The organism is Pseudomonas sp. LFS074 (assembly GCF_047978165.1).
GTDB classification, from domain to species: domain Bacteria; phylum Pseudomonadota; class Gammaproteobacteria; order Pseudomonadales; family Pseudomonadaceae; genus Aquipseudomonas; species Aquipseudomonas putida_P.
The window spans coordinates 732,171-954,654 of record NZ_JBFPFV010000002.1 but is presented as its reverse complement, the minus strand read 5'-3'; the positions used below and the strand labels follow the sequence as shown (position 1 = coordinate 954,654).

Here is a 222,484-nt window from a genome sequence, read left to right as displayed (position 1 = left end):
GGCTTTTTCACCGGCACGCTGAGTGAGCGGTCGAGGCGCCCGTCGGGGGTAAAGCGGTGGATCTGCCCGGCATCGTTGCCGCAGATCCAGTAACAGCCATCCTGGTCGATGGCGGCGCCATCGGGGCGGCCGGGGTAGCCGCGCATATCGACGAACAGCCGCTTGTTGTGCGGTGTGCCGCTGTCGATGTCATAGTCGAAAGCCCAGACCTTTTGCACGCTGGGGTGCGAGTCGGACAGGTACATGCGCGTGCCGTCGGGGCTGAAGGCCAGCCCGTTGGGCACGATCATGCCGTCTTGCTGCAGGTGCAGGTGGCCTTCGCTGTCATGCCGGTACAGCGCGCCGACATGGGCGCCTTGCTGCATGTCCAGCAGCATGGTCCCGGCCCACAAGCGGCCCTGGCGGTCGCAGCGGCCATCGTTGAAGCGCATGCCGGCCTGGGCATGCTGGACGCTGTTGAGCAAACGGCTGTCCAGGCTGCCGTCGGCTTTGGCCTGGATCTGGAAGATGCCGCTTTCCATGCCTGCTACCCAGCCCCGAGCGCTGCGGGCGATGCAGGCCAGCATCTCGTCGCCCTGCCAGACCTGGTGCTTGCCATCGACCGCCTGCCAGCAGTGCAGCTGGCGGGCGGGAATGTCGACCCAGTACAGAGCCTGTTCGCTGACGTGCCACACGGGGCTTTCCCCAGTGCCGTTGCGGGCGTCGACAATCAGTTCGCAATTCATGGCCGTGCCTCCTGGCGCGTGTGGGTTCAGTTGAATGGGCCGGCCACGGCGAAGGCGCCGCCCTGGTAGACCATGCTCGGGTCATCGGCGGCGGGCGCCGGCTGGGCTTCAACGGCGGCGCGGAAGGCTTCGGAGCTGTCCTTGGGCACATAGCCAAGGTGCTCGGCATGGCGGTTGTCCCACCACACGGTGCGGTTGTCGGAGGCGCCGTAGACGATGGTGTGGCCAACGTCGGGCGTGAACAACCCACGCTCGATCAGTTGCACCAGGTCGTCGTAGCTCAGCCAGGTGCAGAGCATGCGCGGGTTCTGAGGTTGCGGGAACGACGAGCCGATGCGAATGCTGACGGTCTCGATGCCGTAGCGGTCGAAATAGAAGCTGGCCACATCCTCGCCGTAGCACTTGGACAACCCGTAGTAGCTGTCGGGGCGGCGCGGGGAGTGGGCGTCGATGCGCTCATCCTGGCGGTAGAAGCCGATGGTGTGGTTCGAGCTGGCGAAGATGATGCGCTTCACCCCATGCTTGCGTGCTGCCTCGTAGACATGAAACACACCGCAGATGTTGGGGCCAAGGATGTCTTCGAAGGAATGCTCGGTGGACACGCCGCCGAAGTGAATGATGGCGTCCACGCCTTCGACCAGGGCGTGGACCGCAGCCTTGTCGGCCAGGTCGCAGGTGATCACTTCTTCGTGCGGCCCGGCAGCAGGTGCCATAGGGCTGATATCGGAAAGGCGCAGGACCTCGGCGTAGCCTTGCAGGCGTTCGCGAAGGACCTTGCCCAGGCCGCCTGCGGCTCCGGTGAGCAGCAGGCGATTGAGGGGAGTAGGGGTCATGGCCGGCTCTTGTTGTTAATTGTTGTAGGTTGTCGTATGACTTAGCTGATTATTGGCGGTGGGTTCGGTTGTTGTCAATGACAACTCAGTGACTGATTAGCGTTATGTGCGGTACTTGTAGGAGCGGCCTTGTGTCGCGAAAGGGCCGCAAAGCGGCCCCGGCAATTTTGCGGTGAGGCCAAGACCCTGGGGGCGCTTCGCACCCCGATCGCGACACAAGGCCGCTCCTACAAGGGCCCGGGTTGAGCGGGTTACAGCAACGACAACGGGTAGTTGAAGATCAACCGGTTCTCATCGAACTCGTTGTTGCTGTAATCCCGCCGAATCGACGAGTTGCGCCACTTCACACTCAAGTCCTTGAACGCCCCGCTCTGGATCACATACGCAAGCTCCGTCTCGCGCACCCACTCCTTGCCATCAGTGACCGACCCGGTATGCACATCGCGCCCGCTGATATAGCGGTTCATCAAGGTCAACCCCGGCACCCCGACCGTCACGAAGTTGAAGTCATGGCGCACCTGCCACGAGCGTTCGTTGGCATTGTCGAAGCTGGAGTTGTAACTGTCGTTGGCCAGGGTCCCGCCGCTGGTGCCGTTGACCCGCATCCAGGTATCGCCATCAACTTTCTGCAGCCCCACCCAGAACGTGCTGCCGCCGTACTTGGCCGAGAACATCCCCGAGTAGGTCTTGTTGTCCAACTGCCCGGCGCGCTCGGAGCCATCCTCATCGCCCTGGAAGTAGCCCAGGTTGGCGCCCAGGGTCCAGTCACCCACTGGCTGGTTATGGCTCACTTGCAGATACTGCTGCTGATACACGTCCTTCAGTACCGCATTCCACAACCCCACCAGCGTGCGGTCCTGGTTGAATTTGTACTCGCCACCGACGAAGTTGAAGCGGTCTGACACCCCGCCGCCGTAGCTCATGTCTTCCATGCTGGCGTCGTTACGCGGGCTGTTGCCGCGGAACTGGCCGCCATACAACGTCAACCCGGCGATCTCGTTGGAGGTGACTTGCCCGCCACGGAACGTCTGCGGCAGCGAGCGCCCGTCGTCCGAACGCAAAATCGGTAGCACCGGCATCCACTCGCCGATTTTCAGTTCGGTCTTGGAGATCCGTGCCTTGCCTGCGACTGCCAGGCGCCCGTAGTCGTCTGCTGGCTTGCCATCGTCGTGGCGCGGGAGCAACGCTGTACCATAAGTGCCGCCGCCGCCATCGAGCTTTACCGACCATAGCCCCAGCACATCCACCCCGAACCCGATCGGCCCTTGGGTGAATCCCGACCGCGCATCGAGGATGAAGCTTTGCGTCCATTCCTCGGCCTTGCTTTGCGGGTTGCTGGGGTTGGTGAAGTTACGGTTGATGTAGAAGTTACGCAGCCCGAGCGTAGCCTTGCTGTCTTCGACAAATCCAGCAGCCAGGCTGGTGCCCGGCAGGCCAGCGATGACACCGGCGCCCAACAGGGCGAAAGGCAGGGTATGGCAGACTCTCATTATTGTTGTGCTCCCGAAGGGTATGGCAGCCCGTCCACCGGGCACGCGCGAGCGGCCTGCGGTAGGGGCGGGTAGGTAACGGGCCGGTCAGGGCCAGGGGTGAAAGCGCGGAAACGGGCCGCTAGGTACTGATGGGCGTACGCCAGCCAGTTGGGGGTAGAGGGATGTGCAACAGACGTGGATGCAGCGGGATGGGTGTCGACATGGGATCGTCCACTGATTGTTGTTTTTGTTATGTGTTGTCGTACAACTGTGGGCGATTATTAGCAAGGCCGAGGTAGGCTGTCAACGTGTAATGGCCTATTGATTATAGGCCCGGCACTCGAATAATGAGGTGTAGCGGCTCTATCATGCCTTCTACAAAGACATACGATGACTTCGCTTAAGCTCCAAGGCTTGCACAGTCCCTGAAGGGGCAGCCTGAGTGATGATGCAGGACAGTTGCTGCGAAGGGCTCAGCGTCATCTCACAGAGCACATTGCCAAGCCATTCCAGCAAAAAAAAAGGCTGCCATTCGGCAGCCTTCTCGATGCTCAGCCCGGACGATCAGTCCCAGCTCAGTGCACCACCAGTCTGATACTCGATCACGCGCGTCTCAAAGAAGTTCTTCTCCTTCTTCAAGTCCATGATTTCGCTCATCCAAGGGAACGGGTTGGTAGTCCCTGGGTACTCTTCTTTCAGACCAATCTGAGTCAGACGGCGGTTGGCGATGAACTTGAGGTAATCCTCCATCATCGCCGCGTTCATGCCCAGCACGCCGCGTGGCATGGTGTCACGGGCGTATTCGATTTCCAGCTGGGTCCCTTGCAGGATCATCTGGGTCGCTTCTTCCTTCATCGCCGCGTCCCACAGGTGCGGGTTTTCGATCTTGATCTGGTTGATCACGTCGATACCGAAGTTCAGGTGCATCGACTCGTCACGCAGGATGTACTGGAACTGCTCGGCCACGCCGGTCATCTTGTTGCGGCGGCCCATGGACAGGATCTGGGTGAAGCCGCAGTAGAAGAAGATGCCTTCCAGCACGCAGTAGTAGGCGATCAGGTTGCGCAGCAGCTCTTTGTCGGTTTCGACGGTGCCGGTGTTGAATTCCGGGTCGGAGATGGCGCGGGTGTACTTCAGGCCCCAGGCGGCTTTTTTCGCGACCGACGGGATCTCGTGGTACATGTTGAAGATCTCGCCTTCATCCATGCCCAGCGATTCGATGCAGTACTGGTAGGCGTGGGTGTGGATCGCCTCTTCGAAGGCCTGGCGCAGGATGTACTGGCGGCACTCGGGGTTGGTGATCAGGCGGTACACCGCCAGGGCCAGGTTGTTGGCAACCAGCGAGTCGGCGGTGGAGAAGAAGCCCAGGTTGCGCATGACGATGCGGCGCTCGTCTTCGGTCAGGCCGTCCTGGCTCTTCCACAGGGCGATGTCGGCGGTCATGTTGACCTCTTGCGGCATCCAGTGGTTGGCGCAGCCGTCCAGGTACTTCTGCCAGGCCCAGTCGTACTTGAACGGTACCAGCTGGTTGAGGTCGGCGCGGCAGTTGATCATGCGTTTTTCGTCAACTGCAACACGGGCCGAGGAACCCTCCAGCTCGGCCAGGCCTTCGGCAACGTCGAGGGCATCCAGGGCAGCCTTGGCACGTTTGACGGCTTCGGAGTCAGAAGCGGTGGCCGCACGGGCTTCCAGGGCGGCGGCACCACCGGCGCTGTCGAGCTTGTCGAGAGTGGCGGCGGCAGCGGCCTGCGCAGGGGTATTGCCTTTGGCGGCTACTTCGCCGTCTTCTTTGTCGAATTCGTCCCAGCTCAGCATGGTTTGGCTCCTGCTTGAGGGTCGCCCTGGGGCAACCGGTTGGATTTTAAGAATGTGATGCCTGACGCAAGGCCGTAACGGCGAATGGACAGCTCGAGAGGCTGACTCTCGTTTACATCTGAATGTGTTCTGGCTTGTACCTGGCCAGGCCTCTGGGAGGGGCCAGGACAATTGAAAGGTGCTCTTTTCAGAGGGGGCGAAGTATATAGGATTTCGCCTTCGATCGGGGCGCGTCTCTTGCGGGCGAGCGTAACTATTTCGACCGGAATTGCGTGCGTCCGTTCACCTGGTTCGTGTCGTTTGCTACGGGGAGGGAGTGTAGCGGCAAAATGCGAATGACACTACATATTGTGCCATTTTATTTTTTTCACACATTATGTGGTGTTGGCGCGATCTTTGTAAGCTCGGCTTTGTGTCGCGATAGGGCCGCAAAGCGGCCCCGGCGATCATGCGGCGCTGCTGCAATCCTGGGGGCGCTTCACACCCCCATGCGACACGAGGCCGCTGCCACGGGTGTGCAGCGTTTCGACAATGTGTGTCTTGGGGTTGTTGCGTGCTTCTGCGACCGTGGTGAAACGCCCGGTTTCAGCATTGCGACCAATCTTGCGAGTTTTCTTTTTTTTCCGCGCCATGGGCTAATGTCCTGTTCGAGAGGTCTTGTTCTTTTACCGAGCCGCGCGAGCGGTGGGCAAAGGGCAAGATTTCTCTGATGCGCGGATACAAAAATGCCGCGCGGGGCACCCGTAGGCACCCCGCGCGGCATTCAGGCCTTACTGGCAGGCTTCGCAGTCAGGCTCGTCGATCGCGCAGGCCTTTGGCACTGGCGCAGGGCCGGCTGCCTGAACCGGGGCGCTGTCGCCACCGCTGGAAACGGCGTTGAGCTTGCCGGTGTTGATGGTCGACTTCTCGGTGCTGGTCGCGGCCAGGGCACGGAGGTAGTAGGTGGTTTTCAGACCACGGTACCAGGCCATGCGGTAGGTCACGTCCAGCTTCTTGCCCGAGGCGCCGGCGATGTACAGGTTCAGCGACTGAGCCTGGTCGATCCACTTCTGGCGACGGGAAGCTGCGTCGACAATCCACTTGGTCTCGACTTCGAACGCGGTGGCGTACAGGTCTTTCAGCTCTTGCGGGATACGTTCGATCTGCTGCACCGAGCCGTCGTAGTACTTCAGGTCGTTGATCATGACCGAGTCCCACAGGCCGCGGGCCTTCAGGTCGCGGACCAGGTACGGGTTGATCACGGTGAACTCGCCCGACAGGTTCGATTTCACGTACAGGTTCTGGTAGGTCGGCTCGATCGACTGCGACACGCCGGTGATGTTGGCGATGGTCGCGGTTGGCGCGATGGCCATGATGTTCGAGTTACGAATACCTTTCTGTACGCGGGCACGTACCGGCGCCCAGTCCAGGGTTTCGTTCAGGTCGACGTCGATGTACTTCTGGCCACGGGCTTCGATCAGGATCTGTTGCGAATCCAGCGGCAGGATGCCCTTGGACCACAGCGAACCCTGGAAGGTCTCGTAGGCGCCACGCTCGTCGGCCAGGTCGCAGGACGCCTGGATCGCGTAGTAGCTGACCGCTTCCATCGACTTGTCGGCGAACTCGACGGCAGCGTCGGAGCCGTAGGCGATGTGCTGCAGGTACAGTGCGTCCTGGAAGCCCATGATGCCCAGGCCGACCGGGCGGTGCTTGAGGTTCGAGTTACGCGCCTGCGGCACCGAGTAGTAGTTGATGTCGATCACGTTGTCGAGCATGCGCACAGCGGTGTTGACGGTGCGTTGCAGCTTGGCGGTGTCCAGCTTGCCATCGACGATGTGGTTCGGCAGGTTGATCGAGCCCAGGTTGCAGACCGCGATCTCATCCTTGTTGGTGTTCAAGGTGATCTCGGTGCACAGGTTGGAGCTGTGGACCACGCCCACATGCTGCTGCGGCGAACGCAGGTTGCACGGGTCCTTGAAGGTCAGCCATGGGTGGCCGGTCTCGAACAGCATCGACAGCATCTTGCGCCACAGGTCTTTGGCCTGGATGGTCTTGAACACCTTGATCTTGTTGTACTCGGTCAGGGCTTCGTAGTACTCGTAGCGCTCTTCGAAGGCCTTGCCGGTCAGGTCGTGCAGGTCTGGCACTTCCGAAGGCGAGAACAGGGTCCACTTGCCGTCATCGAAGACACGCTTCATGAACAGGTCGGGGATCCAGTTGGCGGTGTTCATGTCGTGGGTACGACGACGGTCATCACCGGTGTTCTTGCGCAGCTCGATGAACTCTTCGATGTCCAGGTGCCAGGTTTCCAGGTAGGCACACACGGCGCCCTTGCGCTTGCCACCCTGGTTGACGGCAACGGCGGTGTCGTTGACCACTTTCAGGAACGGTACGACGCCCTGGGATTTACCGTTGGTACCCTTGATGTAGGAGCCCAGTGCGCGCACAGGGGTCCAGTCGTTGCCCAGGCCACCGGCGAATTTCGACAGCATGGCGTTGTCGTGAATCGCGTGGTAGATGCCCGACAGATCGTCCGGCACGGTGGTCAGGTAGCAGCTGGACAGCTGCGGGCGCAGGGTGCCGGCGTTGAACAGGGTCGGGGTCGAGGCCATGTAGTCGAACGACGACAACAGGTTGTAGAACTCGATCGCACGGGCTTCCTTGTCTTTCTCCTCCAGCGCCAGGCCCATGGCCACACGCATGAAGAACACCTGCGGCAGCTCGAAGCGCACGCCATCCTTGTGGATGAAGTAGCGGTCGTACAGGGTCTGCAGGCCCAGGTAGGTGAACTGCTGGTCGCGCTCGTGGTTGATCGCCTTGCCCAGTTTTTCCAGGTCGAAGTCGGCCAGCGCCGGGTTCAGCAGTTCGAACTCGATACCTTTGGCGACGTAGGCTGGCAGGGCCTTGGCGTACAGGTCGGCCATTTCGTGGTGGGTAGCGCTGTCGGCTACGTTGAGGAAGCCCAGGCCTTCGGCGCGCAGGGTGTCCATCAGCAGGCGTGCGGTAACGAACGAGTAGTTGGGCTCGCGCTCTACCAGGGTACGGGCGGTCATCACCAGGGCGGTGTTGACGTCCTTGATGGCCACGCCGTCGTACAGGTTCTTCAGGGTTTCGCGCTGGATCAGGTCGCCATCGACTTCGGCCAGGCCTTCGCAGGCTTCGCTGATGATGGTGTTCAGGCGGGCCATATCGAGCGGAGCCAGGCTGCCGTCGGCCAGGGTGATGCGGATGCTTGGGTGCGGCTCGACCACGGCGTCGGTGTTGGCGCGGGTGGCACGCTCCTTGGCACGCTGGTCGCGGTAGATCACGTAGTCGCGGGCAACTTTCTGCTCGCCGGCGCGCATCAGGGCCAGTTCGACCTGGTCCTGGATTTCTTCGATGTGGATGGTGCCACCCGATGGCATGCGACGCTTGAACGTGGCGGTAACCTGCTCGGTCAGACGCGCGACGGTGTCGTGGATGCGCGACGAAGCGGCGGCGGTGCCGCCTTCAACTGCGAGGAACGCCTTGGTGATGGCCACGGTGATCTTGTCGTCGGTGTAAGGGACGACAGTGCCGTTACGCTTGATCACGCGCAGTTGGCCGGGGGCGGTGGCGGCCAGATCCTGGTTGGAATCGGCGGCCTGCGGCACCTTGGCCTGCGGGTTCTCGCGAGTTGTGTCGGTTTGCATGGGTGGGTGTCTCCACAGTTTCTATATTGTTCAGGCGCCTTTTGGGCGCCCACCGTTCCGTCCACTTGCTCGATGGCCTGGCGGGGATGCGCAATGCATGCGCGTCCGCCCGCGCGGGCGTACCGACTTCGGGACAGACTCAGGAATAAGGGGCAATGGCTTGCCGCTCCCTGGCCGAAGTCAAAGGTTCTGGGCAGGGCCCAAAAACTGTTGCTGATGGATGCCAGGCCTGGCCTGCAACACCCATACCCGAACAAGGCCCTGGAAGGGCTTGCCTCGGTCGCCTCCGCAGGAGCGGTTCGGCTGCTGAAATCACCTGAAGTTCCACCCGGAAAATCGCTTGATCTTGCGGGTTGACTTTTGTGTGTGATTTTGCACGAACCCCTATATCTAGTGGTTCGCTGCGATCGGGATACAAGATAATGCGGTATTGGGGGCTTTGCAAGGCGAGCGCCTGTGGATAACGTGTGTGTACTTTGTGAGTGAATGGTGGGTATTCGCTGTAGGCCTTGTGCCAAGTGGTTTGCAGTATTTTTCTGCGCCTTGATGCCCCGGGGCAGTTTTTTTCGGGCGCGAACCCTATCACAAAAAACGGTTCAGTCGAGGGGCTGTGGGTGGGTTGGCAGTGCCGGGGGCGGGACGTAGTATCCGGCTGTGATATTGCTTTTAGGTTAAAGGGGCAGTGCGCAGGTTTCGAAAGCGGCGCGGTCCCTGTGGGAGCGGCTTTAGCTGCGAAACGGCCCGCACTGGCAACAGAAAAACAACAATTAAAGGCAGAGGCCATGGACCACCCCACCCCACGCATCCTCATTGTTGAAGACGACCAGCGTCTGGCCGACCTCACTGCCGAGTACCTGCAGGCCAACGGCTACGAGGTCAGTGTCGAGGGTGATGGAGCCCGCGCCGCGCGGCGCATCGTCGACAGCCAGCCCGACCTGGTCATTCTCGACCTCATGCTCCCCGGCGAGGACGGTCTGAGCATCTGCCGCCGTGTGCGTAGCCAGTACCTTGGCCCGATCCTGATGCTCACCGCCCGCAGCGACGAACTGGACCAGGTCCAGGGCCTGGACCTGGGGGCTGATGACTATGTCTGCAAACCGGTGCGCCCACGCCTGCTGCTGGCGCGCATTCAGGCCCTGCTGCGCCGTAGCGAGACCGTGGACAGCAAACGTCAAGACCTGGCTTTCGGTGCGCTGCACATCGACAACCGCTTGCGCGAGGCGCGCCTGGGCGAACAATTGATCGAGCTGACCGGCGCCGAGTTCGACCTGCTCTGGCTGCTGGCCAGCAATGCCGGCCGGGTGCTGACGCGCGAGCAGATTTTCACCGCACTGCGGGGCGTGGGCTACGACGGCCAGGACCGCTCCATCGATATACGCATTTCTAAAATCCGCCCCAAGATCGGCGATGACCCACTGCAGCCACGGTTGATCAAGACCCTGCGCAGCAAGGGCTATCTGTTTGTCGGCGAGGCGCCATGAACAATTCGATCTTCCTGCGCGTCTACGGCGGCATGCTGGCCGTGTTGGTGCTGGTGGCCTTGCTTGGCGTGCTCAGCCTGCACCTGGTCAATGAAGTACGCGCCGCACAGCACCGCGAGGGCTTGGCCCAGGGAACCTTCAGCCTGATGGCTGACAACCTGGCGACGCAGAATGAAACCGAACGCAAGCGCTCGCTGCTGATCTGGGAGCGCCTGCTTGGTGTGCCGCTGACGTTGCAGCCAATGACCGCGCGCAGCCTTGACGGTGGCCAGCGGGCGCGCCTGTACCGTGGCCTGGTGGTAGTCGAGAAGACGGGGCCACATGCGGCGCAAGTACTGCGCAAGGTCGGCCAGGAAGACCTGATGCTGGTTGCGCAGATCAAACAGATCAGCGAGCAGCTGGCGCGCGCCACACTCTATCTATTGGCTGACGAACTGGTGCGCTACCCGGTAACCGAACAGCAGCAGCGCCTGGCCCAGATCAAGCTGGAAAAGGGCTTTGGCTTTGGTGTCGCCCTGCAGCGTATCGAGCGGGTCAGCCTGGACGATGACCAGCGGCGCCGGGTCGAGGAGGGCGACACGGTGATGGCGCTGGGCAAGGATGGCGACTCGATCCGTGTATTCGCAGGGCTGACGGGCTCTCCCTGGGTGCTGGAAATCGGCCCGTTGTATCAGCTCAACCCGTACCCGCCGCAGTTGCTGATCCTGATTGCCTTCCTAGGCCTGTGCTTGATCGGCCTGGTGGTATACCTGCTGGTGCGTCAGCTGGAGCGCCGGGTGTCAGGGCTGGAGATTGCGGCCACGCGCATTGCCCAAGGCAGCCTGGATACCCGCGTACCGGCTGGCGATGCCGACTCGGTAGGGCGCCTGGCCGCTGCCTTCAATGGCATGGCCGAACACCTGCAGCGCTCGCTGACCATGCAGCGCGAGTTGGTACGGGCGGTGTCCCATGAGCTGCGCACGCCAGTGGCACGCCTGCGCTTTGGCCTGGAAATGATCGAAAGTGCCACGACTGAGCAGGCCCGGGCCAAACACCTGGCCGGCATGGACGGCGACATTCAGGACCTCGACAAGCTGGTGGACGAGATGCTGACCTACGCCCGTCTGGAGCAGGGCGCGCCAGCCTTGAAGTTCCAGCGGGTCGATCTGGATGCCTTGCTCGATCGGGTGATCGGAGAGCTGGCGCCGTTGCGTGCCGAGGTGCGGGTGGTGCGCGGTGACTGCCAGGGCGCGGATGCCGAGGGCGCCTGGGTCGAAGCCGAGCCGCGTTACCTGCACCGGGCCCTGCAGAACCTGGTCGGCAATGCCATGCGCCATGCCGAGTCTGAAGTGCGTCTGAGCTACCAGTTGGGGCAGCAACGCTGCCGTATCGACGTGGAAGATGACGGCCCTGGGATCCCCGAGGGTGTCTGGGACCGCATCTTCACGCCATTTACCCGCCTTGATGACAGCCGTACCCGTGCCTCGGGCGGGCATGGCCTGGGCTTGTCGATCGTACGGCGGATCATCTACTGGCACGCGGGCAGGGCTTCGGTTGGGCGCAGTGCCGCGTTGGGTGGCGCCTGCTTCAGCCTCAACTGGCCCCGGCAGCAGGCACCGTTGTAAAGGTCAGACGCTGACCAGGCTCAGCAAGTGGCCGTCCTGCAGGCAGAACTGGCCCTGAAGCTCAGCGCCGTGCCGCCATTGCGGCGACAGGTCGGTGAGCAGACGCAGGCGCGCCAGGCCTTCGGCGGACCAGTCGAGTACTTCGGCGTGCTCGAAGTAGAAGCGCTGGTGGGTCAGCGGGTAGAGGGTCTTGAACAGGCTTTCCTTCAACGAGAAGGTCAGGGTTACCGTCAGGCCGAGCTGGTGGCTGTCCAGGCGCTCCAGCTCGGCCGCGGTGAGAATTTCGCCCATCAGCCGCTCGGCACGCTCGTCATCGAGCAGGGCTTCCTGATCCAGCCCAAGGCCTTGGCAACTGCCTTCGGCGGCGACCACTGCGGCGGCCCAGCCCTGGCCATGGGTGATCGAACCGTGAATGCCGGCTGGCCAGATGGGCGAGCGGTCCTCATGGGTAGCCGGTACGTAGTCGCGGCCGTCCAGGCGCTGCAGCGCGGCGCGGGCACATACGCGACCGGCCAGGTACTCGGCCTGGCGCTTGGCCACCGAGCGTTGCAGGCTGGCACTTGGCACGATGCCGGCGCGCTGGAAATCGTCGGGTGCCAGGCGGGTAGGGTCGAACGTGCAACTGACCAGCACCGCGCCGGGCAGCGGGCGGGGCAAGGGCCAGTGGTGCTGGAGTGGGGCGCAGCAGGCTGGGAGAGTGTTCATGGCGCTATTGTGCCAGCCGCAGCGGCGGTGTGGGAGGTGGGATTGCTGGGGCCGCAAGCGGCCCGCGACAATCTTTATTTGAATACCTTCTTGAAGAACGCCTGCATATCCGCCCAGGAGCTTTCGTCCGCCGCCTTGTTATAGCCAATGTCGGGCCCACCATGGTCGCCATGGCTCAGCCGGTCAGCATCGGGGTTGGTAAACCCGTGCTTGGCGCCTTCAATGCTGACGAACTGGTAGTTGGCCTTCGCAGCATCCATCTCGGCCTTGAACGCCTCAACCTGCTGCGGCGTGACCATGCTGTCCGCCGCACCATGCTCGACCAGGATATCGGCCCGCACCACGCCAGGTTTTGCCGGGGTCTGGGTGGCCAGGGCGCCATGAAAGCTCACCACACCGTCCAGTTTTTCGCCGCGCCGCGCGGCATCGAGGACCACCTTGCCACCGAAGCAATAGCCGACAGCACCCAGCTCATGCTTGTTGGTGTTCGGTTGCAGCTTCAAAAGCTCGAGGCCGGCGTCGAAGCGCCTGGCTGCCGCTGCCGGGTCTTTCATCGCTTCGGCCATGAACGCCTGGGCGTCCTGCGGGTGCTCGGTGTGCTTGCCGTCGCCATACATATCGATGGCCAGCGCGTTGTAGCCCAGTGCTGCCAGGTCGCGGGCACGGCGCTTGGCGTAGTCGTTCAGCCCCCACCATTCATGCACCACGACGATGCCGGGGCGCTTGCCCTCGACGGCATCATCGTAGGCGTAATAGCCGACCAGGCGGTTGCCGTCGGCATCCTGGTAGGGGATTTCGCGGGTTTGTACCGCCGCTTGGGCGAGGACGGCGCTGCACATCAGGGTCAAGGCCAGCAGGGCACGCATGGGTCACTACTCCTTGTTCTGCAATCGGTTCGTTCAGCCGGGGTTCAGCCAGGGTTCAGTCGCGGTTCAGGGTGCCCTGCTTACTCTAGCTTCCAGACCGAAACAGCGCACCCAACTAGAGTATCCAGCCATGAAAACCTTCAATACCCTGCTTGCCGCCATGGCCGTCTGCGCCGCTGGCATCACCTCCGCCCAGGCCGCAGACGATAACTTCGCCAGCCTGACCTACGGCCAGACCAGCGACAAAGTTCGCAAATCCGGCCTGCTGCAGCGCAACACCGACCACCTCAACGCCGACGGTATCATTGGCAAGGACAACACCTGGGGTGTGCGTGTGGGCAAGATCAACGACCAAGGCCGCTACTACATGACCTATGACAATGTCTCGGGCGACCACAGCGGCCTGAAATTGCGCCAGGAAAACCTGCTGGGCAGCTATGACCTGTTCCTGCCGGTGGGCGATACCACCAAACTGTTCGGCGGTGGCAGCCTGGGCATGACCAAGCTCAGCCAGGAGTCGCCAGGCGCCAGCCGCGATACCGACTACGGTTATGCCTACGGCCTGCAGGCCGGCGTGATTCAGGACATCACCGACAAGGCCTCGGTCGAACTGGGCTACCGTTACCTGCGCACCAATGCTGCAACCGAAGTGGGTGCGCATGGCGGGCCGAAGGACGGCACTCTGCGCCTGACCAGCAGCGCGCAGACCTATCTGGCAGCAAGCTACAAGTTCTGATCGGCGAGCCGCGTTATCCTGTACCGGCCCGTTCGCAGCACAAGGCTGCTCCTGCAGGGGTGATGTTTCTGCAGGAGCAGCCTTGTGCTGCGAAGAGGCCGGTATAGGCAATACACACAAGGAGCTGCACATGAAACTGCTGGTGGTCGAGGACGAAGCCCTGCTTCGCCATCACCTCTACACCCGCCTGGGCGAAAGTGGCCATGTGGTCGAAGCCGTTGCCGACGCCGAGGAGGCGCTGTACCAGGCTGGGCAATACCACTTCGACCTGGCCATCGTCGACCTGGGCCTGCCTGGTATCAGTGGACTGGAGCTGATCACGCGCCTGCGCAGCCAGGACAAGACCTTCCCCATTCTTATCCTTACCGCTCGAGGCAACTGGCAGGACAAGGTCGAAGGCCTGGCCGCCGGTGCCGACGACTACCTGGTCAAGCCGTTTCAGTTCGAAGAGCTCGAAGCGCGGCTCAATGCCCTGTTGCGCCGCTCCAGTGGCTTTACCCAGTCAACCATTGCCGCAGGCCCCTTGGTGCTCGACCTCAACCGCAAGCAGGCCACCCTCGACGAACAGCCTTTGGCACTGACCGCCTACGAATACCGCATTCTCGAATACCTCATGCGCCATCATCAGCAGGTAGTGGCCAAGGACCGACTGATGGAGCAGCTGTACCCTGGGGATGAGGAGCGCGACCCCAATGTCATAGAAGTGCTGGTTGGCCGCCTGCGCCGCAAGCTTGAAGGCGCGCACGGCTTCAAACCCATCGACACGGTGCGTGGCCTGGGCTATCTGTTCACCGAGCGCTGCCGATGATCCGCTCGCTGCGGGTGCGCCTGATGCTGGCTGCCGCAGTGTTGGCACTGCTGTTCATGCTGGCACTGCTGCCGGCCTTGCAAAAGGCCTTCAGCCTGGCCCTGCAGGAATCGATCGAGCAGCGCCTGGCTTCGGATGTGACCACGTTGATTTCCGCTGCGCGTATCGAACATGGGCAGTTGCAGATGCCTGCGTTGCTCCCGGACGAGCGCTATAACCTGCCGTACACCGGGCTGCTTGGCTATATTTTCGACCGTGATGGCAACCTGGTCTGGCAGTCGCGTGCCACCGCTGACCGGCACATCAACTACCGCCCGCGCTATGACGGGCGCGGCAACGAGTTCGCCCGCATTCACCAGTCCGACGGCGAAGAGTTCTTCGTGTACGACGTCGAGATCAAGCTGCTGGGTGGTCAGAGCGCCGCTTACAGCATTGTCGCCCTGCAACCGCTTAGTGAGTACAAGGCTACCCTCAATGGCCTGCGCGAAAAGCTCTACCTGGGGTTCGGCGCTGCATTGCTGGCGCTCATGGTGCTGCTGTGGGCTGGCCTGACCTGGGGCCTGCGCTCGTTGCGCCGGCTAAGCCATGAGCTGGACGAGGTGGAATCGGGCGTGCGCGAGGGCCTGAGCGGCGAGCACCCTCGCGAGCTGCTGCGCCTGACCCGCTCGCTCAACCGCCTGTTGCGCAGTGAGCGTGAGCAACGCACGCGCTACCGTGACTCGCTGGATGACCTGGCGCACAGCCTGAAGACGCCGCTGGCAGTGCTGCAGGGCGTGGGTGAAAGCCTGCAGCAACGCAGCGGCGAGCGCGAGCAGGCGCGGGTGCTGCAAAGCCAGATCGAGCGCATGAGCCAGCAGATCGACTACCAACTGCAACGTGCCAGCCTGCGCAAGAGTGGCCTGGTACGCCACAGCGTGAGGTTGCGGCCGCTGCTCGACAGCCTGTGCAGCACCTTGGCCAAGGTTTACCGGGATAAACGGGTGAGCGTGGTGCTGGCGTTGCCCGATGCGGCGCAGGTGCCGATGGAGCAGGGTGCGTTGCTGGAAATGCTCGGCAACCTGCTGGAAAACGCCTACCGGCTGAGTCTGGGCCAGGTGCGGGTGAGCCTGGAGCAGACGCCAGGGCAGTTGACCTTGTGCATCGAGGACGATGGGCCGGGGGTGCCCGCCGACCAGCGTGAGCGTATTCTCGAGCGCGGGGAGCGGCTGGACAGCCAGCACCCGGGGCAGGGCATCGGGTTGGCGGTGGTCAAGGATATCGTCGACAGCTATGACGCCGAGCTGAGCCTGGGGGATTCGCCTTTGGGCGGCGCGGCGTTCAGGATCACCTTCAATCTCGATTGATTTCGCTGGCCTCCCACCAAGGGCGGCCCAGCAAGGGCGGATTTCCGCCAGCCCCCCCTGTACAAATCCCGCCATCGGGCGGAAATCCGCCAGCCTTCCTCCGCCAAATCGCCCTGTCGTTGGGCATTTATCCCTAGCAAATACGGCCCTTGCACCCTTCGTGGGCATTTTGGCACCACCCTTGCTATTGAACTTCGCAGAGGCCTGCCCAGGCAGCTCGAACACAACGACAAATCCCTCCAAGTGCAGGAGGGTTAGCGATTCAGGTGCCCCACCACCCTGGGAAGGGTGAACCGGCACACTTGAGGAAAATGAGCCATGACGACACGTCAGCCGCTGTACAAATCCCTGTATGTCCAGGTGATCATTGCCATCACCATCGGCATCCTGCTCGGCCACTACTACCCGGAAACGGGCGTCGCCCTCAAACCCCTGGGTGACGGCTTCGTCAAGTTGATCAAGATGGTCATCGCCCCGATCATCTTCTGTACCGTGGTCAGCGGCATCGCCGGCATGCAGAGTATGAAGTCGGTCGGCAAGACTGGCGGCTACGCGCTGCTGTATTTCGAAATCGTCTCCACCATCGCCCTGATCATCGGCCTCGTCGTCGTCAACGTGGTCAAGCCCGGCGCTGGCATGCACATCGACGTCAGCACCCTGAATGCCAGCAGCGTGGCTGCCTATGCCGCCGCCGGCGCGCAGCAGACCACCGTCGGCTTCCTGCTCAACGTCATCCCCAACACCGTGGTCGGCGCCTTCGCCAACGGCGACATCCTGCAAGTGCTGATGTTCTCGGTGCTGTTCGGCTTCGCCCTGCACCGCCTGGGCAGCTACGGCAAGCCGTTGCTGGACATGATCGACCGCTTCGCCCATGTCATGTTCAACATCATCAACATGATCATGAAGCTTGCCCCGATCGGCGCCTTCGGTGCCATGGCCTTCACCATCGGCCAGTACGGCGTTGGCTCGCTGGTGCAGCTGGGCTACCTGATGGCCTGCTTCTACATCACCTGCCTGCTGTTCGTGCTGGTGGTGCTGGGCGGTATCTGCCGTGCCCACGGTTTCAGCGTACTCAAGCTGATCCGCTACATCCGTGAAGAACTGCTGATCGTACTGGGTACTTCGTCCTCGGAGTCGGCCCTGCCACGCATGCTGGCCAAGATGGAGCGCCTGGGCGCGAAGAAGTCGGTGGTGGGCCTGGTCATCCCGACCGGTTACTCGTTCAACCTGGACGGTACCTCGATCTACCTGACCATGGCTGCGGTGTTCATCGCTCAGGCGACCGACACCACCATGGACATCACTCACCAGATCACCCTGCTGCTGGTGCTGTTGGTAGCTTCCAAAGGTGCTGCCGGCGTTACCGGTTCGGGCTTCATCGTCCTGGCCGCAACCCTGTCGGCCGTTGGCCACCTGCCGGTTGCCGGCCTGGCGCTGATCCTCGGCATCGACCGCTTCATGTCCGAAGCCCGCGCCCTGACCAACCTGGTGGGCAACGCCGTTGCTACCGTGGTAGTGGCCAAGTGGGTCAAGGAAATGGACAACGACAAGCTGGCTTCGGAACTGGCTTCCGGTGGTGCGCCGCTGGTCGATGCGCGTCCGACCGACGACCTGGGTGTGGCCGAAGGCCCGGCTCGCTGATCGCGCTGCGGTAAAACGAAAAAGGCGACCCCAGGGTCGCCTTTTTCATGCGCGGTCTTCGCGTCAGGCCAGCACAACCTCCAGCACCCGGATCGAGTCCGGCTGCGGGTAATGCCACCTCACCTGCACGTCCCAGAACCTCACCCCGTAAACCCGCTCGGCCGGAGGTACCTGATAAGCCGGCCGTGGGTCCTGCGCCAGGCATTGCTCGATCAGCTCCACCAGCGGCTCGCCCAGGCGCAAGGCATGCTCGCGGGCCTGGGGCAGGGCGTTGTCGGCCCACTGCACGGCAATTGCCACAGGCGCTGCATTGGCCATCTGGTTGCTGGCGCCAGCGATGCTGTCGGCGTAGGGCACATAGGGTTTGATGTCCAGCACCGGCGTGCCGTCGAGCAAGTCGATGCCTGACAGCAGCAGGCGCCCGGGCTCCACGCCCTCCAGGCGCACCACCGACTGGCCGATACCATTGGGCCGGTGGGTGGCGCGGGTAGCGAACACCCCCATGCTTTTGTTGCCGCCCAGGCGCGGTGGCCGCACCTTCAGGCGCGGCTTGTCCTCCAGGGCCTGGTGGAACAGAAATAGCAACCAGACATGGCTGACCTGCTCCAGGCCCTCGACCGCATCACCCTGGTCGAACGGTGGCAGCAGTTCGAGTACACCACGCGCGGCAGGCGCCAGCTGGGGTTGGCGCGGGATGGCGAACTTCTCCTTGAAACAGGAGCGGACGATGCCGACCGGGGCAACCGTATGCTGCATGGCCACTCAGCCGCGCACGCGCAGGGTCAGGCCCTTCAGGAAGTTGCGCAGCAACTGGTCGCCGCAAGGGCGGTAGTTATCGTGGCCAGCCTTGCGGAACAGTGCGCTGAGCTCAGGCTTGCTGACCGGGAAGTTGACCGACTTGAGGATCGCGTGCAGGTCCTCTTCCTTGAGCTCGAAGGCCACCCGCAGTTTTTTGAGGATCTGGTTATTGGTCACCGGCAGCTCGACCGGCTGCTGCGGGCGGCTGTCGTCCTTGCCACGGCGGTGTATTACCAGGCCGTCGAGAAAGTGCGCCATCACCCGTTCAGGGCAGCGCACGAAGCCTTCCTCTTCTTCTTTTTTCAGGTAGGTGGCCAGCACCAGCGGGTTCACTTCGAGGCTAGAGAGGCCGATGATCTCGGCCATCTTGGCGTCGTTCACCTTGAGCATGTAGCGCAGGCTGCGCAGGACGTCGTTGTGGTTCATTGCTGCAGAATCCTGTTCAGGTGCCGCGCGTTCCAGCGCGGCGCATTGCTTAGAAACGTTCGGTAGTGGCCAGGTAGCGCCATTGGCCCAAAGGCAGCTTGCCCATGGACACGCCACCCAGGCGAATGCGGCGCATGCTTATGAGCTCGAGGCGCAGGTAGGCGCAAAGCTCGGAAATCTGCCCTGGTTGTGGGTTTTTCAACACCATGCGCAGGTGGGTCTCGTTCTGCCAACTGGCCTTGGCCTTGGGCAGCTCGCGGTCATTGCGCGTGGCCCCGCGCGCCAGGCGCTCCAGCGCCTGAGGCGTGGTCTCGCCGCGCACTTCAACGATGAATTCCTGCTCCAGGCGACGCAGGTCCGCCTCGACTTTGCGGGTTACCCGCCAGTCCTGGGTGAACACCTGCAGGCCGCTGGCCCCACGCTCCAGCGGTGCCACGCAGTCCTGCCGGGCAAAATGCCCGTGCAGGGCGCGCACGCCTTCGCGGTGGGCTTCGCTGAGGCTAGCCATGTTCATGCTGGCACGAGCGGTTTCGCTGTCCACGCCGGCCGGCTGATTCAGCAGCAGGGTCACTGGCTCCAGGGTTTCGGCACGGGCGCCCGGCAGCAGCTCGACGCGCTGCTGTTCGACTTTGAACTGCGGCTGCTCGACCACCACGCCATCGACAGTAACCCAGCCTCCTTCAATGTACTGCTCGGCCTCGCGGCGGGAGCAGCCGAGCTGCTCGATGAGGCGTTTGGACAGGCGGACGGGTTCGGACATGGGGCAATTCGCAAGGCAGGGAAAGACCTCCATTGTACCTGCCCGTGCGCGATTGATGATGGGAATCTGTGTCAGATGCGCCATTTTGGATACTTGGCGCGGCACATTCAGGCGCCGCCACAAGGTGCGCTTCGCACCAACCTCATGTGCAGCAGAGGGTAGGGCTGGCCCAAGCCATCGGTTTGCGAACGGCCGATGACTTCAAATCCTTCATGCAGGTAGAAGCCCAGCGCTTGCGGGTTTTGTTCGTTGACGTCCAGGCACTCGGCATTCAGTTCGTTGATGGCATAGCGCAGCAGGCGCTTGCCAACACCTTGGCCACGGTGGGTAGGTGCGACGAACAGCATGTCCACCCGCCCGTTGGCGACCCCGGCGAAACCGCAGATCCGTTGTCGGTCCTTGCAGCAAATCAGCATCACTGCGTCGAGGTAGCGGCGCAGCACGTGTTCGCGCAGCAGCAGGATGTAGCTCTCTGGCAGGAAGTCGTGGGTGGCGCGTACCGAATCCTCCCATACCTGTACCAATTCGCTGTAGTCGCACAAGCGCGGGGTTTGCAGCGTCAGTAGCGCAGGCATGCCGGTATTCCTCCGTGACGGTAGGGAAAACATAGCAGGCCAACCACCGGTCGGCTGGTTCGCGCAGCGCTTGAAGCTCGGGGTATGGAGGTCTATTAATTAAACGTGGGAAAAAATCCCACGCAAAGAAAAGAAAAAACCGAAAGCAGAATTCCTGACTGATTTGGCGTTCTCGTGGCGAAGACCTGGAGACGGACTATGCAAATCCACCTGCTGTTCAAGAAGGCTTTACTCGCGGCTGCCGTAGCGGGCGTGCTGTCGACATCCATTGTCTTGATCCCTGATTCGATTACTCATGGCTCCAGTGCCTACGCCAAAGACGGCGGTGGTGGCGGTGGTGGCCACGGCGGTGGCGGTGGCCATGGAGGTGGCGGCGGAAGCGGTGGTGGCGGTGGCCATGGAGGTGGCGGCGGAAGCGGCGGTGGCGGTGGCCATGGAGGTGGCGGCGGAAGCGGCGGCGGTGGCCACGGTGGTGGCGGTGGAAGTGGCAGTGGCGGCGGCCACGGCAGTGGAGGCGACGGCGGCGGCCATGCCGGCAACGGCAACAGTGGCAGCGGCCATGATGGCCAGGGCCACGACGGCAACTCGAACTCTGGGCGCAGCAGCAGTCATGCTGAAGCAGGTGACGATCATGGCAATCACGTGGGTGGTGAGCCCGGTGATGATCACGGCAACCACGTTGGCGGTGAGCCCGGTGACGATCATGGCAACCATGTTGGCGGTGAGCCCGGGGATGATCATGGCAATCATGTCGGCGGCGAGCCTGGCGATGATCACGGCAATCATGTTGGTGGTGAACCTGGCGATGATCACGGCAACCATGTGGGTGGCGAACCGGGTGATGACAACAGCAGAAGCTGATTGGCGCTGATTCGAAGCGGCCCGTACAAAACCCAGCGGACGGGTTTTGTATGAGCAGGATTCATATGTCAAGGAATGCGCTCAATGCAATCGCCCGCCTTACCCCCCTCGATGTTAAGCGCGCTGCGGCGTGTCATGCGCCCTTTGGTGCGTTTGATGCTACGCAAGGGGGTGACCTACACGATGTTCGCCGACCTGCTCAAGGAAGTGTTCGTCGAGGTTGCGCATCGCGAGTTTCGTCTGAACGACACCGCACCAAGTGACAGCCGCATCAGCCTGCTTACAGGCGTACATCGTAAGGATGTTCGACGGCTGCGCAGCGAGGGCGATACGGTGCTTGCGGCCCTGCCCGCGAATATCACGCTAGGCGCACAGCTGGTCAGCGTCTGGACTACCACTGCGCCATTCTGTTCCGTACCTGGTCAGGCACTGGCGCTGCCGAGGCTGGCCAGCGTGGGGGGGGATTGCTCATTTGATGCCCTGGTGGCCAAGGTCAGCACCGATATCCGCGGCCGGGTGGTGCTGGATGAATGGTTGCGCCTGGGTGTGGTGCGGCTCGACGAGCAGGATTGCGTTCACCTGCAAGCTCAGGCATTCGTGCCGCAAAAGGGCTTTGATGAAAAAGCCGCCTACTTCGGCCACAACCTGCATGACCATGCCTGCGCAGCAGTGCACAACCTCAGTGACGACGGCCAACCATTTTTTGAACGTAGCGTGCACTACGACGCCCTGAGCCTGGCAAGTGTCGAGCATGTGCGTGAGGTGGTCGCCAAGGATGGCATGCAGACGCTGCTTGCCTTCAGCCACCTTGCAGCCGAGCTGGAAAGCGTCGATGAGCCCAGTGCCGAGCAACGCCAGCGCATCACTGTCGGGCTTTATTTCTACACTGAAGCTACCGATCCCGATTCGTCGAAGACACCCGGCCCATGACTCTTCTTGCGCGCTGCCTCAGTGCTGTCACGTTCGCCCTGGTTTTCGGGTTGAACCTGATAGCGCCTGCCGAGGTGGTTGCGGCGCCGGTGTGTGTCAGCCGGGACGAGGTGGGTATGGCCGGTGCTGCAGGTATGCAGTTTCCCGGCGGCGTGGGCGGTACCGGGGCCAGGGCGGGTGGTGTCGGTGGTACCGGCGCGCCACTCCAGCAACGCCCCGGTGGCACGGGTGGTACTGGGGCGGTGGCGGAAGGTGTGGACGGTACCTACTTCGATCACAGCCACGGTGGGGTAGGCGGTACCGGTGCGCCGATCCAGCGCCCGGGCGGTACGGGCGGCACAGGTATTGTCGGCACTATCACCGGGTTCGCCTCGATCTGCGTCAATGGCATGGAGGTGCACTATGGCAAGGACGTACCGGTGAGTGAAAACGGGGCGCCTGCCAGCAGTGGTCACCTGGCGATCGGGCAAGTGGTGGCGGTGGAGGCGTTCGCCACCCAGCGTGGTCTGCAAGCAGGGCGCATTTCGATCCTCAACGTCTTCGAAGGGCCGCTAACGGCGCTGCCCAATGCCTCGGCCCCCCTGCGAGTCATGGGCCAACCTGTGCGGCTTGCCGCTGGCGCGCGGGTGGCTGAAGGGCTGCGCCCGGGCGAGCCCGTGAGGGTCAGCGGCCTGCGTGATGCCCGGGGCGAAGTGGTGGCGACCCGTATCGAACGGGCTCCGGGGTTGAGGGAGGCCAGCGCCATCGGTGCGGTAGATCGTGCTGGCAACCTTCAGGGGTTGAAGCTGGGTACCCGTGTGGCACCTGCACGGGAAGTGCTGGTGCGCGGCCAGTGGACCGGGCGCCAGCTGGAAGTGGCGCAAACCCGCCCCGACCCGAGCCTGCCTTTTGCTGGCCGAGTCCAGCAGGCAGTGGTCGAAGGTTTGGTGCAGCGCACTCAGGCACGGCAACTGGTGGTTGCAGGCATCAATGTGACGTTGGGGCAAGGCACTGTAATTGTTGGCAGGCAGCCTGCGACGTTGGCGCTTGATCAACGTGTGCGGGTAAGCGGGGTACTCAGTGGTACTCACGAGTTGCGGGCAACCCGTGTGGAGTTCCAGGGAGACCGTATCGACAATCCGGACAGAAGCCATTCGGGGCACGATGGCGAGCAGGAAAGGAGCAGCTCCGGCGGCTCCAGCAACAGTGATCATGGCGCAAGCGATGCGACCAGCGTGCGCAATGAAGCCAGTGATGATCACCGTGGGCGCAGTGCCGTTGACGACTCCAGTGGCCATGGCAGCGGGGGTGGCGTGGAAAAATCTGGAAAGTCGGAACACCTCGACGCTGTGGAGCAGGCCGAGCGGAGTAACAGCGGAAGTTCTGATCGGGTGGAAAAGGTCGAAGTCGAAAAGGTCGAGAAGGTCGATAAGGGCGAAAAGGTCGAAAAGCCTGAGAAGGTAGAGAAGGTAGAGAAGGTAGAGAAGGTAGAGAAAGTAGAGAAGGTAGAGAAGGTAGAGAAAGTAGAGAAGGTAGAGAAAGTAGAGAAGGTAGAGAAAGTAGAGAAAGTAGAGAAAGTAGAGAAAGTAGAAAAGGTAGAGAAAGTCGAAAAGCCTGAAAAAGTTGAGAAGGTTGAGAAAGTAGAAAGAGTCGAAAAGGTAGAGAAAGTTGAGCTGCCGGAGAAAGTAGAAAAAATCGAGAAAGTCGAAAAGCCGGAAAAGGTCGAGACTGCCGAAAAAGTCGAGCATCCAGAGCGATCCGGGCGTTAGCCAACTAGGCTGGGTAAGTCCGACCACACTTCCCAAAAGGGTACTGAGGTGCAGATGAGACCAGCGCTCCCTCTTTTCGCTTGCTTGCTGTCATGCACCAGTGCCTCGGCCTTGGCCGATACCTTCAGCGCCGCCATCGGCATGGACTATTCAAGTGGCGACTATGGCACCGGCACCACGTCGGAAATCTGGTACATGCCGGTGGTCGGCAAGTACGAGACCGGCCCTATGACCTACAAGGTAACTGTGCCCTGGTTGCGCATCACCAACCCCGAAGTCGGCCCCAGTGGTGACCCCTTGCCTGGCGGTTGCCGGGACGTGGAAAGCGGGCTGGGCGACACGGTTGCCAGCGCCGGCTATGCGCTGCTCGATGGCAGTGACGGTGGCCTGATGCTGGACCTGATCGGCAAGGTCAAATTCCCCACCGCCGATGAAGACCAGTGCCTGGGCACCGGTGAGTACGACTACACCGCCCAGGTCGACATCACCAAGGGCTTTGGCCTGGTCACCGGGTTCGCCACGCTGGGCTGGAAGAAGTTCGGTGACCCACCCGACAGCAACTTCGACGACCCGGTATTTGCCAGCCTCGGCTTTGCGCTACCCGTGGCTGCGGGCACTTCGGCAGGTGCTTCCTATGATTGGCGGCAAAAAGTGGTCTCGACCGGATCGCAGATCCAGGAACTGACGCTGTTCCTCACCCACAAGCTCAACCAGCAGTGGAAAGTACAACTCTACGTGGTCAAAGGCTTCTCGGATGCAAGCCCGGATGCCGAGGGCGGCCTGATGCTATTTCACACGTTCTGACAAAAAAGCCCCTGCGCCGGTAGTTCCTGGTGGGGAGTGCCGGGGCAGGGGCTTTTCATGTTTCAGCCGTTTTAGATAGGCTCTGCCCACATGTCGTATTCGTCGGCATCCACGACACGGCAACGCACTTTGTCGCCTGGCTTGAAGCCATGGTCACCGTCGATGAACACGCTGCCGTCGATTTCCGGGGCATCGAAGAAGCTGCGGCCAACCGAACCCTGCTCCTCGACTTCGTCGATCAGCACCTCGATTTCCTTGCCGATGCGCAGTTGCAGGCGGGCGGTGCTGATGGCTTGTTGGTGGGCCATGAAGCGGTCCCAGCGCTCTTGCTTGATGTCGTCCGGCACTTCTTCCAGGCCCAGGTCGTTGGCCGGGGCGCCTTCCACCGGTGAGTACTGGAAGCAGCCAACGCGGTCGAGCTGGGCCTCGGTCAGCCAGTCCAGCAGGTACTGGAAGTCTTCCTCGGTCTCGCCCGGGAAGCCGACGATGAAGGTAGAGCGGATCACCAGCTCAGGGCACTGCTCGCGCCAGTTCTTGATGCGCGCCAGGGTGCGGTCTTCGAAGGCCGGGCGCTTCATCGACTTGAGCACTTTCGGGCTGGCGTGCTGGAACGGGATGTCCAGATACGGCAGGATCTTGCCGGCGGCCATCAGCGGGATCACGTCGTCCACGTTCGGGTATGGGTACACGTAGTGCAGACGGACCCAGGCGCCCAGGCTGCTCAGCGCTTCGCACAGCTCGAGCATGCGGGTCTTGACCGGGCGGCCATTCCAGAAGTCGGTCTTGTACTTGACGTCGACGCCGTAGGCGCTGGTGTCCTGGGAAATCACCAGGATCTCCTTCACGCCAGCCTTCACCAGGCGCTCGGCCTCGCTCAGCACTTCGCCCACCGGGCGGCTGACCAGCTTGCCGCGCATCGACGGGATGATGCAGAAACTGCAGCTGTGGTTGCAGCCTTCGGAAATTTTCAGGTACGCATAGTGGCGCGGGGTCAGCTTGACACCCTGTGGCGGCACCAGGTCGATCAGTGGGTTGTGGTCCTGACGCGGCGGCACCACTTCGTGCACGGCGTTGACTACCTGCTCGTACTGCTGCGGGCCGGTGACCGACAGCACGCTCGGGTGCACGTCGCGGATGCTGCCTTCTTCTACGCCCATGCAGCCGGTAACGATGACCTTGCCGTTTTCCTTGATCGCTTCGCCGATCACTTCCAGCGACTCGGCCTTGGCGCTGTCGATGAAGCCGCAGGTGTTGACCACCACAACGTCGGCGTCCTCGTAGGTGGGCACGACTTCATAGCCTTCCATGCGCAGCTGGGTCAGGATGCGCTCGGAATCGACCAGGGCTTTTGGGCAACCCAGGCTTACGAAACCTACCTTGGGGGTGGCGGGCGTGGTGGACATGACTAACCTCGGTATTGAATGCAGGTCGCCCGGCCGGAATCGCGGGCGATCTTGACGGGCGCTTTGGGCGCCTCTGATCAAAAAGTGCGCAATTCTAGCGAGCGCAAGAGCGCTTGACCAGCAGAAATACGACGAACGCTGCGCTATGCTTCGCGCCGTTGCGCCAGCGTACCTTCATGGGCCTGGTAGCAGAGTGATTACCAAGGGCCGTGATGGCCGTGTGCGGGAGTGGTCGATGGTTCAGGCAAGCAGTCACGCTGAGGGCGGGCACGAGGGCAAGCAGGGGGCAGCCCGGTCGCTGGGCCTGCTCGTGGCGGCGGTCGGGGTGGTTTATGGCGATATCGGCACCAGCCCGTTGTATACCCTCAAGGAAGTTTTTACCGGCGGTTATGGGGTGCCGGTCAACCATGATGGTGTGTTGGGGATCCTGTCGCTGATCCTGTGGTCGCTGCTGTGGGTGGTTTCGTTCAAGTACGTGATGTTCATCCTGCGCGCCGACAACCAGGGCGAGGGCGGCACCATGGCCCTGACCGCGCTGGCGCGACGGGCCACGGCGGCCTATCCGCGGCTGCGCACGCTGATGGTGATTTGCGGGTTGATCGGCGCTTCGTTGTTTTATGGCGACAGCATGATCACCCCGGCAGTATCGGTGCTGTCGGCAGTGGAGGGCATGGGCCTGGCGTTTGACGGTATCGACCATTGGGTAGTGCCGATTTCGCTGGTGGTACTGGTGGCACTGTTCCTGGTGCAGAAGCACGGTACCGAGACGATCGGCAAACTGTTCGGCCCGATCATGGTCACCTGGTTCGTGGTGCTGGGCGCGCTCGGTGTGCATGGCATCTCGCAGAGCCCGGAAGTGCTCAAGGCCTTCAACCCAGGCTGGGCGGTGAACTTCTTCGTGGTGCACCCCGGCATGGGCGTGGCCATTCTCGGCGCGGTGGTGCTGGCGCTGACCGGTGCCGAGGCGCTGTACGCCGACATGGGGCATTTTGGCCGCAAGCCGATCGCCCGGGCCTGGTTCATCCTGGTGCTACCCGCGCTGGTGCTCAACTATTTCGGCCAGGGTGCACTGCTGCTGCAAAACCCGGAGGCAGCACGTAACCCCTTCTACCTGCTGGCACCGAGCTGGGCGCTGTTGCCGTTGGTCGGGTTGGCCACGATGGCCACGGTGATTGCCTCGCAGGCGGTCATTTCCGGGGCGTTTTCCCTGACTCGCCAGGCCATTCAGCTGGGTTACATCCCGCGCATGCAGATCCAGCACACCTCCAGCGACGAACAGGGGCAAATTTACATCGGCGCGGTGAACTGGACGCTGATGGTGGGTGTTGTGTTGCTGGTGATCGGCTTCGAGTCGTCAGGCGCTCTGGCTGCGGCCTACGGGGTGGCGGTGACCGGTACCATGCTGATGACCACCATCCTGGTGTCGGCGGTGATGCTGCTGCTGTGGAAGTGGCCGCCGGTGCTCGCCGTGCCGCTGCTGGTGGGCTTCCTGTTCGTCGACGGGCTGTTCTTCGCCGCCAACGTGCCGAAAATCGTCCAGGGCGGCGCCTTCCCGGTGTTGGCTGGCGGTGTACTGTTCCTGCTGATGAGCACCTGGAAGCGTGGCAAGCAGATTCTGGTGGAGCGCATCGACGAAGGCGCACTGCCGTTGCCGCTGTTCATCAGCAGTATCCGCATTCAGCCGCCGCACCGGGTTGAAGGCACGGCGGTATTCCTGACCGCACGTTCCGATGCCGTGCCGCATGCACTGTTGCACAACATGCTGCACAACCAGGTGCTGCACAGCCAGGTGGTGCTGTTGACCGTGGTCAGCGAAGACCAGCCACGGGTACCAGAGCATGAGCGTTTCGAGGTAGAGGCCTACGGCGACGGATTCTTCCGTGTGTTGCTGCACTTCGGTTTCATGGATGAGCCGGACGTGCCGGCGGCGTTGAAGCTGTGTCATCTGGATGACCTGGACTTCACGCCGATGCGCACCACCTACTTCCTCAGCCGCGAGACGGTGATCGCGTCGCGGCTGGAAGGGATGTCGCGCTGGCGAGGCAACCTGTTTGCGTTCCTGTTGAAGAATGCCAACGGCAACCTGCGCTTCTTCAACCTGCCACTCAACCGAGTGATCGAGCTGGGAACTCAGGTCGAGATCTGAATGCCAAGGGGCCGCAAAGCGGCCCCAATCATTGTCAGTTCTGCTCAGCCACGCTCGATTTGCCCTGGCGGGTCTCGATCTCGCCAATCAGGCGTTTGGCCAGCGCCGGGTAATTTTCGTCGAAGTGGTGCCCCCCTGGCAGTTTCAGGCGTTCACCTACTGCGGTCTTCTCCGTGCAGCCACTCTCGTCGGTTTCCTCGACGCCATACACACACACCACCTTGGATGCTGGCAGCTTGGCCATTTCCGGCCCGGTTGGCGCTTCCTGACCTTCCTTGCCCAGCCAGCCCTCGACCTCGATCTCGAAGCTGCCACTGCGGGCAAACGCCAGCAACATCACGGCATCGATGCGCTGTTGGTCTTCTGGTGGCAGGCGGTTGTAGATGGCTGGCAACACGTCAGCACCGAATGAATAACCCGTCAGCACGAAGCGCTTGGTACCCCATTTCTGCCGGTAGTGCTGCATCAGTTCGGACAGGTCGGCGGCGCTTTGCTCCGGAGTCTTGTGCTGCCAGTAGTAGCGCAGCGTGTCGATGCCCACCACCGGGTAGCCCAGCTTGGCCATTTCCCCGGCCACGTCGCGGTCGAGGTCGCGCCAGCCACCATCACCGGAGAGGAACAGGGTGACCGTGTCGGTGGTCTGCCCAGCCGGTACCTCGACCACCGGGATGGCCAGGGCATTGCCGTCGTGGCCGACCAGGGCTTGGGTCAGTTGCGCCTTGAGCACTTGTGGCAGGTGGATGTCGTAGTCGCTGATGCTGGTTTCGGCATTGGCCTGGTCGCGCACGAAGGCGGCGCTGGCGTCATCCGGGTTGTCGTTCCAGGCGACACTCCAGTGGCCATGGGCAGCCGATTTAGGCAGCGGTGCCTGGCAGCCGGGTTGTTCGACGGTGAAGTCCACGGAAATTGCCCGGGCCTTGTCATCGTTCTGGCTGGCCAGCCAGCGCCAGGCCTGGGCGGCGCCAGGGCCGATACCGGCTACCAGCGTCGGTTTTTCTGGTAGCGCGGCAAGGGCCTGATCCATGACCTGTTGCTGCTTGCTGCAGTCGTTAGGCGGCAAGATCACCTGCACCAGCTGGGCTTCGCCGGCTTGGCTCAGGTCCAGCAGTTGCTTGTCTGTCAGTGCCTGATCCTGTGGCACGCCGATGGCCACCCGGGCCTTGGGGTGCACGCCTGGGGTAGCCCGGGTGATGCTGGTGTCATTGATGCTCAATTGCTCAAGGCGCGCCTCGGGGGCCGGGCGCGTCCACAGCCAGAACGCCAGCGCACCACCCAGGGCGGCCAGCAGCAAGGGAACCAGCAGGTACAGCCAAAAGCGTCGGGTCATCAACGTTTCACCAATCCAGTCAGGCCGCCTGCGATCAGGGCGGCGGTGTCGGCCAGTGCCACCAGCGGGTCGAGCCCGGCCGGCACGGCCATGTAGCGGGGTTCCCAATCCGGTTGGAATTTGTCCTTGAAGCGGCGAAGCCCCTGGAAGTTGTAAAGCTGCTCGCCACGGCGGAACACCATTGAGCCCAAACGCTGGGTCAAAGGCGCGCCACGCCGTGGTTGCAGGCCGGACAGCGGTACCATGCCCAGGCTGAAACGCCCGTAGTCATGGCTTTTGTAATGCAGGATCAAGCCAATCATCATGAATTCCATGGTCAGCTTTGGCGCCTCGGGGTGCGCACGCATCAGGTCGAGGCTGGCCAGTTCGTTGCCATGGGTTTCCAGCAGGTTGGCGAAAGCCACCGGGCGCCCCTGGAAGCGGATCAGTGCTATGCGGAAATGCTGCAGGTAGTCCGGGCTGAAGCGCCCCAGCGAGAAGCCTTTCTCGCGCACGTTCTTGCCGCCGAGCCAGGCATCGGAAATTTCCTTCAACTCAGCCAGCGGGGCGTGGCCGGGTTCATGGATTTCCAGGGTCAAGCCATCGCGCCCGCCGCGGTTCCAGGTGTAGCGCAGGTCTTTCATCTCCTTGCCCTTGGCTTCAAGGTCGAAGCGGCGCAAGTCGACCCGGGCTTCCTCGCCCAACTTCAGGGCGGTCAGGCCGATGTCCATGTAGAACGGCAGGTTTTCCGCACGTACCTGGTAGAACACCGGCCGGGCGTGGTGCAGGTCGCACAGGTCGCGGAACTGCCAGATCATCTCGGCGCGTTCCTGAGCCGGGCCGATCGGGTCGTACAGCGCCACCAGGCTGCGGCCGCGCCGGGCGTACATGAGGAATGCATTGTCACGCGGGTGGAACAGCAATGCCTTGTCGCCGGTCAGTGCCAGGCCGCCGTCGGGCTGATCGGAGGCCAGCAGGATACGGTTGGCGCGTTGCAGCTCTTCTTCATCGGGCAGGTGGATCACTGGCGGCGCGGTGCGCAGCAGCCAAGTCAGCGCCACGGCAGCCAGCAGCAATGCACTGCCCATGGCGGCGCGCAGGCCCCGCGGGGCGTCGGCATCGAGGGTGAACTGCCACCACAGCTGATGGCTGTAGGGCACATCCTGGTAGGCGAACAGCAGCAGCCACACCGATGCACCTACCGCACAGGCGCTGGCCACCAGGAACACCGGCGAGAAGGGGAGTTCCAGCAGACGGCTGGGGCGGTAGAACGAGCGACGGAACAGGGCGAGCAGGGTGGCGGTGAAGGTCAGCAGGCTGGCCTCTTCCCAATCAAAGCCCTTCAGCAGTGACAGCAGGGCGCCGACCAGCAACAGCACGGTGGTCAGCAGCCAGGCGGCGGACAGGCGCCTGCGCAAGCCCTGTGCCAGCAGCAGGCACAGCACGCCGATCAGGCTGGCGCCGAAATGCGAGGCATCGATCAGCCGGTGCGGGACCAAAAAGCCCATGTGCTCCAGGCGCGTGTCGATCTCGGGTGTGGCACCCGAAAACAGCAGCACCACGCCAGACAGGAACACCAGGATCGACAGGATCGGTGCGGCCAGCCCCGAGGCGGCCTTGATGGCCTGTTGCGCGAACAGCAGGCGTCGGGCTTCATTGGCCAACAGCAGCACACAGGCCAGCAGCAGTGGCAGGACCACATAGATCAGCCGGTACAGCAGCAGGGCAGCCGCCAGCGGTGCGGCACCGAGCTGGTCGGCAAAGGCCGCCAACAAAATCGCTTCGAACACCCCGACGCCGCCCGGTACGTGGCTGAGCACACCCGCAGCCAGGGCCAGCAGGTACACCAGCACGAATGCGCCGAAAGGGGGCGCTTCGGGCAGCAGCAGGTACAGCACGGTGGCGGCCGCCGCCACATCCAGCGCGGTGATCAGCAGTTGCAGGGCGGCCAGGCGAGCATCAGGCAGGCGAAGTGTACGCCGGCCCAGTTGAACGAGCAGGTTGTTGGCCAGCGGTTGCTCGGCCAGCCGTCGACGGTATAAGCCAATGACCAGTAAGACGGACGCTATCAGCACCGCGCTGGCGATACCTGCCAGCAGCCCGGGCGCCAACCCCAGTGCAGTCGAAGCCGCCGGCAGGTTGCTCAAGGTCGCCAAAGCGGCCAAGGGCGGCAGCGCGCAGCCCAGTGACAGGCTGGCAAACACGGTCATGCGGGCGACTTCGCCAGCACCAAGCCCCTGGCGTGCATACAGGCGGTAGCGAACCGAGCCGCCGGATAACATCGACAGGCCGATGGCGTTACCGATGGCAAAGGCGCTGAAACCGCCCAGTACCAGGCTGCGTGCTGGCAGCTTCACGCCGGCATATCGGCTGGCCGACCACTCGTAGCCCAGCAGAATCACGAAGCCGACAACCGTTGCCAGCAAGGCACCCAGCAAAGACTGGGTTGGCACGCTGAGCATGGCATCGTGCAAGGCATAGATGTCCAGCTCGCTGAGCAAGTGGCGGCAGGCGATCAAGGCCATGGTGAACAGCAACAGGGTCACGACCAGGCCAATGGGCTGGCGGTAGCGACTCAGGCGCTCAAGCAAAGGCAGACGCTGCACGGCACCGGGCAGCGCCGAGGCGAGCGGCACCGGAGGTTCGGGATTGTGCGAAGTCATGAACAACCCCGGGCGAGTTGCGCGAGGTAAAGGAAAGGTGCGGCCAAGTGGAAGTCCCTTAGGAAAACGTATCCAATGTTACTCCGGCCTCATGCGCTTTCAGCGGCCTGGCAGGGTTAAAGATAGTTCATCCTGGGCACAACGCATCAAGCCTGCGGGTTGGCTTGAAGGGAGGGGGAAACGAGGCGACGAATAACAGGGAGGCATAAAGCAACAAACCCCGCGCTGCTGTTACACAGGCGGGGTTTGTTCTGACGAATATGGTTGCGGGAGCCGGATTTGAACCGACGACCTTCGGGTTATGAGCCCGACGAGCTACCAGGCTGCTCCATCCCGCGTCAGAGGTGCGCATTCTACAGCTTGCTGGTTGGGTGTCAAGCGCCAAGCGTTGATTTTACGAAGTTTTTCGCAAACACTTTTTCGCGGACAAAGAAAAAGGCCACTGTGTAAACAGTGGCCTTTTCTTGAATCTGGTTGCGGGAGCCGGATTTGAACCGACGACCTTCGGGTTATGAGCCCGACGAGCTACCAGGCTGCTCCATCCCGCGTCAGTGGGGCGGATTCTACAGCTTGTGGGGGGTATGTCAAGCGCTAAGCTTTGATTTCTCGAGATTTTTTCGAAAACGCTTTTCAGCGGGCAAAGAAAAAGGCCACTGCGTTAACAGTGGCCTTTTCTCGAATCTGGTTGCGGGAGCCGGATTTGAACCGACGACCTTCGGGTTATGAGCCCGACGAGCTACCAGGCTGCTCCATCCCGCGCCTGTGAGATCGAATTCTACGGATTTACTTCCTGGTGTCAAGCAATTGTTTTGGAAAAAGCTTTTTTGTTCAAACCCTTAGCGCTTGAGAACAGTATTCGGCACAGGCGCGGCGGGGCTTTCAGGCCGATTATCGTGTGGCGATGCGGGTGAGCTGTTTCAGTGCAGGGTGCATGCGATACTATCTGTATGAATTTACAGTGCTGACGGTCGTCCATGTCCTTGCGCAAGATCATCCACGTCGACTGCGATTGCTTCTACGCCGCGATCGAAATGCGTGACGACCCGCGCCTGGCCGGGCGGCCCATGGCGGTGGGGGGCTCGCCCGATCATCGTGGGGTAATTGCCACCTGCAATTATGAAGCGCGTGCCTATGGGGTACGCTCGGCCATGTCGTCGCGGCATGCGCTGAAGCTGTGCCCCGATCTGTTGATCGTAAAGCCGCGCTTTGAAGCCTACCGTGAGGCCTCGCGGGAAATTCACAGCATTTTTCGCGACTACACAGAGCTGATCGAGCCTTTGTCGCTGGACGAAGCTTACCTGGATGTAAGCGACAGCCAGTGGTATTCGGGCAGTGCCACGCGCATCGCCGAGGACATTCGCCGGCGTGTTGCCCGCACCCTGCATATCACCGTGTCGGCGGGGGTGGCGCCGAACAAGTTTCTGGCCAAGATCGCCAGTGACTGGCGTAAGCCCAATGGGTTGTTCGTGATTACCCCGGCTGAAGTGGAGGCGTTCGTTGCAGCCTTGCCGGTGGCCAGGTTGCATGGGGTGGGCAAGGTGACGGCCGACAAGCTGACGCGACTGGGTATCGAAACCTGTCTGGAGTTGCGTGAGTGGTCACGGCTAGCGCTGGTGCGCGAGTTTGGCAGTTTTGGTGAGCGATTGTGGGGGCTGGCGCGGGGTATCGATGAGCGTGCGGTACACAACGACAGCCGACGCCAGTCGGTCAGCGTGGAAAACACCTACGACACCGACCTTCCAGACCTGGCCAGTTGTCTGGCGCGGCTGCCAGAGCTGCTGGATAGCCTGAACGAACGTATTGCCCGCATGGACAACAGTTACCGGCCGGACAAACCGTTCGTTAAGGTCAAGTTTCATGACTTCAGCCAGACCACCATGGAACAGGCGGGGGCGGGCCGGGACCTGGAGAGTTATCGGCAGTTGCTGGGGCAGGCGTTCGCCCGAGGTAGCAAGCCGGTGCGCTTGCTAGGGGTAGGGGTGAGGTTGCGCGACTTGCGCGGGGCGCATGAACAGCTGGAGCTGTTCCCACCTAAATGAATGGGGCTGCAACGCAGCCCCATTTGTTATTGCACGCCTGGATCGGCCACCAACCGGCCGGTGGCCTTGGTCAGCGACTGCAGAAACTCCTGCTGCAGCTCTGGATCGTTGCGGGTCAGCTCGATCAGGCTCTGCTCCATTTCGCTGGCCTCCTCTTCAAGGCCCAGCTCGGACAGGCGCTTGACCCGATGTACCCACTGACCGACATCGTCATCTTCGAGGTCATCGAAGATCAGCTCATGAGCCTCGAGCAGCTTGTTGCGCAGGGTGGCACTGACCAGCAGGCTGGCATCACCTCGCACAGCATTGTCTTCGTCGAGTACCTGAAGGTGCAGGGTGCCGACGTGGTTGAGGTTCTGCTCGGAAAACGGGCTGTCGAGCAGGTTCAGGCGCAGTACGCCATTTCTGTCGGTGGTCAGCTCGTGGGTCATCTTGCCGGCCTTGACCTCGACCAGGCGTTCGCTCCAGGGCACGCTGGTAGATTCCTCGCGCTGGCTTTTCTGCACTTCGCTGATCCCCGCCAGGTTCTGCTGCGCACGGCCGTTGGAAGGCACGTTCATGAACGGGTTGAGCCCGTCCACGCCGTAGCTGAGCCAGTCGTGGGTGATGCTTTGCGGCAGATTGCCCAAGGTGAAGACATTGACCACGTTGGCGCCGACACCAGCCACCACGGCCACTGCACCCAGCGGGATCTCATAGATCTCCCGCCAGGGCTGGTAAGGCGTATAGCGGTCATAGCGACGGGTGACTTCGAACTCGGTGACCTCGAAGCGCTTCTGCTCATGCACGCGCACACGTCGCTGCGGGAGCTCCATCACCTTCGGCTCGCCGACATCGATCTGCAGGGTGTGCTCGAGCAGTTTGCGCTCGACGCGCTCCTCATGGTCGCTGCGCTGGGACATCTGATTGGCGCAACCGCTGACGAGCAGGGCGCCGCACAGTGCGGCGCCCCCCAGGGTAAAGGTACTTCGCTTGAACATGATCACTCGTGCATTGGTTATCAGCGGCGAACGCGGGCCTGCAGGAAGGTCAGCACTTCATTGAGCGGCAGCGCCTGGGCGTCCTGCTCGGTGCGGTGCTTGTACTCCAGGTTGCCGTCGGCCAGGCCGCGATCGCTGACGACGATGCGGTGCGGGATGCCGATCAGCTCCATGTCGGCAAACTTGATGCCTGGGCTGGTCTTCTTGTCGCGGTCGTCCAGCAGCACTTCGAAGCCTGCGGCGGTCAGTTCGGCGTAAAGCTTGTCGGTTGCCTCGCGGACCACGTCGGTTTCATAACGCAGGGGTACCAGGGCAATCTGGAATGGCGCCAGGGCGTCGTTCCAGATGATGCCCTTGTCGTCATAGCTCTGCTCGATGGCAGCTGCGACCACACGGGACACACCGATGCCGTAGCAACCCATCGACAGAACGACCGGTTTGCCGTTCTCGCCCAGTACCTGGCACTTCAGTGCTTCGCTGTACTTGGTGCCGAGCTGGAAGATGTGGCCCACTTCGATACCGCGCTTGATCACCAGGGTACCCTGGCCGTCCGGGCTCGGGTCGCCTTCAACCACGTTACGCAGGTCGGCGACCTGTGGAACCGGCAGGTCACGCTCCCAGTTCACGCCGAAGTAGTGTTTGTCGTCGATGTTGGCGCCAATGCCGAAGTCGCTCATCAGTGCAACCGAACGGTCGATCACCACTTCCAGCGGCAGGTTCAGCGGGCCGAGCGAGCCGGCGCCGGCACCGATGGCGTCGCGCAGTTCGGCGTCGGTGGCCATGACCAGCGGGTCGGCAACCTGCTCCAGCTTGGCGGCCTTGATTTCGTTCAGCTCGTGGTCGCCACGTACCACCAGGGCCACCAGCTTGCCTTCCTCGGCGCCGCGTACGATCAAGGTCTTGACGGTTTTCTCGATCGCCAGGCCGTGGTTTTCCACCAGTTGGGCGATGGTCTTGGCGTCTGGAGTGTCGACCAGGCGCAGTTCCTCGGTAGGGGCTGGGCGCACGGTTTCACGTGGGATGGCCTCGGCCTTTTCGATGTTGGCGGCGTAATCGGAGCTGTCGCTGAAGATCACGTCGTCTTCGCCAGACTCGGCCAGCACGTGGAACTCGTGCGAGTAGCTGCCGCCGATCGAGCCGGTGTCGGCCTGTACAGGCCGGAAGTCCAAGCCCAGGCGGGTGAACACGTTGCTGTACGCCTGGTGCATGCGGTCGTAGGTTTCCTGCAGGGAAGCCTGGTCGGCATGGAACGAGTAGGCGTCCTTCATGATGAATTCACGGCCACGCATCAAGCCGAAGCGTGGGCGGATCTCGTCACGGAACTTGGTCTGGATCTGGTACATGTTGAGCGGCAGCTGTTTATAGCTGGACAGCTCGTTACGGGCCAGATCGGTGATCACTTCTTCGTGGGTAGGGCCGACGCAGAAGTCGCGCTGGTGGCGATCCTTCAGGCGCAGCAGCTCAGGGCCATACTGCTCCCAGCGACCGGATTCCTGCCACAGTTCGGCGGGCTGGATGCTCGGCATCAGCACTTCCAGGGCGCCGGCGGCGTTCATTTCCTCACGCACCACGGCCTCGACCTTGCGCATTACCCGCAGGCCCATCGGCAGCCAGGTGTACAGGCCGGAGGCCAGTTTGCGGATCATGCCGGCACGCAGCATGAGCTGATGGCTGATGACCACTGCGTCGGCAGGGGTTTCTTTCTGGGTGGCGAGCAAATATTGACTGGTGCGCATGGTTAGCCGTGTCGATTGCCTAAGACGTTGAAATAGCCCCGCATTGTACGGGGGTGAAACGAAGGCGTACAGGATGCCCCAGGGCGTGGCACTTGTCAGCCAAGAAAAAGCCCGGCGTGATCGCCGGGCTTTTTCAAGTGCGGGGCACTGCAAGCCAGGCTTACAGGATGCTCAGCGGGTACTCCACGATCAGACGCAGTTCGTCGATCGATGGGGAGCCGTAGTACACGCCATCGCCCGAACGGTAGGTGGCCTGACGTACGCGGAAGCTCAGGTCCTTGGCCGGGCCGCTTTGCATCACGTACTTGACGTCGATGTCGCGTTCCCATTCCTTACCGTCGTCGGTGGTGCGGGTGGAGGCACCGGTACCGCGCACGTAACGGGTCATGAAGGTCAGGCCTGGTACGCCGAACTCGGCGAAGTTCAGGTCATAGCGCGCTTGCCAGGATTTTTCGTCTTCGGCGTTGAAGTCGGAACGGGCAACCGAGTTGGCCAGGAAGATCGTGCCGCCACCGTCCACGCCGTAGGCATAGTCACCGTCGCCGCTGACTTTCTGGTAGGCCAGGGTGAAGGTGTGTGCGCCAATGTTGTAGGCGGCCGAGAGGCTGGCTGCAATGTTGTCCAGTTCGTTGCTGCCGTCGGACTTGCTGACGAATGCGCCGGTCAGGTTGTCGCCGATCGACTTGGTGTCGTAAATGTTGAAGTCGAACACCAGGCCTTGCTTGTCGCTGATCGGCAGCGCCCAGTTGATGTTACCGTACCACTTGCGGAAGTGGTCTTCGACACGCGAGTAGTAAACGCTGGTGCTGAGGTTTTCGGTGATGGCGTAGGTGCCACCAAAGACGTTGGCCTCGGTCAGGTTCAGGCTGTCGTGGTAAGTCTGAGCCTGTGCGTTCAGCGCGGTGAAGTGACCGGCATGCAGGGTCAGGCCATCGATTTCGTTGCTGGTGATCAGGCCGCCTTCGGCAACTTCCGGCAGCAGTCGGCTGTCGTCGGTAGCCAGTACTGGCAGTGCGGTGAACTGGTCGCCGAACTTCAGCACGGTGTTGGAAATGCGCATTTTCACTGCGCCGCCGCCTTCGGAGTAGTCATCCTGCGAGCGACCGTCGGAGCCTTCCGGGAACAGGCCGGTGCCGGCACGGCCTTTGCCGCTGTCCAGCTTGATGCCGAGCATGCCGATGGCGTCGACGCCGAAGCCGACGGTACCTTGGGTGAAGCCCGACTCGAAGGTGCCGAGGAAGCCGAGGCCGGTTTCTTCAACGCGGCTCTGGGAGCCAGACGGGACGTTGCGGAAGTCTCGGCTGAAGTACAGCATGCGGGTTTTGACGTTCAGCTTGCTGTCTTCAATGAAACCTTTGGACTCGTCTTGTGCCGAGGCCATTGCCAACTGCGAGGTCCCTGCCGCAACGGCCAGGGCGATCATGCTCCACTTCATCACGCGCATCGTGATTTGCTCCTTTGGTTTTTAGGAAGAGTACCGCTGCGTCCATGTGTTTTAGTTATATGGGGCAGCTCTTTCTTTTTATGTCGGCGAAAATGTATAGCACGCTGACTGTTGTTGGCGATATGGCTATAAGCACTCTTTGCGGAACTTTTTCGCCATGTCGCTTTTAGATATTTCCATGTCGCAAATCACGCCCCGGTTTAAGGGCCGTACAACGCCAGCGCTGTTCCTGTCACCGTAACAAATCGGTAACTACCGATTCTGGTTGAGGAAACTCCCTGGTAACCAATGCCGCTGTTGTTATTTGTCGCGTACACCTGCCGTTGCAGATGTCGTGCCGACTTGGCGTGAAGTGAATGCAACAAGCGTGCTCAAAATTCACAACACTTCATGAAATTTTCACAAAACCTGCTACCGAGGGTCGGAAAGTGCCGTAAATACGGGCCGAAGGCGGGTTGATGAGATATTGGAGTCGAGAATCATTAAAATTTAAAAAGCTGTCATGAAAGTCAATGTGTTACCGCAACTTGTTCATCCAGAGTCGTTTGTGGGGTGGCAAGTGTGGGAAGGGCGGACAGGCGGCCTCATTTTGGTGCGAAAAGTAGCGCTGTGTTACCGGGAATGTGCAAGGTATCCTTGCAGGCCTGTTTTCCGCTCGATGCGGGATGGTTTTGCCTGAAGGAGATATGCCGTGTTCGTCCTCGATTCACGTTTGCAGCAGGATTCCCTGGTGCTGGGGGAGTTTGCGCTGTGCCAGTTGCTGCTGAGCAAGGATGCCAATTACCCATGGTTCATCCTGGTGCCCAAGCGCGCCGGCATCAGCGAACTGTTCGAGCTGGATGCGGCAGAGCAGCAACAGTTGTGGCAGGAAACCACCGTGTTGGCCGAAGCGCTGAAGACCAGCTACGGCGCTGACAAGATGAACGTGGCAACGTTGGGCAATGTGGTCAGCCAGCTGCATATGCATGTGATCGTGCGCCGGCGCGACGATGCTGCCTGGCCGGCCCCGGTTTGGGGCAAGTGCCCGTCGGTGGCGTACACCGATGATCAGCTGCAAGCCGTTCGCCAGCGCCTGCGCGGGCTGCAATTGGCTGGTTACCAGGAGGCCTGAAATGACACTGGAAATGCGTATGGTGGAACTGGAAACCCGTCAGGCGTTTCAGGATGACACTATTCAGGCACTGAATGACGTGGTCGTCGAGCAAGGGCGGGTGATTGACCGGCTGCAATTGCAGATGGCCGAGCTGATCAAGCGTCATGAAGAGATGGTTGGCCAGTACGGCAGCGAAGGGGAAGAGGCGCCGCCGCCGCATTACTGACTACTGCTTGGGCATGCTCTCCGTGAGAGCGGGCAAGCCCGCGCTCACGGAGAAGGCGGCGTCAGCGTCGGGTTACTGCAACCACGTCTTCGGCCTGCAGGCCCTTGTCGCGGTGCATCACCGAAAACTCCACACGCTGGCCTTCGACCAGGATGCGGTGGCCCTCACCGCGAATGGCGCGAAAGTGCACGAAGATGTCATCACCCGAATCGCGGGAGATGAAACCGAAGCCTTTCGACGTGTTGAACCACTTGACGGTGCCGGTATCACGGCTGCCGACATCTTGTGCCGCGTGTTGGCTGCTGCGCGCTTTACGCGGGGTGCGGGCAAAGCCCACGGCCAGGTGCAGGGCTACGGCCAGCACCGCACAGACCAGGGCAGCCAGGTTGCCCATTTCCGGGCGAGCCAGCAACGTCAGGGTCTGCAGTACCACGGCTACCACCAGCAGGGCGCAGGCTAGATGCTGCAGCTGTTGTCGCGCGCCGCGGTAGTACAGTGGCACGACCGGGGCCAGTACCAGGTTGAGCAGGCCGAGCAGCGCCAGGTAGACCGCGTCGGGTTGCTGCAGGAAGGGTGTCGCATCGGTTTTCAGGCTGGGTATGAGCGATAGCAGCAAAGCTGCCACGCCCGTCACCAGATGGACGATCTTGAACATGGGGTTGGCTCACAGTTGATAAGGCCGATCACAGGAAGAGCTGGTAGCACGGTGCGCATGAGGTGTAGAGCGCGAACACGTGACAGGCCAGCCTATGCACCCGGCAATGACAGTCCGCACGGGTGGCACCGTGCCTATTTAACAGTAAAGCCGCAGCCTACTCAAACCGCAGGCCGCCCGGCGGGCGATGTGTTGCGCCATGTCACATGCGGCATGCGCCAAGTGTTGCTACAGTGGTCGGCGCCCGCTTGAGTCTCAAGCCTTATGGAAAGGGGAACTTCATGGCAATCGATATCGGTATCAGTGAAGAAGATCGCAAGTCCATCGTCGATGGGCTGTCCCGTCTGTTGTCGGATACCTATGTGCTGTATCTGAAAACCCATAACTTTCACTGGAACGTCACCGGTCCGTCGTTCCGCACCCTGCATTTGATGTTCGAAGAGCAGTACAACGAACTGGCGCTGGCAGTCGATTCGATCGCCGAGCGCATCCGTGCCCTGGGCTTCCCGGCGCCGGGGTCGTATGCATTCTACGCGCGGCACTCGTCGATCAAGGAGGAGGAAGGCGTGCCCCCTGCGGACGAAATGATCCGTCAGCTGGTGCAGGGTCAGGAGGCCGTGGTGCGTACTGCGCGCAGTATTTTCCCGGTGGTGGACAAAGTCAGTGACGAGCCGACCGCCGACTTGCTGACCCAGCGCATGCAAGTGCACGAGAAAACCGCCTGGATGCTGCGGGTGCTGCTCGACGGCAAGTAACGGCCATCGTGCAAAAGCCCTGGTCGGCATGCCCGGCCGGGGTCTAGAGGTTGTGCAGGAAGATTTTGCCGCTGCTTTAAGCTCGCGCATCAGCGCTTCATAGGTCGCCTGGTACCTGTGACGAGGAAGTGTGGCGCATGATGCAAGCGAGCAAACGTAGTATTGGCCAGGGGAGTTGGCCCGCAAAACAATGCATCGATCCGTTCAAGGCGGATTTCGACATGTTGCAGGCCCAGCCGGTGTCGCGCTCGGTGCGGCTCAACGGCTTTTCCACGTGTCTGCGCCTGGAGGCCGTCTACTGGGGTATCCTGGAGCGCATCGCCGCTGCCAACCGCTGCTCGGTCAGTGCCGTGTTGTCCTACGTGGACCGCGAAGTGCACCTGCGCCAGGGTGGGGTGCGCAACTTCAGCGGGCTGATCCGGGTCATCTGCGTGGCGTGGCTTCTGAACCCGCCAAGTGCGCGCTGATCGCCTGGCGGGCTGCGCAGTGCTTGCTAACCATATATAATCCCGCTTTTTGCTGCCCCGGCAGCCAGCGTTGTGGTTGACGAGAGACACCCATGCCCCTTTATGACTATCAATGTGCGTCCTGCGAGCACCGCATGGAAGTGCTGCAGAAGATCAGCGCCGCGCCGCTGGTCGATTGCCCGGCCTGCCAGGCGCCGGCACTGAAAAAGCTGCTGTCGGTGCCAGGCTTCCGCCTGAGCGGTAATGGTTGGTACGAAACCGACTTCAAGACCGGGGCGAAAAAGAATCTGGCAGGCGGCGACAAGGCCGACTGAGTTGAATGCTGTGACCGGGTCTTGCAGTATTAGCCCTCCGGGCGGCCAAGGCCTCCACCGAATACACGAATCACGAGAAGCGAAACCACCATCATGATGCGCAGCCATTATTGCGGCCAACTGAACGAGAGCCTGGACGGCCAGGAAGTCACCCTTTGCGGCTGGGTCCATCGTCGCCGCGACCACGGCGGGGTGATCTTCCTCGACATCCGTGACCGCGAAGGCATGGCCCAGGTCGTGTTCGACCCTGATCGCGCCGAAACCTTCGCCGCTGCCGACCGTGTGCGCAGCGAATACGTCGTGCAGATCACCGGCAAGGTCCGCAAGCGCCCTGACGGTGCGGTGAATGCCAACATGGCGTCTGGTGCAATCGAGATCCTCGGCTACCAGCTGAACGTGCTCAACGAAGCAGAAACCCCGCCGTTCCCGCTGAACGAATACTCCGACGTCGGCGAGGAAACCCGCCTGCGTTACCGCTTCATCGATCTGCGTCGCCCGGAAATGGCCGACAAGCTGCGCCTGCGCTCGCGCATCACCAGCAGCATTCGTCGCTTCCTCGACGAAAATGGTTTCCTCGACGTCGAAACCCCGATCCTCACCCGTGCTACCCCGGAAGGTGCGCGTGACTACCTGGTGCCAAGCCGTACCCACGCCGGTAGCTTCTTCGCTCTGCCGCAGTCGCCACAGCTGTTCAAGCAGCTGCTGATGGTCGCCGGTTTCGACCGCTACTACCAGATCGCCAAGTGCTTCCGTGACGAGGACCTGCGGGCCGACCGCCAGCCGGAATTCACCCAGATCGACATCGAGACCAGCTTCCTCGATGAAAGCGAGATCATGGGCTTGACCGAAAGCATGATCCGCAAGCTGTTCAAGGAAGTGCTGGACCTGGAGTTCGGCGAATTCCCGCACATGACCTTCGAAGAGGCCATGCGCCGCTATGGCTCCGACAAGCCAGACCTGCGTAACCCGCTGGAACTGGTCGACGTTGCCGACCAGTTGAAGGATGTCGACTTCAAAGTATTCGCCGGCCCGGCCAACGATCCGAAGTGCCGCGTTACCGCCCTGCGTCTGCCAGGCGGTGCGAGCATGCCGCGCAGCAAGATCGACGAGTACACCAAGTTCGTCGGCATTTACGGTGCCAAGGGCCTGGCCTACATCAAGGTCAACGAGCGTGCCAAGGGCGTCGAAGGCCTGCAGTCGCCGATCGTCAAGAACATCCCTGAAGCCAACCTCAACAACATCCTCGACCGCGTGGGTGCTGTAGATGGCGACATCGTGTTCTTCGGCGCCGACAAGTTCAAGGTGGTCAGCGAAGCCCTGGGCGCGCTGCGTATCCGCCTGGGTCACGACTTCGAGCTGCTGACCTGCGAGTGGGCACCGATGTGGGTCGTCGACTTCCCGATGTTCGAAGAGAACGAAGACGGTAGCTTCACCGCGCTGCACCACCCGTTTACCGCGCCCAAGTGCACCCCGGAAGAGCTGGAGGCCAACCCGGCCACGGCCCTGTCCCGTGCCTACGACATGGTCCTGAACGGCACCGAGCTGGGTGGCGGCTCGATCCGTATCCACCGTAAAGAGATGCAACAGGCGGTATTCCGCCTGCTGGGTATCGAGGCAGAAGAACAGGAAGAGAAGTTCGGCTTCCTGCTCGACGCCCTGAAATTCGGCGCACCGCCCCACGGCGGCCTGGCCTTCGGCCTGGACCGCCTGGTCATGCTGATGACCGGCGCCCAGTCGATCCGTGAAGTGATCGCGTTCCCGAAAACCCAGAGCGCTGCATGCGTCATGACCCAGGCCCCTGGCCTGGTCGACGCCAAGGCCCTGCGCGAGCTGCACATCCGACTGCGCGAACAGACCAAGGTCGAGTAAGCAGTCCCCGGGCGCATCCATATGGATGCGCCTTTGCGTTTCGGCGCAGGTATTCTCCCGTCCCGCCCCGTCATGGGGCGGGGCTGTTTGTGATTCAAAGGATTCGGAGTCGTTATGGCTGGTCATTCCAAGTGGGCGAACATCAAGCACCGCAAAGAGCGCCAGGATGCCAAGAGAGGCAAGGTCTTCACCAAGTGGATCCGTGAGCTGACGGTAGCTGCCAAGCAAGGCGGCCCTGACCCGGCATCCAACCCGCGCTTGCGCCTGGCGCTGGACAAGGCGCTGGGCGCCAACATGAGTCGCGACATCATCGACCGCGCCGTGGCCCGTGGCGCTGGCACCAATGAAAGCGACAACGTCGAAGAGCTCAGCTACGAAGGTTACGGCCCCGGTGGCGTGGCGATCATGGTCGAAGCCATGACCGACAACCGCAACCGTACTGCCGCCGCCGTGCGCCATGCCTTTACCAAGTGCGGTGGCAACCTGGGCACCGACGGTTCGGTGGCCTACCTGTTCGAGCGCAAGGGGCAGATCAGCTTTGCCCCGGGCGTTGAAGAAGACGCGTTGATGGAAGCGGCAATGGAGGCCGATGCCGACGACGTGGTGGCCAACGATGACGGCTCGTTCGAGGTGTTCACTTCGTTCAATAGCTTCTATGCCGTGCGTAACGCGCTGGAAGAGGCTGGCTTCAAGGCCGCTGACGCGGAAATCGTCATGCAGCCGACCACCAGCGCCGAACTTGACCAGGACGGTGCGGAAAAGGTGCTCAAGCTGATCGACATGCTCGAAGACCTGGACGACGTGCAGAACGTCTACTCCAACGCCCAGATTTCCGATGAGATCATGGATAACCTCGGCTAAGGTTGTTTCGTTCGCCTTGAGGGTTTATTCGCGGGCAAGCCCGCTCCTACAGGGACTGCGAGGTCTTTGTAGGGGCGGGCTTGCCCGCGAATAGACCGGTGAAATTGGTAAAACTCCGCAGGTGTTATGACTCTGATTCTTGGTATCGACCCCGGTTCGCGCATCACCGGTTACGGTGTGGTCCGTCAGACCGCCCGTGGTTGCGAGTACGTGGCATCGGGTTGTATCCGCACCGGCAGCGGCGAGCTGCACGAGCGGCTGCAGATTGTTTTTCGGGGTGTCAGTGAAATCATCGCCCAGCACGGCCCGGTGACCATGGGTATCGAGCGGGTGTTCATGGCCCGCAACGCCGATTCGGCGCTAAAGCTCGGCCAGGCCCGTGGCGCGGCCATCGTCGCCGCCGCCGAGGCCGGCCTGGAAATCGCCGAATACAGCGCCACCCAGGTCAAGCAGGCCGTGGCCGGCACGGGTGGGGCCAACAAGGAGCAGGTGATGATGATGGTCATGCACCTGCTGAAATTGACGCAAAAGCCACAGATCGATGCCTCCGATGCCCTGGCCATCGCCCTGTGCCACGCTCACACCCGTTCCAGCTTGGTACCACATGGCCTGGCCACGGCACGGCGACGCGGCGGGCGCTTGCGTCTGTAGGCGCTTCATGCGCTGATACATATTTTGTTCGGGTGATGCGTTCACCCGCTGCATTTGCTGATAGGGTTGAGCGGTCTTTGACCGGCTCCCCGAGAGGAAGGATCGGAACGTGATTGGACGTTTGCGCGGCACCCTGGCGGAAAAACAGCCGCCGCACCTGATTATCGACGTCAACGGCGTGGGATACGAACTGGAAGTTCCCATGACCACGCTGTACCGTCTGCCCAAGGTGGGCGAAGCCGTCACCGTGCATACCCACCTGGTCGTGCGCGAAGACGCCCACCTGCTCTATGGCTTTGCCGAAAAGCGCGAGCGCGAGTTGTTCCGCGAGCTGATCCGCCTGAACGGCGTGGGGCCGAAGCTGGCCCTGGCGCTGATGTCCGGGCTGGAAGTGGACGAACTGGTGCGCTGCGTGCAAGCCCAGGACACCTCGGCCCTGGTGCGCGTGCCCGGTGTTGGCAAAAAAACCGCCGAACGCTTGCTGGTCGAGCTCAAGGACCGCTTCAAAGCCTGGGAGACGTCACCGGCCATGTTCACCCTGGTGTCCGACGGGCCGTTGCCGGTCGCCAGCGAGTCCAGCGCCGAGGCCGATGCGGTCAGTGCCCTGGTCTCGCTCGGCTACAAGCCGCAGGAAGCCAGCAAGGCAATCGCTGCGATCAAGGACAAGGCCGGCTTGAGCAGTGAAGAACTGATCCGCCGCAGCCTGAAAGGGATGATAACCAAGTGATCGAAGCCGACCGCCTGATCGCCGCCAGTGGCCGCGACCGCGAAGAGGTCCAGGACCGTGCGATTCGCCCGCTGAGCCTGGACGATTATATCGGCCAGCCGGTGGTGCGCGAGCAGATGGCGCTGTTCATCCAGGCGGCGCGTGGCCGCAGCGAGTCGCTCGATCACACGCTGATCTTTGGCCCGCCAGGCCTGGGCAAGACCACCCTGGCCAACATCATCGCCCATGAAATGGGCGTGTCGGTGAAGAGCACCTCGGGGCCTATTCTGGAACGCCCTGGCGACCTGGCAGCCATGCTGACCAACCTCGAGCCGCACGATGTGCTGTTCATCGACGAAATCCATCGGCTGTCGCCGGTCGTCGAAGAGGTGTTGTACCCGGCCATGGAGGATTTCCAGCTCGACATCATGATTGGCGAAGGCCCGGCGGCGCGTTCGATCAAGCTGGACCTGCCACCGTTCACCCTGGTGGGCGCTACCACCCGTGCCGGCATGCTCACCAACCCGTTGCGTGACCGCTTCGGTATCGTCCAGCGCCTGGAGTTCTACAGCGACAAGGACCTGGCCACCATCGTCAGCCGTTCGGCCAACATCCTTGGCCTGGCCATCGAAGACCTCGGCGCCTACGAGATCGCTCGCCGCGCTCGGGGTACGCCGCGTATCGCCAACCGCCTGCTGCGCCGGGTACGCGACTACGCCGAAGTACGCGGCAAGGGCCAGATCACCAAGGCCGTGGCCGACATGGCGCTGAACCTGCTGGACGTGGACGAGCGTGGTTTCGATCATTCCGACCGCCGCCTGCTGTTGACCATGATCGAAAAATTCGATGGCGGCCCGGTGGGCGTGGACAACCTGGCCGCGGCCATCAGCGAAGAGCGTCATACCATCGAGGATGTGCTTGAGCCGTACCTGATCCAGCAGGGCTACATCATGCGTACGCCGCGCGGCCGCGTGGTCACCCGGCATGCCTACCTGCACTTTGGCCTGAATATTCCCGGGCGCTTGGGGGAGGGTGGTGATTTTTCCGAGCCAGGCGATGAATGACAGATCGAAAGCGACTTTTCGTGGTCCTACCGCTGGCATGCCCAAAGTGCGCTGGCAATAAGACATCAATGAAGAAAAAACAGTTGCCACAGCGGATTGGCAAGCTGAGGAGTAAGCACTAGAGTATGCGCGCGCAAAATCAGCTCGAACCGTTCGCACACCGTTGTCGCGTCTATTACGAAGATACCGATGCGGGCGGCGTGGTGTATTACGTCAACTACCTGAAATTCATGGAGCGCGCGCGCACCGAACGCCTGCGGCACCTGGGCTTTTCCCAGTCGCAACTGGCCGAAGACAACCTGCTGTTCGTGGTTCATTCCAGCGAAGCGCGGTATCACGCGCCGGCGCGGCTTGATGACGAACTGCGGGTGACCGCGCAAGTACTTGAACTCAATCGCGCCAGCTTGCGCTTCGTGCAGCAGGTCTGGCGGGAAAAGGATGACACGCTGCTTTGCGAAGGGCAGTTCCTGGTGGCCGCCGTGCGCGCCGACACTTTCAAACCCCGAGCCATACCCCCCCAGCTGCGCGAAGCCTTTATGGCGGACGGCTCGGGTAATCAATCGAATGCAGGAGAATAAGCGTGGAAGCTAACGTCGTCGACCATACCTCCATGTGGAGTCTGGTCAGCAATGCCAGCGTGGTGGTACAGCTGGTAATGCTGACCCTGGTGGCCGCCTCGGTCACCTCATGGATCATGATCTTCCAGCGCAGCACCATGCTGCGCGCCGGTCGTCGTGCGCTGGATGCCTTCGAGGAGCGCTTCTGGTCGGGCATCGACCTGTCCAAGCTGTACCGCCAGGCAGGCAGCAACCCAGACCCGGACTCTGGCGTGGAGCAGGTGTTCCGTGCCGGCTTCAAGGAGTTCTCGCGCCTGCGCCAGCAACCGGGCGTTGACCCGGACGCGGTGATGGAAGGCGTTGGCCGTGCCATGCGCGTGGCCATTTCTCGCGAGGAAGAAAAACTCGAACAGAGCCTGCCGTTCCTGGCCACCGTTGGTTCCACCAGCCCGTACATCGGCCTGTTCGGTACCGTATGGGGCATCATGAACTCCTTCCGCGGCCTGGCCAGCGCCCAGCAAGCCACCCTGGCCACAGTCGCCCCAGGTATCGCCGAAGCGCTGATCGCCACCGCCATCGGCCTGTTCGCAGCGATCCCGGCGGTCATCGCCTACAACCGTTTCGCCGCGCGCAGTGAAGTGCTGATCGGTCGTTACTACACCTTCGCCGACGAGTTCCAGGCGATCCTGCACCGCAAAGTGCACACCAGCGAAGAGTAATCAGGTAGAAGCCCATGGCCCGAGTTCGCCACAAACGCAAGCCCGTCGCCGAGATGAACGTGGTGCCCTACATCGACGTGATGCTGGTGCTGCTGGTCATCTTCATGGTGACGGCGCCCATGCTCAACCAGGGCGTGAAGGTCGACCTGCCCAAGGTTTCCAGCGAAGCCTTGCCGCAGGACAACAACGTCCAGATCCTCACCATCTCCATCAAGGCCGATAAAACCTACTACTGGAACCTTGGCAGCGAAGTCGATACCGACAAGCAGATGGACAAGGCCATGACCTTGCCTGACATGACCAATGCAGTGACCAAGATCATTGCTGCCGGCCGTGACCAGGGCAAGCAAACCCAGGTGTTCATTCGTGGCGACAAGGCTGTCGACTATGGCGCGGTCATGGGTGCCATGGGCGGGTTGCAGAAGGCCGGTGTCGGTAACGTTGGCCTGATTACCGAGGCGCCCTGATGCAACAGCGAGAGCCATCCGCCTCGGAAAGCTACTTCTGGCCCAGTGTCTGGGCCATCGGCCTGCATGTGCTGGTGTTCGCCCTGCTGTTCGTCAGTTTTGCCATGACGCCTGAGCTGCCGCCTTCCAAGCCGATCGTTCAGGCTACCCTGTACCAGCTCAAGTCCAAGAGCCAGGCGACCACCCAGACCAATCAGAAGATTGCCGGGGAAGCGAAGAAAACCGCTTCGCGCCAGACCGAAGTCGAGCAGTTGGAGCAGAAGAAGGTCGAGCAGGAAGCAGTGAAGGCTGCGGAACAAAAGAAAGCCGACGCTGCTCAAAAGGCCGAGGAGGCCCGCGAAGCCGCCGAGGCGAAAAAAGCCGAAGAAGCTGCCAAGGCCGCAGAAGCCGCCAAGGCTGCCGAAGCCAAGAAAGCTGCCGAAGCCAAGAAGGCCGACGAGGCGAAGAAGGCTGCCGAGAAGCAGCAGGCCGACATCGCCAAGAAGAAGGCCGAGGACGAAGCCAAGAAAAAAGCCGAAGAAGAGGCCAAGAAAGAGGCCGCTGAAGAGGCGAAGAAACAAGCCGCCGAGGACGCCAAGAAAAAGGCAGCCGAGGAGGCCAAGAAGAAAGCAGCCGAGGACGCCAAGAAGAAGGCGGCGGCCGAGGACGCTAAGAAGAAGGCAGCTGAAGAGGCCAAGAAAAAGGCCGCTGCAGACGCCCAGAAAAAGAAGGCACAGGAAGCGGCCCGCAAGGCGGCAGAAGACAAGAAAGCCCAGGCCCTGGCCGAGCTGTTGTCCGACACCACCGAGCGGCAGCAGGCGCTGGCCGACGAGCAGGGTGACCAGGTGGCCGGCGACTTCGACGACCTGATCCGCATGCGCGCGGCCGAGGGCTGGGCGCGTCCGCCTTCCGCGCGCAAGGGCATGACGGTGGTCCTGCAGATCAACATGTTGCCGGACGGTACCATCACCAGTGTCAGCGTGGCCCGTTCCAGTGGTGACGGCCCGTATGACAGTTCGGCGGTGGCTGCGGTGAAGAACATTGGTCGTTTGACCGAGATGCAGGGTATGAAGCCGAGCGATTTCAACCAATATCGTTCGTTCAAGATGACATTTACACCTGAGGATCTAGCGTTGTGATTAAACGTCTGAGAGGACTGCTGGTCATGCTGTGCTGCGTGGCAGGCATGGCGGTGGCAGAGGAAAAGAACATCCTGGTCACCAGTGGCAGTGACCGGGCTACACCCATCGCGGTAGTGCCGTTCGGCCTGCAGGGCGGCAGCGTGCTGCCCGAAGACATCGCCGACATCATCGGCAACGACCTGCGCAACTCTGGTTACTACTCGCCGATTCCGCGGCAGAACATGATCAGCCAGCCGTCGCAGGCCAGCGAAGTGATCTTCCGTGACTGGAAAGCGCTGGGTGCCCAGTACGTGATGGTCGGCAGCATCGTGCCGTCGGGCGGTCGCCTGCAGGTGCAGTACGCGCTGTTCAACGTCGCCACCGAGCAGCAAGTGCTGACCGGTAGCGTGGCGGGCAGCACCGACCAGCTGCGCGACATGGCGCACTACATTGCCGACCAGTCGTTCGAGAAGCTCACCGGCATCAAGGGGGCGTTCTCTACCCGCATGCTGTACGTGACGGCCGAGCGCTTCTCCACCAACAACACCCGTTACACCCTGCAGCGTTCGGACTACGACGGTGCGCGTGCGGTAACCCTGCTGCAGTCGCGTGAACCAATCCTGTCGCCGCGCTTTGCGCCGGATGGCAAGCGTATCGCCTACGTTTCGTTCGAGCAGAAGCGCCCGCGTATCTTCATTCAGAACATCGATACCGGTCGCCGCGAGCAGGTGACCAACTTCGAAGGCCTGAACGGCGCGCCAGCCTGGTCGCCGGACGGTTCGCGCCTGGCGTTCGTGCTGTCCAAGGACGGCAACCCGGACATCTACGTGATGAATGTGGCTTCGCGCCAGATCAGCCGTGTGACTGCCGGCCCAGGTATCAATACCGAGCCGTTCTGGGGTAAGGATGGCAACACCCTTTACTTCACTTCCGACCGTGGCGGCAAACCGCAGATCTATAAACAGTCGGTCAGTGGTGGCGGTGCCGAGCGTGTAACGTTCGTGGGTAACTACAACGCCAACCCGAAACTTTCGGCAGACGAAAAGACCCTGGTGATGATCCATCGCCAACAGGGCTTTACCAACTTCAAAGTGGCGGCACAGGACTTGCAGCGCGGAAGTGTAAAGATTCTGTCTGAAACAAGTCTTGATGAGTCTCCCACTGTCGCGCCAAACGGCACCATGCTAATCTACGCCACCCGCCAGCAGGGCCGGGGAGTCTTGATGCTCGTGTCGCTTAATGGCCGCGTGAGGCTCCCACTTCCTACCGCTCAAGGCGAAGTCAGAGAACCGTCCTGGTCCCCTTACCTGAACTGATTGCGGCGTAATACGTTTTGCTTAACACACTGGGGTTTCATTAGGAGTTTCACGATGGAAATGCTGAAGTTTGGTAAATTTGCTGCGCTGGCTCTGGCCATGGCTGTAGCTGTAGGTTGCTCCTCGAAGGGCGGTGATAACGCAGGCGAAGGCGCTGCTGTAGATCCTAACGCTGGCTACGGTGCCAACACTGGCGCTGTTGACGGTTCCCTGAGCGAAGAAGCCGCCCTGCGCGCAATCACCACCTTCTACTTCGAATACGACAGCTCGGACCTGAAGCCAGAAGCCATGCGCGCTCTGGACGTTCACGCCAAGGACCTGAAGTCCAACGGCAACCGCGTTGTTCTGGAAGGCAACACCGACGAGCGCGGCACCCGCGAGTACAACATGGCTCTGGGTGAGCGTCGTGCGAAAGCCGTTCAGCGCTACCTGGTTCTGCAGGGCGTTTCCCCTGCTCAGCTGGAACTGGTTTCCTACGGCGAAGAGCGTCCAGTTGCCACCGGCAACGACGAGCAGTCCTGGGCTCAGAACCGTCGCGTAGAACTGCGTAAGTAAGTTCTTATGCGTATGTGCCGCCGTGTAGTAACCGTCCTCGCACTCAGCCTGCCGCTCGCGGCCTGGGCTGAGGTCCCTGTAGTAGATGACAACGCAGGCAGCTATCCGCCTGCGGGTTATGGCACGAGCGGCGCCTATGCCGGGTCAGGGGCTTCGGCCCCTGCCTCTGCACAGGGCCAGCTGTTCATGCAGCTGCAACAGATGCAGGATCAGCTTTCCCGCCAGCAAGGCATCATCGAAGAGCTGCAAAACGATGTGTCGCGCATGAAGCAGGAAAACCTGGAGCGTTACCAGGACCTGGACCGTCGCATCAACAGTGGCGCTGCGCCTGCCGCAACCCCTGACAATTCCACCGGTGGTGGTGCGTCCAATGCCGCCCCGGATGCAGCAGCAGGTGCTGCTGCGCAACAACCGGCCGCCAGTAGCGAGCCCGGTGATCCGGCGAAAGAAAAGCTTTACTACGATGCTGCTTTCGACCTGATCAAACAGAAAGACTTCGACAAGGCCAGCCAGGCGTTCAACGCATTCCTGCGCAAGTACCCAAACAGCCAGTACGCCGGCAACGCGCAGTACTGGTTGGGTGAAGTGAACCTGGCCAAGGGTGACCTGCCAGGCGCAAGCCAGGCCTTCGCTCAAGTAAGTCAGAAGTATCCGAAGCACAGCAAGGTGCCCGATTCACTGTACAAACTGGCCGATGTCGAGCGCCGTATGGGGCATACCGACAAGGTCAAGGGCATCCTGCAGCAGGTTATTACCCAGTACCCCGGCACCTCGGCCGCGCAACTGGCTCAGCGTGACCTGCAGAAGCTCTGAGTGTCGTAGTTGCACCGCTCGAAAGAAACCCGCGCCAGTCGCGGGTTTTTTCGTTAGAATCACTGCCCTTTTTTCGTAAACACGCTGCTGCGGATAACGCTATGTCGAGTCCGCAACAGTGCCTGAGGAGGCGGGCAGCCTGTTTAGCTGTCACGCCCGTGGCGAGCATGCAAGACACATTACGCATCACCGAAGTCTTTTACTCTTTGCAGGGTGAAACGCGAACGGCTGGGTTGCCCACCGTATTCGTGCGCCTCACAGGTTGCCCCCTGCGCTGCCAGTACTGCGACAGTGCCTATGCCTTCAGTGGCGGTACCCTTCGCACCCTCGATTCGATCCTTGAGCAGGTGGCCGGTTTCAAACCGCGCTACGTCTGTGTCACCGGTGGTGAGCCATTGGCCCAGCCCAACGCCCTGCCGTTACTGCAGCGGCTGTGTGATGCCGGGTACGAAGTGTCGCTGGAAACCAGCGGTGCGTTGGACATTACCGGTACCGACACCCGCGTCAGCCGTGTGGTCGACCTGAAAACCCCAGGTTCCGAAGAATCGCACCGTAACCGCTACGAGAACATCGAGCAGCTGACCCGTAACGACCAGGTCAAGTTCGTCATCTGTTCCCGCGAGGACTACGACTGGGCAGTTTCCAAGCTGATCCAGTACAACCTTTCCGAGCGTGCGGGTGAGGTGTTGTTCTCGCCGAGCCACCACCAGGTGAAAGCCAGCGACCTGGCGGACTGGATCGTTGCCGACAACCTGCCCGTGCGCTTCCAGCTGCAGCTGCACAAGCTGCTGTGGAACGACGAACCCGGACGTTGATTGAGGAGCACCTACACATGATCGATAAACGCGCAGTAATCCTGTTGTCCGGGGGCCTGGACTCGGCCACCGTAGTTGCCATGGCCAAGGCCGAAGGCTACAGCTGCTACACCATGAGCTTCGATTACGGCCAGCGCCATCGTGCCGAGTTGAATGCCGCTGCCCGCGTGGCCCGTGACCTGGGAGTGGTGGAGCACAAGGTGATCGGGCTGAACCTTGACGGCATTGGCGGTTCGGCGTTGACCGACAGCAACATCGATGTGCCGGAAGCCCCAAGTGAGGGCATCCCGGTCACTTATGTGCCAGCGCGCAACACCGTGTTCCTTTCGCTTGCCCTGGGCTGGGCCGAAGTGTTGGAGGCGCGTGATATTTTCATTGGCGTCAATGCCGTGGATTACTCCGGCTACCCGGATTGCCGCCCCGAGTTCGTCGAAGCCTTCGAGCGCATGGCAAACCTGGCGACCAAAGCCGGTGTAGAGGGGCAGGGTTTCCGCATCCAGGCGCCGCTGCAGAACATGAGCAAGGCGCAGATCGTGCAGGCCGGTATGGCCCGCGGTGTGGATTACAGCCTGACCGTTTCCTGCTACCAGGCCGATGATGACGGCCGTGCCTGTGGCAAATGCGACAGCTGCCGCCTGCGCGCCGACGGCTTCAAGGCCGCCGGTGTCGAAGACCCAACGCGGTATTTTTCAAAGGTTTTTTGATGGGGTGTTGATTTCTCGTTAGAAATCAGTATTATACGCGCCATCAAATGGGTCGTTAGCTCAGTTGGTAGAGCAGTTGGCTTTTAACCAATTGGTCGTAGGTTCGAATCCTACACGACCCACCATTATTCACAGCGGTTCGTGAGTGCTAGAGAGGGGGGCTTGCCACAGCCATGTCTAGTCTTGCAGCCGTCTGGAGCGAACCTTAGGCTCGCTTCGGCGTGATGTCAATATGGAATAGCCCGCCACTTATGGCGGGCTTTTTCGTTCCTGGGCCAAAAAACTCAATGACTTAGGGGATTTGCGGGCTGCTCACCTCCGCGAAACCTCGCTTCGCGACGTCTCCAAAACACGCGCAGCCAAAGGCATGGCGCCAGTTTCCTAGCACCAGTGACCTGGAACAGTTATGTGCTATCTGCCCTGCTTCAGCTAACCATGTAGTGGCTCATTGCCATTCGTCGGTTCAGAACTTCGGGGAGGCACGGGCGTTGTACACAGTGCCTGCGACAGCAGAATGAGATCGAGCAAAAGGTGTAGACCCTGTTGTCGATGCCATCAGGCTGAACAGAAGGCTTGGTTGAAAGAGATCTTCGGGCGGTAGCAAAGCACTGGCACAGCTCTGCCTGAACTCAATCAGCAGACGTTCTGGTGCCGAGCAGCCACCTCCTTGATCATCTTCTTCGATCGTTATTCGTCGACCAGGCTCTGTGCGGGTACCGCTTTCACCAGGACGCGAATTTGGTGCACTACATTCATCCACCCGACGTACAAGCCTCAATGCCCCCTGCTGCATGCTGCGCTCGTGCAGTACGTCTCGCATGTGGTCATAGTCGGCTTCGATGTAGCTCATAGTGGTTGCGATGTTCGAATGGTTCAGCAGGTTCTTGGTCAGGTGGATGTTTCTTTCCGGCTGCTTCATCAGATCGGTTGCAAGCGTGTGCCTGAACCGGTGCGGAGTCATCCGCACCCCGAGCCTGATGATCAGCTTCTTGTACATCGCCTCGACCTGGTCCGAGTTCATTTCATGCCGCTTGTAATGGCGGGAGAAACGATTGACGTTGAACAGCTGGTCATCGGCGGCAAAGCCCGCTCGACGAGCTTCATCGACGAGGCGCTGAATGTGCGGCGCTAGCCCATCCATGATGGGAATGCGAAACTCGCGGTGTGTTTTTTCGGTTTCGCCGCGGACGAGAACCAGCCGTCGATCCCAGTCCACATCCTTGAGCCGGATGCATAGCAGTGCATTCAGCCGTATGCCGGTGTAGTAGAACATCTCGAAAGTTGCCAGCCAGAACCACGCTGGTGTGATTCTGGCCCGGTCCCCAGTCGACTCCTCCTGGTCAGCAAGACTTCTGAGCCACCGCCTTGCACGGACGATCGCTTCGCCGGCAATGATTTTGCTCTGTCGCTTCGGTGCAATTACCGTCGTCTTCTTGAATGGGTTCACATCGGTGTTGGGAAGAATCCCGTACTCGATGCCGTACCCCCATATTGTTCGGAGGTGATTGGAGTAAGTGTTCCAGCTGCGCTTCGACAGACCTCCTTCAATCAGCTTGTTCCTTAAGGCAAGGACGTCCCGTCGATCGATGGTCTCCACATCAACAGCGTTACCGAAGTTCTTTTCCAGCTTCTTCATTGCCGCGCCGTAGATTTTCGCGCTGGCAGGCCGGAGGTCGTGATCGACGAGGTATTCCCGGAGCAATTTCTGGGGCGTCATTCAGCGGCCCCTTCCGTCACTCGTCGCAAGCTTGGGTTGTTCAGGGGCTGCTCAGCAAAGATCAGCTTCGGATCAAGAAGCAAGTAGCCCCTCAGCTGCGTGGTCTTCCGTGGGCCTACTACATCGTAGGTCCAGATGTTCAGCTGCTTGCTGGTTTTCTGGTGGCTCTTCTCTTTCTCAAATGCGCGTTGTACATGCTGCCAGGCCGCTGTCCCCGGTTTACCGACGATCCTCTCAAGCTCCGGGTGCTCAAGCACATATCGCTTGAAGATCCCAGGGGTAACGAGCATTGCTGTGTCGTCGACGGTGTGAATCAGGGCCTTGGTATCGTTGATGATCAATTTGTGGGAGGCGACCCCGGCTTTGAGCCAGGCGATGAAAGCTCCTCCCAGCGAACTACTCGTAGGCATGGTGGTGACATCTTTTATTGCAGCATTCCTTGCTGTGGCTGCTAGAGAATCGTCAGCCGGCTCTACCTCTTCGAGTCCTTGCTGAGGAGGGGAGGCGGCTGCTGAGCCTGGGCTAGCACTTAGCTCTTCTGATGGCGCAGTGATATTACTATACAGTGACAGTAATTCTTCGCGCTCAGATGATCGGATCCCTTCGGTTGGAGTTGGCTGGACTAGGGCTCGAGGTCGTGCCGGCGGTTGAGTTGCATCGCCCGAGGGGGCGACTGGCTCATCCGGTACCGCACAGACGGTTTCCGCACTGGTGCCCGCCTGCGCGACTGTCTCCGGTTCCTGGTCCAGGGTGAGGCTGCCACCGTATAGAGGGGGGCGTTCGTCCGGATTCGGCCAGACGAGTACCGGCGAGACCTTTAAGAAGGTGAAGCTGTTCTTCCAACCGCGGCCGTTATCGATGGTGGCTTTCCAGATCGCCTTATCCTGGGCATTGGTCTGGATGATTGCCTGGTCCTGCAGCATGTTGAAGAACGGAGCATTGGAGGTTGGCACTCCCTCAATACCCTGGGTCAGCAAGTATGCCCGGAGCTGGTCTGCTGCTGGCTTACTCACCAGCCAAAGCGCATCTTGCGTCAGCCAACCATCTGCCGGTCCATCTGGCTGATTGAGCTTGAGTTTTTCTCGCACCAGGAATCGCAGACCGTCGGCCAGTTGTCGCTGCAGCGATTGCTTTGGGGCCGCCAGCGCGCGTTCAGGATTGCCTCCCAGTTGCTGGGCAACGGAAGCTTTATCCGCCTGGATCACCATTTCGCCGAGGATGCCGGCGTGCTCGTACTGGCCGGCGAGAAGGTAGATCAGTTGCTTCCATAATTCAGGGAAACCGCTGAGCCAGTCCAGGATTCCGGTGTCCAGGACTTGCATGTACACAAGAGCTGAAGCAGCCCCGTGCAGTTGGTACTCCCTACCTTTCACATACTTGAACCGGTAGGGGCGGTTGATCGGGCCGTGCCATGGGTGCCATGCGCGGCCATCTTCGAGCTCGACGCGGAGGTCAACAGCGATCTTCCCCAAGTCGTGTAGCAACGCGCCGTAGGCGGCCGCTGCAGTCCAGGCTTCTGCTTGAGCGGATTGGGACTCCGGTGGAGCGCCTATTGGCAGAAGGTGCGTCTGCCGGATCTTTAGGGCATAGGCCACGATCTCCAGGCCGTGGTCCAGGAGTCCGCCAAGGTGGGCATGGTGATGGTTTTCAGAGGCAGGGAGCAGCTGCACCAGCTCAGCGTAGCGCTCGAGCGGTTTAAGGTAGAGGGTATTGAACTGAGCTCGTGAGAGCGAAGCCCGGCGCCAGATGTTCTCCAGGAGCTGCTGACGGAGTGGGCTCTGCAGGAGAGCAGTAGCCTTCGCCGGCAGATGGAAGCCCTGTGGTGAGGCTTCTGGTGTTGGTTTAGCCGGTTTGCGGCTCAACCAGGAGAGGAGTTGCATAGGGTGCTCCATGGGGTGTGCATGGAGCGGGCTTTTCTCTTAATGCCAAGATGGCATCAACGGTAAAGCGAATTCCGAGGGGAACGGATTTCTTGGCAGATGGCCATCATTCGGGAGGGTAGAGGGTCACGTTGTCCCCCTCTACGACGATGGTGTGCCCGGAGCTACCCAGCCCAAATTCGTTTCTTGAGCCATTAAACGTTCCAGATGGTGTGTTAAAAGTGAAATTTTCAAATATTACGTATTGATAGACGTTGAAGCCCGAACCGTAAAGGCCATCCTTTCCTCTTGGATACTCTTTGAATTGAACATTGTTGTACTCGGGTTTCAGTAGGCTAACAAATGCTTTTTCGGCATCTGCTATAGTGCGCGAGCTATTAATATCCAAAACCATGTCATCCATTTCATCCTCAGGCGCCCATGTCTGAATAATAAGTGGATCAATGTCGAAGAAGAATAATACGATTTCGTCTGAAACTCGATTCGATGGGGTTGGGTAGCGAATCTGTTCTTCTGTAAGGATCTCAACACGACCTTGATGAGCTTTATTTAGCAGTCGCTCGAAACTATCCTGCTTGTTTGCTATCCCAACATAAAGTAGGTCGTAGTTGCAAACAATGGCGTGATTGTTGAATCCTTGTAAGTTTGGGTTCCCCCTAGATTTTTCCCAGTATACTGAATCGGGGGTATACCAGGTGTGTGAGTGCATCTTCTCACCAGGACCTGGACGGTTGTGTCCGATCTGAATTATTTGGTCGTCCCAGGCCGCATGTACCGCTCCCCCAAGGGGTACATTTGCTTGCAGATTAATATAGCCCCAGTCAACTGTCTCTCCTGCTAACTTAATTTCTATCCGGGCAATGTCATTTACTGTGTCGACGATTCGTACATCGCCAAACTCTGTCCGTGGCCTAGCCCCGATCATGTATAACTTGCTACGTTTAAGCTTTGCGGCGAAAGCTGCATTTGCTTCGTCTCTAAAGTCCTTGCTCATGCTGTTTATGAACGGGGGGTGTACCGTCGCAAGGCGGACCATTTTCCCTAAGAAACTCATCGACTAACTCCTTGACGCCCTTTCAGTTTTTGGGCCCTTTCAGGTAAGGCTTTTACCCTTGTGATCCATTCCATTATCCATTCAAGCCCATTTTCTGTTGAGCCATTTACCCTTTACTGCTGATGCAGGTGTTTCAAATTCTGTGCGACCTCCATAGCATCGTGGAGGACTCGTAGTATCTCAACGATTTGATCTGTCCCAGCTCGGTAGAACACGATATGTCGAGGTCTAATCACGCGGCCGTCAGTCATCTGCAGCACGTTGAATGACAGATGCAGGCTACGAAGGCCCGGGGAAAGCTCATCACGCATTTTGCTGTCTACCGGCGTCGGCTGTTCAGCTAGGGCGAGGAACGTCTGCTGTAGCAGGTCTTGATACCGACTCCTGACGGACTGACCGAGCCTCACCTCAGTGAAGCGAAGCGTATCGGCGATGTCGATGCATGCCTGGGGGGACATGCGAACCATGGCCCTACTCATGCTTTTCGCCCGCCAGTCTTCCAAGATTATTGAGGTAGGCTGCCAGATTGGCCGGATCGATTTCATCGTATTGGCCTGCTTCGACCTGCATGATGCCCACTGATGTTGCGTTGCGCAGCGCTTCGAGTCTGGCTGCCTCAGCTGCTTCATGCTCAAGCAGCATCCGGATGCCTGCACGCACGACCTCGCTGAAGTTCTGGTAACGACCCGTGCTGACTAGGTCATCAATGGACTGCTCCATTGGCTGTGGAACGACGACATTGTGGGTGGCCATGGATGTGAACCTGATGAGTGGTGATGGCGTTTTATGCCATACCCCTTGCGAAAATGCCAAAGCTGTCGTATATCTGATGGCAAGATGCTCTCATAGGGCAAGGAGATTGAATCATGACTGCAGCCGCCAAACACTCGATTGCCTTCCGCTTAGGCCGGGCCCTGGGAGGTGTGGCGCGCTTCTGCATGCATGACTTGAATCCGACAGTCCGTTGGGTTAAGCGGGTAGTCCTCGCCATGGTAATTGCGCTCATTTTAGCCAACTCGATAAGCTGGCTTATGTCGGTGCTGCTGACGGTCATTTCACTTGCTCTCGGCCTGTACGCACTTTCCAAAGCTGACCTGGATAAGGTTGATATGTTCTCCGAGGATAAAGAAGCCCCCTATGGTCGGGACGGAGTTATGGGCTGCCCTCTCAATATGTGGGGCGAGCGTACTGACGGTCTTGATCGGGATCTTCCTTGAAAAGCTTGGTCTCAGTAAAGGACCAAGCTTTTATCAACGCTACTGCCCACCGATTGACTTCACTGCCTTCTGAGCCATTTGTCCCCCTTCGCTGCCAGCTTTTCCTACAGCGTCGGTTCCTTTGGTTAGACCGTTAAGGATCGTCCCTGTTTGCACTCCAGCCCAGCCGAGAGCAACTATCCAGAAGGTCGGGAGGATGATGAACATCGAACCCATGACGAAGTTCAGAATCGCGTCTTGAGTGGTGGTGTTCAAGCCCATCACTGGATCAAAGGATAGGTGTGGTGAGCCCGAACCATACAAAACGTCGATGATTGTGCTGTCGACCCATCTTGCCAGTTGGAACCAAAAGTCTACAAATATTAACGCGAACATTGTTACTGACATGGTCATGGCAACTTTCAGTTGATACGCACCGATTATCAGCACCAGTGGAATGCTGATGACCATGGCCATCTTGAGGAAGGCCACTACCATCGGTAAGGCTTGGCGCACCATGTCCATCGCCGGGAAGAAGGCCAGCGACCCGACGGCGACCCCCAATGTTCCGCCTGCACGTGCAAGGCCGTTCCAGACGGTTCCATCGACCTGTCCACCATAATCGGTGTAGACGTCGCCGTTGACCTGGCTAGAAGGCGACACGAGCTGGCGAATCATCGAGTCGGTGACTTCCTCCTGGGACAGCCACTTTGCCCACCCGAGGAACTGGTTCAGCAAACTAGGATCGACTTGGGCTTTCAGTCGGTCCCGCAGGCCGATGTTCCCGTCAGACCACCACTGTTTGCAAGTGGGATACCCACCACCACCGGTAACCTGGGGCATGCCATCATCTCGTTTCGTGTCATACGGCCAGGATGTACGGGGTGTTCTGGAGTAATCCGTGTCGTAGTAACCAGCCGTGTTCAGCAGGTAGTGGGACCCGATCCAGTTCAGGTCCTGTAGGGCCTTCTGGTCTTTGGCGATCGACCCAATGTCGGGCTGACGCATGAACAGGCGCGCGCGGGAAGGGCCGAAGCAATCATGGGTGAAGTCTGCCACCTCCTGCGCGAGCAGAGGATTGCCGATCCTCATCGCGTCGACCTCCATGCGCATTTGCCTGAGATCTGTACCGCAGGGGATTGCTGCAACAGCGCCGCTATTCAACCCCTTGGACAGCGCGTGTACGAGCGCCCACCACACCGGCACCTTCGCGCTCTTGCCGGCCAACGAGCTGAAGGTGGTGTTCCAGCCTGTCTCCGAGGGCGCCGGCGTCAGTACCTGGCACTGCTTCCCTCGCGCCTGGTCGAACTGCAGAGTGTCAAATCCCACGGAGATGGCTGGCACAGCACACAGTGAAACAACCACATACCCAACGTACAGCTGGGTTTCAATGCGAGCCAGGGACAGCACCCCCTTGTTGCCCTCGTCAGCGCCTTCTCCTCGGACTTTGATCCACTCACGGGCCACGATGATGATAAAGGGCAGGGCGAAAAGGCCCGTGTCCGAAATCATGTCCCAGATCCCGTTGTTGATGATCCACCCTACCAGGGTGAGGTAATACTCGAGGTAGTCGTTCGTATAGAGCGTCATAGGACCTCCGACCAGGTGATTGGCGCCTTCGAGATCTCGATGATCACGAACAACAGGAGTACCAGGAACTCGATCCGCTGAACCCCCTTGGACGACTGATCTTCGTCGCTCCCAGGCAGACGCGCCTTGAGCTTCACCCACGCGAAGACGATGCTGCCATAGAGGGCGAGTCGCCATAGCAACAGTGGCAGGTAATTGCCCTCACGCCACTTCAACCAGGTGTCGAACACGCCCAGATGATTGACCGCGATGACGCCGAGCAACACGCTCAGCAACAGCATCACCACGCTCAATAACACGCCTCCCAGGAGGACTTTGAGGGGGTGGGCTTTTTTCTCGACATCTTCCGCCATGGTCACTCCTTGCCGGCAGGCTTCTGCAGCTGAATCAGGCGATCCTGTTCAGGCGCCGCTTCGTAGATCGAGCGGGAACTTTCGGCGCGCGACTTGCTGCGCTCGATGATCTTCATCGGAGAGTTGTTGGCGAGCTGCTGCCGCATGTCGAGCTCGGTCTTGAGGTTGGTGATGAGTTGCTGAAGCGTGTCGACCTGGCCGAGTGTGGCCTCAACGGCGAGCTTGTTCGCATTCACGTTGGGTTCCTTGCTGCCTGTAATCAGCATGCGCTGCAGCAGCAGACCTTTCTCCAGGACATCAGCCAAGGCGACCTCGGATGCCAGGCGGGAGGCCAACACCGCCTGATCCCGCTCGTCACGAAGGGCAGTAACTACGCCGCGGGTAATGGGGAGGGAGTCACTGCTTGCTTCACGCAGCTTCTCGGAGGTGATCTGGGTCCCGGGCTTCAAGAGCTCCTGCAGGGCCGCGAGCTTCTTGTCGTATGTTTCCTGGATCAGCGGGGTCAAGCCCACACCCGGAGTCGATGTAGTCGTGCATCCTTCACAGGTCTGTAGCTGCTGTTCACCCAGGACCCGGTTTGCGAACTGGGCGGCTTCGGCCGGAGACTCCCAACTGCCGCATACCAGTCCATTGGAGCAGCTGGACTGCGGGATGCTCGAGGTGTCCTGAGCTGCGCGATTGTTGAGGAGGTTGTAGCCTGCTTTGGCAACATCCCCAACCACTTTGATGGGCTGCTGCCCATTGCCACCGGCCTGTTTACCGCCGACCCAAGTCACGCCGTTCGATCCTGGTGCTTGCTCGACCTTGTCGACCACTGCCACGGCATCGTTGCTCGATGCCAGGGCTTGCCCCATCTTCTGACCTTCGGCAACCTTGCCCCACCCCATCTGGCCGCCGGCAATGTCGGCCATCCGTTCGGCCATCGCCCTGCAGGTTCCCTTCGATCGGTCGTAGTCGAGGCGCGCCTGCAGGATCCCGTTGGTCAGCAGGTTGTAGAGGGCGGGATTTGCCCGCTGCAGGATCAGTGCCGGCAACGACGTGACAGCGCCGGTCGCGTTCTGGATGACGCTGCCCATGATCTGTTGGAAGCCCTGTGTTGCGCCGTTCAGCTGGTTCTGCAGGGTGTTGCTGAGGTCCATGTTTCCGCAGACCAGGTTGTTCTGCCAGCCGGCGCCGACGGTGATGCTTTCCATCTGGCCAGCGCTGCCCATCTGGACAGCGCTGCCGCCGCCGATACTGTAGAGCACGTCGTCCCCGATCACGCTGCCCTGGGACTCCACCTTGATTGGGTCGGCGGCCTCAGCCATACACCAGGTACTGCCCATGCCAGTAGCGAGAATGATGGCGATGGTAAATTTGTTCATATAGCTCTCCAGGTCTTATCTCATTGGAAGTCAGTGCTTCCCAGGAAGGTCTGGCCTTTGCGCTGGCAGCATGAATAGGGCCGCCACAGGGCCCAGGCATAGGCTTCGTCGACTGCATCGGCATTCGGGCCAGGGGAGGGGAACACGGCGCAGGTAGGGCTGATGGTTGGCGTCAGCTCCTGCCACTTGCCTGTGCTGGCATCACCTTCTTTCAGTTCCCCGGCAGGCCAGTAGCCAGGCTCCGGCAGGGAGCGCATAGGCAGGTATACGTGGGGTTGTCCTACCCGCGTCGTGATGTCACCGGCACGCTGGGCGATGACTGCACCGGCCTTGAAGTCGTCGACCTGGTGGATGAACCCGCTCCGTGGGTAGACGCTCCCCCACATGTCGGCCGAGAGAAGTCCACCGACCTCCCGCATGCCGGGGATCAGGGCCTCTGGATAGACGGATTCGGGAACCCCGTACCGCCATGCGAGGGTGTCCAGGGTGCTGAGCATGTAGGGCACGTAGGGGGTCGTCGCGCCGTGGCAGGAATAGCCAAAAGAGCTTACAAATCGGCTGAATACCGCAGCTCCAGGGTGGCCGATGACGTCAGCCTCCTTGAACTTGGTGATGTTGTTCTCGGCGTTGTGGTTGGTAGTCCCATCATTACCGGCTTGCGCCGTCGCATTCGGCGCCCCCATGGGGCTTACCTCTGTCCACGGATTCCCCCCTGTGTTGGCATAGGCGGATACCACTGCGTCCGGAATGTAGTGCCGGACTTTGGTTGAGGTTTTGACCGTGCAGCCAACGGGTGTGCAGAGCAGCCAGTAGCAGATGCCGACTACTTTGTATTCCAAGCAGGTAGGCGAGGTGGTGGAGGCGAGAATCGCCGCTGAGCTGATGGCCGCGTAGGCTGAGAAAGGTAGCGCCGAGGTTAGAAGCCCAGCCAAGGTGAGTCGCGAGATTCGTCTCATCATCGTCCCCTTGCCTGGTTGATTGCCTGAATGGCAGCAGCCACGTCGGGTTGGCCGTAGATCACAAACCGGCGATCGACAACGACTGCCGGCACCTTCGAGACCCCAACACTCCAGGCATCGGCATTGCCCTGCTGAGCGGCAGCTAGCTGTTGCATAAGGGCAGCTCCGGCCGGCGTGCCCATTAGTTGCCTAGCGGCGAGCGCGGCTTGGTGCGGGTTGGGTGGTAGCTTCCTGGACAACTGCTCCTCGATGCGCTGTTGATCATCGAGCTTGATGACACGCACATCTGCCGGTACGGAGGTGAGTGGGTGCGCCGCGTCTGTGATGGCCCAGGTCTCGGCATGCGCGGTACCGGTGGCCAGCGCGGCGACGAACAACGGGATCACTCGCGATGAAGGCGGGGGGATATTGAACATGAGGCTGCACCTGAAGTGGGGACGGGTACAGGAAAACGGATCGGCCCGCCAGGCGCAGTAGGAAATAGATATCTGACGGTACTTGGATTTCTCGGTGAATCCCCACACGGGCGTAAGCGAGGCGTTTTCGGTCTGGCAGACTCGTTGAGGTGACTCCATACTGCCCGGATCAGCACTTACACTGGAACGGACATGCGCAAAAGAGGACAAGTATTCTGGGAGTGGGCGGATCCCGATCTGCACTTCAGGAACTTCGATGAGCGGATGGCCGACGGCTCCCTCATTAACATTCAGGTGCGGGTCTCTCGCGAGCACCTGACTCAGCTATTTCTCGGTATCTATGCTCTGGATGGAAAGCTTTTGCTCGAAGAGGGCCATATGGACTGCAAAGGGCAGACTATGACGGCTGCGATGACCTGGGCCCTTAAACGCGCTCATTCTTGGATTGAGAGCGATAAACTCGCCAACCGATAAGCGGTTGATGGCGCTCAGGTGGCACTGGAGTATTTTCTATACCGGTTTGACGCAAGGAGGCAGGCTGGTGAAGGACGCCATACCCACCAACCAAGAAGTGGCGGCCATTCTTGGGATTGATGAGGCATCGGTTGAGAAGTTTCGGCAGGAGACCCATCGCCTGCAGGATGGCGCGTGGCTGGTGCAGTTTGCCTATTGGATGCCTCAGGAACTGCGTCAGGGTCTCACCGGTAGTTTCACGCTGACCATCACACTTCCTCCAGATCCTCATGATCGTCGAGAGCGTGAGTGAGTTGTGGGTATCCGGTCGCTGATGCCCAAGTCACTGCGGCGGATGATCGGTTTCGAAGTATTACTGCCTCCATGACATCCCGCTGCAGTTCACAAATATCGTTGTTGAGTTGCGTCACGGAGGCCGACAAGCCGACGGCATCGTGTGAGTCGGATAGCTGCTGATAGAGCTTTTCAAGTTGAACACTCAAAAAGCTGTGTCTACTGGCGAAACCTTGTAGTTCCATCATCCCGTTCACCTCCACAATCACACCGACAGAGACTGGGCGAAGGGAAGTCCGTTCCCCTCGGATCTCAGGTCGTTACAAGAATGTGAACTAGTCGAACCATTCCTCGTCACCTGGATCAAGTTCTTCCAGGTTCATATCGAGCTGCAGCTCGATCACGGTCCCGGGCGCTGGGGCATACCAGTCGACTATTACGAACCGACCTTTGCCTGTGGTCGCGTCATAGTCCATGAGCACGCAGTCGTCGTTCCACTCCTGGAGAGCCCAGCTCAGCTCATCGTGTGAGGGGAATTCTTCCCCGGTCGACTCAAGCTGAAACCATCCATGGCCAGAGCCTGCGCTTGGGAAGAACCTGCTTGGTAGATTGCTTTCTTCGTCATTATTGTCGATGCGGGAGACCGTGATCTTGATCATTACCCTGGCTACTCCTTGCTCGCAGTGGCCTGGGCTGCGAGGTCATCCACGACCGACAGCAGTGTGGCGCTATCCACGGGACCTTCCAGGCGCATGCTGTGCCCCGTCAAACTGTCGGTGACCTCGATCGTAGGGGTAGCGGCAATGCCCCGGCCCTTGGCCACAGCCAATTGCTGTTCAATGGCTGCTCGGATATCCAGTCTTGTCCTCGCGCAAGTGGAAAGACCTTCTGCAGAGATGCCAGGTACCTCCAACTCATCAGCGAGCCCCTGGCCATTGCCACGTGTGCGCAGCAGGACCTGGTCGATCGCTTCCCAGAACGCCGAAGCCCCGCCCAATGAACCCGCGCATTGAACGAGCCTTGCCTCTGATACTGCTGCAGGGCCATGACTATCGAGAGGGAAGTGATGCCAAGCGAGCTTCACGTTCTCTTGCTCGCTCACCCATCGCTTCAGTTGTGGCGTGTATGCCCTGCAGTATGGGCATTCCAGATCGGCGTACTCCGTGATCACCCAGCGGGCACTGGACGGACCGAAATACCAGGTCTCATCGGCGGGGCGTGCGCTGTTGTTCTTTGCCAGCAGCCAGCCAGCGCCGAGGCCAGTGATCGCGATGATGCCGACCACGATGAGTTTGAGCCTGTTCTTACGCATGCTCATCCCCCCGAGCATGAGGGGGGACCTCAGGCTGGCCGAGCTTCTGCAGGGCGGCCTGTAGATCGTGAATGGCTCCGTCAGGCTGAGGGTGCTCCTTCAGCCACTCATCCAACACGGACTGAACCAGCGGAATGATGTCGCGACGATCGAGGGCGTTATTTTTGATCTGTTGCAGCTCGTCAATGAGCACTGGTGCGCAAACCGACAATGACTGGAGTGTGTCGTGCCCGGGCTCTTTGAGCAGCTGGGTCAGGCTATCAATGATGTTCTGGGTCAGGGTATTCATGACTCTCATGCCACGCGCTCCACGGCCTTCTTTGATTCGGGTAAGGTGATGGGATAGGGAGTGATACCGCGTTTGTGGTCCAGGTCCGCGGCCACCTGCAGTGCTGCGTGTAGCTCATCGCAGCCGAGCGCCTGCATGGTTTCGTAACGCTGCCGCTTTTCTTCTGGCTCGGTCATGGCCAGAGCAAGGCACAGGCTGGGTGGCACCACACGGAACAGCATCTCGATCCGCTTGGCCAGGACGATGCCCTCGGTGAACTTGCCGTTTTCCTTTCGTGCCGAGAGCATCATCGTCTTCTGCGCCGGCGTGAGCTCACGAAAACGCGCGATTTTCTCCACCTCGTCAGGCGGCATGTTCAAGCAGATCCACCACTCGATCATGTTCAGCAGGGCGGATGCTTCTGGAGGGATGTCGTCAACGTTCTGGGTTGCCATCCAGTACCAGGCACCTAGTTTTCGCCACATCTTGGTGATCTTCACCGAATACGGGGAGAGCAGTGGCACCTTCAATGGGATGTGGCCTTCGTCGGTGAAGGCAATGAGTGGTCGGCCTTTGAACTGGTCCCGCTCTGCGATGTTGTTGATGGTGTTCAGCAGGGAGATGTAGGCGATGGCCATCTGGGCTTGATAGCCCTCACGAGCGTAGGTGGCCAAGTCGACGATTGTGATGTCAGCTTCCGGCCAGGCGGTACCAGGACGGTTGAACATCTCAGCCTCGGTGCCCATGGTGAACATCCCCATGGCCTCGGCCATCTCCATGAACCGGTTGCGCCGGCTTTCAGGGAGCTTGTCGTCGCTGGCCATCGCCTGCAGCGCTGCGCTGATGTCTTCAGTCAACACCGGACGGTTTTTACTTACGCACAGCTCGGCGGCGTTGATGATGCACTGCCGGATGGCACTGCGGTCGGCCCGAGTGAGTCGCGCATCCTCCTTCGATTCGCCGCCAGTGATCATCAGGCGGGCTGTGATCTCCAGCTCGCCCAGGATGTCCCTCTGTTCGTCCTCCATCCCCGCCAGTGCGTCGGTCAGGTGCTGGTCCGATGCATCCACGTCCGAGGCATCCAAGACCTTGACCTGGTCCTTGTTTTTTACGAGCTGCACGGCGTCGACGAACGGGGCGAGGCTCACGCCGCTACCCGGAGCGAGCCGTACCCGGTTGACGGTCAGGCCAAGCCGCTTGGCGAAATCGCCCAGCAGGCCGAAGCTGTTGCCGGCCTCGATGATGAAGAGTCGAGGGCGGTAGAGCGCAATGGCCTGCATGATCAGGTAGTTGGCTGTGGCAGATTTACCCGCGCCGGTGGGGCCGAACAAGAACAAGTGCGCGTTCATTTGTCGGTCGAGCTTGTTCAGCGGATCGAAGGTCAGCGCTGCCCCCCCTCGATTGGAAAGGGTGAAGCCCGGGTTACCTGTGCCAGTGGAGCGCCCCCAGACTGGAGCCAGATTGGCGATGTGCTGGGTGAACATAAGCTGGGTGTACCAATCCAAGGCGCGGTTTTCATTCGGGTCGAAGTTGCATGGCAACCAGCGCAGGTAGCTGTTTAGAGGAGCTACCTCGTCCTGTGACTGGACTGGTTGCATGCCGGCGCCGAGGAGCACGTTGCACAAGCTAGTCGTGCGCTCCTCGAGCACGGCTTTATTCTGACCACGGAGGAAAAACGCGACACTTCCCCGGTAGAGCTTGTGCTTTCGTCCGAGAAGGGACCGCGCCGTTTCAACGTCATCCCGGGTGTGACTGGACGCCTGGGTATCCCCGATAGCCTTCCTGGATAGCTGTTCGAGATGCCCTTCCAGCAGATCCTGCGGGGTCGGCACCATGGTGATGCACAACACGGTATCCTCCGGCAGCCGGTCGAACAGCGAGTTCAATGAGTCGGCCTGCTTGGTCTCACCGGTCAGATGCCCAGTGAGGGGGGCATTTTTCAGGCGATCCAGCATCACAACCCGGTGCGGCATGCCGTCGAACGACCAGAGACCGCTGTCGATATCCGAGCGCGGTTCTCTGTAGAACAAGTTCTCCGAGAAGTCGGTGCCGCTCGCCACCGGCAGCTCACCCTCTTGCAACTCGCGGGCTGGCTGGCACACCTCTTCGTAGAAACGTCGGATATCGCGCTCAGTCGACCCCAGGTGATCTGGGTGTGGATTGAACCAGCCTACGAGCCAACGCTTGATCGCATGGCCATCCATGCGTTTGGTTGTCACGCCGGCGTTGGCCAGGGATCCTTTAAGACGGTCGCAGATCGCTTTGAGGTAGGCGGCAGGCTCCTGGCCGCGCACCACGACGTCCTGTTTCTTTACTCGGCGATACACCACCAGGCGGACTTTCCGTGTCTGACCACGCCACGGGAGGTTGCTGACTGCCGTGTCGACGAACAATCCACCTGGCTTGGAGATAGACTCGAGGTGGTGGCGGAACAGCGCGAGGTAGAGCTTGGTGAAATCCGTGTTCTCAGCCCGGGGCTGGACGTAGGCCTGGAGTTTTTGCAGGTAGTCGGTCCAGTCCGTTTCGTCCTGGGCATAAAGCTGCACTACCCAGTGAGAGCTCTCGAGTTCGTCGAAACTGTCCTGCAGGACACCTTGCAACGCATCGCGAGCTTGTTGAAGCCAGTCGTCGGAGCGTCCCTCGGTCCCGATCGGGATCAACTCGAAAAACGCCGCCCTGGAAATGCCATCCTCGAGGAGCATGGCCTCTTCCTCGGGCAGGTATTCTGCCCATGGCAGCATGTCCACGAACGACGGGTTGACCTCGTATATCCTCGCCACGTCAGTTTTTGTCGCCGGCCGACGTTTAGGGTTTTGCCAGTCGATGGGTGAAGGGATGCCCATGGACTCCAGGCGAGCTATGTACCGGTCATTCGCAGCCTGGCGGTCTTCTTCGTTGATGACAGTACTGGCTGTTGCGGGATAGTCGTCGACAAGGTCGGTATCGGTTGTCGGCTGGCCGAGCACGGGCTCGATAGGCGTTGCAGGGCCTTTGCCCAGCAATTTGCTTATGAACTGCATCAGTACTCCTCCGTCCGCTCGCCTGGCATGGCGTACTGCACGCGTTGATACATCGGGAACACCGTGGTGTACCCCGGGACTGGGACTGGATCCGTACCAGCCAGGTGTGGGAACACGTACATCACCAGATCAGGGTTCGGGAGGCGCTTGAACTGGCTGTAAATTTCGTTCTGGGGCGTGCGGTTGAAGGCGTCAGCACTTGCCTGTTGGCGGGCCACCTGAGCCTCATCGAGCGGTCGGCGCAGCTCTTGGCGCGCATCCAGCAACATTCTGCTGTTGGAACTGCCAGAGCTCCCGCCAGACGTGCCGTGTTGCCACACGTCCATCATGTTGGCTTCCCCGTGGGGGAGCAGCTCGTCTTTGTCAGTCGTGCATCCGCCTAGAATGAGGGCGAGCACGAGCCAGGCGCCGGCCTGCAGGCGGGGCTTAGTCAAGGTTTGCGGATACATGGTTGGCTCCGGCGTTGTAATCGACCTTGCGGCCTTTGATCTCGTAGTCGATGGCGAGCTGCTGGTCCAAGTGGACGGCGACCTTCGCCCCGGGCTGTACGTACACGGCGGCGAAAGCTTCGCCGTAGAGCTTGTTCATCCAGGAGCGGATGTCGCTGACCCCACCGGTCAGAATCGCGCCCATGGCGGAGTTCCCCGAGGAGCCCGTGGTCCCGAATGAAGTTCCTCCGCTGCTGAAGGTAGTGGAGCTATTTTGCTCATCAGCCTTCAACAGTTTGGCGATGCCGGCGCCCGCGGCCGTCACCAGGGACTGGTTGGTCAAGTACTCCTTGGCGTTGGATCGGCGCTCGCCGGAGATGCAAGGAATGCCGTAGGAGTCGCTGATCCAGCCGAGTCCGCCCTGGATCGCTGGCTGCCCGTTACCGTTGCTGCTGTTCTGGTTGTTGTTCTGGCTGCCGTTGGCCTCTTCTGCCGGGGCAGGGAACGATCGGACCGTGCCATCTGCGAAGACGAACGTCAGGCTCCGGACTTGCCCGCGCACGCAGGACAATGTCCAGTCGCCTGATGCGGTACCGCTGGCAACAGCACCGACGACGTCAGGTATCTCGATGCCGTTTGCGGTGAGGTTGTCCGGACCGATCAGGACCTTGAAAGGGAAGGGATCATTGACTGTTCCATCGATCGGTACGCGGCCAATGAGCGCCGACATGGCCACCGACCCCATCAAGGTCGAGTTCTGGGGCAAGGTATAGGCTTTGCGTACTTGCTTGCGGGCATCCTGGGGAGACAAATCAGCGCCGACGTTCTGGGCCGTCGCGCTGAGAACTGTTTGGCCTTTGTCCAGGGTGCTCCCAAAGCTGGTGGGAAAATTGAAGCTACTGGCCGTCTGGGCGGAGCCGGGCTGAAGGGGTTTACCGCTAGCGTCCAAGGCAGTGGCATCGGTGGGTTCAACCCATACGAGTCCATTGGACTTCGTCCCTTTGTCGAAACCCGCGCCGTCACCTGGCATCACTCCGAGCCCAATGGGGAGGTCCTGCCCAGCGGCATTTGGGTTCTGCGATAGGTTATCCAACTGACGCTGGAACTGGTCCAACAGGCCCACGCTTTGGTTCTTCACCTGCTCCTGCAGCTCGCCCTTCGCATCATTCAGCTTGTTGTCGACATTCTGATCTATGCGCGAAAGCCGGAGCTGGAGCTCTGCATTCTGGTCCTTCAGTTCCTTGTTGTCGGTCAGCACCTTCGCGATCTGGTCTTTCACCTCCCGACTTTCAGCGACCACCGTGCGGAGGGTGTCGGCCGGAGTATCACCGTCCACCCCTAGCTTGCGTGCGGTGTCGCCTCCGATGATGATCGGTTTATCTTCAGGAGCCTTCGGCTCCTCTTTTTTACTCCCCCCCTTGAACACGATGATGAGCGCGCCGATCAGCACGGGGATGAGCAGGTACTTGAGGAGTGGATTACTTTTCAGACTGCCCACGGCGCCCTCCTGCTTTCGGATCAATTTGGCTGACCGAAGACGGCAGCAGGGCCTCTTTCAGCCCCTTTCCTTGTGTGACCAGGTAAAGCGTGGTGGTATCGCTGGCATTTCCACGAGCTCCGAGGTACGGGTGCTGGAATGTCGCCGTGGAGAAGTTGCCCATCAGCTCTGTTGCATTCATCGTCAACTGCTGGGCACTCAGGTTTCTGAGTTTGACTGCCGTGACATAGCTGTTGTCGAGGCGCCAAGCCCCCAGCACCGATGCTTCCACCGGTAATACCGGCAACAAGGTGCTGAGGTCCAGGGCTCGATCAACACGCACCTGGCTGATGCCGGCGACAGGCTCAACGGTCCGGAGTGGGGCGTACAGCATTTGCGCCGCATAGCGGGTCAGGGCCACCGGCGCAGGTGTCTCATGTCGCGGTGCCGGCGGAACATCCTCCTCCTCCTCCTCCGACGTCGCGGATCGCTTCGTCGGAGCTCGCGTCGAGGTGGTATCGCCGTAGTAGGTAGAAGGGGCCGCGCCGGCGACGATCTTCGCGGGTTCGAGCTTGGCTTGGCCCTCTGCCGCTGGTGTCGCGGCAATATCCACCAGCATGATCTCGCCAGTGGCCACATTCTGCAGTTGCAGCCTGGTCGGTGGAATTTCTTGGCTGGCCAGCAGGTAGACGGCGCCGCCAGTGCTCTGGACCCGCAGTTGGCCAACAAGCTGCGGAGGCATGCCTACCCGCACGTTCTGGTCGACGAACACAATGCGCTCTTGACCGACAATTAGCGGGATTGCCATGGGGATACGGTCCCACAGCAGCAGCTCTACCGCTTTCACATTGGCAACTGCAGAGAGGCCCAGAACAAGGAGGCACGCGCGCAGATTCATGGTTTCACCCCGGCTGCTTGCAGATCAACCTCGATGCGCTGCGGGTTGGACGCATAGCAGTTCCACATCAACCCGAACGGATTTTTCTCTGGATTGACGTCGGCCCGGACGATGGACAGTGGATAACGCGTCATTGCACGCTTGACCCGCTCGCCGTTCACCGACTCGTCAGCGAGTAGATCCAGATTGACTGTCCAATCGTTGATTCCGATTTCTTCCACGCGTAGCACGCCAGGGTCGGTCAACCCGTGGCCCGGGATTTCTGAGACATTCCGTTCACGGCGGCGCAGCTCACCGGCGTTACGGCGCATCTCGTAGTCTTTCTGCAGGTACTCCTTGCAGCCAGGGGTCACGTAGGACGCCAGACGCTCGATGTTGTCTTGGTAGTCGTCGTCCCCGTTCTTCTCCCAGCGCTGCATCTGCTGGAAGATATAGAACCCGAAGGCATACACGTTTTCTGGTGGCACCTCCCACCATTTGCGAGTACTGCCGGAGCGGAGGTCCGGCGGCACATGCACGGTCAGGTCTTCGGGGGCTTTGTGCCAGCCGTAAAACGCGAACAGGCTGACTGCGCCCAGCACAATTACCGCGATTCGCAAGCTGAGAATGTGTGCTTGCTGAGCATCCACTCGTTTTCGAAAACTCATGAAGATTCCTACTTTCCTGTACGACGGCATGTCCACGCTCCCTTCCGGATGACCAACTGGGGGCCACCGAGGAAGGGGAGGTGTTGAGCCTTGTAGAACTGGAGCTGGCGGTAAAACCATGTATCCGGGCGGCCGCGTTTCATCTTCCGGAGGATCCGGCTTGCCACGGTCAAGCCCAGAGCTCCACCTACAAGAGCGCAAGCGATGAAGAGAGCTGGGTTGCCGAACAAGAACGACACGGGGATGCCCAGAATCACGCCGGCCCCTCCACAAGCACCGACCGTTCCCCACATTTCATCCGCAGTGAGACCTCCCATGACGATGGGCTGCCTATTAAGGTTGTGGGGAAGGAAATCGAGCGTTCCATCCTTCAGGTAAGTGGTCTCAGCCATATCGCATCACCAGTTAGAGGACGCCAGTAGCTTTGGTGACCATGAAGATGCCGACGCCGATCAGGCAGATCCCGACCACAGCGGTGAGCCCCAGGTCTCGCCACTTTTTCTTGCCCTCATGGATATCGTGGTAAACGCCGTAGGCATGGGAGGCGACCCCCACCATCATGGCTCCGAGCAGGAAGAGACCGATCAGCATGAAACCGTCGTAACCGTAGTTCTGGATGGTTTGCAGCCAGCTGGTTCCCTCGCCGCGTGTTGGGGCTTGTGCTCCTGGTAATGCGGCAGCGGCAATGATTGGGTGCAGGCCCATAATCAATGCGGCGGCGCCGGTGAGTGACTTGGTGATGGTGCGGATAGACATCGGTTAGCTCCTTGGCTAGCTGAGAACGAGTGTGGCGAGGATCAGCAGCAGGACGATGACCTTGACGGTCGACGCGGCTGCAATGTTTCTGTCGATGTTCTGAGTCGCCCAGCCCCGGTAGATGCTGTACAGCGCCCAGGCACCCCACAGGGTCGACAGTGCGATGACGGTGCCTACGAACAGCACGGTGCTGGCCTGGGGGGTGACCCCGCTTGCAGCGTTGAAAGCTGCGACTTGAGTGCCGCTCATGCTCATGGCATCCGCCCGCCGGTGAGGGTGTATTTCCCAGCCAGCTCTGCCGGATCTCGCGGCTGTGCGCGACTTGGGGTCAGGTATTCTTGCAGGCCCTGGCGAACGCGCTGGATGTCGCCAGCCAGACGTTCATAGTCGAAGTAGTAGCGCTGGCCAGGTTCGCTGGCGATCGTGGCGCTGCGCCGCGCCGAGTCCTCCAGCGCGTTCAGCTGCCGGATCATCACCTCGATGTTGGCCTGTTCTGATGCACCGGCCGCCTGAGCGCTCGGTATTAGTGAAAAGCCGCCGCTGACGCTGATCAGCGCGCCAAGCAGGATTCGGCGAGGAGATACAAGGAGGAGGGATGGCTTGTTCACGGCTGGGCTCTGGGGCAACTGACTGTGGGCGTCAGAATGCCGAGACCAGGTGGAGGGGCGCCTCAAGAAATACTTATCTGAGGTCCGTAGAATTTTTTCTCTAAGCCGGTCACGCTTTGGTGAAGTGGATTGATCCACTTTGGTAGGGCGATTGAACGGCCCAGACCGATTACAATGAGCCGAAGTTAAGCCAAGGAGTAGGCATACGGGAAAAACTGATCTGTGGGGGAGTCTTATGCCGCGGAAAACCACCAACTCGCCGGTGTTTGAAGCTTGGGTATCGGACTTTCTGGGTGCCCGTTTCCGAGATGAAGGTTGCTACGACAAAGCGGTTTTGGCCGCCGAGATGCTTCAGCACCGACGAGAGGTGAGCTCAGTGGAGCTGGTCGAGATGGTCAGGAGGGCCAACGCCATGTTGGCCCTCCTTCCAGGGCATGATCATGAAGCCTAAAGCGCCTGATTGGTCAGGCTACTGACTCGCGCTTGAAAAAGAGCAGATATCCGACCGGCATTGGGAACCCGTAGGACCAGGCCTGGGCATTTTGATTGCCCACTTTGATCTCGCCCCGGCACACTGGCTGGGTGCTGACGAGTTCCCAGCCTTGGGCTCCGAGCTCGAGCATCTTCTTCTGCAGTTGCTCCTCTTCTGCCAAAAGAGACGCAACATCGGGCTCAAGCGTCTGTTCTGTGCTCTTAAATATCCAAGCGCCGCTAGTCGCGTTTTTGAATGGAATAGCGACATAGTCAGCGCGGTGTTCGAATTTCTTGCTCATAGTGACTCCTTTATTTAATCAGCCGCGCGCTTGACGCGCTCCTGGGGCGAGAGCGTCCACGTAGCGTTCCATGATGGACAGCACCAGACTGTTGATGGCGAGGATCTTCATCGCCCGGGTGACGGCAACGTACAGGAGGTTCAACTCATCATCTCGTCGACCTGGATCGATGTCAGGTGAGAGCGGGTCCGACGTGAAGTCGTCGAAGAGCCCGACGAAGTCCCACTCCAGGCCTTTCGACTTGTGGGCAGAGGTGAGGGTGATAGTTGCATCCAGCTCTTGGTCCACGGTGCATGAGCGCAGGGCCAAGATTCGCTGAGGCAGATCCGGATACATGTTGATGATCTTGATGGACCGGATCATCTCGCTGTCCTGGCTAACCTCGGCGATTTCCACGTACTGGCCATAGTCTCGGTAGTCACGGAGCAGCTTTTTGTTCTGGACCAGATCGCGCTGTTGGCGACTGAAATAGAACAGATCCTCGAGGTCGCGTACTGAATAGCTGTCAATGCCGCCAACCCAGTAGATTTTGGGCTTCTCGGTGACCAGGCACAGTGCGTTTTCAATCACCCCGATAACGGTCCGATGAATGTATGTCCTGTGCGGCAGCCCGGCCGGCAACGCCTTCTTCACCAATGTCTTCTCGCCCAGTCCCTGCAGCTTCCTGGTTTCTCCCTTGTAGGACAGGATGATGTTGGCGACATGGGCGACTGCAGGCCCAAATCTGAAGCTCTGGGTCAGGTAGTGCTTCTCCGCCCCGGCCATCCAGCTGGCATTTAGAGCGTCTTCCGCCCCTCGAAAGCGATAGATCTGCTGATGACGATCACCCACGGCCACCTTGCGAATACGCTGAATGCGCACAATGTCAGCGATGACGGGGTTTACGTCCTGTCCCTCATCGAGCAGGACACAGTCGAAGCGCTGGCTCAGGTCGGGTTTGCTCAACTGGTACAGCTTCAGGTATCCGTCATGCGTGATCTGCACCGCTGTGTCCTGCAGGTCAGTCATGCGCTTCCAGATGCTCATCGCTGCTACCAGCGCCTGGTTCAGGTAGCGCTCCTGGGCGGAGGTAAGCATCGGGCGGTCACGGAACCGTGGAAAGTGGCAGCGCTCGATCAGGTCGTCGGCGCTGGCCATATAGTTGTTGAGGGTGGTTAGCACGTCCCTGACCAGCTCCCAGTCCTGCGTATCAAGCGCTCGGGCGATATCGGTCAGTCGCAAGTTGTTGGTCTGCTTATGGCTGAACTGTGTGCCATAGACGGCGTAGGCCAGGCCGTGCGCAGTTTTGTTCACCACGTTGCGCGGAAATCGGCCACGCGCGGCGATCTCGACCGACTTGTTGTAACAGAGATAGAGAATCCGCAGACGGGTGTGGTGTTGCGCGTAGCCCACCAGCGTTGTGGTCTTGCCACTGCCAGCGCCGGCCTGGATAAGGAGTTTCGGGGCTTCCGACTGGATGATTGGCGACTGCTCGTGTGTCCATTGCATCGTTCTCTTCCTCACAAATACTTCTTGAAGCTCGCGGCCGTAATGCTCACGGACACCCCGAGTAAGGCAGCGCAGGGGAGTAGTACCAGCAGTGGGCTGATGCTGATCGGGAGCGCCAAGTAGAAAGTCCAGGGGAAAATGGCCAACGGCAACATCGTTGCCCGGGCCTTGTGGTACAGGTAGCTGGACTCTCGGCCGGCACCAAATTTACGGAGGTCTCGCCGCACCAGCCCGTCGACCAGGCCTGTGAGTGCAGCCATGGCAAAAAGCGGTACCGTCATCAGCAGCACGACCAGGCGGACGCAAAACACCAGGACGGTAAAGAGGGCAGCCAGGGCATAGTTCTGTACCGTTGTGACGCTCTGCGCGGCCCAATAGCGCATGTCCAGCTCGTTACGGGGACCGGCTTGAGCGATCGACTCCATGCTCTGGACCCAGCTAAGCATCCCGGTCTTCACGACCAGCCAGTCGTAAGCTTCAGTGACCAGCCAGGTCGCGGTGCGCCCGGGTTCTTGGACGACAGCGCTATGGACCAGCCCCTTGGACAACCAGCCGACCTCGCTGACCAGCATTTGCTGACCGTGCCGCCACCCGGCCTCTGGCCAGAAGAAGTACAGGCATACCCAGTCGACCACGATGGCGAGGAACAGCGAGCTGAACATTACGCCGATGAAGGTAATCGGGAACCAGAAGATCTTGCTGAACAGCGATTCCTGTCGCTCTTGCTGCTGTTCGGCCTTCTTTGATACGTCATCTGCCATTGGCTACACCTCAAGCTGCATCATCGGTGGCCACCTGGCGGAAATCTTCAACCAGGTCTTCGGGCAAAGCTGATTTCAGCTCTTGATAGCCAGGGGCTTCCCACCAATCGTTCGAGGACGCTGCCGATCGCCGCATGCCGGCGGCCAGCTCCTGCAGGTTGCCGGGCATGACCTCATCTGGGTCGTTCGCGGGGAGCGGCATGCGGATTTTCCACAGATTCCCACCTTCGATGAGCGCGAAGGCCTGTCCCTTCGGCAGTCCCACCACGTGGGCCGGCTCAATCATCGGCACACTCGCCAGCTGCACCTGGTCGTGCGAGCTTGAGGTGAACGCGGTTTTGCCGTTGACCGAGTCGTTCGCGCTGCTCGCCGGCGTGCTGTTGTAGATCTGCACTTTTGGTAGCTGGTTGGTCAGCAGCTCAGCGGTCGCGGTTTCTCGAACACGCAACATGAATAGGTTGTTGAAGTTACCGATCACCTGGCCGGCTTTCGCCTTCGAGCCGATCTTCGCTTCGATGTCACTCATCGTCTGGGTGTAGGCGGTGACCTGGATGCCGGCACCACCGGCCTTATTCACCATCGGGATGAATTCGTCCCCGATGAGCTCGTTGAACTCGTCAGCGTGGAGGTTGATGCGTACCTTGCCCCCAGCCATATGCCCCGGCAGGCCGTCGTCGATGCCGTGCTTGTAAATGTGGCCTGCAACAGAGACCAAGTCACTGAACATCGAGTTGCCCACGGCCGCACTGACTTCGGTGTCGGATAGTGCATCGAGGCCAACATATACCACGGCGCGTTTTCGGATCACTTGCATCCAGTCGAAGATGGGACGCTCATCGGCGAGGTCCAGGTAGTCGGGGGCAAGCAGTTCAGCGATACGCCCAGTGGTGAGCTTTTCCAGGAGTGGCAGCAACGATGCGACGATCTTGTCGAAATAGGTCTTGTCGTAGCGGACAGCGCTGCGCAGGCCATCCATAACCGAATCGTTGATGCGCTTCTGGGTCAGGTACATGTCGATGGCCACCACGCGCAGCGGGCGGTCTTTCATGGCGAAAGACAGGTTCTTGCGATCGATCTTGCCTTCAAGCTCGACAATGGTTTGCCAGGCCTTCGGATCATGTTCAGCGAAGTACTTCTGTGCGTACTCAATGAACAGCTCGTCGATATTGATGACGTGCCGGCGGATCTGCTCGTAGTCAGGGCGACGGCCGAGCGCGACAAGCGACTGGGCGATGATATTGACGAACCGCCAAGCGAACTCCCGAAATGCTGCAGAGTTACCCTCGCCGGAGAGCTGACCAGCGATGCGAGTGGCCACCTCGCTGATTCGGCCGAAGCGGCCGATGGCGTTGTAGCGAGCGGAGATATCCGGCCATCCCAGATGAAACACGTAGAACTCGTCGAGGCGCCCGGCGCGCTTGCACTCGACGTACATGCGCTTGAGCAGGTCGGCATCGCCCTTCGGATCGAAAACGATCACGACCTCGTGGTCGGCCTGTTCCTCTACTCGCCGGCGCCGGCTCCATCGATGGGAGGTTTGGCTCCGTCGCCCCATGCGGACTCGCGGCCCGCGGCGATGCGTTCGGCGAATGTCCTGGGTGATGAACACTTCCGCCAGGCGAGTCTTGCCTACCCGTGTGGTGCCCAGGACCAGTGTGTGGCCCACGCGCTCACCCAGAGGGAGACTGACATTCTGCTCATCTGGTTCGATCCCGTGCAATCTGGGCAGGCCACCCACTGGTGGGAGAGGCCGAGCGGGGTTCCAGTTGGAATCCCAACCAGTGAGTTTTGTGATCAGTTTCAGTGGGAAGGGGGCGAACTCTAGGCGTTCCTCCAGCCAGCGCGCCCGTTCATAAAGGTTCGTCGGTTCGACGTATGCCGCGAACTGAGGGAGGTAGGTGTCGGCCAGGCGCTGTGTGTGCTTCTGAGTCCACCGGAACCCGCGTCCGATGAACAGGCGCTCGTTGCTGATCGGCATTTCAGCGCTGGTCATGGTGTAGTGGGGAAGTCGCCTGAGGTTCGCCTGATACCTTAGGACCCTCCGCGCCTGCAGCAGCCGAATGGTGCCCAGGTAGATAAAACCCAGCGCGGCGACAATTCCAAATAGTGGGGTCAGCGCAAAAGCCCAGGGCGCGCAAATGCAAAGCGAAGCTGCCACATAGCAGACCGCAGTAGTGAAAAGCTCTACCGGCGGCCGGAGCAGAGATTCAAGGGTGTATGTCGCCATCTCAGGTCCTCGCGGTGTATGTCATGGCGTCGACTTCCGCACGCGCTTGCTCAACCTGGTCCGGTGTCAGCCGTTCGGCCAGGCGCTGGGCGAATGCGTGTTCGTTGAGCTCGGAGATTCCTGTCAAGCGAGCACCGTACAGCTCGCTCACATGGCGAACCTGCTCAATCATTTGCTCCCGGCCGGGCCGGTGTAGGGGATGGCTGATGATCAGTGTGAACACTGGCGATAGTCGTGTTGGGCGCATCCCGGTTCTCACTGCTGAAGGGTTGTAGCTGTGATCAGCACCGGGTAGTGCTGCAGCCCCAGGCGACCAGCAATATCGCTGGCAGGTACAGGCATCACCTGCAACCCAGGTGCCCAGCGGCGGATCTCTTGCAGTCGTGCAGCGTTGCTGACATTCACAGCAAGGCCTACTGCCTGCAGGCCTTGAAGTGCCGACAGCTTCTGCTTGAGCCAGGCCTGCGACGTTGGATCATCCCCAACGATGAACATCGGCTGCAGACCTGCTGCGTTGATCACTCGTCCATGTACTGGGCCGGGGCTCAGTTCTGGAGTCGACACCGGAAATGCCCCGCCCGCCCGGACGCCAGTCACAACTGGGGTGGTGTGCGTAGGCTCGGGATCAATGTCTTGGTAGTAGGACAGTGCGGATGAGCCGCCACGGTCCTCCACCACGGTGAGCACCGCTTGCTGATCAGCATTGCAGGGCAGAGCCAGGCTGCTCACGATCGCGAGGGCCAGGGCCTGCACGGCGTGTGATCGCCGGGCGTGGGGATATGTCATGGGGTCACTACCTCGAATTTGATGCCGGTGACCCGGCTAAGATGTTTCGTGAAATAGCTACGGTACTTCGCGGCCGGCGCCCCCCCGGCAGGGCGGTGATACCGCCCCGCAGCATCGATCCAGGTTCCACCCTTAGCCTTTTGTTCAGCCAGGATCTGAGCGGTCACCGCCAGGTTCTTGTATGGATCCAGGCCTTCGCAGGGATAGCGGTAGCGATGCCCGTTGAAGCGAATATTTGTTTGTCCCAGCCCCACGTCGACTCGAGCGGGTCCAGCCTTAACAATCGCTATCATCAGAGCTTGGCAAGCGTCTGCTCGTGTGGCGAAGCGGTAGCCGGTTCCGGCAACATTCAACGTCCAGGGCCACGGCACAAGCTGCCCGCGCAATCGCGTCCCGCTTTCCTGCAGTGCCACCGAATAGAGCACAACGGGCGGGACCCCGTGTCTGATGCCGATCGCCTTGTAAGCTGCTGGCGGATCTTCTACACCCCATGCGTTGCCGGCGAGCAGAACCACCGACAGAACGTAGAGCCGCCACCCGCTCACTGACGACGCCATGATCCATTCACCTGTGTTACGGCGGCTGGCAGCGAGCCACCGAGCCCGAGGCGAACCCAGCGGCCCTGGTCATGATTCAGTGTGATCAGACGGCTTTTAACGCTGGACGGGTCAATACCCGCGAGAATTGCCCAGCGGCGGATCCTTTCATCGTCTTGCTGGCTGCCGACGAAATACAGATCAAACGGCGTCTGTGACGCCTGCAGCCGTTTGACCTGGTTGATACAGGGTAGGCAGTCGTCTTTGACGAAGAGTGCCATGCGCCCGTTGCCCTCCAGAGCTGGGCCGCTCCCGGATCCGGCCTGGCCCGAAGGGGTGGTCGAAATCTCAATGGCTTTGATGCCTGGGAACATGCGCTGGTACGCCTCGTCGTAGGCTCGCTGGTAGGCGAGCTCCCGATCGACTCGTTGGCGCTCTGCTTGGACCTGCAGCTCGGCGAACCGGCGTCGTTCGCTCTCTGATCGGGCCTCGATTCCCAGCGCGGTGAGAGGGTCAAGCCCTGGCGAATACACCCCCCGGGGTCCCTGCATTACCTCTTGATATCGTTCGTACTCCTTGGGGGTCAGTCCCCACTCCTGCGCGGCTCTATCATCGAGCTTGTTCTGGGACAGGGTGCTTTCGCTGGTGAGCTGTTGAACACTGGAGGCGGCCCCTCCAGCGGCGGAAGGAAGCGGCGCGGCCTCAATGCCAATTGCGGTAAACGCGCAGGCGCAGGCGATGGCTCGAACGATCGGTAGATTCATGGTGCTTTACTCATGGCTGGATGCTCAGGGTTCGGGTTGTTCCGCCGGCGTCGAAGGTTGCGGTCCGTTCATCTACAGCCCTGAGGCGCCAGTTGCTGCCGCTGACCACTTCGCCAGGCCGAATCAGGTAGATCTGGCTCAGCCGCGTGCTACCAGTGGGGGCAACAGACAGGAAACGCTCTCCGCCTCGGTATTCGAGGCCGACCATCTGAAAGGGCGGAGGATCTTGCGGGATTGGTGGGGCTTTAACCGGTGCGGGCTTCGCCTTCGGTTTGGAGGAGGTTTTGGGGGCTGGTGCAGTCGCCTGAGCCTGAGGCTTGCTCATTTTCTGCAGTTTGCCGTCGAGCGACTCAAGGTCGGCTTTCAGTACTAGGAGATCGCCCGCAGTCGCGGAAGAGCGAGTGGCTTCAGCTGCAGCCTCGTGGGCCTGCGATGCTGTGGCCTGCACAGCATCGATCCGGCTCGAGAGCGCTTGCTGGCTTATACGGAAGTCTTCCATCGTGACCAGGGGTTTGCCTGACACATTGTCGAGCCGATCGTCGATCGCGCTCACCCTGTTCTGGAGTGCATCGATCGAGACTTTTTCTGCTGCTCCATTCACGGCGCGAGACAGAGTCGACAGCTGGTACTGCTGGAACGCGATGATGGCGCCCAGGATGAGCAGGCCCATAGCAAGGGGCAGGTGTTTTCGGATCGGCAGTTTCATGGGTGTCCTCTCGAAGCCGAGTACACCCTCGCGCAACCATGATCCTGATTCAGCAGAAAATACTTAGCCCGCCGGCGTGGAATTTCTCGATCGATGTCGAAGGGCAAACCCTCTGTTGGCGAGCGCCGGGACTGAAAAGCCCCTCGTACAGTCCAGCGCCCTCTGCCGCCCTCGTGCGCTCACAATGAGCATCATGGAATACGCCGATCCTTCAAAGTCCTGGCAGCCGCGGGTTCCATCTGCTCAGTTTATGATGGCTGGATCTAAAGCGTGGGGTTCATTGATACATTTATTATTGCAGGGAAGTGCAGTGGGCGGTCGATGTTTATCGAGTTGCCATCGGTGTGGGTTTCTACACCTTGCGAGTACATATTTTTTATCAGGGCTTGTGTGCCGTTATCCAGTGATTCCCACCAGCTTGGTGAAATGTAGAAGTTCTCTATTAGTAACACCATAAAGGCCGCCAGGCTGTCGGCTGTTAGTTTCTTGTCCAAGAATTGTCTTATCAGTTTGTTGCAGGTCAAAGAGTGTTCTGAAAGCCAGGATAAAACAATGAAGCCTTTGCCGTCACTAGCGAATGAATTAATGGTCATGTAGTCCGGCATGTCGCCAGGAATGCTTGTTATCTTCTGGGCTTCATATCCATCAAAGTCGAATGTCGGGCCAACTATAGCACTTCCCATTATCGGTGGTGGGGATTCAAGTGTGAATACGGCGTAGTTTAAGTCGCTGTAGTCGCCCGTGACTAACATAGTGTCTAGCTTTGATTTTATGTGTTTTAGGTCGCTTGTTGTTAAGGAGTTATTATTCCCGAGTAAGGCTGATGCATTCTGGATTACGACCTGTTCAGCCAGGCTCTTTCCCCTGTCTAGGATCCTCATGAAATCAAAGGTTTTTGAGGCGTACTCTTTGCTGAAGATCTCTCTGGAAATGCCTCTGTACATAATCAGGAAGCAGTGTGATGGTACAGGCTTGAACGGTTGGTCTTCGATTGTTGAGAATAATTTTTTATCATGGCTGGCACAGAAGCCTGTAAAAGTCGAGGCGCTATTTATACCCACCTCGCTCAATTTTATTTTTGGCGGGATATTAACTTTTAGTTCTATCGATATTTTTAATACGTGCCCGTTTCTAGCTATCGCCTTCAGAGATGAGCTTTTTGAGACGGTGTGGGCATTTATTATCCCGCCTGAGCACTCGTGCTGCAATGATTGCGGTACGCTACATTTTTTATTTTTCTTGAAAGAGCCAAGGGTTTGCAAGACAGTGTGTGCTGCTACAGGTGGTTGGCGATCAATGTCTAGGTGGCAGTGTTTAAACTTCTTCCCAGATTTGCACCAGCAACGTTCATTTCGCCCTGGAAGTTTCATGGAATTCCTTATTGATCTAGTATGCCGTGTTGGTGATGAATTTTTTGAGAGCATATACACTGGATGCTAATTTATCCAGTTGGCAATGCCAATTAAGTATGCGCGTGTGCTCTCCCAGACCTTAACTAGTTATTCACTTACAGTAAACCCGCCACAGCTCATCCAACCTTGTTGTGAACGACTGGCTCAAGAGCTCTCGACGCATACCCCACTCTGGGCTTCGGGGGACGTTGGCAGACCTCAGTGTGCCTTTGCCGTACCGAAGGTTTATGCCATCCATAACCGACATCAGGCGATCGCAGGCAACTGGCTGCGTTGACGCGAACAGATCGTCAGTGAATTCACCTGGTTGCCGTAGATCGAGCAGCAGCACCTCGGCTTTGCTGTAGCGGTACCCGTCCTGGTAGACCTTCTCCACAGCCTCAGTCGCTGCCCGCGTGAGCAATAGAGTGTCGCTCGTGGGGTAAGGCAGTTCAACCAGCGCCCCTTTCGCCAAATGCAGTTCGTTGGGATTGAACATGCCTGTGCGGATCGACACTCGCATGCGCTTGCACACCGATCCCTGGGCGCGCAGCTTTTCGGCTGCTCGCGCTGCATAGGTCGCTACCGCCTGCTTGATTGGTGTCAGTTCGGTCATTTTCTTACCGAACATCCGGCTGCAGCAGATCTCCTTCTTCGGCGGATCAGCCTCATCCAGTTCGAGGCACGGCGTGCCGGCGAGCTCGCGCGCTGTCTTTTCCACCACCACGCTGAACTTGTCACGCAGCATCCGCGGATCTGCCTTCGCTAGGTCCATGGCCCTGCAGATGCCCATCGCCTCGAGGTGTGCCGTCATCCGCCGGCCAATGCCCCAGACCTCTTTCACCTCAGTGTTGCGCAGTACCCAGTCGCGCTTGAAATCATCAGTGATGTCGACCACCCCACCCGTATGCGCCTGCAGCCGCTTCGCGGTGTGGTTGGCGAGCTTCGCCAGAGTCTTGGTTCGGGCGATCCCCACACCGACAGGGATGCCAGTGCAGCGCAGCACCTTGGCGCGTACCTCCCGGCCGAATTGGGTCAGACTCCCCTGCACGCCAGTGAGATCAGCGAAGCATTTTATCGATCGAGTAGACCTCGGCCGCAGGCACCATCGATTCGATCAGCGACATAACCCGCTCGCTCATGTCGCCATACAGCGCATAGTTGGACGAAAATGCCACGATGCCATGCCGCCGCAACTTCTCCTTGGCCTGGAAATAGGGCTCGCCCATCTTCACGTACGGCTTGGCGTCGTATGACCTGGCGATTACACAGCCGTCGTTATATCTGAATGACCCTAACAGTTAGTTGAGTGTAAGATATTGATTTATAAGCAAATTAACTCCCTAACATTTTTTTGATTATTTTCCTTCGTTCCTGATGGCGATACTCCTCGACTAAGCCTATTTCAGACGTGGCTTCGCAAAGCAGGGCGGCGGATCGCAATCGACGATAGCTTCACTGTATACTTTTGGCTCCGCATACCCCTTGAGCTACAGGAACACCAGCATGACTGTACTCCAAACGCTCTACTGGCAGCCTACGCCGCCTTAGCGCTACGCCCCCTCGCAACAACCTCGCCTCCGCCAGTTTCGCTGGCGGCTGCGTACTGCTGTATGCCCGGTTCTTACACCCAAAGCGCACAGCAAAATAATCCTCACAATTTGAATTCGTATCGACGCGCTCGCCATTTTCCTGGCATGCGTGCGGTGCATTGCTTTGGATATTCTGATGCTACAAACACTCAAACAAACGTGGTTTTCCAACGTCCGTGGCGACGTGCTCGCGGGGATCGTCGTCGCACTTGCGCTGATCCCTGAAGCCATCGCTTTCTCTATCATTGCGGGCGTCGACCCCAAAGTTGGTCTCTACGCCTCATTCTGTATCGCCGTGGTGATCGCCTTTGTCGGTGGCCGCCCAGGCATGATTTCAGCCGCGACAGGGGCCATGGCACTGCTGATGGTGACCCTGGTCAAGAACCATGGTCTTGAATATCTGCTGGCCGCCACGCTGCTGTGTGGCGTGTTGCAAATTGGTGCTGGCTACCTGAAGCTCGGCTCGCTGATGCGCTTCGTTTCGCGCTCGGTGGTGACCGGCTTCGTCAATGCACTGGCGATCCTGATTTTCATGGCTCAGCTGCCCGAGCTGACCAATGTCACCTGGCACGTCTACGCCATGACAGCCGCAGGCCTCGGCATCATCTACCTATTTCCCTATATCCCCAGGATCGGCAAGCTCATCCCATCGCCACTGGTGTGCATCATCGTGCTGACCGCAGTCGCCATGTCGGTTGGGCTGGATATCCGCACGGTCGGTGATATGGGGGAACTGCCGGATACGCTGCCAATCTTTCTCTGGCCTGACGTGCCGCTGACGTTCGAGACGTTGGCCATCATCTTCCCTTACTCGGCAGCGCTGGCCGTGGTCGGTCTGCTGGAGTCGATGATGACCGCGACTATTGTCGACGACCTGACCGACACCCCCAGCGACAAGAACCGCGAGTGCAAGGGCCAGGGCGTGGCCAACATTGCTTCGGGTCTGATCGGCGGTATGGCCGGCTGCGCGATGATTGGTCAGTCGATCATCAACGTGAAATCCGGCGGTCGTTCTCGTCTGTCCTCCCTGGCCGCAGGTGTATTCCTGCTGCTGATGGTGGTGTTCCTCGGCGACTGGCTGAAGCAGATCCCGATGGCTGCGCTGGTGGCAGTGATGATCATGGTGTCCATCGGCACCTTCAGTTGGGATTCGCTGCGCAACCTGAAGAAGCACCCGTTGTCGACCAACATTGTCATGGTCGTCACCGTTGTGGTCGTGGTGGCCACCCACAACCTTGCCTTCGGCGTGTTGGCCGGCGTGCTGCTGGCCGCGATGTTCTTCGCCAACAAGGTTGGCCATTACATGGCGATCAGTTCTTCGCTGGACGAATCCGGCGAGCATCGTAGCTATAACGTCACTGGCCAGGTGTTCTTCAGCTCGGCAGACAAGTTCGTCGCGGCCTTCGACTTCAAAGAAGCCCTGAACAAGGTAACCATCGACCTGAATCGCGCCCACTTCTGGGATATCACCGCAGTTGCTGCCCTGGACAAGGTGGTTATCAAGTTCCGCCGCGAAGGCACCGAAGTTGAAGTGTTAGGTCTCAACGAAGCGAGCGCCACTATCGTGGATCGATTCGGAGTTCACGATAAACCCGACGCCATTGATCAACTCATGGGCCACTGAGAAGGAGAACAACGATGACCCAAGTAATTGCCTGTATCGACGGTTCCACCTCGGCTCCAGCTGTGTGCGACTACGCAGCCTGGGCCAGTCTGAGCCTGGAAGCCCCGCTGACCTTCTTGCATGTGCTGGATCAGCGCCAGTACCCAGTTGCGGCCGACTTGAGTGGCAATATCGGCCTTGGCAGCCGCGAGCATCTGCTCGATGAGCTTGCTTCCCTGGATGAACAGCGCGGTAAGTTGGCCCTGGAGCAGGGGCGGATCATGTTAACGGCCGCGAAAGAGCGGGCCATGACGGATGGTGTGACCGCGCCGGAGTCCAAGCAACGTCATGGCGATCTGCTGGAAAACCTGCAAGAGCTGGAAAGCGAAACGCGCCTATTGGTCATCGGTCGCCAAGGCGAGTCTAGCGGCGGTCTGAGTCAGCATGTCGGAAGCCAGCTGGAGAGCGTGATTCGTATCATGCACCGGCCAATCCTGGTCACCCCGGCCAACTTCCAAAAGCCCGAGAGCGCGATGCTGGCCTTCGATGGCAGCGCTACTACCCGCAAGGGTGTGGAGATGCTGGCGGCCAGCCCCCTGCTGAAGGGGCTGCCGATCCACCTGGTGATGGTTGGGCCAGTGAACGACGAATCGTCCGCGCAGCTGGACTGGGCGCAGAAAGTGCTGCTCAACGTCGGATTCACTGTTCGCGCCGAGACCCTGAACGGCGAGATAGAGCCTACCTTGCACGCCTATCAGAAAGAGCACGGCATCGACCTGCTGGTGATGGGGGCCTACGGTCATTCGCGCATCCGTCAGTTTCTGGTCGGCAGCACCACGACCAGCATGCTGCGCACCACCACTGGCCCACTGTTGCTGCTGCGCTAACGGCCATGGACGACGCCCTCGATCTTGCCCATTTCAAGACCCTACTGGAACAGCGGGCTGCCGAGCTGGATCGGTTGCTGGAAGACGCTGAGTCTCGCTCGCAATCGGTGGAGTTGGATCAAAGCAAGGTAGGGCGTCTGTCGAGGATGGACGCACTCCAGCAGCAAGCGATGAACGATGCCATCCGCAGTCGGGCGCAGCATGAACGCGTCCGCCTCCAGCTGGCCCTCAAGCGTTGGCACGAGGGCGAGTATGGCTGGTGTAACCAATGCGGCGAGTTGATCGCCTCGGGCCGCCTGGAATTCGATCCGGCCACGCCGTTGTGCATCACCTGTGCGAGCCGCGCCGAGTCGGATTGAAACCATGACAGCTCGTGACGTCAGTCCCAATTAACGAGGCTTCTAGGGATTCTCCGAACAAGTTACCCACCAGCCGCAAATGGACGGCTTGGAGATGCCGAAAACCCCGATTTTCAGCCGCTGATTATTGGAAAACCAAGGCATAGCCTTGGTTTTCTGCCCTCACGGGCGCACCTCTCCCGCAGCAGGCAATAATTGCCGGCGCACCATCCACAGATTCGACAGCGCGAACAGTGTGGTCAATTGCGCCGTATTCTTGGCCAGGCCACGGAAGCGGGTCTTCACATAACCGAACTGACGCTTGATCACCCGAAACGGATGTTCGACCTTCGCACGTACCTGGGCTTTGGCCTTCTCGATCTTGCGCCTGGCCTTGTACAGCGCACTGCGTTTGCTCAAATGCTTGTAGGTGCTGCGTCGCGCAGCGATCTGCCAGATCACTTGCCGACCGTCGTGCTCAGGCCGTTTCTCTACGCCGGTGTAACCGGCGTCAGCACAGACAACGTTCTCGCCACCGTGCAACAGATGGGCAACTTCCGTCACGTCAGCCACGTTGGCGGCTGTGCCATGGACATGATGTACCAGGCCCGATTCTGCGTCGGCTCCGATATGCGCTTTCATGCCGAAGAAGTACTGGTTGCCTTTCTTCGTCTGGTGCATTTCAGGATCGCGTTTGCCTTCCTTGTTCTTGGTCGAACTGGGTGCGTGGATGATAGTAGCGTCGACAATGGTGCCCTGGCGCAACGACAGGCCCTTGTCTCGCAGATAATTGTTTATGGTTTCCAAAATGCCCGCCGCCAACTGATGCTTCTCCAGCAGGTGCCGGAAGTTCATGATCGTCGTGTCTTCGGGGATCGGAGCGCTGAGCGTCAGACGAGCAAACTGGCGCATCGAAGTAATCTCGTACAGCGCCTCTTCCATGGCTGGATCACTCAACGAGAACCAGTTCTGCAACAGGTGAATGCGCAGCATGGTTTCCAGTGGATACGGCTTGCGGCCACCGCCAGCCTTAGGGTAATGCGGCTCGATCAACGCCACCAACCCGCTCCACGGCACCACCTGTTCCATCTCGGCCAGGAAACGCTCGCGACGGGTTTGCTTGCGCTTACCGGCGTACTCGAAATCGGAAAAGCTCATCTGGCTCATGGGATGGCGGGCTTGTAGAGGGCAGTTGGACGGAGGGCTATTTCAGCACAGGTCAGATGGCCTGTGCTGACTTGATCGGAGAATCCTTAGACCATTCGCTGAAACTGGCTGTGCGATGAGGACATCATATGCCTTTAACACCGCATTCGTGGTTCTTATGCTCAAATTTCGCCGCCCAATTTTTTCTTCATGAACTCGATTTTTTTAGCCCAGAACAAGTGCGGAGATGACTCAGCCTGAGCCCTTGCTTGCGAAACCAATGCAAGATCAAACTTCTGGGTGAAATCATCTATCAATCGAATATAGTCAAACTGACGCTTGCGCCATGCGCCCCACTCGTCCGTGAGAAAGTATTCGACTTCTGCATACAAGAATTGTTGGTAGCTGAACAGCCGGTATAAGTCCTCCAAGGTGCCTACAATTGCATAGCTAGGGCAACCGAGGCAGTGGATGAATTCAGAACAATGATTGACGCCATCCTTTGGTGCCAGACTACCGTAAAGGCTATCTTTGCAGCCGCCTGGTGGGGTTGGTATAACGTTTATGCCACGTAGTTTGTCCGGAAAAGCCTCCCCAACAAATGTCGCCCCGTCGACCTTGATCTCATCGTTGATTTTCAAATAGTGATTATCGGCGACACCAGGGGTATGACCCATAACGGAGGAAACTTCTATAATGTCGCCACCGCTCAGTTTCCACAAACGGCTTTCCATAGTCTTTCGCAGCCGACTAAGCGTGACATTTAGCCGATTGCCTTGATCATCCTGAAGCGCATGACGCTCACAAATGCTTTTTGCCGTGACATATAAAGCACCGGGTGTAAGGGTAACGATGTCGTTCGAGCGGCCAGGCTGGCCCGAGCGATATAACCACACACATGAAGATATTTCATCAGGTGCCAGTGCTACGAGTGGCTTAGAAATCTCCAGCGCCTTATTGAGGACTGCCACCCCATCCAGGGGAATAGCACTGTACTCATCTAGCAGATTAGTCTGACGGATTGTTTTGCTCTGTGCGCCTTTACCTCGACGTTTGACGGTAGTAATCAACCTGAGATTAGGAATAAATGGGTGAGGCTGTAGGGCATCCCTTTTCATCTCCAAGAGCGGCGTAGTATTGATTCCAGACCTTGCCGCAGTAATTAGTAGCAATACAGCCATCGCCTCCGCGCCATTTCCAAGGAATGTACCCTTATGGATGGCAATAAGATCTGACTTCAAAGCGCCAATCAGCCTTTGCATTTCACCCAAGGTGAGCGGATCTGCATCTTTAGTGCTCTGCGAATTATTAGGAAATGGATTGAGGGGCAAAAGATCGTCAAGATTAACTTCAATAAATCCATATTCAGCCAAAACAACAACTAACGACTTGAAGCTAGTATAGTAATTCTTGGCTGTCGAGCCGTTAGGGTATTTTAGCCTCAGCCAAGAGATGTATCGATCCAAGTGGCTTTTGGTAAGACTGTTTGGCGTTGCAGGTGGCGACTTGACCGAACCTCCACTCAAGAAATTTATAAAAAATCTCAGCCCGTTCGTAGAGTAACCAATCAAGGTCGTCACTGAGAAGTTTCCTCCTTGTAGCAAAGCTTTGATAACGTGAAGACTTTGAATTGCCCAAGCGTCGAAGCCCAAGCCTAAATATTTCGTATGATCGAGTTGCCTGTGGTTTCTCGGGTTTCTCGGCAGGTCAATCTTGATATCATCTTCGACAGCCTCGAATCCTTTTGTAACCGACCGCATAACCGCCTTGTAGCTTTTTTGCCGAGCCAATGGTGCTACCTCAAATACGCGAAACCGAATCAGTCATAAACATCATGTCAATTTCGTCCTCGTGAGCAAGGACGGATTGGGCTTCAAGCTGGTTTATGAGATGCAAATAGATCATAGTTGTTTGCACATCTGAATGCCCCAGCCTATCTCGGACATACAACAATGGCTCACCTTCAAACTCTTTGCTTTTTCGAAGAGCAAGCAAGGTATAAGTCCCATAGGTGTGGCGTAGCATGTGGGCCCGAACATAGAAACCGCACTTTCTTTCATAGGACTTCATAACGTCCACTACGGAATCTTTTGAATAATGCCTGCCTTCATTAGTCAGCAGCAGCGCGGTAACACGTCCATCACCATTGGACTTACGAACCTCTCGTTGGTGAAGGGAGTAAGACCACATGCTCTCCATCAACGACCATGGCACGTCGATAGTTCTAGGCCGGTCGTACTTGATATGCATGTCTGAAGGATCAAGAGCAACACTGATCATTTGCCTTGGGCGCAGTCCCTTCTTCAACCTGGGGTTGAACACATATTTGAGAGGAAAAGACCTCGCTTCACAGGAGCGAAGGCCGGTACGCACCATGAGGTGGAACAATATCTGGTGGCTTGGATCGGTATCCAGGGCAAGGCATACCTTGACTTGATCCTTGGTCAGGAATTTGGTCAAGCGCTTTCGGTCGCGAACCATCACCGAAACTTTCGTGCTCTCGGCTCCGGGCAGAGCGATATGACTGAGAAGACCGGAATGTTGGGCAACTCTTACCCTTTTCTCACCGAAGGGCAGCACAGTTATCAGGTTGCGCTGCTTAGCCCATCGGTAGAACCTCACGATCAAGGCCAGACGATTGTTCACCGTGCCGGGATCAAGTGCTAATTCTCCGCTCGACCAATCCCTGTACCTCGACAGAGCACTCAGACCGTGAGCCGGGCTTTCCTCGTCCCAGCCCAATCCATTGGCTTCCAGGAAGGCAAAGTAATCATACAGACGCCGTCCATAGGCTTCCCAAGTCAAATCGCTTAGGGCCTCACCTGACTCGATAAGCGTGTGCCAAAGGAAGGATTGAGCTGGCTCGACTGGCCATCCCTCTGACCCAATCAGCAACGGAAAGCCTTCAAAGGATCGACCTGCTAATGCTAGGTCTTTTGTTGCGAATACCAGCCTCATGCCGCTGCCCTAAAACACTTCCAATGGATTGCCTTATGAAGCCTGGAAACTGCTGTTCCAGAGGGGTTCAGAAGGTGGCGCGGACTCTACAGGATTTACTAACGATTCCCACCCCTCAGATCGTTATTGGATAAAACGACGACAGGCCGTCCCCTAAGCTCTGGCCGGAAAAGCACCTCCACCGAGGCAAAGCAGTTATTACAGTCGATAAGCGCAAAGGAGGGGCGGGGTTTACCGGCTACGTCGACCATGACGGTTGAAACTCCAGATGACGATGCCGAAGGTGTCGACCTCTTCGAACTCACCGACAGTGATAGGGGGGTACAGGGGATTCTCCGAAGACAAGACCTTGCAGCCGTTGACCAGATCTAATCGCTTAACGATCGGCTGGTTGTTCACATAAACGACGACGATGTCGCCCACCTCTGCGTCGAGTGACCGGTCGATCACGAGCAATGTGCCGTGGTAGATGCCAATACCGGACATGCTGTCGCCTTCGGTCTCGGCCAACCAGATATGAGGGGCTCGGAGGTTCAGCAGCACGTCGAGCGATATCGGTGGTTCGTAGTAGTCCGCAGCAGGGCTTGGGAAGCCTCCCTGGACCGTTCCGGAAAGGACGCTTACCAGAATGTTTGTTTCGACGTCGGTACACCTTCGGAGACGCATAAACGGCACTTCACTGTAACTGTACGCATATACAGTAACGCGCCCGGCACTCAAATTTCTAGAGCATTCGGTCTCCGGATCCAGGGCTCAGCGCCGTATCGATTGCATAAGCATAAGCGGCGTCGGCCAGCTCCTGTCTTTCCCGGCGCTCCGCGTCGTCAATGAGATCAAGGCGATAGAGGGTGTCGAGATGCGCACGGAGCGCGCCATAGCGGAATGCTATGTCGCCGGCCGAGGTCAGCTGCTCAATCTCTACATCCCAAATGGCCAGCTCCTCGATCAATGTCGTCGCCATGGCTTGTCCTGGCGAAGCTTGATTAGAAGCTGCAGAACCAATCCGACGCGGCGTACTCGGCGTCGGCGAAGGTCATCTGCTTCATCGGGAAACTCGGTGGGTGGAATCCGGGTATTTTGCCAAAATCTGGAAGTCTTCTTCAGAGTTTCCCTAGTGTGCGCTCTCTTGCTTGGATGGCATTACGTTCTGGCCCAACGTTACTGTAGCGAATCCGCAGCAGTATCAATCAAAGCCTCCTGTATCCCGCGTGAAGAAAGACGCTACGTTGCGCCCGTTCTTCCACGGCTTCGCTTGCCGCCCCGCTACGGCAGATTCGAAGTATTCATCGAAATGTCATCCTTTAGAAGCAGTGCGGTAACAAGGAATTTCTACCCTTTGCATCGCGAACCGCAATTGTGCGGCCAGCAATATTGCGAAAGGTGAACAAATGACGCCCCATCCGATACAGGACGCCGTGCTGCGGGTCGACCGGTTGAGCGTCGTCTATCCAGGCGGCGTGACAGCCCTACGCGATACCTCGATTGCATTTCGGCGTGGTGAGTTCACCGTGCTGCTTGGTCTCTCGGGCGCAGGCAAGTCGACCTTGCTCCGTAGTCTCAATCGACTCGTCACGCCCACTGGCGGCAGTGTCACCAGCGAACTCGGTGAACTCGGCAGCGGCTCGGCCTTGCGTCAGCATCGTCGGCGTACCGCCATGATCTTTCAGCACCACCAGCTAATCGAACGTCAAAGCGCACTGGCTAATGTGCTGACCGGTCGGCTGGCCTTTCACAACACGCTCCGCTCGCTGTTTCCTCTGCCGCGTGCCGATCAGGAGATTGCGCTCAGTTGCCTCGCTCGGGTCGGTCTGGCAGACAAGGCGCTAAGCCGGGTGGACAAACTGTCCGGTGGCCAGCAGCAGCGGGTAGGCATCGCGCGTGCGCTAGCGCAACAGCCGGCGATCATTCTGGCCGATGAGCCGGTAGCCAGTCTCGACCCGGCCACTTCGGTCCGTGTTCTCGGATTGCTGCGCGACATCTGCAAGGAAGACGGCATCACCGCCATCGTTTCGCTGCATCAACTCGAATATGCCCGCCGCTTCGCCGATCGCGTCGTCGGGCTGGCCGATTCTCAGATCGTTTTCGATGCCGCGCCCTCGGAACTCACCGATGCGCAGCTTGAGCGCATCTATGCAGGCCGCTCTACGACTCAGCCAGCGAATGCTCCGGCTGAACCACCTGTCATGCTCGAACCTTCACAGGAGATGTCCCGATGAAACGCTTATCCGCGCTCTTATTGACTTGCTTGCTGTCCGCTGTTTCAAGTTTGTCCGCCCTAGCGGCCGATGCCGATCCGGATGTGCTAAAGGTTGCCCTGCTGCCGGACGAAAACGCCTCCGAGCTGATCAAGCGTAACCAGCCGCTGAAGGATTATCTGGAAGAGCATCTGGACAAGAAGGTGCAGCTGATCGTAACCACCGACTATTCCTCGATGATTGAGGCGCTGCGCTTTGGCCGTATCGACCTGGCGTATTTCGGTCCGCTGTCCTACGTCATGGCCAAAAGCAAAAGCGACATCGAGCCCTTCGCTGCCATGGTCATCGACGGCAAGCCGACCTATCGCTCGGTGATTATCGCCAATGTGGCGTCAGGCGTGAATGAGTATGCCGACCTTAAGGGCAAGAGAATGGCCTATGGTGACCGGGCATCGACGTCCAGCCATTTGATTCCCAAAACCGTGCTTCTTGAGACGGCCGATTTGACGGGTGGGCAGGACTACGAACAACATTTTGTGGGCACGCATGACGCCGTTGCCGTCAACGTGGCGAACGGCAACGCCGATGCGGGTGGGCTGTCGGAGGTAATTTTCAATCACGCAGCCGAACGTGGCCTGATCGATCCGAGCAAGGTGAAAGTACTTGGTTACAGCGGCGAATACCCCCAGTACCCCTGGGCGATGCGTTCGAACCTGAGCCCCGAGCTGAAAACCAAGGTGCGGGATGTATTCGTCGGTATCGACGATCCCGAAGTGCTGCGCAACTTCAAGGCCGAGGCCTTCGCGCCAATCACCGACGCCGACTACGATGTGATCCGCAACATGGGATCGCTGCTCGGCCTCGACTTCGCCACGATGTGAGCACCGATATGTCTTCTCATTACGACGTGCAGGCGCTGCCTGCAGAGCAACGCGAGCACATCCTTCGAGGCTTTGGCCTCGGTTGGTGGCGCCAGCTGGGGCAGGTGGCGATTGTATTCGGAGTGGTGCTGTTGGCCTGCTGGTACGTGGGGCTGCTCGATGCCACCACGCTGCTGAACGGGCTGCCCTCCATCGCGACCCTGGCAGGCGAGGCCATGCCGCCAGACTTTTCGGGCTATCGAAGCTGGATTCGCCCCTTGATCGACACCTTGGCGATGAGCATCGCCGGTACGGCCATCGCAGTGGTGTTCTCGCTGGTGGTGGCCTTCGTTGCAGCGCGCAATACGGCGCCGCACCCCCTTGTGTTCGGTGTTGCCCGGGTGCTGCTCAATGCCCTGCGGTCGGTGCCGGAGCTGATCATGGGCATCATCTTCGTTGCAGCCGTAGGGTTCGGCGCCTTGCCGGGCGTGCTTGCCCTGGGTCTGCATTCGGTCGGCATGGTCGGCAAGTTCTTCGCCGAGGCCATCGAGCACGTCGACGAAGCGCCGGTGGAAGCCGCTCGGGCGGCGGGGGCTACGCCGATGCAAGTGCTGCTGCACGCGGTTTTGCCACAGGTGACGCCGCAGTTCGCCGACGTGGCGATCTACCGCTGGGAATACAACTTTCGCGCCTCCACCGTGATGGGCATGGTTGGCGCCGGCGGTATCGGCTTCGAACTCATGGGCTCGCTGCGCATCATGCAGTACCAGGAGGTTGCAGCAATCCTGCTGGTCATCCTGGCCATGGTCACGCTAGTAGACGCCTTCAGTGGCGTGCTGCGCAAACATTTCAAATAGGACAAACCATGCTGCCGAAACTCGTTATAACTCACCGAGTACACGATGAGATCCTGCAACTGCTGGCGCCACATTGCGAGCTGATGACCAACCAGACCGACAGCACGCTGACGCGCGAGGAAATTCTGCGCCGCTGCCGCGATGCTCAGGCGATGATGGTGTTCATGCCCGATCGGGTCGATGCAGACTTTCTTCAAGCCTGCCCTGAGCTGCGTGTAGTCGGCTGCGCGCTCAAGGGCTTCGACAATTTCGATGTGGACGCCTGTACTGCCCGCGGGGTCTGGCTGACCTTCGTGCCTGATCTGTTGACCGTCCCGACTGCCGAGCTGGCGATCGGACTGGCGGTGGGGCTGGGGCGGCATCTGCGGGCAGCAGATGCGTTCGTCCGCTCTGGCGAGTTCCAGGGCTGGCAACCACAGTTCTACGGCACGGGGCTGGATAACGCTACGGTCGGCATCCTTGGCATGGGCGCCATCGGACTGGCCATGGCTGATCGCTTGCAGGGATGGGGCGCGACCCTGCAGTACCACGAGGCGAAGGCTCTGGATACACAAACCGAGCAACGGCTCGGCCTGCGCCAGGTGGCGTGCAGCGAACTCTTCGCCAGCTCGGACTTCATCCTGCTGGCGCTTCCCTTGAATGCCGATACCCAGCATCTGGTCAACGCCGAGCTGCTTGCCCTCGTACGGCCGGGCGCTCTGCTTGTAAACCCCTGTCGTGGTTCGGTAGTGGATGAAGCCGCCGTGCTCGCGGCGCTTGAGCGAGGCCAGCTCGGCGGGTATGCGGCGGATGTATTCGAAATGGAAGACTGGGCTCGCGCGGACCGGCCGCGGCTGATCGATCCTGCGCTGCTCGCGCATCCGAATACGCTGTTCACTCCGCACATAGGGTCGGCAGTGCGCGCGGTGCGCCTGGAGATTGAACGTTGTGCAGCGCAGAACATCATCCAGGTATTGGCAGGTGCGCGCCCAATCAACGCTGCGAACCGTCTGCCCAAGGCCGAGCCTGCCGCATGTTGAATCCGGTCTGGCTGAAGAGCCTGGTAGCGATCGTTCAAACAGGCAGTTTTCAGAGCGCGGCGAGGGCGTTGGGGCTGGCCCAGCCGACGGTGTCGCAGCACTTGCAGAAGCTTGAAGAGCAGGTCGGCGTAACGCTGGTGCAGCGCAGTCGTAGCGGCTGCCAGCCTACCACACGGGCGCTGGCCTTCATGCCGCATGCGACCGCCTTGCTCGACATGCACGCCCGGGCGCTAGAAGCCCTGCATGGCAATCGTGAGCGCGTCGGGGCCAGCTCCAACATCGGCACCTACCTTCTCCAGCCATTCGTGCGCAACTATCTGACGACCGCAAATGAGAGGGGCGAGGTGGATCTGCGCATCGCCGCCAACCCGGATGTGGCCGACCAGCTACTGGCGGGCCAGCTCGACGCCGCGATCATGGAATGGTGGCTACCTCACCCCGACTTCGAACACCGCCTCTGGCGGGTCGAGCCGCTGGTGCTTATCGTCAGCCCCGACCATGCGCTGGCTGAAGCAGGGTGCATAGAACGTGATCGTCTGGTGGACCTGCCGATGCTGGGAGGTGAACCGGGTAGCGGTACCGGACGGCTTCTGACCGAATACTTTGGCGAACTGGGCGTGCCTCGCAGCGGTATGCAGCTAGGCAGCACCGAGGCAGTCAAACAAGCAGTGAGGGCGGGACTCGGCGTGTCGTTGGTGATGGCTTCCGCAGTACAAGACGAAGTTCGCAGTGGCGCGCTGGTAGCTCTTCCCATCCCGGGGCTTGAAAAGCGTCTCCAACTGATCTGGCGCAAACCTCCCGGAAATCTGCACCCGCCGGGATTTGTGCGGCACTTATTGGAGGAGGCAGATCTAGCTGGATAAGGTGATGGATGGTTGCGATCCAGCGCTTGGCTTGTCAGCCTAGGGAAACTCTGAAAAAGACTTTCTGATTTGGCAAAATACCGCGACCCCACCCACCGAGTTTCCCGATGAAGCAGATGACCTTCGCCGACGCCGAGTACGCTGGCAAGCGCAAGCAAACCCGCAAGGAGTTGTTCCTGATCGAGATGGATCGGGTGGTGCCGTGGAAGGGCTTGATTGCTTTGATCGAGCCACATTATCCGAAGGGTGAAGGTGGCCGTCCGGCCTACCCGTTGATGGCGATGCTGCGTGTGCATCTGCTGCAGAACTGGTTCGGCTACAGCGATCCAGCGATGGAGGAAGCGCTGTACGAAACCACGATCCTGCGCCAGTTTGCCGGGCTGAACCTGGAGCGCATCCCCGACGAAACCACCATTCGACGACCTGCTGGAGCTGTACTGCGGCAACGGCAACTTCACTCTGCCGCTGGCCACCCGCGTGCGTCGCGTGCTGGCCACCGAGATCAGCAAGACCTCGGTCAACGCGGCGCTGGCCAATATCGCTGACAACGGCATCGACAACATCGAGCTGGTGCGCCTCTCCGCCGAGGAGCTGACCCAGGCGCTGAACGAGGTGCGGCCGTTCCGCCGCCTCGCCGATATCGACCTGAAGCGCTACGATTTCGGCAGCGTCTTCGTCGACCCACCGCGCGCCGGCATGGACCCGGACACCTGCGAACTGACCCGTCGCTTCGAGCGCATCCTCTACATCTCCTGCAACCCGGAAACCCTGGCGCAGAACATCGCCCAGCTGGCCGACACCCACCGCATCGAACGCTGCGCGCTGTTCGACCAGTTCCCCTACACCCACCACATGGAATCCGGGGTGCTGCTGGTCCGCAAGTGACCCGCTGCGATTGAACGCCGGCGGCCAACCGGCGCTCACATCCGTAACCCTCACGGATTACGGAGGCACACGCATGCTGGTATTCGAGTCGATCTACACCGAAGGTCTGGCGCAGATTTCCTATCTGGTGGGCGACAGCAAGGCCGCCGTCGCCGCGGTGATCGATCCGCGGCGCGACGTCGAGGTCTACCTCGACCTGGCGCGCGACAAGGGCCTGCGCATCGCCTATGCCATCGAGACGCACATCCACGCCGACTTCGTTTCCGGCGCCCAGGCGCTGGCCGAACGCTGCGGCGCCGAGATCATCGGCGGACTACGCCTTCGGGCTGCGTCAGGTGGACGACGGCGAGGTGCTGGAACTGGGTCAGGTCAGCCTGGAAGTGCTGCACTCGCCAGGCCACACCCCCGAGCACATCTCGCTGCTGCTACGTGACAGCCAGCAGGGCGAAGCGCCCTTCGCGCTGTTCACCGGCGATACGCTGTTCAACCTCGACGTCGGCCGCCCCGACCTGCTCGGCGAGGACAGCACCAAGCAGCTGGCAGCGCAGCTCTACGCCACGCTGTTCACCCGCTACCTGCCGCTCGGCGAACGCATCGAGATCTACCCCTGCCACGGCGCCGGCTCGGCCTGCGGCAAATCCATCGGTGACCGTCGCCACTCCACCCTCGGCAACGAATTGCTGTTCAACCCGGCGCTGAACCAGCGCCGCACCGAGCAGGAGTTTGTCGACTGGCTGCTCGACGGCATGCCCGAGCCGCCGCGCCACTATGCGCGGCTCAAGCAGCTCAACGCGCGCCCGCTCGAACGCCTGCATGGCCCGGCGCTGCCACCGCCGTTGGCGCCGGAGGAGTTCCGCCAGCGCACCGCCGATCACGATGCCGTGCAGCTGGTGGATGTGCGCTCGATCCTCGCCTTCGGCGGCGGCCATGTGCCGGGTGCGCTGAACATCGCGCTGCGCGACGAGTTCGCCAGCTGGGCCGGCTGGATGCTCGACGACCAGCGACCGATCTACCTGATCGGCGAGGACAGTGTGGAGGTCCACCAGGCGACGCTGCAGCTCTATCGCATCGGCCTCGACCAGGTCGCCGGCTACCTGCGCAACGGCATGACCGACTGGCAGAACGCCGGCCTGCCGCTGGCGTGCGTCATGCAGTGGACGGTGCACGAACTCGACCGCCGGCGCGGCGACCCCGAGGTCCAGGTACTCGACGTGCGCTCCCCCGAGGAGGTTGCGCAGGGCCGCGTGCCCGGCGCGCGGCATGCCTTCGTCGCGCACCTGCCGCAGCATCTCGAGCAGCTGGACCGGGACGGCATCGTCGCGGTCTATTGCGGCAGCGGCTATCGCGCCTCGATTGCCGCGAGCCTGCTCAAGCGCCACGGCTTCAACCGGGTCGCCAACGTGCCCGGTTCCTGGGCCGCCTGGCGCAAGCATGACCTGCCGGTGGCGCAGCGCTGAATTCGCCGCGGCACGATCCGCATCAGCTGAAGAATGGCCAATCGCTTTTTCCACCGGCCAGAGGCACAGGTACTGCCGGATAAGGCTGCGCCGTTATCCACCCTACGCCCCGTCGATCACCCGATGCGCAGGGTGGATAACGGCCAGCGGCCTTTCCCACACGTCAGTATTCGACTTGCAGTTCGGCGCTGCGCGGTTCGGCTTGGCAGGCCAGCGCCCAGCCCTGACGCACCTCGCTTTCGCTCAGCACCTGGTTGCTGCGCATGCTCACGCTGCCCTCCACCACCCGGCACTTGCAGGCGGCGCAGACACCCGAGCGGCACGCGCTCGGCGGTTGCAGGCCAGCCTGTTCCATGGCCTCCAGCAGCACCTCGCCGCGCGGCACGTCCAGCTCGTGACGGCGACCGTCGAGCGCGACCCGCAGGCGGCTGCGGCGCCCGCCCGGTGCGGCCGTCGGCGCTGCGGCGGCAAAGCGTTCCAGATGGATACGCGCCGCATCCACACCCCGCTCGCCCAGCGCGGCACCCGCGGCATCCATGAACGGTTGCGGCCCGCAGATGAAGGCGTCGGCGGCTGACCAGTCAGCGATCTTCGTGGCAATCGCCGGGCCGCTCGGCACACCCTGCTCGGCATCGAGCCAGATGCGCAGCTGCAGGCGATCGGGGTAACGCGCAGACCACTCGGCCAGCTCCTCGGCAAAGATGGGGGGCTCGCAGAATTCGGAAAAAATCGTACGCTAAGGTTTTCCGGGCATCCGTAGGGGCCGAAACTTCCCGTCTTCCAGTCTGCGGCTCTGCCGCCAGACGTAATCGCCGGTGAGGTTGATGTGCTCCCAGCCCAGCGGCGACAGGAATTGCAGCAGCTCGCCGTCCACCGGCTTGCCGGCCTCGACCAACCCCTGGGTGGCGCGCTCCAGGTACACCGTGTTCCACAGCACGATAGCCGCCGTCACCAGGTTGAGGCCGCTGGCCCGGTAGCGCTGCTGCTCGAAGCTCCGATCCCTGATTTCCCCAAGGCGGTTGAAGAACACCGCCCTGGCCAGCGAGTTGCGCGCCTCACCTTTGTTCAGGCCGGCATGCACGCGGCGGCGCAGCTCAACACTTTGCAGCCAGTCTAGGATGAACAGCGTGCGTTCGATCCGGCCCAGCTCGCGCAGGGCCACGGCCAGGCCGTTCTGGCGCGGATAGCTGCCGAGCTTGCGCAGCATCAGCGAGGCAGTGACGGTGCCCTGTTTGATCGAGCTGGCCAGGCGCAGGATGTCGTCCCAATGGGCGCGGACGTGCTTGATGTTCAGGGTGCCGCCGATCAGCGGCCGCAGCGTCGGGTAGGTCTGCACGCCCTGCGGCACGTACAGCTTGGTTTCGCCGAGGTCGCGGATGCGCGGCGCGAAACGGAAGCCCAGCAGGTGCATCAGGGCGAAGACGTGATCGGTGAAGCCGGCCGTGTCGGTGTAGTGCTCCTCGATCCGCAGGTCGGACTCGTGGTACAGCAGGCCGTCGAGCACATAGGTGGAATCGCGCACGCCGACATTCACCACGCGGGTGCTGAACGGCGCGTACTGGTCGGAGATATGGGTGTAGAACAGCCGTCCCGGCTCACTGCCGTACTTCGGGTTGACGTGTCCGGTGCTCTCGCCCCGGCCGCCAGCCCGGAAACGCTGGCCATCGGAGGATGAGGTGGTGCCGTCGCCCCAGTGGGCGGCGAAGGCATGCTGGTACTGGTGGTTGACCAGCTCGGCCAGGGCCGCCGAATAGGTCTCGTCGCGGATGTGCCAGGCTTGCAGCCAGGACAGCTTGGCGTAGGTCAGACCGGGGCTCGACTCGGCCATCTTGGTCAGCCCGAGGTTGATCGCATCACCGAGGATCGCGGACAGCAGCAACGTCCGGTCTTTGGCCTCGGCCCCGTCCTTCAGGTGGGTGAAGTGGCGGCTGAAGCCCGTCCAGTCGTCCACGTCCATCAGCAGTTCGGTGATCTTGATGCGCGGCAGTAACTGACTGGTCTGGTCGATCAGCGCCTGCGCCCGATCCGGCACCGCCGCATCCAGCGGGGTGATCTTCAACCCGGACTCGGTGAGGATGGCATCGGGCAGCTCGTTGTCCTTGGCCAGGCGGGCGACAGTGGCCAACTGCTCGTCCAGCAGCTGCAAGCGCTCTTCCAGATACTGGTCGCTGTTCGGGTTGATCGCCAGCGGCAGGGCCTGTTCCCGCTTGAGCGCGGCGAACTTCTCGGCCGGCAACAGGTAGTCGTCGAAGTCGCGGAACTGCCGCGAGCCCTTGACCCAGATGTCGCCGGAGCGCAGGGCGTTCTTCAGCTCGGACAGGGCGCAGATTTCGTAGAAGCGCCGGTCGAGGCCTTCCGGGGTGATCACCAGTGGCTTCCAGCGCGGCTTGATGAAGGCGGTGGGAGCATCGGCCGGCACCTTGCGCAGGTTGTCGGCGTTCATCTCGCGCAGCGTCTGCACGGCTGCCAGCACGCCCTGCGCGGCCGGGGCGGCGCGCAGCTCCAATACCTCCAGCAGAGCCGGCGTGTAGCGGCGCAGGGTGGCGAAGTTCTCGCCGACCAGGTGCAGGTGGTCGAAGCCCTCCGGCCGGGCCAGCAGCTCGGCTTCGCTGACGCTCTCGGTGAACTCGTCCCAGGGGATCACCGCCTCGATGGCGGCATAGGGGTCGCTGCCGGCTTCCTTGGCCTCCAGCAGCGCCTGGCCGATCTTGGAGTACAGGCGCACCTTGTCGTTGATCGCCTTGCCCTGCTTCTGGAACTGCTGCTGATGCTTGTGCTTCGCGCCGCTGAACAGCTTGACTAGGATGCGGTCGTGCAGATCCACCAGCTCATCAATCACGGTTGCAGTGCTCTCCAGCACCACGGCGGCCAGGGTCGCATAGCGCCGCTGCGGCTCGAACTTGCCGAGGTCTTTGGGCGTCATCTGCCCACCCTCGCGGGCCAGCTTGAGCAGGCGGTTCTGGTGGATGTGCCGGCCCAGGACTTCGGGCAAGTCCACCAGCTGAAATGTCTTCAGCCGCTCGATGTGCTCAAGCATGTGCCGAGAGTTGGGTTTCAGCGGTGCCTGGCGCAGCCAGGTCAACCAGGTGATGCTGCTGCCGGCCTTGAGCTTCAACAGCTCGTCCAGCTTGGCCCGATGCGAGTCCGTGAGCGGTTCAACCAGGGCGCGGTAGACCCGCCGATTGGCCCGTGCAATGGCCTCCGAGCAAGCCCGGTCGATCACGCTCAACGCCGGCAGGATGCGTCGCTTCTGCCGCAGGCTCTCCAGCGCCTGGCCGGCCAGCAGCAAGCCCTTGTCGGTCTGCTGGGCCAGTTCGGTCAGCTCGCGCACCAGGGCGCGGAAGTCGGACAGGCCGAACGGGGCCAGTTGAAGGTAGGTGCGCAGTTCCTGGGCGTGCTCGCGACGGGTCACATCGCGCTCGCCGTACTTCGTCCAACTCGCCGGATCGGTCTGGACTTGCTTGGCCACCCACAGGATGACCGGTTCGGGCAGCTCGCTGTCAGTGCCCAACGCATAGCCGGGGTAGCGCAGCAGGCAGAGTTGCACGGCGAAGCCGAGGCGGTTGGCGTCGCCGCGCCGCTGACGGATCAGCGACAGGTCGGAGTCGTTGAAGGTGTAGTAGCGGATCAGGTCATCCTGGCTTTCTGGCAACGCGAGCAGGGTGCCCCGCTCCGTGGCCGAGAGGATCAAGCGACGCGGCATGTGTCAGTCGTCCGTGCGGAGGTACTGGTAGAGGGTTTCCCGGCTGATGTTGAACTCGCGGGCAAGCTGCGCCTTGGGCTCGCCGGCCGTCGCTCGCTGCCGCAGGGTAGCAGCCTGCTCATCGGACAGGGCTTTCTTGCGGCCCCGGTACGCGCCACGCTGCTTGGCCAAGGTGATGCCCTCACGCTGCCGCTCGCGGATCAGGGCGCGCTCGAACTCAGCGAAGGCCCCCATCACCGACAGCATCAGGTTGGCCATCGGCGAGTCCTCGCCAGTGAACACCAGGCCCTCCTTCAGGAACTCGATGCGCACGCCGCGTTGAGTCAGCTTCTGTACCAAGCGACGCAGGTCATCGAGGTTGCGGGCCAGCCGGTCCATGCTGTGCACCACCACTGTATCGCCTTCGCGGACGAAGCTCAGCAGCGCTTCGAGCTGGGGGCGCTGGGTGTCCTTGCCCGATGCCTTGTCGGTGAACACCTTGCTCACCTGTGTCTGTTCCAGCTGGCGTTCCGGGTTCTGGTCGAAGCTGCTGACCCGGACGTAGCCGATGCGGTGCCCCTGCACGATGTCTCCTTGGTTGAAGGCGGCTTAAGTGCTCCTTCTGTTCCGTTGTGCCTCAAACCCCGTTTCTGTCAGGCTGAAATCTATGACCTTCGCAGGCATGTGTCAAAAATGCGAAAGATGACTCTATTCTGACTAAGCGGCGCGGCCCTGCCTGACATCCAGTTAGGGTATACCTCAAATTGACACTGCGTATTCCAGAGAACGTGATGACGGAAGGTTGAACCTTCCGTCATAGCGCATCTGGTTTGGCCTCCCGTCAGCCAACCACGGGAAACACTGACTCGATCATTGGAGAATGGTCAGCTTGGCCTTGAGATCAATGGCTCTCGCGAAGTTGTGGTAATTCGGCGATGTTCGCTGCACCTGCGCGTGCAATGCTTTCAGCGCCGCCGAATCCGCCGACGACTCCATTTCGACCTCATACTCGACCTGGTCGTACCCTGGATTGATCCCAGGATCGATTCCAAGAAAACCTCTCAGATCGAGGCTTCCCTTCGTGCGGATAGTCAGCGATTGCAACTCGATGTTCATTGCCGCCGCATTTGCCGCGTAGGTTGCAGTCATGCATGCGTTCAACGCAGCCAGGATCAATTCTTGTGGATTAGCGGCCGTGTCGGTACCGAGCAATTCTGCCGGTTCGTCCGCGTCGATGACAAAGCCGCGCGCCAAGGCCGTGTCACCTAGTACGAGCGGCATGGTTCGCGCACGCGTCCGGGTGCCACCCTCCCAGGTTGTCACGACGCCGAACGTCGCGATGCCTGCGGCGGGCTTTGCTGCGACCTGATCTGCAAACTCACGCAATGCGCCGACGTTGATCCCGTTGCCGGGAGTTCCTTTAATGTTTGTGTTCATTTCTCGTTCCCCCATTATGTGTTACGCCCGGCCATCACGCCGCCGTCAACGTCCCAGATTGCGCCCGTCACCCATGCTGCCTTGTCCGACAACAGGAAGAGGATGACCTCGGCGACGTCTTGTGGCGTCCCAACCCTGCCGATTGGGTGGAAGCTGTTGAATCCCTGTAAGGCGCCATGAACCTCGGCCTTGGGTATGAATCCCTCGTAAATCGGCGTTTCGACAACCGCCGGAGAAACGGCATTGACCCTGATTTGTTTGGATGCCAGCTCCATCGCAAGGTGCTGGGTCAGCGAATGCAAACCTGCTTTTGCCATCGAATACGCGGACGACGGCGTAGCCGCAATCGCCTGCTTGCCCCACATCGAGCCGATGTTCACAATGGCGCCGGGACGCTCGCTGGCCACGAGATTGGCCACGACTTTTTGTGTGATGAAGAAGAACGCTTTATTCAACGTCAAATATTGTTCGTAATCACTTTCCGTGTGCTCAAGAAACGCCTTCGGGAAGAACACCCCAGCCGCGTTGACCAGAAGATTGATGTCCTTGTGGTGTTCATCGATGGTATGCAGGAGTCGCTTCACATCTTCGGCTCGCGAGAGATCGGCAGTCAGGGCGGTCACGGTGCCCAACGACGACAGCGCCTTGCGGGCCTCTTCGGCCTTGTCTTCACGGTGACCGACGATGACGACGCTTCCGCCTTGCTCAAGAACCATGCGGGCAGTTTGCAGTCCCATCCCGCTAGTGCCGCCGATGACCAACAACTTCTTGCCATTAAATTCAGTACTCATAATAATCTCCTTAACTACCAACTAAATGGTAGGGTTGTGTTGCAAAAAAAGTGCCGACCTCAGGTCAACACGGTGGAAAGAAAAGTGTTTCCAACTTCGGCCGGTCCGCGTGACGACCGCATGCCACGGCCCACCATCATCGAGCCTTCCAACGCGCACAAGAATGCCTCTGCGAGAGCCTCTGGGGTGGAATTCGAGGTGATCAGCGCGGCACGCTGACCATCGGCAACGACAAGAGTCAACCAGTCGAGATTGACTTTAAAGAATCGCTCGACCTCGCTCACAACGGCGTCCGGCAGCGAGTCCGACTCGGCACCCAACATGCCGCAGACACAAAGGCGCCGGTCCTTGGCGAAGGTGCGTTCGAAAAGTGCCGCATACGCAGTTAGCCTGTCAGGCGCTTTCGCATGCTGCCCTTCGATGCTCAGCAACTCCTCACGAAACCGGTGCGTGTAGCGCTGTGCGACCACGGCCACGAGTTCACCCTTCTTGGGAAAGTGGTGGTGGATACTTGGTTTTTTGATGCCTACCAACTGGGCCACGTCGTCGTATGAGAAGCCGTTGTAGCCGTGCTGCTGTACCAACCCTTCAGCGGCATCGACCACCCGCTCGGCGGTCGGCGAGATTTCGGAGAAATGCTTCATGCAAGCGCCTCATTTGATTCGGCGACTGGCAGGTGGCCTGTCTTGACCAGGATGGTGCAGCCTGTATTGCTGAAGGGACGGTGAGCACTCAAATGCGGACTGCGCATCCATGTGCCGGTAGGGTAGCTTCCGAACTCATCCTCAAAGACGCCTTCCAACACATAGATTTCTTCACCGCCGTAGTGACGATGCGAATTGAATCGTGTCCCCGGGGCCCAGCGCACCAAAGCCGTATGTTGTGTGTCGAACTCAGAAAGTGGCATCACCGACAGACCCGGCACGAGGCCTGGAAACCAGGGGCCGTTACGGGTGTCGACCACGGTGCGTTGGCTGTCGGCTAGATCAAGATGGCGCAGCTTGACGAACAACGTGCAACCCGTCGCGGAGCTCGGTGCATGCGAAGAACCTGGTGGATTCTTGATGTAAGTCCCAGGCCCGAAGGTCCCGGATTCGTCGCTGAATTCGCCGTCCAGGACCAGAATCTCCTCGCCCAAGTCGTGCTTATGATTTTCAAAAGCGGAGCCCGGCGCGTATCGCACGATCGAGGTGGCACGCGCCACTTCGTCGCCATCACGCTCCAGTAACTGGCGTTGAATCCCGGTCGCTGGCGAATCGACCCACTGTAAGCTTGAAGGCTCGACGACAACACGCTGCGAAAGATCTGAATTGAGTTTCATGGCTTTATTTCATCTACCGACTACTTGGTAGGTAAGTTATAAGATCCCGATTTGTTTGTCAAATAGCTTTCGCCATTTTCTTTCATCCATTGAAAAAACAATGAATTGGTTACAAGAACTCGCGAAGCTTAGCGTACGATTTTTTCCGAATTCTCTATCGTCCCCATAAAGGCGTTTGCAGACGGGCTCGGTGTTGATCGCGGCGATCACGATATCGCCGTGCTCGGCCTCCCTACTGCGGTCTACGATGAGAAGATCGCCCGAGAAGATCCCGGCGCCCTGCATGCTGTCGCCCTCCACCTGCACCAGATACACGTGAGGTGCACGCAGGTCGAACAGCTCGTCGAGGGAGATGTGACGCTCCAGGTGATCCGCCGCTGGCGAAGGGAACCCGGCCGGCACACGGAAGGAGTACACCGGCAGCAGCATAAGGCCGCCCGTCGGCGCGCCCAGGAAGGTGATGGTCATGGCAGATCAACTCAAAAGGATATCTGTATATTTATACAGTAAACTGTCAGAGCGTTCCTACGTCAATGCGCGGATGCCTGGCAGCCGACAAACGAGCGAGGTGGGTATGTGTGGGAGGTACTCGATCTACGAGAGCATGGACGACTACCTGCGGCAGTTGGCCCTCGATCTGGTGGTCATCAACGGATATGACCATGAGCGGATCAACCGTTACAACGTGGCGCCTTCTACTCGCGTGGAGGTGATAAGGCCCGCCCCGGGAGGACTGAACGTCGATCGGGTGAAGTGGGGATGGTCGCCTTTCTGGGCGAAGGGGAAGAGGGTCGACCCGATCAATGCGCGGGCCGAGACGGTGATGACAGGGAAGTTCTTCAAGTCGCTTTGGCCGAATGGCCGAGCCTTGGCGCCGGCCAATGGGTGGTTCGAGTGGATACCCGATGTTGCAGATCCGAAGCGCAAGCAGCCTTACTACATCCAAGCGGCGGACGGTAGGTCATTGTTTTTCGCGGCGTTGGCCGAGGTTCATCCAGGGCTGGAACCAGATGAACGCAGTGGCTTCGTTATCGTGACTGCTGCGGCTGATGAAGGTTTGGTGGATATCCATGATCGTAAGCCGTTAGTGCTTACTCCTGAGCTTGCCCGAGAATGGATTGATCCAGGCATAACAACTGAACGGCTGGCAGAAATAGTCCAAACAGGCTGCCGGCATAGTACCGACTTTCAATGGTTCCCAGTGAGCAAACAGGTCGGGAATGTTCGCAATCAGGGGCCGGAGCTGATAAAACCGGTTTAACCGTTTTGGGTAAAGTCGGACAAAATACACATATCTGTAAATATGCAAGGTGATCGATTGAAAATAAAGGTTGGTAGGGTCCGCGATTACTTGGTTGCCACACTGGAAAATACCCAGGCTCACGCAAATGAAGCCCCTGAGCTCATGCATTTGATTGCTGAGATGGATGATATTTTTCACGATGAGATTTTCTCTATTCCGCTCTCACAAGAGCCGACAGCAAACTTGCTTATGATAAATGCATATACCATGCTTCTGGCTGGGATTAGAGAGGCCTTGTCTGGGCATGTTGTTTGCGTTTTTCCAATAGTTAGAGCTGCGTTAGAGTCTGCCTGTTACGCTTATCTCATAGCAAATGACGCTACCAAGGCTGATGTTTGGCTTGAAAGACATTCGTCGGATAATGCTGTAAAGAGGTGTCGGAATGTATTTACTGCTAAAAAAGCTGTGGATATTTTAAAGTGCAGTGATCCGGTGATGGCCGATTATGTCTGGGGGTATTACGAGGCCTCAATAGATTTTGGTGCGCACCCTAACACCAAGTCTGTGATTGGTCATCTGTCTGACTCCGGGTCGGTTGGAGAAGGTTTGCATGGGTTTGAGCTTACTAGCGTGTACGGAGAAAATAGCTGGCAAGTCAACCACGCCTTGTTTGTCTGCGTTGAGGCAGGGCAGGCCATCGCGTATTTAATAGCGGCCTCAATCGCAAATCACCCTTTGATTCACGAGCGTAGTACAGTATTCCAAGGCTGGGTAGATGCCAAAAATCGGATGGTTGAGGAGCTAACTGGTGAAGCTTGCGATCGCAGTACGCCAGTCTATTCTTCCGTTAGCCCGCCGCTTTGACTACATCGAAGAGGTTGCTATGCTGAATATAAGTGAGAATGCATTCAGGGATTATATATTCAATAACCATAGAGAAGATTTTTCCTCTTTGATTGCAGGGCGGAGGGAGCCGGTGGAGTGGTACGGCGAAGAATTTCCACCGCTTCATTTCTTGCTACGCCGAAAGGTTGAACGTGCCATAAATGAAATTCTGGATCAGCTGGAAGAATTGGTCTTAACGGCTAAGGAGCTACGGCTTGAAAAAAATGGTCCTCATCCGACTCGCGTGGATCTTTTTGGGTGCTCAGAGTCTACGGGCATCACTATCATCGAGTTGAAAAAGTCGCAGCAAACCGAACGCCAAGCTTTTACTGAACTCTTAGCCTATGCAAATCACTTCTGCTCGATATTTCCTGGAGTTAACGAGACGGCAATCACCACTGTGTTGGTTGCGCCGATGGAGACCAGAACGGTAAAGGATGCATACGTTCAAGAGCTATTGCTGAATAAGAAGAACATTGTATCTCTTATTCCTTCTTGTCAGGATGGGCGCTATTGTCTTAATGTATTTTACCCTGATGAGAATTACTACAAATGGTTCGAGAATAACGTATTCAATGATCACTCCATGACCTGTGTGACCATGTCGTTTCCGCTGATTAAAGGCTGGATAGACTCTGAATATAGCGAGCCTCCGCAGTACGCAAAAGATGCGCTGAATCAAATAAGCAACTCTATTGCGCAGGTTTTAGAGTCCAAAGGGTTCCATTCTATAGTTTATGCCTCTCAGAAGTGGAGCGAGATCGCGGGTCTATTCCCCTATCCTAATATGATTGTTGTGGCGGCAATGAATCCATTTTCTTCGGTGAGAACGTATGCTGAGGATGATGAGATAGGGGGAAGATCTGCACCCGGGAGGCTGACTGAAGTTCAGTTAATTTATAACCAGCTAACCAAAGACGGTCAGCGCTTTAACTGGCTTGAGACGATGGAAAGTGACTTTACCGGTCGTTTGATTCGAGCCGTCCGCGATCAGCTGGAGTTCTGCCTTCTGAATGATTCGCGATCAATACATGTCGAAACTGGACTGCCGGATTGGTATGGGTTCAAGACGAGTATGGTGGATGCGGTATTTACACACAATTTGGAGGCGCATACTACTGGGCTCTTGAGGGAAGTGTATACTGAATATGTTTGTTATCTATATGAAACTGGCCAACAAGAAGTGATGTTTGGTTATCAGATGTTAACTCCGTTTCTCGCAGTGTGGGAGATTTGTCGTGGCTTCGGTTACGAATCGGAGTAATAGCATTCAGGGAAAAAGGCCACCGATTGGTGGCCCTTTTTTCATGTAGCTATAAGCTGTCTAGCAAGAGCCATTTCAACAGAGTCCCCATCCTGGTTCAGTGAGTCGAGCCCGGATTCCGGTACATCGCCCGAAGTGCTCTGCGCCACCGCGATCTTCTTGGCCATCAGTTGCAGGCAGGTAATCTGCGAGCTGCCGGCGTAGCCGAAGAAAATCACGCGGACCGGATGTTTCTGCCCAATCCTCCACGACCGCCGCGCGGCTTGCTGTAGGGTGTACACGTTGTACCCCGTCTGCAGGAACGCGATGGTTGGGAAGTCCAGCAGGTCCAGCCCGGTCTTGACCAGCTCCGGGTTGGTGAGCAGCACGTCGATACCGCGGTCGACCTGGTCGAGGATCCAGTCCTCGCGCCGAGCCGTTTCAACCGTGGCCCGCAGTACCGCAACGCGCAGACCGGCCTGCTCGAGGACCTTCTTCAGCCTGGACGTGGTATCGCGCGTCCCGCTGTAGACGGTGTATGCAAGGACCTTGCGGCCTTTCGCTTTCTCCTCGAGGCATAGGTTCAGCAGCGCCTGCTCCTTGGGCATCAGTTCATCGTCGCCGAAGAGCGCCGGCACAAAGGCTAGCGTGTCTCGGGTGCGAGGATGTTTGACCATCTCCGATCGGAAGCAGCAATCCGGCCAGGCCAACAGCACATTGAGCACCACTCCCAGAAGGGTGGTGTCTCTCCGGGCCAGAGCCTGGCGGAGTTCAGCTGTCAACGTGGCCGCCAAGCGCAGGTAGGCCGAGGCCTGCTCCGGCGCCATGGGCACGTCGATGAATTCCTCCTGGTAGCTGGGCAGCACATTGCCGCCGATATCCTTGAGTTTCAGGAACACGGTGAATGGCAGCACGAACCGGTGGATGCCTTTAGGGCCGAAGCCTGGGGCCTTCACGGTGCGTACCGACAGCTTCTTGCCCTTGGCGGTCTTGTGCGAATCGCCATCGCGCTCGGTGTAGATGTCCTTGAGCACGCCGTGATCGCGCATGAACGACATGGCTGCAGGCGCCATGCTGCCGCGTGCGTTGGGTCGGTAGCCGTCCTCGATCATGCGCTGGGTGAGGATGCGGAACAGGAGGTAGAACAGGTCGTCGGCGTAGCCCCCCATCAAGGTCCCGGTGAGGAGCAAGGTTTTACGCGCCTTCGCGGCCAACACTCCCATGGCCTGGCCTTGGGCCGAGCCGCTGTTCTTGTACTCATGCCCCTCGTCGACAACCAGCAGGTCGAAGAAGCCATCGGGTAAGTAGCGCTTGATGAACTCTGTCGGCTGGTAGCCGCCTTCGCCGAATCCGAACTCGATGTTGGCCATCGCCCGCTCCATGCGTTTGGCCTGGCGGTCGCTGAAGACGAAGTTGCCTTTCGCGTCCATCAAGTTGATGAACTCTGAGACGTTGTCCACCAGCATCGAGGCCAGAAAGTCCTCGCCGAAGTCGTTCAGCAGCCGGTCCGCCCGGACCGGGCCGATCGTCGGTATCCGGCACATCGACTTCAGGATCGTCGAGCGTCGGTCCCCACCATCGGCTTTGCCTGGGCGCATAAGCGTCCAGAGGGCAGCGTTGCAGGCCGTGCAGTTGCGACGGCGATCACCGCGCTCGAATTCGTCCACGGTGACCAGGTTGCCCTCCAGGTCCTCGAGGACCTGGCCACAATCTGGACATGCTGCCAGCAGCTGGCCACCTGCAGTACGCCGTTTCCAGCAGGCGAGTCGCCAGTGGAAACCCATCCGCATCCTGACTCGGCCGAGAATGAAGAACTCCGGCCGGCCGTCGTAGGTTTGCCCCGACTGGTCACGCAGCTTGAGCAGCTTGACCAGCGTGTCCGGGCCGTTGAGTACCCAGACGCGGGCGTCTGGCGTGGTTTCCAGGATCTCACGTCGCCACTTGTAGACCAGGTGGGGCGGTGAGATGACGAGTGTCCGACGGTAGCCTGATGCATGCATCACTGCAGCGACAGCGATGGCCATCATCGTCTTCCCGGTACCCATCTCGGCGTTGATGATCGCGGCTTGCTCGTTGCGATCGAGCAGTAGCGCCGCAATAGCTTGGACAACCTCAGCTTGCGCCACGAATGGCGTTCGCTTGAGGTTCGCCATCACGGCCTGCCGCTGTTCGTTAATGCTGCCGGTGTAGACCGGAGGGTTGGAGCGGTTGAGAGATTCCAAGAGCTCGTCGCCGAACTCGTCGATGAAATCGGTCAGGTTGATATTCAGGGGGGAGTTGGCCGAGGCGGCCGCCTGGGTCAGTGCGTTCATGTGCATCTCCTGCAGGGAAAACAGGGCATGCACAAACCCAGACGGGTATGGACATACCCTGTGGGTTGGTGTGGGGTGGGGAGCTGTTGTGGCGCTGGTCAGTAGTCGCTGGGAAGTAGCAGGGTAGTGGAGCTGCGGTCGGCTTCGGTGATGATCCAGAGCCTGGACTCGTCGCCGGCGTCGATGTCGTAGCTTGAGAACAAACGGTCTCCATGGGTAAGCGCGAGCTGATTGGAGGATCGATCGTCATCGCATAGCTCACCCCAGTCGCCAGCAAGATGGCGTTTCAGCGCGGGAGTAGGGTTGAGCTGCCCGGTTTCGACCAGATGGCTGACAGCAGCGGTCATCATGATCTGCCCCGGGTTGAACAGCGGCGTTGCAACTGACTGGTCGGTTGCAGGCGTTTCGTCGTTGCTCGCCGGTGAGGAACTGATGATCAGCACCTGGCCGTGGTTCACCGAGGAAGGTGTCATTTCCCAGGCGCGGATGATCGGAATGAACCGGTCGGTGAGGATCCTGACTTCTGAGACGTTACCCTTCTCGTCCTCAGTGAATTCGGTCTTGCGCACCTTGTCCTTGTAGGTATCACCCTTCACGACCAAGGTCCGCCCCGACTTCGAACGTACAACACCGGAGATTGCGCCGGCGGCCAGGGCCAGTGCGAGGTGCCAGCGTGAAAGCTCGCGGACAGGGGCTCGGGGTTGAAGCCCGGTTTTCCCGAAGTGCAAGTTGAAGTCTGGCCAGAGGCCCCGCAACCGCAGGATCTCGGAGGCGAATTGCTCCGGCTCCAGGGTAATGCGGTAGAAGTGCTCCAGCTCGCTAGCAGCTGACGGGACGAGGTACGGCTCCCATGTCCAGTTGGCTGGGATCTCCTCAGCTTGCTCCTGGCCGGCGCCGATCGCCTGCAGGCGAGACCTCACCTGGTTGGTGGAAACCCGGGCCAGGTCCTGCCGACGTACACGGATGCCGAAGATCACCACCTGTTTGAAGGTGGGGTCTGCAGCACCGTATACACGCATTTCGGTGAAGTGGTTGCTCAGCCATCCAGTGAACTCGTCGTCCAGCACGTAGTGAGGAACGATGAGCACCATGACGCCGCCGTACTGCAGAAGCGGGAGGCAGCGTTGATAAAAAGCTTTCTCCAAGCGCCGGCGGCCGCTGCCTTGGTACTGGGATGCACCGGAGTGATCCGCGACGAGGTCACCGTAGGGTGGGTTGAGCCAGAGCAAGCCGAACGACTGGCGGCTGATCAAGGTGTCGAAGAGGTCGCTGTGCAGCACCCGATCGAGCAGGCCACGCGCGTGATCCGCGCGTTCGCGATCGTACTCGACGGCGAATGCTTGGACCTGGTCGCGGCCCAGGAGGTGAGCTGCTTCAGCAAGGGCAACACCCTCGCCGGCGCAGGGGTCGCAGATCCTCATCCTGCCCGAGGTGGCGGGAGTGAGCGCCTGCAGCGTGCGTTCGAGCGTGATCTCATCGGTGGGGTAGTAGCCGTTGCGGGCAAAGTTGCGCGCCAGGCGCGGAAACATAAGGGCCATAAGCGTTCCTTGAGTCATAGGTGAGCCCAGGCCTACGCCTGAGCTTCGATAGTGAGTTCGCCGCGACGGATCAGCTCTCCGAGGGAGGGCTCGAGCACGTCGAGCTGAAGAGCGAGCCGCCAGGCGCAGACGTTGCCGATCGCCCCGGGTAGGGCAGTCAGCATGCGGTGCTGGGTGAGGACTTCCATCACGGGCTCGTGCCAGTGGGGGAGAAGGGGAAGCGGGCAGGTCTCGATCACCAGTGGCCAAAGCCGTTGGTGAGGGGCTTCATTGCGCTCCAGGAGGGCAAAAGCGAAGTGATTGGCTTGGTCGGGCACCGAAGCGCGCCGATCGAACAGCCAGAGGTGCAACATGCTGCCGAATAGGGTGCCGCGGAATTGCCGTGTGGTGCGCTTTTCCAGTAGGTCATGGTTAGGGAAAACGGGAATGCTCCGCCCGTCGACGAGAATGTGGAACTGCTCGATGCCATTCTCTTCTCGGCCAAGTGTGAGCCTGGCCAGAAACTCCTGCAGTGCGGTGTCACGACCCCAGGCCGACATGAACACCAGGTTGCGTTGCTCGTCGCACACACAGGCGTCGACGTACAGGTCCGGGCATTCTTCGATCTGGAACAAGGGGGATGGGTGCATGATGGCCTCCGTAGTGGAGGCGTCCGTCCCAGAGGGCGGAAGCCCCCCGGGGTGGTCTGGTGGTTAGTTGAAGGTCCTGGTGTCTGGATCGAACACCACGGGTTTCTCATTGTGCAGTGGCCCGTGACCAGCAAGGAAAATCTGGATGCGATACTGGTCACGCAGGCGGATAGCGGCCTCCGCCTGGTCCAGTGTGAGCTCCAACTCCTCGATGAACAGGTCGACGAGCTCCTCGTCAGTCGACACCTCGTTGTTGGACAGCTGGTCCTCGATGTTCGCGAGGGTTTGTTTGCTCAAGTTGCTGAAGATGGCGTTCATGGTGGTGCTCCAGGTAGAGAATGGAGCCCCCCGAGGAGGCCCCTCAGGGTGCGTGGTTCAGGTTGACCACGGCAGTGGTGTGGCAGGGCGCTTTAAAGCGAGGCCCTGGTCCAGGTTTGAGTTTTGAAGTCCATGGTGAAACCGAGCTGGTCCAGTCGGGTGCATTGGGCGCGAAGCCGTTGTCGGTCAACGGTAGTGTCGAGCCTCACGGTTTCGCCCAGTGGCCACACCGTGCCAAACAGCTCGGCATCGATGTCGTTCGTGCTTGGTGGTGCCGTTGGACTCATCCCGAAGGGCTCATCCGAGGCGAAGGCATCAGTTTGGGGCCGTCGCGCCGGTGTATTTGGAGTCCGACGTGGCGGTATCGGTGTGGATGGTGGCCCGTCCTCTTCAAGAGGGTCAGGGACGTTTGTTGGCAGGTGTTCTTCGTCCTCGCGACTGAGACCTGTGACATCCTCCAGGGTCATGCCCTCAAGTTCAGCCCTGATCTCAACAACGAGTCGACCGCCGTGCGAGTAGTACGAAGGTCGAATCTGCTTGATTGCGAAGTCACCTCGGTATTTACCCTCCTGGTACTGATCCAGGAGAGCATCCTTGATGGTGAACTCACCGATCGAGGTACTGAGGCGGCCGACGTTGAAGAGCCCGAGTCGACCGGAGATGGTGCGGATGGCCAACTGGCCGGTGATGGAGATCATGTGCGCTCCCCGTAAGGCATGGGGAACACCAGCGGGTGCTCCCCGCGAGGTGGAAGGTGATCAGTAGTCGAACAGAGGCAGACCGTAGAGAACGTTGCTGTTGGGGTCGATGACCAGGAACCTCACTTCAGCCTGAGCGGCAAGGGTGAGCACTTGGATGGTCTCCTCGCTGAAACCCTCGGCGGCTTGCAGAGCTTGAAGTGTCGACAGGTCGTACCCCCAGTGCTGTCCCAGATGTTGGTCGGTCCAGGGCGTACTGAGAAGTTTGAAGCCGATGGCGTCACTGTCGGGCAGGGTGAAGCACTCGAAATGAAGCAGAGCTGTATCAGCAGTTTCTACGAGTGCCTGCAGCTCCTCCCAGTCCTCCTCGGGCAAGTGTGCCGAGGCGATCTCGAACGCTTGGCTGTAGCAAGGATGAGGTACAGGGTGATCGCCGGTAGCGATGTGGAATGGGTTGGGTGATTGTGCCATGTGGCGTGCTCCTGGTTGAGAGAAGCCACCCCAGAGGGTGACCCCTCTGGGTGAGTAAAAATGGCTGTGTCAGGCGGGGTCTGCAGTGTGCTGCAGCTGGATCTGGATGTAGGATGGCTCGTCCTCGGGGGTCACGATTTGCAACATGAGGGCGACCCAGTCACGGTCGCGGCCGGTGTGGCGCTTCGTGTACACACCGAAGGACAGAGCACTGGCCTGAGGCTGCTGCTTGAGCTCTTGCCACGCCGCCTGGACGACAGTGGCGAGGCGTTGGCTCATCTCGGCCACCCGCATGGGGTTTTCGAGATAGACCGCCCGCATCCAAGCCGGGTTGTCCAAGACTACAGGAAGGGTGAGGTATGCCTCGGATGAGGCGGGGGAAAACGACATATGAGGTCTCCAAATAAAGCGAGGCCTCGTCCGCGAGGATGAGATCCCCGCAGGTAGGTAATGTAGAAGGCACTCCATCACTGGGTGATGCGATCGCGCTGCCGAGTGCTCGGCGATCTTGGGTGGGTTGGCGCAACGCGCTGGAGCCTTAAACCCTGGCTCCGGGAGGCACTGTCAACGACAGTGAACCAATACGGAATTCGTTTCCCGGACTGTAGGCTGAGGCCTCACAGTTGCCAGGTGTCTGCTTTGAAAGTCCCCCCGAAGGGATACCCTTCGGGGTGGAGGACTGGTGATACAGGGTGGGTCAGATCATGTCTTCGTAGATCTCTTCCCAGAGGTTGGAACTAGCTTCCTGTACAGCGCGGTAGTGCTCATCATCGAGCTGGAAGCCTTGCCGTTCTGCCTCACGTTTGAACAACTGGTCGTGAGGAAAGGTGAGAGCTGCATACTGATCGCGCAGCGTAGTGAGCAGGCTCATCTCGTACAGTTCGAAGTGTTGGCCACAGCGATCCAGGGCGAGGTTCGAGCTAGCTTTGATTGAGTCCGCGAACCGCCGCTCAAGCACGTCTACGCGGATGAAGGCCCCGGCAACTCGTTTCTCGAAGGGATTGGTGATGAACATGACGCCATTGAAGACTTGGGTGGCTTCAGACATGGTGATTCTCCGATGAGGGGGTCACCAACCCGCTCGGGTGATGTACCCGATAAGGTTTATAAGAGCGCAGCCGAAGGATGTCTGGTTGTTACAGCACGATGGCATACGTCGCATCGATTGGTACGTAGAGGAGTTCGAAATTTCGCTCGAAGTTCAGCGGAGGCATGATGTCTCTCCATTGAGGATCATCAGCCAGATCGGGTGATGTTCCCGATACGGTTAAGTGAAATGCTACAGATCATTCGGATCCATAAGACCCTGTATGACCCTGATAAGGCATGTATTAACCCGAAGATCCTTGGGAGTTATCTCGCCTCGGGCATAGGCCATGTCAGCTAGATGGTATTCACGGCCGCTGAGTTGCGCATAGACATCAACAAGACGATATCTGTCATTTGACAGTTCATCATCCGTGATTGACCAGGATGAGGCGAAGTGAGGAAGCAGCTTGGCGTAATCGCACCACTGCATGTTCGTGTAGTCTGGGATTCGCACCCCGTTATCATCGATCTCACAGCCCAGATGCGCGAATGAGGTCGAGTAGTACAGCCTAGGTTTCTGACCCTGGTTACGCAGCTCCTGAATATCTGAGCGCGCGGTAGCGAAGTCAGGGAAGCACTGCTGAATATCTCCAGCGACAGTGATGCAGTAGGGCATGGCGAAGTCCTTTGTGAGGAAAACGCCTCCCGAAGGGGATCGTCGTCCCCTATTGGGTAGGAATCAGGTTAGTGATCAGTGGGGGAGCGCAGTCGGGACTGTGCTGGCTTTGCGGTTGAGCACGTTAATCGCGAAACCGCTCAGCCCAATGAAAGCGCAGGCACCGAAAACAATGTCGCCGAGGATTACAGCGGCGACCAGGATTAGAAGGTTCAACGCGAACAGGATTTTCATGACTGCCTCCTTGGCAGAATATGAAGGCGCTGAAATCAGCGCCTTGATAGGGGTTATGCAGCCTGGTTGGCTTCCTTGGGAAGATCATTACCGAGGACAGGGTCGAGTTGCTCACCGAATTGGTCGGCGACTGGCTGTCCCTGATTCACGGGTTGCTCAGGTTGTTCCTGATTCAACGTTTGATCAACACCAGGTTGTCCCTGATTGTCAGTGGGCGGGGTGGCATTTTTCGGCTTCGCTTCGTAAACCAGCTTGCCGTCAACTTTGATCCAGCCGATGAAGAGCAGACGGCCTTTGAGGCTTGCGCCGGCCTGGCCCTTCTTGTCGCCTTTATCATAGGTGAAAGCGTCAGCCCAGATGTCGCCGATTCGGAAGGAGACGAGCACCTTCTTTTTGGCTTCAACGGCCTGCTGGCAGCGTTTAACCAGCGATTCTGCCTCAGCACCGACAACGTTGCAGTCGATGTAGGAATACTCGGCTTTATCAGTCGCGCCGTGCAAAGCTGCAACGGTGACACAGGTGAAGGGCTTGCCCTTGCGGGGGCTTACTTCACGGATACGGTTGAGGTAGCCGATGCCAGTGGTGTGCAGGTCGAAGAATTTGGCTTCGTTGGATTGGTTGCTCATGGTGATTCTCCAGTTTCAATAGCGAAAGCGGAGAAACACTTCGCCCATGGGGGAAAGTATTCCCCGCGTGGGTTGGGATGTAGCAAGTTGGGTGGGCTTCCATCAATCTCTCGATTGATCAATCGCGCTTCCGGAAGCTTGGCGATTTTGGGGAGATCAACACCGCAGTGGGTGTAGCAGTCTTTCAGATCATGACTGCTCGGGCTTGGGTTACTGACGACGTCAGCAGCTCACGGTCACAAGGATGGAAACGGAGAAACACATTGTCAAGCCCTGAAAGAAAAAAACCCTCCAGGTGGAGGGTTAAGTAGGGAAAATCGATGATCAATGTGCTCGAAGAATCTTCTGGCACCGGCGTTTGATATTAGGCCAATCGGCCCAAACTGCCATGCCGACGCAGATGACGAGCAGGGCGGTGAACATGAGGATGCCGAATGTGGTTTGGCTCATGTCATTCCTCCGGGGTGAGGTAAATGCCTGTGATCCAGATTACAACACCTACCACGAGGGCGAAAGCGGTCAGGAGACGGCTAGTGCTGAGGAAGATACCTACGAGGGCGGCGGCAACGGCCGTCGTTCCGATCTTGCGAAGGTCGTCTGCCACAGCGGCACGTTTTTTTGAAACCATGGCGTTCCTTTGATCGCCAGGCCCTCACCTTGCCAGGTGGGGTGCCTGGCACTGGGTGAGGTTGGAGGGAGTTAGATCGCAACTGGAGCTATGAGGTCGTTCAGCGGGCCCATACGCAGCTCTGATGCTTTGGGTTTGCTCGGCTTGCGCTGACGGGTACGGCGCTTGGTCGGTGGTACCGCTTTGGTGTTGTTTTCGAACCACTGGTTCAGATCAACACCGCGGCGTGCGAGGGTTGGAATGCGGCAAAGCTCATCCCAGTCGCTGCGGGTGGGTGCTATGTTCGCGAGTTGTACAACAGGCCGAACATGTGCTGGGACTACTGGGGCTGGACGTTTCATGGCGCGCAGGAACTCACGGGTGAGGGTGCCGAGCGCGTAGCCAAAACGGAAGCCGATGGAGGGTGCGGACATTGCGGTCATGGTGTTTCTCCTGCGGTTAAAAAATGCGGAGAAAACACTGTCCCTAACGGGGAAATGTATTCCCCGCTGGGTTTGCGGAAGGAGCTTCTATCGACGGAGGTCGACCGGTCGTGCTACCAGAAGCTAAACGACCTTGGGCTGGTGGATCACACAGACTTCGTGCTGCAGCATTACGGATCCGAGCTGCATGGGGCATGTTGCTGACGACGTCAGCAGATCACGGCTTAATAATCGGAGCGGGGAAGGGTTGTGTCAAGCGGAGGGGGAAAGGGGGGAGAGATGGAGGGAGAAGTCCGGCTGGATCAGCCCTTGAAAGGTGACCCAGCCGTGGTTGAAAAAAAAAGTTGAAGGAGCCACCTGTGTCGGAATCGTCGATCCCTGGGCATTGATCGTTTCGACTCTCATCACCTGGCCATTCTCGTGGCTTTGGCCAGCAAACATGAGGCACGCATCCGCGCACAAAAGGAGCCCGGCTTATCGCCGGCGGGCCACCGGCAAAGGAGAGAGTACCCATTGGGTAGCCTCATGGACCTTCGACAAGTCCATCAGGCTACCCAAGGGGAAGGAAAGAGGAGGGGCCACATTACCAATGTGGCCCTTGGATCAAAGAAGCACCGAACCTCTTGAAACTCTATGTGCCTGTGAACTCGATCATCACGAGTTAGACGGCTGCGCGACTAGAGAGAGCAGGGAGACACAGGGAGAGCTTTCAACCAGATCCGCACGCCCTTCCCGGAGCTATAGCGTGCTTACGGTTTGGTGTTGAGGCGAACCACAACACCTGGGCGCTACTGATGACCGTCAGTAGCCAGCGGGGTTGAACCAAAACTGATGTCATTATGGGTTGTACCATGGCCGGGATGCAAGGCTCGTAGGCTTTTTCGCGAGGCGTCAACTGTCAATAGACCGCAACGACTGCCCCCTCTGGGACGGGCGCTGGAACGGCTATGGCCATGTTACCCACCTTCGGTGAGAACAACTGGCCAGACCTCTTCACACCAACGGTGGCGGACTCAGTGCGCTCGGTCAGTGCAGCCGGCAGGCCGGCAGGAACCGTTCCCGCGATGTAGGTGTAGGACACACCACTCACGATGTATGTGGCGATCCCGCTTTGCTTGGTGTACCAGCTTGGAAGGTTCAGGGATGAGTCCGTCGGTGCTCCAGTGAACCCAGGGTTGGTCCGGGCATACTCTGCTGCGGCCGAGCGGTAGATCAACATACTCCGGCTGAGGGCATCGATCGTGGCCTGCTCAGTCACGGCCTCATCGGTGTGCTGCACCTGAGTGAAGATGCCTCCTGCCACGATCAGCAGGGTCATAGCGATCCAGTAGATGTACATGAGGAAATCCTGGGGGATGAGCGTTGTGGACTATAGTCCGCTGACGATTATAGTCAACAACCCGAAAATTCTGACCTTTGATCTCGTGATCTCGGGTTGGACTTTTGGAATTACAACCAGACTCTTCGAAAAAGCACAATCATGCATTCGGCATGGTGCTGGCCGAGCTGCGCACTGCTCGGGGCATCTCGCAAGAAAAGCTGAGCTTCGAAGCTGGTGTAGATAGGTCGTACATCAGTCTGCTTGAGCGTGGCCACAAATCTCCAACCCTGGATACCGTTTTCAACCTTTGCTGCGCATTGGAAATCCAATTCGACCAGCTGGCCAGGCTGCTGCAGGCCAAACTGGAAGAGTTGAATGACCCAGGACATGACGCTCGCTGAAGGCCTGACCCTTTATCGACAGAAAGTCTCCGTACTAAAGAAAGGCTTTGTACAAGAGAGTTACCGTATCTCAAGTCTGCTTAAGTCGAAGTATGCCGACAAGAACATGCGTGATTTTCGAAGCCCTGATATCGCTAGTCTCCGCGACGAGCGTCTCTTGCAGACCAACCCTAAAACGGGTTTACCCATATCACCATCTACGGTGCGCCTGGAAATGTCGCTGCTGTCGAACGTGTTCGACATTGGCCGGATCGAGTGGGGGGTGTGCGAGTCGAACCCGGTCTCGAACGTACGCAAACCGAAAGCAGCACCTGGCCGAGATCGGCGACTAACTGCCCGCGAGGAGCGCCAGATCATGCGTTATTGCCATGCGCATCCCACACCAGACCTCTATGTCCTGGTTGTGCTGGCGATCGAGACAGCTATGCGCCAGGGGGAACTGTTGAAGCTTGAGTGGGAGCACATCAGCCTACAGCGGCGAATTGCGCACCTCCCCGATACCAAGAACGGATCGAAGAGGGATGTGCCCCTGAGCCTCAAAGCTCGTGATGCGTTGATCCAGCTCGGGGCACGGACGAAGGGCAAGGTGTTTGGCTATACCGCTAATGGGTTGAAGTCGGCCTGGCGCATCATGCTGCAACGGCTGGACATCAAGGACCTTCATTTCCACGACCTCCGGCATGAAGCCTGCTCGCGCCTCTTCGAGCTCGGCACACTCGACATTATGGAAATTGCTGCGATCAGTGGTCACAAGAGCCTGGCGATGTTGAAGAGGTACACCCACTTGAAAGCGTCCCGATTGGTGAAAAAGCTTGAGGGGAACAAGCACCGTGGCCAGCAGGTGATCATCAATCACCTGGTGCCGTATCCTGCTGTCGTTTCGGAAACACCCAGCGGCGTCACCGTGCGGGTGCTCGACTTCGATGGTGTACAAGGCGCTGGGGGTACTGCAGAGTTGGCAAAGCGAGTGGCGGAAGATGCGCTGCTACGTCATCTGATGGTGTCGTTAAGGGACAAGGAGCCTATTCCAGCTCCTGATCAGTATCTGGAGCAGGTTAACGAGGGCGAAATAATCATGCTCGACCCGTTGAGCCAGAATTGCCCCTCAGATGGGGCTCACACTTTTTTGCGGTGATTAGGTGATGTCTTGAGATTGCCCAGGCCTTGTGGATTGGGCATCTTGGGGCAATCCTATTTTGCCAATCCGGTGCTTGGAAAGCAGTGTCGGCAAGGTTTGGGGGAGCATATACAGGAGTTGGGTCAATGACCGAATCAGGATGTGGTATTGCCAACCCCCAAACAGGTGCATGTAGTTGTCCGTTGGGATTTTCCTCAAACCTCACAGGTTTCAGTTACGCAGGTGCAACTCCATACTATTGGTATCACGTTTGCCAAAAGTAACCATCTTGCCAATCCGGGGTGTGGGCTGGCAGTGGTGATAGAAAACTTAAACATGAAGTTAGTCCAGCAAACACCTGGTATGCCGCCAACCAAGTTTGCGGTTCCAAGGGTGAGAAATGGCATTTGGCAAGCCTGTCGGAAATGCACATTTTGAGATCAATGGGGCTCAATAATGGAGTCTATTACTGGACTAGTGAATGGGGCTCGGCAGCGGCCTTCACTTTCCGCCTCAGTGACGCAGCCTTAGATATAGCTTCAGGTGGAGCAGCAGTTCCATTCTTTTGTGTCCAATAGGTTTGCCAATCCGGGGTGTGGAAATCGGGCGGTTCTGCAGATGGTGTAGGTTCTGGCTTTATGACTGGGATAACCGGGCAGTACGTGAATAGATTTACCGGTGGATATAGCTGCCCGACGGGACTGGTTCCAAACCTGATCGGAGGTGTCCAGATAGGTGGCTGTAATCCATGCCTAACTTACTCTTGCAGCAAGCCTTAACAGGTTTGCCAATCCGGTGCGTGGCGGCAGGCTGCAGCAAAATTTGAGCTGACCGCCGAATACATTGCCGGCTACCAACAAACAGTCCGCATGATTGCGAGCACTGAAGGATTCTGCTTTCCCACCCTGATCAGCATGGCTTCTTTGAATAACTACGATAGTTATTGGGGGAAGATTTACATAGGGGCTGATGGTTTCTGGTATCTATCAACTGCTGATAGCTCATACCCAAGAGGGCAAAGTATGTACGCGCGATGCGTGCGATCCTAGTAGCAGCTTCAGGCGTCTAGTTACATGCGATCACATAGCTACATGCACCGCCTGGGTTGAATGCACCTTTGTCATAGAAGCCACAGGTTACGATCCGATTGCTATCAGCGTAAGCGTAATTACCGCCAGCATAATCGGGTCTCGGGGCAGGGTGAGGGTTTGACGCATCGGAAGCCGACCAAGTACAGCTATCTTGGGTACTGCCGCTTGGAAGAGGGATTTGCTGGCCGTGGGTGATAAATCCAGTAAGAACCTTTCCACCGCCAGCTGAACGCCACACCCCGGATTGGCAAGATGGTTATGCGTTACGTCGAACTGCTTGCCTGGCCTTGTAGTTTTAATAAGTTGTTCAAGTGTTGGTCTAGTGACGAAATTTGGTCGGAATCGGCCAAGCCTCGAGAAATCTGTCGCAAAGTCTCTAATGCTTTAGCAGACTCTGCAACAGCCTCAGAGTGTTCTTTGGTCGCCAACTGCTCAAGAAGAGCATGCTGTGAGCTCAAGCTGGAAATAGTGGCCTTGATGAAAACGAGAAAATCCAAACTATTCATCTCACCACTCCCTTATCGATGAGGTTATTGGTAGGTCTTTAACCCCAACCGTGTACCCATAGAAATTGTAATGGGTAAGGACCCCTGCATTCGCCACAGCACAGCTGACGCTACTGCCACAGAACACGTATCCGAAACCACCGCATACATTGGACCGACACTTGATGGTTCCAGAAAACAGACTACCCGTTACGCTACCGGTGCCGCTGTACCCAGTATTGCCGTTAATGCCGATTTGCCATCCGCCAAGCTCGCCCGAGCCGGCGGCTGTCCACACCCCGGATTGGCAAGAAGGTGTGAGGCACTGGCAGGTAAGGGGCGCGCCCAGGTTGTTTTTCGACTGGATGCCGATCTTCGGGCACGCCTGTCCTTCAACAGCGGTGCTCTCGATATCCAGATACTCCCCAACTGTCACACGTCCGTCCGCCTGCAGTGTCCCGCCGCGGATTTTTCCGCCTGTCAACAGGCCCTTGTCGTTAAGAACCCTGACCCAGTCTGCATCAGCTTGGTAGATGCCGCCCCCCCACTTCTCGTTCACCCACCCAGTGTCGTTCTGGCTTCTGAACCAGCCGTCCTTACTGGTGATGTCGCTCGTCGCGGTGACCGCGCGGGCATTGTTGATGTCGTTGCCACCCATATCGATCGCGGTGTTCATCCGGTTGTATTCAGGGTGGCCTGGGACAGCGTTGCGGTAGAGGTAGTCGTTGGCCAGCTCGCCGTCCATCAAGAAGAGCGCGCTCGCGGTATGTCCCTGCCCAGGGTTGATGCCGTAGTTGCTGAGCGCCACTTCCCATCCACCTCGCACACCCTGGATGACTCCGGGCTTGAGTGACGATATGAATCCGCCCGGCCCGCCAAGATGCTCAGCGATGGTCCGAATGCCGAGTTCCGGGATGACCTGGCCACCGGTGGTCACCACAATGGCCTCGAGCTGGTTAGCGTTGAGGCGCCTGGCCAGGCCGACGATGGTCTGGCCGAAGCTATTGGTCGAGCTGAAGCCCGCCGGCAGATATTTGGTGTTTTGCATCATGTCTACGGTGACCTGGACAGGCGTAGTCGGGCCAGCATTGCTGAGCACCACGGAGTAGTTGTCCTTGAGGTACTTGGCAAAAGCGTCAGCGACAGTCCGCTGGTGTTCCGCGGCGATCCGGTAGTCCTGCTGGTTGCCGTAATTGAGCATCCACCAACCCGCGAGAGACAGCATGATGCTCATCACTATCAGGCCGAACAGGCCATCAATGGTAAAAAATCCAGCCTGCCCGCGTTTACTGGCCATGCCAGAGACTCCTGTTCGATTGGGTGACGATGTCTTGCTCGATCATCTGAAGATGTCCGCTGCGGATCTTCTCGCGGATGGACGGCGCGTCATCCAGGGTCAGTGACAGCGTTTGGAGTGTGAGTCGCGGCTGTCCGTGGTCTGGACGGAGGAGGGTTTGGTGAATGACCACAGTCAGCCCCTGTGAGAGCACCTCCAGGGCATTCGGCATGATGGGCTCGGCAAGTACAGCCAGGCGCTGGATGGAGCTCCCGATGCTGCCGCCGTGCCCAGTGGAGAAAATGAGATGGCCATTGATGGATGCTTTGATGACTTCAGCGGCAGTGGCCGTGTCTCGAACTTCACCGACCAGGATGAGGTCAGCGCGAGTTCGAAGAGCGCGTATCAGCGTTTCTGAATAGCCGCCTTGCATACGGGAAACCGGCAACTGGATGCAGCGGCCAGAGCCATGTTCGCCTTGGAGGAGCGTTTCCGGCGGGTCTTCTACAGTCAGGCCCAGGCCGCCGCGTGATGTCAGGCGGGCCTTCACCGCCGAGGCAGCACTGCTGGTCTTGCCGGTGCCCATCTCACCAGCGAAGTACACCAGGCCCCGGGTTTCTTCGGCGAGCAGGCACTCGTAAATATGGTCCGGTAACCCAAGATCCTCGAGAGGGATGATGGTTGCTCTTGACCGATTCAGCACAAAAAACGGCTTAGTGAAGACGTCCAGGTTGTACGTCACTCGCAAGAGCACGCGATCCTCTAACACGAGGGCGAATTCAGGCTCACGTGTTGTCTCGTACTGATGCAGACACCGCGCCCTCAGTTCCTGGATCTCGGTCAACCACTCCGGAGGAGCGGCGGCCTTGCGGGGCTGACCTGCCAGCCCCTTCACATCGGCAAAATCATGGCCAAGATAGAGGTCCACGAACTCAGCATCTGCAATCAAGCTCACGCTGGCAGCCTTCAGTAAGTAGTCCAGGAGATCGAGTTCATTTCGTTGGAGCAGCTTGTTGTAGCGGCGGCGGGAAGGACCTCGCCACTGGTTGCCGAGCCACCATTGATGGCGGTGGTGGTCTGCTTGTCCTTGGCGATCTTGGTGGTCAGCGTGATGCAAGCCGCTTTGGGGACGTTGCTCTCGGAGAGGGTGAAGGTCATGCCATTGCTCACAAGCGTGACGGCGCCGTTCCACTGGTTGGTCAGGGTGGTGCCCGAAACGCCCATTGAGCCGGTTCCGTCGATAGCGATCAGCGAAGGCACGAGATTAGTCCCCGATGTGCCATATCCAGAAGATCCCTTCAGCTTTTTGGCGTTGGTGATGATGGTGGTGATGTTGCTTTGCTCTACAGCGGCATCGGAACTCCCCAGCATCTTGTAGCCGATCCAGGCGATGAAACCTAAGGCGATGGTAATGAGCATGATCCACATCACGCCGTCGATGGACAGGAAGCCACGTTGGTTTTTTGGGGTAGAGAGTGTCATTGGTTGCCTCTGGGCTGTGTGCTTAGTGTTGGATTGAGTCCATCAGGCCTATGGCCAGCTGGAAGATGCCGACCATCACGAAGATCATGAGCAGGCCCATGATTACTGCGGATAGGGCTGTAAGGGACTTCGAGACCGTTTCCACCCGCTTGAGCATTTGCTCGAGCCAGCGATTGGCGAACCTCTCCATCGATGCGGCGAAACTTTGGCGTGTGGCCAAGACCTGCAGGAAATGGATGGCCATCGGATCCGGGAACTGGTGCCCGGCTAATTTGAGTGCTGTACCGAAGTCTTTACCCGAACTGACGCCGTAGTTGATGGCGTCGATCCTTTCTCGCAGCCAGGGAGAGGCGCTCCGGCTGAGAATGCTGAGCGCACTCAGTTGGCCCACCCCGGCGCGGAGCATCACTGACATGTTCAGCAGGAAGATTGAGCCGTGCAGGACTTTGTAGATTGACCAGGGGGGAATGCCTTCGAGCCGCAGCCTGGTGGTCTGCAGTAGCAAGCTGAGCTGCGTTTTCCAAACCGGGCTGTTCGGTCGAACCTGCAGGCCGCAGAAGTATGGGAGGGTCACGAACGAGACGACGACCAGGGTCAGCACGACTGCAACGATCAGAAGTCCGTAGTTCGTGACTACCTTGGAAATTACATAGAGCAGACTTGGGATGCCGGTCCACAGCTCTGGATCTTGCCGCTGAGCCATCGACGGCACCATCCAGGTGGCGATGACATACAGCAGCGCCCCCATGAGGCTCCAGGTAATCGATGGAAGCGCTACGACGGAGACAACCAGGCGAGAAATGCGTTGGCGGGCCTCGATGAGCCGAACGCAGTCCCGGAAAGCCTCCACAAGGTTGCCGGTTTTCTCCCCGGTATCGACCAGGGAAGCCTCGTCATATGGCAAATGGCTCCTGCAGGCGTCGGCGAGAGATTTTCCTCCCCGCACTAGCATCGCCACCTGACCACAAATGACTGACACGGGATGCATCGTTTTACCGTCATTGCTGAACGCCTTGGCAACGGTCTCCAGTGCTTCTTCGATCGGGATACCGTCCTCCAGGACGCCCATCAGGCTCTCGTAGAACTGGATTCGCTCGTTCTTCCCAAACTGCTTTGCATAGAAGGTGACCGCCCAGCCCTGGGCGGCCTCCCGTACACCTGTCCAGAAGTCCTGAAGCAATTCAAACATCGGATTGCTCCATCAGCTGCCTGTCGAAGTCGAGCGGCCCAGCGAAGAGCTCGGCATCGCGTGGGTCTACTATCCCGCTGGTGACTTTCATGATCCCGTGGGCGATCTTGGTGATGCCACCCATCTCGTTGACCCAGTACCTGCGCGCAGCGCTTGCACCGCGCTTGGTGAACGTATCCATGAGCTTGACGTTGGTCAGCAAGGTTTCGGCGATAACGGTGCGATCGACGACCCCAAGGTTCCTGCACTTGCTACAACCTTCACCGACCAGATTGACTTGGTCGACGATCTGCAGCTGCTTCAGCCGGGCGAAGAGATCCTTGCTGATGCCGTGGTTATGCTCACGCAGCGGGATGCGGCAAGCAGGGCAGAGCACCGGCACTAATGACTGGTTAGCGATCCCAGTGGTCAGCAGTGGATCGGTGACCAGGTAATCAGCCACGCCCATGTCAATCAGGCGCTGGATGGTGGCGATCACGTTGTTCGTGTGCAGGGTTGACCAGCTCTGGTGACCAGTCATGGCGCCGGTGTACGCCGCCTGGGCTGACGCCAGGTCGCGCAACTCACCGTACATGAGGACATCTGGGTCAAGCCGTACGGCATTGGTAATACCGTCACCCCAAGTCTCGCCGGCGTAAATCGGTGACTGGTTAGCCTTGAGCGGATACTCAGGGGGATGCTCGAGCGTGAGGATGTGCCTGGAGCCACCAGTCTCGTCATACAGCGCGTTGAGATTGACCTGCAGGGTCTTGGATTTTCCGGATCCTGTTGGGCCAGTAATCAGGTTAAGTCCGTAAGGCAGGCTCCGCAGTCTTCTGAAGTGCTCGATCTGCTGAGGCAGGAAGCCGAGCTCTTCGAAGCTCTGCTTGGAGGTATCGTCGTACAGCAGACGCATCACCATCAGCGGGCCATCCACCAGCGGCCGGGTTGCAACCCGAGCGCCGTACAAGCCCAGTTGGTCGACAAACTTACGGCTGACGCGGGCATCCTGAGCGATGTGGGGCTGGTAGTAATCGCCAGAAACATCGCACATGCTGTTGTACAGAGCAGCGCAGAATTCACGCCCTACGTCGCTCTTTTCCTGGCGTACCTCCTGAAGGACCCCATACAGCCGATACTTGATCCGGGTGACATCGTGCGAAACGACGATGTGAACATCACTGGCGCCGCGCCGGTGGGCGTCCCCCATGAACTCCACCACCTGGGCTTGGCGCTGGGTTTCGACAAGTGCCTTCATGCCCCTCGACGCCGAGGCTTGATACAGCGTCTTGATCTCAGTCATCGAGGCTAAGACCACTTCGTAGTCAATGCCTTTGTGCTCAAGCTGGTCCATGAATGCCATCACGTAGGGGTCACTGACGTGTTGGGGAGAGATGTACAGCTTCCCATCGGCGGTCATGGCCAGGACCTGGCGCAAGTCTTCCTTAATCGCATGAGGGCCGCCTGGGGCGGTCAGTACCGCCACTGGCAACGGCGCCAAAGTCAGTTCGGCAGGCTCAAGATCGACGGGCTCTGCGGATAGCTCGGTCATGGTCAATACTCCTCAGGGTTGGCCGGGCAGGAGGCCGGGGAGGCTCTGTTGTGGCTGAGATACCACCCGGTTACCGAATCCAAGTGGGTATCGCTTTCCCTCCTTGGTCAGCACGACCCCATCGAGCGTGATCTGTTGGACCCGGAAACCGTTCGGCAGCTCGCTGCCAGGCTTGGCGTCAAGCTCGCTGCCGTCGCTGTAGATCAGGCTTGCCCGTAATTTCTGTCCGGAGCCGCTGATTTCTTTCACCACCGGCAATGCCGATTGGCGCGGCCCTGAGGATGTAGCCGTCATGGCGGGAGTGAGCCCGACAGTAGGAAACTGCGTCACTGGCTGGGGGGGGCTAGGTAGTGTGCCGTTTGCCTCGAGCTCTGCCTTCGCGCGTTCGGCTTTTGCCTTGAACAAGATGGTTTCGCTCTGCACCTTGCCGAGCTCGCCGACGCTGATGGCTGAGAGATCTGTCGCTGTCTGTGCTCCGGCAATTGGCATCCAGAGCGTGAGCAGGATCAGGCTGAAGTTATTTCGCATACAGGACTCCTGTGACTGACCAGATCAGGTGGTCGGCCTTGTATTCGGTCTTGATCTCCTGCAGGCGCAGCCCTTGGGTTGGAGCGCCATTGAAGGAGTCGTAGGGCAGCACGCCAGAGGTGTACGACAGCTGGTACTGCTGCCACTGGGGAGGCGGCGGCGGAGGTGGCGTGGGTTGACCTGGCAGAGCAGGTTCCTGAGGCGTAACAACGGGGATCGGTTGCAACTGCGGTTCCTGAGAGAAACCATGGAACCAACTGGTCAAATTCTCCAGAGCATCTCTGGCCTCAATGAGGGCGTCGTCACCGGCAGCATCAAGGGAAATGTCGAATTTCAGCAGCCCGGTCTTACCCTGATTGATGAACTCCGGGCGGATAGAGAAGAGTTCTGCGACAGCCATCGTGAACTCGTGAGCGGTGCTGTTACCTGCGCGTTCGTAGGTCGCAATAACCTGTGAACTGTTGCACTTTGCCTCCATGAAGGGCCAGCCGCGGATACTCAGCGGCAATCGGTTCATGAACCTGCTGCAGGCCTCAACGAAATCGGTGACCGAGGGCTGTTTCGCCCAGGGGTGCTCCAGCGCCTGGATGGGTTGTTCCGTGCCTGTTTGCCTCTGCAGCTCGGCCAGCTCCTCGAGGCGTTTCTTCTCCGCCTCGATGGCAGCTTGACGCGCGATCTCTGCCTGATGGGATTTCCATTGTGACCAGGCCAGTAGCCCTCCACCGATCAAGAGGGCCACCAGGAGCAACTGAGCCAGCTCAGGCTTGGACATACCGAACACGAGTGGACGCAGCCGGTATTCACGCTTGAGCCGGGACGGCTGGAGCAGCTCATCGATGTCGATGAGGTCGCCGCCCATGCCAAACTCGGTTGGTAAGAACTCTCGCTCAAACTGGATGCCGCGACTGCGTTGCTGCAACACCCGTTTACGGACTTCCGATGCCGTGGCAATCAGGTCGCAACCCGGGATGATCCTGCCCTCATGGACAGCGACGATGGCATAGCGATCTTGATCGGCGTCGACGGCCCAGGCAGCAATCCATGAATCACCGAGCTGGCCAGCCAAGGTCGCAGCCAGCGAGTACATGCCTTTGTGAACGTCAGCGGAGCGGGAAACAAAGCCCGCCTGGATCATGAGCGACGTTCTTCGGATAGCCACGATGTCCAGGCCGTGCTCATGGCCATACTGACGGGCTTCCTTCATGTAGCTGGTCATGTTGCCCAGGGGCGTCCAGAGCATGCCAGTGACGAAGACACGCCCCCGGTGCTGGATGGTCTGCACCCGGCTCGAAGGTTTGTGTGTATCGGTGTTCATGAGCGCCGCCACTTACAGGTTGTCCGGGAGGACGATTGGTGTCACCAGTACCACCAGGGCGCTGTGGGACGTCGAGCGGGTTCGCCCACCGCCCAAGCCAAAGAAGCTAGGACTGCCAACGCCGGATTTACGGGCGTCATCCCCGTTCTCGTCGAACCCAGTCAGAATCAGTGTCTCACCGCTGCGCAGACGGACCTTGGGCGCCACGTTCTTGGTGTCGTAGTCCGTGGTCTGGACCTTGGAGTCGTTGCTCTCGAAGTCCTTGAAGATTGGCTTGCTGCTGATGCTGAGGGTGATCATCAGCAGCATGTTTTCTTTGTCCAGGAGCTTGGGCAGCAGCATCATGTTGAAGCCACTGGTGATCGTCGCCGGTGTCAGTGCGGTGCTGGAACCGACGGAAGCGGTGGTGGTGGTCGAGCTGGAGGCGACATAGCTTTGGACGTTGCCGATCTGGATCGGTGCCGGCTGCAGGTTCAGCGTGGTCACCGATGGCGAGCGCACTTCGGAGACGCGCCCCTGTTCTGACAGGGCTTGCACGACGGCCTTGGAGCCTGCCCACGGAGAGCTGGACGTATCCAGAATGCTGCCGCTGGCAGAGATCGCCTCGGAACTGATGCCGGCGACGGTGTTGCTCAGGCCGAAACCCCATTTCCCGGAGATGGACTTGTAGACAGCGCTCCAGTTGACAGCCGTCTGGTCGCTGTCGCTGAAGTTAACCTCGTAGACCTTGACGTTGAACAGCACCTGTCGAGTGATGCTGCGGTTGGTATCTTTCAGGTAGGCCGAAATTCGATTCAGCACCTCCGGCCGGTCGCTGACGGTGAGCGTGCCGGTAGAGCGAGAGAGATACAGCCGCCCTGGAGGCTGCATGCTGAGCATGGCCTTGACGTTGCTCTCGATGTCGCTCATCAGTGAGGTTTTGTACGTCGACTTGGTGCTCTGGTTGCTGCCGGATTCACCCGTGGCTCCTCCCGAAGATGTCGAAGAGCCCGAGTCGCCGTTGCCGGTGGAGGTCAGCAGGCCCGACTTGACGGTACTCTCGATCTCCAACTCGTCGCCGAATGTCCAGACGTCGAAGGTGCGGGTGTCGAAGTAGGTAATGCGCACGCCCTGCAGCTCAGGGTCGAAGTGCCACGACAGCCCCAGGCGTGAGGTGGCCTGGTTAAGCAGCCCGGAGGTTTTGCCGTTGTAGTTCAGGCCGGAGATCAGTCCTCCGCTGCCGAGGCCCAAGTCGAATGAGCTTGCGCTGCCAGGCATTGCCCCCGCCATGCCATTTGGCAGAAGACCCGCTAGGCTGTCTGGATCAGGTACAGCCTGAGCGGCGCCGCGAGCGGTAGTGCCGGCAGACTTCGAGGAGAGGATCCCGGGGTTCAATGCGTCAGGCGCTACAATGACCTGCAGCCCGGTTTCCTTGGTGATCAGCTGAGCCACGTCGGTGATCGACACTGGGCCTGCAGGCCGATAGGCAATGTCACGGTCCAGGCTGAACGGGAGCCCGCGCCTGGTCACCAGCGGCTCAGTGGAAACCCAGGGCTTGTTGCTGAAAACGACCGTGTCGCGGTTTTGTTGTGGCTGCTGGTTCTGCAGGAACTTGGTGTACTGGCCAGCCGTGCGGCCCTGGAACTCTGCTCGGTCGAACGACTCATTAACCCGTTGCACGGCACAGCTGCTCAGCAGGGCCAAGGCGATCGGGGTCAATGCCCAGCGGACCCAAGAAAACTTGTTCATTTCTTCTTCCTCTCAGCGACGTACAAGACGCTCTGGGAGCCTTCGCTACCGTCGACGACGAAGGATCGCGGGGCATTGTCGTAGAGCGGGAACAGCTGCTTAATGGCTTCCTGGAACGGGCCTTCGAAGTGCAGCGGTGCCTCGATCGGATAGTTGAGGTCTTCCTGGGCCCAGATCACCCGCCACCGGGCTTTTTTGGCCCATTCTTCAACGGTATCGCGCAGGGTTGATCCAACTTCGGCCGTCCATACTTGGGGCAGCGGCCGGGGTGGTGTGGCGGGCTTGACCTCGATGGCCGGGGCCACCACTGCTGTAGTGGTCACGGCAGCCGCTGGCTTGGATGCTGCAAGTTGGTTGGGCGCATTCGGTGCTGGGGACGCAGGTGTCGAAGGTTTAGCCGCGGTGGTTACCATCGCAGCCGGGATAGAGCCATCCTTGGCGGGTGCCATTGGGGGGAGCGCGGGAGCCACTGCCGCTGGGGCTGCGACAGCGGGTGTAGTCGTGGAGATGGGGGCGGGAGTAGGCACTGCGGCGACGACTACGCCTGGCGTCGAGGCTGGTGTGGCGGGGCTGGTTCCAGGAGCCCGCGCTTTGTCGGCGTAGAGTTGGCCTGCCGGCGTCGACGGGGTTGGCAATTGGTAACCGGGGCGAAGCACGAAGCACACCTGACGGTTCACCTCATCGACTTTCACCTGCCAGGCCGGGCCCGCGAGGACCTGCAGGGTGTTTCGCAGAGTCATTGGGCCGAGCTTGTACTGGGCTGCTGGCAGAGGTCGGGTGTACAGGATGTTGACGTGTTGCGAGCTGGGCGGGCAGAGGGCGTAACCTGACCGGTCGACCACGTAGAGCATGGCGTCCCGAACGCTGGGGTTCATGCTCGATGGGATGGTCACGTCGATGATCTGTGCCATCAGGTCGCGCTGGCTCGCGTCGGGTTGGGTGCTCACCAAGGTGTAGCGGCCATACCGAACGACGGGTTCCTTCTCCGGACTTGCTCCGTTCGGGTAGATGTCCGGAGACAGCCATTCGGGATTGCGGCTGCTATCGAACGCCGGCTTCGGCGGCTGCTCAGCCTTCTGAATCGCACAACCCGCAACGAGTGCGGCGAGCGAGAGAGTGGTCAACTGCCTGATCATGAGGCCCCCTGTAGTCATTGAAGGCAACGGTGACAGCCGATAGCTTTCCGCGCAGCTGGAAATCAATATCTCGCAGGACCAGATTTTTCCGGTGGGCTGATGAGTTCGTGCAACGGGTTGTCTTGGGTGCCCTCGGCAGCGGCCAGGGGGGCATGATTTTCTTGGCGTAAGGCTGATCGGCCTATCGCTGAGAGTATCTCTTGGCCTAAAGTGCATTTCATCACCGCCCAGGTCGGCGATCATGTCCGCTTCAATACCAAATTAAAAAAGATAACCATGAAAGAAACACTAGGTAGGTTGTATTTGTGGCAAATAGCACTGGCTAGGGTTTTGGATCTCCTGGCGCTTATGCAACGAGTAGACCGCTTCTGCAGAACTGGAAGGCCAAAAAATATTACTGAGCTGTATGATCAGGAACGTCGCAGATTAAAAACTGGTCTGCGACTTGAGGGCGAGGCATTAGATAGTTTTGAATCAGAGCATGGCTCCTTGTTTCCTGATGTTCACGATGTTCACCTTATTGATGAATTAATCACAGAAGAAATCATTATAAAGTTGTGCACTATTTTTAATTCTGGTTGGGGTAAACCCGGGGTTATTGCGGGAAATAAGAAATCGTTTTGGGAGCCGATTGTCGCTGAGGTGATTTCTGAGGCCTTCTCAGGTGACGTTAAAGTCAAGTTTTATGAGTTTCTAGAGGCCGCGAAGGGATACAGAGACAAGCATGGTGCCCACTTTGATCACGAAAGCTTCAACATGACTCATGGGGACAAAGAAATCGGTGAGGATGGGGTTATCTACAGCGTAGGATGGACCAGCGCCTTACTGACTTTTGATTGGGTTTTTGTGAATGAGACCCTGCCAGTATTTGCTAAGGCGTTGAACTCCTATATCGCCAAGTTACAGAGAGACGCCGGTATAATCTGATGGCCCATGTTTGGCAGCAATGCATCGGCCTGTTTTCCAAGGATTTAGGTTGGTAGTAGTCATTGGGTTCACGTTGAAAGGGTTAAGTTTCGGAGCTATATCATTCATGAGCTCAAACTGTGATTCCCAAGCGATCCTACTTATTGGATAGTCGCTGCAAGCATTGCCTTGGCCAGCGCGTCCTGCTGCTCTTCCGGCTCAATGAGCTCCAAGCTGACTTGGCGCTTCGCTAAGAGCATCTGCCAGAGCTGCTGATCGATGCTGTTCTCCACGAGGGGGATCTTCACGATCACCGTCCTGAGCTGACCATTCCGGTACGCCCGGTCCTCGGCCTGATCCTGTTGTCCGGGTGTCCAGGGCAGGCCCAGGAAGAAGACGTAGTTGGCGGCCGTGAGGTTGTTGCCGGTACCGGCGGCTTGGGTGGTGCAGATGAAAGCCCTGCAGTCGGGGTCGCCCTGGAACTTGTCGATCGCCTTCTGGCGTTTGGTGAGTGTGTCACTGCCGACCAGGGTGACGTTCCCGATACCGGCTGCATCGCACAGCTCCTTGAGGCGCGCGACGGTGGGTTTGAACTCGCAGAACAGGATGACCTTGTCTTCGGGGTCCAGCTCGCCCAGCAGGTCCATAGCGACTCTGACCTTCACCTGTTCCAGGTAATGGCGAAGCGCGCCGAGCCTGGCAAAGATGGGCCTGTCCTCGAGGCGAATGCTGTCGTACTTCTTCCGCTCCTCCACCCCCATCGCCACGGGCAGCAACTGCCGGTGCTTACCCTTGAGCCCGGGCAGAACGTCTTTGCGCCGGCGAAGCATCCAGTCGCCCAGTTCTGCCCGGAGGTTTTGCCGGAACTCTGGGCTGCCGGCGAAGCGTTCGCAGAAATCGCTGAGGGGCAACTGGCCGACCGGGTGCCCCGATAGACGTAGCAGGGTGTGCAGCTCTGTCTCGCGATTGAGGACAGGCGTGCCTGTCAGCAGATAGCGATTCGGCACCTTGGCTGCGATATCGAAGCCATGGCGTGTACGCTCGGCAGTCGGCTCCTTCAACTGGTGCGCCTCGTCGACCACTAGAACGTGGTAATGCTCAGCCAGCAGCACGTAGTCGCCGAGACGCTCGTAATTGATCAGCATCCATTGGACCAGCGGGTCGTGCTTCTGCACAGCGACTGTCGCGTCGGGGTAGACCGCCAGGATTTCGCGCTGCCAGTTGATCAGCAACGAGGAAAGGGTCACCACCAGGATCGGGCGACCGGCTGCACTGATATGCGCCGCGATAATGGCCTGGCGCGTCTTGCCGAGGCCCATATCATCAGCCAGCAGTGCGCTGGTGCGCTGGAGCAGGTGAGCGATGCCAGCAGGCTGGTGATCGAGCAGGGAATAGCCGACCAGGGCCTGGGCGATCGTGGCATCTGAGAACTCGGTGCGTTCAATCGGCGAGACGGCAGCGAGGTAGATGTCGTTGGAGCTCTCCTCACCGCTGGCGGCTGTCGAGGGTTCCTGAGGAGCACCGCCCAGGCTGATGCGTGGAATGTCTGCTGCTGGAACCACAGAGCCATCGCCCAGGAGCTCCTGTACCACGTCCAGGATCTCGAACTGCTCCTCCACAAGACCGAGCTCCAGGACCAGGTTGCTGCGCAGGATTTCGGCGGTGGCGTTGACTCGCCACGAGCTGGATTTGCCCAGGAACACTCCCCGCATCCGGCGGGCCACTGCAACTACTCCAGGATGATAATCTCCGGACAGCAGCACACCGCCGTCGGCGAGCGGGGCAATTCGCAGTAGCATTCCCGAGATGAACGCGTCCCGGCGTGGGTTGGCCAGCGCGCTCTCGATCTTCTGGCGGAAGGCCTGCCATGACTCAGTGACCTTGCCACCGGCCAGCTCGATCAGCTGGTGGTACACCAGGTCCAGCTCGTCGATGAGCTTGGCCTTGGGCACGCGCCAGTAGCGGCAGAGCGGGTGATCACTGCGGCGAATGAAGAACCCGCTCCGTGCGAACATGACCTTGTTTGCGCCTTCAATGTAAGGCATGAGGATGCCCATGTCGTAGCCGTCGAATACGGCGGCTTCGAGCAACACTGGTTGGCTATTGAGGAGGCGTGGCCGTTTCAATTGGCGTCCGCGCTCTTGGACTTCATCGGCACAGTCTGGTCCAGGTGGTAGGCAGGCACCCATCGGGTTAAGAGTACTGAGCCATGAAGCGACCCTCCCTGGCCACTGATTACGTACGCCGCAGGCTCTGAGCCCTTCGGCACACGTCTGCGTTCCTGCTTCCAGTACCCAGCGGTTTTGATGTCGTCAGGTTGTAACGGCCAGCACGACTCGCCTGGCCGGGATTCATAATGAGGGACCTTCGGATTGTCCGCCTGCTCGGCCTTCAACCGGTCAATGACTTTCTTGGAACGGGCCACAAGCACCTCCGGGAGGATGAGTAGTCAACTCGTCATCATTCAAGGTGCGCCTACCCGCACCCGTAAGAGCGAGCAGATTGGCAGTTGGGGGAAACCTGCTACAGGAGAAATGGATTACCGCCTTCGAAACATTTCGCCTACATGCCCCTGGGCTTGGTCATATCAGGTTTGTCGCCCACTGTGGGGTAGCTCACGCGGCAGTTGTTCGCTTTGAACCCGGTGCATCCCCAGAAGTCGTAACCGCCATCGCCGCGCTTCTGTCGGCGCGCGAGAGGCATCCCGCACTTGCCGCAGGAGTAGCCGTCCTGGGCGCCCGATGAGGATTCAGGCGACCGCGCCTTCATCGCCACTGTGGGCGCCTGTCGGAGGCTTTCCAGCTCACTCTGGAGGTGCTCGTAGAACTTGGCGACCACAGGGCCGTACCTATCCTCACCGCGGGCGATTCGATCCAAGTCCTTCTCCAGCGTGCTCGTGAAAGCCAGCTCGAGGAAGCTGAATCGGCCTTCCAGCTGGGCGACGGTAGCCTCTCCCAGCGGTCCTGGTACCAGCTTGCGCTTTTCCTCGACGACCAGGCCCTTGCTGGTGATGTTTTTAACGATCGCGGAGAAGGTGCTGGGCCTGCCAATCCCACGACGCTCCAGTTCCTTGATCAAGCTGGCCTTAGTAAAGCGCCCTGGCGGTTTGGTCTTCTGGTTCAACACCTCGCCCTGGAGTACGTTGAGGATCTGCTTAGGTTGCAGCGCCGGCACTGGATTTTTGGGCAGGTCGGTCGACTCCTCATCCGTGTCGTCTTGCTGCAGGAGCTTCATCCAGCCGAGATAGGCTACCGAGCTACCCGTCGCAGCGAAGCGCAGCGGCCTTTGATCCGGCCCCTTGGCCAGCAACTTTGCGGTACGCACGTCGTAGATGGCATCGGCGAGCTGGCTGGCCAGTGCGCGGATCCGAATGAGCTTGTACAGCGCCTGTTCATCGGAAGACTCTCCCGCAACCTCATCATCCCAAGCGGTTGGCGCGATCGCAGGGTGACCTTCCTGTGCGCTGTCTGCTGCCTTGAACGTCCGGCGTTCGTCTACAACGTCGAGCCCCTGGCGTCGTGCGACAGCCTGGATGTCAGGCATGGCCTCATCGGCCAGGTTGGGGTTGTCCGTCCGGTGGTATGTGATGACACCCTGCTCGTACAGGCGTTGCGCAATCTGCATCGTCTTGTCGGGGTCCCACTTCAACGCCACGCTGGCGGCTTGCTGCAAAGTGGACGAAATGAACGGTGCGGGCGGCGGACGCCGCTTCTTGCCGTCTTCGCACGATTCCACGATAACTGCACGGGTGGCGGCGACCCGGGCGGCGAGCGTGCCGTCCTGGACGTAAGGGTGTTCTTTGCTGGCAAAATCCGGCACCGGCTGCCATGCGGCAGTCCAGGCCAAGCTGGAAGCTTCGTCCCTGAAGGTCAGTTCTGCGCCGAAGTGGTGGATGACCTTGAAGTTGCGGATCTCCCGTTCGCGCAGTACAACCAGGTAGAGCGCAGGTGACTGTACACGGCCCGCAGACGTGGGTTGCCCCATGACTCGGCGCAGCTCCTGAGTGACGGGGTAGCCCACCAAGCGGTCGAGCACCCTACGGCACTGTTGTGAAGCAACGAGCTGGCCGTCGATCTTGCGGGGGTTAGCCAAACCCTCCCGCACACGATTCTGTGTGATTTCATTGAAGGTGACGCGCTTGTACTCGCTGATGCGCAGCGCCTGCTGAATGTGCCAGGCGATGCTTTCACCTTCGCGATCCGGGTCAGTGGCAATATAAACCTCGGTGGCGTCCTTTAGCGCCTTGCGGATCGTGCTGACGTTGCGGGCACTCTTGGGCAGCATCTCGTACACCGGCCGGAGGTTCTTGAGCACCCCAGTGGTGATCATCGTCTCGTCCATCCCCTTTTCAGGGAGGTCTCGGATGTGGCCACCAGTGGCTACAACCGTCCATTGCTCGCCAGGCCGGATCTTCTTCATCATGGGCCCTAGCTTCTTCAGCTTGCCCGGTGCCTCGATGATCATGAGTTTCATAAGGTGACCCTGAACAGTTCGAACAGAGCGCACTCTTGCCGCCGGCCGGAGGCGGCACAACGCGAAATGGTCAACTGAAAGGGCGGGAATTCGTTGGGATTGCTTTTATGAATTGCGTGATGAGGAGTGGTGCAATTTAGTCTCCTTGATCAGATTCCAAAGAGCTTCCTGGGGAATCCAGCTTCTGGAAGCCCAAGTGAGGAGAATTGGCAACCAGGCAAGGAGGGCTTAGAGTCGAGTAGATCTGCGACCTGTTTTATCCAGCTTGAACTTGGCCCCAAGCGTTGAACAAGCAGCCAGATGACGCTGATTAGCCCGAATATTCGAGATCGGGCATTTTGGTCAAGCGCCAGGTTTTGAAAATAAGGGTTGTCAAGAACGGAGAGCGGGTTGGCCGCTACTTGGTTCCAAATACGAGTATGATGTGCGCACCTGTTGCGCAAGGTATTTATCTCTCGTAGCCACTGAGTTAGCACGTGGGTATCACTAATACCTAGTCGAGCCGCAATGCGATTTTGATGGTTGCCTTTGAGGATTTCGAAGTATTTCGATAGTGTACCAAAATCCCATGCCTCCACAGCTACCCAGAACGGAATAGCTTTGTGCGCGCGTCTATGCCATTCAATGGAGTCTTCTTGGCTACGATCCAACAGATTTTTTTGGCGTTTTTGCCACTCTAACCAAGTATTTCGTTTTTGGTTAGTTTTGCGGTCATTCCAGTCTTCGGTCTGTTTAGGGCGAATGAACTGCGAGTCCGTATACGCCATTGGTGAGTGGTAGCCAACCTCGTGAGCAATTACAGTCCTGACCTGGATCTCAATCCGTTCAATCGCGTCAAGCATGAGTTGTCTAAGTTTCTTATCAAAAAGATAAAGATCGACGGCGTCATTGAAGGTTGTGTCAGGTAGAAAATTGCTTTTTCTACGCGGTTTGCGTGTTACTTGGCAGATAAGGACATTCTGTTGCTCGTCCCTATCAAAGTCGCGCGCGGGCTGCCAGTAACCACTGAGCCGATAATAGCCGATCTGTGAAATCTTCCGTTCTGCTCGGTTGGGGTCAGGTACGAGCATGCCTCTGGTAATCAGTAGCTCAACCAGTTCGGAATAATTTTTGAATGGCTTAGGAGGGGCTAGCTGCTGCAACATCCATGTTCCAGATAAAAGAAGGCCCAAACATAATACTGGACAAAGCCAGCACCAGAGGTTCAGGCGCGATTGGGCGGTGATTCTAGGGAGAAGGCGGAGGGGTGTCAAGACAAAATCAGCAGGTTGGCTGTGAAGGCCACCGCAAGCTGGAGGCTGTAAGAGCAAGAGGTCAGAGGCTGAGGATGAGCTGCTGGGCTCGATTGTACCCTTTAAGCCAAGAGGCCAACATGGCGGGGTGCTTGTAGGGACAAGCATACACGGGCAGCCCTTTCTCGGCGGCTTCCACTCCGGCAGCCTCCACCGCAGGATGGGGGTTGTTGAACTGGCGCCTATCCGCTTTTCGCTCCTGGGCCACTACATGCTGCATCGAATGCTCCTCATCAGTGCCCCTGCACCTGCCGGGCAGATCACGCCTCAAACATTCTTGATACCGGAAGCCTCGCGACAAGGCGCTTTTTTCGACTCCAGTAGCTAATTTTTAAACACGTTAGCAGCTGTAGGGTGGAGATGCCTTCAGGAAATGGTAATTTGCCAATGCGACGATTTCAACCGCCTCCTGACCTGGGCAAGCGCTGCTTGCAGCGCCCCTTCGGCCACGACTTGCCGTCCTGGTTGCGGGAGCTTCCCGAGGCGCGCGACCCTGGGCAGTAGGTTCTGGCCGCCAGGAGTTGTGTGGCATCTGACGCCAAGTGTCGAGTGGGCGGTCGCGTCGATCTGTTCTGGCTCCCAGAAACTTCACGAATGGCGGCGGAAAAATTAGGCCCCACACCAATGCCCGTGTGCCAGACCTAGTGGGGAATCATGCTTGAGCGGTAGAGTGCCGACCAAGCCAGCAGCGTCGCGCTGGGGTCCTCCAATGCGGCACGAACCATCACCTCAGCGTGTTGGCCTGTGATGTCGCAAACTGCCTGCCCAAGTCGCAGGAGCTCAGCCGTCACTCCTGCATCCCGGGCCTTGGTCGCAAACTGATACTCCTCGGCCTGCCCATACTCAAAGGTGGCCTTGAACTGGGAGCGAAGCATTTCGATGGCCTTCACCTCAGCCTCGGGCAGGAGGATGGTTTCGCCGTCGCAAAAGACCTGGGGAACGCCTTCGAGAGCATGTACGGCTTCCATGTAGCGCGAGGAGTCTACCGTCGCTTTGACGGATGGATATTCCGGGTAGTCGTGGTGCACGGGACGTTACCTCGAAGCGGAAATAGGTGGCGAGGCGCTGTCCTTGTCATCGGCAACTTCACGAACGGCGCCTGAAAAATGCCTGCCAAGATGTAGTTGGGTTTCTACGGCGAAGCTTCATCGAAGGGAGGGGTAGCTCGTAGTGACATCCTTGTCACCAGGAGCTTCGCGATGTGGCGCGCCAAATTAAGGGGGGGCTACAGAGGGATGTCGTCGTCAAAGCCTTCGCCGTAGTGGCGCATGTCCTCGGGGCTCGGCTGAGGCACGTTTTGAGCCTGGCCACCGCTGGTCTGACTGCGCGCCTGACCCTGCGGTTGGTTGGTCGGACGCTGACCGCCGCCGCCGCCAGACAGAGATACGTGCTCGATGCGATGTGGAAGAATCGCGATCCGGCTGGCTTCGACCTTGAGCGCAGACACCTCCTGGCCACTTTGTTTATCCGTCCAGCTGTCCATGATCGCGCGGCCAATCACCACAACGCGCATGCCCTTCTGGAACAGCGCTGCGAACCGCTCGGCATCCTGGTGCCACCATTCGACGTTGGCCCAGAAGCCACCACGATCCTTGTAGCCACCCTGGCCATCAGGGATCGAGTTGTCGAACATCACATTGAGTCGCAGCATGTGCCGCGGATCTTTGTTGCCGTTGGCGAACGACCGGTGCTCGGCAGCGTTGCCGACGTTGCCTTCCCAAACTACTGGTGTACCCATGGTGTATCTCCGTTCAGTGTTGAGGTGGGTTCATGACCTGCTGCAGTCGAGCCTGATATTCGGCCTCGGCCTGCCCCATTTTTTCTGCGCACTCGGCGGCCTGTTTGCCGATTGAGTGGATGAGGCTGATCTGCATGTTCAGGGTGATTCGGTGTTGCTCCAGGGCAAACAGGTCCTGCAGCAAGTGGGTTGGTGTTTTGGGGGCGTGGATCATCTGGGCCCATACGCCGACACCCATGCGCCGACCTTGCACGCTTTGCCAGCGAAGAAAGGTTGTGCCAGCCGCTGTGTTTTGCTCGATGAGCCTGACGGGCAGCAGGGCGAATGGATGTTGACGGACCTGGGCCAGCACTTCCTGGGTAATGGCGCGCAACCCTGCCTCCAGCGATGCGCAATGCTCCGCCAACTGGATCAGCTCCCCCTTACCTTTAAAGGGCTTTAAAAGGCCTTTTAGTGAGGCACTCTGTTGCAGCGCCTGATAGGCACCCTGTTGCAGCGGTTTGAAGGCACCCTGTTGCAGGGCCTCCATGGGTTGGGGGTCCAAACGCATCAGGATCAGGCCTCGCCTTCGAGATCGTCATCCAGATCCTCGACCGGGTCTGCGGAACCACGGCGGATGGGCGGGGCAAAGTTCGACCTGCGGGTGCCTTCCAGGATGTCCTGGGGGATGTCGCCGTAGCGCTTGTACATCTCGCGCGCGTTTTCAGCCCGTGCATTGTTGGCGGCGAAGTCGTCACGCGATGCACCGGAGAATCGATGGAGCTGGGCCAGTCCAAAAAGACTGCGCAGCAGGTGAGCACCCTCGTCTATCCAGATCTCGCCATCGCGGCGGCCGATCATGGCGACGTGCTGAGCCAGCAGGATGCGGCGGACGACTTCGTCGTATTGAGTCAGTAGATGGACGCCCTTGAAGCCCAGCGGGTTGGAAATGAAGAGTGGCAGCTTCAGCGGTTGAATGGAGAGGTTCTCACCGATTTCGAGCGCCTTGGGCAACTGGGCCATCACTTCATCCAGGCGGCTGTCGATGGCCTTCAGGGCATCGTCCACTTCCTGAATCTTCTCTTCGATCCTGATCATCCACCAGTCCGAGTATGGGTCGTCCTGGGCCGCTCCACGGTCGATCTGGTTGATCTTGAGGCAGAAGCCCGCCAGCCCGAGGATGCTGTGTTTGTCATCGGTCTTCTGGCGGCCCAGCCAGATTCGGGCAGCATGGTGGGTGTGGAGAGTCAGCTGGACCTGGCTCCTGAGGGAGCCGATGTTGAGCTGATAGTTGTCAGCCATGGACATGGTTTCCTTATATAAGGTGGGTGAACGATGTCCATGCTGCTTTTAGGCTGTTGGGCGCGCAGTAATAAATGAAGAACCCGGGGTGCTGGATTTGTCATAGTCGGCGCACACCATCCTGGTGTTGCGGGCCGCAACACTCCCAGGTGGTGCCGGTGACAACACTCGATCGGGCTCACGGCGGTGCCGGTGCCGGTGAATGATGCGGGCCGCATCACTGTCAGGTGGTTCCAGTGGAACCACTCGACCTGGCTCGCGCCGGTGCCGGTGCCAGTGAATGATGCGGGCCGCATCACTATCAGGGGATTCTGGTGGAACCACTCGACCCGGCCTCGGCGCCGGTGTCGAATCAGGTGAGTGATGCGGGCCGCATCACTATCAGGCGATTCCAGTGGAATCACTCGACCTGGCTCGCGCCGGTGTCGGTGCCGGTGAATGATGCGGGCCGCATCACTGTCAGGTGGTTCCAGTGGAACCACTCGACCTGGCTCGCGCCGGTGCCGGTGCCAGTGAATGATGCGGGCCGCATCACTATCAGGGGATTCTGGTGGAACCACTCGACCCGGCTCGCGCCGGTGCCGGTGCCAGTGAATGATGCGGGCCGCATCACTATCAGGGGATTCTGGTGGAACCACTCGACCCGGCCTCGGCGCCGGTGTCGAATCAGGTGAGTGATGCGGGCCGCATCACTATCAGGCGATTCCAGTGGAATCACTCGACCTGGCTCACGGCGGTGCCGGTGCCGGTGAATGATGCGGGCCGCATCACTGTCAGGTGGTTCCAGTGGAACCACTCGACCTGGCTCGCGCCGGTGTCGGTGCCAGTGAATGATGCGGGCCTCACTATCAGGGGATTCCGGTGGAACCACTCGACCTGGCTCGCGCCGGTGTCGATGCCGGTGAATGATGCGGGCCGCATCACTCGACTAATGGTCCATGGGTTATTAATCAATGAGTTAGAATCACAAATGCGCTCCAGCCTGCGGCGGAGATGAACGGACCAAATGGAATTCTTGCGTCGGTAGATCGCTTTCCCAGGAGTATGAGAAGCATTGCGGCTAGACCTGCACCTAGCAGAGAGCAAACTACAGTCCAGCCAAGTACCTGTAGGCCACCCCACGCACCCATCAATGCCAACAGCTTAATGTCGCCTCTACCGATGCTTTCTCGGCCAGTGATTAGTCCGGTTAGTTGACTCACAGACCAGAAGAAGCCAAAGCCAACGACACACCCCCAAAGAGCGTCCTGCAGTACCGTGAACAGTCCGAAGGAGTTGAGGACTAAGCCGGCCCAGAGTCCTGGTATTACCAGCGAATCCGGCAGTAGGTGGTGCTCACTGTCGATCAAGCTCAAAGCCAGAAGCATCCAGGTAAACAGCAGGGCACAGAAGGCCTGCATAGTTGGCCCAAAATGCATTGTCACCACGAGTGACAACGCAGCGCAGCTAATCTGCGCGGTCCAGATTACTCGCGAAGGGGTTCTGGCCGGTTGAAGGTCGGAATGTTTCTCTGAATCCAGCCCCAGCAGTTCCCGTGCATCCCGCTGCCATTGGCGCTTGAGGAGTGCAGGTAGGCAGCAAGCGCCCCAGGTACAAACGCGGCCCGCCAGCATACCAATCACAACAGAGGCAAATCCCAGGGTGATCGTAGAACCCATCCAATCACTCATCGGTGGGCTCCACGCGGCGTCGAGGGTCAAGCAGGGCCTGCAGCGAGGTCAGCGCGGAATTTGCTGTCTGCATCGCAGTCGCTGTCGGTGCCGGCTTGGGAACGGCGGGCTGAGTGGGCCGTGCTACCACGCTGGCCGCTGGCGATGACGTCGGAGTTGCAGCAGGCGCTGTAGGGCTCCACTCTGCGTTGAAGTCACCCCGTATGGCCTTGCCTGCAAGGCTCGTCAGGTACGCGAGGGGCTTGGCGACACTCCCGCTAGTACAGCGATGCTTCCACTGGTTGATCACCGCCTCTCGGAGATTCTCCGGTACCGGCCCCATGATCTCACGTGCCTTCACACGGTCCTCTGGCTTGAGGAGATCTAGGGCAAGTAACCAGTTCACACCTGCACTCTCGCGCGGTTGTACAGAGCTTTTAGATACAGACTTGTCTGTATTTGTATACGTACTAGCTGAGTTCGGAATCCGAACTGAGGGTGAACTCAGTGGTTTCAGGCTGAGTTCGGAATCCGAACTGAGGGGGAGGGCCCCCTGTTTCGCTGAGTTCGTACTGAGTTCGGATTCCGAACTCAGTCCATCCACGGCTAAGTCTTGCTGAGTTCGGATTCCGAACTCAGGCGCAGGCAGTGCATTTTGTTTGGTTTCAACTGCCCAGGTCTGGGCGTTCAGTCGATCGCTAATCGTGTCAATGCGCGAGGGAAGTCGTCGCCCAACGTCTGGATCGCTGGTGAATTCTCTCCAGGTAATTGCCGCGATGTCCTTGATCGCTTTGTTCTGATGCTCCATGGATTGCATCAGCAAGGTCATATAGTCCTTGTCGAACTCCAGGGCCTCCGCCGGCGTGACAGGCTCGTCGTGTAGGAGGTAGACGTTCCCCTGAACCTGGCCGTTGATCTCATTCCGCACCGTCCGGCCCAGGCTTAACCAGCGGGTCAGACGGAGCACCGTCAAGGCTTTTGCCACGGTTTCTCTAGAGGCGTGTTTACCTGGATTCATGCCGAGGTAGGGCCGCAGTTGGTCATAGGTGGGGAAAGCCGTGATTCCATCTTCATTGACCAGCAGTCGAAAGACTTGCCAGCAATTGCGTTCCAAGGGGGTCAACCGATTGTCGAGTAGGAGTTTACGCGGGACCGTTTCATGCGGATTTCCGCTGAAAATTATCCCGGAGTAGGGTGTAGCAGGCGCTGCAGTAGGGGCGGTGTCCTCAGCTCTCTTCTTCTGCACATGGGCCTCGAGTTGCCCCGAGGCCGAATCTAGGAGCGTGGAAATCGGGAACCGTGTGAGCTTCATCTTCTCTGATCGCCTTCTCCAGGATGGATAGAGGCGGTGCCGCTTTCATCGACATGACGTAGGCCGCCCTCATCCAAAAGGGTGAGCTGTCGTCGCTCAGTGACTCGGGAGCGTTCAGTGCTGCCTGGATACAAGCCTTGTTCGACCCACTGAGTGATCCGTGACCAGATCTGCGCAAGCGTGAGACCGTCCGTGCTCAGCTCCTCGGCAACCAGCATGGCCACGTCGAGCATGGCCAAGCTGTCCTCGAGCTCGACGCGGTGCTCATCCATCAACTTGGTCCAGCGATGCCAAATATGGTGATCCTGATCTTCAGAGAGCTCTGGCCATCGACCGCGTGGGGCACGCACCCCAATGACGGTACGCTGCAAGGCTATCTCTTGAGGTGTGAGCCCGAAGAACTTGCCGAGCAAGCTGGTCGTGGCCCCCAGCCGGATCGCGCGCTCGATAAGCCGAGTTTCCTCTTCTGTACGCGCGGCGCCGGTCAGCAGCTTGAGGATCATTGAGCTGTTGATTGACACGTTGACCCATGAAACAGGGGTATTGCGGAGCAAACTGAGGACTGTTGGGTGCTGGATCTGGCCCAGCACCTCTGGTTCAACTCCCATCTCTACACAGCGCTGAAGTTGACCGTTACGCATGAGGTCAAGCAGCTGTGAGAGAACCGCTTCGTTAAGTGTTGACTTGGACATTGAGACTCCCTCCCATTCATCTCATCGAGTGTTCAGTTGTCCTGGACTGGCGAGGACCGTTTGAACTCTTCGATTTCCAAGTCGATCAGGCGTCGAGCCAGCCGAATGATGCGGAATAACTTGACCAGCGCACCGTCACTCAAACGACCTTCGTCACCTGGTGCCTGCTCAGCACCCAGAGGTTGGCCCAGCAGCAGTTGGCCCAGGCCGGCAGCAAACTCAAATTCGCCCAATGCACTGGCAGGGTTTGGTTGCTCGTTCAGCATCTTGAGTGCGATAGCCATCGCACCGCTCAATGACTGAAGCAGTGTCAGCGTATGTTGAGCTGTTGCAGTGACTTCAACTTCGGTCTCCGGCTGTTTGTACTTGAACCCGATCCCTCCATCGATTACCTGGATATCGCCAGGGCCGTTGACAGATTCGAGGATCTCCACGGCCAGTTGGGCTACCTGGTTGCGCAACTCGCCAGGTTGGTCAATCTGACGCTCGATGTACCAGAGGTCGGTAATGGGGTGCAGTCCGCCGGCTTGCACGGGGATGGCGACCAGGCAGTTCGAGTTGAAATCGGGCAGCGTTTCCCCGCTGAGGGCGGCAACCTTCGCTTTTGTCTCGATCACCCGCTGGCTGAGGTTCGTTGGGGACGCGATATGCCCTGCAATCCGTTCCTGCTCTTGCTCTGGTGTGAGCGAAGCTCCCGGCATTGGAGCAGCTGGCTGGTGGGGAGGCTGAGAAGGCTTCGGCGAACTCCCAGTAGCTTCAGGTAGCTGTTGCGATGCCGGTACCGGTACCGGTGAAGCTGTACCAGTACCCAAAAGACTGGCGGGATGATTACTGGACTTGCCGGTACTCGGCACTTCTACCACTGGCGTTGAGCGACGGAGCTTATCCTGCTGCTGGGTAATCTCCAGCAGAATGTCCTCGTAGCCGAGCTGCAGCGATTTTTTCATCGTGCCGATGAGCTCGTCCTGGAAGCGCTGGAACAGGAATTCTTCCGCTTCTCCCTCGAACTGGGCAAGGACGTCCTGGAACAGCATTTCGAAGTCAACGCCTTCATTGCTGTAATGCTTGTCCCAGCAAGCCAATGCAGATTTTCTCAGCGCGATTATTTTCGTGATCCGGTCGATACCGAGACCGGAGTAGAGCAAACCAGGCACTGCAGGCAGCAAAAATTGCAGGGTATCCAGCATCCTGCTGATATGGGACTGAGAAATAGGGTACCCATCTTTAGATAGGCGTCGAGCGAGCTCGCGCTGGGAAATGGTCTCGCCGCTTTCCTCCTCATAAAGCGCCTTCGCTCGACCCACCGCGACAGCTCTCTCGATGAATTTGAGCTCACCTTTGAGATCCTCGGCCAGGTGACCGGTGAGCATCACGATCTCGCCTCGGATCTGATCCCATGGGCGGAACAGAACATTAATCCTCTGAAACCTTTCGTCGCCAGTTTCCTGGAACAGCTCCTTCAGAATTGTGATTCGCGTGTTCCCACCGTTGCGGATCCGGTATTTTTCCTCTCCAGGTCTGCGTGTTACAGGCGGAGGGGTGTCGAGGCCACGGTGGCGGATCGACTCCTTGAGTTCATCGTATCGTGGGTTGCGAGTGGTACGAGGGTTATCCTCCCAAGGGAGGACCTGCTCGACAGTCAGCACCAATGGGGTGTCCGCGATAGGGTCACTCATGGCCGCGGTGGTGCCTGTAGGGGTGAAGCCTGGAGCGAGAAGCTTGGCTTTGAGGTCTGTAGCGGCCATCTCAAGCTCCTACCGCAGCAACGTGCGGGTGAGCCAGAGGAGAGTGGCGAACCAGGTGCAGCACTTCCTGAATGTCGTCTTGAGTTGGAACAGCATTTTGCAACAGGCGATCGATGATCCGGTATGCGCGGGTCAGCTCGGATCTCAACTCCTCTGCGTTGGCGCCGTCGCCCTGGGCTTTCTGCGCCGGCTCAAATTGACCGTTGAGTAGCGATTGCTCGAGGCGATCGATGATTTCGCTGTTCATGGAACGATGGTTCTTGCGGGCGACTTCTGCCACTTGTTCACGCATGCCATTCGGCAGGCGAACCACGAACTTGTCAGCGGTACGGGAATTGGTTGCGTTCATGGTGGTTCTCCTTACTGGCGGCGTTTGAGTTGGTCGGTGAGCTGAGTGGGCAGGTTCTTGATCGTCAGCGAGCCGGTGTCGGCGTCGTAGGTGACGTTGGAACCGAGCAGGTGCGCCTCAAAGCTGATCGACAGACCTTCGGCGCGGCCGGTGAAACGGCGGAACTGGTTGAGTGTGCGCTTATCGGCCGGGATCTCAGGGGATAGGCCGTAGTCGCTATTGCGGATGTGGTCGTAAAACGCCTGAGGGCGGTCTTCATCGAGAGTCTGGGACAGCTCTTGAAGAGAGAGGGGCTGCCCCAGCTTCGTTTGGGTGGTGGCATAGTCGAGCAGCGCGTGGGTTTTCTCCCGGGCGCTTTCTTCTGGGAGATCCTCTTTCTCGACGTAGTCGGTGAATGCCTTGAGAAGCGTGCGGGTTTCACCTGGCCCGTCGACGCCTTCTTGGCACCCGATGAAGTCGCGGAAGTAGTCCGAACTCTTCCTGCCGTTTTTGCCTTTAACGAAGGAAATGTACTGCTTCGAGTTAGGGTTGTTGCGCCACTCGCTCAGGTTGATCCGGGCCGCGCAGGAGAAGTTGCTGGTGTCCAGGTAGCGAGAGGCTACAACATTAAGATCACCGTCCAGGCTGACGGTTTCGACCTGCTGGAGGACAGCGATCATCAAGTACTCAGTCAAGCCTTGTTGGTAATGGCTGAAGAACACGTGGCCACCGGTGGACAGGTTGACCTCTTCAAGCAGTTTCTGCAGGTGTTCGACAGACACACGGCTGAAGCTGGTGAAGTCTTGCTGCTCCTCCAGGTACTGTTTCAGCCAACCGCTGAATGGGTACGCACCCGACTCCCCATGGAAGAAGCCCCACGCTTTGCCTTGCTTGGCGTTGTAGCTGTCGTTCAGGTCGCCCTGGAGACTCACGATAGCATCGGACGGTGGGAGCTCAGTGTCACGGGCATGAAGGACGGCGGGGCTGCCGTCGGGCTGCTTGTCGAGCTGGTGAATAATTACGTGTCGGATCGGCATTATTGAATCCCCCGCGAGGAGCTGTTTTGGACTTCCGCACGTCGAAGCAACGCCCGGGTGTTGCGCTCGGAACGGTGGTCGCTAGGTGTGCAGGAAGTGAAAATCGGTGCGAAGCCGGACTTGCTGAACTTCAGGTGGCCGCTATTGGACCTGGAGAGAGTCCAGCCCTCGGAGAGGGCAAACTCAGCAAGCCGGCGGACACTGTCGTGGGCGCCGCGAAGAAGGTTACGCATTGGATCCGGCCTCCTTCGGGCAAAGTGCATCACCCGCTTGGATGGCCACGATTTCCGGGGTGCAGCCCGGATATTGGGTGGCCAGGTCGGTGAGGAACTCACGTGCAGTCTCGCGCGATCCAGGAATCCGGAAGACCACGGTGCAGTGATGAGCCTCGTCCACGGAGCTGGTCAGATGGGGGGTTACTGCAACCTTCAGACCGCAGCTCAGGAGGTGCCTTGGTACCCATACTGACCAGAAGTAATTGGTCAGCAGGGCTGGTTGGCCAAGGAGGGTCGCTGCCAGCGTTCCAGCATCATGGCTTTCCAGCTCGACGTACTGCAGCTGTGCAAGCTCTTGCAGAGCCTCATTCAGCTCAACAGGCACCGTGGTTTCACCGAACTGGGTGAGCCGTGAGACAACCTGGCTGAGAGCATCCAGCCAAACCGCGTTTACGCCAGACTGGTGCGCGAATGCCAAGGCCGATTGGTCGGTGTTTGCGATTGCAGGGATCGAAGGGTAGATCTGCTCAGCCTGCATTGGGCACCTCCGAGAGAGGAACGGGGTCATAGCTGCCGCAGACCGGGCATACCAGAACCTCTGCCTCACCTTCAGGGGTATGCTCAGCAGGATGCACCTGCCGTACCTGATGAAGCGCGAAGTGCCGGCCACAGTTAAGGCAGCCATGCGTAATCAGATGGGATTCTGTGAGCGTCATGCGGCAGCTCCTTGCCAATGGTCAGCAGTGAGGTTTGCGAAGCGAGTTTGGTTGGCGATAAAGGCTGCGCGTACATAGCCCGTAGGCCCTTGGCGTTGTTTGCCGATAATCAGCTCGGCAATCCCCTTGAACTCGGTGTTTTCGTTGTACACCTCGTCTCGGTACACGAAGAGGATGATGTCGGCGTCTTGCTCGATCGCTCCGCTGTCGCGCAGATCGGCGTTGACTGGTCGTTTGTTCTGACGTTGCTCCAGAGCCCGGTTGAGCTGAGAAAGAGCTACGAAGGGGCAGTTGAATTCCTTCGCGATTCCCTTGAGGGAACGAGATATCTCGCTGATCTCATTGGCCCGGTTCTCTTGCCCAGGGCAGCGCATGAGTTGCAGGTAATCCGCCATGATCAAGCAGGGCCTCCCAAAGCGCCGGCTAGCGCGTCGAACCTTGGCGCGCATCGCAGCAGGAGTGAGGTTTGCACTGTCATCGATGACCAGACGGTTGCCGTATGCGCTCATGCGATGCACGGCGGCGGAGAGTTTGGGCCAGTCCTCGTCCTGCAACTGACCGGACAGGAGCCTGCTCAGGTCGATGTGGCCCAAAATTGCCAGCATTCGGTAGATGAGGGCCTCGGTAGGCATCTCCATGCTGAAAACCAGCACGATCTCGTCAGGCTTACTGTTCAGCGCGGCATCTACGATGCTCAAGCAGAACGAGGTCTTGCCCATGGATGGGCGCGCGCCGACGATGATCAGGTCTGCTGGCTGCAGGCCGCGCGTCATTTCATCGAGATCGGTGATGCCTGTTGGCACCCCCGTTACGGTCACATGACCGTTGAAATTCGCGTCGATCTTGTCGACGACAGAGAGCAGTGCCTCGTTCATGTTGGCGAATTCACGTACAACGCGACCTTCGCCCAGCGCGAACAGCTTCTGCTCGAGCGTGTCCTGAACCTCCGCCGCGTCAGCAGCAAGTTCAGCTGCATCCCGTGTCCCCTGGAAACACAGGGACATGATGCGACGAAGGTGTGCGCGATTACGCACGATCTCCGCATACGATTGGATATTCGCTACAGACGGGGTGTTCTTGGCCAGCTCTGCCAGGTAGGAAAGTCCTCCAACCTCCTCGGGGACGGCCATCTGCTCGAAAATCGTGACCACGTCGAAAGGGCTGTTTTTCTCTGACAGTTCTTGGATAGCGGTGAAAATCAGCCTGTGTTCGCCCCGAAAGAAGTCATCTGCCTGCAGTAGGTCACCGACGAGATCCCAGGCTTCGTTGTCCAGCATCAGCCCGCCCAGGACGCCCTGTTCCGCCTCCATGGAGTGAGGAGGTGAATAGCTCAGGTCGGTCATCTGGCACCCCCGTGGGAAATGCCAGGCTGTTCGGTGCGGCCAACTCCGTGGTGGAGCTGAGCATGCCGGCCTTGCCGAATACCTGCGTACAGAGAGCTACGATCGTGGCCTTTGGCTTCGCTTGGCGTGATGTCGCTTTGCTTCAAGTCAGGGTGATGCACGGTCAAGTAGGCCGTGATCTCAGCCTTGATCTCCGGAGCCAGGTCACCCGCGAACTCTCGAACTTTGTAGGCCACTGCTCCAATCCAACCCTCCGCAAACAGTTGGCCGCGGCGTCGTTTGGTCTTCAGCTGGCACCGTTTCTGCTGCGAGACATGCTCGCGACGTGCTTTCTGTAACTGCAGGACGAGGCTGCTGTAGGCATAGGCAGCCAGATCCGGACCGATACCCTTGCCCAGGAACTTGAAGCAGTAACCCTTCAATGGGTGGTAGTAAGAGAGGTGGCTGCAGTCGAATGCGGCTGCACATGTTCCGGCGAGGGCATGCAACCAATCCGCTGGGGATCGACGTGTGCCCGTGGGGATACTTGCTTCAAGAACTTGGCTGGCCCGCAGTTCGTCTGCGTCGATGTTGTACTGGGCCATGAGCGAGCGGGCCTGGCGCAATGCGATTGCTGCCTCGTTCGTGTTTGCCCCTGGGCTGTTGGCCAAGGCCATCAGCTTGGTGACTTTGTCGAGGATCTTCTGCTTGTCCATCAGGAGCCCTCCCCAAGTTGGCGAGGTTGTCCACGCATAGCTGATGCGATCAGCACCAGGAGATTCAGCGTCCCGACCGTGCCGAGCGCATAGGCCGAGTAGACCGAACCCTGCAGAGCGATTTCGGCGAGCGGGGCTTTGAAGATCGAACCCAAGCCATAGGCGGTCGCCAGTGCCACAGAGCAGTTCATGAGGTACAGGCAAAGCGTGCCAGCGAACTGGGAAATAGAGGCAGGATTCATCATGCAGCCTCCGCGCGATGAGCCTTCGAAGCCGCTAAGGCCGCTTTGTAACTGGCCTTGGCGTCTTTCTTGGTCTTGCACCACTCGCCCGTAGCACGGCTTGAGCTCATGCGACAGCCGGACTCTATAGAGATCAGGCTGCCCACTTCGCTGTAGCCGAATGACTTACAACGATGCTCAATCGTGGGTTTTTCGATCCCGAGCCATTCGTGAAACTCAAGCCCGCTGTCTGCATCCAGAAACTCGTCATACCGAGTGAGTTTTGGTAGCGGAGGGAGGCTGGTCTCTGCGAAGTGCTGGCCCTGACTCGTAGCGCGATAAACAACTTCATCCTGGGGACAAAAAGCTGGAGGCTTTCCGCACGACATGAGCCCTGCTGCGACGAGCACGTCGAGCTGTCGTGCATCGCTGCAACCTGGGCTTGTGAGAAAGTAATTGCGGCTAACTGTGCGCCGGTGTCTGTTTTCGGCGGACAGACCCAAGGTGTGCCAGAGAAGGTCGAGCTGCTGTTGGCTGACGTTGTTCATGCTTGGCCCTCCTGCTTCGCCCCATCGGGGGAGAGAGCCTCTTTCCACAGGCGCAGGGTCTCGCGTTCGTCTGCTGTCAAGGCAGCCAGGCCAACAGCTTCGGCCACTTTCTCCTGCAGGAGTCGCAGACGTTCCTCAACCGACGAACCATCGTCATAAGCAAGGTGGCTGGTCAGGTCGCTGATCATGAAGTAACGGAGTGTTTGGATATTCCCGACCCGGTGTTGCTCAGGTGAGGCCCCGTAGAGTCGATCAGGCGTCTTCAGATCGCTCCTGACGTAGAGGTTGAATTCAGATGGGTTGTAGGAGGTATGGAACTGTCGTGCACGATTCAGGATGAGTGCAGCCTTGATCGTCTCGAGCCGTTCTTCATGGGTTTCGGTGGGCAAGGGGAATGTACGCGCAACGAGCTGCTTCGCCAGTGCATCACGGGCATCTTGCCGGCGTTTCGTGTCCTTCTCGGTCCGAACAAGTTTTTCCTTGGCATGAGTAACGTTGTTGCCGATGGATTCAACCAGGCGCGATGCGTCGAGCAGAAGCTGCCGTTGAGCATCGGTCAGGTGCTCTCCGAGTTTTCCGAGTAGCCCAGACTCTTTATTCCAGTGATACCCGAACTTGCGCAGATCACCTGCGATGGAGGTGAGCCGGGTTTGGACGCTGCGAAGGTCCTTGGCGGAGTGCGTTCTCCCGAGTTGCAGAACCAGTTCGGTAGTGATGTCGCTGGCATCGGTGATGACGATGGGTCTCTTGGCCATCTCAGCGCCCTTCTTTGACGATTTGGGCTACACGCTCTTCGGTCATTGCCTCGAAGCGGTCCGTCCACTCAGGGAAGGCCTCGATCGCCAAGCTGCGGATGATGTTCAGCGCCGCCGGCGACTTACGGTTCGAAGGTTGACGATATTCAAGCCGATGCGCCGGCACGCCTTGGCTCGCGGCTTTCTTGAAGATGACGGCATCTGGAATGATCGATTGCAGGACGGTGTAGTCTGGGTTCCCGTCGAAGATTTCACGGACGGTGCGGTGGATCTCGCGCGCGTCAGCAGTTTCATCCAGGCCGTTGATGATGATGTTGATGTGGGGAATGGTGAGGCCGAGACGAGCGTAACTGCGCAGGCCATCCATCATATGGATGGTTCCACGGCTGAATTCGCGCGCGGCCAACATGTTCGGGGGGAGGGGGGAGAGGATGATATCAGATGCAAGAACGACCATCTCCAGCATCGCAGAGCGGGCGCCCTGGGTGTCAAAGAGGATGAGATCGTAATCGGCATCGAAAGCCGACATCAGGTTGGCTAGTCGCAGTCTGCCATCAGGCGCCTGCAGTATGAGGTTGTTGAGCTGGTTGTTGGCATCGTTCGAAATGATGACGTCGAGATTCTTGATCGACGTGCGGGAGATGATCTTGGCCGGGTCGGTCTCGTTGTACGACAGCAGCTCGAAAATGCCGCCCGGGGCAGTGTACTCCAGGGGGAAATAGGAGGATGCGGAAGGCTGGACGGGGTCCAGATCGATGAGGAGGGTGCGCAACCCAGCGTCTGCTGTGAATGCCCCCAGATTGGTGGAGCCGGTGGATTTACCGGTGCCGCCTTTGGTTGAAACCTTACCTGCTCGTTTTGCTTTCTTCGGATGTGTCATTGCCATGCCTCTAATGTGGATTTCATTAGAGGCTGCGTGCCTAGGCGCGGAATGGTGCTGAAAACCCCTCCCTAGGTGGAATTATCGGCCTAGATCCCAATTGTCTTTTAACCAATTGGTCGTAGGTTCGAATCCTACACGACCCACCACACGCAATACGTCAAAGCCCGCTACCAGTAATGGTCGCGGGCTTTTTCGTTTTCACAGGCCTTGTTCAGCTGGCTTACTCAGCCCATTCCGGGTCCCCGGTAAACACCACCGTAATCCAACGGTCAGGCCCTTCGCCACCTACCGCATCGCCAATCTCGTTGCGCCACGCATCCCATTCTTCGATGGTCTTCGCAGCCATGCCTTTTGGCACGATGAAATACAGCTCGATTTCCCGCGAGCGCCCGACCTTGGCGACATAGGCGCGGTAAGACTGCAGCCCGTGGCGGGCGACGAAGGCCTTGGCCACTTCATCTACATGCAGCTTGAGGTCGCCGGGGGTGACCAGAAAAATTTCCGATAGCGCCTGGCGCACCACCGACAAGGGCAGCGGTACGATCACCAGGCACACCAGCGCCAGCACCGCCGGGTCGATGTACGGCGACACCCATTCCAGCGAAGTGCCCTGCACCGCGTAGCCAAAGCAGAAGGCGATCAGCAGGGCGGCGGTGATGCTGGCCGACATCACCCAGCCCTTGACGTCCATGCGCACGAAGTCCGATTGCAGCTTGCGGTTGGCGCGCGCCTCGACGACGGCGATGGTCACGCAGGTGATCACCGTCAACACCGCGTAGACCATGGCAATGCCGAACTCCAGGTGACGGCCGCCTTGCAGCAGGCTGCTGACGGCGTTGATCAGTGCGTAGATGGCTACGCCGCTGAGCAGGATGCCGTTGAGTGCCAGCACCATCGGTTCCAGGTGCCAGAAGCCCATGGTGAAGCGCTCGCGCAGCTTGCGCGACATTTGCACGCTGGTGGTGTGCGAGGTGATCAGCTTGACCACCACCAGCGACAGACCACTCATGCTGGCGTCGACCAGCGAGTACACGCCGTCGAACACGATGGAGAACGAGCCGGAGGCCAGGCCGAAAGCGATGCCGATGGTGGCGATGAACAGGGTGACGGCAATCGAGGTGCGTAACAGGCCCTGTTCGCTGGTGATGTCAAAAAAGGTGGATCTGGTTGCGGTTTGCATGAGTTGTGCTCAGTAAAAACGATAGTGCTGTGGCGCCTGTAAGGGCTTGCTGGCGGGCAAACCCGCCAAGAAACCCTACAGGCTAGACGCGAAATTGCTCCATCAGCGCCTGCTGCTGATTGGCAAGCCGGTTCAGCGCCTGGCTGATGCGCGCCGATTCGTCAGCCTGGCCAGCCAGTGATTCTGTCACATCACGGATGCCGGCCACGTTGCGGTTCACTTCCTCGGCCACCGCGCTCTGCTCCTCAGCCGCCGAGGCAATTTGCAAGTTCATGTCGCTGATGACCGCCACCGCCTCGCCAATTCGCTGCAGTGCCGGCAGCGCCTGCTCCATGCGCGCGGCGCTGTCCTGGGCCTGGCGCTGGCCTTCATGCATGGCACCGACGACATCCTGCGTGCCTTGCTGCAGGCCTTCGATGACCTGGCGAATTTCCTCCACCGACACCTGCGTGCGTTGAGCCAGGCCGCGCACCTCGTCGGCGACCACGGCGAAGCCACGCCCGGCTTCGCCGGCACGAGCCGCTTCGATGGCGGCATTCAGTGCCAGCAGGTTGGTCTGCTCGGCAATGGTACGGATCACCTCCAGCACCGAGCCGATCTGCCCGCTGCGGCCTTCCAGCGCACGCGCTTCGTCCATGGCTGTGTTCATGCCGGCGGCCAGTCGATCGATGCCTTGACGCGTGCTGCCGATCAGTTGCAGGCCTTCCTGGCTGGCCTGGTCGGCGGCGCGTGCGGCCTGGGCCGCCTGCGAGGCGTTATGGGCGACATCCAGGGCAGTGGCGCTCATTTCGTTGGCCGCCGTGGCCACCTGTTCGATTTCGCGATGCTGTTGCTGCATGCCGTTGCTGGTCTGGCTGGCGATGGCGGCCGACTGGTCGGCGGTGCCGCGGGCCTCCTGCAGTGAGCCTTTGACTTGGGCGATGACTGGCTGCAGCTTGTCGAGGAAGCGGTTGAACCAGCCGGTGAGCTGGCCCAGTTCGTCCTGGCGGGCGTAGTCCAGGCGACGGGTCAGGTCGCCTTCGCCGCTGGCGATGTCTTCCAGGCGTGCGGCCACGGCCAGGATTGGCCGAGTAACGCCGCGTGCGGTCAGCCACACCAGCAGCAAGCCGACCACGGCTGCGCCCAGGCCGATCAGCAGGCTGGTGAGGTTGGCGCGTTGGTTGTGCGCGTCCAGGCGCTGGTTGAGTGCGGCGGCAGGGGCCTGCAGCACGCTTTCCGGCAGCTCCAGCAACACTTGCCATGGGGCTGCGTCAGGGATTGGTGTGAAAGGCTGGGCCACGCGCAGCAGGCCGTCGGCTACTGTGTTGTCCATGGGCTTGCCGAGCGTCGTGTCGTCGCGGCTGTTACCGGCCAGCAGGCCGGCGGCGCTGGCGATACTCACCTGGCCCTGGCCATCGAACAGCTCGCGGCGGCCGTCCACGCTCAGTTGCTGCAGGTTGGCCAGGCCGATGTCCAGGCCGACTACGCCGACCACCTTGCCGTGCTCCAGCAGCGGCAAGGCGATGCTGGTCATCAGTACTTGGCGGCCGTTGACCTCGTCGAGGTACGGTTCGAGCATGCAGGTTCTGCCGGTGTCCTGCGGGCAGGTCAGCCAGCGGTTTTTCGCTGCGCCGTTGCTGCCGATACTGGCATCGCCAAGCATCGTTTCCGGCATGGCTTCCAGTTCCAGGGTGCCGGGGGTTGGTTGCGACCAGTAAAGCGAAAAGCGTCCGCGCTCATTGCTGCCCATGGCGTCCTGGCCGAGGTACTGGCTGTCTTGCTGGTCCAGGGCATCGGGCTGGAATACCAGGTACAGGCCGATCACATCCGGGTTGCCGGCCAGGCTGGCACGCGCCTGGCGGGTCAGTTCGGCGCGCAGGTCGCTGCCGCCACGGGCCTTCAGTACCTGTACCAGGCGGGCAAAGCCATTGCCGTATTGGTAGGCGTCCATGAAGTAGCGCTGTATTCGCAGGGCCTGGGTTTGCGCATGGGCCTGCAGGCGCAGGCGGGCGCTGCTGTCGAGCATGGCGGTGTTGGCCTGGTTGACCAAGGCAGCGCTGCGTTGCGCCTGGGTCAGCGAGGTGGCCACCAGCAAGGCGACGATGGCCAGCAGACACAGGCCGGCAAGCAAGGTGATCTTCCATTGGATGGAGAGGCGACGCAGCGGCATGAGGGCTTTCCTTTTCGATCAAGTACAACGCCCGCGATCAGGCGCGGGCGTTGTCAGCAGCATGGTTCATTCGGCGATGTAGTTGGGCGGTGCCGCGCGGAAGGCTTTGGTCAGCCAGCCAAGGTAAATCAGGCCAAGCGCGGCCCAGATGCCGCCAAACATCAGTGAGTGCGCATTCAGGTCCAGCCACAGCGAGACGATGATGCAGAAGCCGATGGTGGGCAGCACCAGGTACTTCAGCTGGTTGGCCAGCCCCTTGCGGTTGCCTTCGCGCAGGTAGCAGTGGTTGATCACCGACAGGTTGACGAAGCTGAACGCGACCAGGGCGCCGAAGTTGATGATCGAGGTGGCGGTCACCAGGTCGAAGAAGATCGCCGACAGGGAAATGATCCCCACCACGGCAATGTTCAGCACTGGCGTCTTGTAGCGTGAATGCAGGCGGGCGAAGACGCTGGCCGGGATGACGTTGTCGCGGCCCATCACGTACAGCAGGCGCGACACGCTGGTTTGCGAGGCCAGGCCCGAGGCGATGGTGTTGATCACGGTGCAGGCGATGAAAATCGACTGGAACAGCTTGCCGCCGACGTACAGGGCGATTTCCGGCAGGGCCGCTTCCTGGTCGTGGAAGCGAGCCATGGTCGGGAAGTAGGCCTGGATGAAGTAAGAAACGGTGATGAACACCACGCCGCCGATCAGTGCGGTGAGGAAGATCGCACGGGGGATGGTCTTGGCCGGGTCGCGGGTTTCTTCGGACAGGCAGGTGACCGCGTCAAAGCCCAGGAACGAGAAGCACAGGATGGTCGCACCGGCGGCCAGGGCGCTGAATTGGGTCTGGCTGTCGGCGAACGGCATCAGGCTCCAGGCGGTACCCAGCCCTTCACCGTGGTCCAGGCCGCGTACGCACAGGTAAATGAATACGGCAATGATCGCCACCTGCACGCCCACGAACAGCAGGTTGAAGTGCGCCACCAGGTTGACGCTGCGCATGTTGATCAGGCTGATCAGGGTGACGAAGCCTGCTACCCACATCCACTCCGGCACTTCCGGGAACATCGCCGAAAGGTACAGTTTGGCCAGCAGCGCGTTGACCATCGGCAACAGCAGGTAGTCCAGCAACGACGACCAGCCGACCAGGAAGCCCACGTGCGGGTTGATCGCCTTTTGGGTGTAGGTGTAGGCCGAGCCTGACTGCGGGAAGCGCTTGACCAGGGTACCGTAGCTCACGGCGGTGAACAGGATCCCGGCCAGTGCCAGAATGTAGGCGCTGGGTACGTGGCCGGCAGTAATCCCGCTGACGATGCCGAAGGTGTCGAACACGGTCATCGGGGTCAGGTAGGCCAGGCCGATGATGATCACGTGCCAGAGGCGCAGGGTTTTGCGGAGTTGGCCGTTGCCGGTAGCGCGGTGGTCAGGCTGCATGCTGGCATGGCTCCTGGTGCTGGGCGTAAACGGCGGGCACGGTGTATTGCGCATGCGGCAGGGGCGAGCGGGTGGGCTCCATATTGTTCACCTTTTATGTTGGAGCGGCGGAAGGCGCGGGGGGAGCGCGCAAAGTGGTGAAAATAAAAAACGATGGGTAGGTGGGTGTCAAGTTAAACATGACAAGATGTTACTGAATTGAAATATTTATCAATTTTTAAGGGTGTTTGTTCGGTTTTTGCGCGGTTTTTTGCGGTTTTGATCAATTTGAATGTTCGTAAAAATTAACGAATGTTGCCCTTCTGGCAGAGTGGTCAGATGCTTCCGGAAATGGTTTTTCTCGATCCGGGCCGGCCCTCGACTTCTACCGCAGTGGTACTCTTCGCTTTCTGCGTGGCCTCTGGTCGCCATCGAAGCCCTTACGGACAGCAATCGGTTCTATTCATGAAGAAATCAGTTGGCATCCTTTCCGGCCTGGCGATCGCCATTGCCGTCGCAACCACTGCTGGCGCCTGGTACACCGGCAAGCAGCTGCCTGCCGAGCTGGACAACGCCCTTGCCCGCAGCAACGCCGACCTCAAGAAGGCCCTGGTCAGCACCGGCGGCAGCATGAGCATCGAGCGGGTGTCGCTGGAGCAGCATTTCTTCAGCAGTACCGCCCAATACCGGCTCAAGGCCCGCGACATCAATGTGGGTGAGGGCGAGGTGATCAATTTCGACGTAGGTGTGACCGATCAGATCGAGCACGGCCCGTTCCCCTGGTCGCGGGTGAAGGCGCTCAAGCTGATGCCTGTACTGGCAGTTAGCAACAGCACCTTGCAAAAGGACGATGCCACCGCGCCGTGGTTTGCCGCCGCAGGCGAGCAGGCCCCGGTCAGTGCACAGACGAGCCTGGGATACGACGGCAATGTGGTCAGCCAGGTCCGACTGGCACCGATCAAGCTCGACGAAGCAGATGGCAATAGCCTCGATTTCTCGGGTATGCAGTTTGAAGCCAGTGGCGACAAGGAAGGCAAGGCTTCGAAATTCCACGGGCAGGCCGACCGTTTCGTGATGAAACTTGTGCGCGATGATCAGCCGCCTGCCACATTCGAACTCAACGGCCTGACGGTTGGTGGCAACCTTGCCGCCACCGAGCACGACGCCATCTACGTGGGTAACGTCGACCTGGCGCTGGCCGAAACCAAGGTGACCCTGGGGCCGAAACAGCAGGTGCTGTTGATCAAGGGCCTGGAGCAGAACGCCGTGCAAAGCCTCGACGGCCCGGACACCGTGGGTGGCCGCGTGGAGTACAAGGTCGGCGACATCACCTGGGATGGCCGTGCGGTAGGCAAGGCGCAGATGGCGGTGAGCGCTTCCTCGGTCAACGCCCCGGCGCTGCAGGCATTGTCGAAGTGGTACCAGGCACACTTGCCGGAATTCGAGGCCGCCTCCGCAGCCGGCCAGCCAGTACCGCAAATCCAGATGGACGACGCCGAAAAAGCCAGGTTCCAGGGCGACTTGCAGAAACTCCTGGCTGCCAAGCCCAAGGTCGCGGTAGAAAACCTGTCGTTCAAAACGGCCAATGGCGAGAGCCGCTTCAATCTGTCGATGGGCTTCACCGCCCCGGCCAGCTTCGACCTGCCGCCGGACCAGTTGAGCAAGCAGATGATCACCGAGGTTAAGAGCAAGTTGTCGCTGTCCAAGCCGATGATCGGTGACCTGGCGACCCTGCAGGCACTGCTGGACGGCCAGACCGACGCCCAGGCGATTGCCATGCAGTCGGGCCAGGCGGGGGAGATGGTCGGCATGATGGCGCTGCAGAGCGGCATGGCGACTGTCGAAGGCAACGATGTGGTGAGCAGCCTGCACTATGCCGATGGCATGGTCGATTTCAACGGCAAGAAGATGACCGTGGAAGAATTCGCCATGCTCATGGCCGCACACCTGGCGGCATTGTCGCCGCAGGAGTGATCGATTGAACCTGCACAGGCCTCTTCGCGGGCGAGCCCGCGAAGAGGCCTGTGCAGGCAAAACAAAAACCACTTTAGAAATCGCTGGATTGTCTGTAGCCTTCGGCCTCCGATAATAATCCGCGCCCGCAGAGGGCCGTGGCGGCCAGTGTGCCGTCCGGCACCCTTAGCCGATCTGCCAGGGCCGGGTGATACACTCGATTTGACGCGCACGCGCGCCTGCAGGTCCAGCGATCATGACCCAGATTTCCGAACGCCTGTTGGTTCAGGCCCACCTCGACGCCAAGCAGCCCAATCCGCTGACAGCCGAGCAGGAGGCCGAATACCGTGCGGCCATCGCTGCCGAGCTCAAAGCCCAGAATGCCGTGCTGGTTGCCCATTATTACTGCGACCCGGTTATCCAGGCGCTGGCCGAAGAAACCGGCGGCTGCGTGTCCGACTCGCTGGAAATGGCCCGTTTTGGCAAGAACCACCCGGCCGAAACCGTGATCGTGGCCGGTGTGCGTTTCATGGGCGAGACGGCGAAAATTCTCACCCCCGAAAAGCGCGTGCTGATGCCGACCCTGGAGGCCACCTGCTCGCTCGACCTGGGCTGCCCGGTAGAAGAATTCTCGGCTTTCTGCGACCAGCACCCTGAGCGCACCGTGGTGGTCTACGCCAACACGTCCGCTGCGGTGAAAGCACGTGCCGACTGGGTGGTGACGTCGAGCTGTGCGCTGGAAATCGTCGAAAGCCTGATGGACAACGGCGAAACCATCATCTGGGGGCCGGACCAGCATCTGGGCCGTTACATCCAGAAGCAGACCGGTGCCGACATGCTGCTGTGGGACGGTGCCTGCATCGTTCACGAGGAGTTCAAGTCGCGTCAGTTGGCCGACATGAAGGCGCTGTACCCGGATGCTGCGATCCTGGTGCACCCCGAGTCGCCGGAAGCGGTGATCGAGCTGGCCGACGCGGTCGGGTCCACCAGCCAACTGATCAAGGCTGCTCAGACGCTGCCGAACAAGACCTTCATCGTCGCCACCGACCGCGGCATCTTCTACAAGATGCAGCAGCTGTGCCCGGATAAAGAGTTCGTCGAAGCGCCTACCGCCGGCAACGGCGCGGCATGCCGCAGCTGCGCGCACTGCCCGTGGATGGCGATGAACACCCTGGAGCGGGTGCTGGACTGCCTGCGCAAGGGCGGCGATGAGATTTTCGTCGACCCTGCGCTGGTGCCCAAGGCGATCAAGCCGCTGAACCGCATGCTGGACTTTACCCAGGCGGCACGCCTGAAGCTGTCTGGTAACGCCTGAAAATGCTGGGGCGCAAAGCGCCCCCGGATTCTCAGCGCCCCATCATTTCCCGAACCATGCGCTGCTGCTCCATGATCTCGCGCTGGCGCTGATCGATCTGCGAGGCCAGTGGGAAGTTGCCGCCCGCCCGGCGCTTGGCGTAGTCCAGCTGCTGAATCGCCTGGTCAAAGTCCCCAACCAAGGTGAAGTACTCGGCCCGCGCCCGGTGCAAACCAATGGTATTGCCCGACAAACCGCGTACTTCGGCCATGTCGTACCACACATCCGGGTCGTCCGGTCGGCTCTTGACCAGCTCGTTCAACACCTTCTCCGCCTCGGCAGGCTTGTTTTGCTTTACCAGCAGGTCGGCACGCACTTGCTTCAGCGGGTAGTTGCCCGGGTACAGCCCCTGCATTCGCTCGGCCCGCTGTTGTGCATCGGCCAGGCGATTGTTGGTAATGTCCAGGTCGATCTGTGCCAGGTTGTAGGTGATGTCGTTCGGCGCCTTGGCCAGCAGCGGCTTGAGCAACTCGCGCGCCTCGTTCAGCTGGCCGCCCTTGATCTGTGCCAGGGCCAGGCCGTAGCGCGCGGCGTCCAGTTTCGGGTCTTCGTCCAACTGGGCGCGAAAGCGCTTGGCGGCAAGCCCTGGGGTGCCTTCGTAGGTCAGCGCCACCCGAGCACGAATCAGCTGGTAGCGCATGCTGTCTTCTATGCCGCCTTTGGGCGCCTGGTCGGCGCGGTTGCGGGTGTCGGCGATACGCGATTCAGTCACCGGGTGAGTCAGCAAGAACTCCGGCGGCTTGGCGTCATAGCGATACTGGCGTGCCAGGCGCTCGAACATGGTCGGCATGTTGCGCGGGTCGTAGCCGGCCTTTTCCAGGTTCTGGATGCCGATGCGGTCGGCTTCCTGTTCGTTCTGCCGCGAAAAGCGCCGTTGTTCCTGGATGGCCGCTGCCTGGGTGCCGGCGATCATGCCGATACCCGCATCGCCAGCGCCACCGGCGGCCAGCACGATGCCGGCCAGCAGTGCAGCCATCATCGGCAATTGCATGCGTTGCTGGGCTTCGACGCCGCGGGCGAAGTGGCGTTGCGACAAGTGCGCCAGTTCGTGGGCCAGAACCGAGGCGTATTCCCCTTCGGTCTGAGCGTTGAGGAACAGTCCACCGTTGACCCCGACGATTCCACCCGGCGCGGCGAAGGCGTTGAGCTCGCGGCTGTCGATGAGGATGAACTCCAGGCGCCGGTCCTGCAGCTGGCTGGTCTCGGCCAGCTTGTACACGCTGGTTTCGACGTAGTCCTTGAGCTGTGGGTCGTTGAGCTGGTTGACCTGGCCGCGCAGCAGGCTCAGCCAGGCGCGGCCCAGTTGGTGCTCTTGTTGCGGCGAAACGATCGCGGAACTGGCATCCCCCAGTGATGGCAGGTCGTCAGCATGGCCGGGAAGGGCCATCAGGCAGGCCAGCGTCAGCAGGGTAGGGCGCAGTAGATTCATGCATGAAGCTCGCGTCGGTCAAAGATACCTACTGTAGCGGGCTCACACGTTGGCGACCAGTGGCGCTATTCTAGCCGGCCCTGTCAGCAAGCAGTCTGGCAACGCCTTTGGAGACCCCGCGATGAGTGACACCCTGACCTGTGACGCCGAACTGGACGCCAGCGGGCTGAATTGCCCCTTGCCACTGTTGAAGGCAAAGATGGAGCTCAACCGCCTGGCTAGCGGTGCGGTACTCAAGGTGATCGCCACTGACGCAGGCTCGCAGCGCGACTTCCGCACTTTCGCCCAGTTGGCCGGTCATACCCTGCTGCAGGAAACGGCCGAGGCCGGCACCTACACTTACTGGCTGCGCAAGGCCTGAGTCTTTTCCAAGGATCGTCAATGTTCAAAGTGCTTCGCGACTGGATGCAGCGCTACTTCTCCGATGAAGAAGCGGTGGTGCTGGCGGTCCTGTTGTTCCTGGCTTTTACTGCGGTACTGACCCTGGGCGGTATGCTCGCGCCGGTGCTGGCCGGCATGGTGCTGGCGTTCCTGATGCAAGGGCTTGTCAACGCCCTGGAGCGTGTGCGAGTCCCTACGCGGCTGGCGGTGATGCTGGTGTTCGCCCTGTTCATGGGCGCGCTGGCGGTATTCATGCTGGTGCTGGTGCCGCTGCTGTGGCACCAGTTGATCACCCTGTTCAACGAGTTGCCGGGCATGCTCGGCAAGTGGCAGTCGCTGTTGCTGCTGTTGCCCGAGCGCTACCCGCATCTGGTGTCGGACGAGCAGGTGCTGCATGCCATCGAATCGGTACGCGGTGAAATCGGCAAGTTTGGCCAATGGGCGCTGACCTTTTCGCTGTCCAGCCTCCCGCTGCTGGTCAATGCCATGATCTACCTGGTGCTGGTGCCGATCCTGGTGTTCTTCTTCCTCAAGGATCGCGAACTGATCGGCCGCTGGGTCAGCGGCTACCTGCCCAGCCAGCGCGCGCTGCTTAACCGGGTGGGCAGCGAGATGAACCGGCAGATTGCCAACTACATTCGCGGCAAGGGTATCGAGATCCTGATCTGCGGCATCGCCACCTATATCGCCTTCATCAGCCTGGGGCTCAACTACGCCGCGCTGCTGGCGTTGCTGGTGGGGCTGTCGGTGGTGGTGCCTTACGTGGGGGCGGTGGTGGTGACCGTACCGGTAACGCTGATCGCGCTGTTCCAGTGGGGTTGGGGCGACCAGTTCATCTACCTGATGACGGTGTACGCGATCATCCAGGCGCTGGATGGCAACGTGCTGGTGCCGCTGCTGTTCTCCGAGGCGGTGAGCCTGCACCCGGTGGCGATCATTTGCGCGGTATTGCTGTTTGGCGGGTTGTGGGGGTTCTGGGGGATCTTCTTCGCGATTCCGCTGGCGACGTTGATCAAGGCTGTGCTGGATGCCTGGCCGCGACATGAGCCGAGTGTGTCACCGATGCTTTGAATGTGAATGGGGCTGCAATGCAGCCCCATTCAATTTCAAGCCTTGTTCAAGGCTTGGGCAGCGGCCAACACGGCATCCACATGCCCGGGCACCTTCACCCCACGCCATTCCTGGCGCAGCACACCGTCCTTGTCGATCAGGAAGGTGCTGCGATCTACGCCCATGTATTCCTTGCCGTACAGCTTCTTCAGTTTGATCACGTCGAACAGCTGGCACAGGGCCTCGTCCTTGTCGCTGATCAGCTCGAAGGGGAAGCCTTGCTTGGCTTTGAAGTTTTCGTGCGACTTGATGCCATCGCGCGATACGCCGAACACCACGGTATTGGCTGCGGCAAAGGCGTCATGCTGGTCGCGAAAGCCCTGGCCCTCGGTGGTGCAGCCTGGGGTGCTGTCCTTGGGGTAGAAGTACACCACCACTTGCTGGCCCTTGAGTTCGGCCAGGCTGACGGTTTGCCCGCTGGTAGCCTGGGCCTGGAAGTCGGCAACGGGTTGGTCGAGTGCTACAGCCATGGTCGGTTTCCTTACATTGGGTTCTGTGGACGCCATGGCTCGATCAACGCATCGAGGTTCAGGGCATCGGCAAAGTCCAGGAACTGGTCGCGCAGCCAGCTGATCTGCGTGCCGGCCGGCAAAATCACGGTGAACTGGGCGTTGAGCATGCTGCTGCCGGTTTGCGGCGCCAGGTAGGTGTCGCAGGTCATGGCTTCCAGCTCGACGCGGTGATCGAGGAAGAACTGGCACAGCTCATTGATGATGTCCGGGCGGTAGGCGGCGCTGACGTAGGCCACGTATGGCAGGGCCTGTGGGCGCACTTCCTGGTCGGCGCTGCGCACCACGTCCAGGGTCAGGCCGTGCTTCTTGCCCAGGCCTGGCAGGGTGGACTCCAGGCGCGCCAGGGCGTCCCAGCTGCCGCCCACCTGCAGCACCAGGGCGCTGGTCTCGCCGTGGCGGCTCAGGCGCGAGGTGACCACCGCGCAGCGGTTTTCGAAGGCAGCGCGGCTGAGGACGTTGGCCAGCTCCATGGGGTTTGGGCCCAAGGCACTGATGACAAGGAATTGTTCGCGGACGGTGGGGGTGGACATGCAGCATTCCTAAAGCGATGAGCGGTCGGCACAGGACGGGCAAAAGCCTCCTGTCGGCAGTGCCCGGGGCTCGCATGCGAGGTCTTGGACGCTGGCGGGGAGCAAGGTCGACGGCCCGGCGGGCCGCGCTGCACCGATCAAAGGATCAAGGGTAGCGAAATAAGGCGCCGAGGGGAATGCTCCGCCCGCCTGCTTCGCTTGTGCAAGGCCGATGCCCCCAGTACCATTACCGCTCTCTTTTTCCGGCAGGAGCAGTTACATGATTGCGGGCAGTATGGTGGCATTGGTCACACCCATGGATGCACAAGGGCGTCTTGATTGGGGCAGCCTCGACAAACTTGTAGACTTCCACCTGGAAAACGGCACCCATGCGATCGTCGCTGTCGGCACCACCGGTGAGTCCGCCACGCTGGATGTCGAAGAACACATCCTGGTCATCAAGCACGTGGTCGAGCGCGTCAAGCACAGCAAGAAGCCGATTCCGGTCATCGCCGGCACCGGTGCCAACTCCACCGCCGAAGCCGTGCACCTGACCCAGAACGCCAAGAATGCCGGCGCTGACGCCTGCCTGCTGGTCGTGCCGTACTACAACAAGCCGACGCAAGAAGGCCTGTACCAGCACTTCAAGCACATTGCCGAAGCCGTCGACATTCCGCAGATCCTCTATAACGTACCCGGCCGCACCTCCTGCGACATGCAGGCCGAGACCGTGATCCGCCTGTCGACCGTGCCGAACATCATCGGCATCAAGGAAGCCACCGGCGACCTGGTTCGCGCCAAGGCCATCCTCGATGGCGTCAGCAAGGACTTCATCGTCATGTCCGGCGACGACCCGACGGCCGTCGAGCTGATCCTGATGGGCGGCAAGGGCAACATTTCGGTCACCGCCAACGTCGCCCCGCGCGAAATGGCCGACCTGTGCGAGGCCGCCCTTGAGGGCAATGCCGAGAAGGCCCGCGCAATCAACGAAAAACTCATGCCGCTGCACAAAGACCTGTTCTGCGAAGCCAACCCGATCCCGGTGAAATGGGCGCTCGTTGAAATGGGCCTGATGCACAAAGGCATTCGCCTGCCACTGACCTGGCTGAGCGAAGGCTGCCACGAAAAAGTCCGTACTGCCTTGCGCCAGTCCGGCGTACTGGTTTAAGAGGAAGTACACCGCATGAAGCGACTGGCTGGTCTTTCCGCCCTTGCCCTGATCATTTCCAGCACCAGTGGGTGTGGTTGGCTGTGGGGCGAGGATGGCTATTTCCGCGACCGTGGCAGCGACTACCTGCAGGCGCACCCGACCGCGCCCATGCAGCTGCCGCCGGACGCCAGCAACGTCAAGCGTCTTGACCCGCTGCTGCCGATTCCGCGTAACGTTGCCGACGATAATGTTGCTGGCGAGTTCGAAGTGCCGCGCCCGCAACCGCTGACCGGCGGTGCCGCCCAGGTCACCGACTACAGCCTGCAACGCAGTGGCAGCAGCCGTTGGGTACTGGCCCAGCATTCGCCAGCCGAAGTGTGGCCGGTAGCGCGCCAGTTCTTCGAGGACAACGGCTTCCGCATTGCCGAAGAACGCCCACAGACGGGTGAGTTCAACACTACCTGGCAGCGTTTCGATGAACTGTCGGCATCGCTTGGCCAGCGTCTGGCCAGCACTGCCAGCAGCGGTGACAGCGAAGTACGCGTACGTGTGCGCATGGAGCCTGGCGTGCAGCGCAACACCTCCGAAGTGTACGTGGTCAGCGTCGAGCGCCCGGCTGGCAGCACGGCCGACCCTGCGTTCCCGTCCTCGTCCAGCAACACCGGTGCCGATGCCCTGCTGGTCGACGAAATGCTTGCCAGCATGAACCGCAGCGCCGAGAAAGGCGGTTCGGTGTCGCTGCTGGCCGCGCGCGATTTCGACGCGCCAAGCCGCGTCAGCCTGAGCGAAGACGGCAGCGGCAACCCGGTGCTGTACCTGGGTTCCGACCTGGACCGCGCCTGGTCTGGCGTGGGCCGTGCCCTGGAACAGGGTGGCGAGTGGCGTGTCGAAGACATCAACCGCAGCTTGGGCCTGTACTACATCAACCTGTCCGAAAAGCCTGACGACAAGCAGAACCAGCCTGGCTTCTTCAGCCGCATGTTCGGCAGCGAGCCGACCAAGGAAGAGCGTGAAGCCCGTGCCGAGCGCTACCAGGTTCGCCTGAGCAAGGTGGGTGAGAGCGTGCAGGTCACGGTCGAGAAAAACATCAACACCGTGGCTCCGGCCGATGTCGCCCGCCGCGTGCTGAGCGCCATTCAGGACCACCTGGGCTAAGTGCGCTTCGCGGTACTCGGAAGCGGTAGCCAAGGGAACGGCACGCTGATCGCCAGTGGTGACACGTTCATCCTGGTCGATTGCGGCTTTTCCCTGCGCGAAACCGAGCGGCGCCTGGCGCTGCTCGGTGTGTCCGCGGCCCAGCTCAGTGCAGTACTGGTCACCCACGAACATGCTGATCATGTACATGGGGTCGGCTTGCTGTCACGGCGCTACAATGTACCGGTCTACCTCAGCCAAGGGACCTTGCGCGGCATGCGCAAGCCGGTGGAGGTGGCCGGTTTTCTCGCTTGTGGCGAAAGCCTGCGCATCGGCAGCCTGGAAGTGACTGCGGCGCGGGTCGAGCACGACGCCTACGAGCCATTGCAATACGTGGTCAGTGACGGCCAGCGACGCTTCGGCATGCTTACCGACCTGGGCTCGTACGACGCGTTGCTGCTGGAGCGCTACCAGGGCCTGGATGCACTGCTGATCGAGGCCAACCACTGCCGCGACCTGCTGGCGCGCGGTCACTACCCGGCCTTTTTGAAGCAGCGGGTAGGGGGCATGCAAGGGCATTTGAACAACCACCAGGCCGCGCGCCTGGTGCACGAGTTGGGCTGGAGCAACCTGCAACACCTGGTGCTGGCCCACCTCAGCAGCAAGAACAACCTGCCACACTTGGCCCGCCAGTGCTTCGTCGATACCCTCGGGTGCGACCCGGACTGGCTCCAGGTGGCGAATCAGGAACACGGGCTCGACTGGCGCGAAATCGCCTAGCCCAACACCTCAAGCAAGCGGAGCCCAATCATGGAAAAACGCGACGAACTCTACCGCGGCAAGGCCAAATCGGTTTTCAAGACCGACGACGCCGACCGCTTGATCCTGCTGTTCCGTAACGACACTTCGGCGTTCGACGGCAAGCGTATTGAACAACTCGACCGCAAAGGCATGGTGAACAACAAATTCAATGCCTTCATCATGCAGAAACTGGAAGAAGCCGGCGTGCCGACCCAGTTCGACAAGCTGCTGGGCGACAACGAGTGCCTGGTGAAGAAACTGGACATGATCCCGGTCGAGTGCGTGGTGCGCAACTACGCCGCCGGCAGCCTGGTCAAGCGTCTGGGCGTGGAGGAGGGCATCAAGCTGGAGCCGTCCACCTTCGAACTGTTCCTGAAGAACGACGAGAAGGGCGACCCCTTCATCAACGAATCCCACGTTGTTGCGTTCGGCTGGGGCACCGCCGAGCAGTTGGTCGAAATGAAAAAGCTGTCGCTGAAGGTCAACGAAGTGCTGAGCAAGCTCTTCGATGACGCCGGCCTGCTGCTGGTCGACTTCAAGCTGGAGTTCGGCGTATTCCACGGCCAAATCGTGCTGGGCGACGAGTTCAGCCCGGACGGCTGCCGCCTGTGGGACAAGGAAACCCGCAAGAAGATGGACAAAGACCGCTTCCGTCAGGGCCTGGGCGACGTGATCGAAGCCTACGAAGAAGTTGCCAAGCGCCTGGGCGTGCCGCTGTAAGCGGCGCGTTCACGCAAGCGCCTGATACCACGCGATTTTTTTTAAAAAAAGGTTTGCGTTTTAAAAGAACGCTGGTATGATGCGCGGCATTGGAGAGATGCCGGAGTGGTCGAACGGGACGGATTCGAAATCCGTTGTACTGGCAACAGTACCTAGGGTTCAAATCCCTATCTCTCCGCCATACAAGATGAAGCCCCTGGAAGCGAAAGCTTTCAGGGGCTTTTTCGTTGTGCCTTGTTTTGCATCATTCCAAATTCAGCATCATTCAGCAGTGCCTTGGTCCTTTCGCGAAACAGAGCCGCTCCTGCAACTATGTCGACTAAGCCGAGACAGAGCGGTTTCTCGCAACATTTTGTCTTGAACTGTCAACGGCACCTTGCGCTACAATGCGGGCCTCTAATACGCCACTCACGCCCAGGCCAAACGCCGTAATGATTACGCGCGCTGGGCGATGACCTCTTCCTGACATGGATTCGTTGGATGCTTCGCGCCGTACTGGTCTTCCTCTACGCCCTTCGTTCGACGGCTAAATTGCCGTCCGCGTCCAGTGCTGCCAGCTCACTCATAAAACCGCACAACGTCGAATGCTGCCGCCAGATCCTGGCTGCGGTACGCGGCTGTGCGCCCCACCGAAAATGGAGTGCTCCACTTGCGTAAGAAATTCGTCGCGTCCCTTCTGGCGGTCGCCATCGCCTCTACCACGGCCTGTGCACAGCTCGGGATCAGCAAAGAGCAAGCGGGCACCGTGATTGGTGGCCTGGCCGGTGTGGCCATCGGCTCGACCATGGGCAGTGGCAACGGCAAGATCGCCGCAGCCCTGATCGCCGGTGGCATTGGTGCCTACGTGGGCAACCGCATCGGTCACATGCTGGACGAGAAGGACCAGCAGGCCCTGGCGCTGCGCACCCAGGAAGTGTTGAGCCAGCAGCAGGCTACCGCCAGCGCCCAGCCAGTTACCTGGAAGTCCGACCACTCGGGTGCTACCGCGCAGATCGTGCCGGGCAAGGAATACACCCAGACCAAGAAGGTCGAGGTCAAGCGCGCGCCGAAGATCCAGGCGGTGCCGTCGATGAAGTTGATCAACGAGCCCTACGTGACCGTCAGCGACAACCTGAACGTGCGTGCCGCACCCAACCAGAGTGGCGAGAAAGTTGGCAGCCTGAAAAACCACACCGAGTTCACCGCCGTCGGCTCCACTGGTGACTGGATCCTGGTCGGGCGCAAGGGCGTGACCGTGGGTTACGTGCACAAGAACTACGTCGAGCCCAAGGCGCAGGCCGTGGCCAAGCGTGTGACGCCAGCGGTAAACCTGGACGAGCTGGACGTTGCCGCCAGCAAGGAAACCCAAGGCTTCGACCTGGATTCGGTGCAGTCGCTGCCGACCGAAACGGTCGCCGCCGAAGCCGCCTGCCGCCCGGTCACGGTCAGCCTGAAATCGCAAAGCGGCCAGACCGAGCAAGAGCAGAACACCTTCTGCAAACAAGCCAACGGCACCTGGGAACTGATCTGAGGAACTCCATGAAAAAGCACGCGCTCGCGTTGGCTGTGGTCGGCGCTTGTGGTCTGGTACCGCAGGCGTTCGCCCACGAGCTGGCCTTCTCGAAGAAAGAAAACATCAAGGTCGAAGTACCTGGGGACGCCGCCACCTGGTGCAAACCCGAGGTCGAGCTGACCATCACCCGCCCGGCCTGGGACAAGCAGGAGCTGCTGTCGGGGCTGCTGACCAAGCTGCCGTTCGTGTTCGCCAAGGACTGCGCGACCGCCAAGGTGAGCTGGAAGGCGGTTGATGCCAAGGGCAACCTTTACGCCAGCGGTTCGGGCAATGCCACCAACCTGGGCCTGGTGACCCTGGCTGTCGCGCCTGCCGCGGCACCAGCTGCATCAGCACCAGCACCAGCACCAGCACCTGCTCCGGCCGTTGCTGCCCCGGCCCCGGCTGCACCCGCTGTACCTGCGCCAGCAGAAGCCCCGGTAGCCGTTGCCGCTGCGCCGGCGCCTGCTGTAGTTGAACCAGCGCCTGCAAAAGCAGAGGTGGCCCCGGCCCCGGTGGTTGCTGCAGAACCCGCGCCAGCCCCCGTTGCCGAAACCCCGGTAGCAGCCCCAGTCGCACCGCCTGTTCCAGCACCTGCTGCTGCGGTAGCCGCTGCCCCAACCTCGGACTTCGGCCGCGCCGTGGTCCTGCAAAACCGCAACCTGATGCAGGTAACGGATGGCACAGGCTGCAAATGGGTGCTCAGCACCTCGATCATCAGCGACGGCGACACCCTGTCGTTCGGCACTACCCCGGTGATGCCGTGCCCGGCCTCCGGCTTTGGTGAAGGCAGCTTCGAAAAAATCAGTTGGAAGGCCGTTGGCACCTACCGTGGCGACAACTGGACCCGCGTATACGCTCACCCCAGCGGGCTGATCTTCAACAAGAACCTCGAATCTGCAGTGAAGGACAAGGCTGTTTCCTACCTCACGGCGGATGCTGACCAGGCCGCGTTCCTGGTGGGCGAGATCCCCAGCCGGCAGATGAAGGTGTACCTGACCTTCACCCGTTCCAGCTACGGCGTGCTCCGCCCGTTCAGCAGCGATCCGTACTACGTTGCCGTAACGCCTGACGAGTCGTTCGCCCTGGACGCGGCCAAGTACAAGGAAGCCGCGCTGGAAATCTTCGACCTGATCAAGGCCACCTCGCCGACCACCACCGATGTGGCCAACCTGTTCATCGTCAAAGATATTTCGGCGATTACGAACAGCATGTGGGGCAACGACGCGCAGAAGATCACTCGCAACCGCATCGGCATCACCCGCCAAGGCCTGTTCTTCGATGTGCGCGAGGGTGCCAACTGGGCGGTTCAACGAGAGCAGCAGCGTGTGCGTGAAGAACGTCAGCGTCAACAGGAGCTGGCCCGCGTGCACACCCGAGTGCTGGAACGCTACCAGCAGCTGCAAGACGGCATGAGCGACTTCAAGGGGCGCGAAACCGAGGCGCTGGCGCAAATGGCTGGCATCAAGGTGCGTTTCGCTTCGCCGTTGGCGCAGCAAGACCCTGCGACCTCGGCCCGCGTTGCGCCAATGATGGTGCACGTTACCGGCAAGAAGGGCGATTTCTACACCCTCGACTTCCCGAGCAAGGGCCGCCTGGTGGCGGACGAGGAGTACAGCGAAGGCTGGTACGTGACCCAGGTCGCCAACGCCACACCGTACTACCCGCTGGACGATGGCCGCGCCGTGCCCACCTACCGTGCCTACAGCGCAGGTGAGCCCGAGGCCTGCCAGCAGGACCACTGTGCCGACCGTGTGTCGTTCGGCGCCGTGCTGGCCAAGGAATTCCCCAACGCCGGTATCGATTTCAGCTGGACCCCCGAGGTCTCCCAAAAGTACGTGAACGACTGGAACAACGCTTCCGCCATGGTCCAGTGAGGCAAACACCATGATCAAACAGATGAACAAGAAGCAGCTGCTGATTGGCGGTGTAGCCGCGGCGGTGCTGGTGCTCGGTGGTGGCTATGCGATGGTCTCCAGCTCGGGCAAGAAGGCTGCGCTGGCCTACTACGAGGACTTCAAGGAGCGCTATTTCCTTGAAGATGTACTGTCTGAGGGCGACATTTCCTATTCGGCGTTCTCTGGCAACCTGACAGTCGCCGACCCCGAAATCCGCGTCGCTGCGGCCCAGACCAATGGCGCCCAGCAGTTCATGCGCGGCCTGACCGGCTTGATGGAATCGGCTCGCGGTGGTTCGCCGGAGGAGGGCTTGGCAGGTTGGGCCAAGTACCAGCTCAATGTCAGCCGCAATGTCGCCGGCATATACCTCAAAGCCGATGCGCTGAAACTGGCCCATGACGGCGACAGCAAGGACGGCACCCTTCACATCCAATTGCTGGGCATGCAGATGGCCAACCCCTTCGTTGCCAGCAAGGGCGCCGAAGTGGTGCTGGTGGCTGATGTCAGCGACGAGATCCAGCCGCGCGCCGAGCTGGCCGCCAATGGCCGGGCCACTGAGTCGAGCTTCGATTGGGGTGCCAACATGGCGGTACGCCAGCCGGTTACTGGCGCGTTCCTGGTCAGCAGCACGGGTGATTTTGGCACCACGGTCGACTTGGATTTCACCCTCACGCGCTCCAGTGATGGTGAAGGTTCGATGGCGTTTGTGGTAACCCACCGTAACGATGGCTCCAAGGTGGGTGAGATCGTACGCAAGGCCGACTTCCAGTCGCTGCCGGAGCTGGACGATGTCGAAACCCAGCTCAAGAGTGCCTTGAGCGCCATGTTGATCGGGGCATACAGCCCGTACACCGGCCAGGCCGTTTTGGCCGAAGCGGTAAGTGGCTTTGCGCGCAAGGCGAAGGTGGAGAACTACAGCGTGAGCTACAGCGGCTTCAAACCGCTGAAAGAGGCTTACAGCGACTTCCAGCAGAGTGTACCGAAGGCGAAGTTCGCGGCTTTCTGCGAAGAAGTTGGCTTGTCGTCGTGGAGCAGTGATTTCGGCGCCAAGGGCAAGAACCACAGCGATTCGGAATGTGCCATTGGGCAGAAGCTGGTCGAGGAAGGCAAGTTCGAAGAGCAGTACACGTTCAAGGAAGGCAAGAGCCTGTTTGCGGCGTTGTTCGTGAGCAAGGCATATCAGCTGGAAACCAATTGATTGGGTAGTCGCTGATTGAACAAGCCCCCGGGAACTGTGAGTTGCCGGGGGCTTTTTTTTGCTTTGGAATTTTGGGGCCGCATGGGGCGCGCCCGAGGGGCCTCAGCGCATGGCGGCCAATTTAATGCCAAACCCCACCAGACAAATGCCCGCCAGCCGCTCGAACAGGTTGCTGATCCTTGGGTTGGCGCGCATGCGTTCGGCCAGTCGGTGAGTCAGTACCACGGCAATCAACCCGTACAGGAACGTGATCACCGCCACCGTCGCCGCCATGAAGCCAAAAGTCACCAGCCCCTGGTGTTTCAATGGGTCGATGAACAGTGGGAAGAATGCCATGTAGAACATGATCGCCTTGGGGTTGAGCAGGGTGATCAGCATGGTCTGGCGCAAGTACTGGCCGTTGTCCATGCGGCTGGTGCGTGGCGCGTCACCTGGTTTGCTCAGCAGCATGCGCAGGCCGAGATAGGCCAGGTACGCAGCGCCCGCCCACTGCACCACATGGAAGGCTGCCGGGTAGGTGGCCAGCAACGTGGCGACGCCGGCTACTGCCAGCCACAATAGCACCTGGTCACCGACGATCACCCCACAGGTCGCAGCCAGGCCTGCTTTGATACCGCCTTTGCCAGTGGCGGTGATCAGCGCGAAATTGCCCGGGCCGGGAATGGCCAACAGAATGATGAAGGCGATGACGAATGCGCCGTAGTCGGTAACGCCAAGCATGGTGAACTCCTGTAGGGCAGTGCAAAGGCAGAGTATGACTATCGTCGCCAACGGCGTGCTTTACAACCGGTTGTTGCGTCTTCGCAAAGCATCAATGCCACCCGCGACTTGGATCCAATGCTCAGGTTCTGTATCATCCCGGCGCCATCAGACGATGGCCGAAGATGATTCATTTAAAGGACTGAGTAATGAAAAAGCTGTTCAAGGCCACCGTAGCCGTTGCTGTCGTTTCGGGTGTTGCCCTGCTGTCGGGTTGCACTGGCCAGGTTTACAACCAACCAAAAAACTGCACCTACGACTACCTGTTCCACCCTTCGGTTTCCATCTCCAAGATCATCGGTGGCTGCGGCCCAATCGATAAACTGCCTCAGCAGCAGTAATCTTGGCGGTACCCTGATCGCGACGCTTGCGGCGTGATCCAAGGCCCCCGGTCATGCAAATGGCCGGGGGTTTTTGTTTTTGGCGTGGCATTCTGCCGCTGGGGCAACCCGTCGCCTTGACGCAAGGACCTGCAATTTGTTTGTGCTGGCATTTCAGATACAATCGGAAAAACGATTCAGCCTTGTCGGTCAATTCGACAAAAGCCCGGGTCGTTTTTTGGTTCTCTGGCTGCTGAACAATGATCAACAACAAGCCTGCGCTGAAGAACACGCTTTACCGGGGCCAGCCACAGGCCCTCACTCTGTTCTCCTGACTGGAATTGATCAATGTTCAAGAAAGCTGGCAAGACCTTGCTGGGTCTGGCTGTCGCTGCAAGCGTCATGCAAGCGCACGCCGTAGAAACCAAGAAAGTAGACGTGCTGCTGGTCGGCGGCGGCATCATGAGCTCCACCCTGGCCGTGTGGCTGCACGAGCTGGAGCCAAGCTGGTCGATGGAAATGGTCGAGCGCCTGGACGGCGTGGCCGAAGAAAGCTCCAACGGCTGGAACAACGCCGGTACCGGCCACTCCGCGCTGGCCGAGCTGAACTACACCCCGGAAGACAAAGACGGCAACGTCAACATCACCAAGGCCATCGAAATCAACGAAGCCTTCCAGATCTCCCGCCAGTTCTGGTCGTGGCAGGTCCGCCAGGGCGTGCTGAAGAACCCGCACTCGTTCATCAACACCACCCCGCACATGAGCTTCGTCTGGGGCGATGACAACATCAAGTTCCTCAAGAAGCGCTACGACGCACTGCAGGCCAGCCCGCTGTTCCGCCCGATGCAGTACTCCGAGGACCACGCGCAGATCGCCAAGTGGGTCCCGCTGATGATGGAAGGCCGCGACCCGAACCAGAAGCTGGCCGTGACCTGGACGCCAATCGGCACTGACGTCAACTTCGGCGAGATCACCCGCCAGTTCGTTGGCCATCTGCAGACCCAGAAAGGCTTCGACCTGAAGCTGTCCAGCGAAGTGCAGGACATCACCCGCAACAAGGACGGCTCCTGGCACGTCGAGTACAAGAACCTGAAGGACGGTACCGAGTCGGCCACCGACGCCAAGTTCCTGTTCATCGGTGCTGGCGGTGGCGCACTGAAGCTGCTGCAGAAGTCGGGCATTCCGGAAGCCAAGGAATACGCAGGCTTCCCGGTGGGTGGTTCGTTCCTGGTGACCGAGAACCCGACCGTGGCCATGCAGCACATGGCCAAGGCCTACGGCATCGCCTCGACCGGTGCGCCACCCATGTCGGTACCGCACCTGGACACCCGCGTGCTGGACGGCAAGCGCGTGATCCTGTTTGGCCCGTTCGCCACTTTCTCGACCAAGTTCCTGAAGAACGGCTCGTACCTGGACCTGCTCAGCAGCACCACTACCCACAACGTGTGGCCGATGACCAAAGTCGGTATCGAGCAGTACCCACTGGTCGAGTACCTCGCTGGCCAGCTGATGCTGTCTGACGATGACCGCTTCGAAGCGCTGCGCACCTACTTCCCGAACGCCAAGAAGGAAGACTGGCGCCTGTGGCAGGCCGGCCAGCGTGTACAAATCATCAAGCGTGATGCCGAGAAGGGCGGCGTACTGAAGCTGGGCACTGAAGTGGTAGCCTCCGAAGACCGCACCATCGCGGGCCTGCTGGGTGCATCGCCAGGTGCTTCGACTGCTGCGCCGATCATGCTGAACGTGCTGGAAACCGTGTTCAAGGAGAAGGTCGCTACCCCAGAGTGGCAGGCCAAGATCAAGGAAATCGTGCCCAGCTACGGCACCAAGCTGAACGACTCGGCAGCGGCCACTCAGAAAGAGTGGAACTACACCGCTGAAGTGCTGCAGCTGGAGAAACCGCCGGTGATCGACGCCAGCGTCGACTTCGGTGGCGCTGCTGGCCAGCCGGTCGAGAGCAAGCCTGAGAACGACATGGCGCTGTAATCAGCAGCCTTGTCGTGATCCAAAGCCACGGGGGTGACCTCGTGGCTTTTTTGTTGTCTGTTTGGGCCTGTTCGCAGGAAACCGCTGATCGGAAACCTGTTCGTCGACCAATAAAAACATATTTTGATGCTTAAATTAATCTTGTCAGTCGATCCCCTCCAGGAGGGTGCCGTCATGAATACCAAGATTGCCGCCTTACTGCTGCTGGCCCTGTGCGCCCAGCCGGCATGGAGCCAGAGCTACGCCTACTCCAGCACACCCCCCGCCACCAAACCCGCCGAATCCGCTGCAATGACCACGCGCATGGCCCTGCGCGACCTGTGGGTCGAGCACATCTTCTGGGTTCGCAACTACGCCGTGGCCAACCAGGCCGGCAACGCCAAGCAGGCTGAAGTCGCCGCCAATGAGGTGGTCAGCGACGCGACCCGAATCGCCAACAGCATCGCGCCGTTATACGGCCAGCCCGCTGCCGACCAGTTGCTGAAACTGTTGGCCGGCCACTGGGGCGCGATCAAGCACTACAGCGATGCCACTGTGGCCAAGGACAAGAAGGGCCAGCAAGCTGGCGTCGACGAGCTGACCAGCAATGCCAAGGCCATCGCGGCGTTCCTGGCCAAGGCCAACCCAAACCTGCCCGAGGCGACCCTACTTACATTGCTCAGCGCCCACGGTGGCCACCATGTGACGCAGATCGATCAGTTGGCGGCCGGTGACTATACGGGCGAAGCGCGCACCTGGGGGATGATGCGCGAGCATATTCTGACCCTGTCCGATGCCATCGCTGCGGCGCTGGTCAAACAGTTCCCGGACAAGTTCTGATGCTCGAGGGACTGGGCCGTACCCAACAGGACCTGCTCCACGCGTTGCTGCACCAGCCAGCCGGCATGAGCATCGACGACCTGGCGCAAGCCCTGGCCATTACCCGCACGGCGGTACGCCAGCACCTGGCCGCGCTGGAGCGTGATGGCCTGGTCAAGCGCGGCGCCACCCGGCCTACCGGGCGGCGCCCGGAGCAGTTGCATGAGCTGACTGATCTTGCCCGCGAGCAGTTTCCCCGGCAGTACCCGCTACTGGCGAATCTGCTGATTGGTGAGGTGGCAGGGTTGCTAGGCCAGGAGGCACTGCTGGCGCTGATGCGCCAACTGGGGCGCAAGCTGGCGGCGGACCTTGAACACAAGGTGGTGGATGAAGCACGCATCGTCGAGCACATGAACAATGCCGGCTATGAAGCGCAGGTGTTCTTCCGCTCGGGGGGGGCGCCGCAGATCGTGGCGCACAATTGTGTGTTCCATCATTTGGCCAAGGCGCATCCGGTGGTGTGCGAGCTTGATCTGGCGCTGATCGGGGCGCTGGGTGGGGCCGATGTCAGCCATGAGGAGTGCATGCTCAGGGGAGGGCAGGTGTGCCGGTTTGCGCTGGCCCATCCAGAACCGGCAGGCTGACAGGTCACACCTGGCGCAGTATGCACGCCAGCAACCCAGGGAACCGCTCATCCAGCATTTCGCTGCGCAGTGAATTCATATGGGTAGTGCCCACATTGCGGGTTTGTACCAACCCAGCATCACGCAAAACGCGGAAGTGGTGGGACATGCTCGACTTCGGCCGCCCCCCGTCCAGTTCGCCACAGCTGGCCTCTGCCACGCCGGCCAGATGGCGGACGATTTCCAGGCGCACGGGGTCGCTGAGCGCATAGAGCAGGCGTTCGAGGATCAGGTCTTCAGGGTTGGGATGTTTATAGGCTCGCATGCCCGACATGATAACGGGGGTTTCATTAATTGCCATAGTTCGATTATGATCGAACAACAGTATTCAAATGAACCCGGAGTTTCCCATGTCCGCACTGTTCGAACCCTACACCCTCAAAGACGTCACCCTGCGTAACCGCATTGCCATTCCGCCGATGTGCCAATACATGGCCGAAGACGGCATGATCAACGACTGGCACCACGTGCACCTGGCCGGCCTGGCCCGTGGTGGTGCCGGCCTGTTGGTGGTCGAGGCCACTGCGGTGGCGCCGGAAGGGCGCATTACCCCCGGTTGTGCCGGTATCTGGAGCGATGCCCACGCCCAGGCCTTCGTGCCAGTGGTGCAGGCCATCAAGGCGGCAGGCTCCGTGCCGGGTATCCAGATCGCCCACGCCGGGCGCAAGGCCAGCGCCAACCGCCCATGGGAAGGTGATGATCATATTGCCGCCGACGATGCCCGTGGCTGGGAAACCATTGCCCCGTCGGCCATCGCATTTGGCGCGCATCTGCCGAAAGTGCCGCGCGAGATGACCCTGGACGACATCGCCCGGGTCAAGCAGGACTTTGTCGATGCCGCTCGCCGTGCGCGCGATGCCGGCTTCGAGTGGATCGAGCTGCACTTTGCCCATGGTTACCTGGGCCAGAGCTTCTTCTCCGAGCACTCCAACAAGCGTACCGATGCCTACGGTGGCAGCTTCGACAACCGTAGCCGCTTCCTGCTGGAAACCCTGGCCGCAGTGCGTGAAGTGTGGCCGGAAAACCTGCCGCTGACCGCGCGTTTCGGTGTGCTGGAATACGATGGCCGCGACGAGCAGACCCTGGAAGAGTCGATCGAACTGGCGCGCCGCTTCAAGGCCGGCGGCCTTGACCTGCTGAGCGTGAGTGTCGGTTTCACCATTCCCGAGACCAACATCCCGTGGGGCCCGGCGTTCATGGGGCCGATTGCCGAGCGTGTGCGCCGTGAGGCGAAGCTGCCGGTGACTTCGGCGTGGGGCTTTGGCACACCGCAGTTGGCGGAAGCGGCTTTGCAGGCCAACCAACTGGACTTGGTTTCGGTAGGGCGTGCGCACCTGGCCGACCCGCACTGGGCGTACTTTGCAGCCAAGGAGCTGGGGGTGGAGAAAGCCTCCTGGACCTTGCCGGCGCCGTATGCGCACTGGCTCGAGCGTTATCGCTGAGTGATGCCGGGGGCCGCACAGCGGCCCTCGAATCTAGAAGCGATCCAACCGGTAGGCTGCCATCTCATGCCCACGGGCCCGCTCAGTCAACCGCCCCATCCATTCCGCCGTCACCGCTGCTTGGGTCAACCCCAGGTGCTGATGCCCGAACGCCAACAGCACCCGCCCATCACACACCCGGTCGATCACTGGCAATGAATCTGGCAACGAAGGCCTGAAGCCCATCCACGGTGTCGCCCCTTCGACGCTCAGGTCTTGTCGGAACAACCCCTTGCTCAGCCGGTGCAATTGCCACGCCCGTTGCATGCTCGGCGGCGCCTCCAACCCGGCGAACTCCACCGTGCCAGCCAGGCGCAAGCCTTCGGCCATGGGCGTCATGATGAACTTGCGTTCAAGCGAGGTGACTGCAAACGGCAGGCGCTGGTGCTCACCCGGCAACATCAGGTGGTAGCCGCGCTCTGTGTCCAGCGGTACCCGCTTGCCAGTCAGCGCGGCGGTCAGTTTCGCAGAATGCGCACCACAGCTGATCAGCACCTGGCGAGCATCGAGCGTGCCCTTGTCGCTGGCCAGGCTGACCCCGCCACTGTGCAGTTGCCCACCCTCGACCTGCGCCTGGACAAAGCGCACGCCACTGGCCTTGGCCGCTTCGAACAGTTCGCACACTACCCGGTACGGGTCGATGAAGTGCCCGGTCTTGGGGAAGAACAGCCCGCCCAGCAATGATGGGCTCAATTGTGGCGCCGCTTCGCGCACGGCCTCGGCCGACCAGAAACTCACCGGTACCGCCTGCTGGCGCATGCGTGCGCGCAACGCCTCCAGCGCCTGGCGCGACTCGGGCCGTTCGAACACCAGCAACGAGCCATCCTCCTGGAACAGTTCGCTGCGCCCGATTGAGCCCAGCAACCGCTGCCAGGCGCCCAGGCTGCCTTCGTTCAAGGTGCGGATGCCCGCCACGCTGCGCTGGAACGGCGCCGCTCGCAGGTTGAGCAGCAGCCGGGTGAACCACGGCATGGCCTTGGGCAAGTACTTCCAGTCCAGGCGCAGCGGGCCCATCGGGTCTAGCAGCATGCGGGGCAAGCGCTTGAGGATGGACAGGTCGGCAATCGGGAACACTTGTTCAGTGGCCAGGTGCCCGGCATTGCCATAGGACGCGCCAAGGCCTGGCGCCTGGCGGTCGATCAGCGTTACCCGGCGGCCCTGACGGGCCAGCTGCAGGGCGCAGGCGACGCCGACGATGCCGGCGCCCACCACGGCGATGTCGGTTTCAGCGGTTTCGACCATGCTCAGCCTTCCCGTTTACCATCAAGCAGGCGCCGCAGCCGCAGCGGGTTGCCGTGCTGCAACGCGTGCGGCAGCAGCGCATCGGGGAAGTCCTGGTAGCACACCGGGCGCAGGAAACGCAGGATCGCTGCCGTGCCCACCGAGGTGGTACGGGCATCGGAGGTGGCCGGGAATGGCCCGCCATGCACCATCGCATCGCACACCTCGACGCCGGTCGGCCAACCATTGACCAGTATGCGCCCGGCCTTGCGCTCAAGGGTCGGCAGCAGGGCGCGGGCGCTGTCGATGTCGGCCTCGTCCAGCTGCAGGGTGGCGGTCAGTTGACCTTCAAGGTGCTCGGCTACCTGGCGGACCTGCTCGTCACTGTCGCAGGCCACGATCAGCGACGCTGCGCCGAACACTTCAGCCTGCAACGCCGGGTCGGCGAGGAAGGCCTCGGCCTGGGTCACGAACAGCTGTGCCTGGCACTGATTGGGGCTGTGGCTGGCCGGGCCGCAGGCGGTGGCCTGGGCATTGGCGTTGGCCGCAAGCGCAGCGACGCCGGCCTGGTAGGCGTCAAATATGCCCGGCGTGAGCATGGTTTGCGCAGCAGCCTGCTGCACATGCCCACTGGCTGCCGCGACAAACCGCTGCAACGCCGGCCCCTGGCGAGCGATTACCAGGCCGGGGTTGGTGCAGAACTGGCCGGCGCCTTGGGTCAGCGAAGCGACGAAACCTTGTGCCAGTGCTTCGGCACGGGCCTGCAGCGCGGCGTCGAACAGAAACACCGGGTTGATCGAGCTCATTTCGGCATACACCGGGATTGGCTCCGGGCGCGCCTGGGCGGCCTGGCACAGCGCCACGCCGCCACTGCGCGAGCCGGTAAAGCCAACGGCTTTGATACGCGGGTCGCTGACCAGGGCAATGCCCACTTCGCGACCCGAGCCGTACAGCAGCGAAAACACACCGGCTGGCAAGCCGCATTGTTTCACGGCTTGCGCCACCGCCCGGCCGACCAGTTCGCTGGTGCCTGGGTGGGCGCTGTGGGCCTTGACGACCACAGGGCAGCCAGCAGCCAAAGCCGAGGCCGTGTCGCCACCGGCCACCGAGAAGGCCAGCGGGAAGTTGCTGGCGCCGAACACGGCTACCGGCCCCAGGGCCACCTGGCGCTGGCGCAGGTCGGCGCGCGGCAGTGGCTGGCGTTCGGGCAGGGCGTTGTCGACCCGCACATCCAGCCATTCGCCAGCCCGTACCACTCGGGCGAAGGTGCGCAACTGGGTGCAGGTGCGGCCACGTTCGCCCTGTATGCGTGCCTTGGGCAGGCCGGTTTCGGCCACGGCGCGGTCGATCAGGGCATCGCCCAGTGCCTCGATCTGCGTGGCGATGGTTTCGAGGAACTGTGCCCGTTGTTCGAGCGAGGTTTCGCGGTAGGCATCGAACGCCGCCCAGGCCAGGGCGCAGGCCTGGGCCACGTGTTCGCCGGTGCCGCCCAGGTAGGCCGGTTCCAGCGCCTGGCCGGTGGCCGGGTCAATGGCGCGGATGGCTTGGCGGCTGCCGGTTACTGGCGTCTGGCCGATCAGCAGGTTGCCTGTCAGGGTCATGGAGCCTCCTTGGGAATCGATTGCAGGTGCATGGGGGACTGCTTGCAGTGTGGGTGCGGGCGTACCCGCGCCCACAGAGCAAGCAGTGGCTGCATCAGGCCAGGTTCTGCTCGGCCGACCAGCTGGCGTACCAGCTACGGAACAGCGCGTATTGCTGCTCGGCATAGTTGCGCTGGGCGTCGGTCAGCACGTCGGTCTGGTTGAAGTGCAGGCTGTACTCGGTGTCGCCGTTCAGCACCATCAGGTGCTTGTAGTACAGCACCAGGTCGCAACCTTCATCGAACGACGACAGCACGGCCAGTGCCGCCTCCAGCTCGCGCGCCAGGCGGCGGGCACGGGCGTCGCCCTTGGCCGCCTGCTTGCTCAGGCTCACCAGCTGCAGCACTTCACGCGGCAGGGCGTTGCCGATGCCGGTGATGGCGCCGGTGGCGTTGCAGTTGACGAAGCCGTGCACCACTTGGGTATCCACGCCGACCATCAAGGTCACATCGTCGTCCTTGGAGGTGATGTGTTCGGCGGCATAGCGCAGGTCGGCGCCACCGCCGAATTCCTTGAAACCGATCAGGTTGGGGAACTCGCGGCGCAGCTCGAAGAACAGGTCGGCGCGGGTGGCGAAGCCGTAGTACGGGCTGTTGTAGATCACCGCTGGCAGCTTTGGTGCGGCGGCGAGAATGGCCGAGAAGTGGTGCTTCTGGGCGATCAACGAAGCGCCGCGGCTGAGCACGCGGGGGATGACCATCAGGCCGGCGGCGCCGACGCTGGCTGCGTGGGCGGCATGAGACACCGCTTCACGGGTGTTCACCGCGCCGGTGCCGACAATGGTTGGGATGCCGGCGGCCACCAGGCGCGCCACGCCTTCCTGGCGCTCGGCCTCGGTCAACAGTGGCCAGTCACCCATCGAACCGCAGTACACCACGGCGCTCATGCCGGCTTCGATCAGTTCGCGGCCTTTGCGCACCAGGGCGTCGAAGTCCGGCTTGCGCTCGGCGGTGCACGGGGTCATCAGGGCAGGCATGGTGCCGGTGAAGATGTTGTCGGTCATTGTTATCACTCCTAGCAGTATTCAGTCGGAAAAAGGCCGAGGGTCAGATGCCCCAGGCGAAAGGGTCCTGTTCGTCGATCAGCAGGGTGCTGTCGGCGGTCATGTAGGCGCGGCCGGTGATGAACGGGCGAATGCGCTCGCCGTCGCGCTCGTAGCGGCCATGGAACTGGCTACCGGTGATACTGGCCTGCACCCAGGTCTGGCCTTCGGCAAGCTTGCCGTCGGCGGCCAGGCAGGCCAGCTTGGCGCTGGTGCCGGTGCCGCACGGCGAGCGGTCGTAAGCCTTGCCGGGGCACATCACGAAGTTGCGGCTGTCGGCGTTGGCGTCGTCGGCGAACAGCTCGACGTGGTCGATGGGGGCGCCGTTTTCGCCGGTGATACCCTGGGCTTCAAGGGCTTTGAGCATGGCCCAGGTGTACTCGGTCAGCGCTTCGCGGTTATCCAGTTCGATGCGCTGGCCATGCTCGGAAACGAGGAAGAACCAGTTGCCGCCCCAGGCGATGTCGCCGCGCACCACGCCATGGCCGGGCACGTCCACCGCCACCTGCTGGCGGTACCGGTAGGAGGGCACGTTGCCCACGGTGATGGCGCCGTCTTCATGCAGGGTGGCGCTGACCTGGCCGACCGGGGTGTCGATCTTGTGCTCGCCCGGCGCGATCAGGCCCAGGTGCTGCAGCGAGGCCACCAGGCCGATGGTGCCGTGGCCGCACATGTTCAGGTAGCCGGCGTTGTTGAAGAAGATCACCCCGCAGGTGGCGTCGGCCGACACCGGCGGGCAGTACAGCGCGCCCACCAGCACATCGTTGCCGCGTGGCTCCAGCAGGCAGGCCTTGCGCCATTGGTCGTGCAGCTCGCGCAGTTCGTCACGCTGTTCGGCCATGCTGCGGCCGTGCAGTTGCGGGAAGCCCCTCATCACCAGGCGGGTGGGTTCGCCGCCAGTGTGGGAGTCGATGACGTGAATCTGTTTCATGGGCTTGTCCCTTGCGTAAAAGATCAGGAAGCGACGGCAGCGGGGCGGCTGGGATAGGTTTCAGCGCTGGCTTCGCTTTCGTCTTCACCTTCCAGGCGTACCAGGTGGGCAGGTACGCCAGTCGCAGCGCCCCAGTAGTAGATGCCCAGCGCGCAGGCGGCCACGGCCAGGGTGTCGAACGGGTGGGCTAGCACGCCCAGGCCGCCAAAACTGCCCAGCCACGACAGCAGGATGGTCACCGCGTAGAAGCCGATCAGCCACGCCGACGAGCGTACTTGCTGGGCCAGCGACAGGTGTTGGGTGGGCACGAAGCGGCCGCACAGCAGGTACAGCACGAACATCACGATCTGCAGGGCCAGCAACCACGACACGGTGTTCCAGCCCGACCAGTACACGATCAGCGCGGCGATGATGAACGACAGCGGGCCGAGCACGCCCATGCCCTTGACCCGGAACGGGCGCGGCATGTCTGGCGCGTTGCGGCGCAGGGCGGCGACGGTGACCGGGGCGACGGCGTAGCTCAGTACCAGGGCAGCCGATACCACGTTGATCAGCGCTTCCCACGATGGGAACGGCAGGGTCCAGAACACCGACAGGCCAAAGGTCAGCCACAGTGCCGGGCGTGGGATGCCGGATTCTGCGTCGATGCGGGTGAAGTACTTGAAGAAGGTGCCGGTCTGCGCCCAGCCATAGACCACGCGCGGGGTGGCGTTCATGTAGATGTTGCCGCAGCCGCTGGGCGAAATCACCGCATCGGCCACCACCAGGTAGGCCAACCAGCCCACACCCAGGGCCAGGGCGATATCTCGGTAGGGCAGGGCCAGCTCCTTGGTCACGCTGGCCCAGCCGTTGGCCAGCATTTCGGTGGGCACACTGCCAAGGAAGGCCAGTTGCAGCAGGGCGTAGATGGCGGTGGACAGCAGCACAGACAAGATCAGCGCGATCGGGATGGTGCGTTGCGGGTTCTTCACTTCGCTGGCCACCGAAATGATCGGCGTCAGGCCCAGGTAGGCGAAGATGATGCCGCCCGCCGACACGGCCATTTCCACGCCGGACAAGCCGAATGGGGCAAAGCCCTGAACCTCGAAGTTTTCTGGTTTGAAGAAGGTGAACAGCACGCCGATCACCAGTAGCGGCACAATGAACTTGAACACGCTGACCAGGTTGTTGGCCTTGGCGAAGGTTTTCACGCTGCGGTAGTTGAGGAAGAAGAACAGCCCCAGCAGGGCGAACTGCACCAGCCAGCCGAGTACGGTCGGGTCACTGGAGCCGGCCTTGGTCAGCCCGGGAAACCAGGCGGCGGCGTATTGGCGTGAGGCGACCACTTCGATGGCAATCAGGCTGGAAAAGGCGATCAGCGTGATGAAACCCATCAGGTAGCCCAGCAGTGGGCCGTGCGAATACACCGGGTAGCGCACCACGCCACCGGCACGGGGCAGGGCGGCGCCTAGCTCGCAGTAGACGATGCCCAGCAGCAGTACGGCGAACCCGCCAAGGAACCAGGAAAGGATGCCAGCCGGGCCAGCGATGGCCGAGACGTGGCTGGCGGCGAACAGCCAGCCGGAGCCGAAGATGGCGCCTAGGCCGATGAAGGTGAGGTCCAGCAGTGATAACTGTTTTTTGAATTTGCCTGACATGGGTTCGCCTTTTTGTTGGTTATTGGATAGGCAGGTCTGATGTCACGAGATGCGGCTTTTTGGGCCGCGCTCTTGTAGGACTTGGGCGGCTTGCGTGGGGCATAGAGTGAACCGGTCGGGTCGGCGGTTCTTGATGGTTTTCTGCAGAGGGGGTGACGAAATCGGCACAGTTGCAGAAAAACGATGGCAAGGCGCACAGCTGGACGATAGGCTGAAAGCCACACTGCATAAGGGCCGGCACAGCCAGCAGAGAACCGAAGATGACCGTCAACCCCTTGGCCACCCTCTACCATTCCCTCGACCAGCACCGCCCCGCCACCCTCGAGGCCTTGCTCGCCGGTGTATCGCTGCTGCTGCCGATTCTCGACGCCATCCCCAACGCCGCCATCTTCATCAAGGACCCGGCTGCCCGTTACGTACTGGCCAACGACACCCTGGTTCAGCGCTGCGGCCTCAAGCGCCTGCAGCCGTTGCTGGGCAAGACCAGCGCCGAAGTGTTTCCGGCACAGCTGGGCCCTGGCTACACCGAGCAGGACCGTCGCGTTCTCAAGGAGGGGCTGGTACTGGAAGACCAGTTGGAGCTACACCTGTACGGCAGCCGTGAACCGGGCTGGTGCCTGACCCACAAGCGCCCGTTGTACAACCAGGCGGGCGAGATCATCGGCCTGGTTGGCATTTCGGTAGATTTGCAGTCAGCCGCCGACAGCCACCCTGCCTACCAGCGCCTGGCCGCGGTGGACGAGCATATTCGGCGGCATTTCCACCAACCGATCAGCATGGGCGAGCTGACCCGCATTGCCGGCATTTCCGTGGCCCAGCTGGAGCGCTACTGCAAGCGGGTGTTCCACCTCACGCCCCGGCAGATGATCCACAAGGCGCGCCTGGAGCACGCCCACCGCTTGCTGCATTCGGCGCTACCGATCACTGAAGTGGCGATGTGCTGCGGCTACACCGACCACAGCGCCTTCAGCCGCCAGTTCAAGCAACTGACCGGCTTCACCCCGCGCCAGTACCGCCAGGCGACTGCCGATCAGGTGGCTTGAAACAGCCCGCGCGCTTCGGCAAAGCATTGTTCGGCAATTGCCGAGCGCGGCTCGCTGCGGCGCAGCAGCAAACCGACCGGGCTATGGATGGCGGCGTCGGCCACCGGCAGGATACGCAGGTGTTCGCTGAGGTCTTCCAGGCCGCAGTCCAGTGGCATGATCGCGCAGCACATGCCGGTGTTGATCGCCTGGATCAGCTGGAAGCTCGAGTCGCTCTCCAGCACCGCATTGGGCTCCAGGCCACGGCTGCGGAAGCTCAGGTCCAGCGACTGGCGGTAGTGCATGCCTTTGCTCAGCAGCCCTAGCGGAATGTCGCCGAGTTCGTCCCAACGCAGCGTGTCGCTGGCGAACTGGAAGTGCCGAGTGTCGTGCAGCAGGCCCATGGTGGTCGTGCCCAGCTCGATCACGTCGAAGAAGCTGGTGTTGACCTGGTCCAGGTAGCAGATACCCAGGTCGAGCTGGTTGCGGCTGAGCCCGTCGATGACCTGCTCCGAGCTCAGCGAGCTGAGCTGAAAGTGCAGTTCGGGGTACTTTTCGCGCAGCGGCAGCAGCAGGTGCATGGGGTTGAAGCTGGCCAGCGGCACGGTGCCCAGGCGCAGGCTGCCGACCACCTGGCCGCGGCAGCTGGCGGCCTCGGCCTGCAGGCCGTCGTGGGCGGCGAGCAGGGTGCGGGCCCAGGCCAGGATGCGCTCGCCGGCCTCGGTGAAACCCTCGAAGCGCTGGCCACGCTTGACCAGTACCAGGTCCAGTTCGTCTTCCAGGTTGCGCAGGCGCATGGACAGCGTCGGCTGGGTGATATGGCACAGCGCCGCGGCCTGGCCGAAGTGGCGGGTCTGGTCGAGGGCGATGAGGAACTTGAGCTGCTTGATGTCCATGGAAGTGCCTGGCGTCTGGTTGTGCAGACCATAACCTACGTCTGCGATAGATGTCATTGATCGGCCGGTACGCCATATCGATTGGACGCACCTGGGGCCATGCCTCTAGCGTGGTGACAATGCCATTCAAGGAGCTTCACCGTGCGCGTCCAACCCGATGCGGTCTTCGTACCGCTGAACATCGCCGTGCTGACTGTCAGCGACACCCGTACCTACGACAACGATACTTCCGGCGAGCTGCTGGCCAGCCGCTCGGTAGAGATCGGCCATCGACTGGTGGCGCGGGCACTGCTCAAGGACGACCTGTACAAGATCCGCGCCCAGGTGGCTACCTGGATTGCCGATGAGCAGGTGCAGGTGGTGCTGATAACCGGTGGTACCGGCTTTACCGGGCGCGACAGCACGCCAGAAGCAGTCGAGTGCCTGCTGGATAAGCGTATCGATGGTTTTGGCGAGCTGTTCCGGGCGTTGTCGATTCTCGATATTGGCAGCTCGACCGTGCAAAGCCGGGCCCTGGCCGGGTTGTCCAACAGAACCTTGGTATGCTGCCTGCCGGGCTCCACCGGGGCTTGCCGTACCGCGTGGGAGGGGATTTTGGCAGAGCAGTTGGATGCCCGACACCGGCCCTGCAACTTCGTCAAACACCTGCTGCCGATCGAGGCCTGTGCAAGCCGGGGCTGATGCTGCTGCCTGTCAGCTCAACACATACCCCACCGGCAACAACGCCGGTGGTAACTGCTGTTCCCCCAGCCCCGCCAGCACATCCCGTTCCACCGTGCGCACCAGGGCATCGGTCGGCAGGTCGTTCTCATCCCGCCCGAATGGGTCTTCCAGTTCGTTGCCAATCGCATCCAGCCCGAAGAAGGTGTACCCCACGATGGTGGTGAACAACGGCGCCAGCCAGCCCAGCGGCTCGGCCAGGGCAAACGGTAGCAGAATGCAAAAAATGTAGATGGTACGGTGCAGCAACAGCGTGTAGGGAAACGGCAAGGGGGTGAACTTGATCCGCTCGCAAGTGGCCTGCACTTCGGTCAGGCCCACCAGGCGTTGTTCCAGCAGGCTGTAGCGCCAATCACTGATCTGTTGTCGTTCGGCCAGGCGTGAGCAGTGCTCGCCTATTTCACGCAGGATACCGTCGCACACGTTGTGCGGGCTGATTGTCTCCGGCCGGGCCAGCCAGGGGCGAGCGGCCGCCAGGTCGTCCTCGTTACGCAGCCGGGCATTCAGTGCATGGGCATAGCCGCACAGGCTGCGCAGCAGCTCGGCTCGCAACTGCTGGTCGGCAATGACCACGCTTTCACGCACGAACGAACGCGTTTCGATGATCAGCTTGCCCCAGGCCTTGCGCCCCTCCCACCAACGGTCGTAGCAGGCGTTGTTGCGAAAGCTCATGAAAATCGACAGCGACAGGCCCAGCAAGGTGAATGGGGTGGCGCTGACCGGGTAGAAAAACGCCGGGAAATGCCGCTCGACCAGCACGATCAGCGCGGCCAGCAGGGTGACCATCAGGCAACGCAAGGCAATGCGTTTGACGATCGACCCCTTGAGGGTGAACAGCACACGCAGTACATCGGGGGTGGGGTGGACGATCATGGAAATCCAGAGGCGGCTGCTCAGCCGCCGGTCATGTTCATGAAGCGCAGGATCTGCACCTCGCCGCCGACTTCGAAGTGATGGCGGTAGGGCTTGAGGTGCAGCGAATCGCGGATGGCCTTTTCCAGGCGCTCGGGGTTGCCTGGGTGGGCGCGCAGCACGTGCTTGAGGTCTACCGAATGTTCGTTGCCCAGGCACAGCAGCAGGCGGCCTTCGACGGTGAGGCGCACACGGTTGCAGGTGGCGCAGAAGTTGTGGCTGTGCGGGGAAATGAAACCGACCCGGGTGTTGGCCGCTTCGGCCAGGCGCCAGTAACGGGCCGGCCCTTGGGATGACTCGGTCGATTCGATCAGGGTGAATTGCCCTGCCAGGCGTTCACGTACTTCATCGCTGGAGCAGAACGATTCGCCGCGCTCATGTTCGCTGATGGTGCCCAGTGGCATTTCTTCGATGAAGGTGATGTCCAGTTCGCGGTCGATGGCAAAACGCACCAGGTCGACCAGTTCATGGTCGTTGCGGCCTTTGAGTACCACGCAGTTGAGCTTGGTGCGTTTGAAACCGGCCTGGCGTGCGGCGTCGATGCCAGCGACCACCTGGGCCAGGTCGCCGGTGCGGGTCAGCTGTTTGAAGCGGTCGGTATCCAGGCTGTCGAGGCTGATGTTCAGGCGCGTGACGCCTGCGTCGAACAGTGGTTGGGCCAGGCGCCCGAGTTGCGAACCATTGCTGGTCATGCACAGCTCGCGCAGGCCGGGCAGGGCGGCGATGCGCCCGCACAGCTCGACGATGCCCTGGCGTACCAGGGGCTCGCCGCCGGTCAGGCGGATCTTGCGGGTGCCCAGGGCGACGAAGCGCTCGGCTACCTGGAACAGTTCTTCGAGGCTGAGGATTTGCTGGCGCGGCAAAAACTGCATGTCTTCAGCCATGCAGTACACGCAACGGAAGTCACAGCGGTCGGTGACCGACATCCGCAGGTAGTCGATTTTCCGGTTGAAGCCGTCGATCAGGGCCCGGCTGTTCTGTTCCACGTGCGCGCTCGAATGGGTTGGGACACAACTCCAAGCTATAACCTGGCCGCAGGGCCGTCAAATTGCTTTGCCCGACTGATTGATCAATGGCCTCTATGACGGCCACACGCGGGTTTCAGCCGGTGATCGAAACCGCTTATCACGCCGTAAGATCTTTCGATTGGACGCCCCCGCCCCACGCTCAATAGGCTGGAAAAAAGCATCGAAGCGTGAGGATTCATCGCATGAGCCAGGACGAACACATCAGGGACTACAAAGGCGCCGCCGCCGGCTGGGGTGCGCTCAAAAGCGTGACCAAGAGCTGGCTGGGCAGCGAAAATGCCTTCAAGAACCTGCGGGCCATGCTCAAGACCAACCAGAACGGCGGCTTCGATTGCCCCGGCTGCGCCTGGGGCGAGTCACCGGAAAGCGACATGGTCAAGTTCTGCGAGAACGGCGCCAAGGCAGTCAACTGGGAGGCCACTGGCCGCTCGGTGGACCCGGCGTTCTTTGCCAGGTACAGCGTCAGCGCGCTGAAGGAACAGACCGACTACTGGCTCGAATACCAAGGCCGTCTCACGCACCCAATGCGCTACGACGCCGCCACCGATCACTATGTCGAAACCACCTGGCAAGAGGCCTTCGAGCTGGTCGCTCGGCACTTGCGTGCGTTGCAGTCGCCGGATGAGGCCGAGTTCTACACCTCGGGCCGGGCCAGCAACGAGGCGGCGTTCCTCTATCAGCTGTTCGTGCGCGCCTACGGCACCAACAACTTCCCCGACTGCTCGAACATGTGCCACGAAGCCAGCGGCGCGGGCATGTCGGAAACCCTTGGCGTGGGCAAGGGCACCGTGGTGTTCCACGATCTGGAGCTGGCCGACGCGATCTTCGTCATCGGCCAGAACCCCGGCACCAACCACCCGCGCATGCTCGAACCGTTGCGCGAAGCGGTCAAGCGCGGGGCCCAGGTAGTCTGCTTCAACCCGTTGAAAGAGCGTGGCCTGGAGCGCTTCCAGCACCCGCAGCACCCGTTCGAAATGCTCAGCAACGGCTCCGAGCCGACTTCCAGCGCCTACTTCCGCCCAGCCTTGGGTGGAGACATGGCGGCCATGCGCGGCATCGCCAAGTTCTTGTTGCAGTGGGAGCGCGACGCCCAGGCCAAGGGTGAACCGGCGGTGTTCGACCACGCCTTCATCGCCGAGCACACCAGCGGCGTCGATGACTACCTGGCAGCGGTCGACGCCACCACCTGGGAGCATATCGTCAAGCAATCCGGCCTGACCCTGGCCGAGATCGAGCTGGCCGCGCGCATGTACCGCAAGGCCGAGCGGGTCATCATGTGCTGGGCCATGGGCGTCACCCAGCACCGCCATTCGGTGCCGACCGTGCAGGAAATCGTCAACCTGCAGCTGCTGCGCGGCAACGTCGGCAAGCCCGGTGCCGGCCTGTCGCCGGTGCGTGGCCACAGCAACGTGCAGGGCGACCGCACCATGGGTATTGACGAGAAACCCAAGGCGGCGCTGCTCGATGCCATCGAAAAACGCTTCCAGTTCCGTGTGCCGCGTGCCCACGGGCACAACGCGGTGTTGGCGATCAAGGCCATGGAAGAGGGGCGGGCCAAGGTGTTCGTCGCCCTGGGTGGCAACTTTGCCCAAGCCACCCCCGACACTCCGCGCACCCACGCGGCACTGCAGAACTGTGCGCTGACCGTGCAGATTTCCACCAAGCTCAACCGCTCGCACCTGGTCACCGGCCGCGATGCGCTGATTTTGCCGTGCCTGGGCCGTACCGAAATCGACCTGCAGGCCGAAGGGCCGCAAGGCGTGACCGTGGAAGACACCTTCAGCATGGTGCACATTTCCAACGGCCAATTGCGTCCACGCTCGCCGCACATGCGCTCGGAGCCGTGGATCATTGCCGGCATGGCCAAGGCCACGCTGGGCAACCAGCCGATCGACTGGGAGTATGCGGTGGCCGACTACAACCGCATTCGTGACATGATTGCCGATGTGATCCCTGGTTTCACCGGTTTCAACGAACGCCTCCATAGCCCAGGCGGTTTCCACCTGGGCAACACTGCCGCCGATCGCAACTTCCGCACGGCCACGGGCAAGGCCCGCTTCATGCCCCACGCGCTGCCCGAAGAGTTGGTCAACGCCAAGGTACTGGCCCGTGGTGACAAACCCGACCTGATCCTGCAGACCCTGCGTTCGCATGACCAGTACAACACCACCCTCTATGGCCTGGACGACCGCTACCGCGGGGTGTTTGGCCTGCGTGAAGTGGTGTTCGTCAACGAGGCCGACATCCGCCGCCTAGGCTTCGAGCCGGGCGAGCAGGTGGACCTGGTGTCGCTGTGGGAGGATGGCGTTGAGCGACGGGTGTCGGGCTTTCGCCTGGTGGCGTATGACGTGCCCGAGGGGCAGGCAGCTGCGTACTACCCGGAGACCAACCCGCTGGTGCCGTTGGAAAGTTATGGCGAAGGGACCTACACCCCGACCTCGAAATTTGTGGCGATCAAGGTTGAGAAAGCCAAGGCGGGGAACCGGATTGCGGCGGTGTTGGCAGCGGATTGATGGGTTGCCTGTACCGGCGTATTCGCGGGCTTGCCCGCGAAGAATCCAACGCCGATTCAGGCGCGATGCACGGGGTAAGCCGTGGTGTATTTCATCTGCTCCATGGCAAAGCTGGAGGTGATGTTCGACAACCCATCGGTACGGGTAATCAGCTTTTTGTAGAACCGGTCATACGCCGCGATATCCCCCACCACCACCCGCAGCATGTAGTCCCAATCCCCTGACATGCGGTAGAACTCCATCACTTCTTCGAACCCCGTCACGGTCGCGGCGAACTGCTCCAGCCAGGCGCTGTCGTGGCGCTGGGTCTTGAGCTGGACGAACACGGTAAGCCCCAGCCCGAGCCGTTCGGGGTCGAGCAGGGCGACACGGCCGAGGATGTAGCCGTCTTCCTCCAGGCGCTTGACCCGCTTCCAGCACGGCGTGGTGGACAGGTTGACGGCCTCGGCCAGGTCCTTCAGCGAGATTGAAGCGTCGCGCTGAAGCAGGGTGAGAATGTGCTGGTCGAAACTGTCCATATCGCGCGCTGGCCGTGCAGAAAAATATTTCACAGATTACCCCAAGCCCAGACGATTTGGGTTATGCGATAGTGGCGACTTTCACTCTGCCAATGGGCCTGACCATGTCCGAAAAGCCGCGCAATTTCGCCACCCGCACCATTCACGCCGGCGAGCAGTTCAGCGTCGCCGATAACGCCATTTTCCCGGCCATCGTCACCGCCAGCTCGTTCACCAAGCGCAGCCTGGACGACAAGCCGGAATATTCCTACAGCCGCGTCGGCAACCCGACCCGGCATGCCTACGAAACCTGCGTTGCCGCCCTGGAAGAAGGTGTGGGCGCAGTGGCCTGCGCCTCGGGGGTGAATGCCACCGCGACCGTGCTGGAGCTGCTGCCCAAAGATGCTCATGTGGTGGTGATGAACGGTGTGTACGGTGGCACCTTCCGCATCATGGAAGACTACCGCAGCCGCACTTCGGGCCTGACCACCACCTACGTCGACCTCAACGACCTCGAGGCCGTGGCGGCTGCGATCAAGCCGCAAACCCAGCTGATCTGGATCGAATCGCCGACCAACCCGCTGCTGCACCTGGTCGACATCAAGGCGGTATGCGACCTGGCCAAGGCGCGGGGTATTCTGACCTGTATCGACAACACCTTCTGCTCACCGTGGAACCAGCGCCCGATCACCCTGGGCGTGGACCTGGTGATGCACTCGGCCAGCAAATACATCGGCGGCCACTCCGACCTAACGGGTGGTGTGGTGGTGGCAGCCAATGATGCGCTGCTGGCGCGCCTGCGCCGTATCAGCATGGCGATTGGTGCGGTGCAGGGGCCGTTCGACTGCTACCTGGCCCTGCGCGGTCTGAAGACCCTGGATGTACGCATGGAACGCCAATGCGCCAATGCCTTGCAAGTGGCCCGCTTCCTCGAAAGCCACGCGCAGGTCGAGCAGGTGTATTACCCAGGGTTGGAAAGCCACCCACAGCATGCGCTGTGCAAGCGTCAAATGCGCAGTGGCGGTGCGGTGGTGGCGATGAAGGTGAAGGGCGACCGCGCTGCGCTCAACCGCCTGATGGAGGCACTGCAGATTTTTGTGCTGGCCGACTCGCTGGGTGGGGTGGAGAGCATGATCAACCACTCTTGGAGCATGTCGCACTGCTCGTTGAGCCCTGAGCAGAAAGGGGTGATGGGGATCAGCGAGAACCTGCTGCGGCTGTCGGTGGGGATCGAGGACTACCGCGACCTGGTCGAGGACCTGGATGGGGCGCTGAAAGCGCTGGTTGCTGTGTAAGGGCAACTGGCTTCTTCGCGGGCTTGCCCGCTTCCACAGGTACTCCACAGGTCTTGAGGGCCGTGGTGACTCTGTGGGAGCGGGCGAGCCCGCGAAGAGGCCGGCAGGTTCAATGAATGCCCGTCAGGATTTGGGCGGATGAATGATCCGTTCGATCTTGTCCTTGATCAGTAACCTTTCCTTGCGCAGGCGGTTGACGGCCTCGTCGTTGGTGCCGTTGCCTTCGGCGGCGACCACCTCCTTGTCCTTGGCGTTGTACTCCTTGTGCAGTTTGTGCAGGTCGTGGTCCCTGTCTATGAGCGCCTGGAATGCATCAGCGGTAACGTGCAGGTCAGCGAGCAGATCATGCGGAACTGGCATTTCTTCACCTCTGTCAGGGTTGTCGGTAAGGTCCTGACCACTGAGGATAGCTGCCTTTGCGCAGGCTTGTAGCGGCCGCCCAGCCTGAATGGCAGCTGAATGGCTTTCAGGTAATTGATAAAAGACGCGCCTTCACGAAATTGTTACCGACTTTTTCACGAAAAATTGATGACGCGCTTTCTAGAGTTCGCCCAACTTTCCCACGGTGCCAATTGGCCTGGGGGTTGATAATCACTCTTGATTGCGAACACTGATGCTCAACTTCAAATCCCTGCGGACTGAATGGGTCACGCTGCTGGCCAGCCTTTACCTGCTGATCGGCTTCAACATGTTCCTTTGGGGGCATCTGCAAGAGATTGTGCCCGCCGGCCTGTCGGGGCTCTGGCTGAGCCTGGCGTTTGCCGTGCTGATGCTGTTCGCTTTCAATCTAATCCTCACGTTGTTTGCCTTCCGCTATGTATTGAAGCCGGTACTTATCGTGTTGTTCATGAGTGGCGCGGGTGTGGCTTACTTCATGAATCAGTACGGCGTACTTATTGACTCTGGCATGTTCCGTAATATGGCCGAGACCAATGTTGCGGAAGTGCGCGACCTGATGTCGTTCAAGTTTGCCGCCTATATTCTGCTGCTGGGCGTACTGCCTTCGGTTCTGTTGTGGAAAGCGCCGATCGCCTACCGTGCCTGGCACCGCGAGCTGCTGGGCAAGCTGGTGGTCAGCGGTGCCTGTGTGGTGGCCCTCGGCTCGGTAGCGTTGGTCAATTATCAAGGGTTGTCGTCGCTGTTTCGCAATCACCATGAACTGCGCCTGATGCTGACCCCAAGCAATATCGTCGGGGCCTCCATTGGTTATGTCAGCGAGCGTGTCGGTACCGCCTCGCGCCCGTTCCAGAATTATGGCGAAGATGCCAAGCGTGATGCAGCCTGGCAAAAACATGAGCGCAAGTCGCTGACCGTGCTGGTGGTTGGGGAAAGTGCCCGGGCAGACCATTTCGGTGTGCTGGGCTACGACCGCGACACCACGCCGAACCTCGCCAAGCAACAGGGCCTGCTGGCGTTTTCCGACGTGCACTCGTGCGGTACGGAAACGGCGGTCTCGGTGCCGTGCATGTTCTCTGGCATGACGCGCAAGGACTACGATGCCCGCGTGGCCAAGAACCGCGAAGGGCTGCTGGATATCCTCCAGCGTGCCGGCCTGGCCGTGCAGTGGCGTGACAACCAGTCGGGTTGCAAGGGTACCTGCGACCGGGTGCAGTTCATCGATGTCAGCAACCTCAAGGACCCGCAACTGTGTGCCAATGGCGAATGCCATGACCAAATCCTGCTGCAGGGCCTGGACGAGCTGATCGACAACCTCGACAAGGACACCGTGCTGGTGCTGCACCAGATGGGCAGCCACGGCCCCGAGTATTTCAAGCGCTACCCCAGTGGCGAAGAACGCTTCACCCCGGTGTGCCAGAGCAACGCGCTGAACCAGTGCAGCGAGCAGGAAATCATCAATGGCTACGACAACACCCTGGCCTATACCGACAAGGTGCTGGCCTCACTGATCGACACCCTGCGCAGCAAGCAGGACAAGGTCGACACGGCGATGATCTACCTGTCCGACCATGGCGAGTCGCTGGGTGAGTACAACCTGTTCCTGCACGGCACGCCGTACGCCATTGCCCCTGAGCAGCAGAAGCACGTACCGCTGCTGACCTGGTTCTCCGACAGCTACAAGGAAGACTTTGGCATCGATACCGACTGCCTGGCCAAGCTCAGCGATGCCCCGCTGTCGCAGGACAACCTGTTCCATTCGATGCTCGGCCTGTTGCAGGTGCGCACCGAGGTCTACCGGCAGTCGCTGGACATGTTCGCCAGTTGCCGGCCTTGGCTGGCGGCCAAGCGCTGAAACGAAGCGCGCTTTCCGTGGGCGCGGGCGTGCCCGCCCCCACATAACTGCACCACTGATCGATATCAAGGATGGCCCGGGTTTCACCAGCAGTGCCCGCGCCGTATATACTGCGCGCCAATGTTAGTGGGAGAGCCTTGTGGCCATCGAAATTCACTGGATCCGTGACGACCAGAGCCTGGCCGAACACTGCCGCGACTGGCACCAACTGCCCTTCGTCGCCGTCGATACCGAATTCATGCGGGTCGACACCTTCTACCCTAAAGCCGGGCTGATCCAGATCGGCGACGGCCAGCGGGCCTTTTTGATCGATCCATTGCTGATCGGTGACTGGCAACCTTTGGCCGACTTGCTGGAAGACAGCGGTGTGGTCAAGGTGCTGCACGCCTGCAGCGAAGACCTCGAAGTGCTGTTGCGCCTGACCGGCAAGCTGCCCCAACCACTGTTCGACACGCAGTTGGCCGCCGGTTACCTGAACCTGGGCTTCTCCATGGGCTATTCGCGCCTGGTGCAGGACGTGCTGGGCATCGAACTGCCCAAGGGTGAAACCCGCTCCGACTGGCTGCAACGCCCGCTCTCGGAAACCCAGGTCAGCTACGCTGCCGAAGATGCCGTGCACCTTGCCGAATTGTTCACCGAGCTGCGCCCGCGTTTGAGCGACGACAAGTACACCTGGGTGCTGGAAGACGGCGCCGAGCTGGTGGCCGCGTTGCGCCGTGAAGTCGAGCCCGAAACCCTGTACCGCGACGTGAAACTGGCCTGGAAGCTGGCGCCTCAGCAACTGGCCGTGCTGCGTGAGCTGTGCGCCTGGCGCGAGCGCGAAGCACGCCACCGCGACGTGCCGCGTAACCGCATCCTCAAAGAGCACTCGCTGTGGCCCATGGCCAAGAGCCAGCCAAACAACCTGTCGGCGTTGGCCAAGATCGACGAGATGCACCCGCGCACCATTCGTCAGGACGGAGAGTTTCTCATCCAGTTGATCAAGCGCGCCGCCAGCCTGCCCGCCGAACAATGGCCGCAGGTGTTGCCCGAGCCGCTGCCGATCGAAGCCGCTGGCATCCTCAAGCAGCTGCGTGCCATCGGCCAGGCCGAAGGCGAGCGCCTGGGGATTGCCCCTGAGCTGATGCTGCGCAAGAAAACCCTGGAGGCGCTGCTCAAGAGCGGTTACCCCCATGGTCCTTATCAACTGCCCGATTCGCTGCGCGGCTGGCGCCGTGAGCGTATGGGCCAGGCCCTGCTGGACAACCTTGCAGGTGCCGGAGAGATTCGATGAAACGCATTTGCTCGATCTACAAGAGCCCACGCAAGAACGAAATGTACCTGTACGTGCTCAAGGCTGACGGCCTGGAGCGCGTGCCCGAAGGCCTGCTGCCGTTCTTCGGCACCCCGATGCACGCGTTCGACCTGGTGCTCAGCCCTGAGCGCAAGCTGGCCCGCGAGGACATCACCAAGGTGCTGGAAAACCTCGACAACCAGGGCTACCACCTGCAGATGCCGCCGGCGGAAGACGAGTATATCGAGCACCTGCCCGAAGAGCTGCTGCGCCGTAACGACCCGGTCTGATCATGCGTGTACTGATTGCCGAGCATGATCATGCTCGATACGCCGAGCTGTTGCGCGCAGCCGCACCTGAAGTGGAAGTCTTGACCAGCGGCGACTCTGCCGAACTGGCCCGCCTGGCGCCTCAGTGCCCGGTGTGGCTGGGCCAGCCGGACCTGCTGGCAAGCCTGCTGCGCCAGGGCCACAAACCGGGCTGGATGCAGTCGACCTGGGCCGGTATCACGCCGTTGCTGGCCGATGGCCTGCCGCGTGATTACCGCCTGACCCGTGCAGTGGGCATCTTCGGCCAAGTGATGGCCGAATACATGCTCACCTACATGCTTGGCCACGAGCGCGAGGTGCTGTCGCGCCTGGTCAGCCAGGTCGAGCGGCGTTGGGATGACCGCCCGGGGCGCAGCCTGGAAGGGCGCAAGGTGCTGGTTGTCGGCACAGGCGACATTGGCCAGCGTGTGGCCGAGTTTCTGCAGCCGTTTGGCGTGGTGCTGTACGGGGTTGCCAGCAGCGCCCGTGAACAGGCGCCGTTCGTCGAGGTGGCGGCGCTGGCCGACCTGCCGCGCATGGTTGCCCAGGTCGACTACGTGCTCAACCTGCTGCCGGACACGCCGGCCACTCATGACCTGTACGACGCGGCGCTGTTCAAGTGCTTCCAGCCCTCGGCCTTGTTCATCAATGCCGGGCGCGGGGTGGCGGTGGTCGATGCCGACCTGGTAGAGGCGTTGAAGGAAGGCCATCTCGCCGGTGCGGTGATCGATGTCTGCCGGCAGGAGCCGTTGCCCAAGCAGCACCCGTTCTGGACCGCATGGGGCTTGCTGCTCACCGGGCACAGCTCGGCACCCACCTCGCCTGCGGCGATGGTGCGGTTGTTTGTCGAGAATGCACGGGCTTATGAAGCGGGGCAGGGGCTGCGTGGCGAAGTGGACTTCGCTCGGGGCTACTGAATTCTGTTGTCTGTACCGTCCTTTTCGCAGCACACGGCCGGTACAGCCAACCCCTAGCTTACAGGCTGAAATCGCCCTCGGCCGCCAGCTCGCTCAACGGCTTGCGTGGGCTCGGTACTTCACGCGCCTGCAGCGCCTCGTCCAGGCTGGCCTTGTCACCCAGCTTGCCGATCGCCACCATGGCATGCAGCACATAGCCTTCAGGAATCTTCAGTTCCTGACGCGCCAGGTCCTGGTCGAAGCCGGCCATGCCATGGGTATGCCAGCCGCTGATGCTGGCTTGCAGCGCCAGGTGCCCCCAGGCGGAGCCGGTGTCGAAGGTGTGCCACAGCGCCGGTTTTTCTTCCGTAGCGCCTGGGGCCGCGAACGTGGTCTTGGAAATGACCAGCACCAGTGCCGACGCCTGTTGCGCCCAGCTACGGTTGAACGGCACCAGCAGGCTCAGATAGCGCTCCCAGCTCGGCGTGTCACGGCGGGCATAAAGGAAGCGCCAAGGCTGCGAGTTGTACGCCGACGGTGCCCAACGGGCGGCTTCAAGGAAGCTCAGCAGGGTTTCTTCGCTGATCGGCTCGGCGGTAAAGGCGCGTGGCGACCAGCGGTTGATGAACTGCTCGTTGATGGCGTAATCGGCAATGCGGGGGTTGGCGCTCATGGCGGCTCCTGCAAACGGACGGGAAAAGCGCACGCTACTGCGTCCCGTCGCGACTGACAAGCGGTCTGGCTTTGCCGAAGGCCAGGCTCTAGACTGGCGCCGCCGCGCGCCGTGGCCCCAAGATGAATGCAGGAACCCCGTGTGATGATCGCTGAAAACGCGCCGTTCTGGCAGCGCAAGACCCTCGAACAACTCAGCCCGCAAGAGTGGGAGGCGCTGTGTGACGGCTGCGGCCTGTGCTGCCTGCAAAAGCTCGAGGACGAAGACGACAACAGCGTCTATTACACGCGCATCGCCTGCAAGCTGCTGGACCTTGATTCCTGCCAGTGCAGCGACTACCCCAACCGCTTCGCCCAGGTGCCGGACTGCATCCAGCTCACCCCAGGCAAGGCCGACCAGTTCAAGTGGCTGCCGAGTACCTGCGGCTACCGCCTGGTCAGTGAGGGCAAGGACCTGCCAGCCTGGCATCACCTGGTTTGCGGCGATCGTCAACAGGTTCATGAACAGCGCATTTCCCAGTCGGGGCGTATGCTCAGGGAGCAGGATGTGCACGAAGACGACTGGGAAGACCACCTGATCTTCCGCGCCAGCTGACCGGCGCGGCCCGCTGCCACGGGGAAACAAGGAGTTTCTGTATGCGTTGCCAGCTGTTCTTGCTGTTGGGCCTGATGGCCAGTTCGCCAGCCTGGGCGAAAAAAGTCGACCTCGACTACCAGGTGCGCCTGCTGCCTGCCAGTGGTCAGGCGCAAGTCCGCGTGACATTGGCCGACGGCAGCGCCGTGCGCAGCCTGGACTTCGACCTGGGCAAGGCCGGTGCCTACAGTGGCTTCCAGGCAGATGGCCAATGGCAACTCAAGGGCCAGCGTGGTGTGTGGCAGCCGGCGGCGGGCAAGACCAGCCTCAGCTACCGCGTGCAGTTGGACCAGAAACTGACCAGTGGCGCTTATTCATCGCGCATTACCCCGCATTGGGCGCTGTTTCTCGGCGATCAGCTGATACCGCCTGCGCGTCTCGATCAGCAGGATGGCACGGAGCTTGTGGCGCGCCTGGCTTTCGACCTGCCCGAAGGGTGGAAAAGCATCGAAACCTCATGGCCGCGTATTGGCAAGGACAAATTCCGCATCGACAACGTTTCGCGCCTGTTCGATCGCCCGACCGGCTGGATGCTGGCCGGTGACCTGGGCAGCCGCCGTGCCCGCCTGGGCGATACCGAAGTGACCGTTGCCGCGCCGGTGGGGCAGGGCATGCGGCGTATGGACAGCCTGACCTTGCTCACATTCGTCTGGCCGCAATTGCAGGCAGTGTTCCCGCGCAATCCGCCAAAGCTGCTGCTGGTGGGGGCGCGTGACGGCATGTGGCGTGGGGCGATGGCGGCCCAGGGTTCGCTGTACCTGCACAGTGCTCGGCCGATGGTCAGCGAGAATGGCAGCAGCCCGTTGCTGCGCGAAGTGGTGCAGCTGTTTGCGCAGATTCATGGGCGCGACGGCAATGACTGGTTGGTAGAGAGCCTGACCGATTACTACGCCAGCGAGTTGCTGCGCCGTTCCGGTGGTGTAAGCGATGACCGTTACCAGGCCTGGCAGGCCCGCCTGAGCAAGCAAGGCGCCAAGGTCACCCGGCTCAAGGGCGAGCGCACAAGCCCGGCCCAGGTGGCCCGTGGGGTGATCTTGCTTCAGGCACTGGACAAGGAAATCCGCATTCACACCCAGGCCAAGCGCTCGCTGGACGATGTGGTGCGCGGGTTGATGCGCCTGCCCAGCGTCAGTACCGAGGACTTCGTGCAGATCAGCGAGAATGTGCTGGGCCGGCGTTCCGAGGTGTTGCAGAGCAAGGCGTTGCGCTAGGCACTTTTGTTACCTGTACCGACCTCTTCACGGGCCTGCCCGCGAAGAGGTCGGTACAGGTAAAGCAGATTCAGCTGTCGGCCAACGGATCCTTCCCGGTTACCGTCACCCCTCTGGTCGCCGCCCTGGCACTGGCCTTCAACACCTCCAGTTCTGCCGCGCTGCGCGCTATATCCGAACGCAACCGGTGGTATTCCTGCCGATGCCGCTGCCACCAGGCCTTGGTTGAGCAGTGCCCGCTGACGCCGCGTGCTACCGCAATGCCGCCCACCACCATTTGCAGCAAGCCGACCAGGCCACCATGGCGCAGCCCCTTGCTGAACATCAGCGCTCCGCCAGCCAGCGAGCTGACCCGTTCCAGGCCATGAACATTGTGCTGCGACGTCGCAGCAGAGTGGATATCGAACATGGCAAGACCTCCGTGTGAAATGTCTGCAGGTGACCTGCAGGAAGTCGCCGGCGTTCAATCGGGGCGCCCGGCGGTGGCAATGTCATCTATGGTCAACTCCGTGGCGGATCCAGGCAACTTGACCGCCCCCTTGCTGGCGTACCGTGACCGGGCGCGAAGCTCATCCACGCTGGGTTTCGATCCAGGAGCTTCACGTCCCCCCACAAAGAAAACAAAAGCAGGGATCAGGATGACAATGACAAGCGCGAGTGGCGCCGGCAATCAGCTGGCGCAAGGCTTCAAGCAACGCCATGTGACCATGCTCTCCATCGCCGGGGTGATCGGTGCCGGGTTGTTCATCGGCTCCGGGCACGCCATCGCCGCGGCCGGCCCCTCGGCCATCGTCGCCTACGCCTTGGCAGGTGCATTGGTGGTACTGGTGATGCGCATGCTCGGGGAAATGGCAGTCGCCAGCCCCGATACCGGCTCGTTCTCCACCTACGCCGACCGCGCCATCGGCCGCTGGGCCGGCTTTACCATCGGCTGGCTGTACTGGTGGTTCTGGGTGCTGGTGATTCCCATCGAAGCCATCGCCGCTGGCGTGGTGCTCAACAACTGGTTCCCGCACATCGATGCCTGGTTCTTTGCCCTGAGCATGACCGTGCTGCTGACCGCGACCAACCTGTTCAGTGTGGCCAAGTACGGCGAATTCGAATTCTGGTTCGCCATGCTCAAGGTCATTGCCATCGTCGCGTTCATCGCCCTGGGGGCAGCGGCGCTGGCCGGTGTGTTGCCTGGGCGTGAAGTCAGTGGGCTGCCACGGTTGCTGGAGCAGCAGGGCGGGTTTATGCCCAATGGCTGGACGGCGATTATCGGCGCCTTGCTGACCACCATGTTCAGTTACCTGGGTACCGAGGCGGTGACCATTGCCGCCTCCGAATCGAAAGACCCGGCACGCAACATCGCCAAGGCTACCCGTTCGGTCATCTGGCGCATCAGCGTGTTCTACCTGCTTTCGATCTTCGTGATCATCTCGGTGGTGCCATGGAACGACCCGCTGCTGCCCGTGCAGGGCTCCTACCAGCGAGCGCTGGAAATCATGAGCATCCCCTACGCCAAGCAGTTGGTGGACATCGTCGTGCTGGTGGCGGTGGCCAGCTGCCTGAACTCGTCGATCTACATCTCGTCGCGGATGCTCTACTCGCTGAGCAAGCGTGGCGATGCACCGGGCTTCATCCAGCGCACCTCGAAGGTTGGCGTACCGCGTGCGGCGGTGATTGGCAGTACGCTGATCGGCATGTTGGCGACCATCGTCAACTACTTTGCCCCGGCTGAGGTGTTCGCCTTCCTGCTGGCCAGCTCCGGTTCGATTGCCTTGCTGGTGTATCTGGCGATTGCGTGCTCGCAACTGCGCATGCGCGCGATCCTGCAGCGGCAGAATGTCGAGATCGCTTTCCGTATGTGGCTGTACCCGTGGCTGACCTATGCAGTCATCGGCTTCATCATCTTTGCCCTGGGCACCATGTTTGTCATGCCCAAGCACCGCATGGAGGTGTCGCTGACTCTGGCACTGGCGCTGGTGATTCTGGTGCTGGGGGTGGTTACCAGCAAACGGCATGCGCGGCGGGAGGCCTTGGCAACCGCGTAACGGGAAATGTGACTGGAAGGGAGCCACCTGCTTGCAGGTGGCTTTTTTGTTTGTAGCGGCGAAGAGGCCGGCACATTGTGCGCACTTGTCTTGTCTGGAGAGTTTTTTGTCCGGTTTGGCAATGCAGCCTCAAGGGTGTTTAATCTCCCCCGGAAACCCGCTGGAACCCTTATAAACAAAGGCTCAGACAGATTTCGCCGTTCATCGAAAATGCTGTAGACACATTGTCTAACAGTACCCTATAGTCGTTATACAAATAGTAGACACAGCGCTATGACAACAAAGAAGGCCGCCATGAAAGCCACCGTCCAACCACTCGCTGCAGAAGTGCCGCAGGACCGCAAAGCCGTCCTCGCCGAAGCGCTGCGTCGCCGGATCCTGAGCATGGAACTGGCCCCGGGCGCCGTGGTGGATGAATTGGCCCTGTGCGACGAATTTGGCCTGTCGCGCCCCCCTGTGCGCGAGTTGCTGCGCCAGATTGCCGCCGAAGGCTACATCGAACTGGAAGCCAACCGCGCGCCACGCGTCGCCGCCATGAACCACGAGTCGCTGCACAGCTTTTACGTTGCCGCCCCGCTTATCTACGTGGCCACTACCCAGCTGGCCGCCACCTATGCCAGCGCTGAAGAAATCGCAGTGCTCAAGGCTATCCAGGCCCAATTCCGCCAGGCCATCGAAGAGCGCGACGTGGAAAACCGCGTGCTTTACAACGACGCCTTCCACCTGGAAATCGGCAAGATGGCGCACAACGATTACCTGATGCCAAGCCTGCGCCGCCTGCTGATCGACCACACCCGCTTGGGCAAGATCTTCTATCGCCACCCGACCACCGACGACATGCAGCGCGACCTCGAGCTGGCGTGTGAACAGCACGAACAAATGATCCAGGCCATCGAGCGCCGCGACCCGCAAGCCGCAGGCCAGCTGGTGCGTGAGCACTTCGAGCTGTCGCGCCGGCGCATGGCGGAGTACGCCGCGCCGCAAGGGCTGGATGTGCCGATTCAGATTTGAGTTACACAGGTAAGCCCCGCCGGTGCTGACCATTCGACGACTACAAGAACCAGGTTTGTGACATGACAAGAATAAGTTCGTTACCCGCCGATGATGCCACCTGTGGCTGGTATCACCTGAGCAAGCCCCGCACGCCAAGGCCGGCCCACAAGGGCCGCAGCCAGGCGCGTTGGGTGGTGGTCGGCGCCGGTTTCACCGGCCTGGCTGCCGCGCGGCAGCTGGCAACGAACTTTCCGCATGACGAGATCATACTGGTCGAGGCCCAGGAGGTCGGTTATGGCACCTCCGGGCGCAATGCCGGCTTTGCCATCGACCTGCCGCACGATATCGGCGCCGAGGACTACATTGGCGACATCGCTATCGCCAAGACCGTGCTCAAGCTCAACCTGGGTGGCCAGCAGTACCTCAAGGACCTGATCGAGCGTTACGCCATCGAGTGCCAGTTCCGCCACTGCGGCAAGTACCAGGCGGCCATCGAAGGCCGCGGTATTGCCGTGCTGGATGCCTACCGCCGGGGGCTGGACAAACTGGGGCAACCCTACGAAGTGGTCGAGGGGCGCGACCTGCCTGAGCACATCGGCACGGATTTCTACCGCAAGGGCCTGTTCACGCCCGGCACTGCCTTGCTGCAACCTTCGGCGTTGGTCAAAGGCCTCGCCGACAGCCTGCCGTCCAACGTCTCGTTGTACGAGCACACCCCGATCACCGACGTCGAGTACGGCGACAAGGTGGTGCTGCGCCACGCCCACGGTTCGATCACCGCCGACAAGCTGGTGCTCACCACCAACGCCTTCGGCATGAGCTTCGGCTTCCTCAAGGGCCGCATGCTGCCGGTGTTCACCTACGGCAGCATCACCCGGCCGCTGACCGAGGACGAACAGGCACGTCTTGGCGGCAAGCCCTACTGGGGCGTGATCCCGGCCGACCCGTTCGGCACCACCATGCGCCGCACCGTCGACAACCGCCTGTTGATCCGCAACAGCTTCAGCTACAACCCCGACGGGCGCAGCAATGGCAAATACCTGGAGCGCTTCGTCCAGCGCCACCGCGAATCGTTCGCCCGACGCTTCCCGATGTTGCCCAATGTGAACTTCGAATATACCTGGGGCGGTGCACTGGCATTATCGCGCAACCACATGGGCTTCTTTGGCAAGTTGGCGCCCAATGTTGTAGGTGCACTGTGCTGCAACGGCCTGGGCGTTACCCGTGGCACCGTTACCGGCAAGTTGCTGGCCGACTGGCTGGCTGGCGACAAGCACGAGCTGATCGAGTTTTTGCTCAATGCCCCCGGGCCCTCTGCAAACCCGCCGCAACCCCTGGTTTCCCTGGGGCTGAACGCCAACCTCATGTGGGGGCAGTTCCGCGCTGGCAAAGAAAGCTGATCGTCAGCTGAGTTAGGCCAATAGAACATTTACGTCGGCATTGGTTGGCCGGCACGGGCGCGGCTTGCCCGAACTTGATGATCGAGATGCGCAGTTCGATCACCCGGGGCTGAAGGCGGTTTTCAGTTTCGCGGACGCGCTCGCCTTGCAAATGTGCATGTAGCAGAAATGGTAGGAACAATAATGACAAGTCCGAATGTTTCGATTGAAGATGTACCGATCAACAACTTCCACCAGTGGCTGACCCTGCGCTCCGGTGGCGGCTCGTTCGTCGACGGCTATGTACTGAGCATCATCGGCGTGGCCATGGTGCAGATGTCCGCAGGGCTCAACCTGACCAGTTTCTGGCAGGGCATGATCGCCGCCTCGGCGTTGATCGGCATTTTCTTCGGTGGTTTCTTCGGCGGTTGGCTGACCGACCGCTTCGGCCGCAAGCGCGTGTTCTTCGTTGGCCCGACCTTGTTCATCCTGGCTTCGGTCGCGCAGTTCTGGGTCGAGTCGGCGCTGGTATTGTTCCTGCTGCGGTTCGCCATCGGTATTGCCGTGGGTATCGAATATCCGGTCGCCACGTCGCTGCTGGTGGAGTTCCTGCCCAGGAAGAACCGTGGCCCGCGCCTGGCTACCCTGACGGTGTTGTGGTTTGCCGGCGCCGCCACTGCCTATCTGGCGGGTGAGGCCATCCTTCGCCACGGCGGCGACGATGCCTGGCGCCTGGTGCTGGCCAGCGCCGCAGTGATCGGTGCGCTGCTGTTCGCCATCCGCCTGGGTACTCCCGAATCGCCACGCTGGCTGATCAGCAAGGGCCGCTCGGCCGAGGCCGATGAGGTGATCAAGCGCGTCTACGGCCAGGGGTTTTCGCTGAGCAACCTGCCGGAAGAGCCCAAGACCCGCAAACTGTCGTTCCTCAGCCTGCTGCACTCCGGCTATGGCAAGCGCATGTTGTTCGTCACCATGTTCTGGACCTGCTCGGTGATCCCTGTGTTTGCGGTGTACGCATTCGCCCCGAAAGTGCTGGGCGCGCTGAACCTCAAAGGTGACTGGGCATCGATCGGCTCCATTGCAATCACCTTCCTCTTCGTGGTCGGCTGTATTGTGGGCACCCGCCTGCTCAACACCATCGGCCGGCGCACCACGCTGTTGCACAGCTTCTTCTGGTCGGGGTTGGCGCTGCTGGGCCTGGGTGCCTTCAGCAACGGCAACGAGATGCTCATCCTGGTGCTGTTTGGTGCCTATGCCTTGTTCATCGGTGGCGCCCAGGTGCTGCAGCTGGTGTACCCCAACGAATTGTTCCCCACCGAAATCCGTGCCGGCGCCGTGGGCGTGGGCACCTCCATGTCGCGGGTCGGTGCCGCCGTCGGCACCTGGCTGGTGCCCATCGCCCTCGATAGCTACGGCATCGGCGCCACCATGTACGCCGCCGCTGCCGTGACCTTCGTCGGCCTGGCTTTCTCGGTTGCCCTGGCCCCGGAAACCCGCTCGCTGAACCTGCAACAAGCGGCTTCGCTGAGCTGAAACCCTACAACCCGCCGCAGCGTCTTTGCGTTGCGGCCTTCACAACACTGAGCAACGCACTGGAGAACCTACCGTGAAATTCGAAGGCATCTACACCCCGGCAATCACTCCGCTGGCTGCGGACGGCTCGATCGACAAGGCGGCGTTCGCCGAGGTCCTCGAATACCTGGTCGAGTCGAAAGTCCACGGCGTCATCATTGGCGGCTCCACCGGCGAGTACTACGCCCACACCACCCAGGAGCGCATCGACCTGGCTGCCCAGGCCAAGGACGTGCTCAACGGCCGCCTGCCGCTGATCGTCGGCACCGGTGGCATCCGTACCGAAGATGCGGTTGCCTTCGCCCAGCACGCCAAGGAAATCAAGGCTGACGCGCTGCTGGTCGGCACCCCACCGTACGCGCTGCCGACCCAGCAGGAAATCGCCCTGCACGTGAAGGCTGTCGACGCTGCCGCCGGTCTGCCGATCATGCTCTACAACTACCCAGGCCGCATGAGCGTGAGCATGGGTGAAGCATTCTTCGACGCCGTGGCCGACGTGAAGAACATCGTCGCCATCAAGGAAAGCTCCGGTGACATGGCCCAGCTGCACCGCCTGGCCATCCATCGCCCGAACATCCAGCTGTCGTGCGGCTGGGACGACCAGGCCCTGGAGTTCTTCGCCTGGGGCGCCCAGAGCTGGGTCTGCGCCGGTTCCAACTTCATCCCGCGCGAGCACGTGGCCCTCTACGAGGCCTGCGTGATCGAGAAGGACTTCGCCAAAGGCCGCAAGATCATGGCCGCCATGATGCCGCTGATGGACTTCCTGGAAGGTGGCAAGTTCGTCCAGGCCATCAAGAACGGCGTGGCCCTGAATGGCTTGAAAACCGGCGGCGTGCGCAAGCCGCTGTACGACCTGGATGACGCCGAGAAGCAAGCACTCAAGCGCGTGGTCACCGAGCTGAAAGCCACCATCGCCCAGATCAAATAAGGAGGCCGGAAAAATGGCTGAATTGCTGAGCAAGGAACAATACGCGGCCATCGCCGCCGAACTGCAACTGCGGACCAAGGCCTTCATCGACGGCGAATTCCGCGATGCCATCTCGGGCAAGACCTTCGTCACCACCAACCCGGCCACCGGCAAGCAACTGGCCGAGGTCGCCGCCTGCGACGTCAACGATGTCAACGTCGCCGTGGCCGCTGCCAAGCGTGTGTTCGAAGCAGGCACTTGGTCGAAGATGCAGCCCAGCGACCGCAAGCACGTGCTGCAGAAGTTCGCCCAGTTGCTGGAGGACAATGCCCACGAGTTGGCCGTGCTGGAAGCGTTGGACAGTGGCAAGCCGGTCAGCGAGTGCCAGACAGTCGATGTACCGGAAACCATCCACACGCTCCGCTGGCACGCCGAGCTGATCGACAAGATCTACGACGCCACCGCGCCGACCGGCAACGCAGCCGTCACCATGGTGGTGCGTGAAGCCATTGGCGTAGTCGGCCTGGTGCTGCCGTGGAACTTCCCGCTGCTGATGCTGGCCTGGAAGATTGCCCCATCGCTGGCTGCCGGTTGCTCGATTGTGGTCAAACCGGCCAAAGAAACCACCCTCAGCGCCCTGCGCGTGGCCGAGCTGGCCCACGAGGCCGGCATCCCGGCCGGTGTGTTCAACCTGGTGCCTGGCGGTGGCCGCGAAGTGGGTGAGGCCATCGGCCGGCACATGGATATCCCGATGGTCAGCTTCACCGGCTCGACCGACACTGGCCGCCTGTTCCTGAAATACGCTGCCGAGTCCAACCTCAAGCGCATCGTCCTGGAGCTGGGTGGCAAGAACCCGGCCGTGGTCATGAACGACGTCGAGGACCTGGACGAAGTGGCCCAGTTCGTCACCGCAGGTGCGTTCTGGAACATGGGGGAGAACTGCTCGGCCTCGTCGCGCCTGATCGTGCACAAGGACGTGAAGGACGAGCTGCTGAGCCTCATCGCCAAGCACCTGAAGGGCTGGAAGCTGGGCGACCCGCTGGACCCGGACAACCGCCTGGGCGCCATGGTCAGCAAGTCGCATTTCGAGAAGGTCAAGTCGTACCTGGAATACGCTGCCGAGCAAAAACTCAGCATCGTTCAGGGGGGCGAAACCGAGGACGGCGTGTTCGTGCAGCCGACCATCGTCGACAACGTTGGCCGTGACAACAAACTGTTCGTCGAGGAAATCTTCGGCCCGGTGCTGAGCGTGACCAGCTTCGAGACCATCGACGAGGCGATCGAGCTGGCCAACGACACCGTATACGGCCTGGCGGCTTCGGCCTACACCGGCAGCTTGCGCAATGCGCTGCGCCTGTCGCGTGAAATCCGCGCGGGTGTGGTCACAGTCAACTGCTTCGGCGAAGGTGACGTGACCACGCCGTTCGGTGGCTACAAAGAGTCTGGCTTTGGTGGGCGCGACAAGTCCATCTGGGCCCACGACCAGTACACGGAGCTGAAGACCATCTGGATCAACGCTTCGTGATTCGAGCAAGACCGGTGCTGTTCTGACGGAGCTCAGCACCTGGCCGCCCCTGCTGTTGCAGTGGCGGCCTTTTCATTACTTGAACTTGGGCCCCGAGCGGGTATTCAGCCCTTTGGCCAAACGGTCATACAGCACCACGTTCACCGTCGCTGCCAGGTTCATGCAACCCTCGGTCGGAATGTAGATAGTCTCTTCACACCACCCCCGCACTTCCTCGCTCAACGAACCATCCTCCGGCCCGAAGATGTAGATGGCCCGGTCCGGGTGGGTATATTCCGGCAAGGGCCGCGCACCTTCCACCAGCTCCACCGCCACTGGCGTGCAGCCCAGCGGGATGATGCGCTGCAGATCGTCGATGCCGATCAGCGGGATGTCGTAGTGCACGCGCTTGGTGTCGGTGACGAAGTCACGCGCGCGCTCATACCGTTTGCCGGTGTAAAACACCGAATTGACGCCATAGCAGCCCGCGGCGCGCATCACCGAGCCGACGTTTTCTGCCGACTTTGGGTTGAACAGGCCGATGCAGCTGTATCGTTTGTTTGCCACGTACCGGGGCCCTTCGCGAAAAAAGCGCGATTATACGGGCTGCCCGGTAGCTGCGGGGGGCAAATCGATGGTCAGTCTTTCTTCAGCATGCCCGCAAGACCAGCGAACGGGTTGTGAGTGGCCTTGGCGATGCTCGGGGTGCTGGTGGAGCCTTCGCTGAAGTACTGCTGGTCGGTGTAGCGCGAGTGCTCGTTGTCGTGGCAGTAAAGGCACAGCAGCTCCCAGTTGGAGCCGTCCTGCGGGTTGTTGTCGTGGTTGTGGTCGCGGTGGTGCACGGTCAGCTCGCTCAGGCGCTTGCCGGCGAACTCGCGGGCGCAGCGGCCACAAACGTGCGGGTACATTCTCAGGGCCTTGTCGCGGTAGCCCATTTCCTTGTCGCGCTTGGCGTCGGCCAGAATGCGGTCGAGGCGCGCGGTGGCGGCGGCGGAAGAGGTGGAGCTCATGGTGTTTCCTTTGTTCTGATCAGGCAGATGACGGTTATGTCATTGAGTCTAGCGCGCTTGCAGGGCAGGCGGACAGGCGAAAGCTTTGATTTAGGCGTAGGCTGTTGGAAGGTTCCCGACAGGAGGTTGCTGATGTTTCACGCGATCCTCACCGCGCTGTTGCTGGCAGGCTGGCCCCTGGCCGAAGCCGCCAGCACGCCACCCCGGCTCACTACCCCGGTACCCGGCGCACCCGGTACGCCGACGCCTACGCCATACCCGCAGATAACCCCGAGTACGCCGCCCAAGGCTTATGACAGCCAGCCGGGGGCGCCGCTGTTGCCACCGATGCCGGTGCCCGGGCCGCCGAAGGACCAGCCATTGCCGGGGTTGCGGCCAGAACCGCCGAAACCGGCGGTGGATGATGATTGATATAGCAGACGTGTGTGGCGGTGGTTTTTGGGGCTGCTTTGCAGCCCATCGCGACACTAGGCCGTTTCCACAGATACCGCGCAGGACTCGTGTGGGAGCGGCCTTGTGTCGCGAAAGGGGCGCAAAGCGCCCCTAGCTATCTCAAACGATACCCAGCTCGCCGAATACGAACGCATATTCCAGCGCCACATCCTTCAGCCCTTGGTATCGCCCGCTCATCCCGCCATGCCCTGCGCCCATTTCGGTCTTGAGCAGCAGCAGGTGGTCGTCGGTCTTGCGCGTACGCAACCGCGCCACCCATTTGGCCGCTTCCCAGTACTGCACGCGGCTGTCGTTGTAACCCGCCACCACCAGCATCGCTGGATAGTCCTGGGCCTTTACGTTCTCATAAGGTGCATACGCCTTGATGCGCTCGTAAACCTGCGGTTCCTCTGGGTTGCCCCATTCGTCGTATTCGGTCACGGTCAGCGGTAGCTCGGGGTCGAGCATGGTGTTGAGCACGTCGACGAACGGCACTTCGGCAATCGCGCAGCGGAACAGCTCGGGGCGCAGGTTGAGCACCGTGCCGATCAGCAGGCCGCCGGCGCTGCCGCCGCTGATGGCCAAGCGATCGGCAGCCGTCACGCCTTTGGCGATCAGGTGCTCGGCGCAGGCGATGAAGTCGCTGAAGGTGTTGTGCTTGTACTCCTGCTTGCCCGCGCGGTACCAGGCTTCACCCAGTTCACCGCCGCCGCGCACGTGGGCGATGGCAAAGGCCACGCCACGCTCCAGCAGGCTCAGGCGCGCATGGGAGAACCACGGGTCGAGGCTTTCCCCATAGGCGCCGTAACCGTACAGGTACAGCGGCACGGTCTTGCCCTGGTCGCGGCGACGGCGTACCAGGCTGATCGGCACCTGGGTGCCGTCCGCCGCAGTCGCCCACAGGCGCTCGCTGACATAGTCATCGGCATCGAACGCACCCAGCACCGGGGTTTGCTTGAGCACAACCTGCGCGCCCGTGGCCAGCTCCAGCTGGCGCACCTGGGCCGGGCGATTGAGGGCTTCGTAGCGCAGGCGCACGCGTGTGCTGACGAACTCCAGGCTGTCCTGTACGTACAGGCTGTAGGCGGCGTCGGGTAGCTCGACGCGATAGGCCGACAGCCCCTGCGGGCGTACTTCGATGATTGGCAGGCCGCCTTCACGCAGGCTCAGGGTGAGGGCGCTGGCATTGAGGCTGAGGCCTTCGAGCATGATTGCGTCGCGGTGCGCCACCAGCACCTGCCATTGCTCACGGCCTGGCACTGGCGCGACAGGGGCATGGTAAAGAGCGAAGTTGATGCCGTCCTGGTTGGTACGGATGAACCAGCGCCACTCGCCGTCGAGCTGGCCATGGTCGGGGAAATATTCATGGCCTTCGACACGCGGCGCCAGGCAGGTGAACGGCGCCTGCGGGGTTTCGGCGTCCAGTACCCAGGCTTCGCTGGTGGTCTTGCTGTTCAGCAGCAGCACCAGTTGGCGCTCGGAGCTGGTGCGATAGCAGTGCAGGAAGAAGCGCCCGTCGGGCTCTTCGAACACGGTCTGCACGGCGTCAGTGCCCAGGGTGTGGCGATGCAGGCGCCATGGCCGATGGGTGTCGTCCAGTTCGGCGAAGAACAGCGTTTGGCTGTCGTTGGCCCAGGTCAGGCTGCCGTCGCAGTCGTCGAAGGGCAGGGGCGTGACGCTGCCACTGGCCAAGTCCTTGACGTACAGGGTGTAGATTTCGTCGCCGCTGGTGTCGAGGCTGTAGGCCAGCAGGCGGTGGTCGGGGCTGACGTTGAACGCCCCCAGCGACAGGAAGCCGCCATTGGCCAGGGCGTTGGGGTCGAGCAGCAGTTGCTCCTGGCTTTCATCGACGGTGTTCGAATCGTCGGCAGGGCGTGGGCAGCGGTAGTGACGTGGGTACTCGTCGCCGGCGGTGGTGCGGGTGTAGTACAGGTAGGGGCCCCAGGGCGACGGCAGCGACAGGTCGGTTTCCAGGATGCGACCCTTGATCTCTTCGAACAACTGCTCACGCAACGCTGCCTGGTCGGCCAGGCAGGCTTCCTGGTAGGCGTTTTCGGCTTGCAGGTAGGCGAGTACCTCGGGGGTGTCGCGCTGTTGCAGCCAGGCGTACGGGTCGGCGGCGTTATCGGCGTGGGCGATGGGCGGCTGAGGCTTGTTGGGCATGGGTGATCTCTTGGCTGGGGACAGGCAAACACTGTCTGCGCCCGGAAAAGTGTTTATCATAGGCATCTCTTTGCCTGGCTTGCACGAACACCATGACCGAGAACGACTACACCTTCGCCTGGGGCCTGTACGCTGTGGCCGCGCTGGGCTGCCTGCTGGTGGGCTTCAAGCTCACCGGCTGGATGTGGCGCTGGCTGCGCGAACCGCTGCGGGTGGTGCTGGCGGTGCTGCTGCTGACGCCGACCATCGTCGACCCGGTAAAGGACAGCTTCGCCCCGGCCATTGCCATCACCGCGTTGGACGTCGCCTTCAAGGTCGGTAACAACGCCTGGCGAGCAGTGTCCGACTTCGCCATGTATGGCTTGATCGCCTTTGGCCTGTATTTCCTCTTCGTGCTGCTGCGCTGGCCGCTTGAAAAACGCGCCCGTGAGCGCCGCGCGCAGGCCGAAGCCGCCGCCAAGCGCCAAGCGGTTGAAGATGATGCAGTCGTTGCCCATGCGCCGCTGGCCGCTGAGCGCGGCGACCGTTACCGTGACGCCCCGCCCCCAGCCGCCCCGCGTGGCGGTGGCCGGGTCGAGCCCCGTCTGTAAACGGAGACACGCCTATGTGTGAACTGCTGGGCATGAGTGCCAACGTCCCTACCGACATCGTTTTCAGCTTCACAGGCCTGATGCAGCGCGGTGGGCGCACCGGCCCTCACCGTGATGGCTGGGGTATCGGCTTTTACGAAGGCCGTGGCCTGCGCCTGTTCCAGGACCCAGCCGCGAGCAGCGAATCGGAAGTGGCCAACCTGGTGCAGCGCTACCCGATCAAGAGCGAAGTGGTGATCGGTCATATCCGCCAGGCCAACGTCGGCAAGGTGTGCCTGTCCAACACCCACCCGTTCGTGCGGGAAATGTGGGGGCGCAACTGGTGCTTCGCGCACAACGGCCAGTTGGGCGACTTCAAGGGCCAGGCCAGCTTCTACCGGCCGGTCGGTGATACCGACAGCGAGGCGGCTTTCTGCGACCTGCTCAACCGCATTCGCAGTGCCTTTCCAGAGCCGGTGCCGGTGGAACAGCTGCTGCCGGTGCTGGTCGAAGCCTGTGCGGGTTACCGTGGGCAGGGCGTGTTCAACTGCATGCTCAGTGACGGCGACTGGCTGTTCTGCTTCTGCTCGACCAAGCTGGTGCACATCACCCGGCGAGCGCCGTTTGGCGCTGCACGCTTGAAAGATGTCGACCTGATCGTTGATTTCCATACCGAAACCACCCCCAACGACGTGGTCACGGTGATCGCCACCGAGGCCCTGACCGAAAACGAGACCTGGCACCGCTACGAGCCGGGTCAGTGGGCGCTGTGGCGCCACGGCGAATGCGTGGCGCACGGCCAAAGCTAAGGACGCTGCATGTTCAGAAGTTACCTGCGGTTGCTGCTGTTCACCTTCGGCCTGCTGGCCGGCATTCAGGTCCCGGGGCTGGTCAAGGACTATAGCCAGCGGGTCGAGGCGCACCTGTTCGAGTCGCGCGAGGCGCTCGACGGGTTTCGGCAAACGGCTGAGCGCTTTTTCAAAGGCGACCTGCAGGCGTTGCTGCAGCATTACCGCAGCAGTGACGACCCGGTGTTCAACAGTGATGCCAACAGCATCGAAAGCCTGATGATCCGCAACGAACTGCTGGAAAACGAATGGCAGGCGCTGCAAGGGCCGTGGGCCGAGCGTACCTGGCATGTGCTGGTGCAGGCCGACCCGCAGTTGCGCGAAGAAACCCTCAATGGTTACAGCTACCAGATTTTGCTGGTGCCCGAGGCGATTGGCTGGGGCGTTGGCGCAGGGTTTGTGCTGGCCTTTGTGGTCGAAAGCCTGTTGCTGGGGATTGGCTGGGTGATCCTGGGTGGGCGGCGCAGGGCGGTGAAAGAAAGCTGGCGCTAAGCTGCGCGCAGCGCCCCCTGGGCTTTAGCAATGATGCCTAGATTGTCGGGCCGGCGACACTCTCTGGCTCCATGACCTGCAGGCCGTGGCCGGGCCTCTCATGCGAACGCAGTCGTCAGGACAAGGCGGTCGCATGAAAGCCATGTTGTAATTGGAGAAGGAAACTGCATTTCATCACGTTTTGTCCGTGGATGATTTAGCAATATCCAAGAACTCAAAATTGCAGGATAGTTTGAACTTGGATGTTTCCTTGTTTGTTTTGGGAGGGGCATTTTTCAGGGGGGCGGGCATGTCTGGCGTCCTGCTGTGCTCAGCCTCGAAACTGCCAGAAACATCGGTAATCTTGAGGTTTCCCATTTTTGTATCAAACTTTACTGTTCCAACCATGCTGCCGGCAATCATGCCGTCATAAATGCATTTGACGAAGATATTATTGTTGAAATCGCTGGTCGAGTAAACTCCATCCGGAAGTCCTTTTTTTATAGATACGACGACGCGATCAAACGGTTTGTCTAGAATGGCGACACCTCTCCAATAGTTCGCATCACTGATAGTTAAATATACATCGATAGGTTTGAGAGGCGCTTCTCGTCCGAGTGGCCATTTCATCTTGCCTTTGAACTTTCCGGGGTGGCTGTCGGATGATTTGGGCTCACCGTAAAATGGATCCTCAAGCAGTTGCCGTTCACTTTTCATGATCGTTCACTCTACGCTGGTGTGCAGTAGTTGCACGAACGGTAAACTACGCGGCATAACCCGAATTTACTACTGGCAGAATTATCAGGTGCGGAGTTTGGCGTTTTCTCTGCTGGAACCGCCAGTTCAATCGTTTCCACAGGACTTGGGTGGCAGCCATTCACGGGATGAGAACCGTATGCGGTGGTCCAAAAACCACGCTGGTCGTATCAGAAGAGCATTATCCGCTGCCCCCCCACATCCCGCGCATACGCTTCCAGCACCTGTCGACAAACCCCAACCACCTCATCCACCAACGCCACCCCGGTCTGCCACGCCACCACCAGCTCCAGGCTCGGCGGCGGTTGCAGCCCCTCCAGCAGCACCAACTCACCCCGGCCCAGCTCGGCATCCACCAGCGCTGGGGGCAATGCGCCAATGCCAAAACCGTCGCGCAACAGCCGGGTGATCGCCGCCACCGAGTTCACGCAGTTCAACCGCGGCGCTTCTGCGCCCGCAGCTTGCAGCAGGCTCAGCACCTCTTGGTGCGGCCGTGAGTTCTTCGAGAAGGTGATGATGCGCTCGCGACCAAGCTCGGCCAGCGAGGCATAGTCCCGGTGCTGGTGCGAGCCGGCAGCCACTACCCAGCCCATCGGGTAGCGCGCCAGGTCGAGGCTGCGGATGGACTGCTCGCGCAGCAAGTCGGTCTGCAGAATCACGTCGAGAAAACCCTTTTGCAACTGCTCGCGCAGGTTCAGCGCGGTGTCGGCCACCAGCTCGATTTCCACCTGTGGGTAGCGCTCGGTCAGTTCCGCCACCAGCGCGCTCATCCAGGTGTGGATTACCGTGTCCATCACGCCAATACGAATTCGCCCGACCTTGGCCCGGTCGCTGTCCAGCGACTGCTTCATGGCCTTGGCGGTTTCCAGCATGCGCTCGGCATATTCCAGCACCTTGCCACCTTCCGGGGTCAGGCTGACACCCCGGGAATCGCGCAGCAGCAGTTTTACGCCCAGGTCGGCCTCCAGCGCGGCAATGCGGCTGGACACCGAGGCCTGGGTGGTGAACAGCTTTTGCGCCGTCAGGCGGAAGCTTTTGAGCCGGGCGACCCAGACGAAGGTTTCGAGGAAGCGAAGGTTCATGATCAGTTTTTCTTGTTCCAGACCGGCGGTTTTTATCGTTGGACTCAAGCGTCGCGGCCTCTGAACAATGGTGCCCAGGCCGCGACGCTTTATGTCGCCCATAAAACAATACCAACAAGCCGAGGCATCCATGAACCCCACCGGCGTGCAGCAGCAGGTCAGTTCCCCCCCTTCGTCCGGGCCCTTCGCCTGGTACCGCGACATCGACAAACAGCAACGGCGCACCTTCTGGAGCTGCAAGATCGGCTATGGCCTGGACGGCATGGACACGCAGATGCTCAGCTTCGTCATCCCCACGCTGATCATGCTGTGGGGCATCACCACCACCGA

223 protein-coding genes, 5 tRNA genes and 5 pseudogenes (2 of these 233 only partly in view) are annotated in these 222,484 nt (G+C 60.3%); 93 read left to right on the top strand and 140 right to left on the bottom strand.

What is annotated here, in order from left to right; all coding sequences use genetic code 11:
* The 6 genes from ACNQP3_RS22560 to ACNQP3_RS22535 form a co-directional block, all read right to left on the bottom strand.
* Positions 1-725, bottom strand: the 5' portion of a protein-coding gene (locus ACNQP3_RS22560) for a glucurono-1,5-lactonase (protein WP_264316482.1). It extends 157 nt beyond the left edge of the window; the window shows 725 of its 882 coding nt (coding positions 1-725); it begins with the start codon at positions 723-725; its stop codon lies beyond the left edge, outside the window.
* Positions 726-751: 26 nt separating this feature from the next.
* Entirely contained in the window at positions 752-1,558 is an 807-nt protein-coding gene (locus tag ACNQP3_RS22555; protein WP_012273804.1) for an NAD-dependent epimerase/dehydratase family protein, read from the bottom strand.
* A gap of 251 nt (positions 1,559-1,809) precedes the next feature.
* Positions 1,810-3,048, bottom strand: a complete 1,239-nt coding sequence (locus tag ACNQP3_RS22550; protein ID WP_012273803.1) for an OprD family porin — start codon at positions 3,046-3,048, stop codon at positions 1,810-1,812.
* A gap of 546 nt (positions 3,049-3,594) precedes the next feature.
* On the bottom strand, positions 3,595-4,845 hold the full coding sequence (locus ACNQP3_RS22545) for a ribonucleotide-diphosphate reductase subunit beta (protein ID WP_003254823.1): 1,251 nt from the start codon (positions 4,843-4,845) through the stop codon (positions 3,595-3,597).
* A gap of 446 nt (positions 4,846-5,291) precedes the next feature.
* Complete coding sequence (locus tag ACNQP3_RS22540) at positions 5,292-5,477, bottom strand: hypothetical protein (protein ID WP_264316481.1); 186 nt, start codon at positions 5,475-5,477, stop codon at positions 5,292-5,294.
* A 138-nt stretch (positions 5,478-5,615) separates the two neighbouring features.
* A complete protein-coding gene (locus ACNQP3_RS22535; protein WP_012273801.1) occupies positions 5,616-8,495 on the bottom strand; it encodes a ribonucleoside-diphosphate reductase subunit alpha in 2,880 nt (959 codons plus the stop codon).
* A 782-nt stretch (positions 8,496-9,277) separates the two neighbouring features.
* On the opposite strand from ACNQP3_RS22535, the gene ACNQP3_RS22530 reads away from it, so the two are divergent.
* A complete protein-coding gene (locus tag ACNQP3_RS22530) occupies positions 9,278-9,976 on the top strand; it encodes a response regulator transcription factor (RefSeq protein ID WP_012273800.1) in 699 nt (232 codons plus the stop codon).
* Positions 9,973-11,580: an ATP-binding protein gene (locus ACNQP3_RS22525; RefSeq protein WP_012273799.1), complete on the top strand. Its 1,608-nt coding sequence runs from the start codon at positions 9,973-9,975 to the stop codon at positions 11,578-11,580. Before ACNQP3_RS22530 ends, ACNQP3_RS22525 begins: the two co-directional genes overlap by 4 nt.
* A gap of 3 nt (positions 11,581-11,583) precedes the next feature.
* On the opposite strand, the gene ACNQP3_RS22520 is transcribed toward ACNQP3_RS22525, so the two are convergent.
* Positions 11,584-12,285, bottom strand: a complete 702-nt coding sequence (locus ACNQP3_RS22520) for a 4'-phosphopantetheinyl transferase family protein (protein WP_264316480.1) — start codon at positions 12,283-12,285, stop codon at positions 11,584-11,586.
* A 74-nt stretch (positions 12,286-12,359) separates the two neighbouring features.
* On the bottom strand, positions 12,360-13,151 hold the full coding sequence (locus ACNQP3_RS22515) for a dienelactone hydrolase family protein (protein ID WP_060492644.1): 792 nt from the start codon (positions 13,149-13,151) through the stop codon (positions 12,360-12,362).
* Positions 13,152-13,281: 130 nt separating this feature from the next.
* Here ACNQP3_RS22515 and ACNQP3_RS22510 point away from each other — a divergent pair, with 130 nt between their 5' ends.
* From ACNQP3_RS22510 to ACNQP3_RS22495, 4 genes are all read left to right on the top strand, one after another.
* Positions 13,282-13,887, top strand: coding sequence for an outer membrane protein (locus ACNQP3_RS22510; RefSeq protein WP_012273796.1), 606 nt, complete (start codon positions 13,282-13,284; stop codon positions 13,885-13,887).
* 130 nt (positions 13,888-14,017) lie between these two features.
* Positions 14,018-14,695 (top strand): response regulator, encoded by a 678-nt coding sequence (locus ACNQP3_RS22505; RefSeq protein ID WP_060492645.1) that lies wholly within the window; start codon positions 14,018-14,020, stop codon positions 14,693-14,695.
* A complete protein-coding gene (locus tag ACNQP3_RS22500) occupies positions 14,692-16,038 on the top strand; it encodes an ATP-binding protein (RefSeq protein WP_012273794.1) in 1,347 nt (448 codons plus the stop codon). The genes ACNQP3_RS22505 and ACNQP3_RS22500 overlap by 4 nt, the downstream gene beginning before the upstream one ends.
* A gap of 318 nt (positions 16,039-16,356) precedes the next feature.
* The gene (locus tag ACNQP3_RS22495) at positions 16,357-17,679 is read left to right on the top strand and encodes a dicarboxylate/amino acid:cation symporter (RefSeq protein WP_012273793.1); all 1,323 of its coding nucleotides are present in this window, start codon (positions 16,357-16,359) and stop codon (positions 17,677-17,679) included.
* 63 nt (positions 17,680-17,742) lie between these two features.
* On the opposite strand, the gene tsaA is transcribed toward ACNQP3_RS22495, so the two are convergent.
* The 4 genes from tsaA to ACNQP3_RS22475 form a co-directional block, all read right to left on the bottom strand.
* Positions 17,743-18,435 carry a tRNA (N6-threonylcarbamoyladenosine(37)-N6)-methyltransferase TrmO gene (tsaA, locus tag ACNQP3_RS22490; protein ID WP_012273792.1) on the bottom strand — a complete coding sequence of 231 codons (693 nt, stop codon included), beginning with the start codon at positions 18,433-18,435 and terminating at the stop codon, positions 17,743-17,745.
* 6 nt (positions 18,436-18,441) lie between these two features.
* Positions 18,442-18,903 (bottom strand): DUF1456 family protein, encoded by a 462-nt coding sequence (locus ACNQP3_RS22485; RefSeq protein WP_264316479.1) that lies wholly within the window; start codon positions 18,901-18,903, stop codon positions 18,442-18,444.
* Between the two features lie 49 nt (positions 18,904-18,952).
* Complete coding sequence (locus ACNQP3_RS22480; protein WP_012273790.1) at positions 18,953-19,663, bottom strand: rRNA pseudouridine synthase; 711 nt, start codon at positions 19,661-19,663, stop codon at positions 18,953-18,955.
* Between the two features lie 107 nt (positions 19,664-19,770).
* On the bottom strand, positions 19,771-20,238 hold the full coding sequence (locus ACNQP3_RS22475) for a GNAT family N-acetyltransferase (protein ID WP_264316478.1): 468 nt from the start codon (positions 20,236-20,238) through the stop codon (positions 19,771-19,773).
* Positions 20,239-20,436: 198 nt separating this feature from the next.
* On the opposite strand from ACNQP3_RS22475, the gene ACNQP3_RS22470 reads away from it, so the two are divergent.
* From ACNQP3_RS22470 to ACNQP3_RS22455, 4 genes are all read left to right on the top strand, one after another.
* Positions 20,437-21,099, top strand: coding sequence for a hypothetical protein (locus ACNQP3_RS22470; protein WP_375774546.1), 663 nt, complete (start codon positions 20,437-20,439; stop codon positions 21,097-21,099).
* A gap of 84 nt (positions 21,100-21,183) precedes the next feature.
* Positions 21,184-22,029 carry a DUF6502 family protein gene (locus tag ACNQP3_RS22465; RefSeq protein ID WP_012273787.1) on the top strand — a complete coding sequence of 282 codons (846 nt, stop codon included), beginning with the start codon at positions 21,184-21,186 and terminating at the stop codon, positions 22,027-22,029.
* Positions 22,026-23,777 carry a DUF5666 domain-containing protein gene (locus tag ACNQP3_RS22460; protein WP_264316477.1) on the top strand — a complete coding sequence of 584 codons (1,752 nt, stop codon included), beginning with the start codon at positions 22,026-22,028 and terminating at the stop codon, positions 23,775-23,777. Before ACNQP3_RS22465 ends, ACNQP3_RS22460 begins: the two co-directional genes overlap by 4 nt.
* A gap of 54 nt (positions 23,778-23,831) precedes the next feature.
* Positions 23,832-24,581 (top strand): hypothetical protein, encoded by a 750-nt coding sequence (locus ACNQP3_RS22455; protein ID WP_060492649.1) that lies wholly within the window; start codon positions 23,832-23,834, stop codon positions 24,579-24,581.
* A 71-nt stretch (positions 24,582-24,652) separates the two neighbouring features.
* On the opposite strand, the gene rimO is transcribed toward ACNQP3_RS22455, so the two are convergent.
* The gene (gene rimO / locus ACNQP3_RS22450) at positions 24,653-25,984 is read right to left on the bottom strand and encodes a 30S ribosomal protein S12 methylthiotransferase RimO (RefSeq protein ID WP_060492650.1); all 1,332 of its coding nucleotides are present in this window, start codon (positions 25,982-25,984) and stop codon (positions 24,653-24,655) included.
* A 235-nt stretch (positions 25,985-26,219) separates the two neighbouring features.
* Between rimO and ACNQP3_RS22445 the strand changes: the two genes are divergently transcribed.
* Entirely contained in the window at positions 26,220-28,130 is a 1,911-nt protein-coding gene (locus ACNQP3_RS22445; RefSeq protein WP_060492651.1) for a potassium transporter Kup, read from the top strand.
* 34 nt (positions 28,131-28,164) lie between these two features.
* On the opposite strand, the gene ACNQP3_RS22440 is transcribed toward ACNQP3_RS22445, so the two are convergent.
* From ACNQP3_RS22440 to ACNQP3_RS22420, 5 genes are all read right to left on the bottom strand, one after another.
* A complete protein-coding gene (locus ACNQP3_RS22440; RefSeq protein ID WP_060492652.1) occupies positions 28,165-29,457 on the bottom strand; it encodes a virulence factor family protein in 1,293 nt (430 codons plus the stop codon).
* Positions 29,457-32,099: a bifunctional lysylphosphatidylglycerol flippase/synthetase MprF gene (gene mprF, locus ACNQP3_RS22435; protein ID WP_012273781.1), complete on the bottom strand. Its 2,643-nt coding sequence runs from the start codon at positions 32,097-32,099 to the stop codon at positions 29,457-29,459. Before mprF ends, ACNQP3_RS22440 begins: the two co-directional genes overlap by 1 nt.
* Before the next feature lie 261 nt (positions 32,100-32,360).
* A tRNA-Met gene (locus tag ACNQP3_RS22430) sits at positions 32,361-32,437 on the bottom strand.
* Positions 32,438-32,570: 133 nt separating this feature from the next.
* Positions 32,571-32,647: transfer RNA gene (locus ACNQP3_RS22425), tRNA-Met, on the bottom strand.
* A gap of 134 nt (positions 32,648-32,781) precedes the next feature.
* Positions 32,782-32,858: transfer RNA gene (locus tag ACNQP3_RS22420), tRNA-Met, on the bottom strand.
* Positions 32,859-33,079: 221 nt separating this feature from the next.
* Between ACNQP3_RS22420 and dinB the strand changes: the two genes are divergently transcribed.
* On the top strand, positions 33,080-34,138 hold the full coding sequence (dinB, locus tag ACNQP3_RS22415) for a DNA polymerase IV (RefSeq protein ID WP_176729456.1): 1,059 nt from the start codon (positions 33,080-33,082) through the stop codon (positions 34,136-34,138).
* 26 nt (positions 34,139-34,164) lie between these two features.
* Here dinB and ACNQP3_RS22410 read toward each other — a convergent pair whose 3' ends face one another.
* From ACNQP3_RS22410 to ACNQP3_RS22400, 3 genes are all read right to left on the bottom strand, one after another.
* The gene (locus tag ACNQP3_RS22410) at positions 34,165-35,118 is read right to left on the bottom strand and encodes a hypothetical protein (RefSeq protein WP_060514937.1); all 954 of its coding nucleotides are present in this window, start codon (positions 35,116-35,118) and stop codon (positions 34,165-34,167) included.
* Between the two features lie 20 nt (positions 35,119-35,138).
* Positions 35,139-36,854 carry a proline--tRNA ligase gene (locus ACNQP3_RS22405; protein WP_060492654.1) on the bottom strand — a complete coding sequence of 572 codons (1,716 nt, stop codon included), beginning with the start codon at positions 36,852-36,854 and terminating at the stop codon, positions 35,139-35,141.
* A gap of 160 nt (positions 36,855-37,014) precedes the next feature.
* Complete coding sequence (locus ACNQP3_RS22400; RefSeq protein WP_012273777.1) at positions 37,015-38,298, bottom strand: OprD family porin; 1,284 nt, start codon at positions 38,296-38,298, stop codon at positions 37,015-37,017.
* A gap of 691 nt (positions 38,299-38,989) precedes the next feature.
* On the opposite strand from ACNQP3_RS22400, the gene ACNQP3_RS22395 reads away from it, so the two are divergent.
* Together ACNQP3_RS22395 and ACNQP3_RS22390 are read left to right on the top strand one after the other, a co-directional pair.
* The gene (locus tag ACNQP3_RS22395; RefSeq protein ID WP_060492655.1) at positions 38,990-39,409 is read left to right on the top strand and encodes an HIT family protein; all 420 of its coding nucleotides are present in this window, start codon (positions 38,990-38,992) and stop codon (positions 39,407-39,409) included.
* A 1-nt stretch (position 39,410) separates the two neighbouring features.
* Positions 39,411-39,617, top strand: coding sequence for a SlyX family protein (locus ACNQP3_RS22390; RefSeq protein WP_012273775.1), 207 nt, complete (start codon positions 39,411-39,413; stop codon positions 39,615-39,617).
* A gap of 61 nt (positions 39,618-39,678) precedes the next feature.
* Here ACNQP3_RS22390 and ACNQP3_RS22385 read toward each other — a convergent pair whose 3' ends face one another.
* Positions 39,679-40,272 carry a cold-shock protein gene (locus tag ACNQP3_RS22385; RefSeq protein WP_012273774.1) on the bottom strand — a complete coding sequence of 198 codons (594 nt, stop codon included), beginning with the start codon at positions 40,270-40,272 and terminating at the stop codon, positions 39,679-39,681.
* Between the two features lie 281 nt (positions 40,273-40,553).
* Here ACNQP3_RS22385 and ACNQP3_RS22380 point away from each other — a divergent pair, with 281 nt between their 5' ends.
* The 18 genes from ACNQP3_RS22380 to ACNQP3_RS22295 all read left to right on the top strand — a co-directional run bounded on the left by ACNQP3_RS22380 (position 40,554) and on the right by ACNQP3_RS22295 (position 54,130).
* Positions 40,554-41,027, top strand: a complete 474-nt coding sequence (locus ACNQP3_RS22380; RefSeq protein ID WP_003254783.1) for a Dps family protein — start codon at positions 40,554-40,556, stop codon at positions 41,025-41,027.
* A gap of 137 nt (positions 41,028-41,164) precedes the next feature.
* Positions 41,165-41,494 (top strand): ribbon-helix-helix domain-containing protein, encoded by a 330-nt coding sequence (locus ACNQP3_RS22375; protein ID WP_060492656.1) that lies wholly within the window; start codon positions 41,165-41,167, stop codon positions 41,492-41,494.
* A 92-nt stretch (positions 41,495-41,586) separates the two neighbouring features.
* Entirely contained in the window at positions 41,587-41,808 is a 222-nt protein-coding gene (locus tag ACNQP3_RS22370; protein ID WP_012273772.1) for an FmdB family zinc ribbon protein, read from the top strand.
* 93 nt (positions 41,809-41,901) lie between these two features.
* A complete protein-coding gene (aspS, locus tag ACNQP3_RS22365) occupies positions 41,902-43,677 on the top strand; it encodes an aspartate--tRNA ligase (protein ID WP_012273771.1) in 1,776 nt (591 codons plus the stop codon).
* 114 nt (positions 43,678-43,791) lie between these two features.
* Positions 43,792-44,538, top strand: coding sequence for a YebC/PmpR family DNA-binding transcriptional regulator (locus tag ACNQP3_RS22360; protein WP_060514940.1), 747 nt, complete (start codon positions 43,792-43,794; stop codon positions 44,536-44,538).
* A gap of 126 nt (positions 44,539-44,664) precedes the next feature.
* On the top strand, positions 44,665-45,189 hold the full coding sequence (gene ruvC, locus ACNQP3_RS22355) for a crossover junction endodeoxyribonuclease RuvC (RefSeq protein WP_012273769.1): 525 nt from the start codon (positions 44,665-44,667) through the stop codon (positions 45,187-45,189).
* Positions 45,190-45,298: 109 nt separating this feature from the next.
* Positions 45,299-45,916: a Holliday junction branch migration protein RuvA gene (gene ruvA / locus ACNQP3_RS22350; RefSeq protein ID WP_012273768.1), complete on the top strand. Its 618-nt coding sequence runs from the start codon at positions 45,299-45,301 to the stop codon at positions 45,914-45,916.
* The gene (gene ruvB, locus ACNQP3_RS22345) at positions 45,913-46,959 is read left to right on the top strand and encodes a Holliday junction branch migration DNA helicase RuvB (protein ID WP_012273767.1); all 1,047 of its coding nucleotides are present in this window, start codon (positions 45,913-45,915) and stop codon (positions 46,957-46,959) included. Before ruvA ends, ruvB begins: the two co-directional genes overlap by 4 nt.
* Before the next feature lie 125 nt (positions 46,960-47,084).
* The gene (gene ybgC / locus ACNQP3_RS22340) at positions 47,085-47,537 is read left to right on the top strand and encodes a tol-pal system-associated acyl-CoA thioesterase (protein WP_012273766.1); all 453 of its coding nucleotides are present in this window, start codon (positions 47,085-47,087) and stop codon (positions 47,535-47,537) included.
* 2 nt (positions 47,538-47,539) lie between these two features.
* Entirely contained in the window at positions 47,540-48,235 is a 696-nt protein-coding gene (gene tolQ / locus ACNQP3_RS22335) for a protein TolQ (RefSeq protein WP_010952367.1), read from the top strand.
* Positions 48,236-48,249: 14 nt separating this feature from the next.
* A complete protein-coding gene (tolR, locus tag ACNQP3_RS22330) occupies positions 48,250-48,702 on the top strand; it encodes a protein TolR (protein ID WP_012273765.1) in 453 nt (150 codons plus the stop codon).
* Entirely contained in the window at positions 48,702-49,820 is a 1,119-nt protein-coding gene (gene tolA, locus ACNQP3_RS22325) for a cell envelope integrity protein TolA (RefSeq protein ID WP_264316476.1), read from the top strand. Before tolR ends, tolA begins: the two co-directional genes overlap by 1 nt.
* Before the next feature lie 26 nt (positions 49,821-49,846).
* Positions 49,847-51,118, top strand: a complete 1,272-nt coding sequence (gene tolB, locus ACNQP3_RS22320; RefSeq protein ID WP_012273763.1) for a Tol-Pal system beta propeller repeat protein TolB — start codon at positions 49,847-49,849, stop codon at positions 51,116-51,118.
* 54 nt (positions 51,119-51,172) lie between these two features.
* The gene (gene pal, locus ACNQP3_RS22315) at positions 51,173-51,673 is read left to right on the top strand and encodes a peptidoglycan-associated lipoprotein Pal (protein ID WP_012273762.1); all 501 of its coding nucleotides are present in this window, start codon (positions 51,173-51,175) and stop codon (positions 51,671-51,673) included.
* 6 nt (positions 51,674-51,679) lie between these two features.
* Positions 51,680-52,486, top strand: a complete 807-nt coding sequence (gene ybgF, locus ACNQP3_RS22310) for a tol-pal system protein YbgF (protein ID WP_012273761.1) — start codon at positions 51,680-51,682, stop codon at positions 52,484-52,486.
* A gap of 167 nt (positions 52,487-52,653) precedes the next feature.
* On the top strand, positions 52,654-53,301 hold the full coding sequence (gene queE, locus ACNQP3_RS22305) for a 7-carboxy-7-deazaguanine synthase QueE (protein ID WP_012273760.1): 648 nt from the start codon (positions 52,654-52,656) through the stop codon (positions 53,299-53,301).
* Positions 53,301-54,005 carry a 7-cyano-7-deazaguanine synthase QueC gene (gene queC / locus ACNQP3_RS22300; RefSeq protein WP_256098722.1) on the top strand — a complete coding sequence of 235 codons (705 nt, stop codon included), beginning with the start codon at positions 53,301-53,303 and terminating at the stop codon, positions 54,003-54,005. The genes queE and queC overlap by 1 nt, the downstream gene beginning before the upstream one ends.
* Positions 54,006-54,054: 49 nt before the next feature.
* Positions 54,055-54,130: transfer RNA gene (locus ACNQP3_RS22295), tRNA-Lys, on the top strand.
* Positions 54,131-54,468: 338 nt separating this feature from the next.
* Here the strand turns inward: ACNQP3_RS22295 and ACNQP3_RS22290 are convergent.
* From ACNQP3_RS22290 to ACNQP3_RS22270, 5 genes are all read right to left on the bottom strand, one after another.
* Positions 54,469-55,722, bottom strand: coding sequence for a site-specific integrase (locus tag ACNQP3_RS22290; protein ID WP_023628688.1), 1,254 nt, complete (start codon positions 55,720-55,722; stop codon positions 54,469-54,471).
* Positions 55,719-57,614 (bottom strand): MobH family relaxase, encoded by a 1,896-nt coding sequence (mobH, locus tag ACNQP3_RS22285; RefSeq protein WP_028690576.1) that lies wholly within the window; start codon positions 57,612-57,614, stop codon positions 55,719-55,721. The genes ACNQP3_RS22290 and mobH overlap by 4 nt, the downstream gene beginning before the upstream one ends.
* 94 nt (positions 57,615-57,708) lie before the next feature.
* Positions 57,709-58,656 (bottom strand): hypothetical protein, encoded by a 948-nt coding sequence (locus tag ACNQP3_RS22280; RefSeq protein WP_023628686.1) that lies wholly within the window; start codon positions 58,654-58,656, stop codon positions 57,709-57,711.
* Between the two features lie 113 nt (positions 58,657-58,769).
* Complete coding sequence (locus ACNQP3_RS22275; RefSeq protein WP_023628685.1) at positions 58,770-59,123, bottom strand: type II toxin-antitoxin system RelE/ParE family toxin; 354 nt, start codon at positions 59,121-59,123, stop codon at positions 58,770-58,772.
* 4 nt (positions 59,124-59,127) lie between these two features.
* Entirely contained in the window at positions 59,128-59,409 is a 282-nt protein-coding gene (locus tag ACNQP3_RS22270) for a type II toxin-antitoxin system ParD family antitoxin (protein WP_070086529.1), read from the bottom strand.
* Positions 59,410-59,522: 113 nt separating this feature from the next.
* Between ACNQP3_RS22270 and ACNQP3_RS22265 the strand changes: the two genes are divergently transcribed.
* The gene (locus ACNQP3_RS22265; RefSeq protein WP_023628683.1) at positions 59,523-59,873 is read left to right on the top strand and encodes a hypothetical protein; all 351 of its coding nucleotides are present in this window, start codon (positions 59,523-59,525) and stop codon (positions 59,871-59,873) included.
* Positions 59,874-59,912: 39 nt separating this feature from the next.
* On the opposite strand, the gene ACNQP3_RS22260 is transcribed toward ACNQP3_RS22265, so the two are convergent.
* Genes ACNQP3_RS22260 through ACNQP3_RS22240 form a run of 5 tightly spaced genes read right to left on the bottom strand, consistent with a single transcriptional unit; the run spans position 59,913 to position 64,534 of the window.
* Entirely contained in the window at positions 59,913-61,442 is a 1,530-nt protein-coding gene (locus ACNQP3_RS22260) for a conjugal transfer protein TraG N-terminal domain-containing protein (RefSeq protein ID WP_023628682.1), read from the bottom strand.
* Positions 61,439-61,795, bottom strand: a complete 357-nt coding sequence (locus ACNQP3_RS22255; RefSeq protein ID WP_023628681.1) for a hypothetical protein — start codon at positions 61,793-61,795, stop codon at positions 61,439-61,441. The genes ACNQP3_RS22260 and ACNQP3_RS22255 overlap by 4 nt, the downstream gene beginning before the upstream one ends.
* Positions 61,796-61,797: 2 nt before the next feature.
* Positions 61,798-63,159, bottom strand: a complete 1,362-nt coding sequence (locus ACNQP3_RS22250) for an integrating conjugative element protein (protein WP_023628680.1) — start codon at positions 63,157-63,159, stop codon at positions 61,798-61,800.
* A gap of 20 nt (positions 63,160-63,179) precedes the next feature.
* A complete protein-coding gene (locus tag ACNQP3_RS22245) occupies positions 63,180-64,115 on the bottom strand; it encodes a TIGR03756 family integrating conjugative element protein (RefSeq protein ID WP_038707443.1) in 936 nt (311 codons plus the stop codon).
* Positions 64,115-64,534 carry a TIGR03757 family integrating conjugative element protein gene (locus ACNQP3_RS22240; RefSeq protein ID WP_023628678.1) on the bottom strand — a complete coding sequence of 140 codons (420 nt, stop codon included), beginning with the start codon at positions 64,532-64,534 and terminating at the stop codon, positions 64,115-64,117. The genes ACNQP3_RS22245 and ACNQP3_RS22240 overlap by 1 nt, the downstream gene beginning before the upstream one ends.
* Before the next feature lie 192 nt (positions 64,535-64,726).
* Here ACNQP3_RS22240 and ACNQP3_RS22235 point away from each other — a divergent pair, with 192 nt between their 5' ends.
* Together ACNQP3_RS22235 and ACNQP3_RS22230 are read left to right on the top strand one after the other, a co-directional pair.
* On the top strand, positions 64,727-65,008 hold the full coding sequence (locus ACNQP3_RS22235) for a hypothetical protein (protein WP_023628677.1): 282 nt from the start codon (positions 64,727-64,729) through the stop codon (positions 65,006-65,008).
* Positions 65,009-65,075: 67 nt separating this feature from the next.
* Positions 65,076-65,300 (top strand): hypothetical protein, encoded by a 225-nt coding sequence (locus tag ACNQP3_RS22230; protein ID WP_038705586.1) that lies wholly within the window; start codon positions 65,076-65,078, stop codon positions 65,298-65,300.
* Between the two features lie 316 nt (positions 65,301-65,616).
* Here ACNQP3_RS22230 and ACNQP3_RS22225 read toward each other — a convergent pair whose 3' ends face one another.
* From ACNQP3_RS22225 to umuC, 23 genes and pseudogenes are all read right to left on the bottom strand, one after another.
* Positions 65,617-65,940: a hypothetical protein gene (locus ACNQP3_RS22225; protein ID WP_023628675.1), complete on the bottom strand. Its 324-nt coding sequence runs from the start codon at positions 65,938-65,940 to the stop codon at positions 65,617-65,619.
* A gap of 8 nt (positions 65,941-65,948) precedes the next feature.
* The gene (locus ACNQP3_RS22220) at positions 65,949-66,593 is read right to left on the bottom strand and encodes a DsbA family protein (RefSeq protein WP_052062247.1); all 645 of its coding nucleotides are present in this window, start codon (positions 66,591-66,593) and stop codon (positions 65,949-65,951) included.
* Entirely contained in the window at positions 66,586-66,891 is a 306-nt protein-coding gene (locus ACNQP3_RS22215) for a hypothetical protein (protein WP_023628673.1), read from the bottom strand. The genes ACNQP3_RS22220 and ACNQP3_RS22215 overlap by 8 nt, the downstream gene beginning before the upstream one ends.
* Positions 66,888-69,881 carry a conjugative transfer ATPase gene (locus ACNQP3_RS22210; RefSeq protein WP_371858383.1) on the bottom strand — a complete coding sequence of 998 codons (2,994 nt, stop codon included), beginning with the start codon at positions 69,879-69,881 and terminating at the stop codon, positions 66,888-66,890. Before ACNQP3_RS22210 ends, ACNQP3_RS22215 begins: the two co-directional genes overlap by 4 nt.
* On the bottom strand, positions 69,881-70,330 hold the full coding sequence (locus ACNQP3_RS22205) for a TIGR03751 family conjugal transfer lipoprotein (RefSeq protein ID WP_023628672.1): 450 nt from the start codon (positions 70,328-70,330) through the stop codon (positions 69,881-69,883). Before ACNQP3_RS22205 ends, ACNQP3_RS22210 begins: the two co-directional genes overlap by 1 nt.
* Positions 70,308-71,807, bottom strand: a complete 1,500-nt coding sequence (locus ACNQP3_RS22200; RefSeq protein WP_023628671.1) for a TIGR03752 family integrating conjugative element protein — start codon at positions 71,805-71,807, stop codon at positions 70,308-70,310. Before ACNQP3_RS22200 ends, ACNQP3_RS22205 begins: the two co-directional genes overlap by 23 nt.
* On the bottom strand, positions 71,788-72,684 hold the full coding sequence (locus ACNQP3_RS22195) for a TIGR03749 family integrating conjugative element protein (RefSeq protein ID WP_023628670.1): 897 nt from the start codon (positions 72,682-72,684) through the stop codon (positions 71,788-71,790). The genes ACNQP3_RS22200 and ACNQP3_RS22195 overlap by 20 nt, the downstream gene beginning before the upstream one ends.
* Positions 72,681-73,331, bottom strand: coding sequence for a PFL_4703 family integrating conjugative element protein (locus ACNQP3_RS22190; RefSeq protein WP_023628669.1), 651 nt, complete (start codon positions 73,329-73,331; stop codon positions 72,681-72,683). The genes ACNQP3_RS22195 and ACNQP3_RS22190 overlap by 4 nt, the downstream gene beginning before the upstream one ends.
* An 8-nt stretch (positions 73,332-73,339) precedes the next feature.
* A complete protein-coding gene (locus ACNQP3_RS22185) occupies positions 73,340-73,723 on the bottom strand; it encodes a TIGR03750 family conjugal transfer protein (RefSeq protein ID WP_023628668.1) in 384 nt (127 codons plus the stop codon).
* Positions 73,724-73,736: 13 nt separating this feature from the next.
* A complete protein-coding gene (locus ACNQP3_RS22180) occupies positions 73,737-74,036 on the bottom strand; it encodes a TIGR03745 family integrating conjugative element membrane protein (RefSeq protein WP_230852930.1) in 300 nt (99 codons plus the stop codon).
* Positions 74,037-74,102: 66 nt separating this feature from the next.
* A complete protein-coding gene (locus ACNQP3_RS22175; protein WP_371040110.1) occupies positions 74,103-74,336 on the bottom strand; it encodes a TIGR03758 family integrating conjugative element protein in 234 nt (77 codons plus the stop codon).
* 2 nt (positions 74,337-74,338) lie between these two features.
* The gene (locus ACNQP3_RS22170) at positions 74,339-74,656 is read right to left on the bottom strand and encodes an RAQPRD family integrative conjugative element protein (RefSeq protein ID WP_028690570.1); all 318 of its coding nucleotides are present in this window, start codon (positions 74,654-74,656) and stop codon (positions 74,339-74,341) included.
* A 503-nt stretch (positions 74,657-75,159) separates the two neighbouring features.
* Positions 75,160-75,468 carry a hypothetical protein gene (locus ACNQP3_RS22165; RefSeq protein WP_023628663.1) on the bottom strand — a complete coding sequence of 103 codons (309 nt, stop codon included), beginning with the start codon at positions 75,466-75,468 and terminating at the stop codon, positions 75,160-75,162.
* A gap of 18 nt (positions 75,469-75,486) precedes the next feature.
* Positions 75,487-76,956, bottom strand: a complete 1,470-nt coding sequence (locus ACNQP3_RS22160) for a UvrD-helicase domain-containing protein (RefSeq protein WP_023628662.1) — start codon at positions 76,954-76,956, stop codon at positions 75,487-75,489.
* Positions 76,957-76,967: 11 nt separating this feature from the next.
* A complete protein-coding gene (locus ACNQP3_RS22155) occupies positions 76,968-77,717 on the bottom strand; it encodes a TIGR03747 family integrating conjugative element membrane protein (RefSeq protein ID WP_023628661.1) in 750 nt (249 codons plus the stop codon).
* 10 nt (positions 77,718-77,727) lie between these two features.
* Positions 77,728-79,944, bottom strand: a complete 2,217-nt coding sequence (gene traD / locus ACNQP3_RS22150; RefSeq protein WP_028690567.1) for a type IV conjugative transfer system coupling protein TraD — start codon at positions 79,942-79,944, stop codon at positions 77,728-77,730.
* Between the two features lies 1 nt (position 79,945).
* Positions 79,946-80,116, bottom strand: coding sequence for a hypothetical protein (locus ACNQP3_RS22145; protein ID WP_152955717.1), 171 nt, complete (start codon positions 80,114-80,116; stop codon positions 79,946-79,948).
* A gap of 83 nt (positions 80,117-80,199) precedes the next feature.
* Positions 80,200-80,730 (bottom strand): integrating conjugative element protein, encoded by a 531-nt coding sequence (locus ACNQP3_RS22140; protein WP_051555665.1) that lies wholly within the window; start codon positions 80,728-80,730, stop codon positions 80,200-80,202.
* Complete coding sequence (locus tag ACNQP3_RS22135) at positions 80,727-81,287, bottom strand: hypothetical protein (protein ID WP_023628658.1); 561 nt, start codon at positions 81,285-81,287, stop codon at positions 80,727-80,729. Before ACNQP3_RS22135 ends, ACNQP3_RS22140 begins: the two co-directional genes overlap by 4 nt.
* A complete protein-coding gene (locus ACNQP3_RS22130) occupies positions 81,272-82,030 on the bottom strand; it encodes a TIGR03759 family integrating conjugative element protein (protein ID WP_023628657.1) in 759 nt (252 codons plus the stop codon). Before ACNQP3_RS22130 ends, ACNQP3_RS22135 begins: the two co-directional genes overlap by 16 nt.
* A gap of 10 nt (positions 82,031-82,040) precedes the next feature.
* The gene (locus ACNQP3_RS22125; protein ID WP_028690565.1) at positions 82,041-82,736 is read right to left on the bottom strand and encodes a hypothetical protein; all 696 of its coding nucleotides are present in this window, start codon (positions 82,734-82,736) and stop codon (positions 82,041-82,043) included.
* A 263-nt stretch (positions 82,737-82,999) separates the two neighbouring features.
* Entirely contained in the window at positions 83,000-84,106 is a 1,107-nt protein-coding gene (locus ACNQP3_RS22120) for an SEC-C domain-containing protein (RefSeq protein ID WP_023628656.1), read from the bottom strand.
* 133 nt (positions 84,107-84,239) lie between these two features.
* A pseudogene (gene umuC / locus ACNQP3_RS22115) lies at positions 84,240-85,407 on the bottom strand (translesion error-prone DNA polymerase V subunit UmuC); the annotation flags it as partial.
* A gap of 448 nt (positions 85,408-85,855) precedes the next feature.
* Between umuC and ACNQP3_RS22110 the strand changes: the two are divergent.
* The 3 genes from ACNQP3_RS22110 to ACNQP3_RS22100 are packed head-to-tail and all read left to right on the top strand — an operon-like array spanning position 85,856 to position 88,568.
* Positions 85,856-87,343 (top strand): SulP family inorganic anion transporter, encoded by a 1,488-nt coding sequence (locus ACNQP3_RS22110; RefSeq protein WP_028692951.1) that lies wholly within the window; start codon positions 85,856-85,858, stop codon positions 87,341-87,343.
* A 14-nt stretch (positions 87,344-87,357) separates the two neighbouring features.
* The gene (locus ACNQP3_RS22105) at positions 87,358-88,209 is read left to right on the top strand and encodes a universal stress protein (protein ID WP_028692952.1); all 852 of its coding nucleotides are present in this window, start codon (positions 87,358-87,360) and stop codon (positions 88,207-88,209) included.
* A gap of 5 nt (positions 88,210-88,214) precedes the next feature.
* Positions 88,215-88,568, top strand: coding sequence for a TraR/DksA family transcriptional regulator (locus ACNQP3_RS22100; protein WP_028692953.1), 354 nt, complete (start codon positions 88,215-88,217; stop codon positions 88,566-88,568).
* Positions 88,569-88,730: 162 nt separating this feature from the next.
* Here ACNQP3_RS22100 and ACNQP3_RS22095 read toward each other — a convergent pair whose 3' ends face one another.
* From ACNQP3_RS22095 to ACNQP3_RS22070, 6 genes and pseudogenes are all read right to left on the bottom strand, one after another.
* Positions 88,731-89,714: an IS5 family transposase gene (locus ACNQP3_RS22095; RefSeq protein ID WP_061552510.1), complete on the bottom strand. Its 984-nt coding sequence runs from the start codon at positions 89,712-89,714 to the stop codon at positions 88,731-88,733.
* Between the two features lie 161 nt (positions 89,715-89,875).
* Positions 89,876-91,483 (bottom strand): hypothetical protein, encoded by a 1,608-nt coding sequence (locus tag ACNQP3_RS22090; protein WP_070087031.1) that lies wholly within the window; start codon positions 91,481-91,483, stop codon positions 89,876-89,878.
* A 10-nt stretch (positions 91,484-91,493) separates the two neighbouring features.
* A complete protein-coding gene (locus tag ACNQP3_RS22085; protein ID WP_028692960.1) occupies positions 91,494-92,651 on the bottom strand; it encodes a tyrosine-type recombinase/integrase in 1,158 nt (385 codons plus the stop codon).
* Positions 92,652-92,770: 119 nt separating this feature from the next.
* Positions 92,771-92,902, bottom strand: a pseudogene (locus ACNQP3_RS22080) (hypothetical protein); the annotation flags it as partial.
* Entirely contained in the window at positions 92,883-93,317 is a 435-nt protein-coding gene (locus ACNQP3_RS22075; protein ID WP_070087030.1) for a LexA family protein, read from the bottom strand. The pseudogene ACNQP3_RS22080 and the gene ACNQP3_RS22075, both read right to left, overlap by 20 nt.
* A gap of 58 nt (positions 93,318-93,375) precedes the next feature.
* Entirely contained in the window at positions 93,376-93,612 is a 237-nt protein-coding gene (locus ACNQP3_RS22070; RefSeq protein WP_070087029.1) for a hypothetical protein, read from the bottom strand.
* 427 nt (positions 93,613-94,039) lie between these two features.
* Here ACNQP3_RS22070 and phnC point away from each other — a divergent pair, with 427 nt between their 5' ends.
* The 9 genes and pseudogenes from phnC to ACNQP3_RS22025 all read left to right on the top strand — a co-directional run bounded on the left by phnC (position 94,040) and on the right by ACNQP3_RS22025 (position 100,787).
* Positions 94,040-94,867, top strand: coding sequence for a phosphonate ABC transporter ATP-binding protein (gene phnC, locus ACNQP3_RS22065; protein WP_070087028.1), 828 nt, complete (start codon positions 94,040-94,042; stop codon positions 94,865-94,867).
* Positions 94,864-95,727: a phosphate/phosphite/phosphonate ABC transporter substrate-binding protein gene (gene phnD / locus ACNQP3_RS22060; RefSeq protein ID WP_070087027.1), complete on the top strand. Its 864-nt coding sequence runs from the start codon at positions 94,864-94,866 to the stop codon at positions 95,725-95,727. Before phnC ends, phnD begins: the two co-directional genes overlap by 4 nt.
* A gap of 8 nt (positions 95,728-95,735) precedes the next feature.
* Positions 95,736-96,563: a phosphonate ABC transporter, permease protein PhnE gene (phnE, locus tag ACNQP3_RS22055; RefSeq protein ID WP_003118430.1), complete on the top strand. Its 828-nt coding sequence runs from the start codon at positions 95,736-95,738 to the stop codon at positions 96,561-96,563.
* 8 nt (positions 96,564-96,571) lie between these two features.
* Positions 96,572-97,582: a phosphonate dehydrogenase PtxD gene (ptxD, locus tag ACNQP3_RS22050; protein ID WP_094867759.1), complete on the top strand. Its 1,011-nt coding sequence runs from the start codon at positions 96,572-96,574 to the stop codon at positions 97,580-97,582.
* Positions 97,576-98,445: a LysR family transcriptional regulator gene (locus tag ACNQP3_RS22045; protein ID WP_010466239.1), complete on the top strand. Its 870-nt coding sequence runs from the start codon at positions 97,576-97,578 to the stop codon at positions 98,443-98,445. Before ptxD ends, ACNQP3_RS22045 begins: the two co-directional genes overlap by 7 nt.
* Positions 98,446-98,552: 107 nt before the next feature.
* A pseudogene (locus ACNQP3_RS22040) lies at positions 98,553-98,861 on the top strand (IS5/IS1182 family transposase); the annotation flags it as partial.
* Between the two features lies 1 nt (position 98,862).
* A pseudogene (locus tag ACNQP3_RS22035) lies at positions 98,863-99,330 on the top strand (methyltransferase domain-containing protein); the annotation flags it as partial.
* A 73-nt stretch (positions 99,331-99,403) separates the two neighbouring features.
* Positions 99,404-99,763, top strand: coding sequence for an MBL fold metallo-hydrolase (locus tag ACNQP3_RS22030; protein ID WP_230357762.1), 360 nt, complete (start codon positions 99,404-99,406; stop codon positions 99,761-99,763).
* Positions 99,666-100,787: a rhodanese-like domain-containing protein gene (locus ACNQP3_RS22025; RefSeq protein ID WP_232881381.1), complete on the top strand. Its 1,122-nt coding sequence runs from the start codon at positions 99,666-99,668 to the stop codon at positions 100,785-100,787. Before ACNQP3_RS22030 ends, ACNQP3_RS22025 begins: the two co-directional genes overlap by 98 nt.
* Positions 100,788-100,950: 163 nt before the next feature.
* Here the strand turns inward: ACNQP3_RS22025 and ACNQP3_RS22020 are convergent, their stop codons facing one another.
* The 8 genes from ACNQP3_RS22020 to ACNQP3_RS21985 form a co-directional block, all read right to left on the bottom strand.
* On the bottom strand, positions 100,951-101,406 hold the full coding sequence (locus ACNQP3_RS22020; RefSeq protein ID WP_232881379.1) for a 2Fe-2S iron-sulfur cluster-binding protein: 456 nt from the start codon (positions 101,404-101,406) through the stop codon (positions 100,951-100,953).
* A 117-nt stretch (positions 101,407-101,523) separates the two neighbouring features.
* A complete protein-coding gene (locus ACNQP3_RS22015; protein WP_010921731.1) occupies positions 101,524-104,490 on the bottom strand; it encodes a Tn3-like element TnAs1 family transposase in 2,967 nt (988 codons plus the stop codon).
* Positions 104,491-104,493: 3 nt separating this feature from the next.
* The gene (locus tag ACNQP3_RS22010; protein ID WP_010921730.1) at positions 104,494-105,054 is read right to left on the bottom strand and encodes a recombinase family protein; all 561 of its coding nucleotides are present in this window, start codon (positions 105,052-105,054) and stop codon (positions 104,494-104,496) included.
* Positions 105,055-105,339: 285 nt separating this feature from the next.
* Positions 105,340-105,906, bottom strand: a complete 567-nt coding sequence (locus tag ACNQP3_RS22005; protein WP_004574805.1) for an OsmC family protein — start codon at positions 105,904-105,906, stop codon at positions 105,340-105,342.
* 14 nt (positions 105,907-105,920) lie between these two features.
* The gene (locus ACNQP3_RS22000) at positions 105,921-106,697 is read right to left on the bottom strand and encodes an SDR family NAD(P)-dependent oxidoreductase (RefSeq protein WP_004574804.1); all 777 of its coding nucleotides are present in this window, start codon (positions 106,695-106,697) and stop codon (positions 105,921-105,923) included.
* Between the two features lie 59 nt (positions 106,698-106,756).
* Positions 106,757-107,341, bottom strand: a complete 585-nt coding sequence (locus ACNQP3_RS21995; RefSeq protein WP_004574803.1) for a TetR/AcrR family transcriptional regulator — start codon at positions 107,339-107,341, stop codon at positions 106,757-106,759.
* The gene (locus tag ACNQP3_RS21990) at positions 107,338-108,018 is read right to left on the bottom strand and encodes a cupin domain-containing protein (RefSeq protein ID WP_004574802.1); all 681 of its coding nucleotides are present in this window, start codon (positions 108,016-108,018) and stop codon (positions 107,338-107,340) included. The genes ACNQP3_RS21995 and ACNQP3_RS21990 overlap by 4 nt, the downstream gene beginning before the upstream one ends.
* Positions 108,019-108,054: 36 nt before the next feature.
* Positions 108,055-108,486, bottom strand: a complete 432-nt coding sequence (locus ACNQP3_RS21985) for a LexA family protein (RefSeq protein WP_232881378.1) — start codon at positions 108,484-108,486, stop codon at positions 108,055-108,057.
* A gap of 106 nt (positions 108,487-108,592) precedes the next feature.
* Here ACNQP3_RS21985 and ACNQP3_RS21980 point away from each other — a divergent pair, with 106 nt between their 5' ends.
* From ACNQP3_RS21980 to ACNQP3_RS21970, 3 genes are read left to right on the top strand one after another with little or no spacing between them, the layout of a single operon-like run.
* A complete protein-coding gene (locus ACNQP3_RS21980; RefSeq protein ID WP_028692962.1) occupies positions 108,593-109,279 on the top strand; it encodes an SOS response-associated peptidase family protein in 687 nt (228 codons plus the stop codon).
* 57 nt (positions 109,280-109,336) lie between these two features.
* Positions 109,337-110,125, top strand: a complete 789-nt coding sequence (locus ACNQP3_RS21975) for a hypothetical protein (protein ID WP_081011201.1) — start codon at positions 109,337-109,339, stop codon at positions 110,123-110,125.
* A complete protein-coding gene (locus ACNQP3_RS21970) occupies positions 110,070-111,410 on the top strand; it encodes a hypothetical protein (RefSeq protein ID WP_028692963.1) in 1,341 nt (446 codons plus the stop codon). The genes ACNQP3_RS21975 and ACNQP3_RS21970 overlap by 56 nt, the downstream gene beginning before the upstream one ends.
* Positions 111,411-111,451: 41 nt before the next feature.
* Here the strand turns inward: ACNQP3_RS21970 and ACNQP3_RS21965 are convergent, their stop codons facing one another.
* The 14 genes from ACNQP3_RS21965 to pilM all read right to left on the bottom strand — a co-directional run bounded on the left by ACNQP3_RS21965 (position 111,452) and on the right by pilM (position 122,309).
* On the bottom strand, positions 111,452-113,701 hold the full coding sequence (locus ACNQP3_RS21965) for an SNF2-related protein (RefSeq protein WP_028692964.1): 2,250 nt from the start codon (positions 113,699-113,701) through the stop codon (positions 111,452-111,454).
* Positions 113,702-113,799: 98 nt separating this feature from the next.
* Positions 113,800-115,239, bottom strand: a complete 1,440-nt coding sequence (locus ACNQP3_RS21960) for a DUF6094 domain-containing protein (RefSeq protein WP_023629560.1) — start codon at positions 115,237-115,239, stop codon at positions 113,800-113,802.
* A gap of 32 nt (positions 115,240-115,271) precedes the next feature.
* Complete coding sequence (locus tag ACNQP3_RS21955; protein ID WP_023629561.1) at positions 115,272-115,868, bottom strand: hypothetical protein; 597 nt, start codon at positions 115,866-115,868, stop codon at positions 115,272-115,274.
* A gap of 63 nt (positions 115,869-115,931) precedes the next feature.
* The gene (locus ACNQP3_RS21950) at positions 115,932-116,186 is read right to left on the bottom strand and encodes a hypothetical protein (protein ID WP_023629562.1); all 255 of its coding nucleotides are present in this window, start codon (positions 116,184-116,186) and stop codon (positions 115,932-115,934) included.
* 92 nt (positions 116,187-116,278) lie between these two features.
* The gene (locus tag ACNQP3_RS21945; RefSeq protein ID WP_023629563.1) at positions 116,279-116,884 is read right to left on the bottom strand and encodes a DUF3275 family protein; all 606 of its coding nucleotides are present in this window, start codon (positions 116,882-116,884) and stop codon (positions 116,279-116,281) included.
* Between the two features lie 60 nt (positions 116,885-116,944).
* Complete coding sequence (locus tag ACNQP3_RS21940; RefSeq protein ID WP_023629564.1) at positions 116,945-117,355, bottom strand: hypothetical protein; 411 nt, start codon at positions 117,353-117,355, stop codon at positions 116,945-116,947.
* Between the two features lie 69 nt (positions 117,356-117,424).
* Positions 117,425-117,745 carry a hypothetical protein gene (locus ACNQP3_RS21935; RefSeq protein ID WP_031314724.1) on the bottom strand — a complete coding sequence of 107 codons (321 nt, stop codon included), beginning with the start codon at positions 117,743-117,745 and terminating at the stop codon, positions 117,425-117,427.
* Between the two features lie 307 nt (positions 117,746-118,052).
* The gene (locus tag ACNQP3_RS21930; RefSeq protein ID WP_023629565.1) at positions 118,053-118,403 is read right to left on the bottom strand and encodes a hypothetical protein; all 351 of its coding nucleotides are present in this window, start codon (positions 118,401-118,403) and stop codon (positions 118,053-118,055) included.
* Positions 118,404-118,634: 231 nt separating this feature from the next.
* Positions 118,635-119,060, bottom strand: a complete 426-nt coding sequence (locus tag ACNQP3_RS21925) for a hypothetical protein (protein ID WP_023629567.1) — start codon at positions 119,058-119,060, stop codon at positions 118,635-118,637.
* A 75-nt stretch (positions 119,061-119,135) separates the two neighbouring features.
* The gene (locus tag ACNQP3_RS21920; protein ID WP_023629568.1) at positions 119,136-119,294 is read right to left on the bottom strand and encodes a hypothetical protein; all 159 of its coding nucleotides are present in this window, start codon (positions 119,292-119,294) and stop codon (positions 119,136-119,138) included.
* Between the two features lie 53 nt (positions 119,295-119,347).
* A complete protein-coding gene (locus ACNQP3_RS21915; RefSeq protein ID WP_028692967.1) occupies positions 119,348-119,920 on the bottom strand; it encodes an STY4534 family ICE replication protein in 573 nt (190 codons plus the stop codon).
* A 324-nt stretch (positions 119,921-120,244) separates the two neighbouring features.
* On the bottom strand, positions 120,245-120,370 hold the full coding sequence (locus ACNQP3_RS21910; protein WP_023629570.1) for a hypothetical protein: 126 nt from the start codon (positions 120,368-120,370) through the stop codon (positions 120,245-120,247).
* A gap of 249 nt (positions 120,371-120,619) precedes the next feature.
* Complete coding sequence (locus ACNQP3_RS21905) at positions 120,620-120,970, bottom strand: hypothetical protein (RefSeq protein WP_023629572.1); 351 nt, start codon at positions 120,968-120,970, stop codon at positions 120,620-120,622.
* Between the two features lie 898 nt (positions 120,971-121,868).
* Positions 121,869-122,309: a type IV pilus biogenesis protein PilM gene (pilM, locus tag ACNQP3_RS21900; protein WP_023629574.1), complete on the bottom strand. Its 441-nt coding sequence runs from the start codon at positions 122,307-122,309 to the stop codon at positions 121,869-121,871.
* Between the two features lie 104 nt (positions 122,310-122,413).
* Between pilM and ACNQP3_RS21895 the strand changes: the two genes are divergently transcribed.
* Positions 122,414-122,692 (top strand): helix-turn-helix domain-containing protein, encoded by a 279-nt coding sequence (locus tag ACNQP3_RS21895; RefSeq protein WP_230852927.1) that lies wholly within the window; start codon positions 122,414-122,416, stop codon positions 122,690-122,692.
* Complete coding sequence (locus tag ACNQP3_RS21890) at positions 122,667-123,827, top strand: tyrosine-type recombinase/integrase (RefSeq protein ID WP_028692968.1); 1,161 nt, start codon at positions 122,667-122,669, stop codon at positions 123,825-123,827. Before ACNQP3_RS21895 ends, ACNQP3_RS21890 begins: the two co-directional genes overlap by 26 nt.
* A 1,336-nt stretch (positions 123,828-125,163) precedes the next feature.
* Here the strand turns inward: ACNQP3_RS21890 and ACNQP3_RS21885 are convergent.
* Genes ACNQP3_RS21885 through ACNQP3_RS21840 form a run of 10 tightly spaced genes read right to left on the bottom strand, consistent with a single transcriptional unit; the run spans position 125,164 to position 135,570 of the window.
* A complete protein-coding gene (locus ACNQP3_RS21885) occupies positions 125,164-125,406 on the bottom strand; it encodes a hypothetical protein (protein ID WP_038705588.1) in 243 nt (80 codons plus the stop codon).
* A gap of 1 nt (position 125,407) precedes the next feature.
* The gene (pilV, locus tag ACNQP3_RS21880) at positions 125,408-126,682 is read right to left on the bottom strand and encodes a shufflon system plasmid conjugative transfer pilus tip adhesin PilV (protein WP_103446247.1); all 1,275 of its coding nucleotides are present in this window, start codon (positions 126,680-126,682) and stop codon (positions 125,408-125,410) included.
* A complete protein-coding gene (locus tag ACNQP3_RS21875; RefSeq protein ID WP_023628938.1) occupies positions 126,672-127,616 on the bottom strand; it encodes an ATPase, T2SS/T4P/T4SS family in 945 nt (314 codons plus the stop codon). The genes pilV and ACNQP3_RS21875 overlap by 11 nt, the downstream gene beginning before the upstream one ends.
* An 11-nt stretch (positions 127,617-127,627) precedes the next feature.
* Complete coding sequence (locus ACNQP3_RS21870) at positions 127,628-128,143, bottom strand: type 4 pilus major pilin (RefSeq protein ID WP_023628939.1); 516 nt, start codon at positions 128,141-128,143, stop codon at positions 127,628-127,630.
* Positions 128,144-128,165: 22 nt separating this feature from the next.
* A complete protein-coding gene (locus tag ACNQP3_RS21865) occupies positions 128,166-129,332 on the bottom strand; it encodes a type II secretion system F family protein (protein WP_023628940.1) in 1,167 nt (388 codons plus the stop codon).
* On the bottom strand, positions 129,325-130,863 hold the full coding sequence (locus ACNQP3_RS21860) for a GspE/PulE family protein (protein WP_023628941.1): 1,539 nt from the start codon (positions 130,861-130,863) through the stop codon (positions 129,325-129,327). The genes ACNQP3_RS21865 and ACNQP3_RS21860 overlap by 8 nt, the downstream gene beginning before the upstream one ends.
* Positions 130,864-130,875: 12 nt before the next feature.
* Complete coding sequence (gene pilP, locus ACNQP3_RS21855; protein WP_023628942.1) at positions 130,876-131,391, bottom strand: type IV pilus biogenesis protein PilP; 516 nt, start codon at positions 131,389-131,391, stop codon at positions 130,876-130,878.
* The gene (pilO2, locus tag ACNQP3_RS21850) at positions 131,381-132,706 is read right to left on the bottom strand and encodes a type 4b pilus protein PilO2 (protein ID WP_028692969.1); all 1,326 of its coding nucleotides are present in this window, start codon (positions 132,704-132,706) and stop codon (positions 131,381-131,383) included. Before pilO2 ends, pilP begins: the two co-directional genes overlap by 11 nt.
* Before the next feature lie 12 nt (positions 132,707-132,718).
* Positions 132,719-134,434: a PilN family type IVB pilus formation outer membrane protein gene (locus ACNQP3_RS21845; RefSeq protein WP_023628786.1), complete on the bottom strand. Its 1,716-nt coding sequence runs from the start codon at positions 134,432-134,434 to the stop codon at positions 132,719-132,721.
* Positions 134,431-135,570, bottom strand: coding sequence for a TcpQ domain-containing protein (locus ACNQP3_RS21840; protein WP_038707446.1), 1,140 nt, complete (start codon positions 135,568-135,570; stop codon positions 134,431-134,433). Before ACNQP3_RS21840 ends, ACNQP3_RS21845 begins: the two co-directional genes overlap by 4 nt.
* Positions 135,571-135,846: 276 nt before the next feature.
* Here ACNQP3_RS21840 and ACNQP3_RS21835 point away from each other — a divergent pair, with 276 nt between their 5' ends.
* Positions 135,847-136,497 carry a hypothetical protein gene (locus ACNQP3_RS21835; protein WP_023628785.1) on the top strand — a complete coding sequence of 217 codons (651 nt, stop codon included), beginning with the start codon at positions 135,847-135,849 and terminating at the stop codon, positions 136,495-136,497.
* A 140-nt stretch (positions 136,498-136,637) separates the two neighbouring features.
* Here ACNQP3_RS21835 and ACNQP3_RS21830 read toward each other — a convergent pair whose 3' ends face one another.
* From ACNQP3_RS21830 to ACNQP3_RS21795, 8 genes are all read right to left on the bottom strand, one after another.
* A complete protein-coding gene (locus tag ACNQP3_RS21830; protein WP_023628784.1) occupies positions 136,638-138,602 on the bottom strand; it encodes a DEAD/DEAH box helicase in 1,965 nt (654 codons plus the stop codon).
* A gap of 436 nt (positions 138,603-139,038) precedes the next feature.
* Positions 139,039-140,949: a type I DNA topoisomerase gene (gene topA / locus ACNQP3_RS21825; protein WP_023628782.1), complete on the bottom strand. Its 1,911-nt coding sequence runs from the start codon at positions 140,947-140,949 to the stop codon at positions 139,039-139,041.
* A 149-nt stretch (positions 140,950-141,098) separates the two neighbouring features.
* A complete protein-coding gene (locus tag ACNQP3_RS21820) occupies positions 141,099-142,094 on the bottom strand; it encodes an Abi family protein (RefSeq protein ID WP_023628781.1) in 996 nt (331 codons plus the stop codon).
* Positions 142,095-142,263: 169 nt separating this feature from the next.
* Entirely contained in the window at positions 142,264-142,461 is a 198-nt protein-coding gene (locus tag ACNQP3_RS21815; RefSeq protein ID WP_023628780.1) for a CrpP family ICE-associated protein, read from the bottom strand.
* Between the two features lie 421 nt (positions 142,462-142,882).
* Positions 142,883-143,269 (bottom strand): hypothetical protein, encoded by a 387-nt coding sequence (locus ACNQP3_RS21810; RefSeq protein ID WP_023628779.1) that lies wholly within the window; start codon positions 143,267-143,269, stop codon positions 142,883-142,885.
* A gap of 197 nt (positions 143,270-143,466) precedes the next feature.
* A complete protein-coding gene (locus ACNQP3_RS21805; protein WP_023628778.1) occupies positions 143,467-143,979 on the bottom strand; it encodes a single-stranded DNA-binding protein in 513 nt (170 codons plus the stop codon).
* A gap of 13 nt (positions 143,980-143,992) precedes the next feature.
* Positions 143,993-144,508, bottom strand: a complete 516-nt coding sequence (locus ACNQP3_RS21800; RefSeq protein ID WP_230852995.1) for a DUF3158 family protein — start codon at positions 144,506-144,508, stop codon at positions 143,993-143,995.
* 26 nt (positions 144,509-144,534) lie between these two features.
* The gene (locus ACNQP3_RS21795) at positions 144,535-145,260 is read right to left on the bottom strand and encodes a PFL_4669 family integrating conjugative element protein (RefSeq protein WP_023628776.1); all 726 of its coding nucleotides are present in this window, start codon (positions 145,258-145,260) and stop codon (positions 144,535-144,537) included.
* A gap of 314 nt (positions 145,261-145,574) precedes the next feature.
* Between ACNQP3_RS21795 and ACNQP3_RS21790 the strand changes: the two genes are divergently transcribed.
* Both ACNQP3_RS21790 and ACNQP3_RS21785 read left to right on the top strand, forming a co-directional pair.
* On the top strand, positions 145,575-145,934 hold the full coding sequence (locus ACNQP3_RS21790) for a hypothetical protein (RefSeq protein ID WP_123902454.1): 360 nt from the start codon (positions 145,575-145,577) through the stop codon (positions 145,932-145,934).
* A complete protein-coding gene (locus ACNQP3_RS21785) occupies positions 145,889-146,257 on the top strand; it encodes a hypothetical protein (RefSeq protein ID WP_143524245.1) in 369 nt (122 codons plus the stop codon). The genes ACNQP3_RS21790 and ACNQP3_RS21785 overlap by 46 nt, the downstream gene beginning before the upstream one ends.
* Here ACNQP3_RS21785 and ACNQP3_RS21780 read toward each other — a convergent pair.
* From ACNQP3_RS21780 to ACNQP3_RS21700, 17 genes and pseudogenes are all read right to left on the bottom strand, one after another.
* Positions 146,211-146,627, bottom strand: coding sequence for a prepilin peptidase (locus tag ACNQP3_RS21780; RefSeq protein WP_372340171.1), 417 nt, complete (start codon positions 146,625-146,627; stop codon positions 146,211-146,213). The two genes, ACNQP3_RS21785 and ACNQP3_RS21780, sit on opposite strands and share 47 nt — an antisense overlap.
* 295 nt (positions 146,628-146,922) lie before the next feature.
* A complete protein-coding gene (locus tag ACNQP3_RS21775; protein ID WP_023628773.1) occupies positions 146,923-148,221 on the bottom strand; it encodes an STY4528 family pathogenicity island replication protein in 1,299 nt (432 codons plus the stop codon).
* Entirely contained in the window at positions 148,218-148,913 is a 696-nt protein-coding gene (locus ACNQP3_RS21770; RefSeq protein WP_023628772.1) for a DUF2857 domain-containing protein, read from the bottom strand. The genes ACNQP3_RS21775 and ACNQP3_RS21770 overlap by 4 nt, the downstream gene beginning before the upstream one ends.
* Before the next feature lie 32 nt (positions 148,914-148,945).
* The gene (locus tag ACNQP3_RS21765) at positions 148,946-150,658 is read right to left on the bottom strand and encodes a ParB family protein (RefSeq protein ID WP_023628771.1); all 1,713 of its coding nucleotides are present in this window, start codon (positions 150,656-150,658) and stop codon (positions 148,946-148,948) included.
* A 1-nt stretch (position 150,659) separates the two neighbouring features.
* Positions 150,660-151,007, bottom strand: coding sequence for an Arc family DNA-binding protein (locus tag ACNQP3_RS21760; RefSeq protein WP_023628770.1), 348 nt, complete (start codon positions 151,005-151,007; stop codon positions 150,660-150,662).
* Positions 151,008-151,018: 11 nt separating this feature from the next.
* Positions 151,019-152,023, bottom strand: coding sequence for a nucleoid-associated protein YejK (gene yejK / locus ACNQP3_RS21755; RefSeq protein WP_023628769.1), 1,005 nt, complete (start codon positions 152,021-152,023; stop codon positions 151,019-151,021).
* A 225-nt stretch (positions 152,024-152,248) separates the two neighbouring features.
* Entirely contained in the window at positions 152,249-152,776 is a 528-nt protein-coding gene (locus ACNQP3_RS21750) for a hypothetical protein (RefSeq protein ID WP_028692975.1), read from the bottom strand.
* A 174-nt stretch (positions 152,777-152,950) separates the two neighbouring features.
* On the bottom strand, positions 152,951-154,297 hold the full coding sequence (dnaB, locus tag ACNQP3_RS21745) for a replicative DNA helicase (protein WP_028692976.1): 1,347 nt from the start codon (positions 154,295-154,297) through the stop codon (positions 152,951-152,953).
* The gene (locus ACNQP3_RS21740; RefSeq protein ID WP_023628766.1) at positions 154,294-154,992 is read right to left on the bottom strand and encodes a DUF2786 domain-containing protein; all 699 of its coding nucleotides are present in this window, start codon (positions 154,990-154,992) and stop codon (positions 154,294-154,296) included. Before ACNQP3_RS21740 ends, dnaB begins: the two co-directional genes overlap by 4 nt.
* Complete coding sequence (locus ACNQP3_RS21735) at positions 154,992-155,237, bottom strand: hypothetical protein (RefSeq protein WP_023628765.1); 246 nt, start codon at positions 155,235-155,237, stop codon at positions 154,992-154,994. Before ACNQP3_RS21735 ends, ACNQP3_RS21740 begins: the two co-directional genes overlap by 1 nt.
* Positions 155,234-155,761 carry a hypothetical protein gene (locus ACNQP3_RS21730; protein ID WP_023628764.1) on the bottom strand — a complete coding sequence of 176 codons (528 nt, stop codon included), beginning with the start codon at positions 155,759-155,761 and terminating at the stop codon, positions 155,234-155,236. The genes ACNQP3_RS21735 and ACNQP3_RS21730 overlap by 4 nt, the downstream gene beginning before the upstream one ends.
* Positions 155,758-156,516, bottom strand: a complete 759-nt coding sequence (locus ACNQP3_RS21725) for a hypothetical protein (RefSeq protein ID WP_023628763.1) — start codon at positions 156,514-156,516, stop codon at positions 155,758-155,760. The genes ACNQP3_RS21730 and ACNQP3_RS21725 overlap by 4 nt, the downstream gene beginning before the upstream one ends.
* 1 nt (position 156,517) lies before the next feature.
* Positions 156,518-157,396: a ParA family protein gene (locus tag ACNQP3_RS21720; protein WP_023628762.1), complete on the bottom strand. Its 879-nt coding sequence runs from the start codon at positions 157,394-157,396 to the stop codon at positions 156,518-156,520.
* A 223-nt stretch (positions 157,397-157,619) separates the two neighbouring features.
* Positions 157,620-158,579 (bottom strand): cation diffusion facilitator family transporter, encoded by a 960-nt coding sequence (locus ACNQP3_RS21715; protein WP_012273758.1) that lies wholly within the window; start codon positions 158,577-158,579, stop codon positions 157,620-157,622.
* Positions 158,580-158,661: 82 nt separating this feature from the next.
* Entirely contained in the window at positions 158,662-159,417 is a 756-nt protein-coding gene (locus ACNQP3_RS21710) for a methyl-accepting chemotaxis protein (RefSeq protein ID WP_375774520.1), read from the bottom strand.
* Positions 159,418-159,519: 102 nt separating this feature from the next.
* Positions 159,520-160,509: pseudogene (locus tag ACNQP3_RS21705) on the bottom strand (HAMP domain-containing protein); the annotation flags it as partial.
* 285 nt (positions 160,510-160,794) lie between these two features.
* On the bottom strand, positions 160,795-162,147 hold the full coding sequence (locus ACNQP3_RS21700; RefSeq protein ID WP_012273756.1) for an APC family permease: 1,353 nt from the start codon (positions 162,145-162,147) through the stop codon (positions 160,795-160,797).
* 444 nt (positions 162,148-162,591) lie between these two features.
* On the opposite strand from ACNQP3_RS21700, the gene ACNQP3_RS21695 reads away from it, so the two are divergent.
* Both ACNQP3_RS21695 and nadA read left to right on the top strand, forming a co-directional pair.
* Positions 162,592-164,100, top strand: coding sequence for a YdgA family protein (locus ACNQP3_RS21695; protein ID WP_264316474.1), 1,509 nt, complete (start codon positions 162,592-162,594; stop codon positions 164,098-164,100).
* A 235-nt stretch (positions 164,101-164,335) separates the two neighbouring features.
* Entirely contained in the window at positions 164,336-165,394 is a 1,059-nt protein-coding gene (nadA, locus tag ACNQP3_RS21690; protein ID WP_012273754.1) for a quinolinate synthase NadA, read from the top strand.
* Positions 165,395-165,425: 31 nt separating this feature from the next.
* Here the strand turns inward: nadA and ACNQP3_RS21685 are convergent, their stop codons facing one another.
* The gene (locus ACNQP3_RS21685) at positions 165,426-166,862 is read right to left on the bottom strand and encodes a M48 family metalloprotease (RefSeq protein WP_012273753.1); all 1,437 of its coding nucleotides are present in this window, start codon (positions 166,860-166,862) and stop codon (positions 165,426-165,428) included.
* Between the two features lie 121 nt (positions 166,863-166,983).
* Here ACNQP3_RS21685 and ACNQP3_RS21680 point away from each other — a divergent pair, with 121 nt between their 5' ends.
* Both ACNQP3_RS21680 and ACNQP3_RS21675 read left to right on the top strand, forming a co-directional pair.
* Entirely contained in the window at positions 166,984-167,223 is a 240-nt protein-coding gene (locus tag ACNQP3_RS21680; protein ID WP_012273752.1) for a sulfurtransferase TusA family protein, read from the top strand.
* Positions 167,224-167,243: 20 nt separating this feature from the next.
* Positions 167,244-168,314 (top strand): AI-2E family transporter, encoded by a 1,071-nt coding sequence (locus ACNQP3_RS21675; protein WP_012273751.1) that lies wholly within the window; start codon positions 167,244-167,246, stop codon positions 168,312-168,314.
* A 35-nt stretch (positions 168,315-168,349) separates the two neighbouring features.
* Here ACNQP3_RS21675 and ACNQP3_RS21670 read toward each other — a convergent pair whose 3' ends face one another.
* Entirely contained in the window at positions 168,350-168,823 is a 474-nt protein-coding gene (locus tag ACNQP3_RS21670) for a peroxiredoxin (RefSeq protein WP_003254742.1), read from the bottom strand.
* Between the two features lie 11 nt (positions 168,824-168,834).
* A complete protein-coding gene (locus ACNQP3_RS21665; RefSeq protein WP_003254741.1) occupies positions 168,835-169,395 on the bottom strand; it encodes a glycine cleavage system protein R in 561 nt (186 codons plus the stop codon).
* 259 nt (positions 169,396-169,654) lie between these two features.
* Between ACNQP3_RS21665 and dapA the strand changes: the two genes are divergently transcribed.
* The 8 genes from dapA (at position 169,655) to ACNQP3_RS21625 (ending at position 177,806) form a co-directional block, all read left to right on the top strand.
* Positions 169,655-170,542 carry a 4-hydroxy-tetrahydrodipicolinate synthase gene (gene dapA / locus ACNQP3_RS21660; RefSeq protein ID WP_012273750.1) on the top strand — a complete coding sequence of 296 codons (888 nt, stop codon included), beginning with the start codon at positions 169,655-169,657 and terminating at the stop codon, positions 170,540-170,542.
* A gap of 15 nt (positions 170,543-170,557) precedes the next feature.
* Positions 170,558-171,679 carry an outer membrane protein assembly factor BamC gene (gene bamC / locus ACNQP3_RS21655; protein WP_012273749.1) on the top strand — a complete coding sequence of 374 codons (1,122 nt, stop codon included), beginning with the start codon at positions 170,558-170,560 and terminating at the stop codon, positions 171,677-171,679.
* Positions 171,680-172,438, top strand: coding sequence for an MBL fold metallo-hydrolase (locus ACNQP3_RS21650; RefSeq protein ID WP_012273748.1), 759 nt, complete (start codon positions 171,680-171,682; stop codon positions 172,436-172,438).
* 30 nt (positions 172,439-172,468) lie between these two features.
* Positions 172,469-173,179, top strand: coding sequence for a phosphoribosylaminoimidazolesuccinocarboxamide synthase (gene purC, locus ACNQP3_RS21645; RefSeq protein ID WP_012273747.1), 711 nt, complete (start codon positions 172,469-172,471; stop codon positions 173,177-173,179).
* A gap of 91 nt (positions 173,180-173,270) precedes the next feature.
* A tRNA-Ser gene (locus tag ACNQP3_RS21640) sits at positions 173,271-173,360 on the top strand.
* Between the two features lie 468 nt (positions 173,361-173,828).
* Positions 173,829-174,689: an SH3 domain-containing protein gene (locus ACNQP3_RS21635; protein WP_012273717.1), complete on the top strand. Its 861-nt coding sequence runs from the start codon at positions 173,829-173,831 to the stop codon at positions 174,687-174,689.
* A gap of 8 nt (positions 174,690-174,697) precedes the next feature.
* Complete coding sequence (locus tag ACNQP3_RS21630) at positions 174,698-176,587, top strand: hypothetical protein (RefSeq protein ID WP_264316473.1); 1,890 nt, start codon at positions 174,698-174,700, stop codon at positions 176,585-176,587.
* A gap of 10 nt (positions 176,588-176,597) precedes the next feature.
* Positions 176,598-177,806 carry a hypothetical protein gene (locus ACNQP3_RS21625; protein ID WP_264316472.1) on the top strand — a complete coding sequence of 403 codons (1,209 nt, stop codon included), beginning with the start codon at positions 176,598-176,600 and terminating at the stop codon, positions 177,804-177,806.
* A gap of 102 nt (positions 177,807-177,908) precedes the next feature.
* On the opposite strand, the gene ACNQP3_RS21620 is transcribed toward ACNQP3_RS21625, so the two are convergent.
* Positions 177,909-178,526 (bottom strand): LysE family transporter, encoded by a 618-nt coding sequence (locus ACNQP3_RS21620; protein WP_060492660.1) that lies wholly within the window; start codon positions 178,524-178,526, stop codon positions 177,909-177,911.
* A 188-nt stretch (positions 178,527-178,714) separates the two neighbouring features.
* On the opposite strand from ACNQP3_RS21620, the gene ACNQP3_RS21615 reads away from it, so the two are divergent.
* The 4 genes from ACNQP3_RS21615 (at position 178,715) to ACNQP3_RS21600 (ending at position 182,313) form a co-directional block, all read left to right on the top strand.
* The gene (locus ACNQP3_RS21615; RefSeq protein WP_003254720.1) at positions 178,715-178,906 is read left to right on the top strand and encodes a YhfL family protein; all 192 of its coding nucleotides are present in this window, start codon (positions 178,715-178,717) and stop codon (positions 178,904-178,906) included.
* A gap of 327 nt (positions 178,907-179,233) precedes the next feature.
* Positions 179,234-180,871 carry a malate dehydrogenase (quinone) gene (gene mqo, locus ACNQP3_RS21610; RefSeq protein WP_012273713.1) on the top strand — a complete coding sequence of 546 codons (1,638 nt, stop codon included), beginning with the start codon at positions 179,234-179,236 and terminating at the stop codon, positions 180,869-180,871.
* A 174-nt stretch (positions 180,872-181,045) separates the two neighbouring features.
* Positions 181,046-181,690 carry a hypothetical protein gene (locus ACNQP3_RS21605; protein WP_012273712.1) on the top strand — a complete coding sequence of 215 codons (645 nt, stop codon included), beginning with the start codon at positions 181,046-181,048 and terminating at the stop codon, positions 181,688-181,690.
* Entirely contained in the window at positions 181,690-182,313 is a 624-nt protein-coding gene (locus ACNQP3_RS21600) for a helix-turn-helix transcriptional regulator (protein ID WP_012273711.1), read from the top strand. Before ACNQP3_RS21605 ends, ACNQP3_RS21600 begins: the two co-directional genes overlap by 1 nt.
* 4 nt (positions 182,314-182,317) lie before the next feature.
* On the opposite strand, the gene ACNQP3_RS21595 is transcribed toward ACNQP3_RS21600, so the two are convergent.
* Positions 182,318-182,653, bottom strand: coding sequence for an ArsR/SmtB family transcription factor (locus ACNQP3_RS21595; protein WP_012273710.1), 336 nt, complete (start codon positions 182,651-182,653; stop codon positions 182,318-182,320).
* Positions 182,654-182,702: 49 nt separating this feature from the next.
* On the opposite strand from ACNQP3_RS21595, the gene xenA reads away from it, so the two are divergent.
* Positions 182,703-183,794 (top strand): xenobiotic reductase XenA, encoded by a 1,092-nt coding sequence (gene xenA, locus ACNQP3_RS21590; RefSeq protein WP_060492661.1) that lies wholly within the window; start codon positions 182,703-182,705, stop codon positions 183,792-183,794.
* Between the two features lie 33 nt (positions 183,795-183,827).
* Here xenA and ACNQP3_RS21585 read toward each other — a convergent pair whose 3' ends face one another.
* The 5 genes from ACNQP3_RS21585 to ACNQP3_RS21565 all read right to left on the bottom strand — a co-directional run bounded on the left by ACNQP3_RS21585 (position 183,828) and on the right by ACNQP3_RS21565 (position 190,304).
* Positions 183,828-185,075, bottom strand: coding sequence for an NAD(P)/FAD-dependent oxidoreductase (locus ACNQP3_RS21585; RefSeq protein WP_264316471.1), 1,248 nt, complete (start codon positions 185,073-185,075; stop codon positions 183,828-183,830).
* Between the two features lie 2 nt (positions 185,076-185,077).
* The gene (locus ACNQP3_RS21580) at positions 185,078-186,655 is read right to left on the bottom strand and encodes an aldehyde dehydrogenase (NADP(+)) (RefSeq protein ID WP_012273707.1); all 1,578 of its coding nucleotides are present in this window, start codon (positions 186,653-186,655) and stop codon (positions 185,078-185,080) included.
* A gap of 94 nt (positions 186,656-186,749) precedes the next feature.
* Positions 186,750-187,697: a dihydrodipicolinate synthase family protein gene (locus ACNQP3_RS21575; protein WP_012273706.1), complete on the bottom strand. Its 948-nt coding sequence runs from the start codon at positions 187,695-187,697 to the stop codon at positions 186,750-186,752.
* Positions 187,698-187,740: 43 nt separating this feature from the next.
* A complete protein-coding gene (locus ACNQP3_RS21570; protein WP_060494336.1) occupies positions 187,741-188,667 on the bottom strand; it encodes a 4-hydroxyproline epimerase in 927 nt (308 codons plus the stop codon).
* Between the two features lie 23 nt (positions 188,668-188,690).
* The gene (locus tag ACNQP3_RS21565) at positions 188,691-190,304 is read right to left on the bottom strand and encodes an APC family permease (protein WP_060494335.1); all 1,614 of its coding nucleotides are present in this window, start codon (positions 190,302-190,304) and stop codon (positions 188,691-188,693) included.
* 260 nt (positions 190,305-190,564) lie between these two features.
* On the opposite strand from ACNQP3_RS21565, the gene ACNQP3_RS21560 reads away from it, so the two are divergent.
* Positions 190,565-191,347, top strand: a complete 783-nt coding sequence (locus tag ACNQP3_RS21560) for an AraC family transcriptional regulator (protein ID WP_060515817.1) — start codon at positions 190,565-190,567, stop codon at positions 191,345-191,347.
* Here ACNQP3_RS21560 and ACNQP3_RS21555 read toward each other — a convergent pair.
* The gene (locus tag ACNQP3_RS21555) at positions 191,335-192,222 is read right to left on the bottom strand and encodes a LysR family transcriptional regulator (protein WP_012273702.1); all 888 of its coding nucleotides are present in this window, start codon (positions 192,220-192,222) and stop codon (positions 191,335-191,337) included. The genes ACNQP3_RS21560 and ACNQP3_RS21555 overlap by 13 nt on opposite strands.
* 141 nt (positions 192,223-192,363) lie before the next feature.
* On the opposite strand from ACNQP3_RS21555, the gene moaB reads away from it, so the two are divergent.
* Positions 192,364-192,903, top strand: a complete 540-nt coding sequence (gene moaB, locus ACNQP3_RS21550; RefSeq protein WP_012273701.1) for a molybdenum cofactor biosynthesis protein B — start codon at positions 192,364-192,366, stop codon at positions 192,901-192,903.
* Between the two features lie 12 nt (positions 192,904-192,915).
* Here moaB and ACNQP3_RS21545 read toward each other — a convergent pair whose 3' ends face one another.
* Together ACNQP3_RS21545 and moaA are read right to left on the bottom strand one after the other, a co-directional pair.
* Positions 192,916-193,815 carry a bestrophin family protein gene (locus ACNQP3_RS21545; RefSeq protein ID WP_060515818.1) on the bottom strand — a complete coding sequence of 300 codons (900 nt, stop codon included), beginning with the start codon at positions 193,813-193,815 and terminating at the stop codon, positions 192,916-192,918.
* A 20-nt stretch (positions 193,816-193,835) separates the two neighbouring features.
* The gene (moaA, locus tag ACNQP3_RS21540) at positions 193,836-194,840 is read right to left on the bottom strand and encodes a GTP 3',8-cyclase MoaA (RefSeq protein WP_012273699.1); all 1,005 of its coding nucleotides are present in this window, start codon (positions 194,838-194,840) and stop codon (positions 193,836-193,838) included.
* A gap of 224 nt (positions 194,841-195,064) precedes the next feature.
* On the opposite strand from moaA, the gene ACNQP3_RS21535 reads away from it, so the two are divergent.
* Complete coding sequence (locus ACNQP3_RS21535; RefSeq protein ID WP_060494333.1) at positions 195,065-197,395, top strand: FdhF/YdeP family oxidoreductase; 2,331 nt, start codon at positions 195,065-195,067, stop codon at positions 197,393-197,395.
* 56 nt (positions 197,396-197,451) lie between these two features.
* Here the strand turns inward: ACNQP3_RS21535 and ACNQP3_RS21530 are convergent, their stop codons facing one another.
* Entirely contained in the window at positions 197,452-197,913 is a 462-nt protein-coding gene (locus ACNQP3_RS21530; protein ID WP_060515007.1) for an Lrp/AsnC family transcriptional regulator, read from the bottom strand.
* 92 nt (positions 197,914-198,005) lie between these two features.
* On the opposite strand from ACNQP3_RS21530, the gene ACNQP3_RS21525 reads away from it, so the two are divergent.
* Complete coding sequence (locus ACNQP3_RS21525; protein WP_264317307.1) at positions 198,006-199,187, top strand: trans-sulfuration enzyme family protein; 1,182 nt, start codon at positions 198,006-198,008, stop codon at positions 199,185-199,187.
* 123 nt (positions 199,188-199,310) lie between these two features.
* Here ACNQP3_RS21525 and ACNQP3_RS21520 read toward each other — a convergent pair whose 3' ends face one another.
* Positions 199,311-199,547 (bottom strand): YdcH family protein, encoded by a 237-nt coding sequence (locus tag ACNQP3_RS21520; RefSeq protein ID WP_264316470.1) that lies wholly within the window; start codon positions 199,545-199,547, stop codon positions 199,311-199,313.
* A gap of 253 nt (positions 199,548-199,800) precedes the next feature.
* On the opposite strand from ACNQP3_RS21520, the gene ACNQP3_RS21515 reads away from it, so the two are divergent.
* The 4 genes from ACNQP3_RS21515 (at position 199,801) to ACNQP3_RS21500 (ending at position 203,936) form a co-directional block, all read left to right on the top strand.
* Complete coding sequence (locus ACNQP3_RS21515) at positions 199,801-201,438, top strand: phosphoethanolamine transferase (RefSeq protein ID WP_012273694.1); 1,638 nt, start codon at positions 199,801-199,803, stop codon at positions 201,436-201,438.
* A 139-nt stretch (positions 201,439-201,577) separates the two neighbouring features.
* Positions 201,578-202,711, top strand: coding sequence for a ribonuclease D (rnd, locus tag ACNQP3_RS21510; RefSeq protein WP_012273693.1), 1,134 nt, complete (start codon positions 201,578-201,580; stop codon positions 202,709-202,711).
* Positions 202,708-203,001, top strand: a complete 294-nt coding sequence (locus ACNQP3_RS21505) for a YcgL domain-containing protein (protein ID WP_012273692.1) — start codon at positions 202,708-202,710, stop codon at positions 202,999-203,001. Before rnd ends, ACNQP3_RS21505 begins: the two co-directional genes overlap by 4 nt.
* A gap of 2 nt (positions 203,002-203,003) precedes the next feature.
* Positions 203,004-203,936: a D-2-hydroxyacid dehydrogenase gene (locus ACNQP3_RS21500; RefSeq protein ID WP_012273691.1), complete on the top strand. Its 933-nt coding sequence runs from the start codon at positions 203,004-203,006 to the stop codon at positions 203,934-203,936.
* Positions 203,937-203,994: 58 nt separating this feature from the next.
* Here ACNQP3_RS21500 and ACNQP3_RS21495 read toward each other — a convergent pair whose 3' ends face one another.
* Complete coding sequence (locus ACNQP3_RS21495) at positions 203,995-204,588, bottom strand: nitroreductase family protein (protein ID WP_012273690.1); 594 nt, start codon at positions 204,586-204,588, stop codon at positions 203,995-203,997.
* Positions 204,589-204,732: 144 nt separating this feature from the next.
* Here ACNQP3_RS21495 and ACNQP3_RS21490 point away from each other — a divergent pair, with 144 nt between their 5' ends.
* Positions 204,733-205,182 (top strand): YcgN family cysteine cluster protein, encoded by a 450-nt coding sequence (locus ACNQP3_RS21490; protein WP_264316469.1) that lies wholly within the window; start codon positions 204,733-204,735, stop codon positions 205,180-205,182.
* A gap of 41 nt (positions 205,183-205,223) precedes the next feature.
* Positions 205,224-206,432: a hypothetical protein gene (locus ACNQP3_RS21485; RefSeq protein WP_012273688.1), complete on the top strand. Its 1,209-nt coding sequence runs from the start codon at positions 205,224-205,226 to the stop codon at positions 206,430-206,432.
* A gap of 70 nt (positions 206,433-206,502) precedes the next feature.
* Here ACNQP3_RS21485 and ACNQP3_RS21480 read toward each other — a convergent pair whose 3' ends face one another.
* Positions 206,503-206,841 (bottom strand): YgaP-like transmembrane domain, encoded by a 339-nt coding sequence (locus ACNQP3_RS21480; protein ID WP_012273687.1) that lies wholly within the window; start codon positions 206,839-206,841, stop codon positions 206,503-206,505.
* A gap of 229 nt (positions 206,842-207,070) precedes the next feature.
* Here ACNQP3_RS21480 and gabP point away from each other — a divergent pair, with 229 nt between their 5' ends.
* From gabP to ACNQP3_RS21450, 6 genes are all read left to right on the top strand, one after another.
* The gene (gabP, locus tag ACNQP3_RS21475; protein WP_041166559.1) at positions 207,071-208,468 is read left to right on the top strand and encodes a GABA permease; all 1,398 of its coding nucleotides are present in this window, start codon (positions 207,071-207,073) and stop codon (positions 208,466-208,468) included.
* A 294-nt stretch (positions 208,469-208,762) separates the two neighbouring features.
* The gene (locus tag ACNQP3_RS21470) at positions 208,763-209,479 is read left to right on the top strand and encodes a GntR family transcriptional regulator (protein ID WP_012273685.1); all 717 of its coding nucleotides are present in this window, start codon (positions 208,763-208,765) and stop codon (positions 209,477-209,479) included.
* A gap of 62 nt (positions 209,480-209,541) precedes the next feature.
* Entirely contained in the window at positions 209,542-210,861 is a 1,320-nt protein-coding gene (locus ACNQP3_RS21465; RefSeq protein ID WP_264316468.1) for an NAD(P)/FAD-dependent oxidoreductase, read from the top strand.
* A 183-nt stretch (positions 210,862-211,044) separates the two neighbouring features.
* Complete coding sequence (locus tag ACNQP3_RS21460; RefSeq protein WP_060494512.1) at positions 211,045-212,373, top strand: MFS transporter; 1,329 nt, start codon at positions 211,045-211,047, stop codon at positions 212,371-212,373.
* A gap of 73 nt (positions 212,374-212,446) precedes the next feature.
* Positions 212,447-213,340, top strand: coding sequence for a dihydrodipicolinate synthase family protein (locus ACNQP3_RS21455; RefSeq protein WP_012273682.1), 894 nt, complete (start codon positions 212,447-212,449; stop codon positions 213,338-213,340).
* A 13-nt stretch (positions 213,341-213,353) separates the two neighbouring features.
* Positions 213,354-214,844, top strand: coding sequence for an aldehyde dehydrogenase (locus ACNQP3_RS21450; protein WP_012273681.1), 1,491 nt, complete (start codon positions 213,354-213,356; stop codon positions 214,842-214,844).
* A 75-nt stretch (positions 214,845-214,919) separates the two neighbouring features.
* On the opposite strand, the gene ACNQP3_RS21445 is transcribed toward ACNQP3_RS21450, so the two are convergent.
* Positions 214,920-215,390 (bottom strand): RNA methyltransferase, encoded by a 471-nt coding sequence (locus tag ACNQP3_RS21445; RefSeq protein WP_012273680.1) that lies wholly within the window; start codon positions 215,388-215,390, stop codon positions 214,920-214,922.
* Between the two features lie 71 nt (positions 215,391-215,461).
* Positions 215,462-215,833: a YajD family HNH nuclease gene (locus ACNQP3_RS21440; RefSeq protein WP_003254676.1), complete on the bottom strand. Its 372-nt coding sequence runs from the start codon at positions 215,831-215,833 to the stop codon at positions 215,462-215,464.
* A 132-nt stretch (positions 215,834-215,965) separates the two neighbouring features.
* On the opposite strand from ACNQP3_RS21440, the gene ACNQP3_RS21435 reads away from it, so the two are divergent.
* Positions 215,966-216,244, top strand: coding sequence for a hypothetical protein (locus tag ACNQP3_RS21435; RefSeq protein WP_012273679.1), 279 nt, complete (start codon positions 215,966-215,968; stop codon positions 216,242-216,244).
* 141 nt (positions 216,245-216,385) lie between these two features.
* Here ACNQP3_RS21435 and ACNQP3_RS21430 read toward each other — a convergent pair whose 3' ends face one another.
* The gene (locus ACNQP3_RS21430) at positions 216,386-218,428 is read right to left on the bottom strand and encodes a S9 family peptidase (protein ID WP_012273678.1); all 2,043 of its coding nucleotides are present in this window, start codon (positions 218,426-218,428) and stop codon (positions 216,386-216,388) included.
* Positions 218,429-218,520: 92 nt separating this feature from the next.
* Here ACNQP3_RS21430 and ACNQP3_RS21425 point away from each other — a divergent pair, with 92 nt between their 5' ends.
* The 3 genes from ACNQP3_RS21425 to ACNQP3_RS21415 are packed head-to-tail and all read left to right on the top strand — an operon-like array spanning position 218,521 to position 220,337.
* Positions 218,521-219,018 carry a hypothetical protein gene (locus tag ACNQP3_RS21425; RefSeq protein WP_060494510.1) on the top strand — a complete coding sequence of 166 codons (498 nt, stop codon included), beginning with the start codon at positions 218,521-218,523 and terminating at the stop codon, positions 219,016-219,018.
* Positions 219,019-219,032: 14 nt separating this feature from the next.
* Entirely contained in the window at positions 219,033-219,806 is a 774-nt protein-coding gene (locus ACNQP3_RS21420; protein WP_012273676.1) for a class II glutamine amidotransferase, read from the top strand.
* 9 nt (positions 219,807-219,815) lie between these two features.
* A complete protein-coding gene (locus tag ACNQP3_RS21415; protein WP_012273675.1) occupies positions 219,816-220,337 on the top strand; it encodes a DUF2937 family protein in 522 nt (173 codons plus the stop codon).
* 174 nt (positions 220,338-220,511) lie between these two features.
* Here ACNQP3_RS21415 and ACNQP3_RS21410 read toward each other — a convergent pair whose 3' ends face one another.
* On the bottom strand, positions 220,512-221,033 hold the full coding sequence (locus ACNQP3_RS21410) for a hypothetical protein (RefSeq protein WP_060515011.1): 522 nt from the start codon (positions 221,031-221,033) through the stop codon (positions 220,512-220,514).
* A 209-nt stretch (positions 221,034-221,242) separates the two neighbouring features.
* Complete coding sequence (locus tag ACNQP3_RS21405) at positions 221,243-222,154, bottom strand: LysR family transcriptional regulator (protein ID WP_012273673.1); 912 nt, start codon at positions 222,152-222,154, stop codon at positions 221,243-221,245.
* 130 nt (positions 222,155-222,284) lie between these two features.
* On the opposite strand from ACNQP3_RS21405, the gene ACNQP3_RS21400 reads away from it, so the two are divergent.
* Positions 222,285-222,484, top strand: the 5' end (the start) of a protein-coding gene (locus ACNQP3_RS21400; RefSeq protein ID WP_012273672.1) for an MFS transporter. Its footprint extends 1,087 nt past the window's final position; 200 of the gene's 1,287 nt are visible here — the first part of the coding sequence; it begins with the start codon at positions 222,285-222,287; its stop codon lies beyond the right edge, outside the window.

Coding starts and splice junctions, on each gene's coding strand:
- ACNQP3_RS22555 (WP_012273804.1), bottom strand. CDS start 1,558: ATGACCCCTACTCCCCTCAATCGCCTGCTGCTCACCGGAGCCGCAGGC.
- ACNQP3_RS22550 (WP_012273803.1), bottom strand. CDS start 3,048: ATGAGAGTCTGCCATACCCTGCCTTTCGCCCTGTTGGGCGCCGGTGTC.
- ACNQP3_RS22545 (WP_003254823.1), bottom strand. CDS start 4,845: ATGCTGAGCTGGGACGAATTCGACAAAGAAGACGGCGAAGTAGCCGCC.
- ACNQP3_RS22540 (WP_264316481.1), bottom strand. CDS start 5,477: ATGGCGCGGAAAAAAAAGAAAACTCGCAAGATTGGTCGCAATGCTGAA.
- ACNQP3_RS22535 (WP_012273801.1), bottom strand. CDS start 8,495: ATGCAAACCGACACAACTCGCGAGAACCCGCAGGCCAAGGTGCCGCAG.
- ACNQP3_RS22530 (WP_012273800.1), top strand. CDS start 9,278: ATGGACCACCCCACCCCACGCATCCTCATTGTTGAAGACGACCAGCGT.
- ACNQP3_RS22525 (WP_012273799.1), top strand. CDS start 9,973: ATGAACAATTCGATCTTCCTGCGCGTCTACGGCGGCATGCTGGCCGTG.
- ACNQP3_RS22520 (WP_264316480.1), bottom strand. CDS start 12,285: ATGAACACTCTCCCAGCCTGCTGCGCCCCACTCCAGCACCACTGGCCC.
- ACNQP3_RS22515 (WP_060492644.1), bottom strand. CDS start 13,151: ATGCGTGCCCTGCTGGCCTTGACCCTGATGTGCAGCGCCGTCCTCGCC.
- ACNQP3_RS22510 (WP_012273796.1), top strand. CDS start 13,282: ATGAAAACCTTCAATACCCTGCTTGCCGCCATGGCCGTCTGCGCCGCT.
- ACNQP3_RS22505 (WP_060492645.1), top strand. CDS start 14,018: ATGAAACTGCTGGTGGTCGAGGACGAAGCCCTGCTTCGCCATCACCTC.
- ACNQP3_RS22500 (WP_012273794.1), top strand. CDS start 14,692: ATGATCCGCTCGCTGCGGGTGCGCCTGATGCTGGCTGCCGCAGTGTTG.
- ACNQP3_RS22495 (WP_012273793.1), top strand. CDS start 16,357: ATGACGACACGTCAGCCGCTGTACAAATCCCTGTATGTCCAGGTGATC.
- tsaA (WP_012273792.1), bottom strand. CDS start 18,435: ATGCAGCATACGGTTGCCCCGGTCGGCATCGTCCGCTCCTGTTTCAAG.
- ACNQP3_RS22485 (WP_264316479.1), bottom strand. CDS start 18,903: ATGAACCACAACGACGTCCTGCGCAGCCTGCGCTACATGCTCAAGGTG.
- ACNQP3_RS22480 (WP_012273790.1), bottom strand. CDS start 19,663: ATGTCCGAACCCGTCCGCCTGTCCAAACGCCTCATCGAGCAGCTCGGC.
- ACNQP3_RS22475 (WP_264316478.1), bottom strand. CDS start 20,238: ATGCCTGCGCTACTGACGCTGCAAACCCCGCGCTTGTGCGACTACAGC.
- ACNQP3_RS22470 (WP_375774546.1), top strand. CDS start 20,437: ATGCAAATCCACCTGCTGTTCAAGAAGGCTTTACTCGCGGCTGCCGTA.
- ACNQP3_RS22465 (WP_012273787.1), top strand. CDS start 21,184: ATGCAATCGCCCGCCTTACCCCCCTCGATGTTAAGCGCGCTGCGGCGT.
- ACNQP3_RS22460 (WP_264316477.1), top strand. CDS start 22,026: ATGACTCTTCTTGCGCGCTGCCTCAGTGCTGTCACGTTCGCCCTGGTT.
- ACNQP3_RS22455 (WP_060492649.1), top strand. CDS start 23,832: ATGAGACCAGCGCTCCCTCTTTTCGCTTGCTTGCTGTCATGCACCAGT.
- rimO (WP_060492650.1), bottom strand. CDS start 25,984: ATGTCCACCACGCCCGCCACCCCCAAGGTAGGTTTCGTAAGCCTGGGT.
- ACNQP3_RS22445 (WP_060492651.1), top strand. CDS start 26,220: ATGGTTCAGGCAAGCAGTCACGCTGAGGGCGGGCACGAGGGCAAGCAG.
- ACNQP3_RS22440 (WP_060492652.1), bottom strand. CDS start 29,457: ATGACCCGACGCTTTTGGCTGTACCTGCTGGTTCCCTTGCTGCTGGCC.
- mprF (WP_012273781.1), bottom strand. CDS start 32,099: ATGACTTCGCACAATCCCGAACCTCCGGTGCCGCTCGCCTCGGCGCTG.
- ACNQP3_RS22410 (WP_060514937.1), bottom strand. CDS start 35,118: ATGTTCAAGCGAAGTACCTTTACCCTGGGGGGCGCCGCACTGTGCGGC.
- ACNQP3_RS22405 (WP_060492654.1), bottom strand. CDS start 36,854: ATGCGCACCAGTCAATATTTGCTCGCCACCCAGAAAGAAACCCCTGCC.
- ACNQP3_RS22400 (WP_012273777.1), bottom strand. CDS start 38,298: ATGCGCGTGATGAAGTGGAGCATGATCGCCCTGGCCGTTGCGGCAGGG.
- ACNQP3_RS22390 (WP_012273775.1), top strand. CDS start 39,411: ATGACACTGGAAATGCGTATGGTGGAACTGGAAACCCGTCAGGCGTTT.
- ACNQP3_RS22385 (WP_012273774.1), bottom strand. CDS start 40,272: ATGTTCAAGATCGTCCATCTGGTGACGGGCGTGGCAGCTTTGCTGCTA.
- ACNQP3_RS22380 (WP_003254783.1), top strand. CDS start 40,554: ATGGCAATCGATATCGGTATCAGTGAAGAAGATCGCAAGTCCATCGTC.
- ACNQP3_RS22375 (WP_060492656.1), top strand. CDS start 41,165: ATGATGCAAGCGAGCAAACGTAGTATTGGCCAGGGGAGTTGGCCCGCA.
- ACNQP3_RS22370 (WP_012273772.1), top strand. CDS start 41,587: ATGCCCCTTTATGACTATCAATGTGCGTCCTGCGAGCACCGCATGGAA.
- aspS (WP_012273771.1), top strand. CDS start 41,902: ATGATGCGCAGCCATTATTGCGGCCAACTGAACGAGAGCCTGGACGGC.
- ACNQP3_RS22360 (WP_060514940.1), top strand. CDS start 43,792: ATGGCTGGTCATTCCAAGTGGGCGAACATCAAGCACCGCAAAGAGCGC.
- ruvC (WP_012273769.1), top strand. CDS start 44,665: ATGACTCTGATTCTTGGTATCGACCCCGGTTCGCGCATCACCGGTTAC.
- ybgC (WP_012273766.1), top strand. CDS start 47,085: ATGCGCGCGCAAAATCAGCTCGAACCGTTCGCACACCGTTGTCGCGTC.
- tolR (WP_012273765.1), top strand. CDS start 48,250: ATGGCCCGAGTTCGCCACAAACGCAAGCCCGTCGCCGAGATGAACGTG.
- tolA (WP_264316476.1), top strand. CDS start 48,702: ATGCAACAGCGAGAGCCATCCGCCTCGGAAAGCTACTTCTGGCCCAGT.
- tolB (WP_012273763.1), top strand. CDS start 49,847: ATGCTGTGCTGCGTGGCAGGCATGGCGGTGGCAGAGGAAAAGAACATC.
- pal (WP_012273762.1), top strand. CDS start 51,173: ATGGAAATGCTGAAGTTTGGTAAATTTGCTGCGCTGGCTCTGGCCATG.
- ybgF (WP_012273761.1), top strand. CDS start 51,680: ATGCGTATGTGCCGCCGTGTAGTAACCGTCCTCGCACTCAGCCTGCCG.
- queE (WP_012273760.1), top strand. CDS start 52,654: ATGCAAGACACATTACGCATCACCGAAGTCTTTTACTCTTTGCAGGGT.
- ACNQP3_RS22290 (WP_023628688.1), bottom strand. CDS start 55,722: ATGACGCCCCAGAAATTGCTCCGGGAATACCTCGTCGATCACGACCTC.
- mobH (WP_028690576.1), bottom strand. CDS start 57,614: ATGGAGCACCCTATGCAACTCCTCTCCTGGTTGAGCCGCAAACCGGCT.
- ACNQP3_RS22280 (WP_023628686.1), bottom strand. CDS start 58,656: ATGAGTTTCTTAGGGAAAATGGTCCGCCTTGCGACGGTACACCCCCCG.
- ACNQP3_RS22275 (WP_023628685.1), bottom strand. CDS start 59,123: ATGGTTCGCATGTCCCCCCAGGCATGCATCGACATCGCCGATACGCTT.
- ACNQP3_RS22270 (WP_070086529.1), bottom strand. CDS start 59,409: ATGGCCACCCACAATGTCGTCGTTCCACAGCCAATGGAGCAGTCCATT.
- ACNQP3_RS22265 (WP_023628683.1), top strand. CDS start 59,523: ATGACTGCAGCCGCCAAACACTCGATTGCCTTCCGCTTAGGCCGGGCC.
- ACNQP3_RS22260 (WP_023628682.1), bottom strand. CDS start 61,442: ATGACGCTCTATACGAACGACTACCTCGAGTATTACCTCACCCTGGTA.
- ACNQP3_RS22255 (WP_023628681.1), bottom strand. CDS start 61,795: ATGGCGGAAGATGTCGAGAAAAAAGCCCACCCCCTCAAAGTCCTCCTG.
- ACNQP3_RS22250 (WP_023628680.1), bottom strand. CDS start 63,159: ATGAACAAATTTACCATCGCCATCATTCTCGCTACTGGCATGGGCAGT.
- ACNQP3_RS22245 (WP_038707443.1), bottom strand. CDS start 64,115: ATGAGACGAATCTCGCGACTCACCTTGGCTGGGCTTCTAACCTCGGCG.
- ACNQP3_RS22240 (WP_023628678.1), bottom strand. CDS start 64,534: ATGTTCAATATCCCCCCGCCTTCATCGCGAGTGATCCCGTTGTTCGTC.
- ACNQP3_RS22235 (WP_023628677.1), top strand. CDS start 64,727: ATGCGCAAAAGAGGACAAGTATTCTGGGAGTGGGCGGATCCCGATCTG.
- ACNQP3_RS22225 (WP_023628675.1), bottom strand. CDS start 65,940: ATGATCAAGATCACGGTCTCCCGCATCGACAATAATGACGAAGAAAGC.
- ACNQP3_RS22220 (WP_052062247.1), bottom strand. CDS start 66,593: ATGCGTAAGAACAGGCTCAAACTCATCGTGGTCGGCATCATCGCGATC.
- ACNQP3_RS22215 (WP_023628673.1), bottom strand. CDS start 66,891: ATGAGAGTCATGAATACCCTGACCCAGAACATCATTGATAGCCTGACC.
- ACNQP3_RS22210 (WP_371858383.1), bottom strand. CDS start 69,881: ATGCAGTTCATAAGCAAATTGCTGGGCAAAGGCCCTGCAACGCCTATC.
- ACNQP3_RS22205 (WP_023628672.1), bottom strand. CDS start 70,330: ATGTATCCGCAAACCTTGACTAAGCCCCGCCTGCAGGCCGGCGCCTGG.
- ACNQP3_RS22195 (WP_023628670.1), bottom strand. CDS start 72,684: ATGAATCTGCGCGCGTGCCTCCTTGTTCTGGGCCTCTCTGCAGTTGCC.
- ACNQP3_RS22190 (WP_023628669.1), bottom strand. CDS start 73,331: ATGAGTTTTCGAAAACGAGTGGATGCTCAGCAAGCACACATTCTCAGC.
- ACNQP3_RS22185 (WP_023628668.1), bottom strand. CDS start 73,723: ATGGCTGAGACCACTTACCTGAAGGATGGAACGCTCGATTTCCTTCCC.
- ACNQP3_RS22180 (WP_230852930.1), bottom strand. CDS start 74,036: ATGGGCCTGCACCCAATCATTGCCGCTGCCGCATTACCAGGAGCACAA.
- ACNQP3_RS22175 (WP_371040110.1), bottom strand. CDS start 74,336: ATGAGCGGCACTCAAGTCGCAGCTTTCAACGCTGCAAGCGGGGTCACC.
- ACNQP3_RS22165 (WP_023628663.1), bottom strand. CDS start 75,468: ATGAGCAAGAAATTCGAACACCGCGCTGACTATGTCGCTATTCCATTC.
- ACNQP3_RS22160 (WP_023628662.1), bottom strand. CDS start 76,956: ATGCAATGGACACACGAGCAGTCGCCAATCATCCAGTCGGAAGCCCCG.
- ACNQP3_RS22155 (WP_023628661.1), bottom strand. CDS start 77,717: ATGGCAGATGACGTATCAAAGAAGGCCGAACAGCAGCAAGAGCGACAG.
- traD (WP_028690567.1), bottom strand. CDS start 79,944: ATGGCGACATACACCCTTGAATCTCTGCTCCGGCCGCCGGTAGAGCTT.
- ACNQP3_RS22145 (WP_152955717.1), bottom strand. CDS start 80,116: ATGATTGAGCAGGTTCGCCATGTGAGCGAGCTGTACGGTGCTCGCTTG.
- ACNQP3_RS22140 (WP_051555665.1), bottom strand. CDS start 80,730: ATGACATATCCCCACGCCCGGCGATCACACGCCGTGCAGGCCCTGGCC.
- ACNQP3_RS22135 (WP_023628658.1), bottom strand. CDS start 81,287: ATGGCGTCGTCAGTGAGCGGGTGGCGGCTCTACGTTCTGTCGGTGGTT.
- ACNQP3_RS22130 (WP_023628657.1), bottom strand. CDS start 82,030: ATGAATCTACCGATCGTTCGAGCCATCGCCTGCGCCTGCGCGTTTACC.
- ACNQP3_RS22125 (WP_028690565.1), bottom strand. CDS start 82,736: ATGAAACTGCCGATCCGAAAACACCTGCCCCTTGCTATGGGCCTGCTC.
- ACNQP3_RS22120 (WP_023628656.1), bottom strand. CDS start 84,106: ATGAAACTTCCAGGGCGAAATGAACGTTGCTGGTGCAAATCTGGGAAG.
- ACNQP3_RS22110 (WP_028692951.1), top strand. CDS start 85,856: ATGCTACAAACACTCAAACAAACGTGGTTTTCCAACGTCCGTGGCGAC.
- ACNQP3_RS22105 (WP_028692952.1), top strand. CDS start 87,358: ATGACCCAAGTAATTGCCTGTATCGACGGTTCCACCTCGGCTCCAGCT.
- ACNQP3_RS22100 (WP_028692953.1), top strand. CDS start 88,215: ATGGACGACGCCCTCGATCTTGCCCATTTCAAGACCCTACTGGAACAG.
- ACNQP3_RS22095 (WP_061552510.1), bottom strand. CDS start 89,714: ATGAGCCAGATGAGCTTTTCCGATTTCGAGTACGCCGGTAAGCGCAAG.
- ACNQP3_RS22085 (WP_028692960.1), bottom strand. CDS start 92,651: ATGAGGCTGGTATTCGCAACAAAAGACCTAGCATTAGCAGGTCGATCC.
- ACNQP3_RS22075 (WP_070087030.1), bottom strand. CDS start 93,317: ATGCGTCTCCGAAGGTGTACCGACGTCGAAACAAACATTCTGGTAAGC.
- ACNQP3_RS22070 (WP_070087029.1), bottom strand. CDS start 93,612: ATGGCGACGACATTGATCGAGGAGCTGGCCATTTGGGATGTAGAGATT.
- phnC (WP_070087028.1), top strand. CDS start 94,040: ATGACGCCCCATCCGATACAGGACGCCGTGCTGCGGGTCGACCGGTTG.
- phnD (WP_070087027.1), top strand. CDS start 94,864: ATGAAACGCTTATCCGCGCTCTTATTGACTTGCTTGCTGTCCGCTGTT.
- phnE (WP_003118430.1), top strand. CDS start 95,736: ATGTCTTCTCATTACGACGTGCAGGCGCTGCCTGCAGAGCAACGCGAG.
- ptxD (WP_094867759.1), top strand. CDS start 96,572: ATGCTGCCGAAACTCGTTATAACTCACCGAGTACACGATGAGATCCTG.
- ACNQP3_RS22045 (WP_010466239.1), top strand. CDS start 97,576: ATGTTGAATCCGGTCTGGCTGAAGAGCCTGGTAGCGATCGTTCAAACA.
- ACNQP3_RS22030 (WP_230357762.1), top strand. CDS start 99,404: ATGCTGGTATTCGAGTCGATCTACACCGAAGGTCTGGCGCAGATTTCC.
- ACNQP3_RS22015 (WP_010921731.1), bottom strand. CDS start 104,490: ATGCCGCGTCGCTTGATCCTCTCGGCCACGGAGCGGGGCACCCTGCTC.
- ACNQP3_RS22005 (WP_004574805.1), bottom strand. CDS start 105,906: ATGAACACAAACATTAAAGGAACTCCCGGCAACGGGATCAACGTCGGC.
- ACNQP3_RS22000 (WP_004574804.1), bottom strand. CDS start 106,697: ATGAGTACTGAATTTAATGGCAAGAAGTTGTTGGTCATCGGCGGCACT.
- ACNQP3_RS21995 (WP_004574803.1), bottom strand. CDS start 107,341: ATGAAGCATTTCTCCGAAATCTCGCCGACCGCCGAGCGGGTGGTCGAT.
- ACNQP3_RS21990 (WP_004574802.1), bottom strand. CDS start 108,018: ATGAAACTCAATTCAGATCTTTCGCAGCGTGTTGTCGTCGAGCCTTCA.
- ACNQP3_RS21985 (WP_232881378.1), bottom strand. CDS start 108,486: ATGACCATCACCTTCCTGGGCGCGCCGACGGGCGGCCTTATGCTGCTG.
- ACNQP3_RS21980 (WP_028692962.1), top strand. CDS start 108,593: ATGTGTGGGAGGTACTCGATCTACGAGAGCATGGACGACTACCTGCGG.
- ACNQP3_RS21965 (WP_028692964.1), bottom strand. CDS start 113,701: ATGAACGCACTGACCCAGGCGGCCGCCTCGGCCAACTCCCCCCTGAAT.
- ACNQP3_RS21960 (WP_023629560.1), bottom strand. CDS start 115,239: ATGGCCCTTATGTTTCCGCGCCTGGCGCGCAACTTTGCCCGCAACGGC.
- ACNQP3_RS21955 (WP_023629561.1), bottom strand. CDS start 115,868: ATGCACCCATCCCCCTTGTTCCAGATCGAAGAATGCCCGGACCTGTAC.
- ACNQP3_RS21950 (WP_023629562.1), bottom strand. CDS start 116,186: ATGAACGCCATCTTCAGCAACTTGAGCAAACAAACCCTCGCGAACATC.
- ACNQP3_RS21945 (WP_023629563.1), bottom strand. CDS start 116,884: ATGATCTCCATCACCGGCCAGTTGGCCATCCGCACCATCTCCGGTCGA.
- ACNQP3_RS21940 (WP_023629564.1), bottom strand. CDS start 117,355: ATGGCACAATCACCCAACCCATTCCACATCGCTACCGGCGATCACCCT.
- ACNQP3_RS21935 (WP_031314724.1), bottom strand. CDS start 117,745: ATGTCGTTTTCCCCCGCCTCATCCGAGGCATACCTCACCCTTCCTGTA.
- ACNQP3_RS21930 (WP_023629565.1), bottom strand. CDS start 118,403: ATGTCTGAAGCCACCCAAGTCTTCAATGGCGTCATGTTCATCACCAAT.
- ACNQP3_RS21925 (WP_023629567.1), bottom strand. CDS start 119,060: ATGCCCTACTGCATCACTGTCGCTGGAGATATTCAGCAGTGCTTCCCT.
- ACNQP3_RS21920 (WP_023629568.1), bottom strand. CDS start 119,294: ATGAAAATCCTGTTCGCGTTGAACCTTCTAATCCTGGTCGCCGCTGTA.
- ACNQP3_RS21915 (WP_028692967.1), bottom strand. CDS start 119,920: ATGAGCAACCAATCCAACGAAGCCAAATTCTTCGACCTGCACACCACT.
- ACNQP3_RS21910 (WP_023629570.1), bottom strand. CDS start 120,370: ATGAGCCAAACCACATTCGGCATCCTCATGTTCACCGCCCTGCTCGTC.
- ACNQP3_RS21905 (WP_023629572.1), bottom strand. CDS start 120,970: ATGACCGCAATGTCCGCACCCTCCATCGGCTTCCGTTTTGGCTACGCG.
- pilM (WP_023629574.1), bottom strand. CDS start 122,309: ATGTACATCTACTGGATCGCTATGACCCTGCTGATCGTGGCAGGAGGC.
- ACNQP3_RS21890 (WP_028692968.1), top strand. CDS start 122,667: ATGACCCAGGACATGACGCTCGCTGAAGGCCTGACCCTTTATCGACAG.
- ACNQP3_RS21885 (WP_038705588.1), bottom strand. CDS start 125,406: ATGAATAGTTTGGATTTTCTCGTTTTCATCAAGGCCACTATTTCCAGC.
- pilV (WP_103446247.1), bottom strand. CDS start 126,682: ATGGCCAGTAAACGCGGGCAGGCTGGATTTTTTACCATTGATGGCCTG.
- ACNQP3_RS21870 (WP_023628939.1), bottom strand. CDS start 128,143: ATGACACTCTCTACCCCAAAAAACCAACGTGGCTTCCTGTCCATCGAC.
- ACNQP3_RS21865 (WP_023628940.1), bottom strand. CDS start 129,332: ATGTTTGAATTGCTTCAGGACTTCTGGACAGGTGTACGGGAGGCCGCC.
- ACNQP3_RS21860 (WP_023628941.1), bottom strand. CDS start 130,863: ATGACCGAGCTATCCGCAGAGCCCGTCGATCTTGAGCCTGCCGAACTG.
- pilP (WP_023628942.1), bottom strand. CDS start 131,391: ATGCGAAATAACTTCAGCCTGATCCTGCTCACGCTCTGGATGCCAATT.
- pilO2 (WP_028692969.1), bottom strand. CDS start 132,706: ATGAACACCGATACACACAAACCTTCGAGCCGGGTGCAGACCATCCAG.
- ACNQP3_RS21845 (WP_023628786.1), bottom strand. CDS start 134,434: ATGAACAAGTTTTCTTGGGTCCGCTGGGCATTGACCCCGATCGCCTTG.
- ACNQP3_RS21840 (WP_038707446.1), bottom strand. CDS start 135,570: ATGATCAGGCAGTTGACCACTCTCTCGCTCGCCGCACTCGTTGCGGGT.
- ACNQP3_RS21835 (WP_023628785.1), top strand. CDS start 135,847: ATGAAAGAAACACTAGGTAGGTTGTATTTGTGGCAAATAGCACTGGCT.
- topA (WP_023628782.1), bottom strand. CDS start 140,949: ATGAAACTCATGATCATCGAGGCACCGGGCAAGCTGAAGAAGCTAGGG.
- ACNQP3_RS21820 (WP_023628781.1), bottom strand. CDS start 142,094: ATGTTGCAGCAGCTAGCCCCTCCTAAGCCATTCAAAAATTATTCCGAA.
- ACNQP3_RS21815 (WP_023628780.1), bottom strand. CDS start 142,461: ATGCAGCATGTAGTGGCCCAGGAGCGAAAAGCGGATAGGCGCCAGTTC.
- ACNQP3_RS21805 (WP_023628778.1), bottom strand. CDS start 143,979: ATGGGTACACCAGTAGTTTGGGAAGGCAACGTCGGCAACGCTGCCGAG.
- ACNQP3_RS21800 (WP_230852995.1), bottom strand. CDS start 144,508: ATGGAGGCCCTGCAACAGGGTGCCTTCAAACCGCTGCAACAGGGTGCC.
- ACNQP3_RS21795 (WP_023628776.1), bottom strand. CDS start 145,260: ATGGCTGACAACTATCAGCTCAACATCGGCTCCCTCAGGAGCCAGGTC.
- ACNQP3_RS21780 (WP_372340171.1), bottom strand. CDS start 146,627: ATGCTTCTGGCTTTGAGCTTGATCGACAGTGAGCACCACCTACTGCCG.
- ACNQP3_RS21775 (WP_023628773.1), bottom strand. CDS start 148,221: ATGAAGCTCACACGGTTCCCGATTTCCACGCTCCTAGATTCGGCCTCG.
- ACNQP3_RS21770 (WP_023628772.1), bottom strand. CDS start 148,913: ATGTCCAAGTCAACACTTAACGAAGCGGTTCTCTCACAGCTGCTTGAC.
- ACNQP3_RS21765 (WP_023628771.1), bottom strand. CDS start 150,658: ATGGCCGCTACAGACCTCAAAGCCAAGCTTCTCGCTCCAGGCTTCACC.
- ACNQP3_RS21760 (WP_023628770.1), bottom strand. CDS start 151,007: ATGAACGCAACCAATTCCCGTACCGCTGACAAGTTCGTGGTTCGCCTG.
- yejK (WP_023628769.1), bottom strand. CDS start 152,023: ATGCCGATCCGACACGTAATTATTCACCAGCTCGACAAGCAGCCCGAC.
- ACNQP3_RS21750 (WP_028692975.1), bottom strand. CDS start 152,776: ATGCAGGCTGAGCAGATCTACCCTTCGATCCCTGCAATCGCAAACACC.
- dnaB (WP_028692976.1), bottom strand. CDS start 154,297: ATGACCGACCTGAGCTATTCACCTCCTCACTCCATGGAGGCGGAACAG.
- ACNQP3_RS21740 (WP_023628766.1), bottom strand. CDS start 154,992: ATGGACAAGCAGAAGATCCTCGACAAAGTCACCAAGCTGATGGCCTTG.
- ACNQP3_RS21735 (WP_023628765.1), bottom strand. CDS start 155,237: ATGATGAATCCTGCCTCTATTTCCCAGTTCGCTGGCACGCTTTGCCTG.
- ACNQP3_RS21730 (WP_023628764.1), bottom strand. CDS start 155,761: ATGAACAACGTCAGCCAACAGCAGCTCGACCTTCTCTGGCACACCTTG.
- ACNQP3_RS21725 (WP_023628763.1), bottom strand. CDS start 156,516: ATGGCCAAGAGACCCATCGTCATCACCGATGCCAGCGACATCACTACC.
- ACNQP3_RS21720 (WP_023628762.1), bottom strand. CDS start 157,396: ATGACACATCCGAAGAAAGCAAAACGAGCAGGTAAGGTTTCAACCAAA.
- ACNQP3_RS21715 (WP_012273758.1), bottom strand. CDS start 158,579: ATGCAAACCGCAACCAGATCCACCTTTTTTGACATCACCAGCGAACAG.
- ACNQP3_RS21710 (WP_375774520.1), bottom strand. CDS start 159,417: ATGCAGCAACAGCATCGCGAAATCGAACAGGTGGCCACGGCGGCCAAC.
- ACNQP3_RS21700 (WP_012273756.1), bottom strand. CDS start 162,147: ATGCAGCCTGACCACCGCGCTACCGGCAACGGCCAACTCCGCAAAACC.
- ACNQP3_RS21695 (WP_264316474.1), top strand. CDS start 162,592: ATGAAGAAATCAGTTGGCATCCTTTCCGGCCTGGCGATCGCCATTGCC.
- nadA (WP_012273754.1), top strand. CDS start 164,336: ATGACCCAGATTTCCGAACGCCTGTTGGTTCAGGCCCACCTCGACGCC.
- ACNQP3_RS21685 (WP_012273753.1), bottom strand. CDS start 166,862: ATGAATCTACTGCGCCCTACCCTGCTGACGCTGGCCTGCCTGATGGCC.
- ACNQP3_RS21680 (WP_012273752.1), top strand. CDS start 166,984: ATGAGTGACACCCTGACCTGTGACGCCGAACTGGACGCCAGCGGGCTG.
- ACNQP3_RS21675 (WP_012273751.1), top strand. CDS start 167,244: ATGTTCAAAGTGCTTCGCGACTGGATGCAGCGCTACTTCTCCGATGAA.
- ACNQP3_RS21670 (WP_003254742.1), bottom strand. CDS start 168,823: ATGGCTGTAGCACTCGACCAACCCGTTGCCGACTTCCAGGCCCAGGCT.
- ACNQP3_RS21665 (WP_003254741.1), bottom strand. CDS start 169,395: ATGTCCACCCCCACCGTCCGCGAACAATTCCTTGTCATCAGTGCCTTG.
- dapA (WP_012273750.1), top strand. CDS start 169,655: ATGATTGCGGGCAGTATGGTGGCATTGGTCACACCCATGGATGCACAA.
- bamC (WP_012273749.1), top strand. CDS start 170,558: ATGAAGCGACTGGCTGGTCTTTCCGCCCTTGCCCTGATCATTTCCAGC.
- purC (WP_012273747.1), top strand. CDS start 172,469: ATGGAAAAACGCGACGAACTCTACCGCGGCAAGGCCAAATCGGTTTTC.
- ACNQP3_RS21630 (WP_264316473.1), top strand. CDS start 174,698: ATGAAAAAGCACGCGCTCGCGTTGGCTGTGGTCGGCGCTTGTGGTCTG.
- ACNQP3_RS21625 (WP_264316472.1), top strand. CDS start 176,598: ATGATCAAACAGATGAACAAGAAGCAGCTGCTGATTGGCGGTGTAGCC.
- ACNQP3_RS21620 (WP_060492660.1), bottom strand. CDS start 178,526: ATGCTTGGCGTTACCGACTACGGCGCATTCGTCATCGCCTTCATCATT.
- ACNQP3_RS21615 (WP_003254720.1), top strand. CDS start 178,715: ATGAAAAAGCTGTTCAAGGCCACCGTAGCCGTTGCTGTCGTTTCGGGT.
- mqo (WP_012273713.1), top strand. CDS start 179,234: ATGTTCAAGAAAGCTGGCAAGACCTTGCTGGGTCTGGCTGTCGCTGCA.
- ACNQP3_RS21605 (WP_012273712.1), top strand. CDS start 181,046: ATGAATACCAAGATTGCCGCCTTACTGCTGCTGGCCCTGTGCGCCCAG.
- ACNQP3_RS21600 (WP_012273711.1), top strand. CDS start 181,690: ATGCTCGAGGGACTGGGCCGTACCCAACAGGACCTGCTCCACGCGTTG.
- ACNQP3_RS21595 (WP_012273710.1), bottom strand. CDS start 182,653: ATGGCAATTAATGAAACCCCCGTTATCATGTCGGGCATGCGAGCCTAT.
- xenA (WP_060492661.1), top strand. CDS start 182,703: ATGTCCGCACTGTTCGAACCCTACACCCTCAAAGACGTCACCCTGCGT.
- ACNQP3_RS21585 (WP_264316471.1), bottom strand. CDS start 185,075: ATGGTCGAAACCGCTGAAACCGACATCGCCGTGGTGGGCGCCGGCATC.
- ACNQP3_RS21580 (WP_012273707.1), bottom strand. CDS start 186,655: ATGACCCTGACAGGCAACCTGCTGATCGGCCAGACGCCAGTAACCGGC.
- ACNQP3_RS21575 (WP_012273706.1), bottom strand. CDS start 187,697: ATGACCGACAACATCTTCACCGGCACCATGCCTGCCCTGATGACCCCG.
- ACNQP3_RS21570 (WP_060494336.1), bottom strand. CDS start 188,667: ATGAAACAGATTCACGTCATCGACTCCCACACTGGCGGCGAACCCACC.
- ACNQP3_RS21565 (WP_060494335.1), bottom strand. CDS start 190,304: ATGTCAGGCAAATTCAAAAAACAGTTATCACTGCTGGACCTCACCTTC.
- ACNQP3_RS21560 (WP_060515817.1), top strand. CDS start 190,565: ATGACCGTCAACCCCTTGGCCACCCTCTACCATTCCCTCGACCAGCAC.
- ACNQP3_RS21555 (WP_012273702.1), bottom strand. CDS start 192,222: ATGGACATCAAGCAGCTCAAGTTCCTCATCGCCCTCGACCAGACCCGC.
- ACNQP3_RS21545 (WP_060515818.1), bottom strand. CDS start 193,815: ATGATCGTCCACCCCACCCCCGATGTACTGCGTGTGCTGTTCACCCTC.
- ACNQP3_RS21535 (WP_060494333.1), top strand. CDS start 195,065: ATGAGCCAGGACGAACACATCAGGGACTACAAAGGCGCCGCCGCCGGC.
- ACNQP3_RS21530 (WP_060515007.1), bottom strand. CDS start 197,913: ATGGACAGTTTCGACCAGCACATTCTCACCCTGCTTCAGCGCGACGCT.
- ACNQP3_RS21525 (WP_264317307.1), top strand. CDS start 198,006: ATGGGCCTGACCATGTCCGAAAAGCCGCGCAATTTCGCCACCCGCACC.
- ACNQP3_RS21520 (WP_264316470.1), bottom strand. CDS start 199,547: ATGCCAGTTCCGCATGATCTGCTCGCTGACCTGCACGTTACCGCTGAT.
- ACNQP3_RS21515 (WP_012273694.1), top strand. CDS start 199,801: ATGCTCAACTTCAAATCCCTGCGGACTGAATGGGTCACGCTGCTGGCC.
- ACNQP3_RS21505 (WP_012273692.1), top strand. CDS start 202,708: ATGAAACGCATTTGCTCGATCTACAAGAGCCCACGCAAGAACGAAATG.
- ACNQP3_RS21500 (WP_012273691.1), top strand. CDS start 203,004: ATGCGTGTACTGATTGCCGAGCATGATCATGCTCGATACGCCGAGCTG.
- ACNQP3_RS21495 (WP_012273690.1), bottom strand. CDS start 204,588: ATGAGCGCCAACCCCCGCATTGCCGATTACGCCATCAACGAGCAGTTC.
- ACNQP3_RS21490 (WP_264316469.1), top strand. CDS start 204,733: ATGATCGCTGAAAACGCGCCGTTCTGGCAGCGCAAGACCCTCGAACAA.
- ACNQP3_RS21485 (WP_012273688.1), top strand. CDS start 205,224: ATGCGTTGCCAGCTGTTCTTGCTGTTGGGCCTGATGGCCAGTTCGCCA.
- ACNQP3_RS21480 (WP_012273687.1), bottom strand. CDS start 206,841: ATGTTCGATATCCACTCTGCTGCGACGTCGCAGCACAATGTTCATGGC.
- gabP (WP_041166559.1), top strand. CDS start 207,071: ATGACAATGACAAGCGCGAGTGGCGCCGGCAATCAGCTGGCGCAAGGC.
- ACNQP3_RS21470 (WP_012273685.1), top strand. CDS start 208,763: ATGAAAGCCACCGTCCAACCACTCGCTGCAGAAGTGCCGCAGGACCGC.
- ACNQP3_RS21465 (WP_264316468.1), top strand. CDS start 209,542: ATGACAAGAATAAGTTCGTTACCCGCCGATGATGCCACCTGTGGCTGG.
- ACNQP3_RS21460 (WP_060494512.1), top strand. CDS start 211,045: ATGACAAGTCCGAATGTTTCGATTGAAGATGTACCGATCAACAACTTC.
- ACNQP3_RS21450 (WP_012273681.1), top strand. CDS start 213,354: ATGGCTGAATTGCTGAGCAAGGAACAATACGCGGCCATCGCCGCCGAA.
- ACNQP3_RS21440 (WP_003254676.1), bottom strand. CDS start 215,833: ATGAGCTCCACCTCTTCCGCCGCCGCCACCGCGCGCCTCGACCGCATT.
- ACNQP3_RS21435 (WP_012273679.1), top strand. CDS start 215,966: ATGTTTCACGCGATCCTCACCGCGCTGTTGCTGGCAGGCTGGCCCCTG.
- ACNQP3_RS21430 (WP_012273678.1), bottom strand. CDS start 218,428: ATGCCCAACAAGCCTCAGCCGCCCATCGCCCACGCCGATAACGCCGCC.
- ACNQP3_RS21425 (WP_060494510.1), top strand. CDS start 218,521: ATGACCGAGAACGACTACACCTTCGCCTGGGGCCTGTACGCTGTGGCC.
- ACNQP3_RS21420 (WP_012273676.1), top strand. CDS start 219,033: ATGTGTGAACTGCTGGGCATGAGTGCCAACGTCCCTACCGACATCGTT.
- ACNQP3_RS21415 (WP_012273675.1), top strand. CDS start 219,816: ATGTTCAGAAGTTACCTGCGGTTGCTGCTGTTCACCTTCGGCCTGCTG.
- ACNQP3_RS21410 (WP_060515011.1), bottom strand. CDS start 221,033: ATGAAAAGTGAACGGCAACTGCTTGAGGATCCATTTTACGGTGAGCCC.
- ACNQP3_RS21405 (WP_012273673.1), bottom strand. CDS start 222,154: ATGAACCTTCGCTTCCTCGAAACCTTCGTCTGGGTCGCCCGGCTCAAA.